Consider the following 230686-nt stretch of genomic DNA (forward strand, 5'->3'; position numbering starts at 1 on the left):
TGCGCGGCGGATGCTGTGCACCCGGTCGAACTCGGTTCCGACCTCGCCGAGCTTCTCCGCCCGGACCGCGGTTCGCACCTCGGCCAGCTCGGTCGCGAGGGCGGCCCGCTCCGCGCCGATCGCCTCGCGGACCTGCTCGGCCAGCGACGCAACGCGTGGGTCGGCGGCCGTCCGCGCGTCCACTTCACCGGCGAACACGACCGCGGCCGCGGGCGCACCACCGATGACGGAGGCGAACGAGCCCTCGACCGCGAGCACCGTCATCGACGGGTTCAGCGCCTTGGAGAAGACCACGAACGCGCCGCCGTGGTACCGCGAGACCACGCAGAACACGATCGGGCCCTCGAAGTTCACGATCGCGCGGCCGATCTCGGCGCCGTACTCCAACTGGAGGTTGCGCATAGAGTCCGGAGATCCGTCGAAACCGGACAGGTTCGCCAGGACGACCAGCGGGCGGTTGCCGCTGGCCGCGTTGATCGCCCGGGCCACCTTCTTCGACGACCGCGGGAACAGCGTGCCGGCCGTGTAGGTGTCCGGCCCGTCCGCGGGTGGGAAACCCCGCCGCGGCACGGACTTGGACTCGATCCCGACCAGGCAGACCGGGTACCCACCGAGGCGGGCGTCCTGGACGACCGCGGTGTCGGCGTCGGCCATCCCGGCCCAGCGCTCGAGCACCGGGTGGTCCTGGTCGGTGACGGACCGCATCAGCGTGCGGATGTCGAACGCCTTCTTCCGGTCCGGGTTCGTCGCCGCCGAGAAGATCTCCCCGACCGTCGTGAAGTCGCTGCCCGGCACGTCGTGCGGGTACGTCGTGACGTCGCGATCGACCGGGTCCGACGTCTCGGCCCGCCGTGGGCCCGGCTCGCCGGGAACGACGTACGAATGGTCGTAGTGCGCCATCAGCACGTCCCGCGCGCCCTTGAGGTCGGGCGCCCAGTACTGCGCCTGGCCGTTCGGGCCCATCACCCGGTCGTAGCCGCCGATGCCGAAGTTGTCCTCCGCGGACACGCTGCCGGAGAAGTCCAGCGTTTGCTTGCCGGTCAGCACCATCGCGCTGTCCGGCGTCATCACCAGGATGCCCTTGGTGTGCATCAGCATCGTCGCTTCGGCGTTCCAGTACGGCTGCGCGCCGACGTTGATCCCGGCGACCACGATGTTGATCTCGCCGCCGTCCTGGGTGAACTCGACGATCCGCTTGAGCGCCTTGGCGACCCAGTCCATGTTCTCGGTGCCGGAGTCCATCGAGATCCGGGCCCCGGCGGACAGCGAGTACCACTCGACCGGGACCTGCATCCGCTCGGCCAGGTCGAGGGCCGCGATGATCCGCGAGCACTCCCGCTCCGCCACGGCGCCGAGGGCCTTGGTCGGGTCGCCGCTGAGCGCCACGCGGGTGACGCCCTCCGGGTGCCGCGCGGTCGGCGTACGGACGATGCCGAGGATGATGCCCGCCTTGTTCAGGCCGCGCGGGCGGTCGACCGGGACCAGCGCACCGGTGTCGTCGAGGTCGTACTCGACGAAGGAGCCGCCCGCGCCGGCCACCATGTCGCTGACCTCGTAGGGGTAGATGGTGTTGCGCCGGCGGGACCGCTGCACCTTCTGGGCGTAGTCGTCCAGCGGCAGCAGCCGGCCGGTCGGCGGCAGCTCGATCGACGTGACGACGCCCGCGCCGTGCTGGTAGTAGAACCGGGCCGCGACCGGGTTCACGGTGCCGTCCGGCGCCGCGACCCGGCCCTGCACGAGGACCTCCTCGATGCCGGCTCCGGCGGTCAACGGGGCGATGTTGCGCTGGAGTGCGCTGACCTCGTCGACCTGTACGTCGACGACCGGCCAGATCTGCACCCAGACGTGGTTCATGTCGAGCTTCGCTCCGGCCGCGCCGCGCTCGGTGCGGGCCCGGCGGATCGCCTCCAGGCAGCTCGCGATCGCGCGCTCCGCGTGCGGCAGCGAGGTCACCTGCCCGTCCTCGTCGCGGACCACGGCGAACTGGCGCACCTGGGCCAGCGCGACGAGCCGCTGGTCGGCCTCGTTGTCACGCGCGACGCAGTAGTAGAGCAGGACGTCTTCCGGGCTCTCGAGCCGGGTGATCCGGAAGTCGCGCAGGCGCCACAGGTTCAGTCGCCGGCCGACCATCGGGTGTACGCCGCGGACGTTGTCGTCCTCGGCCACCGAGCCGCCCGCCGGGCGGTAGGTGAAGTACAGCACCGGCAGCTCCTGACCCGGCGCGATCGCCACCGAGATCCGGCGTACCCGCTGGGCGATGGGCAGGTCGGCGACCATCCGGCGGAACCGGTCGGACGCCTCCTGCTGCGAGCCCGGCAGGTCCGAGCCGTAGAGGTACAGCTCGACCACGGCCTCGTGGCCGGCCGGGCGGGCGTCGATCCGGGCGGCCAGCGCCCGGGCCAGCCCGCTGTCCGGGTCGGCGATCTCGTCCACCGTGCCGACCGTGGTGACCAGGTGGCTCGGCCGGTCGTCGATCGTGTAGTCGGCGGTCGCGAACGGCCGCCCGTCGACGGCGAACGCGCGCAGGTCGTGCAGCTCGTACTCGCGGTAGTGCCGGCGGATCAGCACCTCGAGCATCGGCTCGCGCTCTTCCCAGCCGCGCTCCAGCCGCTGCGCCAGGAACCGGACGATCGGCTCCGGGATCGCGGCCAGCGCGTCGATCCGCTCCTGCCGGTCCGGAGCCTCCGGGTGGGCCGCCAGGTCCGCGACCTCGTCGCCGACCCCGGCGATGATCGAGGCCCGCTCCGCGTCCACCAGCGGCTGGTCGAACCAGCGGAACCGGACGCTCCGGGCCAGGTCGCCGACCACGGGGAACCGCAGCTGGGTGGCCAGCACCAGCCGGTCCAGCAGGTCGTGCGCGGACTCGTCCAGCGGCGCGTCCGGGCGGGGCTCGTCGATCCAGCGCTGCAGGAGCGACGTCACCAGCAGTACGTCGGGTGTCGAGCGCTGCTGCGCGAGGAAGATCCGGAACACGGCCTCCTCGACGTCGGTGCTGCGCTCGAGATCCGTGACGCCGTAGTGGCCGAGCACCCGGGCCAGCCGGGCCCGGAACTCGGCCGGAAGGCCACCGCGCTCGGGGTCGAGGCTCTGCAGGTAGGTGTGGAAGTGCTCGCGCGGGCTGTGCACGCGGTGCTCGGTGTTGATCTCCTCGCCGGCCGGCCGGTTGCGGCTCAGCTCGGCGAAGTCGGCGAAGACCTTCAGCAGCTCGATCTCGGCGACGACCGGCGGCTCCGGGAGCTCGGCCCGGGCGATCAGGTAGCCGGTCAGCATGCCGCCTTCGTCGCGCGGGTCGATGTCGAACCCGAGGAGCATGCTGCGCAGGTCGTCCAGACCCCGCTCGACCCGCTCCACGGCGGACTTCTCCCCCGACCCGTTCGGCAGGTCGAGCTTCACGCCGTTCCCGGTCGGTACGGCGACCTGCTCCGCGCCGGCGTCGTCCGCGACCGGCTCCAGCCGGAGCAGCGGCGCCCCGGTCTCCACCTGGCTGCCGGTCGAGACCAGCAACTCCTTCACGGTGGCCCTGAACGGCGCATACAGCACCGTCTCCATCTTCATGCTCTCCAGCACGAGCACCGGCGCACCGGCCTCGACCTCGGCGCCGGTCTGCACCGGCGTCGCGACCACCAGCGCGGGCGCGGGCGACCGCAGTACGCCGCCTTCGTCACGGCTGACCCGGTGAGTCACGCCGTCCACCTCGACCAGGTGGACGGGCCCGTGCGTCGCGGTGACGAGCCGGAATCGCTGGCCGCCCACGGTCAGCCGGCTGCTGTAGCTGTCCAGCCGCTCCAGGTCGGCGTCCACGACCTTGAACTGCTCGTTGCCGGAGCCGACGCCGACCCGGAACCGAGACGGGCCGATCCGCGCCACCGTCACCCGGTAGCTCGCGCCGCGCAGCTTCAGGTCGATCGCGCGACCCACCTCGTGCTGCACCTGCGGCCGGCCGCCGTGCGCGGTCTCCAGCAACCGCGTCAGCTCGACCTGCTCCGCGTCCTCGTAGCCCTCGATCGCCGCCGCGACCAGCGCGACCCCGGAGTGCCGGTGCGAGACCAGCCGGCCTTCGCCGCGGACCCGGTCGATCCAGCCGGTGTCGGCGCTGCCGTCGATCACCTCGGGCTGGTCGAGCAGTTCGAGGATGAAGCTCTTGTTCGTCGCACCGCCCTCGATCAGCACCGTGGTCGCCCCGACCGCCCGGCGCAACCGCGCGAGCGCCTCCTCGCGGGTGCGCCCGTAGCCGATGATCTTCGCGATCATCGAGTCGAAGTCGGCCGGGATGCTGTCCCCCGCACTCACACCGGTGTCCACCCGGACCCCCGGGCCGGCCGGCAGGTCGAGTACGGCGATCCGCCCGGGCGACGGCGCGAAGTCGCGGTCCGGGTCCTCGGCGTTCAGCCGGGCCTCGACGGCGTGGCCGCTCTCGACGGGCTTCGGGCCTTCCAGCCGGCCGCCGTTCGCGACGTGCAACTGGGCCTTGACCAGGTCGACCCCGGTCGTCATCTCGGTGATCGGGTGCTCCACCTGGAGCCGGGTGTTCACCTCGAGGAACGCGAAGCTCTTCTCACCCGGGTGGTACAGGAACTCCACCGTCGCCGCGCCGTGGTAGCCGACCGCCAGCGCCAGCCGCTCGGCCGACGCCTTCAGATCGTCGACCTGGGAGGCGGCCAGCAGCGGGGAGGCGGACTCCTCGATGACCTTCTGGTTGCGGCGCTGCACCGAGCAGTCCCGGACGCCGAGTGCCCACGCGGTGCCCTGACCGTCGGCGATGACCTGCACCTCGACGTGCCGGGCTCCGGTGACGAGACGCTCGAGGAACACGATGCCGCTGCCGAACGCACGGGCGGCCTCGTCACTCGTCCGCGCGTACGCCTCGGTCAGCTCGTCGGCGGAGCGGACCACCCGGATGCCGCGGCCACCACCGCCGGCCGTTGCCTTGAGCATCAATGGGTAGCCGATCGTCTCGGCCGCCCGCAGCGCCGCCTCGAGCGACTCGACCGGCCCGCGGCTCCAGGGCGCGACCGGTACGCCGACCTCCTCGGCGATCAGCTTCGACCCGATCTTGTCGCCGAGCTTGCGCATCGCCTCCGGGGACGGGCCGATGAAGGTCACGCCGATCCGCTCGCACAACTCCGCGAACGCCGGGTCCTCGGCGACGAAACCCCAGCCGACCCAGGCCGCGTCCGCCTTCGTCTCGAGCAGCGCGCGCTCCAGCAGAGCGAGGTCCAGGTACGGCCGTGCCGACGCCGGGCCGAGCGGGTAGGCGATATCCGCGGCGCGGGCGAAGGTCGCAGTCCGCTCACCATCCGTGAACAGGGCGACGGTCTCGATGGAGTCACCGCCCTCGGCGTTGACCTCCCGAACCGCGTTGATCAGCCGCATCGCGGCCTCGCCTCTGTTCACCACTGCGATACGCTTGAACATCGACCGCCTCCGTGTCTCACCCTGCCGTCTGCGGCCAGGATCGCCAACCGCTGGCACAGGTTTTCAGCCCCGGACCCCTACCGTCGAGTCGGGTCCCTCTTTCCGGTGCGTCGTCACTCGCGGTGACCGATTTCGTGACCCTTTCGGCCGTAAGACTGTCGGAGACTTTGGGAGGGGTACCGATGAGTGGGTTGGTCGAGCGGCTGCGGACTGAGGTGGCCGGACCGGTGCTGGAGCCGGGGGACGATGGATTCGCGGCGGAGCTGGCCGGGTTCAACACCGCGGTCGTGCACAGTCCGGACGTCGCGGTCGGGATCACCAGCGAGGCCGATGCCGTCGCGGTCGTGCGGGCTGCGGCCGAGACCGGTACGCCGGTCCGCGTGCTGGCGACCGGACACGGGTCGGCCACCGCGATCACGAACGGGATCGTGGTCAACACCTCCCGGCTGACCGGCGTCAGCGTCGACGCAGATGCGAAGGTCGCCCACATCAACGCGGGCTGCGTCTGGGCCGAGGTCGTCACGGCCGCCGCCGAACACGGGCTCGCCCCGGTCACCGGTGCGTCCGACGTGGTCGGCTGCATCGGCTACACCCTCGGCGGTGGACTGGGCCCGCTGGCCCGGACGTACGGCTTCTCGTCCGACTGGGCGCGCGGCTTCCGCGTCGTCACCGGATCCGGCGAGGTCGTGACCGCCACCGCGACCGAGCACCCCGATCTCTTCTGGGCCTTGCGCGGCGGCAAAGGCGGCCTCGGTCTCGTCACCTCAATGGACTTCGCCCTGGTCGAGCTGACCAGCTTGTACGGCGGATCCGTGTTCTTCGACGCCGAGTACATCGCACCCGTGCTGACCGCGTGGGCCGGCTGGACCGGCACGCTGCCCGAGACCGCGAACTCGTCGGCCGTGATCCTCCGGCTGCCGCCGCTCGAGTTCATCCCCGAACCACTGCGCGGCAAGACGGTCCTCAACGTCCGTTTCGCCTTCGTCGGCGACGCGGCCGAGGGCCGGCGGCTGTTCCAGCCGATCCGGGACGCGGGGACGACGCTGATCGACGCGGTCGGCGAGATGCCGGCGTCCGACATCGCCCTGATCCACAACGACCCGAAGGACCCGACCGCGGTGTTCGACCGGGGCCTGATGCTGACCGCGCTCGACGCCGACTTCATCGGGGCGTTCCTCGACGCTGCCGGGCCGGACCAGCAGCTGCCACTGGTCGCGGTCGAGCTCCGCCATCTCGGTGGGGCGACCCACCGCGACGTCCCCGAAGGCAGTGCCGTCGGCGGTCGCGGTGGAGCCGCCACGCTCGTGATGATCGGCGTCCCCGATCCGGGTCTGTTCGAGCAGGTGCTGCCGGCAACCATCGACGGTGTCCTGGCCAAACTGACGCCGTGGATCTCCGCCGAGACGACGGTGAACTTCGCCGGCGCCTTCGCGTTGCCCGGGTCCTACCAGGGCTCCTGGCCGGCCGAGACGTTCACCAGGCTCGCCGAGGTGCGCGCGACGTACGACCCGGAGAAGGTCTTCCCGTACGGGCCTAGCTAGTCCGCCAGGTGTACTCGGGCTCGTAGCCGAGCAGGCGGCGGGCCTTGTCGATGGACAGCAGCGTCTCGTTCGGGCCGAACGGCTTCTTCACCGGGACGCCGGGGAACACCTCGGCGAGCAGTTCCTCGTTCGGCCGGGACATCACCGTGTCGGCGTTCGCGACGATGAACACGTCCGTCCCGGTCACGCCGTACTCGAGCGCCTTCCGCACCGCCTGCGCGCCGTCGCGGGCGTCGATGTAGCCCCAGAGGTTCCACTTGCGCGCCTGCGCGTCGGCGTCGAACGACGGGAACCGCGCATAGTCCTCGGGGTACATCACGTTCGAGAACCGCAGCCCGATCAGCTTGAGGTCCGGGTGCCACCGGCACAGCTGCCGGGCCATCTCCTCCTCCAGCGTCTTCACCAGCGAGTAGGTGCTGTTCGGCCGCGGCGGGTAGTCCTCGTCCACCGGCACGTACGGCGGGAACTCGTCGAACGGCAGTCCGAGCACGGTCTCGCTCGAGGCCCAGACAATGTTCCGGACGCCGGCCCGCAGCGCCGCCGAGAACACGTTGTAGGTGGCGGTCATGTTGTTCTGGAACGTCGCCGCGTTCGGCCGCAACCCGGGGGCCGGGATCGCGGCCAGGTGCACCACCGCGTCGACGCCGTCGTGCCGGTCGTCGATCCCGGCGATCGCCTCGTACGTCTGGCCGAAATCGGTCAGATCCAGCCGGGTCGACACCACGTCGCCCCGCGCCGCCGCCGTCTGGTCGAGCGCGACCACATCCCAGCCGTTGTCCGTCAGGTGATCGACAACGGCTCGGCCGAGCTTGCCGCTGCTTCCTGTCACCGCTACCCGTGCCATGTTCTTCATCGTTGCAGACTAGGCTTGGCGGCGTGAAACTTGCTCAACGGATGGGACGGCTCGGGACCGAGTCGGCGTTCGAGGTGCTGGCGAAGGCCAAGGCCCTGGAGGCCAGTGGCCGCGAGATCGTGCACCTGGAGATCGGGGAGCCGGACTTCGACACACCGGCGCACGTGATCGCCGCCGCGCAGCAGGCGATGGACAAGGGTTTCACGCACTACGTGCCGGCGCCCGGGATCCCGGAGCTGCGGACCGCGGTGACGGAGTCGCTCGAGCGCACCGGCCGGCTGACCACCTCGCCGGACCGGGTCGTGATCACCCCCGGCGCGAAGCCGATCATGTTCTTCACGATCATGGCGTTGTGCGAGGAGGGCGACGAGGTCCTCTACCCCGACCCCGGCTTCCCGATGTACGCCTCGATCGCCGCGTTCGCCGGCGCGAAGCCGGTGCCGGTGCCGCTGCGCGAGGAGAACGGGTTCGTCATCGACCCCGACGAGCTGCGGTCGCTGGTCACCGACCGGACCAAGCTGCTGATCCTCAACTCTCCGCACAACCCGTGCGGCAGCGCCTCCACCCCGGAGCAGTTGCGGGCGATCGCCGAGATCGCGATCGAGCATGACCTGGTCGTCCTCAGCGACGAGGTCTACTGGGCACTGCGGTACGACGGCGCCCACCACAGCGTCCTCGACCTCGACGGGATGGCCGAGCGGACGATCCTCCTCGACGGCTGGTCGAAGACGTTCGCGATGACCGGCTGGCGACTCGGCTTCGGCGTGTTCCCGCAGCCGCTGGTCGAGCCGGTGACCCGCCTGCTGATCAACTCGGTCTCCTGTACGTCGGCCTTCAGCCAGTACGCCGCCATCGCGGCCCTCGAGGGCCCGTGGGACGACGTCGACCGGATGCTCGACGCCTTCCGCGAACGCCGCGAGGTGATCGTCTCGGGGCTGAACGCCGTACCGGGCGTCTCCTGTGTCGAGCCGGAGGGCGCGTTCTACGCGTTCCCCAACATCAGCGAGCTCGGCCAGTCCGCGGCCACCCTGGCCGACCGCCTCCTCGAAGAGGCCGGCGTCGCCGTCCTCCCCGGCACGTCCTTCGGCGCGTACGGCGAGAACCACCTCCGCTTCTCCTACGCCAACTCGGTCGACAACATCCGCCGCGCCCTCGACGCCTTCACAGCCCTGGTCAGCTGAGCGCTTCCTCCGGATCTCAGCCAGCGGAGAACGCTTGCCGGACCTTTCGGGCCGCAGTGCCGATATCGGCCAGCGCTTCGTCGTCCGCCATCAAGAGGCTCTGGCGGATCCAGACCACCGAGTCCGCGGCCGCTTCGGCGACCGGGCAGGGGTGGAGGTCGGTGTAGGTGCTCAGCGCGGTCTCGCGGGACAGCGAGCGGTAGCCGGAGTCGAGCGGGATACCCTCGGCGGCCATCGCGGCGATGAACTCGGCTTTACTCCGGCCACCGAAGGCGACCGGGTCATAGCGCACCAAGGCGAGGTGATGACTGCTCCTGGTGGTGCCTGAAGGTGCCGGAAGGATCTCCAGCTCCTGCCGCAGGTAGTCGACCGCGCGTTGTCTCGTCTTGAGCTGCTCGTCGAGTACGGCGAGTTGGGGCAGCAGGACCGCGGCCTGGAACTCGGTCATCCGCAGGTTCCAGCCGACGTCCGGATGCTCGTACCAACCACCCTCGATGCTCCGGCCGACGTTGTGCAGCGCCCACAGCTTGCGATACACCGCCTCGTCGGACGTCACGATCAGCCCGCCCTCGCCGGCCGTCATCGCCTTGCTGGACTGGAAGCTGAAGCACGCCGCATCCCCCAGCGTCCCGACCGGCCGGTCACGCCACGTCGCCCCATGCGCCTGTGCCGCGTCCTCGACGATCGGTACGCCGAACCCCTTCAGCGCGTCGACATCCGCCGGGCCGCCGGCCAGGTGCACCGGCATGATCGCCTTGGTCCGCGGCCCGATCAACCGCTCCACCGCGGCCGGGTCGAGATGCAGCGTCTCCGGCGTGACGTCGGCGATCACCGGTCGCGCGCCGGCCAGCACCACCGCGGTCGCACTCGCCACGAACGTGTACGCCGGCACGATCACCTCGTCGTCCCGGCCGACCCCGAGCGCCCGGAGCGCGAGGAAGAGCGCGACCGTGCCGTTCACGACCGAGACGCCGTACGGCGCCCCGATCGACCCGGCGAACGCCTTGGTGAACTCGGCCACCTTGGTCCCGGTCGTCGATCCCCATGCGCCACTGTCGAGCACCTCGAGCAGGAGCTCCCGTTGCTCCGCGGTGGCGGGCGGTGGCCACGACGGCCAGCCGGCCGTGCGGACCGGCGTACCGCCGTCGATTGCGAGCCTCATCTGCGTCCCTCCAGGAGCCGGGTCATCGTGCCGGACAGCAGCTGCTCGCGGTCGGCCGCGGAGATCGGCGCGAGCTGAACCCGGCCGAGCCCGACCCGGAGATCGAGGAACAGTGCGTCGGAGCCGAAGGCCATCCGGTCCGCGCTGACCTCGCCGACCAGCCAGGCCACGTGACGTGCGGTCGTCCGCGAGCCACAGATCTCCAGCGTCACGTTCGGGTGCTTCGACGCCACCTCGGCCGCTGCGGGGAAGCCGGCCGGGAAGAGGCCGGCATGTCCCATCAGCAGCTCGACAGACGGATACCGCGCGGCCACGGTGGCGAACTGCCCCGGACCACACCACGGCGACGAGAACATCCCATGCGCGAGCACAATGCGGTCGTGCTCGGCCGCCACCGCGAACGCCGCCTCGTAGCCCGGTCCGTCCAACGGGTGCTCATGGGTGTCCGGGTGCAGCTTGAGCCCGATGATCCCGGGCCTGGCCAGGAGATCGGCCGTCCGTACCGCCGCCTCCGGGTCGTGCGGGTCGAAGACGGCGTACCCGAGGAAGCGGCCGGGATGCTGCTCCAGTTCGTCGAGCAGCAAGGCGTTCCCGGCCCGCGAGTCGGGGCCGATCGCGAGCAGGTGCGAGACGCACATGGTGCCGACGCCGCACCGGTCCATCACCCGGACCAGGCTCGCCGTCGAGCTGTCCGGGATCGCGAACGCGAACCACGCCCCGAGATGCCCGTGCGCGTCGATGATCATCCGAGCAGCTCCATCACGTTGCCGCTGGCAATCAACTCCACCTCGGCCGCGGACAGCTCCAGGTGATCGAGCTGGAACCGCGGTCCGGCGTCGTCGGTCAGCGGCGCCCCGGTGCCGAACAGCACGCGGTGGGCGCCGTACCGCCGGGCGACCCACTCGACCTGCAGATGCCCGCAGAGTGTCGCGGTGTCCACGCTGATCCCGGGATGGACGTCCATCAGATCGGCCAGCTCCCGCAGCGCGCGGTAGCCGGTGTTGATCAGCACGATCCGCAACGCCGGCACCTCGGTCGCGAGCCGATGGACCGCGGTCGGGTCCTCCAACGCCAGCAGGGCCGTGCTGCCACGCTCCGCCAGCTCCCGGGCGGTCGTGATCCCGTGCGGCCCGGCGAGCACGAACCGATGCTCGGCCGGACATAGCCGGACCAGCTTCGCGGCCGGCACCGGCGTACCCAACGGGCCGGGTACGACGACCGGCACGCGGACCAACCGTGGATCGTCCGGGAGCTCGGCCACGGCCCGCGGGTCGTAGTACAGGTCGTGGGAGTGCACGACACAGGCCGCGTCGATCGCCAACCGGTCGAGCTCGGCCAGCAGTCCGGTCACGTCCGCACTCGGTACGTCGTCCGTCGGCACCGGACCGACGATGCGGTTGACGTCGATCACTCGCATGCGGTCAGCGCTGTCTGGATCTCGACCGCGACCAACGTCATCACCTGCCGGGCCGCCGGGTTGACCTCACCGGAGTACGCATACTGCAAGGCCTCCTCGAACTTCTTCGAGCCGGCGTTCACGGCGAGGCCGCCCGGCAGACCGAAGCCGACCCGCTTCTTGTTCTGCAACGGTACGCCACGAACTGCGGGATTTGGTCCGGACCGAGCAGCAGCACGTCCGGCCCCTTGCCGCCGGAGAACGCGGTTGCGAGAGTCAGCTCGGAAGCGCCATCAGGTAGTCGTGGCTTTCCCGCAGCGCCGTCATCACGTCGGTGTCGCACCGATCCAACTCGACGATGTGCCAGGCCACAGCCGGGTTCGCGGCCAGGATCGCCGGGATGTCCAGGCTGCCCTGACCGACGGCCACCATCGCCTCCTCAGGCGCCGTCGCCGGACCGTCCTTCACGTGCAGGAAGCGGACCCTCTCACCGAGCTCACGCGCGACCGCCGCCGGGTCGGCACCCGCGAGCGCCGCCCAGTACACGTCAAGCTCCACCACCACGTCCGGACTGAGTCTGTCCAGCAGTACGTCGTACGCGCGTCGCCCGTCGGGCAGCCGGGCGAACTCCGCCAAGTGGTTGTGATAGGCGATCCGCAGGCCGTAGGACAGTGCGTTCGCCGCACCGGCGTTCACCCGCTCGACACCGCGGGCGATGCTGTCCTCGGTGGCGAACTCCTCCGGTTCGAGACTCCACGCGAGCACCGGGGCGCCGAGCTCACTCTGCTCGTCGAGGATTCGTGCGGCCTCGGGTCCTGCCGGGAAGGGCGCGTGGGAGCTGCACAGCTCGAGCCCGAGATCGTCGAGCAGGTGCCGTACGGTCACTGGCTTCAGACCGTGCAGGCCGAACGCCTCGACGCCGTAGTACCCCATCTCGCTGATCTGGCGCAGCACACCGGGGAAGTCTTCCTGCGCCAACGCGAAAACCGACCAGAGCTGTGCCGCGATCGGACGTCTCATCCGACCGGGTCCGGCAGCGAGAACGTCGTGGTCAGATCCATCGCCCGGCCGCTGTGCGCCGACTCATCGGCCTTCAGCATGATCTCGAGAACGTGGCGTGCGTGCTCGAGGTTGAGCAGCGGCCGCCGGCCGGCGGCGACACAGTCGGCGAGGTGATCGACGAGGACCGCCCGGTGCAGCCCGACCAGCCGGCGCATCGGCGCATCGCCGTCGGGCAGCTCGGGCGCGATCCAGCCCCGCAGGCCGCCGACCGCGTCCAGCTGGAAGATCTCCAGCGGCGGCCCGTCGCCACCGAACGGCCGTCCGCTCAGGTTGATGGTTCCGGCCCGGCCGAAGATCTCCAGCTTGGGACCGCGGCTCGCGTTCACGTTGAACGTCCCGTCGACGACCGCGAAGGTGGATTCGCCGAAGTCCAGCAGCATCAGCACGTTGTCGTCCGCGGTGACGTCGATCGTCTTCCCCTGGAACGGCCCGCCGCGGACCGTGCGGGTCGGCTCGGTGATACCGGCGAAGGCGACCACGCGACGGGCCGGACCGAGGATCCCGGTGATCTCGTGGATTCCGTAGACGCCCATGTCGAACAGCGGGCCGGATCCCTTCCGGTAGAACCAGGTCGGGTCGGCCGGCCAGGCGCCGGAGGCCGGCCCACCGTGCGACGACCGTACCCGTGCGAAAGCGACCTTGCCGATGGCACCGTCGCGGACCAGCCGGCGAGCCTCGGCCCGGTCCGGGTACAGCATGTTGAACGGCGCGCAGACGACGGTCAGTTCACGCTCGGCGGCCAGCGCGCAGATCCGGTCCGCATCGGCCATCGTGGTCGCGAGCGGCTTCTCAGTCGCGAGATGCTTGCCCGCCTCGAGGATCCGGGCACAGGTCTCGCCGTGCACCGGGATCGGCGTGAGGTTGACGACGGCGTCCAGCTCGGCACCGTCGAGCATCGCCTCCAGACTCGTGAAGGCGTGCGGGATGCCGAACGTCGCGGCGACGGTCTTGGCGAGGTCGGGGACAACGTCGGCGATGGCGACGACCTCGGCCTTGTGCCGGATCGAGTCGAGGTTGGGCAGTACACCGCCGGAGCCGGTGGCGATCATCCCCGCGCCGAGCACACCGATGCGCAGCGGGCTCATGCCGGTCCCACCTGCGGGCTGAGAGTCCGGCCCGCGTTGACCGACTCGTAGAAGGCGAGACAGGCGGCGAGGTTGTGCCACGCGTCCTCGACCGTTGCCACCGGCTCCGACTCGCCGTTGATGACAGCGGCCCAATGGTCGAGGTCGGCACCCTGGTCGTGCCGGCCCGGCGGCGCGACTTCCACCCACCCGGTGAACGGCGCGACCTCCCCGGCGACGAGGAGTCGTCCCTGGAGGCCGTCCATCCGCACCGCGCCGTCGCGGCCGACCAGCGTGTAGCTCGACTGGAATCCGCCGTCCGGAGCGGTCCATGTGTCCTCCAGCGTGGCCACCGCGCCGCCGGAGAAGGTCACTGTCGCCACCCCGTAGTCCTCGACGCCGAGCTCGGGAGCACTGTGCCGGGCCGTCTGCCCACTGATCGCGACGATCTCCTCGCCGAGCAGCCAGCGAAGGAGATCGATCTGGTAGATCGAGTGGTCGACCCAACCGCCACCCACTGTCCGCGCCGGGTCGGCGAACCAGCCGGGCGACGGGTCGTCCCGCCATTGCCGGGGCAGTCCGGCCCAGGTCGTCATCGACGCACTGGTCAGCCGGCCGATCCGGCCGTCCTTCAGCCACTGGCGAAGCCACTGCGAACCCGGCCCCAGCCGTTGCCGGGACTCGGCCGGCAGAAAGGTGACACCCGAGCCGCGAACGGCCTCGACCACTCGCGAGGCATCCTCCAGCCGCAGAGCCAGCGGCTTGTTGGCGATGATGTGCTTCCCCGCCTTCGCCGCGGCGACGCACACCTCGTGGTTGAGGTCCGGGCTGACGAAACTCAGCACCGCGTCGATCCCCGGATCGTCCACCAGCGTGCGCCAGTCCGCCTCGACCCGGCCGGCGTCGTACCGCTGGGCGACGTCCGCGGCGCGGGCCGGGTCGGCGTCCCAGACGCCGGCCAGGCTGAACCCCTCCCGCGACCGCGCGCCCTCCGCGAGCGGAAGTGCCGAGTACCAGTGGTCCACGCCCACCAGAGCGAGCCGAAGATCCGTCATCAATCCTCCGTTGCTTCCGCGAGCAGGCCGCGCGGGGTCACCCACGCGACGGCATTGGCGATCACCTTGCGTACTTCGGACTGCCGGTACACCGGGTACTGCTGGTCACCCGGACTGAAGTAGAAGATCCTGCCGTCCCCACGCCGGAAACAGCACCCGCTGCGGAACACGGCGCCACCACTGTACGAGCTGATGAACACGAGCTCATCCGGCTCCGGCAAGTCGCACGGCTCGGCGTACAACTCGTCCGCCGGGATGACGATCGGCGACGGAACCCCCGCGGTGATGGGGTGCCCGGCCTTCACCGTCCAGACCTGTTGCTCGTTGTCGGGTGCCCAGCGATCGAGCGCGCAACTGGTGCCCAGCAGCTCGAGACTGACGCGGGAGTACAGCGCGGAGTGGAGCAGGACGAGTCCCATCCCCCGCTCCACCCGCGCGATGACACGATCGACCACCTCGTCGCAGACCTGGTCGTTCGCGATGTGCGACCACCAGACCAGTACGTCGGTGGACCGCACGACCTCGGCCGGCAGCCCCTGCCCGGGCTGGTCCAGCGTGGCGGTCGTGACGACGGCATCCGGGCCCAGCTCCTTCCTGATGCCGTCGGCAACAACCTCGTGAATGCCCTCCGGGTACACGCGCTGAACGCTCTCGTCCCTCGACTCGTGCACGTTCTCGTTCCACACGGTCACCCGCAACGCGCTGCTCCTCTCACTGACCCGCCGGCTTCAGCCGCAGTACGACGATCTCCGCGCCCGGTGTGTACGGCGCCGCCGGAGCGTAGGGATCGGCCTCGGTCGGCCACCCGGTCACCTTCGCCGACCGGTACATGGCCCAGTCGACGCTGTAGACGAGCGGAATGATCGGGGTCTTCTCGACCATGACCGCCTGCAAGCCGCGCAAGGCCGTCAAGCGGGCTTCGTCCGTACCCGCCGACTGGTACTCGGTCAGCAGCTTCTGCGTCGTCGGGTCGTTGAAGCGCTCGACGTTGGCCCGGGCGTTCTGCCCGACCGGTCCGGACTGGCTGTAGTCGAGCCAGCCCTGGTAGGCGACGAACGGCGAGGCACCGGTGTTGGACGAGCCCAGGGTCAGGTCGTAGTGGCCCTGGGCGACACGCTGCGACCAGTCGTCGACCGACACGCCCTTGACGGTCACCGCGATACCAATCGTCTTGAGCTGCTGGGCGATGATCCCGGAGCTGTTCATCCAGTCCTTGTAGCCGGACGGCACGGTCAGCGTCAGCGCGATCGGGCGCCCGCCCTTCTCGTAGATGCCGGACTTGTTCAGCGTGAAGCCGGCCTGCTCGAGCAACTGCTTCGCCTTGGCCTTGTCCTCGACGATCTGCAGATCCTTGTACTTCGGATCCAGCGCCGACTCGTAGTTGGGCAGCAGCAGGCCCGTGGGCGTCTTCACCGGCGGGTTGAACGTGTACTGGCCGAGATCACAGATCTGCTGCCGGTCGAGGGCCGCACTGATCGCCTGGCGCACCGGTAGCTCGCTCAACGGCCAGACGGTGTGGTTCGGCACCAGCGAGACGACACCGGTCGGCGGATACCAGAAGTGGTTGTCCTGACTCTTGCCGACGAACTCCTTGTTGCTGCCCGTCGTGAAGAAGTAGTCCGCCCAGTCCAGCTCGCCCGACAGCAACTGGATGCCGGCCGTCTCGAAACTCAGACCGTGGTAGTTCAGCTGCTGAACCTCGGGCTTGCCCGGCTGCCAGAACTTCTCGTTCCGCGTCAGCACCAGGAGCTGCGGGTTGTACGACTTGTAGACGAAGGGACCGGTGCCGATCGGGTTCGGGTCCAGGAACTTGGTCGGGTCCGGCACCTTCTCCCACTCGTGCTTGGACACGATCGGGGTCAGGCCCGCGATCGCGTAGAGCTGGGTGAAGGCCGGCTTCGCGAAGGTGACGACGACGGTGTGGTCGTCGGGGGCGGTGATCTCCTGGAAGTCGATGCCGTTGACGTTCAGGGCGGCGTACTTCTTGATCAGCTCGAAGGTGAAGACCACGTCGGCGCTGGTGAACGGCTCGCCGTCGGACCAGGTGACACCGTCGCGGAGCTTGAAGGTCAGCGTCTTGTCCCCGTCCGCCCACTGCCACGACGTCGCCAGCCACGGGTAGGTGCTGTTCTCCTTGAGGATGTTGAACTGGACCAGCGGCTCGTAGATCATGTTCACCGCGCTGTAGGCGTTCAGCGCGCTGGTCGGCAGGAACGGGTTGAAGTTGGCGGCCGGGCCACCACCGGTGCCGGTGATCTCGAGCACCGGCAGCTCGCCGGCCTTGGCCGGCGGCGCTTCCTCCGTGCACGCGGCGGCGCCCAAGGCCAGGGCTACCGCGGCGGCAAGGCAGGCGATCGTTCTCCTACGTCGAATCTTCATGACAGGGTCTCCTTGCTGGCTGCTGAGGAGGTCTCGGCGCTTGCGCTGTACAGCCAGCACCTCGTCCAGTGGCCGGGGCGCAGCTCGGTTGTGCCGGGCGCCTCGGTACGGCAGATGTCCATCGCATGCGGACATCGGGGATGGAAGCGGCAACCCGCGGGCGGGCTGACCAGGCTGGGCGGCTCCCCCGCGTCGAGCAGATCCGCATCGCTGCCGGCGCGATCGGGATCCGGGGCGGAGGCGAGCAAGAGCTGCGTGTAGGGATGTGCGGGCCGCTGGACGAGCTCCTCCGACGGACCACCCTCGATCACACGGCCGGCGTACATGACGAGCGTCGTCGTCGCGAAGTAGCGGGCCGAGGCGACGTCGTGCGTGATGTACAGCATCGCCAGGCCGAGGGACTTGACCAGACCGGCGAGCAGATTGAGGATGCCGAGGCGGATCGACACGTCGAGCATCGACACCGGCTCGTCCGCCAGCAGCACCTTGGGCTTGGCCGCGAGCGCGCGGGCGATCGCGATCCGCTGCAACTGACCGCCGGAGAGCTCGTGCGGGAACTTCGCCAGGAACTGTTCCGGTGGCGTGAGATTGACCTGTTCGAGCAGGTCGACCGTGGCGGCCCGGACCTCGGACCGCGTCTTCGCGTAGCCGTGCACCTTCAAGGGCCGCTGCAGGTGATAGGCGATGGTGTGGATCGGATTCAGCGAGCCGAACGGATCCTGGAACACGATCTGCACCCGCCGTACGTGCTCCCGGAACCGCCGGCCCCGCGTTGCCTGGACGGTCGCCCCGCCGATCGCGATGGTTCCATCGGTGACCGGGTAGAGGCCGGCCAGCAGTCGAGCGACCGTGGACTTGCCCGAACCCGACTCCCCGACGAGTGCAGTCACCTCTCCGGACCGGAGGATCAGCGAGACATCGTCGACGGCGTGCACGACCTCTCCGTGTCCACGCAGACGCCCGCGGATCCGGTGCACGGGAAAGTGCTTGACCAGGCCCTGTGCCTCCAGGGCCGGGGCGTCCTCAGACGTGATCGACATCGCCACTCCTCGGTTGGTGGAGCAGGCACGCGACCAGGTGTCCGGCCGGCGCCGACATAGGGGCCAACAGCAACGGCATGGTCGTCGTACACGCTGCGACGGCCTGTCCGCAGCGCGGCTGGAACGGGCACCCCGTGGATCGCTCGCGCAGATCCGGTGGCGTGCCGGGGATGCCGGTCAGGACCCGGCGCGGTCCGTGCAGGTGCGGGAACGAGTGCAGCAGTCCGTCGCTGTACGGGTGCCTCGGCATCCGGTACAACTCCGCGGCCGACCCGGTCTCGATCACGCGGCCGGCGTACATGATGGCGATCCGGTCGGCGACCTCGATCAGGAGGGACAGGTCGTGGGTGATGAAGATGACCGCGAACCCCAGCTGCTCGCGCAGGTTCATGATCTGGTTCAGGATCTGGCGCTGGACGACGACGTCGAGCGCCGTCGTCGGCTCGTCCAGCACCAGGATGTCCGGCTCCAGGACGAGCGCCATCGCGATCAGCGCGCGCTGCCGCATGCCGCCGGACAACTCGTGCGGGTAGGCACCGGCCCGGTCCACCGGTAATCCGACCATCGTCATGACCTCGACCACCCGCGCCTCACGCTGCCGGCTCGTCATCCCGGGCCGGTGCGCGGCGAGCGCGTCGCCCATCTGAACCCGCAGCGGCAGCACCGGGTTCAGGGAGTTCAGCGCGCTCTGGAACACGATCGCCAGCTCGGCCCACCGGAACGCGCGCAGCTCGGTGTCCGACATCTGCAGGACGTCGACCGGCTCCTCACCGCGGGGCCGGTAGCGAATCGCACCCGACACGACCTGGCCGGGCGGACGCAGCAACCTGGTGATCGCATAGGCCAGCGTGGACTTGCCTGACCCCGACTCGCCGGCCACACCGAGCACCTCACCGCGGCGCAACATCAGATCCACACCGTCGACGGCATGGACCGCGCTCGACCCCTCCCCGTAGTCAACGCGCAGGCCGGTGACCTCGAGCACCACGTCGGCGGGCATCGACCGGACCACGCCATCCTTCGCCGCGTCGTCCTTCACCGCGACGCCCTTCGGCTTCGGCGGTGCGGCGGCGGACTTGCGGGTCTGGAGACCGCGGACCCGGAGGCGGGGGTTCACGAACTCGTCGATACCGAAGTTGATGAGGGCGAGCGCCATCCCGATCAGCGCGATACACAGCCCGGGCGGAACGAACCACCACCACGCCCCGGACTGCAGCGCCTGGTTGTTCTGCGCCCAGTAGAGGATCCCGCCCCACGACCAGGTGGTGACGTCGGACAGGCCCAGGAACGCCAGGCCGGCCTGAGTCAGGATGGCGAAGACGATCGTGAACAGGAAGCTCGACGCGACGATCGCCATCTCGTTCGGCAGGATCTCGAACAGGATGATGCGGGCGGGTCGTTCGCCGGTCGCCCACGCGGCCTCGATGAAGTCACGCCGACGGATCGACAGCGTCTGCGCCCGCAGGATCCGCGCGCCCCAGGACCAGCCGGTGAGGCTGATCACGACGGCCACGGTCAGGGATCCCCGCGTGGGCAAGTATCCGGCCAGTACGACGACCAGCGGCAGCGCCGGGATCACCAGGAACACGTTGGCCAGCGCGGACAACAGCTCGTCCGTCAGACCACCGGCGTACCCGGCTGTCAGGCCGACGATCAGCGACAGCACGGTCGCCATCACGGCCGCGGTCACTCCGACGAGCAGCGACACCCTCGTCCCGACCAGCACCTGGGCGAGGATGTCCTGCCCGGTCTGGGTGGTGCCGAACCAGTGTGCGCCCGACGGCGGCTGGAGGATGTCGTTGGACAGTGCGGACGGATCGCGCCGGTACACCATCGGGCCGATGGCGCCGGCGACGACGAACACGCCGAAGATGACGAACCCGGTGACGGTCTTCGCCGAGCGCAGCCCGGAGAAGCGGGATCGTACGGAAACCTTCGAACTCTGCCGCGTGGCCGGCTCCGGGCCGACCTCGGCGATGGCTTGAGCAGACATCTACGCCTCCACCCGGGTCCGCGGATCCAGCCACACGTAGACCAGATCGGCCAGGAAGTTCGCCAGCAGGACGACGAAGGTGATGATCAGGAAGATGCCCTGCATCAGCGGGAAGTCCTCGTTGATCACCGCCTGGTACAAGGTGTTGCCGATGCCCGGGTAGGAGAAGACGATCTCGGTCAGCACGGCCCCGCCGACGACGAAGCCCAGCGACATCGTGAACGTCGCCACCGATGGCAGGATCGCGTTGCGGGCCGCGTAGTTGAGCATCACCCGGCGCGGTGGCAGCCCCTTGGCCTCGGCCAGGACGACGTAGTCGTCCGACATCGTCGTCACCATCATGTTCCGCATCGGGATCAGCCATCCGGCCACCGACGCGACCACGATCGTCAGCCCCGGCAGTACGGCGTGCCTGACCGCGCTCGACAGGAACGCCCAGGAGAAGTCCACCGACAACCAGGACGAGTACCCGCCGGCGAGCGGGAACCAGCGCAGCTCGCCACTCAGGACGAACAGCACGATCAGCCCGAACCAGAAGTACGGGATCGACGAGAAGAACGTGGTGACCGGCAACAGATGGTCCCAGCGCGAGCCGCGCCGCCAGCCGGCCACGATCCCCAGCAACGTCCCGATGGCGAAGCTGACGACGGTCGCGACACCGACCAGGACGATCGTCCAGAGCAGGCTGTCCAGGATCACCGTGGACACCGGCGTCGGGAAGAAGGTGAACGACAACCCGAAGTCCCCCTTGCTCAGATCGACCAGGTAGGTGCGGTACTGCGACCACATCGACTCGTCACTGAGGCCGAACATCGCGGTCAGCGCCTCGGTGGCCCGTGGGTCCAGCCGGCCCCGGAACCGGGACAGCAGCGCCTGGACGGGGTCGCCGGGCATCAGGCGCGGAATCAGGAAGTTCAGCGTGAGCGCCGCCCACGCCGTGACGAGGTAAAAGGCGAAGCGCCGGGCCAGATAACGCATGCGGTCCTCCTTGCTATCCTCGCTATGTTCGGTAGCTTAACAAACTCCCAGAAGACAGCACAAGGCTCTGGCAGCGGTCAGTGCACGGACAGGACGTCGTCGATCGCCTGCAGCTCCGGCAGCTCGGGCTGCCACTGCGCGGCCAGCACGTTCGCTCGCAATTGCTCGGGTGTACTCGCGCCGGCGATGACCGAACCGACGCTCGGCTGAGCGGCCAGCCAGCCGATCGCCAGCTCCAGCAGGGTTCGGCCGTTCTCCTGCCCCCACCGGGTCAGCCGGTCGACGTGATCGAGACGCTGGTCGGTCACCAGGTGGCTGCGATCGGCGATCCGGGTGCCGTCGGGCAGCGGCTCACCACGGCGTACCTTCCCGGTCAGCATGCCTTCGGCGAGTGGGTAATAGGGCAGCACACCGACGCCGTAGTGCTCGGCGGCGGGCACGAGCTCGGCCTCGACGTCCCGGACGAGCAGCGACCAGTTGTTCTGCGCCGAGACGAACGGGGTCAACCCGTTCTCCCGCGCGACGTGATCGGCCTCGGCCAGCTGCCAGCCGGCGAAGTTCGAGTGGCCCAAGTAGCGAACCTTGCCCTCAGCAACGAGTTCGTGCAGCGCCGCCAAGGTCTCCAGGATCGGCGTCGCCGGATCGGGCATGTGGATCTGGTACACGTCGATGTAGTCGGTGCGCAACCGGCGCAAGGATCCCTCGACGGCACGCCGGATGTAACTCCGGCCACCCTTGGCGCCGGCCGCCGGACCGAAGCCCATGTCGATCCCCGGATGGCCGAACTTCGTGGCCAGCACGACCTGGTCCCGCCGGCCCGCGAGCACCTCCCCCAGCACGCGTTCGGAGCCGCCGTCCGGGCCGTAGATGTCGGCGGTGTCGAACAGCGTGACGCCGAGCTCGATCGCCGTGTCCACCACGGTCCGGCTGGCGTCGACATCCATCCGGCTGCCGAAGTTGAGGCAGCCGAGGCCGACGACCGAGACGAGCTGACCGGATCGTCCGAGCGCCCGATAGTCCATGGTCAGTAGGGGTAGTGAGCGGGGCCGCCGGCAACCGTCGTCCAGCGGCGCTCGGTGAACTCGTCGAGGTTGGAGTCGCCACCCGCGCGCCCACCGAGCCCCGACTGCCCGATCCCGCCGAACGGAGCCAGCGCCTCGTCCTGGGGTGTCGCGTCGTTGATATGCACCATCCCCGCGGACAGGTTCCGGGCGATCGCGAGACCGCGCGCCAGGTCCGCGGTCAGCACGGAGTCGACCAGTCCGTAGCTGCTGTCGTTGGCGACCTCCAGCGCTTCCGCATCGCTGTCGACCACCAGTACGGGCGCAATCGGCGCGAAGATCTCCTCGCTCCACAGGCGCATGCCCGGTGTCACGTCGACGACAACGGTCGGCCGGAAGAACGGCGCCGCGTTCGGGCCGCCGGTCAGGATCCGGGCTCCCCCGGCGACCGCCTCGTCGAGCAGCTCCTGCGCCCTGGCCTGCTGCCTGGCATTGATCATCGGTCCCAGCCCGACCGTCTCGTCGAGCGGATCGCCGACCGTGATCGCCGCAGCGCGTGCGGACAGGCCGGCGACGTACGCATCGGCGATCTCGCGCCGTACGATGTGGCGGCCGGCCGTAATGCAGGTCTGGCCCTGGTAGTGGAAGCTGGACCACGCGCCGATCATCGTCGCCTGCTCGAGGTCCGCGTCGTCCAGCACGATCAGCGCATTGTTGCCGCCGAGCTCCAGCGAGACCTTCTTCAGCTGACCTCCGGCGACACCGGCGATCTCGCGTCCGACCTTGGTCGACCCGGTGAAGTGCACCATCGCGATCCCCGGATGTTCGACCAGCCGGCGACCGGTCTTCTCCTGTCCCGGCACGACATTCAGGAGTCCCGCGGGCACTCCGGCCGCGGCGAACAGCTCCGCGATCGCGAGGCCGCCACTGACCGGCGTCTCCGGCGACGGCTTGAGGACGACGGCGTTGCCGAGCGCGAGCGCCGGTGCGATCACCCGCATGCCCAGCACGAGAGGGAAGTTCCACGGGGTAATGACGCCGATCACCCCGACCGGGACACGTTCCGACAGCGACAGCCGGCCGGCGTGATTCGACGGGAGCACCTCGCCCACCGGCCGGGACGCCAGCGCGGCGGCCTCCAGCAACTCGCTCGTGGCGGCGGCGATCTCGTACTCCGCCTTGCCCGCGATACAGCCCGTCTCCCGGATCAGGAGCTCGCGTAGGAACGCCGCCCGGCCGGCCAGGAGGTCGGCCACCTGCCGCAGTACGGCCGCGCGTTCGGCGTACGTCCGTTGCGCCCAGGCACGCTGTGCCGCGGCGGCCGACTCGACGGCGTCGTCCACGTCGGCCAGGTCGGCGAGTCCGGCCGTCGCGAACACCTCGTTCGACGCCTTGTCCCGGACGTCGATCCCGGCATTGCCGGTGGGCCGCCGGAACTGCCCGTCGACGAACACGCTCTGCTGCCACGGTTGGTCCTGGATCTTCACGTGCTTCTCCACATCTAGTGATCGCCGCGCGGGGCGATCGATCGGATCAGCTCGACGGCCTTGGCGATACCGTCGGCGTCGTCGTACAGCGCGTCGCCCTGCTCGATGCAGAGGTCCGCGGTGTAGCCGATCTCCACCAGGCTGGCGACGAAGTCCGCCCAGAAGCCCGCGCCGTGGCCGAAGCCGACGGTGCGATGGACCCACGGCTTCTCCGTCCAGTCCGCGCCGGGCACCGGATTGAGGACGCCGACCGCAGCCAGGTTCTCCGTCCTGAGCTGGCTGTCGTTCATATGAACGCGATGTACGGCGGAGCCGAGATACCGCACCGCCCCCGGTACGTCGATCTGCTGCCAGAACAGGTGACTCGGATCGACCAGCGCGCCGACGGCCGGGCCGACCGCGTCACGGAGCCGGAGCAGCGTGCGCGGGTTGAAGACAACACTGCCCGGATACAGCTCGAGGGCGACCCGGACGTCGTGATCGACGCAGAACGCGGCGGCGCGCTCCCAGTACGGAAGGACCTTCTCGGACCACTGCCAGTCCAGAATCCGCGCGAAATCGTCCAGCGCCAGCATGGAGATCCAGTTCGGGAAGCGAGCGTCCTCGGAGTCACCCGGGCAACCAGCGAACTCCGTCACCGTCGGCACACCGAGCAGCGCCGCGAGCTCGACCGTCTTGGTGAACAGGTTCTGCTGGCGCAGGGCACGCCCGGCATCGGGGTGCAGCGGGTTGCCGTAGCAACCGAACGCGCTGATCTCCAGACCGGCGGCCTCGATCCGGGTCTGCAACTCCTTGCGCTGCCGCCCGTCGGCGAGGAGGTCGTCCAGCCGGTACTCGAAGGCGACGTACTCGCCGAACGTCCCGACCTCGAGACACCGCACCTCGTGCCGGGCCAGGAAGGCCAGGGCGTCGTCGAGCGCCCAGCCGCGCAGACAGTCCAGGAACACTCCGGTTTTCATCAGCACCCTCCAGACTGTCAATGTTCGGCAGCTTAACAAACTCACAGATCCTCAGCAACTGCCGATGGCTGCGTTAATATGGACGAGCCTTGCGTGACGACATCCGATGTCAGGAGCCTGTTGTGAACCCAGCGCCGACGCCCCCGAGCCGGCTGGACCTGCCGGACAGCTCCCGCGGTGTACTGCGGCGCCTGGCGACCCACGGACCGGCGACCCGCCCCCAGCTCGCCCAGGCGCTCGGACTGTCGCGGCCGACGATGTCGGCGGTGATGCCCGAGCTGATGAACCTCGACCTGGTCGGCAGCAGCGGCTCCTCGCGCGGCGCCACCGGTCGCAGCGCGGTGCTGTATTCCCTGGCTCCGGGCGCCGGCCACGTCCTCGGTGTCGAGATCGGCGCGACGCGGGCCCGGGTAGTGGCGCATTCGCTCGACGGCGAGCAGATCGCGGCGCGCGAGGAGCGGGTCTCGGCCCGCCGTCGCAACGTCACCGACGCGGCCGTGTCCGCCACGATGGAGCTGTGCGAGAAGGTGCTCGCCGAGGTCGGCGACGATCACGGCCCGCTCCGCGACGTCGTCGTGGCCGCACCGACCAAACCGACCACCACACCGTCGACCGACAGCGCCAGCGGGCTGCAACCCGACGGCGTCGAGCAGCTCGCCGCCGCCTTGCCGGTCGCGGACGACGTGCCGGTCATCGTGGAGAACAACGTCAACTGCGCCGCCATCGCCGAGCACCGTCTCGGCGCGGCCCAGAACCAGGACACCTTCGTCTATCTCCAGGTGGGCGTGAAGATCGGCCTCGGCATCGTGATCGACGGCAAGCTGATGCACGGCGCCCACGGTGCGTCCGGCGAGGTCGCGATGATGCCGTTCCCGTGGTCGCCGGGCGAGCAGCCGGCCCGCGCCGGCCTCGAGGACTACCTCGGTTCCGAGGCCTTGATGGCCCGCTGCGCGGCGAGCTGGACCGCCGGCAGCGGCCCGGTGCCGAAGGACGCGGAGGCACTGTTCCAGGCCGCGGCCCGAGGCCAGTCCATCGCCCGCCGCATCGTCGACCAGCACGCCACCGACATCGGCCGGCTCGCGGTGGGCGTGATGAGCGTCCTCGACCCCGGCCTGGTCGTCCTCGGCGGTGGCGTCGGCCAGAACCAGCTGATCCTGCCCGGCGTCCGGCGCGCGACGACCGCGCTCGCCTGGGACACCGAGATCACGGTCGGCGCGCTGGGCGAGCACGCCACCGTCCTCGGGGCCGTTCACCTCGCCATCACCCGGGCCCTGGATCGCCTGACCTGATGTGGCAGTGCCCCGCAGTGGGCGCGGGCACATCGAGGGTCGGGTTGCGATCGAAGAAACCGGCCGGCCGCAGCGTGAATCCGCAGCGTTCGACCGGCATCACCGGCCAGTCCTCGGTGCGCGGGAAATGTGTCGGCCCGAAGGTGTGCCACACCACGATGTCCCGGCCGTCGATGTCCCGGTCGGCCGCGATGTAGCTGGGGAGGCCGGCGCCACCAGGGTGCTGATTGACGTAGTCGCCCGCGGGATACCTCTCGTCGGCGTCGTACCGCGTGACCCAGAGATGCTTGGTGGCGAACCCGGCTCGCTTGCGCAGCGTCGACGGGTCGGCCGCGAGCAGCGGCGGAGCCGGCTGGGGATGCAGGACGTACGCCGTCGGTCCGCCCAGCCGGTTGTTCTCCTCGGTGCTGACGATGCGCCACACCCGGCCGCGGTCCGTGTCGGCCATCCGCGTTGCGTCGGCCTCGTTCGTCAGCCGGGTGATGGTCCGGGTGAGCGCGTTGCCATAAGGATTGCCCGGCCCGACCGGCAGACCCTGGACGTCGATCTCGTCGACCGCGTTGCCGATCCCGTCGACCATCATGTCCAGCCGTACGCCGAACAGGTGTTGATGGGCCGGCGCACCGAGTCCCGGAGCGACCTCGGTGGCGTACGGATACCCGCCGGGGCCGGCGTCCGCGGGATAGCTGGAGGTCCAGATGACGCCGGTGAGCTTCACCTCGAACTCGATGCTGCCGTCGAGGTAGAGGTACCAGTAGTAGCCGTAGTCGTAGTTGCCGACGGTGGTGAAGAACGAGATCACCAGCCGGCGCTGGCGGCGGGTCTGCGACGAGCCGTTGAAGATGTCCGTGTGCTTCCAGAGGATGCCGAAGTCCTCCTCATGGATGCAGATCGCGTTGCGGATCGTCCGCGGCCGTCCATGGTCGTCGGCGACCGTGGCGTCCAGGTAGGCGATCTCGCCCAGGCAGTCGCACCCGAGCTCCAGGGAGTTGGCGAACTTCCCGATCAGGTACTCGCCGTTGTCGAAGTAGGTCTGGAAGTAGCGCGCCGGGCCGGGATCGCCGTACGGGACGACCATCTCGGGCACCGAGGCCCGGTAGATCACCGGCCGGCGGCGGCCCGCGTCGTCGATGCTGAGCTGATGCAGCGTGAGGCCTTCGCGGGCGTCGAAGCCGATCCGCAGCGACCAGTTCTGCCACTCCAGTAGGTGTCCGTCCAGGTGGAAGCTGGGTCCGTCCGGCTGAGTGATCTCGATCGGCCGCAGGGTCGACCGCGGCGAGCCGCTCACCTCGGGGTCGTTGTAGTCGCCGGACTCACGCGGCACGGGCGGGTCGGCCTCGTCGATCACCTGGTACACGCGCCCTTCGACGAGGTCGACGTACGCCGCCAGTCCGTCGATCGGATGCGCCCACGCCAGGTCTGACTCGTGGTCCTGGACGAACGCGAGCACCCGGACGATCCGCCGACCGTCTTCACCGGCGTGCCCATACCAACCGGCCGTCAGCGGGCACACCCGGACCGAGGCCAGGTCGGTCACGCCCCGCCGCAGCACGGCCTTCTGCCACTGCGGATCCGCGTGCACGATCTCGTCCACCCGGGCGAAGTCCTCGTCGAGGATCGGGAACTGCCCGTCGCGTTCGGGATCCACCCCGCGCTGCCGGATCACCTCGCCTCGGCTGACCGACACCACCACGTCGGCAAGCTCGCCGGTGGCGACGTCGATCAGGAATGCCCGGATCCTGCGGTCCAGCGGAGTGCCGTCGTACGCCAGGACGTCCTGCTTCGGCGGCTCCTCGAGTCCCACGTAGGCGAATCGAGTGCTCGGGCTCAGCAGGCCTGCCTGCTCCAGCACGTTACGGGCGGCCTGGTACTCATCGGCCGAGACGGGGTCGAGCGGATGGATGCTCACCATTGCTGCTCCTTCGCCTACGCGCGCGCCGGCACCTTGGTGTCGTCCTGGTGATGGAGGAACCCGTCGATCGCGAGTCCACGCAGGCGTGCCATCTCTCCGGCCAGCAACTGCACCGGGAGGATCTCGAGCACCGCACGGGACATCGTCGGCGCTTGCGGCACCGTCAGTACGACGAGGTTCTCTTCCTGGTCGACCGGTGCCGGTGTCACCAGCACGGTCGGGATCCCTGCCCGGGCCAGATACCGGGAGAGGGCGACCTCGCGACCGTCTCCGATCAGCAGACAGGCATTCGTCGGCGTGAGCGGCTCCATCGGGCCGTGCAGGTACTGGTACGTCTCATAGGTGGCGGTGCAGATCCTGGTCGACTCGCGCAGCAACAGCGCCGCCTCGGCAGCCGCCGCATGGGACCCGGCCGCACCGACCACGTCGATCGAGTCGGATCGGGCGAAGCCGCGTGCTGCTTCCGCGGCCGCCGGGGCGAGGCGTTCCAGTGTCCGCGACGCCAACTCAGGCAACCGATGCCAGTCGTCACCGTCGTCCCGGCCGGCCAAGGCATCGGCCAACAGCCCGCACGCCTGGACTGTGGTGGTGTAGCCGACCGTGTAGACCCGGCTGTCCTCCCCCGCTTCCAACGCGACGACCGCATCGACGTGCGACGCGAGCGGGCCATCCGGGACATTGGTCAGCCCGAGCCGGGCACCCGCCGGAACCAGGTCCGCCGCCTCGATCGTCTCCCGGCTCCTACCGCCCTCGGAGACGAACAGGTAGGAGTCCGCCGGGCCGGCCACCAGGCCTGAGCGGCCGAGCGCGACAACGTCCGAGCCGGCCAGGTTCACCGCGCGCCGGCCGTCGCGCGCCAGCCGGAAGACCATGGCGTGACCGGCGTGGCTGCTCGCTCCCATCGACACGACGCCGAACGTTCCCCGCCGCCAGCCATCCAGCTCGAGCTCAGCCAGTCGCGTGCGTACGACGGCCGCCGACCGGGCCAACGCCACCGGCTGCCCGGCGACCGCTTCGTAGTAGTCCATCGATATCCCTTCAGTGCTGCGGGTTCGAGCTCGTTGTCACGCCGTCCGCCAACGCGAGGGCGCCGAAAACCGGTGCACGGTCGAGCACCTGGACCGACACGTCCGGGTGGCGTACGCCGAGGGCTGCCCGGAACGACTCATGCAGCCGGTCCTGCCCGAGGAGCACGCTGCCGCCGGCGACGACCGGGCCGGCCGCGACACCGCGATGGATCAGCCGGTCGACGAGCTCCGCCAACTGCCGCCCCGCCTCCCGGATGACCCGGACGGCGAGGACCGAGCCCTCGTCGGCGGCACGGAAGATCTCGATCGCGCGCTCTCCGAGCCACGCGGCCGACGCCGACGTGGTCACCGCCATCGCCAGCTGCGCGCCATCGACGGCGTCGAACACGGGGAGGAGCCGGCGTCCGAGGGGGTCGACCGGGTCACCGCGGTCCAGCGCGCCGAGCACCGCGCGGACGGCTTCGCGGACCAGCCCGGCGGCTCCGCCTTCGTCGCCGAGCACCCATCCCCAGCCGCCCGCGGTGATCAGCCGGCCGTCCATCCGGGCGACCGCGATCGAACCGGTGCCCGCGATCAGACCGATACCGTCGCGACCGGCCGCGGCCGGCACGAGCAGTTCGGCATCGTTGACCACCAGGACACCGCCGGAGAAGTATCCGCGCAGCGCCGCCGCGAACTCGTCGCACTGCTCGGTGCTGTCGCAGCCGTGTGCGCCGACGACCAGTGGGAGCCGCCGTGCCTCGTCACCCAGCCAGTCACGCACCAGGCGGGAGAGGGCGACCGCGTTGTCGTCGAGGGAGTGCGTTCGCCAGGACGGCGTACTCAGGGTCCACTCCTTGGTGACGTTCTCGCCGTACCCGAGCGCGAGGTGGGTCTTGGTGCCGCCGACGTCGATGCCGACGACCTCCCGCGGGCGGGGCGAGGCAGCTACCATCGTTCGATCACCGAACCCTCGATTGGTACTCAACAGACGAACAGCCCCACCAACGGTCCTGCACTGCCGTGCATTTCCCAGAGATTCACTCTCTATGTTCGGTAGCTTAACAAACTTAGCGACGGGTTGCTAGATTCGGATCACCATGAGCGGTGAGACGAATCAGCACGGGCACACGCAGCGGCTGGATCTCGACGATGCGTCGGTGCGGGAGTGGGAAGCGACGGTGGCCGGCGTCGATCCCGAGCGCGGGATCGTGCTCGATCGGTCGGCCTTCTACCCGGGTGGCGGCGGGCAGCCGCCCGATCAGGGCGTGTTGTTGTGGGGCGGGGTACGGACCCGGATCGTCGGCACGGTCAAGGGCGACGATCTGTACCTGGTGCCGCACGAAGGTGACCCGGTGCTGCCGGCCGGGACGGCTGTCCGCGGTGCGCTGGACGACGAACGCCGTACGGCGTTGATGCGCACGCACTCCGGGCTGCATGTGCTGACCGGGGTGGTGTTCCGCGACTACGGCGCGCTGGTGACCGGCGGGAACATGGAGCCGCTGACCGCCCGGATGGACTTCGACCTCGCCGAGGTGCCGCCCGACTTCAAGGATCGGGTGGCCGAGGCGGTGAACGCGGAGATCCGGACCGATCGCCGGATCACCGTCAGCAACCTGCCGCGGGACGAGGCGTTCGCGATCCCGGACATCATCCGCACCGCCACGAACCTGCTGCCGCCGGATATCGAGGTCGTCCGCATCGTCGACATCGCCGGCCTGGACACCCAGGCCGACGGCGGGACGCACGTCGCCTCGACCGCGCTGATCGGCCGGATGGACGTGGTCAAGATGGAGAGCAAGGGCCGGGGCTTCCGCCGCCTCCGGGTGCGCCTGAGCTGACGTCCGTACGACGCCGTCGGCCCGGCCCGCGCGGTCAGGTCAGGAGCGGGCCTTCTTCTTGACCTCGGCCTCCTGCCGGCGGACCTCGGCCTGGGTGGCGCGCTCACGCTCCAGCCAGTCGGGGTTCTCCGACCTGATCTCGTCGATCTCGTCGGTGGTCAGCGCCTCGGTGATCCCCGCCCGGGCCAGGCCGCTGATCGACACGCCCAGCCGCGCCGCCACCACCGAGCGCGGGTGCGGCCCGGTCCGCCGGAGCTCGCGCAGCCACTCGGGAGGGTCGGCCTGCAACGCGTTCAACTCGTCCCGCGACACGACACCCTCCTGGAACTCCGCCGGGGTCGCCGGGAGGTACACGTCCAGCTTCTTGGCCGCCGTCGCGGGTTTCATCGTCTGGGGAGTCTTGCGCGCCGTCATGGCAGCAGCGTAACGCCCGGTAACCTGGCAGCCGTGACCGGACAACCCTCCTTCCGGCTGGGCTACGTGCCCGGCGTGACACCCGCCAAGTGGGTGCGGACCTGGAGCGAGCGGTTGCCCCGGGTCCCCTTGGAGCTGATCCAGGTCGCAGCCGCCGACGCGCCCGCCCTGATCCGCGCCGGCGGAGCCGACGCCGTCCTGCTCCGGCTGCCGATCGACCGGGAGGGCCTGCACGCCATTCCCCTGTACGTCGAGCAGACGGTCGTCGTGGTCCCGAAGGATCACCTGGTCACCGCGGCCGACGAGGTCACCCTCGAGGATCTCGCCGACGAGCTCATGCTGCACCCACTGGACAACGTCCTCGACTGGGACCGCCCGCCGGGCCGGGTGATCGACGAGCGGCCGGACAGCACCGCGGACGCGGTCGCTTTGGTTGCCATGGGCACCGGGTTGCTCGTCGTACCGCAGTCGCTGGCCCGGTTGCACCACCGCAAGGACCTCACCTACCGGCCGCTCACCGGCGCGCCGGAGTCGCAGGTCGCGCTGACCTGGCCCGAGGGCGAGCCGTCGGAGCTGATGGAGCAGTTCATCGGCATCGTCCGCGGCCGGACGGTCAACAGCACCCGCGGCCCGGCTCCCACCGCGAAGCCGGCTACGAAGAAGACACCACCGAAGGCCGGCAAGCAGCCGCCCGCCGGCGGGCGGAGGAAGCCGTCGCGCCGGCGCTAGATTTATGTTGAGTCTTCAACTACCATGGCGGCATGGCGATCTTCCGGTTGAATCACGCGGTGCTGTACGTGCGCGACGTGGCCGAGAGCGTCGCGTTCTACCGCGACGTGCTCGGCTTCGGTTACACCGAGGGCGGCGATGCGATGCAGGGCGCCGCGTTCCTCCGGGCTCCGGGGTCGACCAACGACCATGACCTCGGGCTGTTCCAGATCGGCGCGCAGGCCGGTGCGTCCGGCGCGGGCCGGTCGACGGTCGGGCTCTACCACCTGGCCTGGGAGGTCGACACCCTCGGCGATCTCGAGGACCTCGCGACGACGCTGAGCGAGCACGGCGCGCTGGTCGGCGCGTCGGACCACGGGACGACGAAGTCGCTGTACGGCAAGGACCCGAACGGGCTGGAGTTCGAGATCGTCTGGATCATCCCGGCCGATCTGCTCACCGACGAGGACCGGCAGAAGGCCGGCGTCAGCCGGCTCGACCTGGCCGGGGAGGTCGCCAAGTACGGTCGCGACGCCCGCAGCGGCGTCGGCATCTCCCGCGTCCTGGGCTGACTCACCGGCCGCGGCGCGGTCCTGGTCGACCAGCTCAGCCTCGACGGGTCAGATGCTCGGCGATCCGGAGTGAGCCGGCCAGAACGGTCAGCACCGGGTTCACTCCGCCGTTCGTCACGTGCACCGACGCATCGGCGATCCACACGTTGTCGTGTCCCCACACACGCCCGTACGGGTCGGTGACGGACCGCGCCGGATCGTCGCCCATCCGGCATGTCCCCGCCTGGTGCTGACCGGCGCTGGCCCGGCCGAGCGTGCCGACCGCACCGACGGCGGTCCGCACCGCACCGGCCTCCTCCAGCCACTGCCGGGCCTTCGCGCTCATGAAGCCGTGCGCCCGGACGTCCTCCGGATGAATCGACCCGCTGATCACGACCACCGGGTTCCCGAAGCGGTCGACGACCCCGGGATCGACGCGTACGCGCGACTCCGCCGACGACACCTCCTGGATCGGCCCGACGACCCGCAGCATCCGCCGCGCCTCCCGCCGCATCGCCGCCTTCCCTGCCGCACCGGCCCGCGGGATCAGGCCCGCCCCGGCCAGATAGTCGTACGTCGCGGCCGGCGTCGGCACGAACTCGTTGGCCAGCATCCCGCCGCCGACGATCCCGTCGTTGCCATGCCGGAAGTCGCACGTCGCGATCGACACCCCGGGCCCGACCAGATCCATCACCTCGTCGTCGAACAGGCCGACGGCACCGGCGTACACATGGGCCTGCAGGTGCCGGCCGACCTGGTCGTGGTTGTTGCCGAGTCCGTTCGGCTCGCGGTCGTGGGCGCTGTTCAGCAGTAGCCGCGGTGTCTCGGAGGCACCCGCGGCGACCACGACCTCCCTGCAGCCCACGGTCCGTCGCCAGACGCCGCCGTACCCGTCGTCGGCGACCATTGCGACGCCGGTGACCCGGCCGGACTGGTCGGTGACCAGGCGCTCGGCCGTGGTCTCGGTGACCAGCGTGCAGCGGCCGGTGGCGAGCGCGGCAGGCAGCGCGGTGTTGTGGGTGCCCGACTTCGCCTCAACCGGACAGGCGAAGCCGACGCACTGCCCGCACCGGACGCAGCCGGACCGGCCCTGGTAGTCGACCGAGTTGATCAACAGCGGTACGTCGAGCGTCCCCCAGCCCAGCCTGTCCGCAGCGGCAGCGAGCCGATCAGCCGGACCGGTCCGCGGCATGGGCGGCATCGGCAGCGGGATCGACCGCGGGTCGTGCCAGGGGTCGACTCCCCCGCCGCTGACGCCGAAGCGTTGTTCGGCCAGCGAGTAGTAGGGCTCCAGGTCGTCGTACGTGATCGGCCAGTCGGACAAGGCGCTCCCCTCAGGTACGCCGTACGTCGTGGCCATCGTGAAGTCGCGGGGAACGAACCGCCACGCCTGAGCGCCGTACACCCGCGTGCCGCCGCCGACCGTGAACGCGTTGTTGCCCCACCCACCGTCCGGCGGCAGAACCCGCGACGGTACGTCGTCAACCACAGCTACTCGCGGACGTCCCTGCGGATCCGGGTCGGTCACCGCCGGCAGGCCGGCCACCGACCGTGGGTTGCGGAGATGGTCGTGGGTGAGCGATGCCGTGGTCGGATAGCGGCCCAGCTCCACCACCAGCACCGACCGCCCGGACTCGGCCAGGACCTGCGCGGCCGCGCCCCCGCCCGCACCCGAGCCGATCACGATGCAGTCGTACCGATCCGCCAACGCCGCGCGCGGCGTGATCGTCAGCTCGGTCTGAACGGTCTCGAACTCACCGGTCTGCCAGCCGATCACCGCCCACGCGCGCGGATCCGCGTAGTACCCCTGCATCACCAGCCGCACGAGCCAGGCACCGTCTTCGTCCGCCAGCACCGCCCCGAGCTCAGGCTCCGTCCCGGCGACCTCCAGCGCCCGCTCCACGCGCTCCAGCCAGTCCGGCCGATCGAGCGTCAGCACCCGCTCGACGAACGCCACCGCCCCGACCTCCGCCGCCGACGGAAACTCATCCGCCGGTACGGCGACCTCCGCCAGCCGCTCCAGCACCACCCGCTGCCGCTCAGACAATCGCACCGTCCAACCCAATCAGACGCAGCCGTGGTTGTCGCGGGTGAGGTCTTCGATCTGATGTCTGTACTTGCCGGTCCATTTTTGCCGAGCGACGCTGGGGGCATGTCACTTGATCACTACTACCTGCTCGGGCGGTCGGGGCTGCGGGTCAGCCGGCTCGCGCTGGGCACGATGAACTTCGGGACGTCCGGCTTCCACGCGCCGTACGGGAAGACCGAGGACGAGGCGCGGGCGATCTTCCGTGCGTACGTCGATGCCGGAGGCAACTTCCTGGACACGGCCGACTTCTACACCGCGGGTGAGAGCGAGACGATCCTCGGCCGGCTGATCGCGGAGACCGGGATCCGCGAGCGGATGGTGCTCACCACCAAGGCCACCAACAGCGTCGACCCCGGCGACCCGAACGCGGGCGGCAACGGCCGCAAGCACCTGACCCGCGCGGTCGAGGCCTCCCTGCGCCGGCTCGGCACCGACTACATCGATCTCTTCCTGGTGCACACCTGGGACCGGATCACCCCGGTCGAGGAGGTCCTGCGCACGCTCGACGACCTCACCCGGGCCGGCAAGATCCGGTACGCCGGCCTGTCCGACGTACCGGCCTGGTACGCCGCTCGCGCGCAGACCCTCGCGGACACGCAGTCGCTCGCGCCGATGATCAACCTGCAACTGCCGTACTCGTTGGTCGAGCGGACGATCGAGACCGAGCACGTCCCGGTCGGGCAGGAACTCGGACTCGGCATCACCGCATGGAGCCCGCTCGGCAGTGGGTTCCTGACCGGGAAGTATCAGCGGGACGACGCACAGGGCGTGACGGGCGACGGGCGCCTCACCGGCGACGGCGCACCGGTGCGGGCGTGGACCGATCGGCACTGGGACCTGTTGAAGACAGTCGAGTCGGTCGCGGAGAAGCTCGGCGTGACGATGGCGCAGGTGGCTATCAACTGGGTCGCGACCCAGCCCGGTGTCGCGTCGGCCATCGTCGGTGCGAGCCGGCCCGAGCAACTGCAGTCCAGCATCAAGGCGCTCGACTTCGCGCTGCCGGCCGAGCTCCGCGCCGCACTCGACGAGGCCGGCGCCGTACCGCCGGAGTCGGTCTATCGGATGTTCACGCCGGAGTACCAAGGCTGGCTGGTCAACGCCGGGGCGAAGGTCGCCGACAAGCCCGCCGGCTATCTCCCGCCCGTGCTCAACTGGAGCTAGCTCGCAGGTAGTCCAGGCAGAGATCCAAGGCGTACTCGAGGTGCTGCGCCGAACCGCTCGACATCAGGATGGCGACACCACCCTGGATCGCGGCGATCAGCGCCGCGGAGGCGCGGGCGGGATCCACGTCGGAGCGGATCTCGCCCGCGGCCTTCATCTCCTCGATGCCGGCCTGGATCCGGTGCTGCCACTGGGCCAGCAGCTTGGCGGTGACCGCCTGCGCCGCCGGGGTGTGCCGGCCGATCTCGGTGATCAGCACGCCGAGCGGGCAGTTCACGCCCTGGCGCCGGTACTTCTCGACGACGACGTCACGCCACTCGTGCCAGGCGTCCCAGGTCGTCAGCTGCCCGAGCTGCGGCTGCTGGTCCTCGATCACCCGGTCGGCCTCCCGCTCGGCCACCGCGAGCAGCAACTGCTCCTTGCCGTCGGGGAAGTAGTGGAACAGCTGACTCTTCCCGGTCCGGCTCCGCCGCCCGATGTCGTCGAGCGTCACGGCGCTGACGCCGCGCTCCCGGATCTCCGCCGCGGCCGCGTCGATGATCCGCCCGCGGGTCGCCGTACCCTTCGCAGTCAGCACGTGACGACTGTACCTGCCGGTTCAATCAGACCGTGGTGCGGAACGGCCCGCCGTGGTACTCGATCCGCCACGCTCCGATCTACGCGAGTACCGGATGAGGACGGTACGGCGCCTCCGCTTCGGCTCGTTCTTCGGGGGTGAGGACGACGTCGACGGCGGCGATCGCGTCCTCGACGTGCTGGGTCTTGGTGGCTCCAACGATGGGGGCGGTGACGCCGGGCGAGCCCATCAGCCAGGCCAGGGCGACCTGCGCGGGCGGGACACCACGGCGAGCGGCGACCGCCCGGACGGCTTCCACCACGGCCAGGTCGTTCTCGCCGTACAGGTCCCCGGCGACCGGGTCCGCGCCGGACCTCGCCGTACCTCCGGTCCGGGCCAGCAGGCCGCGAGCCAGTGGGCTGTACGGGATCACGCCGACGCCCTGGTCGACGCAGAGCGGGATCATCTCGCGCTCTTCCTCGCGGTAGACCAGGTTGTAGTGGTTCTGCATCGAGACGAACGGGATCGGCGCCACCCGCTGCGCCTTCGCGAACCGCCAGGCGAACATGCTCGACGCACCGAGGTAGCGCACCTTGCCCGCGCGGACGACGTCGGCCAGCGCCTCCATCGTCTCCTCGATCGGCGTCTCGTCGTCCCATCGATGGATCTGGTAGAGGTCGACGTACTCGGTGCCGAGCCGGCGCAGCGACGCGTCGATCGCGTCCAGGATGTGCTTGCGGGACAGGCCACGGTCGTTCGGGCCCGGGCCGGTCGGGTAGTAGACCTTGGTCGCGAGCACGTAGTCCTCACGGCGGCCGAAGAACTTCCCCAGCAAGCGCCCGGTCAGCTCCTCCCCGGTCCCCTTGGAGTAGGCGTCGGCGGTGTCGAAGAACGTCACGCCGCCCTCGACCGCGCGCCGGACGATCGGCTCCGCGGCGTCCTCGCCCAGATGCCACTCGCGGGCGCCACCGGTGCCGAAGCTCATCATCCCCAGGCAGATCCGAGAGACCCGCAGACCGGTCGCCCCGAGCCGGACCTGTTCCATCTCAGCGCTGCCCGTCGTTCAGCTCGGCGAGTGTGCCGAAGACGCGCTTCGGCGTCAGCCGGCCGTCGTCGCCGACCGCGACCAGCCCGTACGACGACAGGTCGAGATCGTGCCGTGGATCGTCCGGGCGGTGCCGCAGCTCGAAGCCGGCGAAGCTGAACCAGAACGCGGCCGCGAGCTCGATCCGCTCGAACTCCTCGACGAGCTCCAGCAGGTACTCCACTTGTTCCTCCTCGTCGCGCTCGTAGGATCCCTTGATCTCCGGCGGATCGACCCCGCGGTCGACGATCATCCAGCCCGATCCGCCGCGATCGGCCGCGCCCCGGTAGGCACAGCACCCGAACTCGGTGACCGCCACCGGCTTGCCCCACTTCAGCCGGTCCTGCAGCTCGTCGTGGAAGGTCGCCGCGTTGGCGGCGTCGCGATAGGCGTCGATGCTGACGATGTCGAACAGCTCCCAGTTCACGTCCTCCCACATCCCGGCGGCGTAGGTGATCCGGCCGCCGAACACCTCGCGGGCGGCCGTGACCAGCTGCTGCTGGACCTCCCCCCAGCGCGAGAGTCCGGCGTACAACTGCGCCATCTTGGCCTGGTCGGTCCAGGTGGCAGGGTCGGCCATCGTCGCGAGCCGCTCCCCCGAGGTCTCGCCGGGCACGAATCCCTTGCAGAACACCGAGAGCTCGCAGCCGAGGACCAGTACGACGTCGCCGCGGCCGGACTGCCGCAGCTTCTCCGCCCGGGCGCCACAGTCGGTCAGGAACGCGATGAACTCCTCGGGCTCGAGGTCCATCGGCATCGGCGAGAACCACAGGTCGAGCCCGGCCGCCAGCGCCGCCTCCCCGGCGACCTCCAGCCGATCGGCCTCGGTCCCCACCACCCGGACCGCGGGAGCGTGCAGCGTGTCCGCGATCACTGTCAGCTCGTCGCGCACCGCTGCCGGGTCGAAGTGGTCGCGCGTGCTGCGACCTTCGTACCGCAGGCCGGTGTCGTAGTTCACCCCGATGGAACGCATGACCGGCAGCCTAGCAAGAACTCATACTCGGTACATCTTTTTATCCAGTATGGTTAGCTGGTGGATCAGCATGTCGCGCACGGCCGCCGGGAACGGAAGAAGGCCGAGCTCAGGACCCGGATCTCCGAGGTCGCCACCGCGCTCTTCCTCGAGCGCGGGTTCGACGACGTGTCGGTGTCGGAGGTGGCCGAGGCCGCCGACGTGGCCCGGCCGACCGTGTTCGCGCACTTCGCCCGCAAGGAGGACCTGCTCTTCGACCGCTACCCGGAGGCGCAGGCCCTGATCGTTGCCGCGATCAACGACCGCCCTGCTGGCACCTCCGCGGTCGCCGCCCTGGCGGACCTCCTGACCGGGCTCGCCGACCAAGGCCACCCGCTGTCGGCGATGCGCGCCGAGTTCACCCGTTTCTGGGAGGTCGTGGGCGAGTCCCGCGCCCTCCAGTCCCGGGCCCGCGAGCTCCTCGACCACCTCGAACAGGCGATCGCCACCGCGATGGATCGCACCGAGGTTCCCGACGCACAGCTCACCGCGGCGCTCACGGTCGCCGCCTACCGCACCGTCCATCTGGAGTCGGTACGGCGCATCCTGGCGGGCGACGACGCCGACGAGGTGGCCACCGATCACCGCCGGCGGATCGGCAGCGCACTCGCCCGGGTGGACTACGTCAGGTAGCGGGCGATCATCCGGGCGCAGTCGATCGACTCGGCGTGGGCGCTATCGACCTCGACGTCGTACGTGACGCCCTCGTGGACGATCAGGGCCTGCTTCTCGGCCATGCCGACGGCCCGGTCACCCCGGGCGAGCTCGCGGCCGGCCACGACCTCCGGCGCGCAACGCACGCCGACCCACAGTGTCTCGATGTCACCGATCACGTCCCGCCAACGCTGCTGCGACGCGCCGCCACCGAGGAAGACGTCGTCGATGATCACCCGGCCGCCGGCCCGGCACATCGCGATGATCCCGGTCATCCAGGCCGCCTCCAGCTCCCGGAAGGCCGGCCCGACCGACACCTCGCCGTCCGGCCCGATCTCGATCCCGGCCGCCGATCCCTCCATCGCGGCCGGCATCGCGTCGACGAAGTCATCCACCCCGAACGCCAGCCACGGCTCCGCCAGCACCGCCTGCAGACACCGCACGATCCCGGTCTTCCCGGAGCTGGACCCACCGTTGATGATGATCAATCGAGCCGTCACGCCCGCAAGGCTAGTGGCTCGTCCGTGGTCGCCTCGACGGGTTTGTTCCGGCGGCGCGCGAGCCCGAGGAACGGCAGGGCCAGCATCTGGACGACGGCCGTCAGCACGTAGGCCGGGCCGTAGCCCCACAGGTCGGCGGAACGGCCGAGGGTGGGCTGGATGACGACGCCGCCGGCAGAGGCGAGCAGGTTGTCCGACGACAGCACCGTTGCTCGCTGGGCGGAAGGGATGTGGCTGTTCAGGTACGCCTGCCGGACCGGGGTCACGGCGGCGAACATCGTGCCCCACACCATCAACAGACCGAGCGCGAGCCAGAACGACGTCACCAGGCCGATCAGCGCGATCACCACACCGGCCCCGGCGATGGCCACGACCAGGATCATGATCCGGTCCCGGAAGACACGGGCCACGTACGACGCCGAGGCGCCACCCGCGATCTGGGCACCGGCGACGATCCCCGCGGACAGACCGGCGATCGCATACGAGTCGGCGTGACCGTAGAGCTCGAGCAGATACGGCTGCGCGGCGTAGAAGCCGTACACGGTGGCCCCGGCCGTGAACGGACCGGCGATCATCAACCAGCGAACCTGCGGGTTGAGCAGCCCGTGCCGCAGCGAGGCCCGCAGGATCCCGCCCATCTCGGACCGGACCGAGACCCGCGGCTTCGGCGTGAAGCCGATGTCCCGCATCGCCCGCCACGCGACCGCGAAGGTGACCGCGAGCAGGACCGCGCGAGCGACGTACGGAACGCCGAGGTTGCTCACCTGCGCCAGCAGGCCGCCGCCGATCGAGCCGGCCATCATCGCGATCCCGTTCGCCACCTGCCCCTTCGCGAACGCGTCGTCGAGCGAGCCCCGGTAACCGGTCGCGTGCAGCCCGTCCACCAGCCAGGCCTCGGTCGCACCGCTGAAGAACGTGAATCCGAGGCCGAGCAGCATTGACACCACCGCCCACAGCACGAACGACGCGTGCGTCTGCCACAGCACGAGGTAGAGCAGCGTCGACCCGAACAACGTCGCCGTCCCCAGCAGGTACGACGTACGCCGTCCGACCGTGTCCGCGACGACGCCGGTCGGCACCTCGAACAGGACCATGCCCACGGTGAAGAACGCGTTCGCGGCGAACGCCTGCCCGATGCTCAGACCCGCGTCCAGCAGGAACAGCGTGTTGATGCCCCAGATCATCGACGACGCACCCGTCGACACCACGACCAGCGTGATGTAGGTCCGCAGTACCCGCTCCGGTGTCATCGGAGCACCTCCTCCGTAGTCACCCGGTACGTCGGAGTCACCTACCCGCTCTCGACATCCCCCGCGCTGGATCCCGGGCGCTGTATCGTCCGGTGCCGTGACGGATCCCCAGCAGACCGGTACGACGCACGCCGGTCCGAGTGCCCACGACACGGTCAAACTCGCGATCGTGGTGGGCGCGCTCGGTGTGGTGTTCGGCGACATCGGGACCAGCCCGATCTACACGCTGCAGACGGTCTTCAACCCCGAGGACCCGCACCCGGTGCCGGTCAGCAGCAACAACGTCTTCGGCGTGGTCTCGCTGATCTTCTGGTCGGTGATGATCATCGTCACCATCACCTACGTACTGCTCGCGCTGCGCGCCGACGACCACGGCGAGGGCGGGATCATGGCCCTCATCACGCAGGTGCGCCGCTGGGGTGCGCAGCGTGGCCGGCGGTCCGCGGTCGTGCTGGCCGCGGTCGGGATCTTCGGCGCGTCGCTGTTCTTCGGCGACAGCATGATCACCCCGGCCATCTCGGTGCTGTCCGCGGTCGAGGGACTCAAGACCGTCGAGCCCTCGCTGGGCGAGTACGTCGTACCGATCACCGCGGTGATCATCGTGGTCCTGTTCATGGTCCAGCGCCGGGGCACCGAGGCGGTCGGCCGGGTCTTCGGGCCGGTCATGATCGCCTGGTTCGTGGTCATCGGCGTCTGCGGTATCACCGGCATCGTCCAGCACCCGGGCATCCTCAAGGCGCTGCCGCCGACGTACGCGATCGGCTTCCTGGCCGGCCACTTCCACATCGCGTTCTTCGCGCTGGCCGCGATCGTCCTGTCGGTCACCGGCGCCGAGGCCCTGTACGCCGACATGGGCCACTTCGGCCGTCGCGCGATCACCCGCGGGTGGCTGGGCCTCGTGCTGCCGGCTTGCACACTCAGCTACTTCGGCCAGGGTGCGCTGATCCTCAAGGACGAGGCGAACATCAGCAGCCCGTTCTTCCTGCTGGTGCCGGACTGGGGCCGGCTGCCGCTGGTCCTGCTCGCGACCGCGGCGACCGTGATCGCTTCCCAGGCAGTGATCACCGGGGCGTACTCGGTCGCCTCCCAGGCCGCGCAGCTCGGCTATCTCCCCCGGCTCCGGATCGCGCACACCTCGGCGACCACGATCGGCCAGATCTACGTGCCGTGGATCAACTGGCTGCTGCTCGTCTCGGTGCTGACGCTGATCTTCGCCTTCCGCAGCTCGGCCGCGCTCGCCTACGCGTTCGGCATGGCGGTCACCGGGACGATCACGATCATGACGCTGCTGTTCTTCTACGTCGCCCACTACCGGTGGAACATCCCGAAGTGGCTGATCGTCGCCGGCGCCACGCCGCTGCTCGCGGTGGACCTGCTGTTCCTCGGCGCCAACCTGACCAAGCTCGCGCACGGTGCCTGGCTGCCGTTGCTGATCGCCATCACCGCGTTCACGATCATGACCACCTGGCAGCGCGGCCGGGCCGTCGTCACGGCCGAGCGCGAGCGGACCGAAGGCCCGCTGCAGGAGTTCATCGACCAGCTCCGCGCCGGTGACCTGACCGCGCGCACGGTGCCCGGTACGGCGATCTTCCTCAACCGCGGCAGCCAGACCGCTCCGCTGGCGCTGCGCGCGAACGTCCAGCACAACCAGGTCCGGCACGAGCACGTCGTGATCGTCTCGATCGAGACCGAGCCGGTGCCCCGGGTCGCCCCGGACCAGCGGGCCTTCGTCGACGACCTCGGGTACGGCGACGACGGGATCACCCACGTCACCGCGAAGTTCGGCTACATGGAGACTCCCGACGTCCCCGCTGCCCTGGCGACGCTGGACCCGGACGCCACCGAAGGTGCGCTCGACCTCGAGCACGCGTCGTACTTCCTGTCCAAGATCGAGCTCCGCCGCGGGAAGAGCGACACGATGGCGCGGTGGCGCAAGCAGTTGTTCCTGACCACGTCCCACATCACCGCCGACGCGGCCGAGTACTTCAACCTCCCCCGCGACCGCACCGTCATCATCGGATCCCATATCGAGGTGTAGGCCATGGACCAGACGTACGACGAGAGCCCGCCGGTGCCCGCGCTGGCCGGTCTCGTCCGGACGGTCTGGATCCAGCACACGGGATCGCGGCCCTACCCGCAGCGCGATCTGCCCACCGGCGGTGTCGAGCTGCACTGCCCGATCGGCGCCGTACCGCGGCTGATCGGGCCGTTGACCCGGGCCAAGGTGCAGGTTCTGCCGCCGGACACGACGATCGTCGGGGTGCGCTTCATGCCGGGAGCTGGTACGCCGTTGCTCGGCGTCCCGGCCGATGAGCTGGTCGACCTGACCGTGGAGCTCGACCAACTGTGGGGACCCGCGGCGCTCGCGCTCGCCGAGCTGATCGCCGAGGCGGCGACTCCGCACGATGCGCTCATCCGGCTCCAGCTGTCCCTGGCCGCGCGGAAGCTCGAGCCGGATCCTTTCGTGGCCGAGATGGTGCAGCAGTTGATGCCGTGGCGTCCGACCGAGATCTCGACGCTGGCCGACCACTTGGCGCTCTCGGAGAGCCAGCTGCGGCGCCGGTGCCTGACGGCGGTCGGTGTGGGTCCGAAGACGCTCCAACGCACGCTGCGTTTCCAGGGCTACCTCGCACTCGCCCAAGCAGGCTTCGGCGATGGCCTGGCCGACCTCGCGGCCCAGACCGGGTACGCCGACCATGCACATCTGAGCCGGGAATGCCTGCGGCTCACGGGATTGACGCCGCGAGATCTGCTCGGTGACAAGGCGGATCGCTGCGACTGCGGTCACGACCACTCGGCGTCGTACGGGCCCTTCCTCGCCGACGGTCGTCGACCGACGGTCTGATCCTGGATCTGTCGCCGCTCAACACCATCTCGGTCGGCTCGGACGACCTGGCGACCGTTGGGGCCGGCGCTCGGTTGGCGCAGGTCTACGACGAACTGCACCGGTACGGGCTGACCATCCCGGCCGGCTGCGGGCCGACCGTCGGGATCGCCGGGCTCACGCTCGGCGGCGGGCTCGGACTCCTCGGCCGCCGCTACGGGCTGACCTGCGACCGCCTCGTCGCCGCCACTGTCGTCCTCTCGGACGGCAACGTGGTGACGTGCGACGAGCAGCACGAGCCGGACCTGTTCTGGGCCTTGCGCGGGTCGGGCGGTGGGCAGTTCGGTGTGGTCAAGTCGTTGGTGTTCGCCGCCGTACCGTCACCGGCTGCCACCCGCTTCGTCCTCACCTGGCCGCGCGAGCACGCAGCCGCCGTGATCGCCGCCTGGCAGGACTGGGCTCCCGACGCTGCGGACGAGATCACCGCCAGCCTGTCCGTCACGCGGCACGAGGTGAGGGTGTTCGGCGCTGCCCTCGGGGCACACCTGCTGGACCACCTTCCCTTTCCACCGCCGGACGCCGACATCCGCGACGGCCTGAGTTGGCCGGAGCTCAAACGCAGCCTGGTCGGTCCCGAGGACGATCGCGTGCTCACCAGCAAGTCCGAGTTCTTCAGGAGCGCGCTCTCTGCCGACGCTGTCGACGATCTCCTCACCCAGGGCTGCGAGCTCGACTTCACCCCGATGGGCGGCGCCTACAACCGCGTCCCCGCCGACGCGACGGCCTTCGTGCACCGCACAGAGCGCTTCCTCCTGGAGCACCTCGGCACCGACCGCGAGCAGGTACGCCGCTCCTGGGCCATCGCACACCCCCACACCTCAGGGCGCGCGTACCCCAACTTCCCCGACCCCGACCTCACCGATCAGCCCGAGACGTACCACGGCCCCAACCACGCCCGCCTCGTCGCCGTCAAGCACCACTACGACCCCGACCGTTTCTTCCACTTCCCGGGAGCCATCCAATGATCGTGCTCTACGTGACGCACCTGCACGACCGCGTCGTGCGTTAGAGCCAGGGCGGCAGCGGCTCCGCCGGACTCCCGTCAGCACTGAGCACACCGTCGTACGAACGTCCGGCCAGGTACGCCGCGACCTCGGCCAACGGTCCCGTCACCTCGGGTACGTCGCCGCGCTTGGCGCGGATGTCCGCGGACAAGGCTTCGAGGAAGTCCGTCGGGAGGTCCGCGAAGGTCACGCCCGTCCCGAGATCGACCGCGTGGATCATCACCTCGCGGCTCCGCATCCACGGCGTATCGGTAGCGGGGATCTCCTTGCCCTGCGCCGAGCGCACCTGCGCCTGCCACTGCTCGTCCGACAACTCGGCCATCGCCTCCGCGAGCACCCGCGCCGACTCCTCGAACCACGCGAGCAACTCGTCGGCCGGCCGCAGCGCACCCGCGTCGATGTCCGCGCTCCGCTGCTCGGGCGACGCGTACATCGGACGTTCCTCGCCGGTCTTCGCCCAGTGGACGAGGTTGCCGATCGCCTCCGCGTTCAAGGACAGGTGAGCGGCGACGTGCTTCCGGCTCCAGCCGGGCAGCAGCGACGGCCCGTCCAGGTCCATCAGCGCCGTCCGGCACAGCACCGTACCCTCGGCAATCCATTCGTGGGTCCGCATCAGCCATGCACCATCCGGTTCTCGGGCCGACCGATGTTCGAGCCGATCATGGTCGAAACGTAGCGGACCAGGCCGATCGAGTCGAAGAGCGCGCCGACTCCGCCACGCTCCGTCAGGCGACGAGCACTTGATCCGGTGATCGATCACGCCGTACGGCGCGGGTTCTTGCAGCGGTGCGGGGATGTGGTGAAACTGAGCCGATGAAGGAGGGGACCCACACATGGTGACGACGATCGGGGTTGTGGGACCGTCGGACCTGGTCACCTCCAGCAGCCGGATCATCGGGGCACTGCGCGGGGTCGAGGTCGTCCCGCTGCGGTACCGGCGCGAGACCGACACACCGAAGGTGATGGCCGAGGCACCGCCGAGCGTGGACGCCTGGCTGTTCACCGGTGTGGTTCCCTACCAGCTGGCCGCCGCGAACGATCTGCTCGACCGGCCCGCGGCTCACGTCGAGTACACCGGTGCCACACTCATGCGGGCGCTCGTCCAGCTGCTCCGCGAAGGCCGCGACGTCACCTCGATGAGCATCGACGTCCTGGACGAGGCTCAGGTCCGCGAGACCTTCGAAGAGGTCGGCCTGCCGATGCGCGGGATCCGGGTGCTGCCGTACCGCCCCGGGCTGAGCTCGGACGACGTCATCGACTTCCACCGCGCGGCCGGCGCCGATGTCGCGATCACTTGTCTGCGGTCGGCGTACGAGAAGCTGCGGACCGGACAGACCACGCTGCGGCTGGCGCCGTCGGTGCATTCGGTGCGGGCGGCCGTGAACAGTCTGCTGCTCGTGCACGACGCTTTGCGCAGTGACGATGCGCAGATCGCGCTCGGCCTGGTCGAGATCGCCGAGGCCGGTGAGAGCGCGCTGCGGCGCGAGGCCGGCTCGCTCGGCGGCAGCGTCATCAGGTACGACGACAAGCGGTATCTGGTCGTGGCCACGCGCGGACCGCTCGAGCAGGCGACCGCCGCGTTCACCGAGCTCGGCATGCTGAACCGGCTCAAGGAGCAGTTCGGGCCGGTCCGGATCGGCTTCGGCATCGGCGGCTCCGGGACCGAGACGGAGGCCCTGGCCCGGCGGGCGCTCGGCCGCGCGAAGTCGGCCGGTCGGACCGCGGCCGTGGTCTCGCTGCGCAACGACATCGACCTCGTCCTGGTCGGTGGCGCGGCACCCCGGGCGCAACAGCGCTCGAAGCTCCAACTGCTCGCGCAGCGCGCCGGGCTGTCCAAGGCCACGCTGGAGCGGCTGCAGGAGCTCGTGCACGCCACGCCGGAGGACGGGCTGACGACCCGGTCCGTCGCCGATCACCTCGGCATCCAGCCTCGCACCGCCCGCCGGGTTCTGAACCGGCTGGAGCGCGCCGGCCTCGCCGACGCCACCGGCACCCAGCTCGGCAACGGCAGCGGCCGGCCGCTGGTCGTCTACCGCGTTCATCTCTGATCTTTTCCTCCGGTGTTGACGCACTAACGCACGTCCGGCTAATTTCAGCCATGACCGTAATTCAGTGCGTACTGTCCCGGGAGGCCTTGTGGACAAGCGATTCGCACGGGGATTGATCACTACTCTTGTCATCTGCGCAGGTCTGGTGAGCGTTTCGGCTCCCGCTCGCGCCACAATTCCGGACTTGACCGAAACCACCGTGACGACCGTGGGTCCGGCGTCCGCGGTCACCTCGACCAGCGTCGCCGAGCAGGTCGGCGACCGGATCTGGACCGTGACGTCGGGCGTCTCCCCCGTCCAGGTCGGCGCCTTCGACCCCGACACCCACACCGTCGACCGCAAACTCTCGCTGCCGACCGGCGCGGGTGCCTGGGCGATGGCCCACGTCGGCACCGACCTGTACGTCGGCCTCTACACCCCCGGCGACGTCTACCGGATCGACACCACCACCGGGACCGCCACCAAGGTCGCCCGCTTCGGCTCGTTCATCTGGTCGATCGCTGCCACGCCCGACGGCAAGATCGTGGCCGGCACCTACCCGGACGGCGCCGTCCACGAGTACGACCCGGCCACCGGCGCCACCAAGGAGTACGGCGCGGCCGTCGCCGGTGAGCAGTACGTCCGCAGCATCGCCGCCGACGCGACCACGATCTACGCCGGTGTCGGCACCAAGGCCCATCTGATCGCGATCGACCGCGCCACCGGCTCGCGTCGCGACGTCCTGCCCGCTGCCTATGCCAACCGCACCTTCGTCGCCACCATGACCTTGGACGGTACGACGCTCGCCGCCGGCCTGTCGCCCACCGGCACGATGCTGGTGTTCGACACGGCGGACCTGAGCAACCCGGTCGAGGTGCAGACCCCGGGCGGCGACCAGTACGTCACCGCGATCACCGTCAGCGGGGCCGACATCTATCTCGGCACCCGGCCGTCGGGCACGTTGTACCGGTACCGCGATGCCACGCTGAGCCGGCTCGGTTCGCCGTACGACGGCGCCTACTTCAACCGGATCTTCGTCGACGGCTCGACGATCCGGGCCGAGCTGACCAGCCAGGTCGTCGACTTCGACTCGTCGACGGGTGAGTTCACCGGCACCGATCTCGGTCAGGCGGGCCTGCCGCCGGCGCCCGAGCAGGCGATGGCGATCGCGGCCACCGCGACGTCCGTGCTCGTCAGTGGCAAGGCCGGCATCCAGGTCCACGACCTGGCCACCGGCACGAGCACCCGGACGTTCCTCCCGGGCGAGGCGAAGACGTTGACCCCGGTCGGCCGGGACGTCTACCTCGGCGTCTACACGCTGGCCCGGCTGTGGTCGATGAAGCCGGACGGCACCGGACTGGAGGAGCTCGGCCAGATCGGCAACGAACAGACCCGGCCGACCGACGACGCGTACGACGAGCGCTCGCAGACCTGGCTGATCTCGACCGAGCCCGACTACGGCAAGTACGACGGAACGCTGGTGGAGCAGCACCTCGACAGTGGAGTGCGGGAGGTGCATCGGGGCGTCGTACCGCAGCAGTCGGTCCGGTCCGTGACCACCGACAACGGGATTGCCTACCTCGGCGGCGCGACCCGGAACAGCCTGGGCACGAACCCGATCTTGCCGGAGGCAACCGTCGTCGCCTTCGACCTCCGCCGCAACCGCACACTGTGGCAGGTTGCGCCGCTGGCCGGAGCTCAGAGCTACTCCGATCTGATCTCGTACCGCGGGCGCCTGTATGCCACCACGGACGATGGTCGGCTCGCCGTCCTCGATCCCTGCACGGGCAAAGTGCTCGCGTCCGCCGTGATCGGGACCGGTCAGAGCCGGTTGGCGATCGCACGGGCGGGGTTGTTCGGGACCGACAGCCAGCGGGTCTTCCAGATCGTCCCCAGCCGCAGTGGTCTGGTTGTGAAGACGGTGGTCGACGGGTTGGGAGCGCAGATCTACAGCTACCCGCTCATCACGGCCTCGCACAACGGCGACGCCCTCTACACCATCAAGGGCCGCGACCTGGTCCGGATCGAAGGTCTCCGATGATGCCTGTCTCCCGCCGGGCCGTGCTCGCGGGCGCGGTGGCAACCACCGCCGCCACCGCTCTACCCACCGCTGTCGCTCACGCCGCGGACACCCCGATCGACGGAACCACTCTGCCGAGCTTCGGACCCGCCTGCATGACCGCGGCCGTGGTCGCGATGGCCGTGCACAACGGGCGCGCGTACGTGATCACCCGCGGCATCGTTCCGCCCAAGCTGGTCGAGATCGACCTCACCACCCGGCGCGTCACCCGGACCGTGGAGCTACCGGTCGGCGAGGGCGGCTGGGGGATCACCGTTGCCGCCGGCAAGATCTACGCCGGCCTCTACCCGGTCGCCGACGTCTACTGCTTCGACCCGGTCAGCGCGGACCTCACCCGGGTCGGCAGCCTCGCCGGAGCCGGCGGCTTCGTCTGGGACCTGACCACCTCAGCCGACGGTCAGGTCTTCGCCGTCAGCTACCCGAACGGCGCAGTCTGGCAGATCGACCCGGCTACCAACACGGCCACCCGGCTCGGCGCCCCCGTCACCGGAGCCCAGTACGGCCGGTACGTCGGTGCCGCGGGCAACATCGTCTACGCGGGCATCTACACACCGTCCCGACTGGTCGCCTACGACCGGAGCGTGCAGACCTTCCGCGATCTCACCCCCGAGGCCTCCCGTGGCCAGAACTTCGGGCCGTTCGCCGGCACCGCCGACCGGATCTACGCGGGCAGCAGTGGATCCCTGCTCAGCATGGCCCTGGACGGCACCGACGTCCGCAGCGTCCCGTTGCCCAGCGGTGAGTCGAGTATCGACGCGATCGCGGTCGCTGCGGACGGCACGGCGTACGTCACCACCCGGACGTCCGGGACGGTCTGGTCCTGCGGCCCGAACGACACGACGCTCACCGCGGTGGCGACACCGGCGCCGGCGGACGAGCACCGCCGTCTGGTCCTGCTCGATGCGACCACGTTGCTCGGCTCGACCGGATCCGGTGTGCTGTGGTGGCTCGACCTGACGACCGGATCGTTCGAGCTGCTCGATCTCGTCGACGCCGGCTTCGTCCCCGAGCCCGACAAGCCGCAGTCGATCGTCCTCGGGGATCCACACCTCTATGTCGGCGGGCACTGGGTAGTCACCGAACACGCCGGCGGTACCACCCGCCGGATCCGGGTCGCGGGCGAGGCGAAGACCCTCACCTGGTTGCGAGGTGAGCTGTACTCCGCGCTCTACCCGAGCACCGAGGTCGTCCGGGTGAACCCGCGCACCAAGGAGGTCCACAGCTTCGGCACGATCGGCCATGACCAGCTCCGGCCGTGGCAGGCGGCGTACGACGCGAAGTCGAAGCTGCTCGCGATCGCCTCGGCACCCGGTACGGGCAAGCTCACCGGCGCACTGACACTGCTCGACACCCGGTCCGGCGAGCTCGAGGTGTACTACGGCATCCTGCCGGACCAGAGCGTGATGACGGTCGCGATCGTGGACGGTATCGCCTACCTCGGCGGCGACGTGGTCGGCGGTGGCGGCATCACGCCGGCCCGGACCTCGGCCGCGATCGCCGCCTTCGACCTGTGCGGGCGAAAGCTGTTGTGGACGGCCGAGCCACTCGCCGGAGAGCGCTCCATCCAGAGTGTCGCGGTGCATGACGGCGTCCTGTACGGCGTACTCAAGCGGACCAGCGGCGGCTGGTTCACGTACGACCTCAGGACGAAGGCCGTGGTCCGCGGCACGAACAAGCTCTCCGGCTACGGACAGATCCACACTGACCGGACCGGGGTCTACTGTGAGACGAACTTCGGCGGGAACCTGTACCAGCTCGGGCCGGGGCTCACCGAGGCGAAGCTGCTGGTGAACAAGCTCGGCGACGGGTGGTACACGGTGCCCCAGCTGACGCCGGTGCGGGGCGCGCGACACAGCGTGTGGGGCCTGGCCGACCGCGACCTGGTCCACCTGCCGTTGCCGTAAGCAACATCAAACGATGTGAGGATTGTTGCGATGGACAAGAGTCTGCTCGCCCGGGACGGCGGCACGCCGGTGCGCTCGGCGCCGCTGCCGTCGGTGATGAACGCCGGCGGCCGGCGGTTCGGCGACGACGAGGTCAAGGCGGTGGAGCGCGTGCTCCGCAGCGGCATGCTGTCCGCGACCTGGGGTACCGAGGTGCCGGCGCTCGAGCTGGAGTTCGCGGACCTGCTCGGCGCCGGGCACGCGGTCGCGTGCAGCTCGGGTACGGCGGCTCTGCACCTGGCCGTGGCCGCGGTCGATCCCGAGCCCGGTGACGAGATCATCACCACGCCGATCAGCGACATGGGCACGGTGTTCCCGATCATGATGCAGAACGCCGTGCCCGTGTTCGCCGACGTCGACCCGATCACCGGGAACCTCGACCCGGCCGCGGTCGCCGCCGCCATCACGCCGCGGACCAAGGCCGTGATCGTGGTGCACCTGTTCGGCAAGCCCGCGCCGGTGCGTGAGCTGCGGGAGCTCTGCGACCAGCACGGGATCCTGCTGATCGAGGACTGCGCCCAGGCGTATCTCGCGCCGGTCGGTGACACGTTCGCCGGCCGGATCGGGCACATCGGCTGCTTCAGCCTGCAGCAGACCAAGCACATCAGCGCCGGCGACGGCGGGCTGGCGATCACCGACGACGCCGCACGTGCTCGGCGGATGCGGCTGTTCGCCGACAAGGGCTGGCCGCGTGACACCGACGAGCGGACGTACCTGTTCCTCGCGCTGAACTACCGGATGACCGAGTTGGTCGCCTCGGTGACCCGGGCACAACTGACCCGCCTGCGTGGCGTCGTGGCAGATCGCCGTACGGCGGCCGCCCGGGCGTCGGCCGGGATCGCGGACCTGGCGGGGATCACCGCTCCACCGGACGGCGGCGACCACGTCTACTGGCAGTATCCGTTGATCCTGTCGCCCTCGGCGGGCGACCTGCACGAGTGGGCGGCAGCTCTCTCCGCCGAGGGCGTGCCGGCCAACGGCGGGTATCTGACCGGTCCGCTGTACGCGGCACCCGCCGTACGGGAGCGTCGTACGTACGGGGATTCCGGGTTCCCGCTGCAGGACGTGTCGTATCCGGTCGGTCTGTGTCCGAACGCCGAAGAGCTGATCAACCACCGGCTGCTGGTCCTGCCCTGGAACGAGAACTACACCGAGGCGGACGTCGACGACATCGTCACGGCGGTCCGCAAGGTCCACAGCGCCCTGGCCCGGGAGGCCCCATGACCGACACTCCCCTGCTGCTCGACTGCGACGTACTGGTCGGGCATGACGTGACGACCGGGCGATGGGGCCGGGCCGAGCGGGTGCAGGAGGTGTTCAAGGCCACCGGGATCTCGGGTGGGGTCGTGTCCTCGTTGCGTGCGGTGCATTTCGACGTACCGTCCGGGAACGCCGAGGCGCAGGAGGTTGCCGAGAGCAACGGCTGGTCGTTGTGCCCGGTGCTGGACCTGCGCGACGCGCTGGGTGCGGAGCGCGAGTTGGAGCGGGTGCTGTCGCTGAGTGAGCCGCCACGGGCGATCCGGCTGGCGCCGACCTTGCAGAGCGTGGAGCCCGGGTATCCGACGTTCGAGCATGTGGTGCGGTTGCTGGTCGAGGCCGGGCTGACGATCTTCGTGGAGGGCGACGTACGGAAGGTTGGTCCGGCGCTGCGTGGTCTCGGGGCGCGGGTCGTCTTCCTAGACACGCACTTCTACTACCTCGGCGACTTCGTCGTACTGGCTCGCTCGGAGCCCGGCTTCCACACGTCGACCCGGATGCTCACCGGTCCCGACTCGCTGGAGATCGTCGCCGGGGAGGTCGGTGCGGACCGGTTGGTGCTCGGTTGCCGGACCCCGTTCCACGAGACCCATTCCGTCGTACGCCGGTTGCTCACCTCCAAGCTCACCCCCGCCGAGATCGCCCAGACCGGCAGCCAGAACCTCACCACCCTCCTGGAGCCCCCATGCTGATCGACGTCCACGCCCACTGGGGCCCGAACCACCACCCCCGTCGTTTGGAGCCACTGTGCTGATCGACGTCCACGCCCACTGGGGCCCGTGGTTCTTCTCCATGGACACGGCCGGCATCGACGTGAACATCGACCTGATGGACCGCTTCGGCATCGACATCCAACTCGTCTCGGCCATCGAAGCCATCGTGTACGACGCTCCCGCCGGCAACCGCTCGCTCGCCGCCCAACTCCCCGCCGACCCCCGCCTCCGCGGCATGCTCGTCGTCGACCCCCGCCGGCTCGACGAAGCCCGCACCGACCTCGACGAACTCCTCGCCGGCGACGGCCGGGATCACTGGGTCGGCGCGAAGATCCACACCGAGTACAGCCGCACCCCCATCGACTCCCCCGCAATGCAGGCCGCCATCGAACTCACCACCGAGTACGGCCTCCCCACCCTCGTCCACACCTGGGCCGGCAACGTCGTCGACCTCGCCGACGTAGCCGCCCGGGTCCCCGGTGCCCAACTGATCGCCGGCCACATGGGCGCCCCCGGCTGGCCCCTGGTCCCCGAAGCCGCGAGCCGCTCCGACCGCATCTGGTTCGAACCCTGCTGGTCAGCCCCCGACGCCCACCGCATCCGCTGGATCCTCGACCAGATCGGCCCCACCCGCCTCATGTTCGGCACCGACGCCACCCTCATCGACCCATCCGTAGCCATCGGCGCCTTCGAAGCCGCCAACCTGACCCCCACCGAACAAGCCGCCATAACCCACCAGAACGCCACCACCCTCTTCACCCTCTAACCACTCCCCCAGTCACGCGCCAACCGCGCCCCAGCCCGGCGACAACCGGCCAGGAGGACAACGGTTGGCCGGGGACCGGTGGGCGGAGGCGCCGCGGTTCAGCCGCGCTGGGGTGGCCGGGGACGGCGGGTTAGGGCGCGCCTGGGTGGTTGGGGGCGAGGAAGACGACGATGTCGTGCTCGGGGCCGCGGGCCTCCGGTTCGGTCCAGCCGAGGCGGCGGTAGAAGGCCAGGGTGGCGTGGTTCTGGTTCCAGGCGAGAAGCCACGCGCGCGGCTCCTGCTCCGTCGCCAGGTCGAGCAACCGGCGACCGAGCCCGGTCCCCCGAGCACTCCGCAGTACTCCGAGCTCATCAATCTCGAACGCGTCGATCAGCAGCGCCTCAACCTGCTCCGAGCCCAGGCGCTGAAGCACACTCCCGTACGAACGATCCGTCCGAAACGGCGCCTTGGTCCGCCAGCCGGTCACGAACCCAACGATCCGCCCGTCCTCCGACCGCTCGATCCACGCCCGAAACCCATCCCGCAGCGCATCACCCTCCAACCGCTTCCGAAACGCAACCCGCGTCTGCTCAGGATCACGATGCGCAAACGGCGGCGCCGTAAACACCTCGACGTACGCCCTCGCCAACTCATCCGCCACCCCAAGCACGTCCGCCCCATAACTCTCCACCACCCCAACGTATCCACACCCAGGGCCCACCCCTGCACCGCGCGACAGCCACCCAGCCACCACTCATCCCACCGCGGCCAACTCCCGACGGCCAGCCCCCTCCCGCGGTGAGCCCCACCAGCGGTCAGCCCAGCGTCGTAGGCGGCTGACGGCCAGCCCTCCTGCGGTCAGCTCCACCGCCAGTCAGCCCTCGCTCGCCAACTCCACCGCCGGAGAGCCCTGCCGCGTCAGCGTCATCGCCGGTCAGCCCAGCGCGTCAGCGTCTGACGGTCGGCAGCGCCACCTCCGATCAGCCCTTCCCCGGTCAGCCCAGCGTCGGCAGCTGCTGCGGGCCAGCTCGTACGGCGGTCATCTCCACCGCCAGTCAGCCCTCCCGCGCCAACTCCACCGCCGGCCAACCCTCCGTCGTCAGCCCGCCAGCGGCCAGCCCTGCCTCGTCAGCTCCAGCGCCGGTCAGCTGCACCGCGGGTCGGCTCTACCGCCGATCAGTTCTCCGCCGGTCAGCTCCAGCAGCGGTCAGCCGTCCCTCGTCTGCGCCACCGGCCGGTCAGCTCGCCCGGTGGTCGGCTGCCCTCATCAGCTCCACCGGTGCCTGGCCGCCCCACATCTGCTCCACCGGTGGCTGGCCGCCCACACTGCTCCTCCGGCGGTCGGCGCTACTGTCGCCAGCTCCGCCGGCGGTTGGCTCGGCCGGTGGTCGGCTGTCCCTTGTCAGGTTCTTTGGTGGTCAGTTCGTGGCTGGGGTGGGTGTGGGGTCCGCGGGTGCGGTGGGCGGGGTGAGTGGGGTGGGGGCGGCGATCGGGGGCGGGGCGGTGAGTGTGGTCGATGCCGTGGGTGCGGGCGGAGGGGTGAATGGGGGCCGCACGTTGACTGGGGTTGGCTCGGTGGCTATTGACTCCAGTTCGGTGCGGAACTGGGGTAGCAGCCAGCGGAATGGCTGGTCGAGGACCCGGGCGATGGTCATCTCGTCGACGCGGAGCAAGCCTCCGATTCGGGCCAGTGCGTCTGGCTCGTCGGTGGCGGCGTACAGGAGGTGGACGACCTCGTGCCGGTGCGCGAACACGGCGAGCGCGGCGGCGGCCAATCCTGCGTCGATTTCAGGCGGACTGGTGATTTCCCCGTTGACTGTCACGTCACCATCAACCCGTCGGCGGGCCGATCGGTTACGTGTCAGTCGTTTCACCGACCCCGGTTGAGCGTCAACTCGGCAGCCAGGAGACCTTCCCGAGCAGGTACGTCGCCCCGATCAGCGCCGTCGTGTCCATCAGGGTGTGCGCGACGACGAACGGCATGATCCGGCCCCAGCGACGGTAGAGGTAGGTGAAGATCACGCCCATGATCACGTTGCCGGCGAAGCCGCCGAGGCCCTGGTAGAGGTGGTAGGAGCCGCGGAGGAGCGCGCTCGCAGCGGTGGCGCCGCGGACGGACCAGCCCAGTTGGTCCAAGCGGTGGTTGAGGTACCCGAGGACGATGACTTCCTCGAGGATGGCGTTCTGCGCGGAGACCGCGACGAGGATCGGGATGCGCCACCAGTAGTCGGGTAGCTGGGACGGGTCGACGGTCAGATTCACGCCGCTGGCGTGTGCCGCGATGTAGAACAGCAGGCCCGCTCCCCCGATGCAGGCGGCGACCGCGACCCCGCGACCGAGATCGCGCCACCGGTCCCGCAGATCGAAACCGATCGTCCGGAGCGACTCACCACCGCGGGCCATCAGATGCCCGACGAGGGCGACCGGCACCAACGCCGTCACCACCGCGAAGATCTGCCAGGAAAGATCCAGCCACGGCCGCCCCGGCGCCCGCGACCCCACGATCACCGCCGTCTGCCCACTGATCGGCTTCGCCGACGTCAGAATCCCGGCGAACGAGATCACCGCCGCCACCCCCGAAGCCCCCAAGGACAGCGCCAGCACCAACCAAACCTCCCGCGTCAACACCCGCCGCCCCACCCTGGCGACGACCGGGTCGCCACCGCCTGATCCGGACGGAGCCAGTTCGCCGGGCCGAGAGTCAGCAGCCGAGCGCTCGCCCGGCTGCGAGCCAGCGGGCGCCGCGGTTGCCGGGGACGTGCCGCCGGTTGCGGGAGCGCCCGGGTGCAGCGCCGACGACGGCAGGGGGTTGGTGTGGGAGTCGGCGGGTGAGGGGGCGGCGCCGGGGTGGGGGGCGGCGGCTGGGGGGTCGACGGGGTTGGTGTCGGTTGGAGTGAGGTCGGGGGTGGGTGGGTCGAGCTCGGCCGGGTTGGGGGGATCGGCGGGTCTCGTCACTCGACCAGTATTGCCCGGTGCTCCAGGGAGCGGGGTGGGGGCTGTGGGGCGGGCGACAATGGGCGGGTGTCAGGGGTTTGGTGGTCGGTGGTGGCGGGTGTTTGCGGCGGCGTTGTGCTGTTTTGGATCGCGCTGATCGTCGCGCTGTGGTTCGCCCGGCCGGACGAGTTGCGGATCCGCGATGCGCTGCGGTTGCTGCCGGATCTGGTGCGGCTGCTGCGGCGCTTGGCGGGTGATCGGGCCTTGCCTCGCGGGGTGCGGGTCAGGCTGTGGATCCTGCTGACCTACCTGGCGATGCCGTTCGATCTCGTGCCTGACTTCATCCCGGTGATCGGGTACGCCGATGACGCGGTGATCGTCGCGTTCGCCCTTCGGTCGGTCACCCGCCGGGCCGGTCCTGACGCGCTGGAGCGGCACTGGCCCGGTACGCCGGACGGTCTGGCCGCCGTACGCCGCCTCGCCGGGCTGCCCACACCCGCCTAGCCCCCGCGCGACAGCTCACCTGCGACCTAGGCCCGTGCGCAGGATGTGAATCGAGCGGCCCCATCCGCCTGCCAGGCAGGTCAGGGCTGGAGGAGATGCATCAGGTCGTCGAGGAGCGTGGCGGGGTCGGCGTTCAGGGCGAACTGGGACTGGATCTGGAGGCCGTCGGAGAGGGCGATCAGGAGGGTGGCGATGGTGGCGGGGTCGGCGGAGGGGTTGAGGGTGCCGGCGGACTGGCGGGCCCGGACGGTGCCGGCCAGGGCTTCGCGGAGATTGGTGTAGCGGTCGACGAAGTAGTCGTGGGCGGTGTGCTGGGGGTCGCCGGCCTCCGCGGAGAAGGTCGAGTAGAGCTGGACCAGGCCCGGTACGTCGCCGTTGTGGCGGATGATCGCGATCAGTTTGTCGATCAGGTCCGACCCGTCGAACCGCTCCACGTCCGCTTCGTCGCGCGCCCGGAGTACGGCCTCGAACAGCTTCTCCTTCGAGCCGAAGTAGTGCAGCAGCCCGGCCTCGCTCAGCCCGACCGCGGCCGCGAGCTCACGGGTCGAGGTCTTCCGGTAGCCGTGCCGGGCGATCACCTCGAGCGCGGCGGTGAGGATCTCCTCGCGCTTGGCGACACCCTTCGCGTACGGCCCTCGAGACGACATGACGAGGATGCTACCGAGCACCCACGCGAAAACCTAGCGCTCTTCGGTTTTCGCGCGTACAGTCGTCGCATGAACCCCAGCCCTGCCGACTTCGACGACCTGCTCGGGCAGCTCACGCTCGAGGAGAAGGTCCGGATCCTGACCGGACAGGACTTCTGGTCCACGCATCCGCTGCCGGCGATCGGCCTGCGCTCGATGGTGCTGTCCGACGGCCCGAGCGGCGTCCGCGGCGCGGTGTGGGACGAACGCGACCCGTCGCTCAATCTCCCGTCCGCAACCGCTCTCTCGTCGTCCTGGGATCTCGACATCGCCCATCGGTACGGCGTCGTCTCCGGCCTCGAGGCCCGGCGCAAGAACGTCGACGTCGTGCTCGGCCCGACCATCAACCTGCACCGCTCGCCGCTGGGCGGACGGCACTTCGAGGCGTTCAGCGAGGACCCGGTCCTGACCGCCGAGCTCGCCGCCGCGTACGTCGCCGGCGTGCAGGAGCTCGGCGTCGGGGCGACCCCGAAGCACTACGTCGCCAACGACTTCGAGACCGAGCGCTTCACCGTGGACGTGGTCGTCAGTGAGCGCACTCTCCGCGAGCTGTACCTGCTCGCGTTCGAGAAGGCGGTCACCGAGTCCAAGGCGTGGCTCGTGATGAGCGCGTACAACTCGATCAACGGCGCCACCGCCTCGGAGAACGAGCTGCTCGAGACACCACTCAACACCGACTGGGGTTTCGACGGCGTCGTGGTGAGCGACTGGACCGCGGTACGCAGCGTGGAGAGCGCCAAGCACTCCCAGGACCTGGCGATGCCCGGCCCGGTCGGCGCCTGGGGCGACGCGCTCGTCGAGGCCGTCCGGTCCGGCGAGGTCAAGGAGGACGCGATCGACCGGAAGGTGCTGCGCCTGCTCGCGCTCGCCGCCCGGGTCGGCGCGCTCGAAGGATTCTCCAAGCCGACGGAAGTACCGCAGGTCGACGGCATCGCCTTCAGCCGTACGGCGTCCGCCGAAGGCTCGGTGTTGCTGAGCAACAAGGGCGAACTGCCGTGGACCGCTCTCCAGCGAGTCGCGGTGATCGGCCACAACGCCCGCGACGCCCGTACGCAGGGCGGCGGCAGCGCGACCGTCATCCCGTCGTCCGTGGTGTCCCCGCTCGACGGACTTCGGAGCGCGCTCCCGGACGCCGAGGTCACCTACTCGATCGGTGCCGTGGTCCAGGAGGGTGTCGCGGAGCTGCCACTCGCGACGATGACCAATCCTCAGACCGGCGAGCCCGGCGCCCGGGTGCGCTTCCTCGGCGCGGACGGCGAAGAGCTGTTCGGCGAGGACCGCTTCTCCAGCGCGCTCGTCTACCTCGGCGGGAACGCGCCGATCGAACAGACCGCGGTCTTCGAGTTCCGCACCACCTACACCCCGGCCGAGAGCGGCGACATCCTGCTCGGCTTCGCCTCGGTCGGCCGCGGCCGCATCTTTGCCGACGGCAACCTCCTGCGCGAGGACGTCGCCGTACCGGTCGGCACGGATCTCGGTGCCGCGCTGCTGTCGCCGCCGTCCATCTCGACCCCGCTCGTGGTGACCGCGGGTCAGCCGGTCGACGTCCGTGTCGAGCTCGAGCTCCCCGACCGCGAGGGCGGACTCAGCAACGCGCTGAGCATCACCGTCGGCGTCGAGCCGGACCGCTCGGATCCGCAGGCGCTGATCGACGAAGCGGTCGCGGCCGCCCGGGCGGCAGAGGTCGCGGTCGTTGTCGTCGGCACCAACTCGAAGGTCGAGTCCGAGGGCTACGACCGTACGTCGCTCGCCCTTCCGGGACGGCAGGACGACCTGGTCCGGGCCGTGGTCGCAGCGAACCCCCGGACGGTCGTCGTCGTCAACGCGGGCTCACCGGTCCTGCTCCCCTGGCGTGACGACGTCGCGGCGTTGCTGGTGACCTACTTCGGCGGCCAGGAGTACGGGAACGCGCTCGCTGACGTGCTGCTCGGCGTCGTCGAGCCCGGCGGGCGCCTCCCGACCACCTGGCCTCGCGAGCAGGACGACGTACCCGTAATCGACGTCACGCCGCGCGAGGGCGTCGTCAGGTACGACGAGGGCGTGCACATCGGCTATCGCGCCTGGCTCCGGGCCGGCACCGAGCCCGCGTTCGGCTTCGGGCACGGCCTCGGCTACACCACCTGGGAGGTATCCGACCTCCGCGCCAACGATCCGTCGTCCGTCGCGCTGACCGTCCGGAACACCGGAGAGCGCGCCGGCAAGCACGTTATCCAGGTGTACGTCGAACGCCCCGAAAGCACCGTGGACCGTCCGGTCCGCTGGCTGGCCGGGTTCACGGTCGTACGCCTCGACGCCGGCCAGGCCCGTGAGGTCACGGTGCATCTCCACGAGCACGCCTTCGACCACTGGGACAACGGCTGGACCACCGAACCTGGTGCCTTCACGATCCGTGCCGGCTCGTCCGTGTCGGATCTTCCGCTCGCGACCGAGCTGGAGATCCGCTAGCTGCCCGGCTGGACGAGTCACGCACGGGCACCAGCGGCGGTCCGGTCGGTGATCCGACCGGGCCGCCGACACTATCTAGCCCTGTACGACGGTTCGGCCGGTGGTGGATTGCCAGTAGAGGACTGAGCGGCCGGAGCGGCGGCGTTCGAGGAGGCCTGCGTCGGTGAGGACCCGGAGGTGGTCCGAGACCGTTGCCAGTGAGAGCCCAGTGGTGGCAACCAGCACGGTCGTGCTGACGGGGCTGGCGGCTTCGACGAGGATGCGTGCTCGGTTGCGGCCGAGCAGTTGGACGAGGGGCTCGGTCGGTGTTTCGGAGCTCGCGAAGATGCCGGTGACCGGGTACGTCAGCGCGAAGCGATCCGGCTTCCGCCAGCTGACGTTGACCCGGTTCGTGTGCGCGGCGATGAACATCAGATCGCGGCCTCGCACGTCCGTGACCGGGTAGTCCCACCGGTTGACCTGGATCCGGCCCTCACCGAGCCAGCGCACGTCCGGACCGAGCCCTCGGAGTACGCCGGACCACCCGTGCTCGCTGAGTCGCGACGTACGGGACACGATGTCGGCCTGCAGCACTCGCAACCGCCGCGGCCAATCGGGCTCGACCGTCGTGCTCCACACCCACCTCAGCAACTCCGCCGCCTGACCGGCCAATCCGTGCGACTCGATCAGCACGGAAGGCAACGGCGTCCGTACGACGCTGAGGTCGGCGCGGATGTGGTCGTCGGAGAGCGCCGTCAGCAGCTCGAGCTCGTCGGACAGCTCGAGATCCGGCTCGAGCGGCGGAACCGTGAAGAAGTCGGCCACCCAGCTCCGGCCGAACGCGCTCTCGAGGATCCCAGCCCAGACCGGCATCCGGGACAGTTGGTGCCGGAACGCGGTGACGTGAGCGTCCTTCCACGAGCGGTACCAGGGCTCGACCGGTGCCCGCAACATCTTCAGCGCCGACACCGTCTCGGTCAGCTGCGAGGTGCCGAAGCGGGCGTTCGCCAGCGTGTCGGCATCGACCAGGAACTCGGACAACGTTTCGCCTCCACCCGAAACTGTGGGCCTGCCGGCAGGTTACGCCGAACGTTGGCGGACATGAGCACCTACCAGCAGATCTTCGCCAACCGCGAGTTCCGGAACCTGTGGATCGGCAGCGCGCTCGGCAACGCGTCGTCGACGATGACCAGCCTGACGCTGGCGATCGTGGTCGACGCCGCGACCGGGTCGGCGCTGCTCGCGGCGATGATCATGTTCGGCCCGTCCCTGGCCCAGGTCCTCGGCGTCTCGACGCTGATGTCGGCGGCCGACACCGCCCGGCCACGGCGGGTGCTCACCCTGCTCGCCGCACTCTCGACCGTCGCGGTCGGCGCGCAGGCCGCCCTAGATCTCGGCGCGGGTCTCCGGCTCCTGCTCGCGCTGGCCGTGGCCTACGGGCTCTCGATCGGATCCGGCGTCCGCTGGGGTCTGCTCGGCGAAGTGGTCGGCGAGGACCAGTTCGTCCTCGGCCGCTCGGCGATGAACCTGTCCGTCGGCGCGATGCAGATCGCCGGCTTCGGGATCGCCGGGCTGTTGCTCCAGGCAATCAGTCCGCCGGCGGTGCTCTGGATCGCGACCGGGTTCGCCGCGCTGACCGTTCCGATGCTCCGGTTCGGCCTGCGAGATCGCGCTCCCCGGCGGGTCGCGCGGACCGGCCTGGCCGAGACCTGGCGCGGCAACCGCCGCCTGCTCAGCCAATCGAACACCCGGCCGCTGCTGTTCGCACTGTCCATCCCGAACGGCCTGATGGTCGGCTGCGAAGCCCTCTTCGTCCCGTACGCCGGACCTCGCGCCGGCTGGCTGCTCGCCGCCGGAGCCGCCGGGATGATGACCGGCGACCTCGTCGTCGGCCGCTTCCTCACCCGGACCGGTCGCCGGATCGCGGGCCGCTGGCTGCGCTTCCTGCTGGCCGTCCCGTTCCTCGGGTTCGCCTTCGACCTGCCGATCGCGGTCCTGGCCGTCCTCGTGGCGCTCGGCAGCAGCGGGTACTCGGCGTCCCTGTCCCAGCAGGAGGTGCTGGTCGACCTCACCCCGGTCGACCTCCGCGGTCAGGTTCTCGGCCTGGAGAGCGCGCTGCGCATGACCGCCTTCGGGATCTTCGCCATCGCGGCCGGTGCCCTCGCCGACCTGACCTCGACCGCCCCGGCCATCACGGTGTTCGCCGCCGCCTCCCTGGTCGTCTCGGCTCTCCTCACCCGCCCGCTGGCGACCGTGATGAACCCCCAGGCGTGGATAGGCTCGCCGCATGGAAGTAGTGCGCCTGAGGAACGTCTCCAAGCGGTACGGCCGGCGAGAGATCCTGGCCGACGTCGACCTGCGGGTGAACGCGGGTGAGCTGCTCGCACTGGTTGGTCCCAACGGCTCGGGCAAGTCCACGGTGCTCAAGCTGATGGTCGGTCTGTCCCGGCCATCGGCCGGCACAGTACGCCGCACCGCGCGGGTGATGAGCTACGTGCCCGACGTGTTCGCGTCGCACGATCGGTTGTCGGCGTCGGCGTACTTGCGGCATATGGGACGGATCCGCGGGCTGAGCTCCGGCGCCGCGCGGAATCGGGCCGGCGAACTGCTGGACCGGCTCGCCTTGTCTGGTGGCGCGGAGACCCCGATGCGGAAGCTGTCCAAGGGCAACGCGCAGAAGGTCGCGCTCGCCCAGGCGCTCCTCGACCCGCCGCAACTCCTCGTCCTCGACGAACCGTGGGCCGGACTCGACGCCACCGCGCACGCTACCCTGCGCGAGCTGCTCACCGAGACGGCCGGGCAGGGCGCCGCCGTCGCATTCACCGAGCATTCCGAGCTGGTGGTCCGCGCGACCGCGACCAGGGTCTGCGAACTCCGCGACGGTCAGCTGCACGCGATCGAAGGCACCGTGGCCGGCCTCACCGAGATCTCGCTGATCGCCGGCGCGGAGCTCGACTGGACCCGGCAGCCCGACGTCCTCGAGGTACGGCGCAACGACACCGGCGTCACGTTGATGCTGCCGACCGGCCGGCACGACGCGGCGTTGCTGACCGCGCTGAACCACGGCTGGTCGGTCACCACGGTCCGGCAGGTGAACCCCGAGTGAGCGCTCTCTACCGTTACCTGATGGCCAGCGTGCTGCTCTCGCAGCGCTACCTCCCGCCGACCCTGATCTTCCTCGGCGCGCTGGCGGTCGGTACGACGTCCGACAACGGGCCGCTGCAGTCGTCGTACTCGTTCTGCGTCCTCGCCATGCTCGTCTGCACGACCTGGCTGTCGGTGAGCATCCTCAATCACGAGGACCCGACCCAGCGCAAGATCACGCTGGTGATGATCGGCAGCTCCCTGCGCGTCCTCGCGATCACGGTGGCCGTGGTGCTGACCTGGTGCGCCCCGCTGCTCGTGGCGGGTCTGGTCTACCCGATCGTCACCGGGAAGCACGTCGTCACCGCGGGCGATCTCGTCGTCGGCGCGGCGGCGCAGCTCGGTGCCGCGATGATCGGGATCACGATCGGTCTGCTCTGCTCGCGGCTGGTGATCCCGCGGATCGGCATCGCCATGCTGACCGCGGCCGCCGCGATCCTCGTCGCGCTGCTGATCAACTGGATCTCGCCGATCCGGCCGCTGATGAGGCTGCTGTCCGAGGGCCGCTCACCGGGCGGTGACGCCGTACCGATCACGCTTCTGACCGCACTGGCCGCGGTCATGCTGGTCGCCGCGCTGTTCGCGACGAGAGCGCTCGCCGACCGGAAGGAGTGACTCAGGAAGCGGCGGCGGCCGACGAGTAACGGAGCGGCGCGACCGACCCGCGGATGATCAGGCTCGTCGCCAGCTCGACATGGTGTGACGAGACCTTCTCCCCCGCGGCGAGCTGGAGCGCGGTCCGAAGCGCCACCGCCCCCATCTCCCGAAGGGGCTGCTTCACCGTGGTCAGCGGCGGCGACGCGAGCCGAGCCACTTCGGTGTCGTCGTAACCCACGACACTGAGGTCTTCAGGAACACGCAGACCGCGTGCCCGCGCGGCCTCGAGGATGCCGAGCGCGACCTCGTCGCTCCCGGCGAAGATCGCCGACGGCCGGTCCGGCAGATCGAGCAATGCCGCTCCCCCGGCCACGCCGTCGTCGTACAGGAAGTCCCGCAACCAGACATGCGACGCCGGCACATCGATGCCGACGGACTCCATCGCGCTGCGGAAGCCGCTCATCCGCGCCTGGTTGCACTCCGACGTCGGCGGGCCGCCGACGTACCCGATCCGCCGGTGCCCGAGCGACAGCAGGTGCTGGGCCGCGGTCATGCCACCGGCGAAGTTGGTCGAGCCGACGCTGGTCACATCGGGCTGGGCGACGTTCGCCGGATCCACCACCACGAGCGGCAGCCGGGCGCGGGCCAGCGCGGCCAGATCCGCGTCGGACAGTTCACTGGTGATGCCGATCGCGGCCCGGCGGCCGTTGGAGATCAGATCGCGGATCCACCGGGCCGTCCGGCCGGAGCTGGAGGTCTGCGGGTGTTTCGGGTGCGCGTTGAGGATCACGTCGACGCCCGCCTCCTGGCCGGCCTCGACCACGCCCTGGATCACCTCGACCGAGTACGCGTTGACGACACCCTGGTAGAAGAGCTCCACGGTGTCCCGCGCGACCGGCTCGGGCCGGCGCCCGACGTACCCGTGCTTCTGCAGGATCTCCTGGACGCGCGCCCGGGTGACCGGCGAGACGTCGCTGCGACCGTTCAGCACCTTGGAGACGGTGGCGACCGAGACACCGGCGGTGCCGGCCACCGTCGCCAGGGTGACGCGACCCTTCAACCGCGACATCTCATCACCCTCCTCCAGGATCCTGAACCGTGACCGGCGTGGTCAGCACGCGATCGTGTCCGACCACCCTCACATCCCCGGTGACCCGGACAGAAGCGCGACACGGCAGGTCGAGCGACGACGTGCCCACCATCACTTCGAAGTCTCCGGGCTCGACGATCCGCCGCAAGTCAGGACCTGTGTACGCCGTCCGGTCGGCGTGCACACGGAACGTCACGTCGACCGCCGCACCCGGCTCCAGCGACACCCGCTCGAACCCGGTCAGCAGCTTCAACGGCCGGGCGACCCGCGCCACCACGTCGCGCAGATACAGCTGGACGACCTCGTCGCCGGCCCGGTCGCCGGTGTTCCGCACCCGCACGGTCGCGGTGAACTCACCGTCGTTCCCGATCTCCGCCGAGCTCAACCGCAGGTCCTCGACCGCGAAACTCGTGTACGACGCTCCGTACCCGAAGGGGAACAACGGCCGGGCCTCGAGCCCGCTGATGCCCGCACTCTCCACGCTGCCGAGGGCCGGCTGCAGGTAGGTACCGGGCTGCCCACCGACGTGCCGCGGGATCTGCACCGGCAGCTTGCCGCTCGGCACGATCCGCCCACTGAGGACGCCGGCGATCGCCGCGGCACCCTCCTGCCCGGGAATGAACGCCTGCACGAGCCCGGCGACCCGGTCGGCGATCCCGCCGAGCGCGTAGGGCCGGCCCGAGACCACCACGACGACGACCGGCTTGCCGGTGTCGAGAAGCGCGTCGACCAGCTCGCCCTGGACGCCAGGCAGCCGCAGGTCCTCGGCGTCACAACCCTCACCCGAGGTGCCGTGGCCGAACAGTCCCGACAGGTCGCCGACGTACGCGATGCAGAGGTCGGCCTCCCGGGCCGCCTCGACGGCCGCCGCGAATCCGGACCGGTCCTCGCCGGTGACCTCACAACCCTTCACCTGCAGGAGATCCAGCTCCGGAAGCTCGTTGCGCAGGGCATCAACCGGGCTGGTCACCTCGATGCCGAGACCCCGCTCCGGATAGCGCGGCAGGACGTGGTTCGGGAACGCGTAGCAGCCCATCAACGTGCGGGGATCGCCGGCGATCGGTCCGACCACCGCGACCTTCGTCAGCTCACGCGACAGCGGCAACGCCGACCCCGCGTCGAGCAGTACGACGGACTTCTCGGCCAACTCCTGCGCGATCGCCCGGTTCTCCGCCGAATCCAGATCGACCCCACCGGAACGCACCGAACCCTCGGGAGTCCACTCCGGATCCAGCAGACCGAGCTCGACCTTCTGCAGCAGCAACCGCCGGGCCGCGCGATCGACCAACTCCTCGGGCACCTCGCCCGACTTCACCTTGTCGACCAGGCCGGCGAACCCGATCGTGTCCGGCAGCTCGACATCGGTGCCGGCGGTCAGCGCCACGGCACCCGCATCCGCGTTGTCGGCGGCAACCCGATGCATCGACGCGAGGAACGGCACCGCCCAGTAGTCCGACACGACCGTCCCGCCGAAGCCCCACTCGTCCCGCAGTACGTCGGTGAACAGCCACGGATCCGCGCTCGCGGGCAGCCCGTCGATATCGGAGTACGAACTCATCACCGACCCCGCGCCGGCCGTCGCGATCGCGGTCTCGAACGTCGGCAGGATGAAGTCCAGCAACTCCCGCCGGCCCATCGACACCGGCCCGTGGTTGCGCCCGGCCCGGGACGCCGAGTACCCGGCGAAGTGCTTCAGCGTCGCGATCACGCCGGCGCTCTGCAGACCTCGCACGTACGCCGAACCGAGCATCGCGACCAGGTAAGGATCCTCGCCCATCGTCTCCTCGACGCGACCCCAGCGATAGTCGCGGACCACGTCGAGCACCGGCGACAGCCCCTGGTGCACGCCGACCGCGGCCATGTCCCGCCCGATCGCGGCCGCCATCCGCTGCACGAGCTCGGGCGCGAACGTCGCACCCCACGCGATCGACGCGGGGTAGACGGTCGCGCCGTACGTCGTGAATCCGGTCAGGCACTCCTCGTGGACCAGCGCCGGGACGCCGAGCCGGGAGTCGGTCAGGACGACGCGGTGCTGGCGGATCAACTCCGCCACACCCTGCTCGACCGACACCGGGACACTGCCCCAGACCCGGGTCAGGTGACCGAGCCCGTCGCGGCTCGCGTCCTCCAGCGACAGCGATCCGCCCGCGGCGAAGACGTCCTCCATCGGCGCGACGTTGATCGTCTCGTCCGCGGGCAGCTCGGTGTCGGCCATGTCGTTGCCGGCCCAGCGGCTGCCGAGCTGGGCGATCTTCTCCTCCAGCGTCATCGCCTGCAGCAGCAGGTCGGCGCGCTTGTCGGCGGGCAGGGCTGGATCGCGCCACGGCTGATCAGTCGAGCTGGACAAGAAAATTCTCCCTTAACCAGGATCTGTGTCGGTGACAAAGTATCGAAAAGGTTTCGAAACTCCGGGCCGCTCGTCACAGATCCGAACCGAACTGTGAATCACCTGTGACAGCAGGCGAATCCGTGACCTCACTGTGACCCCAAACTGCCACTAGTTCAAGTCTTGACAGGTGTATCCCCGAAATCTATGTTTCGAAAACAAGTCATATCGACAGGTGCCTTCCGCAACCTGTGGGGGCAGCACGGAGTACGGAGATCACAGTGGATCCCATGACGACATCCCGGCGTACCTTCCTCGGTCTGGTCGGTGGCGGCGCACTGGCGGCCGGTCTCGCCGCGTGCGGCAGCTCCGGCCCGAAGAGCACGTCCGGTTCCAGCACCGGCGCGGCGGCCGGAACCGGTACGACGTACTGGTTCCTCACCGGTCAGCCGCAGCAGGCGATCCGCGAGGCGCAGGTCAAGCGGTTCAACGACGCCAACCCGAACACCAAGATCAAGACGACCGAGTTCCAGAACGACGCGTTCAAGGCCAAGATCAAGACCGCGATCGGCGCCGGCCAGGGTCCGACGCTGATCTGGGGCTGGGGCGGCGGCGGCCTCAAGGCCTACGTCGAAGCCGGCCAGGTCGAGGACCTGACCGACTGGTTCAACAACGAGCAGGCCGACCTGAAGAACTCGATCTTCCCGTCCGCCTTCACGGCGGCGACCGTCAACGGCAAGCTCTACGCGATCCCGGGCGAGACGGTGACGCCGATCGTGCTGTTCTACGACAAGCGCTCGTTCGAGAAGATCGGCGCCGAGCCCCCGAAGACGTGGCAGGACATCATGAACCTGGTGCCCAAGTTCAACGAGAAGGGCATCGCACCGTTCTCGCTCGGCGGGCAGTCGCGCTGGACCAACATGATGTGGCTGGAGTTCCTGTTCGACCGGATCGGCGGCGCCGAGGTCTTCCAGAACATCTTCGACGGCAAGGCGAACGGCTGGTCCGACCCGTCCGCGCTGAAGGCGCTCGAGGAGATGCAGAACCTGATCAAGGCCAACGGCTTCATCAAGGGCTTCTCCTCGATCACCGCCGACTCCAACGCCGACCAGGCCCTGCTCTACACCGGCAAGGCCGCGATGATGCTGCACGGCGCCTGGACGTACGGCAACATGAAGGCGTCTGGTGGCGACTTCGTGACCGGTGGGCACATGGGCTACATGAACTTCCCGACGTACGAGGGCGGCAAGGGCGACCCGAGCGACACCGTCGGCAACCCGGGTCAGTACATGTCGATCTCCTCCAAGGCGGCCCAGGGCGACAAGGACACCGCGAAGAAGTTCATCGCGAACAACACCCTCGACGACGCCACGGTGGATGCCTGGGTGAAGTCCGGCAACATTCCGGTCGTGAAGAGCGCGAAGGACAAGCTCTCGTCGATCACGGACCAGAACGACTCCGCGTGGCTGAACTTCGTCTACGACACGGCGGCGAACGCGAAGAACTTCGCCCAGTCCTGGGACCAGGCACTCAGCCCGATCCAGGCCGAGACGCTGCTCGACAACATCGCCAAGCTGTTCCAGCTGTCGATCTCCCCACAGCAGTTCGCCGACAGCATGAACGCGGTGATCGGCCAGTGACCGTACTGTCCGCGCTCCTCAGTCCAGGGCTGGAGACACCATGACCGCGACCGCTCCGCCCATTGCACCGGAGACCGGGCGGAAGGCCTCGTCCGGCGTCGGTTCGTCCGGCGCCGGGCGGAGCGGTCCGGTCGCCTGGATGGTGCTGCCCGCGCTGATCATGTTCATCGTGTTCGGCGTCGTCCCACTGGTCGGCGTCTTCGTCCTCAGTTTCACCCACTGGGACGGCCTCGGCGCGATCACCCCGGCGGGCCTGTCCAACTGGCGGTCGATCCTGACCGAGTCCTCGTTGCCGCACAGCATCTTCGTGACGTTCGAGATCATGATCCTGTCGTGGGCGGTGCAGACTCCGATCAGCCTGCTGCTCGGCACGTTCCTGGCCGGCCGCCAGCGGTACCGCGCGCTCCTGGCCGTCCTGTACTTCATCCCGCTGCTGCTCAGCTCGGCCGCGATCGCCATCACCTACAAGGCCCTGCTCGACCCGAACTTCGGTCTGGGCCCGGGGCTGCACCTCGACTTCCTGACCCAGGACTGGCTCGGCAACAGCACGCTGGCCGTCGCCGTGGTCGTCTTCATCGTCTCCTGGCAGTTCATCCCGTTCCACTCGCTGATCTACCAGGGCGGGGTCCGGGCGATCCCGACCACGATGTACGAGGCTGCCTCGATCGACGGCGCCGGCCGGATCCGGCAGTTCTTCAGCATCACGATTCCGCAGCTCAAGTACACGATCATCACGTCGTCGACGCTGATGGTGGTCGGCTCGCTGACCTTCTTCGACCTGATCTTCGTCCTCACCGCGGGCGGACCGGGCGACGCGACCGAAGTTCTCGCCCTCGACATGTACAAGACCGGATTCATGTCGAACCAGATGGGGCCGGCGAGCGTGATCGCCGTGATCCTCGTATTGCTCGGCCTGGCCCTGGCCCTGCTGCTGCGCCGCCTCGGCGGCAGTACGACCGCCAGCCAGCAGGAAGGTGCATGACATGGCAGTGGCCACCAGCAGCACGAGTACGGCGACCCGGCCCGCGCGTGGCGGGCCGGTCCGTGCCCACAAGCTGCTCCAACTGAACTGGTTCGGCGGTCTCGCGGGCTGGATCTGGCTGGCGATCGTGCTGATCCCGCTGTACTGGATCGTCGTCACGAGCTTCAAGGACCAGAGCGCCTACTTCACCCAGAACCCGTTCGCGCTGCCGTCGGCGCCGACGATGACCAACTACAAACTGGTGATCGAGTCCGACTTCCCGCGGTACTTCCTGAACAGCGTGATCGTCACGGTCGGCGTGATCATCCCGGCGGTCGCGATCTCGTTCATGGCGGCGTACGCGATCATCCGGGGCGCCGGCAGCCGGTGGCTGGCCGGGGTCAACGGCCTGTTCCTGATGGGGCTCGCGATCCCGCTGCAGGCCACCATCATCCCGGTCTACCTGCTGATCATCCGGATGCACCTCTACGACAGCCTGCTGGCCCTGATCCTGCCGTCGGTCGCGTTCTCGATCCCGCTGTCGGTGCTGGTGCTGACGAACTTCGTCCGGGACGTGCCGAAGGAACTGTTCGAATCCATGCGCGTCGACGGCGCGACCGAGTGGGACATGATGCGCAAGCTCGCGCTGCCGCTGACCCGGCCCGCCCTCGTCACGGTCAGCATCTACAACGGCCTCGCCGTCTGGAACGGGTTCCTCCTGCCGCTGATCCTGACCCAGAGCCCCGACAAGCGCACGCTGCCGCTGGCGCTGTGGACCTTCCAGGGTCAGTACAGCGTGAACGTCCCGGCAGTCCTCGCCTCGGTCGTCCTGACCACACTGCCGATCGTGCTCCTGTACGCCGTCAGCCGACGGCAGCTCCTCAGCGGCCTGACCGCCGGCTTCAGCCGGTAGTCACAGCCGCCGGGTCCGGGGCCTGACCGCCCACGACGTCAACGCCAGTACGGCGAACGCGGTGGGGGCGATCATCCCGCTGAACTGGTGCGCGGCGGCGTTCGACGCCGCCGCGCCCACCATGTTGATCAGCACCCCGGCGTACGCCCACTCCTTCAGCCGTGGCAGCCGGGGTGCGAGCAGCACCACCGCGGCGGCGACCTTCGCCGTGCCGAGGATGGTGGCCAGGTAACTCGGATACCCGAGGTCGATCATCATCGGGTAGAACGGCGCCAGCCGCAGCAGGTCCATCGTGCCGCCGACGGCACACTCCCCCACCACGATCGTGGTGACAGCCCAGTACGCACTGCTTCTCATCGGATCACCTGCTATCGAAACGGATCCGTACTCTTACCTATCGGTACGATAGCGTTTCGATGGAGGAGGATCAATGGCAGCTGTGTCCCGGGGCGACGGAGCCCGGCAGCGGATGCTCGCGGCCGCGCTCGAGGTGCTGGACGAGTCCGGCCTGGCCGGTTTCACGATGGAGGCGGTGGCCCGGCGGGCCGGCGCCAGCAAGGCCACGCTCTACCGGCGCTGGCCGACCACGGGTGCGTTGCTGGTCGATGCGATGGACGCGACCTTCCGGCCGTTCCCGATGCCGGACACCGGCCGGGTCGACACCGACGTGGCCGAGATCCTGACCGCGTTCGTGACGATGCTCGAGCGTACGCCGTTCCCCCGGCTGCTCGCCGCCTTCATCGACGCCGCCGAACGCGACCCGGCGCTGTCCCGGCTCCACACCGACTTGACCAACCGCCGCCGCGAGCCCCTCCTCGCCGTCCTGGAACGCGGCCGCGACCGCGGCGAACTCGGTCCCGACACCGACCCCGAACTGACCACGGACCTCCTGACCAGCCCGTTCTTCTACCGCCACTTCGTCGCCCACCGCCCCATCCCCCGCGGCATGGTCGACGACGTCATCGCCCGGGTGCTGTCGCCGTAGAGCCGGCGGGTGCCGTCGTGGAGGACGATCAGGCCGGTGCGGCCGGGCCGGCTCTGCAACCAGGTGAGTGCGTCGGGACCGAGGGCGAAGGCGGCGGTGGCGTCGAGGTCGGCTTGGGTGAGACTCGGGTGAACGACCGTGACCGAGGCGATCGCGGTCGGTGTCGAGCCGGTGCGGGCGTCGGTGATGTGGTTGCCTCGGCGGTTCAGGCCGGACGTGGCGATCGCGCCGCGGCGGATCGGGACCACCGCTGCCAGCTTGTCCGGGGCGTGCGGGTCTTCGACGCCGATTCGCCATGCGGGCGCGTCGGGGTCGGCGACGGCGCAGGTCATGTCGCCGCCCGCGGAGAGGCAGTAGTCCGTGTCGGGCAGTTGCGCGAGAGTGTGGGCCGCTCGTTCGACGGCCCAGCCCTTCACGACCCCACTCGGGTCCAATCGGCCGGAACGTCGTACGTCGAACGCGCCGTCGGACTCCAGTCGGGCCTGTTCGCCGAGCGCCAGGACTTCGGCGACCTCGGGCGGGCAGTCCGCGACAGCGAGTTCGCCGCGGCCGAGGCGGGAGATGCAGGAGTCGGCGCGGTAGGTGCTGAAGACGCGGTCCGCCGTACGGAGGACTTCGAGCGCCTCGGCCCAGGCCCGCTTGGCGCGTACGTCGTCGGTGTGGCGGCCGCGGAGCGCGAGGCTGATCGGCATGCCCATCACGTGGTCGACATACCTGGTCATTTCGCCTGGTCCAGAGCGCTTTGCAGGGAACGGATGTAGCCGTCGCTGGTGACGGTCGCTCCGCTGACCATGTCGATCTGGGCGCTCTGCGCCTGCTTGGTCTCGTCGATCAGGATCGGCAGCGCGTAGTCGTTGATCTCGGCGTCGCGGTGGTTCCCGTTCGGGTACTGCAGGACGCTGACGTCGGTGATCTTCCCGCCCTGCAAGGTCAGCTGGACCTGGACCGGTCCCCACTGCGTCGAGGCGACGTCCCCGGTGACAGTCGTCGAGGACGACGACGAAGACGGAGAAGGGGACGGTGTGGGAGTGCCGCCGTCGTCCGTGTCGTCGCCACCGGAACCGGCGCCGGCCGACGGTGTGGGTGACGGGTTGCTGTTCACCGAGCCACCACTGATCGGCGGCGCCACGGCCTGCGGTCCGGAGGTCGAGGTGTGGTAGGCGAACAGCAGGACGACGACCGTCGCCGTACTGAGGAACCAGAGGACGATGCGTTTCACGGCGGTCACCACTTGAAGGTCTCGAGATGGAGTTGGCCGGGCGGCAGACCGGTGGCGTCGAGGGTGCGCCGCACCAGCTCGGCCCAGCGATCCGGCCCACAGAGGTAGACATCGCGCTCGGCGATGTCGGGAATCCAGTACAGAAGCGCTTGCAGGTCGTCGAGGTCGTCGATCCCCGGACCGAGCCATGAGTCCGTCCGCCGGCGATGGCCCGGCACCGTCAGCAGATCCAGACCGCGCTGGTGCCGCAATGCCTGCAACTCGTGGGGAAACAACGGTTCGTCGGTGTATCGCTGGACGAGGATCGCTTCCCGCGGGGCGTAGCTGAGTCCTTCGGCGAGCGCTCGCAATGGCGTGATGCCGACACCAGCGCCGATCAGCGCGATCTTCCGCCGTGTCCGGGCACGCGGACTGAGCCGACCGTACGGGCCTTCCACCAGTACGCGAGCCCCCGGCCGGATCGAACGGAGTGCCGTACTGCCGTCACCTGCTTCCTGGACGGTGATCCGCAGACCGTGGCCGTTCGGTGCCGCGGACAACGAGTACGGGTTCGCCCGGGTCCAGCCGGGCCGGTCGAGGAAGCGCCAGGAGAAGAACTGCCCGGCCTCGGCCGGCAGCCGGTCGAGCTGCCGGCCGGCGACGTACACCGAGACCACGTGCTCGGCCTCCGGTACGACGGCGGTCACGCGCAACCCGTGTCGTGCGTTGCGCCAGACCGGCACGCCGACCCGGAAGACGAGGATCGTCGCCGCCGCGACCGCCCAGGCCGTCCACCAGAACACGGTCCGGCCGGTCGACGACAGGAACTCCTGCCCCGTCCACAGCTGGTGCGGAAGCGCGAGTCCGACGCCGAGATAGGCATAGAGATGCAGCAGGTGCCACGACTCGTACCGGATCCGCCGGCGGGCAGCCCGGATACTCGATCCCACGCTCAGGAACAGGCAGGCGGTGCCGGCGACCGCGAGCAGCATGCCCGGATAGTTCACCGTGAGGTCCCACAGGGTCGCGGGCGTCCGGCTCAGCTCGCCCTCGGCGTACCCCCACGTGATCGCGACGACATGCGCCAGCATCAGGTTGAACGACGTGAAGCCGGTGAGCCGGTGGATCCGCGCCAGCCGGTCCTGCCCGAAGGCGGTCTCCAGCCAAGGCACCCGGGCCATCAGGACGACCTGCGCGAGCAACAACACGGCAGAGACCAGACCGGTCAGCCGGCCGACCGCGGTCAGCCCGGTCGCCCAGCCACCCAGCTCCTGGACACCACCGTCGGCCACCCACCAGTAACAGACCAGCAGCAGGCTCAGCCACAGCACCGCCATCGCGGCAACACGCAGCACGCCATCGGCGCGAGCCCGTCGTGCGTCGATCATCAGCTCTCCCGGGGTGTGGCGGAACCACCTCAGTGTCGAGCGCCGATCTGTGCGTGACCTTGGCTCTGGCTGTGAGTGAGCTGTGAAGTCCTCGTTTGATTGCGCCGGCCGCGATGAACAGATACCGTTGGGTGTTTGTGCCGGGCATAAAAAAAGACGCCCACTCGGGGCATCTGTTAACAGAATATCAGAGCAATTGGAGTAATGCAAGGACGATCGGGGGCAGTGTGACAGACCAGCTACTGGCGCGGGAGATCGCTGCGGAGCAAGGGGAAGTGACGGCGATGTACGACCGGCTCGACATCCTGCGCGAACGGGCAGGCGCGGAATTGGAACGGGTCCAGGGAGAGGAAACCACCGACACCAATCAGGCCCGGACGGAAAGGGAATCGTTCACCGATCTGTTCTCCGGGAGATTCTCCCAACTGTCGTCGGTGGAACGCGGACTGTGTTTCGGGCGGATCGACGAAACCGGCGGAGACCGGTTCCACATCGGCCGGATCGGGCTGTTCAGCGACGACTACGACCCGATCCTGATCGACTGGCGGACACCGGTCGCGCAGGTCTTCTACCGGGCCACCGCGGCCGACCCGCTGGGCGTCAAACGCCGCCGGCACATCCGGCTGCGGGGCCGGACGGTGGTCGGTGTGGACGACGACGTCCTCGACCTCGACGCGCTCGGCGAGACCGAGCGGAGCACGCTGATCGGCGAGGCCGCGCTGCTGTCGTCCCTCGGCGCGAGTCGCACCGGCCGGATGAACGAGATCGTCGCGACCATCCAGTCCGAGCAGGACGAGATCATCCGCTCCGGGCTGCCCGGCGTCCTCGTCGTCCAAGGCGGTCCGGGCACCGGCAAGACCGTGGTCGCGCTGCACCGGGCGGCGTACCTGCTCTACACGTACCGCGAGCAGCTCGCGCGCAGTGGCGTCCTCGTGGTCGGGCCGAACAGCACGTTCCTCCGCTACATCGACCAGGTGCTCCCCTCACTGGGCGAGACCGACGTGGTGCTGGCGACGATCGGCGAGCTGTACCCGGGCGTGGAGGTGACCGCGCCGGAGTCCCCGGAGGCCGCCCGGATCAAGGGTGAGCTGGCCATGGCCGAGGTCCTCGAGCAGGCGGTCCGTGGGTTCCAGCTGGTCCCGGGCGCGCCGATCGAGCTGAAGGTCGACCAGCACGAGCTCGTCCTGCGGCCGGACGTCGTCCGCAAGGCGCAGACGCACGCCCGGGCCTCGGACGAGCCGCACAACCGGGCCCGTCCGCTCTTCGTCCGGCGGATCCTCAAGACGCTGACCAACCAGATCGTCGACCGCATCGGGCGCCAGTACGTCGGTGCCGAGGACATCGAGGACATCCGCAAGGAGCTGTCCGAGGACGATCGGGTCCAGGCGATGCTCGACCAGCTCTGGCCCGAGCTCACGCCGCAGCTCCTCGTCAGCGTGTTGTTCTCGTCGGCGGATCGGCTCAAGGCAGCTGCCCCGCATCTCACCGACGACGAGTTGGTGGCCGTGCTCCGGCCGGCCGGCCTCGGCTGGTCGCCGTCCGACGTCGCGCTCCTCGACGAGGCCGCCGAACTGCTCGGGGACACCGCCGCGACCGTTGCCGCGCGCAACCGTCAGGCCGCCGCGGCGGACGCCGGCGAGGAGTCCAACCGCGAGTACGCCCGTGGGGTCGTCGACATCGAGCTGACCGCGGACCGGATCGAGCTCATGCCGTGGGAGATCGAGCAGTTCGCCGATCTCGTCGCCCGCCGGACCCAATTGATCGAGAACCCGGTCACGCTCGCCGAGCGGGCTGCCAACGACCGCACCTGGGTCTTCGGGCACGTCATCGTCGACGAGGCGCAGGAGCTGTCCGAGATGGACTGGCGGATGCTGATGCGCCGCTGCCCGCGGCGCTCGATGACCCTGGTCGGCGACATCGCCCAGACGGGTTCGGCGGCCGGCGTACGCTCGTGGGCCGAACTGCTCGACAAGTACGCGCCGCGGCGGTGGCGCAGTGCCGAGCTGACCGTCAACTACCGCACGCCCGCGGAGATCATGACCGTCGCGGCGGACGTACTCGCCGCGATCGACCCGTCACTGCGGCCACCCACCTCGGTTCGCGAGACAGGAGTCGAGCCGTGGATCCGGAGCGTGCCGGCCGAGGAGTTCACCGAGGCGCTGATCACCGCGATCAAGACCGAACGTGAGGCGATCGGCGACGGCCGGCTCGCCGTCATCGTGCCCGCACCCCGGTACGACGAGTTGGCCGGCGTACTACCTGAGGTTGCCCACAGCCACGACGCGTCTGTGCTCGACGCGGACGTCGCCCTGCTCGACGTACTCCAGTCCAAGGGTCTCGAGTTCGACGCGGTCCTGATCGCGGACCCGGCCGGCATCATCACCGAGTCCGGCCGCGGCCTCTCCGATCTCTACGTCGCCGTGTCCCGCGCGACCAAACGCCTCGGCATCCTCAGCCCGGGCGACCTCCCGGAGGTCCTCACTCAGGTACGACGTACTCCGCGTCCGTGACGTGGTCACCCCACTCGATCTCCGGCTCGTCGCCGCCGGTGCCTTCCCAGATAGCGGTGTGGACCATGAAGTTGTCCGGAGCACCGCCGTGCCAGTGCCACTCCCCCGGCGGCGTGTAGATCACGTCGCCGGGGCGGATCACGGTGACCTCGCTGCCGCGGGACTGGATCAGGCCGACGCCGTCGGTGACGTGCAGCGTCTGGCCGTTCGCGTGCCGGTGCCACGCCGTACGGGCGCAGGGCGCGAAGCGGACGGTGTTGACGCGGACCCGGGACGGCGCCTCGCCGCGGATCACCACGTCGAACCACACGTCACCGGTGAACCACTCGGCCGGGCCTTTGGCGGTCGGGGGTTTGGGGAGGATCCGCACGGCTATTCCTTGTCTTGGGCAACGATTTCGGGCTGGTCCTGGGTGGCCGCCCAGCTGGCCAGCAGCTTGAACGCGTCCGCGGTCGGCGAGCCGGCCGGCGCGGTGTAGACGACCATCGCCAGGCCGGGGTCGGACGGGAACTCCATCGCCTCGAAGTTGACCTCGAGGTCGCCGACTACCGGGTGGTGCAGCTTCTTCACCCCGGTCCGGTGGAAGCGGACGTTGTGCGCCGCCCACCGGGTCCGGAAGATCTCACTGCGGGTCGACAGCTCACCGATCAGCTCGGTGAGTGCCTTGTCGTGCGAGTTCTTGCCGGCCTGTAACCGCAGGACCGCCGCGATGTCGTCGGCCGCGCGGTCCCAGTCCACGAAGAACTCCCGCGACGCCGGATCGAGGAAGGTGAACCGCGCGGTGTTCGCCGGCCGGCGCGGATCCGCGAACAGCGACGAGTACAGCGCGCGGGACATCCGGTTCGCCGCGAGGATGTCGAAGTGCGCGTTGCGGATCCACGCCGGCGCATCCGTGACCGCGTCCAGGATCTGTTGCAGGGCTGGACGGACGCCCTTGGTCGCGGGCCGTCGGCGTACCGGCGTGGCATCGGACTCACGGGCGAGCGCGAACAGATGGTCACGCTCGGCCTCGTCCAGTTGCAGGGCCCGGCTGAGCGCCTCCAGCACGCTCTCGGACGCACCGGCCAGGTGTCCGCGCTCCATCCGGACGTAGTAGTCCACCGAGACACCCGCCAGCAGCGCCACCTCTTCACGGCGCAGCCCCTTCACCCGGCGGTTGCCGCCGTACACAGGCAGACCGGCCTGCTCCGGTGTGAGGCGGGCACGGCGGGAGCTGAGGAACTCCTTGATCTCGGCTCGGTGGTCCATGCGGTCAACACTACGGACCGTCGCCGGGACGAGGGAGGCACTGGCATTACCTGGAACGACAGTGACTCCCGCGCCCACGCGGTGTGATCTTCACTGGGACCATGCGAGCGACTTTCCTGTACGGCGCCGGAGATGTGCGGGTCATCGACGTACCGGATCCGGTGATCCAGCAACCGGCCGATGCCCTGGTGCGGGTGGTCAACTCCTGCATCTGCGGCAGCGACCTGCACCCCTATCACAACAAGCCCCGAACGCCTGAGGGTACGACGATGGGCCACGAGTTCATCGGCGTCGTCGAGGACATCGGCAGCGAGGTGAGCACGCTGCGCAAGGGCGACTTCGTCATCGCGCCGTTCGCCTGGTCCGACGGGACGTGCAACTTCTGCCGCGAGGGCCTGCAGACCTCCTGCCGGCACGGCGGGTTCTGGAACGCGAACGGCGTCGGCGGCGGCCAGGCCGAGGCGGTCCGGGTGCCGCTGGCCGACGGCACGCTGGTCAAGGTCCCGGTCGGCGAGGACTCCGCGCTACTGCCTTCCCTGCTGACGCTGTCCGATGTCTACGGCACCGGCTACCACGCCGCGCTCAAGGGCGGTGTCAGCCGGCGCACGACGGTCACCGTGGTCGGCGACGGCGCGGTCGGCCTGATGGCTGTCCTGTCGGCAAAGCAACTAGGGGCCGAGCGCATCATTCTGATGGGACGGCACAAGGTCCGCACCGATCTCGGCGTCGAGTTCGGCGCGACCGACGTGGTGGCCGAGCGCGGCGAGGAAGGCATCGCCAAGGTCCGCGACCTCACCGGCGGCGACGGTACGCACGTCGTCCTGGAAGCGGTCGGGCACATGCCGGCCTACGAGCAGGCGATCGGCGTCGTCCGGCCCGGCGGCGTGATCAGCCGGGTCGGCGTCCCGCAGTACTCCGACGCCCCGGTCGGCTTCCCGAGCCTGTTCGGCCCCAACATCACCCTCACCGGCGGCCCGGCCCCGGCCCGCGCCTACATCGAGCCTCTCCTCCCCGGCGTACTCGAAGGCAAGGTCGACCCCGGCAAGGTCTTCGACCGGACGATCGCCCTCGACGAGGTCCCCGACGGCTACCGCGCCATGGACGACCGCAAGGCCCTGAAGGTCCTGATCCGCCCGTGACGGCGGACTAGGCTCCTAACCATGACTACCTGGACAGCAGACGAGCTTCAGCGGATCGGTGACGCGGACGAATTGCGGGTCAGTTCGGTTCGGGAGGACGGGACGCTTCGCCCGTACGTGACGATCTGGATGGTCCGGCTCGGCGACGACATCTACATCCGGTCCATGGTCAACGCCGGCACGCCCTGGTACCGCCGCGCGAAGGCCAGCGGGGTGGGCCGCATCCAGGCCGGCGGGGTCGAACGTGACGTCACCTTCGCGGAGGCCGGCGGGGCCGACCACGCGAGCATCGACGCCGCGTACCACGCCAAGTACGACCATTACGGTCCTGGGCCGGTGGGTGCCGTCGTCGGGGACGGCGCCGCCCCGGTCACCCTCCGACTCGTTCCCCGCGACTGAAGGAATCAACTGATGGAATACAAACGTCTCGGCACATCAGGTCTCAAGGTCAGCCGGATCGCGCTGGGCTGTATGAGCTTCGGCGACACCTCGCGCGGGTTCAACGAGTGGGCTCTCGACGACGCGGCCGCCGAACCGGTCTTCCGGCAGGCGGTGGAGCTCGGCATCACGTTCTGGGACACCGCGAACGTGTACGGCTTCGGCAGCTCGGAGGAGATCGTCGGCCGCGCGATCGCGAAGTACAGCCGGCGCGAGGACGTCGTCCTCGCGACCAAGGTGCACTTCAAGATGCACGACGGGCCGGGCGGGTCCGGCCTGTCCCGGAAGGCGATCATGGAGCAGATCGACGCCTCGCTGACCCGGCTCGGGACCGAGTACGTCGACCTGTACCAGATCCACCGCTTCGACCCGGAGGTCCCGGTCGAGGAGACGATGGAGGCGCTGCACGACGTCGTCAAGGCGGGTAAGGCTCGCTACCTCGGCGCGTCGTCGATGTGGGCCTGGCAGTTCGCGAAGCTCCAGCACGCCGCCGAGCTGCACGGCTGGACGCGGTTCGTCTCGATGCAGAACCAGTACAGCCTGATGCAGCGGGAGGAGGAGCGGGAGATGTTCGGCCTGCTCGCCGACCAGGGCGTCGGCAGCCTCCCGTGGAGCCCGCTCGCGAAGGGCCGCCTGGCCAGGCCGTGGGGTACGCAGACGCAGCGCGCGGACACCGATCCGATGGGCCGCCGCTTCTTCGCCGCCAACGACGAGCCGATCGCCGACGCGGTCCAGTCGGTCGCCGAGGCGCGCGGCATCCCGATGGCGCAGGTCGCGCTCGCCTGGGTCCTGCACAACCCGGTCGTCGCCGCGCCGATCGTCGGCCCGACCAAACCACATCACCTCGCCGACGCGGCCGCCGCGCTCGACGTCACCCTCACCCCGGACGAGCTCACCGCCCTCGAGTCGGTGTACACACCTCGCCCACCCACGGGGTTCTAGAACACACCACTCGCGGTGATCGAACCGGCTCATCCATAGAGGGCGATCGAGGTGGTGGCAGCGGACCCTGCCGCATGGCCGGCAAGACTCCGGACACCATCAGCTCAGGGCAGTACGACGAGTCGCCGGCCGCGGCTGCTCGTCCGTTGCCACGCCGACTCGATCTCGCGCAGCGGGACCCGATCGACGTCGAAGGTGAGCTCGCCCGACAACGTCCACTCGACCACCTGCCGGTACGCCTCCCCCATCGACTCCGGATCCAGCTTCCTCGCCGCGCCGAAGATCTCCACGCCGGACGTGCGCAACGCCGAAGCCGGTACGACGAGATCCGCGCCGGCGACCTCGCCGATCTGGACGATCCGCGTCGGCTTCGGGAACGCGAACGTGTCCGGGATCAACGCGCGCAGCAGCACCTCGGTCGGCCGGCCCCACAGGAAGTCGACGACGACGTCGTACTCCTTGTTGTCCGCGAAGGCCTGCCGCAGTTCCTCGTCGGAGACAGCTGTGTTGATGACCGCGTCCGCACCGAGGGCCTTCAACTCACGGAGCTGGTAGTCGTCGCGACCGGTGGCAACGATCCGTCCGGCACCGAGCAACCGCGCGACCTTGATCGCGAGCCGTCCCGCCACGCCGGTCGCACCTTGCACCAAGACGGTCTCCCCCGGCTCGAGGCCGGCCGCGACCTTCATCGACAGGCCGGAGATGGCCGACCCCATCACCGTCGCCACCGCCGGGTCGATCCCGTCGGCGATCGGCACGTAGGAGCCGGCCGGTACGACGGTCCGCTCAGCGAGTGCGCCGTACGGCGAGCGCGGGTTGCCGAAACCGACGACGGTTCCGTCCGGCAACGTCCCGATGCCGTCGAAGGCCGGGATCATCGGCAACTCGGCCAGGTACTGCCCACTCGCGTAATGGTTGCCAGCAGCAACCGACTTGTCGACGTTCTCCACCGCGACCGCCAGCACCTCGATCAGCACCTCACCGTCCCGCGGCACCGGGTCGGGGAACTCCTCGTACCGCGGCACGCCACCCACCTCGTGCAGTACGGCTGCCTTCATGCCACACCCCTCTCTAACAGTGTTAGAGACACTCTAACACTGTTAGAATCCGGTCCGTGAGCCTGGACCGGAAGCGGATCGTCGACGAGGCCGTGGCCCTGCTGGACGCCGAGGGACTCGACGGCGTGACACTGCGGAAACTGGCCGCCCGCCTGGGCGTCCAGGCACCGACGCTCTACTGGCACCTGCCCAACAAGGCGGCCCTGGTCACCGCGATCGCGGAGGCGATCGTGCCCGAGCCGACCCCGCCGGCTCCGGACCAGCCGTGGCAGGAGTGGCTGACCGATCTCGCCGTACAGCTCCGGAGTGCTCTGCTCGCCCACCCGGACGGCGCCAGGGTCGTGTCGGCCGCGCAGCTCTCCCTGAAGATGGCCGCGCTGTCCGAGTTCGCGATGAGTACGCTCGCCGACCGCGGCATCAGTCTCCGCAACGCCCGCATCATCGTGCTGACCGTCGAGCGGTTCACCGTGGGTCACGTGCTCGAGGAACAGTCCCCGCCGCCGGACACCACCGACTTCGATCTCGACGCCTTCACCACCACTCATCCGGTCTCGGTGCGCGCTATCAAGGAGTACTTCGAACCCGGCCGGACCGTTGACGATCTGTTCCGGGACTGCCTCGCCGTGGTGATCGCCGGCGCCGGGATGATCGCCCGGGAGTGAGCGCGCCGTCACACCTGGTGAGATCGCCGAGCAGATGTGTAAAGTCTGTAACGAAAAGGGTCCCGGAAACCCTTGTCCTGCCGTAATCTGCCGGACCATGCACAAAGGCGAGCGGGCCCGACGGCCCAACGTCGTTCAGTCGGTGTTCGTGTTCCTCGTGGTCAGTGCGCTCGCGGGAGCTCTCGTCGCCGGTCTGGCCCTCCCGTTGGCCGGTCTGGCCGGAGTGACCACGGAGAAGGCTCACGACACCGTCCAGTACCTGCCCCAGGACCTGAAGACCGCGCCACTGGCGCAGAAGAGCTTCATCCAGGCGGCGGACGGCTCGACGATCGCCACGCTGTACCAGGAGAACCGGACGCCGGTCACGCTGAAGCAGATCAGCCCGATCATGCTCCAGGCGATCGTCGCGATCGAGGACGACCGGTTCTACCAGCACGGCGCGCTGGACGCGAAGGGCACGCTGCGCGCGATGTTGCGCAACCAGTCGTCGGGCGGCGTGCAGCAGGGTGGCTCCAGCATCACCCAGCAGTACGTGAAGCTGACCCTGATCAACAAGGCGCGCACGCCGGAGGAGGTCAAGGCAGCCACGGCCGACACCTACGAGCGGAAGATCGCCGAACTGCGCTACGCCATCGCGGTCGAGAAGCAGTACTCCAAGGACGAGATCCTCAACCGGTACCTGAACCTCGCGTTCTTCGGCGACCGCTCGTACGGCATCGACGCCGCCGCGATGCACTACTTCGGCGTGCACGCGGCGAAGCTGACACTGCCGCAGGCCGCGATGCTGGCCGGCCTGGTGAAGAACCCGACCGGCTACAACCCGATCGACAACCCGAAGCGGGCCAAGGAACGCCGCGACGTCGTGCTGCGCCGGATGCAGGAACTCGGCATCATCACCGACAAGCAGGCCCGGGACGCGCTCAAGACCCCGGTGATCGACCCGGCCCGGGTGATCAACGTGCCGAGCGGCTGCGCGAACTCGAAGTACCCGTTCTACTGCGACTACGTCGTCTCCAAGCTCAAGGAGAACCCGGCCTTCGGCAAGACCCCGGAGGACCGGGAGAACTACATCGAGACCGCCGGCCTGGTGATCCGCACCTCGCTCGACCCGAAGATCCAGGCGGCCGCCGAGGCCTCGATCAAGCAGCACTCCAAGCCGACCGACCAGGCCGTCGCCGCGATCACGATGGTCGAGCCCGGCACCGGGCTGGTGAAGGCGATGGCACAGAGCCGGAGCTACGGCAGCAAGAAGGGCCAGACGTCGTACAACTACAACGTCGAGAAGTCCTACCCCGGTGGGTACGGCGGGTTCCAGAACGGCTCGACGATGAAGGCGTTCACGATCGCCGCCGCGATCGGCAAGGGCGTGCCGATGACGTACCGGATCAACTCGCCGAGCCCGCTGGACCTGAGCGGCAAGAAGTTCAGCACGTGCACCGGCGTCACGTCGGACCCCGACTACACCCCGAAGAACTCGACCAAGACCGTCGCCGACCCGTCCATGCTCGACGCGGCCCGGGCCTCGACCAACACCTACTTCCTGCAGCTGTCCGAGCAGATCGGCCTGTGCCCGATCGCCACCATCGCCTCGAAGCTCGGCATGTACGACGCCCAGACGATGAAGCCGCTGGACCAGGTGGTGTCGTTCACGCTCGGATCCGTCGGCAACATCACGCCGCTGATGCTCTCCAACGCGTACGCGACGTTCGCGGCCCGCGGCATGTACTGCAGGCCGCAGATCGTCACGGCGATCACCTCGACCAAGACCGGCAAGGCGGTGCCCACCCCCGGGCCGAACTGCCGCCGGGCGCTCTCGCCGACGGTCGCGGACGGCGTCAACTACGTGCTGAACAAGGTGATGGAGCCGGGTGGCACCGGCGGCAAGCTGAAGTTCGGCCGCAGCGACCTGGCCGGCAAGACCGGCACCATCCAGAACAACCACGCGGTCTGGTTCGCCGGCTACTCCTCCAAGCTCGCCGCCGCGTCGGTGGTGGCCGACGCGGATCCGAAGTACACCGACCTGATCGGCCAGACGCTGAACGGCAAGGAGATGCGCGACGCGTCCGGCTCCGGGACCGCGGGACCGGTCTGGGAGACCGCGATGCAGCTTGCGCTGCGCGGTCTGCCGACGAGCAAGTTCGTCCAGCCGGACGACAAGACGATCCGTGGCAACGTGAAGGACCTGCCGTACCTGAAGGGCATGACGCCGGTCGACGCCACGGCCAAGCTGCTGTCGATGGGCTTCAAGGCCGCGATCTCCCCGACCCCGGTCGACTCCGACGCACCCGCCGGCACGGTCGCCTACACCACGCCGCGGCAGGAGGACGGCGCGCCCGAGGGCGCGACGGTGACCCTGGTCCTGTCCAACGGCAGCAAGGCGATCCCGACCCCGCCGACGCCGCCGATCACGCCGCCGGGGATCCCGCCGACGATCAATCCACCGCCGGGCTGGCCGACCTGCCCGCCGACCGACCCGCACTGGCCGAAGTGCGGTCGCCGCTGAACCAGTCCCTGGTTCTCCGCACCGTCGGGCGATCACTAGGCTGGGGTCCAACACCTAGCTTTTGTGAAAGGACTTCCCGTGAGTGTCGATGAGCTGACCGCCCAGCGTGACCGTGCCCGCCAGGACTACGAGGCGTTGGTGGCGAAGGGTCTGAAGCTGGATCTGACGCGGGGGAAGCCTTCGCCCCAGCAGCTCGATGCGGCCAACGGCGTCCTCGGCCTCGCGGGTGACCCGGTCGGAGCCGACGGGACGGACCTGCGGAACTACGGCGGCCTGCACGGGCTCCCGGAGGTACGCGCGATCTTCGCCGAGGACCTCCAGGTGCCGGTCGAGCAGTTGATGGCGGCGGGCAACTCCAGCCTCGAGCTGATGCACGACGCGGTCGTGTTCGCGCTGCTCGGGAAGGTGCCGGGGGCCGAGCAGCGGTGGGCCGACGTGGACGGCCTGGCCTTCCTGTGCCCGGTGCCGGGCTACGACCGGCACTTCGGGATCTGCGAGCGGTTCGGGATCCGGATGATCCCGGTGCCGATGACGCCCGAGGGTCCGGACATGGACGTGGTCGAGCGGCTGGTCGCCGAGGACGCGCGGATCAAGGGCATCTGGTGCGTCCCGAAGTACAGCAACCCCGATGGCACGGTCTACTCCGACGAGACGGTCCGCCGGCTGGCCGCGATGGAGACCGCCGCCCCGGACTTCCGGATCTTCTGGGACAACGCGTACGCCGTCCACCACCTGACCGACTCGCCCGCGGAGATCGCCGACGTGCTGGCGCTGTGCGCGGAGAACGGGCACCCGGACCGGGCGTTCGTGTTCGGCTCCAGCTCGAAGATCACGTTCGCCGGCGCCGGCGTGGCGTTCTTCGGGTCGTCGCCGGCCAACGTCGAGTGGTGGCTCAGCCACACCGTCAAGCGCAGCATCGGACCGGACAAGATCAACCAGCTCCGGCACGTGCAGTTCCTCCGCGACGCCGACGGCCTGCACGCCCACATGCGGATGCTGGCCGACGTGATCCGGCCCAAGTTCGACGTGGTCGACAAGATCCTCACCGCCGAACTCGGCGGCACCGGTCTGGCCTCGTGGACCGCACCGGCCGGTGGCTACTTCATCAGCCTGCAGGTGCCGGAGGGTTGCGCCCGTGAGGTGGTCGCCAAGGCGAAGGCGGCCGGCATCGCCATCACGCCGGCCGGCGCCACCCACCCGTACGGCGACGACCCGACGGACCAGACCATCCGGATCGCGCCGACCTACCCGGAGCTTCCCGAGGTGGAGGCCGCCATCACCGGCCTGGCCACCTGCGTCCGCCTGGTCGCGACCGAGAAGCTCCTCGCCGAGCAGGGCTGAAGCCGGTTCCCGGGTTGCCCATCGTCGTCAGGCGGTGGGCAACTCGAAGATCATGCAGGTCGACGTCGCGTGAGCCAGCAGCACCTCGCGCTCGTCGAACAAGCGGGCCTCGGCGACCGCGGTGCGGCGGCCGCGGCTGATGATCGCGCCCTCGCAGCGGAGTAGACCGGAGTTGACGGTGACCGGCTTGATGAAGCGGGTCATCAGGTCGAGGGACGTGTAGCCGACGCCGGCCGGCAGCGTCGAGTGCACCGTGCAGCCGGCCGCCGTGTCGAGCAGCGTCGCGATGACCCCGCCGTGGACGGACCCGAGCGGGTTGTAGTGGAACTCCGCCGCCGGCATGAACACCGTGACGCGCCCCTCCTCGGCCTCGATGCCGGTCGCGCCGACGAGCTGCAGGATCGGCGGGGCCGGGATCTCGCCGTCCCGCATCGCCCGCAGCATCTCCCGACCGGACGTGGTCCCGATCCGCGCCGCGGTCAGCACCGGGTCGGTCCACGAGAAGGTCCGGCTGCGGGTCTGCTCCTGCGTCTCTGTCATGGACCGAGCCTCACATCACCCGGCTGGGTCTGTCAACGAGACCTAGGCCTCACTAGGATGACCCCATGACGGCGACGACGTACGACGCCCTGGACTGGTCGGTGGAGAACTGTCCGATCGGCCGGGCGATGGAGATCCTCGGCGAGCGGTGGACCGTGGTCGTGCTGCGGGAGGCGTTCAACGGCATCCGGCGGTTCGACGACCTGCGGATCCGCACCGACATCCCGCGCCAGGTGCTGTCCAACCGGCTGACGAAACTCGTCGAGCACGGGATCCTGCGGCGGGCGCCGTACCGGGAGCCGGGGGCGCGGCTGCGCTACGAGTACCGGCTGACCGAGAAGGGCCTCGACCTCTACCCGCTGCTGATCGCGATCCGGGACTGGGGTGACAAGTATCTGGTCGGCCCGGAGGGGTCGCCGCTCGCGATCGAGCACCGTGACTGCGGCTCCACCGTCCACACCGAGATCCGCTGTGAGGCCGGGCACGCGGTCGCGTCACCGCGCGACGCCGTACCGCGGCCGGGACCCGGCGCCCGGCGACGGCGTTCAAACGCATGAAATCAAGGGATTCCGGCCCCGGGACTTCCGTCTGCCCGTCCGCTCGCTAGGCTGCTGCAGGCACTGGGGAGGAAGAGTTGAGGCAGTTCAACACACCGCCTGGTTGGCCGGAGCCGCCGACCGCGCGGTGGCGGCCACCGAAACACTGGCAACCGTCGGAGTCGTGGCCGCCCGCGCCGGACGGCTGGGCGTTCTGGGTCGACGAGGACGGCAAGCGGGTCCGCGGTCCGTTGGGCCGGTTCGGCGGACCGAGCCGGGTCAAGCTCGGCGCGATCGCGGCGATCCCGCTCGCGCTGATCGCCCTGGTTCTGTTCAACCCGTTCGGCGGCAGCGACGACCTGGCGAGTACGACGCCCGTCCGCGACACCGGGATCGAGCCGGCGCCGACAGCGGCCGCCTCGACGGCCGTGCCGACGACCGGGGGCGAGACTCCCCGCCGCACCGAGAAGCCCACCCGCGAATCGGGTCGGACGCCGACCCCGACTCCGAGTGAGACACCGACGTCCACGCCGGCACCCACTGAGACGCAGTCGGCCGAACGGACCCCCACGCCGACACCGACCACCGAACCCAAGGCACCCGAGACCAGCAGCGCGACGGTGGTCTACCACAGCTGTGCCGAGGTGCGGGCCGCCGGGAAGGCGCCGCTGCACCGGGGCGATCCGGGCTACTCGACCGAGCTCGATCGCAACGGTGACGGTGTTGCCTGCGAGCGTGGCAACTCCTGACGGATGCCGTCGTTCCACAACTCCTGGGTCTGACTCACCCAGAAGGCGGCGAACAGCAGGATCAGCACGCCCTCGATCCACAGGACCGCGTGCTGCCAGCCGAACAGCGCTCTCCAGGCGAGCATCACGAACGGCGCGACCACCATCGCCAGCGCGATCACGGAGTACCGGTTCGCCGGTGAGTGCGGGACGGCGTGCTTGCGTTGCTTGCGCCGGAACTGCTCGGCGTTCAGCAGCACGACCGCGACGATGCAGACGAACATCACGATCGCGGCCGCGTAGTGCGCGTTGTCGATGAACCCGGCGCGGTCGGCGAAGAACCAGACGATCCCGCCACCGAAGATCAGCGCCGAGACGGCCAGGCCGAGCACGTACATCGGCGTCCAGCGATCCGGATGCGCCAGCCGGTCCCGGATCACGAAGATCGCGGTCAGCACCAGGCACGGCGCACCGATGACGAACAACGCGAGCATGTTGTTGGCGACGTTCGCCGCGGCGTCACCGACGTCCACCGGCACCGAGTGGCACGTCCCGCGCCCGGGCGTCGGGACGAGCGCGACGGCCGGTGCCAGGATGCCCGCGACATTGAGCAGGATGTCCTCGGGTTCGGTGTTGCCCTTCAGCACGACCATGCAGACGCCGATCGTGATCAGGCTGCCGACGAAGATCGCCCGTACGGGCGTGTAGTAGTAGGCACTGATCGAGTTCTGCAGGCAGCTCGGATCGGTCTTCGACCACTCGATCACCAGCGCGGCGCCGAGAAGGGCGATCATGGCAACCATCGCCATCCGCAGGTAGCGATAGGTCTTGATGGAGTAACCACCCGGCACGGGCATCGTCGGCCCCCTCTCCCCTACTCGCAGTATGCGCGCAGCGGGCCGCCCGTAACCCCCTCAGCCGGGCGCGCCGCGCGCCAGTTCCGACAGGCGGCCGATGCCGATGGGGTGGACGAGGGGGTCGGCGTGCCGGTGCACCTGGTCCCAGCCGTCCGGCGTACGCCGGAAGACCAGCGTGACGCGCAGAGACCAGTCCTGATCCGGCAACTCACCGACCTCCCCATGCTGCCGTTCCACCACAACGAGAACAGTCAGGTCGCCGGACTGGTAGCACTGCTCGATGTCGACCGACGCCTCACCGGACCGGAACATCTCACGCGTGCGCTGCAACGCCTGCGGCGACGAGTCGAAGCCGCGGACGACCTCCCCACCCAGCGGCGACATCAAGGTGTAGTCGTCGCTGTGGTGGATCAGGTCCAGGTACGCGTCGATGTCTCCGCGGATGTAGGCGGCCGCCGACTGCCGGACCAGCTTCTCCAGATCTCCGTCCACCGCCATGGCACGTCTCCCCTCGTTCGTCTGGTGCTCTCGAACAGGTACGCACCGGAGGACGGCGGCGGTTTCAGAGCCGGATCGACTTCTTGTTCATGAATTCTTCGATGCCGGCTGGGCCCAGTTCGCGGCCGAGGCCGGAGCGTTTGATGCCGCCGAAGGGGAGGTCGGCCTGGGAGCCGCCGGCGCGGTTGAGGTAGACCATGCCGGCCTCGATCCGGTCGGCGACGCGGCGGTTGCGGTCGGGGTCGGTGCCCCAGACCGAGGCACCGAGGCCGAAGGGCGTGTCGTTGGCCAGCCGGACCGCGTCGTCCTCGGTCTCGGCCTTGAAGACGATCACGACCGGGCCGAAGATCTCCTCGTAGTACGCGTCCATGTCCGGCGTGACGTCGGTGAGGACGGTCGCCTCGAGATACGCGCCGGGCGTGATGCGGTTGCCGCCGGTGCGCAGCGTCGCGCCCTGCTCGACCGCCTTTGCGACCTGGGCCGCGACCTCGTCCGCGGCCGCGGTCGACGCGAGCGGCGGGAGCTTCGTCGCCGGATCCGCGGGATCGCCGGGGACGTAGTACTCCGCGACCCGCTTGGTCAGGCGGTCGACGTACTCGTCGTACAGGTCGGCGAGCACGATCATCCGCTTCGGCGCGTTGCAGGATTGACCGCAGTTCCGCATCCGCGCGGTCGCGGTGGCGTTCACCGTCTCGTCCATGTCCGCGGTGTCGAGCACGATCAACGGATCGGAGCCGCCGAGCTCGAGCACGGTCCGCTTCAGGTTCCGCCCGGCTTCGGCGGCGACGGACACACCGGCCTGCTCGCTGCCGGTCAGCGAGACACCGACGATCCGCGGATCCGCCAGGATCGCCGGGATCTGCCGGCTCGACGCGAACGTGTTCACATAGACGTCGTCCGGCACGCCGGCCGCCTGCAGGATCTCCTCGATCGCGCGACCCGAGCGCGGGCAGATCGACGCGTGCTTGAGCAGGATGGTGTTACCGAGCACCAGGTTCGGCGCGACGAACCGCGCGACCTGGTAGCACGGGAAGTTCCACGGCATGATCCCGAGCAACGGTCCGATCGGCCCCTTGGTGATGACGGCTCGACCACCTTTGATGTCGAGCGGTTCGTCCGCGAGCAACGCCGGCCCGTGCTCCGCGTAGTACCGGAAGATGTCGACCACGATGCTGACCTCACCCCGGCCCTCGTTGATCCGCTTCCCCATCTCCAGCGTCATGATCGCGGCCAGCTCGTCGGCCCGCTCCTCGAACAGGTCGGCCGCTCGCGCCACGATCGCGGCCCGCTCCGCCACGGACCGGCTCCGCCACCCCGGATACCCGGAGTGCACCCGCCCGATCGCCGCCTGAACCTCCGCCTCCGTCGAGTTGGCCACTTCCTCGACCAGCACACCCGTCGCCGGGTCGGTGACTACATACATGGCTCCTCCATCCACCACGGAAACAACCCGCCCCAGGCTAACCACTTCTCTCCATACTGTATACAGTGGTTTCACCTGTTGTGGTCAGGGGTGTCGGCAGGGCAAGCTCATGGCTGCCCGTTGTCCCGCCCTTCGTCGATCGGATGCCCGCCCGTGTCTGAGCAACGGAAGTTTCGTGTTGTCCTGCGGCTGGTCGCCGTACTGGCCGCCGTTTCGGTTCCTTCGCTGGCCTTGGCCGCACCTGATGCCGCTCCTCCCCCGGATCCCGCGAACGCCTGGCAGTACCCGCACTGGCCGCAGAAGCAGCCGTGGCAGGAGTCGGGTCAGGACCGGCGGATCGCCGCCACCACCTCCAACGGTCTGCCGGGTCCGATCGACCCGCAGAACTGGGAGAACCCGGACCACATGACGTGGAGCGACTACGTCAAACCGCCGGGGACGGACTGGGCGAACCCGGCGACCAAGGGGTCGGTGCGGACCTTCAAGGGTGCGCTCGTCCTGCTCGACTATCCGAACCAGGACTTCGTCATCACCAAGCCCAAGGGCTCGACCGTGTTCGGCAACCCGAGTGCCGAGGCGAACGGCGTACCGCGGGACCAGACCGCCCAGTTCTACAAGAACTTCCTCAACACGCCGAGCGCGCTCAACCACGGTCACACCCTGCACGAGTACTGGATGGAGGACTCCGGCGGCCGGTACGGCGTCGACCTGACCGCCTTCGGCCCGTACCGGATGCCGGGCAAGTCGCACGAGTACGCGATGGAGTTCCAGAGCGACGAGGACTGCCCGGCCGGCGACAACTGCAACCGGAACATCCGCACCGACGGCCGTGCGGCCTGGGTCGCCGACCAAGGACCCGAGGTACCGGCCGGATTCGACTTCGTGTTCTTCCTGAGCGCCGGCCAGGACGAGTCGTCGACCTGGCAGGAGTTCGGGATGATGAAGTTCCCGACCAAGGAGGACGTCACCGAGGAGTTCGGTCCGCCCGACCCGGCGCAGCGCAACTGGTCCGACACCCGGTACGTCGACTGGACGTCCTGGGCGGCCGGCTCGTCGATCTGGCCGAACGCCGGCGGCGGCTCGTCGACGCAGGCGGAGAGCTCGGGCATGGCGGTCTTCGCCCACGAGTTCAGCCACATCCTCGGTATCGGGGACAACTACAACAACCCGTACGGCGTACCCGCTCGGCGCGCGTACACCGGGATCTGGGAGATGCTGTCCCGCGGCAGCTTCAACGGACCCGGTGGACCACACAGCAGGTGGATGATCCCGGCGACCGGTGGCGCGTCGATGGGCGCACAACACATGCTGCGGAACAAGATCAAGCTGCAGATGGTCGACGAGCAGAACGTGCTGCGGTTGTCGCGCGAGGCGCTCGCCACCTCGGGCGTGGTGATCGCGAACGTCACCGCGCGGACGGCGCAACCCGGGCCGAAGGGCCTGTCCGGCGTCAACATCCAGCTCGGCGGCGCGGGTGACCTGGCGCCGGCGTGTGACGTGACCAAGGATCCGCTGTGCGACGGGCGCGGGTACCAGAACTACACGGTCGAGGTGGTGGACCGGATGGGCACGGACTCGTTCACGCCCGACTCCGGCGTACTGCTGGCGAAGACCAAGAACCAGGACCAGGCGCCGTTCGAGTGGGTGGTCGACGCGAACCCGCAGGACATCAACATGACCGACTACGTCCTGCCCGACGGCACCAAGGTCCCGATCACGATCGGCGACTACCGCCAGCTGTCGGACGCACTCTTCCACTCCGGCACGAACTCGGGCAGTGAGTACGAGTACACCGACACCGCCAACCGGCTGCACTTCTACATCACGAACGTACGCCGGGACCGCGCCGGGATCCTGTCCTACACGGTCGCGATCCGCTCACTCGACGGCTCGGGCCCGCAGAAGCGCGGCGTCCGCGTCCTGCCGACCGTCGCCAAGCCGTCGGCCAAGGGCGTCCAGACCTGCAACTTCCAACTCACCAACACCGGCAAGCCCGGCACCGTCTCCGAGCACCCCGAGGACGTCACGCCGTACCTGAAGGGCGACGTCTACCGCGTCTCCGCCAAGATCGACGGCAAGGACTGGGCCATCTCACTCCCCAACGCCCTCACCACCGCGAACGCCGGCCAGCAAACCACCGTCCCCGTCTACACCACCCCCGGCACCAGCCCCGTCGCCAAAATCACCCTCACCGCCACCTCCGAGAGCGACCCCACCAAACACACCACCGCAACCTGCGTAGCCGTCAAGCGCTGAGCAAGTCGGTTAGTGCGTCGGGCGTCCATGCCAGGTCGACGCCCGGCGCACTGTGTAGGTACTCCACCACCTGTGGCAGTGGCCAGGTGTGGGCCTCGTGCAGGCCGGTCGCGATCCATCGCAGGTACGGCGCTGTCGGGGCGACCGGGTCCAGGTCGGACACGGTGCCGTGGGTGACGGTGAACATGGGTACGCCGTCCAGCTCGCCGAGGCGGGCGACCGTTTCGTAGCGGCCCGGCCCCATGGTGTGGATCGTGTCGACGTCAGGGAGGAGGCCGGCCAGGTCGCGGGCGAAATCGCAGCCGGGCTCGCGGCGCATCTCCTGGGCCGCCACGTCGCCCAGCTGATCCGGTGTCAGCAAGTAGGCCCGGCCGGCGACCTGCCCGCCGGCGGTCCGGTCGTAGAAGGCCGAGCCGCCGCCCCACACCCGCGATGCTCCGGCGAAGATGAGGCCGCCGGGCACGTGGACGCCGACGATCCGTTCCGGATCGCTGTGGTCGCGACAGCCCGGGTACTCGCGGGCGCCACCGGCGGGCCGGCCGCCGGCCAGGTAGCAGCGGAAGCGTTCGAAGGCGAGGTTGGAACCGTAGGCGACGTACCAGACTCGCTGCATCGAACCTCTCAGACCGGGAGCGGGCGTTCGGCGAAGGCCTGCTCGGCTTCCGCCAGCACAATGCGGGAAGCATCACGGTACCGGCGGTCCGCCTCGGCCGGGCTGTTCCCCACGGCCGTCAGCCCGAGCCGGCCCTTCTCGGTCAGGCAGCTGATCATGTGGAACACCACGCCGACCTGCCGGGACTGGTCGAAATGCAGCCCGTGGCGGGCCACGATGTCGAACAGGTCCGCCGGCGACAAGCCGGTCAGCCGTTCCGACTCGAGGTGATCGGTCGCGACCAGATGCTTCTCATCCCCTGCCGGCGTGATGAAGAGCGCGGTCCGCGGGTCGTACCGTCCGTCGGTCAGGAACTGCAGGGTCAGGAACGGGTGGGTCGTCCCGCCCTTGCGCAGGTTGAGTTCGATCGCGTACGGCGTCCACCCGCCGTCCTCACCGCGAACGACGACGAAGTCGACCGCGAACCGTCCGAGCGCACCCTCGGTCGCCAGCCGCCGCCCGATGGTCGCCGCATGCTCGGTGATGACCCGTGCGTACTCCCGCGCCGCCGGGAACACGCATCCCAGATAGCTCTGACCACTCGCACCACCCAGCAACTGATCATGGGTGGACAACAGCTCGACGTCGCCGCGGGGCATCACCCGGAGCTGCACGCTCGGACTCCGCAGTTCGTCGCCGACGATCCGCTCCTCGACGATGCCGCCGTTCTCGGCGAACTTGGCGATGTAGACGTCGAAGGGCGTCTTCTGCGACTCCAGCTCCATCTCCAGCAACCGCTTCATCACGTCGTCGCGTTCCGTCGCCGAACCAGGTGCCGGCAGACCCTTCAGCCGGACCACCGCGTTCCCCGCGCCGGAGACACCCTCGTTGAGCTTCACGATCGCGCTGTCCATCGTGGGCCGTTCGGCGCGCATCGCCAGCACCGCGTCGGCGATGTCGTCGAGGCTGCGCAGGTTCTCCGCCCCCAGCGGATGCGGTACGCCGACCTCCGCGAACAACCGGCGGCACCCGGACTTCGAGCCCAGCGGGGCCAGCCGGGGATCGGCGCCGTACATCGGGATGCCGAGACTGATCGCGATATCGCGTTCGAGTTCGGTCGTGTTGTAGGGAATCAGGTGCGACCGCCTCGGGTTCGGGATCAGCGCGGCGATCCGCTGGAGCAGCCGCGGCCGGGCCAGGAGCTTCTCGCTGAGCGAGATCGGCGTGGCGTCGTTGACCGCGATCAGCGTCAACCGGGCGCGCGCATGGCTGGGGATCACCCTGGGCAGCAGCGCCAGGTAGTACTCGATGATCTCGGGCGCGATCGGCATCGAGGTCACGTAGACCATCCGCAGCCGCGGCTCCCGCAGCAGGATCAGCAGGAACAGGAACCGTTCCTCGTAGGCCTGCATCATCGTCCCGGTGCCGGTGGTCTCGGTCCGATCGAGCGTGATGGACGGCACGACGACCACCGACTCGTCGTCGTAGTTGAGCCGCACCGCGTCCCACACCTCGGCCATCCGCGCCTGCAACTCGTCGAAGCGCTGGTAACGCTCGTCCTCGCTCAGCTCGGACAGGCTCCGGGCCGTCTCACCCGGAGCGGTCCACAGGTCGCCGGTCATGACGCGACCCTCGAGTTGTCGAGACCACGGATCGCGTAGGCGTGCACGGTCCGGCTGAAGCCGCGCACCTCCCGCAGCCCGGCGTCCTCGCCGATCACCACGTCACCGGCCGCGGCGTAGACCCGTTCGGTGGCGAGGATCTGCCACGGTTCGGCATCGGCGCACAGCCGCGCGGCCAGGTTGGTCACGCTCCCGATCGCCGCGTAGTCGAGCCGTCCGTCGAACCCGATGGTCCCCAGGGTCGCGTAGCCCTGGGCGACTCCGATCCCGAGCGCGAGGTCGTGCCCGCGCCGGCCCCAGGCCTCGGCCAGTCCGCGGACCCGGGTCCGCATCGCCACACTCATCCGCAGTGCGCGCAACGGGCCGTCCTCGCAACGCACCGGATCGTTGAAGAACACCATCAGCCCGTCGCCGGCGAACCGTTCCAGCGTTCCCTCGAACCGGAAGATCAGGTCGCCGAGCGCCTGGTGGTACTCCTCCAGGACGCCCATCACCTCCTCCGGCTCACTCGCCTCCGCGAACGTGGTGAAACCGCGCAGGTCACAGAAGACCACGACGATCTCGCGGCGGTGGCTGGCCAGGAACGACTCGTCGCCGGAGTCCACGATCAGCTCGGCCAGCTGCGGGCTGAGGAACCGGCGCAGCCGGCCCATCCGCTGCAGCTGCGACACCTGGGTCTCGACCCGCGACTCGAGTTCCTTGTTCCACGCGGTCAGTTCGGTGGCCTGGCGTTTGATCGTGTCCTGGTACTGCTTGATCCGCGCGAGCGACGCCACCCGCGCGAGCAGTTCGCTCTGGTTGACCGGCTTGGTCAGGAAGTCGTCCGCACCGGCCTCGAGCGCCTTCACCTTCTGCTCGTCGCCGCTGGCCGTCACCATCACGACCGGCAGGTACGCCGTGTCCACCTGGTCCCGGATCCGGCGGCACACCTCGTAACCGTCGATCCCGGGCATCAGGATGTCCAGCAGGACGAGATCGATGTCCTCGGCACCGATCAGCTCCAGCGCCTGCTCCCCCGAGGACGCCGTCAGGACGTCGTACCCGCGAGGACTGAGGATCGCCTCCAGCAACCGGACGTTCGCCGGCTGGTCGTCTACCACGAGCACCCTGGTCATGTCGCGCCACCCAATCGGAGGAAGTCCCGGATCTGCTGCGGCAGCCGGCGGACGCTGATCGGCTTCTCGACGTACCCGGTGAACCCCGAGTCGAACGCGTTCTGCCGGTCGTGGTCCATCGCGAACGCCGTCACCGCCACCACGGGTACGGCGTGCGTCCGTTCGCCGGCCCGGATCCGGCGCAGCGCCTCGGCACCGTCGATGCCGGGCAACTGCAGGTCCATCAGGATCAGGTCCGGGTGCTCGGAGGCCGCGAGCCGGACGCCGTCCTCGCCCGACGTCGCCTCGATCACCTCGTAGCCGGAGAACTGCAGCACGTCGCGGACCAGCTTGAGATTCTTCGGATTGTCCTCCACGACCAGGATCCGGCCCGGGTTCATCGATCGTCCCCCTCGTCCGTTATGGCTCCCACGGCCCGCAGCGCGTCGAGCAACGCGTCGCGGCTGACCGGCTTGACCAGGTAGGCGGCGGCACCGAGCGCGGCGCCGCGCGCCTGTTCGTCGACGATCGACACGACGACGACCGGGATGTCGCGGGTTCCGGGCTCGGCCTTCAACGCCTGCAGCACCGCCCACCCGTCGATCCCCGGCAACCGGATGTCCAGCAGGACCGCGGCCGGCCGGACCCGGCGTACGGCGTCGAGCCCGGACTGGCCGTCACCGGCGACCGTGACCCGCAGGGCGGCGCCGGACAGGTACGCCGTGATCAGGTCGAGCGACGGCCGGTCGTCCTCGATGACCACCACGTCGCCGACCGTCCGGGCCGGGTCCGGCCGAGCCGAGCTCTCCCTGCTGCGCAGGGTGAATCCGAACGTGCTGCCGACCCCGACCTCGCTGTCCAGCCACATCCGGCCGCCCATCAGCTCGACGATCCGCCGCGACAGCGTCAGCCCGAGCCCGGTGCCCTCCTCTTGCGACGGGCCGCGGCCACCCTGCTGGAACGACTCGAAGATCCGCTCACGGTCCTCGGCCGGTACGCCGCGACCGGTGTCGGTCACCGCGATGTGCACCTCGGCTCCGGCCCGGGTCGCCCGGACCAGTACCGCGCCGCCGTCCCCGGTGAACTTCACCGCGTTCGTCATCAGGTTCAGGACGACCTGCTTCAGCCGCAGCTCGTCGGCGTACACCTCGTCGATGCCCGGCCCGACCTCGACGCGCAGGTCGATGCCGTGGGTGGTCGCCCGCTCGCGCAGCATCCCCGCGGTGTTGTCGAGCAGGCGGCGCAGCGGGAAGCTCGTGTACTCCAGCTCCATCCGGCCGGCCTCGACCTTGGACAGGTCGAGGATCTCGTTCAGCAGCTCGAGCAGGTGCTTGCCGGAGCCGTGGATGTCGCGCAGATACTCCTCCTGCCGCTCGTTGAGGTCCCCGAACATCCGCTCCAGCAGGACCTCGGAGAACCCGAGGACCGCGTTCAGCGGTGTCCGCAACTCGTGCGACATGCTCGCCAGGAACTCGGACTTGTGCCGGCTCGCGACCTCCAGCTCCGCACTGCGTTGCTTCAGCTCGCGGTAGAGCTGGGCGTTCAGCAGCGCGAGCGTCGACTGATCGGCGAACATCTCCAGCAGCGTCAGCGTCTCGGCCGAGAACTCACCCGGTCGTTTCCGCCGGACCACGAGTGAGCCGACGATCTGGCCCTCACGCAGCAGGGGTACGGCGACCAGCGAGCGCCAGCCGGCGTCGTACAGCACGGACAGGTGCGGATCGAGCTCGGCCTGACTCAGGTCGGCCACCGCCACCGGCCGGCCCGCCCTGGCCGCGCGCCCGACCAGGGTCTCGTCGAGGTGGATGCGGGTCGCCCGCAGCCGTTCGATCACACTCCGGTCGGTCTGGAAGACGCTGCGGACCAGGAAACACTGAGCGTCCTCGTCGTACTCCATGATCGAGCCGCCGTCGGTGGCTGAGATCTTGACCGCGTGCTTGGCGATGGTCGAGAGCACCTTGGACACGTCGAGGCTGGAGTTGACGGCCTCGCCGACCTCGCGCAGCGCCTCCAGCTCGCCGACCTTCCGCGCGAGCTCGGCGCCACGCGCCTCGAGCTGCTGGACAAGCTTCACACTGTTGACCGCCATCGCCGCCTGCCCAGCGAACGCGGTCACGAGGTCCTGCTCGCGCTGATCGAACGGGCTGACCTCGTTGCGCCAGACCGCGAGCGCGCCCACGACCTCGTCGTCGACCAGCATCGGCGCGCCCATCGTGGTCCGGAATCCGGCGAGCCGCTGCAGCTCCTGCCGTCCGTACGCAGGATCCGAGAGCACGTCGGGGATCTGTTGCGTGGCCCGGTCAAGCCCGACCCGGCCGATCAGGGTGGCTCGGTCGACCGGCGTCGGGTGGTCGATCAGGTAACGGGTCGCCTCCGGCGACAGTCCGACGGCCTTGCTCAGCTGGTAGTAGCCGCCCTGGAGCAGATAGAGCTGGGCGGCCTGCGAGCGGCACAGCCGGCAGGCGCTCTCGACGATCGTGGTCAGGACGGTGTCCGGGTCTCCGGCCGAGCGGCCGACCGCGGAGAGTACTTCGTTGGCTGCGGAGAACTGGTCCGTCAGCGCCGCCAGCTCTCCCTGGAGCCGTTCGAGATCTGTCTCCCTGGCGCCGAAGAGCGCCCGCCCGCCCATTGCAGCCTCCCCCACCCCCAGGCCGCGCCAGTCCAGTCTCGCCCCGAATGGCGTGGGGAGCAATTCATCTTCCGTCGGTTAATCGTTCAGACCAGGGTGCCTGCGACGCAGTGCTGGTGTTCCAGACTCCATCCGCCCCACCGCCCGTCAGGAGACCCGTATGCCAGACATCAATCGCCGGAGATTCCTGCAGCTCGCCGGAGCGTCGGCCGCGTTCGCGGCCATGGCGAACAGCATCGAGCAGGCCGCCGCGATCCCCGCGCATCGCCGGTACGGCGACATCAACGACGTCGAGCACATCGTCGTGCTGATGCAGGAGAACCGTTCGTTCGACCACTACTTCGGCACCCTCAAGGGGGTCCGCGGGTTCGGTGACCCGCGCCCGGTGACGCTGCCGAGCGGCCGGCCGGTGTGGCACCAGAAGACTGCCGCCGGCAAGGAGATCCTGCCGTTCCGGCCGGAGGCCGACAACCTCGGTCTGCAGTTCATCCAGGACCTCGCGCACAGCTGGTCCGACGCGCACCAGGCCGTGAACGGCGGCAAGTACGACCAGTGGATCCCGGCCAAGACCTCGACCACGATGGCGTACCTGACCCGCGAGGACATCCCGTTCCACTACGCCCTCGCCGACAAGTTCACGTTGTGCGACGCGTACCACTGCTCGTTCATGGGTTCGACCGACCCGAACCGGTACTACATGTGGACCGGCTACACGGGCAACGACGGCACCGGCGGCGGCCCGGTCCTCGGGAACGACGAGGCCGGCTACGGCTGGACGACGTACCCCGAACGGCTCGAGCAGGCCGGCGTCTCGTGGAAGATCTACCAGGACATCGGCGACGGCCTGGACGCGGCCGGTGGCTGGGGCTGGATCGACGACGCCTACCGCGGCAACTACGGCGACAACTCGCTGCTGTACTTCAACACCTACCGCAACGCCCAGCCCGGGAACCCGCTGTACGACAAGGCCCGCACGGGGACGAACGCGAAGGCCGGCGAGAGCCTGTTCGCCCGGCTCACCGCCGACGTGAAGAACAACCGGCTGCCGAAGATCTCCTGGATCGCCGCGCCCGAGGCCTTCACCGAGCACCCGAACTGGCCGGCCAACTACGGCGCCTGGTACATCTCCCAGGTCCTCGACGCGCTCACCTCGAACCCGGCGGTCTGGAGCAAGACCGCGCTGTTCATCACCTACGACGAGAACGACGGCTTCTTCGATCACGCCGTACCGCCGTACCCGCCGATGTCCGCGGCGCAGGGCCTGTCGACCGTGGACGTCGGGCCTGATCTCTACACCGGCACCAAGGCCGCCCCCGGTCCGTACGGTCTGGGTCAGCGGGTGCCGATGCTGGTCGTGTCGCCGTGGAGCACCGGCGGTTACACCTGCTCGGAGGTGTTCGACCACACGTCGATCATCCGGTTCATGGAGCGCCGGTTCGGCGTGCACGAGCCGAACATCTCGCCCTGGCGGCGGGCGATCTGCGGCGACCTCACCTCGGCCTTCGACTTCGGTACGTCGGCCACCAAGCCGGCGCAGCTCCCGGACACCACGGCCTACGAGCCGCCGGACAACAACCGGCACCCGGACTACATGCCGACGCCGCCGGCCGTCGGCAAGGTCCCCGGTCAGGAACGCGGGTCCCGCCGGACCCGGCCGTTGCCCTACGCACCGATCGTCGACGGTGCCGTTGCCAGCGGCAAATACAAGCTGACCTTCAGCTCCGGCTCGCACGCGGGCGGCCAGTTCCTGATCACGTCCGCGAACCGCACCGACGGCCCCTGGACCTACACCACCGAAGCCGGCAAGTCCGTCGCGGACACCTGGAACCCGATCTACTCGAACGGCGTCACGGACCTCACCGTGCACGGCCCGAACGGTTTCCTCCGCACGTTCAAGGGCAAGCCGGCCACCGGCCTGGAGATCACCGCCCGCGAGAACGCCCGGACCGGCGACGTCGACCTCACCCTCACCACCGACGTCGCCCGCCGCGTCACCATCACCAGCTCGTACGGTGGCAAACCGAAGAAGCTTGACCTCCGGCCGGGCAGGACCACCCACACCATCGCCACCACGAGCCGCTGGTACGACGTCTCGATCGTCACCGACTCCGACCCGACGTACCTGCGCCGCTACGCGGGCCACGTCGAGACCGGCACCCCCGGCACCAGCGACCCCGCCATCAAGACCGTCTGACGCCTTCGACGGGATATCCCCGCAAGTTGTGCCTTCTCCCCTGGTGGACGAGGGGAGAAGGCACAACGTCGATGGAGAGCCCTCGATCGGTCAGAGGATCGGGGCCTCCGGCTTGGTGGCGTCGGCGGGGGTGTTGTCGTCGACCTGGTCGAGTTCGTCGACCTGGATGCGGCTGGTCCACCGGTTGTCGGGGTCGGGTTGGGGAATGGAGTCGAGCAGCAGCTGGGTGTACGGGTGGGACGGCTCGTGCATCACGGAGGAGACCGGGCCGCGTTCGACGATCTGGCCCTTGGTGATGACCATGACCTCGCCGCCGAGGTAGTACACGGTGGACAGGTCGTGGGTGATGAAGAGCGTCGTCATCCCGTGCTCGCGCTGGAAGTCGAGCAGGATGTCGAGGAAGTGCCTGCGGACCTGCGCGTCCAGCATCGAGACCGGCTCGTCCGCGATGATGAAGCTCGGACGGAGCATGTGGACCCGGGCCAGCATGATGCGTTGCCGCTGACCGCCGGAGAGCTGGTGCGGATACCGTCCGAGAACGTTCTCCGGCTCGAGCCGGACCGCCCGCAGCGACTCCTCGATCAGTTCCAGCCCGGCTGACCGTGACGGGGCCAGCCCGAACTTCTTGACCGCCTTCCACAGCACGCGATCCACACGGTAGAAGGGATTGAAGATCGCGTACGGATCCTGGAACACCGGCTGTACGTCGCGCCGGTACTCGTCGTACTCGGCGCGGCTGAGCGAGAAGATGTCCTTCCCGCCGTACAGCACGGAACCCTGCGTCGGCTTCTGCAGCCCGAGCACGTTCCGCGCGATCGTGCTCTTCCCACTGCCGCTCTGACCGACCAGGCTGACGATCTGCGGTGGCGACGCGGCGAGCGCGAAGCTCACGTCGTCCACCGCGGTCACGTACCCGCCGGCCACGCCGCGGGCGTGGAATCGTTGCTGTACGCCACGAAGTTCCAGCTCCGACTTCACGATGCCCTCCGTCCCAGTCGTGGGATCGACTCGATCAGCTGCCGGGTGTAGGGATCCTGCGGATCCTTGAACACCTGCCGGACCCCGCCGACCTCGACGAGCCGCCCCTCGTACATCACCGCGACCCGGTCGACGAGCTGCGCGTGCACACCCATGTCGTGCGAGATCACCATCAGCGTCACGCCGAAGTCGGTGCGCAGGTCGGCGAGCGATTGCAGGATCACGCGCTGGATGGTCACGTCGAGCGCGGTGGTCGGCTCGTCGGCGATCACCAGGTCGGGTTCGAGCGCGACGGCGATCGCCATCAGGACGCGCTGCTTCATCCCGCCGGACAACTCGTGCGGATACATCCGCGCGACCCGCGGCTCCAGGCCGACCTGGCCGAGCAGCCGCGGGATCATCGCGTCCAGCTCGGCCTTGCGGCCCGGCGCGTGCTCGAGGATCACGTCCTTGAACTGGTCGCCCACCCGCGCCACCGGGTTGAGCGAGCTCATGGATCCCTGTGGGAGATACGAGAGCGCGCTCCACCGCAGTACCCGGAGCTCCTCGCCGTTCACCTTCAGCAGGTCCACCGGCGACCGGCCGGCCGGGTGGAACATCGCCGACCCGGCCGTCACCTTGCCCGGCGGCTTCAGCAACCGCAGCAGCGCGACCGCGAGCGTGCTCTTCCCACTGCCCGACTCCCCCGCGATTCCGAGGATCTCGCCGCGGCGCACGTTCAGATCCAGACCACGGACCGCCTGCACGTCACCGCGAGTACTGCGGTACGTCACCTCGAGGCCCTTGACCTCGAGCACGTTGGCGTCACTCACCGGCCACTCCCCTCAGCCGCGGGTTGTAGACCTCTTCCAACCCGATGTTGACCATGTTCAGCGCCGCGAACAGCAGCGTCAGCAGCGCGATCGGTACGACGAACATCGGCCAGGCGCCCAGCGTCAGCGCCCCGGTGCCGATCGCGTTGAAGATGATCTGGCCCAGGTCGATCACGCCGCCCGGCCCGAGTCCGATGATCTCCAGGCCCACCAGGCCGAAGATCGCGCCGAGCGCCGACGACGCGAAACCGACGCCGATGAAGGGCAACAGGTTCGGCAGCAGCTCGGTGACGATGATCTCCAGGTCGCGCGCCTTGCTCACCCGGGCCAGGTCGACGTACGGCCGGGTCCGCAGGCTCAGCACCTGCGAGCGGATCGTCTTGGCCGCGAACGGCCAGGAGAAGATCGAGATCATCACGCCGACCTGGAAAAGGCTGACGTTCTTCGCGTACGCCGAGAGCGCGATCAGCAACGGGAACGTCGGGATGACCAGCAGGATGCCGGTGAACGTGGACAGGATCCCGTCGATCCAGCCGCCCTTGTACCCGGCGACGAAGGCCACGATCACGCCGACGACCGTCGAGATGATGCCGGCGATCGCGCCGATCTGCAGCGAGACCGCGAGCGCCTTCACGACCATCGCGAACACGTCCCGGCCGAACTGGTCGGTGCCGAGCAGATGCTTCGGTCCCGGCACCTGCCACTTGTCGTACGCCGCCAGCTCGATCGGGTCCTGTCCGCCGCCGATCGCCTTCACGATCAACGGGCTGAGCAGCGCGATGAGGATCAGCAGTCCGAGGATGACGAGTCCGGTCGCCAGCCGCCGGCTGTTCCGGATCGTCCGCAGTACCGCGGTCAGGAGTCTCATCGTCATCACTTCCAGTACTTGACCCGCGGGTCGAGCAGCGGGAGCACGAGGTCGAGGAGCAGGACGGCGGTCAGGACCGAGAAGATCGCGATGTCGGTGACACCGAGGATCGTGTTGAAGTCGAGCTGCTGGATCGCGGTGACCAGCGTGGTCCCCAGCCCCGGGTAGTTGAACAGCTGCTCGACCAGCACGTTGCCGTTGAAGATGAAGCCGAGCGAGATGCCGAACGCGGTGATCTGCGGCAGGTAGCAGTTCCGCAGCGCGTACCGGGTCAGGATCCGCGAGCCCTTCAGGCCTTTGGCCTCGGCGTACACCAGGTAGTCCTCGCCGAGAATCGGGATCATCAGCATCCGGGTGGACAGGATCCAGCTGAACGTCCCGATGATCACGATCGACAGGCCGGGCAGCAACCCGTACTTGAGCACGCTGCCGATGAACTCCGCACTGATCCCCGGATCGATGTTGGAGTCGTACGCCGATCTCGCAGGCAACACGCCCATCGAGTACGCGAAGACGTACACCAGGATCAGCGCGACGAAGAAGTACGGCACGTGCGACAGAGCGATCGACAGGTTGGTGGCGATCGCGGAGCCGACCTTGCCGCGCCGCCAGCCGGCGATCGCGCCGATCACGATGCCGAGGATCCAGGCCATCACGGCGGAGATCCCGAGCAGACCGATGGTCCAGGGCAACGATCGCAGGATCACGGTCTGGGCCGGCGTCGGGTAGTTGATCAGGCTCGGCCCGAGATCCCCGTGCAGCACCAGCTTCTGCATGTAGGTCAGGTACTGCGTGAGCAGGTTCCCGTCCAGGCCGAACTCGTGCCGGTAGCGGGCGATGATCTCCGCGCTCGCCTGCTGGTTGTAGATGTAGTTCTGCTGCAGGGTCTGGATCAGCGTCTGGATCGGGTCGCCCGGCATCAGCCGGAAGAAGAAGAACGCGATGGTGAGCGCTCCCCACAGCTCCACCAGGTAGAGCCCGAACCGGCGGATCGCGTACGCCGCCAGCGGATGCCGCGACAGCCAGGCCCGCACCCCCGAGACGGGTGCGGCGTCCTGGCTCTCGCCGACAGCTACCGCGGGCGGGGCTTCCGCCGTCACGCCGGTCCCTTCTGCCCGGTGGGCTCGATCTTGCCGAGGACGAAGATGAAGTGCTGCCACCAGTTCAGCGGGACCTCGTACAGGTCGTCGTCGGTCGGCCAGCCCTTCCAGAACGTGGTGTTGAAGTACGACGGGTACCCCGTCTGGATCACCGACAGCATCGGCAGCTCCTGGAAGTAGATCTCCAGCGCCTCGTTCAGCAGCGGCTTCGCCTCTTCGCTGTCGGGGTCCAGCCCGGCCAGCTTGTTGGAGATCTCGTCGAACTTCGCGTTCCGGAACCGCAGCTTGTTCTTGCCGGCCGCGTTCTTGCCGACCGGCTGGTACTTGTCGCTGGTCCAGTCGGAGTACAGCTGCTCGGGGTCGATCGCGATCCCGGCCCAGCTGGAGTCGATGTCGTACTGGCCGCGCTGGAACTTCTCGTCGTGCACGTTGCCGGCCAGGCTGCGCAGGGTGGCCGGGACGCCGACCTTGGCCAGCTCGGTCTTCAGCACGTTCGCGATCGCGTACTCACCGCCGTCGACCGGCGACGGCGTGATGATCTCGAGGTTGATCTCCTTGCCCTTGTACGTCCGCTTGCCGGAGGCGTTCTTCGGGGCGATCTCGTCGAGCAGCTCGGTCGCCTTCTGCGGGTTGAACTCGAACTTGTACTTGTTCGCGAGCTCGTCGTTCTTCCACTTGTCGTTGGTCGGGTAGTCCGCCCACGGGTACTGCGCCGGCGGCACCTGCACCGGCCAGATCGACTTGCCGATCTTCTCCCGGTCCAGGCAGTAGTTGATCGCCCAGCGCATCTTCGCCTCCGAGATCACGCCCCGGGACGGGTCGCAGTTCAGCCACAGCACCCGCGGGTTCGGGTCGTGGAACTGCGTGGTCTGCAAGGCCGGGTAGCCGGTGTTGCGCAGCTGCTTGGCGTGCTGCTCGTCCACCGAGCCGACGTCGAACTCCGCGCGCTCGAACGCCAGCGACGCCTGGTCGAGCTGCTTCGACGTGCTCTGGTAGACGACGTACTGCGGCTTGACGTCGAGCTTGTCCTTGTTCCAGTAGTTCGGATCCTTCTCCCAGACGAACATCTTCTGGTTCCGGATCGCCTGCTTCAGCTTGTACGGCCCGCTGTGCACCGGCGGGTTGTCCTTGAACTTCGTCGGGTCCTGCGACTTCCAGATGTGCTCGGGCATGATCCCGAGCGGCGGACCGGCGATCGCGGAGATGAAGTTGTAGTGGAACCGTGGTGCCGGTTTGAGCATCTTCACCACCGCGGTCTGGGGGTCCGGGACCTCGATGTCCTTGACGAACTCCTTCAGCTCACCGCCACCGCCGAACAGGTCCGGACGATCCTTCAGCAGCATGATGGTGAACTTGAAGTCGTTCGCGCCCAGCGGCTGGCCGTCGTTCCAGTGCGCCTTCGGGTCGAACTTGAAGGTCACCTCGGTGTGGTCGTCGTTGTACTTGTACTCGGTCGCCAGCCACGGCCGCATCTCGCCGTTGGCGAAGCTGAGGTAGAACAGCGGCTCGGTGCTGAGCTCGACGCCGGCGCCGCCGGGCGAGCCGTTCGGGATCATCCCGTTGAAGCTGTCGAAGACCGTGTACTCGACCTGGCCGACGATCACCGACTGCTCCCGGGGCACCGGGATGTTGGCCTTGCCGATCTGGATCGACTTGGTCGCGACGGGCTTGTTGTTGGCGGGCTTGTCGGAGTACGAGCCGCCGCCGGAGCAGGCCGCCAGGAAGGCCGTCATCGCGGCCGCGGCACCTCCCCCGACAAGACTTCGCCGACTCAACTGGTAGCGAACGACATCTTCGACATCTTCGAACTGCGGGCGCGGCGCTTCGTTCATGACGAAAGTCACCTCCGTTTCCGTTGCGCGGACAGGCTGGTCACCGACCGAGAGGTGCCACGGACTATAAGTAGCGTTGACAACGTTGGCAAGAGTTCATTGCCACGTTGGAAGGATCTGGTCATATCCGCAGATCAGTCGATATACCAACCTCTGACAACGATGTTTTGCTCTGTGTGACCAGTCGCGGCGTTGGTCCCGTCGTACGACGGCCCGTCCCGTCACACGCCGCGTCACACGGTGACCGGTTTGGATCGACGCAGGTGACCAGATCCGGCCATCGAAAGTGGTAGTGACTTCCAGGGGGAAATGACATGACGAGTACGGCCGTGGACTTCGAGGCGATCAAGGACAAGCAGCGCGCGGCCTGGCAGACCGGCGACTATCCGCGGGTCGGCAACACGCTGCAGATCATCGCCGAGCTCCTGGTCGAGGCCGCCGACGTCCGGGCCGGGCAGAGCGCGCTCGACGTCGCCTGCGGTCAGGGCAACGCGGCACTGGCGGCGGCCCGGCGGTTCGCGGAGGCCACCGGCGTCGACTACGCCACGAACCTGCTGGCGCAGGGCCGGGAACGGGCCGTGGCGGAACACCTTCCGGTGACCTTCGTCGAGGGCGACGCGGAGAAGCTGCCGGTCCCGGATCAATCGTTCGATCTCGCGCTGAGCACGGTCGGCGTGATGTTCGCGCCGGACCACCAGCGCACGGCGGACGAGCTGGTCCGGGTGGTCAAGCCGGGCGGCAAGATCGCGCTGGCGAGCTGGACACCGACCGGGATGATCGGACAGCTGTTCAAGACCGTGACAACGTGGGCGCCGCCGCCGGCCGGGGTGCAGTCGCCGACACTGTGGGGCACCGAGGGGCACCTGTTCGAGTTGTTCGGCGACCGGGTCGAGTGGACCTCGCTGACCAAGCGTGACTACGTGTTCCGGTACCACTCGCCCGAGCACTTCGCGGAGTGGTTCATGGACTTCTACGGTCCGATCACGCGACTGGCCGGGACGCTCGACGGCGAGGACCACCGGCAGTTCGCGGCGGAGCTCGCCGACGTACCGCGAGCGTTCGACTACGCGGACGACGGGACGGTCGCGGCCCGGGCGGAATACCTCGAAGCCGTTGGCATCCGGCACTGACCGGAAGCGGCCGTGGGGGCGACACTGGAGGTCTCACGCGAGGGGGTGAGATCTGTGCCGCTGATTCGCTTGCTCGGACCGCCGACGATCGAGACACCGGGGCGCCAGCCGCGGGGGAGGAAGGCTTGGGGGCTGCTCGGCTATCTGTTGCTGGCCGAGCGGCCGCCGAGCCGTCGGCGGCTCGCCGAACTGTTCTTCGCCGACGCCGACGATCCGCTGGGTGCGCTGCGCTGGACGCTGGCCGAGCTGCGCCGGGCGATCGGCGTACCGGACCTGCTGACCGGGGATCCGGTGGTGACCACGCTGGACGGCGCGACGACGGTCGATGTCCTGCACCTCGAGGAGGACTCCTTGCTGACATCGGGGGGCGAGCTGCTGGAAGGGGTCGAGCTGGAGTCGTGTCCCGAGTTCGAGTCGTGGTTGCTCGTCGAGCGGCGGCGGGTGGCCGGGGTGGTCGAGGCTCGGCTCCGGCAGCGAGCTATCTCTCTGCTCGCCGCCGGACGTGCCGAGGACGCGATTCCCTTTGCCGCACAGGCGGTTGCGGCCAATCCGTACGAGCAGGGCAACCACGAACTGCTGGTCCGCAGCCTCGCGATGTCCGGTGATCGGGCCGGTGCGCTCCGTCAGATAGCGCTCTGCACGGATCTCTTCCGGCGCGAGCTGGGCGTCGAGGTCTCCGCCTCGCTGCAAGAGGCCGCGACGCTCACTCCGGACCCGGCTCCGCCGCTGAGCGGACGAGCGGCGGCCGTGAGCCAGCTCCAAGCCGGCCGGGCCGCGATCGTCGCGGGCGCGGTCGATGCCGGACTGCAGTGTTTGCGCCAGGCCGCCGCGCTGGCAGTGCAGTGTCGCGACAAGACGCTCGAGGCTCGGGCGCTCGCGGCCCTCGGCGGCGCTCTCGTGCACGCGATCCGCGGGCACGACGAGGAGGGCGCGATCGTTCTGCACGAGGCGATCCAGGTCGCCGAGGAGGCCGGTGAACGAGCGACCGCGGTGCTGGCCCAGCGCGAACTCGGCTTCATCGAGGTCCAGGCCGGCCGCCGGAAGACCGGCGACGACTGGCTGACCAAGGCGCAAGCACTCGCCGAAACCGATGCCGAACATGCTGCGATCCTTGGCGTTCGGGGCATGAACGCGTCCGACCGATCCGACTATGCGGCCGCGTTCGAGCATCTCGGGGCCTCGGTCGAGCTCGCGGCGCGCTGCGGCGATCGGCGGCAGCAGGCGTGGTCGCTGTCCCTCGTCGGGCGTGCGCACTTGCTGCGCTCGGAGTACGGCGAAGCTGCAACCGCGCTGGCGGAGACCCTCGACCTCGTGCAGCAGGAACGCTGGATCGCCTTCCAGCCTTGGCCGCAAGCACTCTCCGCCGAGCTCGACCTGTACGCCGGGAAGCTCGACACGGCCTTCGACGGGTTCGAGCAGGCGTGGGCGTTGGGCTGTCAGTTGGGCGACCCTTGCTGGGAGGGGATGGCCGGTCGCGGTCTCGCGCTTCTGAATGCCAAGCGCGGCGATCAGCCCGCGGCGGCGCAGTGGCTCGACGTCGCCCTGACCCGAGCCAGCACCGAACCGGACCGCTACCAGTGGGTGCACGCCCACGTCCTGGACGCTGCGATCACGGCCGCCTTGGACCGCTCCGATTTCGAACGTGCCCGGATCCTCGCCGCGCAGTTGTCGGCCCTGGCCGCACGGTGCGACCTCCGCGAACTCCTGGTCCGGGCGCAACTTCACCTCAGCCGCCTCGGTGATCCTCAGGCTGCGACCTCAGCCCGCACCCTCAGCACCGCCATCGACAACCCCGCCCTGCAGTCGGTCGTGGGCAGCGCCGGTCAGTCGTAGGCGGCGTCGGTCAGGAGTTCTGAGCTGCGGTCCGGTTCGTTCAGGACCGCGCGGATCACGTGCCGTTGGTCCCAGCGACCACTCGCCCACGCGAGCGCCTTGGCCAGGCCGTCGAAGGTCGCCGCGTGCGGAGCACTCTCCGCATCCACCCACCACGACACCTCGACCCCGTCCACGGTCAGCTCCTCGTGCTCCCACCACGTCGGCGGCACCTCGGGCACCAGCTCACGGACGATCGCCGGCACGTCGGCCGCCGTACCCTCGCCATCAATCTTGCCTTCGGCAACTTCCTGGGCCATCGGTACGTCGAAGAGATCGCTCAAACCGTCCGCCGCCGCCCCGGCCGCCACCACGAAACCGCCGAGATCCTCACGCTGCAACCACATCGGCCCGTCGACGACGACCGCATGACCGGCCTCGATCACGTCGGTCAAGCCGTCGTCCCCGAGCACCCGGACCTGCTCCGGAGCCTCCCCGGGGAAGAGCGACAACGTGCCGAGGTGCCGCCAGAGACGCAACAGAGCGCTCTCGTCCACCTCTCGTTCGGGCTCCGCCAGCCGCTCCAGCAGCAGACCGATGCCGTCGGCATCGAGATCACCGACCTCGCGGACCAGACCGACCGCCGTCCGCACCTCGGGATCGAGCCCGGCCGTCCACGACGGCGCCTCGTCCAGGAACTGCGCCAGGACCGGCTCGGCCTCCGGATCGGCCCTTCCCGCCAAGGGCTCGCCGTCCTCCAGCAGCACCCGGTCCCGGATCCACCAGGCCGCGTACGACGGTACGCCGAGGGGACGGTCGTCCGGCCCGACCACGCGGACCTGGGTGACGAGGGCCCGCCGGAGCTCCGGCGACGAACCGAGCATTTCGAGCACCCGTGGCCAGGCGTCGTCCGTGATCCAGTCGAGGTCCCGGATGGCCGTCAGCTCGCCGACGGTCGCGCCGTACCGCGATCCGTCCGGCGCCACGTCGTACGCCCAGTCCTCGATGCCGTCGAGGTCTTTGAGTGCCTCAGGCAACTGATCGAGCGCGACGTCCGAGGCGGTGACGAGACCGAGGGACGCGAGTACGCCGACGGCCTCGAGCGCGGGTTGTCCGTGGCGATCGAGCAGCTCGCGGGCGACCGGCGCGACCTCCTCGTCGTCGAGGACCTCCTCGGCCCCGGATCCGGGAACCACGAGAGCGTTGGCCGGGACGAGATCACCCTCGGCATCGCGGAGCGCCAGGTCGGACAGCCACCACAGGCCGTCGGCCTGGGACGGGTCCGCGGCGACCAGGCTGAGGACCGCGTGCGCGATCGCGTCGGGATCGTCGGCCTCGATCGAGTGCTCGACGGCCGTGCGTACGGCGCTGTCCTCGAGCAGCGTCCGCGGCGTCGCGGAGAGCGCCCCCAGCCGCTCCAGCGCCGGGTCGACGGCGTCCGGGTGGACCACGCGTACGCCGTACTCACCGAAGGCGGCGAGGATGTCGGTGGGGATCTCCGGCCCCGGGAGCAGCAGACCGCGTGCGCCGCGGACCAGTCGTCCGTCGGCGAGTGGGACGGGCAGGGTGCCGAGAGACTCGCGCAGCAAGGCATCCGTCACCATGCCGGCCAGCGAGGAGTAGAGGTTCCGCCACCATTCCGACGACTCGTCCGCCGCCACTCCCCCGAGCTGATCCACCACCTCCGCCAATTCGAGCCGCCGCACCCGGAGCGCATCCAGCGCCAGCCAATCCTGCCGCGTCGAACCGATCAGTCCTCGCACGATCGGCGCGAGGACGACGTTGAAGGAGTCGTCGGCGCCCTCCACCACCACGGCATCCCGCGGCCGCAGTAGCGCCCCGTCTTCGACCGCTCGCACCATCGGTGTGTCGGGAAGCACCGTGATGATCTCGTCCCGGATCGCGCGATCCAACGCGCCCCCGGCCAGCCCTGTCGGCACCAGCCGCAGCACGTTGTCACCGTCCTCGGCCCGCGCCCGCACCAGCTCGCCGTACGCCACCGCCGCTTCCCGCATGATCCGATCAGCCAACGGTCCCTTCGCCACATGCCGCCGCGTTGGATCCAAAGGAAACGTCGCCAAGAGCAAAGCTTCAAGGGAGAGGGCTTCATCAGTCGGCGTCGGCGCCTGAACCACACCTGGGAGCTGGATGGTGTGATCGCGTGGGAGGGCCCAGACGACGGACCAGCCCGGTCGTGCGCGTTCCTCCACGGGGCGGTCGGCGAGGAGGGCTTCGCGTTCCTCGGCGTCGAAGGTGCCGGCGGTGCGGTGGATCCACCAGCGGGACTCGGCGTCGGTGAGAACCCTCCGGCTGTCCTCGGTTTCGATCTCGATGCGGTCGAGACCGGGGAGCGCGAGCAGGAGCGTGTCGCCGGCCTCGTCGAGCAGGCGGCGTACGAGCGCGGCCGCGGCCTCGTCCCGCAGCGGCAGGATCACCGCGGTGTCGTAGCCCTCCGGCGGCTCGCCCTCGGCCTCGAACGGCAGCCGCAACACGGGCACCTGACCGTCCCGCCGGCGCACCTCGGTGTCGAGCCCGCCCGACCCGAGCCCTGCGATCGCGGCCGCCGTGTCCGCCTTGGAGAACCGCACGCCACCCGTCCGCGACAGGATCACCGGCTCGTCGGTCACCGCGAGTACGGCGGAGAACCCCACGCCGAACCGCCCGACGGTCGGCTCGTCCCGCTTCGCCGACGCGCGCAGGGTCGCGAGTGACTCGACTCCCTCGGCCGACAACGGCGTACCCGTGTTGGCGACGACGAGCGTGTTGCCGCGGAACTCGTAGAGAACGCTCCCCGGGACGCCCGCCCGCGCGGCCGCATCGGCGGCGTTCTGGGCGAGCTCGATCACGAGCCGATCGACGTACCCACCGAGTGCCAGGTCCTCCTCGGCGTTCGCGTCCTCCCGGAACCGCACCGGCGCCGCCGACCACCCGGCCAGCACCCGCTCGCGAATCCCCGCCGTACCGAACACGTCGTCACTCACCGGTGCAGTATGCCGCACGAGGTGAACGTGCCTGCCGGGGCAGGAGAGTCTGGCGCCCTGGTGGCGGGTCGCGGATATCGTGGTGCGGTGATCTCACCCGGCAGCAGGTACGTCGCCCTCGGCAGTTCGTTCGCGTCCGGGCCGGGGATCGACCCGATCGTGGATGCGCCGGCGGGCCGATCGGGCAACAACTACGCGCACCTGGTCGCGGCGGAGCTCGGTCTGGAACTGACCGACGTCACCTACTCCGGCGCGACCACCGCACACCTGCTCGACACCCGGCAGGACGAGGCCGCCCCGCAGCTCGACGCCGTCACCGTGGACACGGCGCTCGTCACGATCACTGCCGGCGGCAACGATCTCGAGTACATCGGGACCTTCATCCGCGGGAGCTTCCTGAACACGGTGGCCAAGCCGGCCACCATCCTCGGCCGCCGCGTCGCGAACCGGATCCGGGCGCGGGTCAGCTACCTCAAGGACGAAACGGCGTACCAGGCCGTCGCCGACTCCCTGGTCACCGTGGTCGAGAGCGTGCGGGAGCGCTCGCCGAACGCACGCGTCCTGCTTGTCGACTACCTCACCCTGGTCGGGCCGAGCACACGCCCGCGCCTCGACGTACCGCTGAACGAGGAACAACTGCCGAGCATCGCGATGATGGCCGACGGCCTCGCCGGCGCCTTCGCGAAGGCCGCGGCGACCACCGGCGCCGACCTGGTCACCGCGTCGGCTGCCAGCCGCGACCACGCCATCGGCTCGCCCGAGCCGTGGACGACCGGGTTCACCCTGCGCCCACCCATCTTTGGTGGGTTCGTGCCCTACCACCCCAATGCCGCCGGCATGCGGGCCGTCGCCGACCTGGTCGTGCACACGCTGCGATCATGAGCGAACAGGTGCGCCAGGCAACGGAGTCCGACGTCGATGCGGCGGTCCGGACACTGACGCGGGCGTTCGAGGACTACCCGATGACCCGGGCCGGGCTCGACCCGGACGACTACCTCACCCGGCTGGCGCAGTACAACCGCCGTTTCCTCACCGGCATCGGACTGCCGTACGGCCGGGTCTGGGTGACCGACGACGCCAGCGCCGTCGCGATCTGGATCACCCCGGCCACTCCCCCGGACGCTGTCGCCCAGCAGGCCGAGGTGTTCACCGAACTCGCCGGATCACGCGCAGCCCTGGCCGCCGAGTACGGCCAGGCGATGGGCATCTTCCGCCCGCGCGTACCGCTGTGGCTGCTGGCGATCCTCGGCGTCGACCCCGACCAGCAGCGCCAGGGCCTGGGCCGGGCGGTCGTCGCACCCGGGCTCGCCGCCGTAGACCACGAACATCTGCCGGCGTACGTGGAGACCCAGGACCCCGCGAACCTCGCGTTCTACGAGTCCCTCGGCTTCGTCACCATCGCCGAACTGGAACTCCCCCACAACGGCCCGATGCACTACGCCCTCTACCGCCCACCCGCGTGACCCGCCGCGCTGGTACGGGCGTCAGGACGGGGTGTGGACGTATGGCGTGGTGGTCGTGACGGCGAGGAAGCCCAGGCGCTGGAGGATCGGGGAGCTGTCGTCGGAGGCGTCGACGTGGAGGTACTTGTAGCCGAGTTCGACGGCGCGAGCAGCTCGGACTGCTACCAGGGCTTTGTAGATGCCCTTGCCTCGCCACTCCTCGAGGGTCGATCCACCCCAGAGACCGGTGAACTCGGTGCCCTTCTTGTAGACGGCCCAGGCGGCGGAGACGACCTCGCCGTCGGCTTCGGCAGCGTAGACGTCGGTCAGGCCGGTGGCGTGGCGGCGGGCCAGGTCGTCGGCGAGCCAGGACCAGTCGTCGTTCCAGACGGTCGACTCCATCGCCGCGATGCGCTCGAAGTCTGCGCGGTCGGTGACCAGGCGGATGGTGATGCCGTCGACCGACTCGCGGCCGCGGAGGCGCTCGACGATGTCGGCGCTCTCGGCGACCAGAACGGTCTCCTGCTCCTCCGGCTCGAACCCCGCCGCGCGGAGCCGGTCCGGCAGGTCGGCCGGCTTGTCGTGACCGCGCAGCTTCCACTCGACGGACCGGCCCTTCGCCGCGAAGAAGTCCCGCTGCCGCGCGATCAACGCGTCGACCTCCTCGCTGTCGAGACCGTCGAGCGAGCGGTAGCTGACGAACCCGCGGTTCGGGTACTCGACCCGGATCACCGGCCCGTCCATGCTCGTCGGGACGTCCGCACTCTCACTCGTCCCCCGCAGCTGCTCGTCGTACACCGACAGCAGTTGCCCGATCCGCTTGTCCTTCGATGCATCAGTCACAGGAGGACTCTGACACGGCTACCCTCCGCAGACGCACCCGCCACCATCCGTGAACGGGCTTCACCGCGCCACGCTCCCGCTTCACCGCGCCACGCTCCCGCTTCCGCCCGCGCCCGGCCCGCTCACTCAGCCCATGCCTGTGCTCACGCTTGTCGTTGGCGAAGTGACTCAACGACACCATCAGATTCAGCGGTTCCATCAGTCCGTCCTCCAGTTCCTGTGCCTACAACCAGAGGTCGGAGCAACCGACGCGTTCTTGACATCGAGGGTTCAGCTGTCTTGTTCCGTGGCGAGGACCAGGCGGCGGAGGAGGGACTCCAGGCGGATGCGGTCGCGCGGGGGCAGGTGGTGGACCAGGTCCTGTTCGACGCGTTGGATCTCGCCGATGCCCCGCTCCCAGACCTCCTTGCCGGCTGGAGTGAGGGTCGCGACGACCTTGCGACGGTCGTCACGGTCGTGGGAGCGGTCCACGTAGCCTCGGCGCTCGAGCGCGTCCAGGCGGTTGGTGAGTGCGGCCGCGGACATCCCCAGCTGTTTGGCGAGCTCCCCCGGCGTCGCCCGGTACGGACGGCCGCCCCGGCGCAACATGTGCAGGGTTTTGAACTCCCACCACTGCAGGCCGTACTCCGCGAGCACCGCGTCGCGGTGCCGGTCCAGGTAGCGCGTCAGCACCTGCAGCCGGACCGTGATTCCTTCGACCCGCGGATCGAGGTCCGCCAGTTCTCCGGCCCAGAGGTCGACATGGGCATCCACCGAGTCCTTCACCCGTCTAACTTTTCAGCCACTGAAGGTTAGTTGTCAAATATTTCGATGTCGAAATACCGTGGTCGACATGACGAACATTGCAGCCACGGACGTCACCGCCGCCGCCCTCCAGTTGATGCGAGCCGGCCAGTGGACGACCGCTCTCAACCTGCTCCGCGCGTGCACCACGGATGACCCGGAGGAGGAACGCATGCTCGCCCTGGCCATCGCGGAGGTCGCCGTCGACCAGGACTTCGCTCAGCAGACCGACCACGGGACGGAAGCACTCGCCGCCGTCGCACAACTCGTCGACAACTCGTGGGACGTCGAGATGCTGAAACTCCGCAAGGACTACGCGACAGCGCTGTTCGGATCCAACGACCGAGCCGCCGAGCCGGGCGAACGGGCTGGCCGGTCGAGCGGCCGGGCTGCGGAGCTCGAGGAGCGGGCTCGGGTGTTGATTAAGGGAGCGCCTGATGATGGTCGGCGGGGTGCGGTCAGCTTCTACGCCGGTGTGATGGCCGACAACCTGCTCGGGAAGCCGGAGGAAGCGTTCGCCCACTACACAACGGCATTCGAGCTCGGCGAGAAGGCCGGGGACGATCTGCTGGTCTCGTTGGCGCTCAGGCACCTCGGCGATCACGCGCACACCGCCGGCGATCTCGTCCTCGCGCGCAAGCATTGGGAGCGGTCGACGGAGCTGCGACAGAAGGTCGGGCATCTGCTCGGTACCCTGGCCCAGCAGTCGTTGCTCGCCGTACTCCTCCGCGACGAAGGTGACGCGGCCGGTTCGCGAGCACTGGCGACCGAGGTCAACCGGTGGGCCGGTCAGGTCGACCTGAAGTTCATCGTCCGGGAGACGGCGGAGCTGATGAGCTGAGCGGGAGACCGAACGCGGCGGGCACCCCCGCGCTGAAGGCGACGTGATCCGGTGGGCGATCCGGCGCGACCAGGCCGACCGACCTCAGCAGGACGTCGGCGTCCAGACTCGTGACGTTCGCGGTGTGGAGGATCCACGGCGGGTGGTGGTTGGGGAGGTACCAGGTCCGGCCGAAGCGCTCGATGTGGAGACCCCAACGCGCGGTGAGGAAGTCTTCGAGCGGACCACGTTCGAGTCGTGGACCGACCTCGGCCGCGACGGTGGCGTGGGCCCGGACGCCTGCCCAGCGGAGGGTTGAGGTATAGGTGTGGAGGTTGCCGTCGCGCTCGTGAGTCATACGAGCCCAGCGGTACGGCAATCCGAAGGCGGTCCGGGCGGCGGCGACCACGGCCAGGCGGTTGGCGTCGAGGCTGAGGAAGACGACTCCGCGGCGGCCGGTGGCGTCAACGGAGTACAGCCGGATGTTCGTCTCCAGGAACGATCCGGCATACGGTACGGCGGGACCGTGCGGCAGCCCGGTGTCGACCATGCGGAAGGGCACGAGACCGACGTACGTGCGTCCCTCGAAGGTGTCCGGGCGGGTTCCCGGCGGGAAGAAGTGCGCGACGTCAGCCGGATCGACGGCCCAGTGCAGGAAAGTGAGGTCGAGCCAGCGCTGCCGCAGGATCCGCGGCCGCCTCAGCTCGGGCGCCGCCGGCCACGTAGCCAAGACTCACTCGACCGTCGGCCGAACCTCGCACGTGGGCCGCCCGTCGTTCAGGTCGCACACCAGGTATGGGGTGGCACCTGCCTCCGCGGGGCGCCACGGCATGACCGCCTCGCCGCTGAGTAGCGTGTCCAGGGTCTGGAGTGCCGGGTCGCGCTGCTCGGCGTGATGGCGGTAGCCGGCGGCACCCAGGGCCAGGGCGATCGCCATCCCGAGCAGGTTCACCTCGGTCGGCCCCTCCGGAACCACCGCCTCCGCAGTCGGCTCCAGCTTGATCCCGTGATCCGGGACCTCGACGATGCGTGCGACGTACCTGCCAGCGGTCATGCGACCGAGCGTATCCCCAGAGGTCAGCGGCTGTCCTGACTGCCGCGACGAACTCGCCGTGCCCGGAGGTCCTCGACCTTGTTGCCGAGGACCTCCGGGATTTCGCCGAGCTTCAGGACGAGAACGCCGCGTCGAAGGAGGCGGTGGGCGGATCGAAGGCGAGGGAGCGGACGAACTGGACGGCTTCGGCGGCGCCGACGAGGCGGTCCATGCCGGCGTCTTCCCATTCCACCGAGATCGGGCCGTCGTACCCGATCGTGTTCAGCATCCGGAAGCAGGCCTCCCACGGGACGTCGCCGTGGCCGGTGGACACGAAGTCCCAGCCGCGGCGCGGGTCGCCCCAGGCGAGGTGCGAACCCATCCGGCCGTTGCGGCCGTTGCCGACCTGGCGCTTCGCGTCCTTGCAGTCGACGTGGTAGATCCGGTCCTTGAAGTCCCACAGGAACCCGACCGGATCGAGGTCCTGCCAGACGAAGTGCGACGGATCCCAGTTCAGCCCGAACGCCGGGCGGTGACCGATCGCCTCCAGGGTCGCGGTCGTCGACCAGTAGTCGTACGCGATCTCCGACGGGTGCACCTCGTGCGCGAAGCGGACCCCGACCTCGTCGAACACGTCGAGGATCGGGTTCCACCGGTCGGCGAAGTCCTGGTACCCGGCCTCGATCATGGCCGGCGGCACCGGCGGGAACATCGCGACCGTCTTCCAGATCGACGAACCGGTGAAGCCGACGACCACGTCGACGCCGAGCGCGCGGGCCGCCCGGGCGGTCGTCTTCATCTCCTCGGCGGCCCGCTGCCGGACGCCCTCGGGGTCGCCGTTGCCCCAGATGTGCGCGGGCAGGATCGCCTGGTGCCGCTGGTCGATCGGGTCGTCGCAGACCGCCTGCCCGAGCAGGTGGTTCGAGATCGTCCACACCTTCAGGTTGTACTTCTCCAGGATGTCCTTGCGGTCGCGCACGTACGCCTCGTCCTCGGCAGCACGCCGGACGTCCAGATGGTCACCCCAGCAGGCGATCTCCAGCCCCTCGTACCCCCAGGACGAGGCCAGCCGGGCCACCTCCTCGAACGGCAGGTCGGCCCACTGGCCGGTGAACAACGTGATCGGTCGAGCCATGTCCTCTTCTCCTCCTCAGAACTTCTTCCAGTACGTCGTCCAGCCGGGGCGGGCTGTACAGGCGAGGTCCGGCCGGGCCGGACGTCAGGGTGTCCCTGGCGGCGCCCGGAGCGCGGGGCGCCGCCAGGGACGGCCGCCGTGGGAGATCCGCTGCCAGATGCCCCGAATGGGGCCGAACCAGCCGGGGCGGCGGCAGGTGTACGGGTGCGATCTCCCACGGCGACGTCATCAGGTCAGCCGTGACTTCAAGTCCTGGCCGACCGCGGTCAGCAGTGTCCGGGCCGGTACGTCGCGCACCGTGCGGGCCTGGGACAGGAACAGGTCGAGCGCAACCGTGGCCACCAGGCGCCGGGTGGCATGGGCCGCGATGCCGAGCTGCACCTTCATCACCGTCGCCGTTGCCAAGGGCACCGTCCCGGCCGCTCGATAACGGTCAACCAGCTTGATCGCCTCGGCGTACGACGCCACCACGGTGAACGGCACCGTGGTCACCGAGCGGTTGCCCGCGGCATCGGCCGCGGTGGCCGTCAGCGTGTGTGCGCCGAGACCGAGCACCGCGCCGTCTAGCTTCCCGGTCGTCGGCTGGCCGTCAACGGCCAGAGTGACGCCGGCTGGGCCGGACAGAGCATCCGCGGCCGTTGCGGCGACCGTAGCTACTGACGCCACCCCGAGCGAACCGCCACTGGTCAACCCGGTGACGGCTGCTGTGGGTGGTGTCTGATCGATCTTCACCGTCACCGAGGCCGGCTCCGAGACGTTGCCGGCGGTGTCGCCGGCGCGGACCGTCAGGGTGTGGGTTCCGTCGGCGGACACGGTGATCGGTGCGGTGTATTCGGACCAGTTGCCGTCGTTGAGCTTCTGTTCTAGGTAGAGCTGGCCGGGCTGGTTGTCGATCGCTTGTGCAGAGACTGTGACGGGAGAAGTCCACCAGCCCAGCAGGCCGGATGGGGTTGATGGGTTCAGGGCCAGGCTCACAGTCGGAGCTGTGGTGTCGCGGATCTGCCGGAAGTAGTCGAACTTCGCCGTCTTCGACGCTGTCTGGTCGACGCCGAACGCGTAGACGCCGAAGCTGGCTGCAGCCAGGGCCGTGTTGGTGACGGGTGGGAGTGCGGTCCAGGCCAGGCCGTCCGCGCTGTAGGAGCCGGTGAACGTCGAGCCGGACTTGGTGAGGCGGAGGTGCCAGACGCCCTGCGTTGGTGTGGGGGCGTTGGGTTGTGGTGACTGGACGACGTCACCGATCTCGCTGCGGAGCTCGATCCCCCGGGTGACGGTCGAGCCGGCGGCGTTGGTGGTGAGGTAGTCGAGTTTCACGTAGTTCGCGTCGTCGGCGTACACCATCAGGCCCGCTTGCTGGTAGGCCTCTGTGAAGGTCGAGCCGTCGACCTTCGTCTCGATCGTCCAGTCGCCGTCCGGGGCCGGTTGCAGCATCAGGTTGCGCGGGTTCGTCGCCGTACCGCCGTAGATGTCGCCCTTGCCGGTGTCGATCTCCAGCGAGTCACCCGTGACCCGGTACGCCGCCGGATCCGGCCGTACGACGTCCGTCCACCGGCACGCGTCCAGCGTCGTCCCGGTGAACTCGTCGTCCGGTGCCGGCTGCTCGGCGGTGTCGTCCGGCGTGATCGTGAAGTAGTCGAACGACGCCGTGATCGGCAGCGCCTCGGTCCGGTTGGTCAGCCCGAACATGCCGATCCGCGGATTCGTGATCCCGGCCAGCTGCTTCGTCTCCGGCATCTGGTGAACGTCGCACCATCCGCGCTGTACGCCGCCTTCAACGACGCACCGTCCGACGTGAACCGCACCCACACCGTGTCCGGGTACGCCGCACCGAGATTGGCGGTGTTCGACGCGGCGACCTCGTTGGGTACGCCGCCCTCCTCGCGGATGAACTGGAAGATCCGGTCCGCGGCCGAGGCCGTCGTGGACCGCCCCTGGAGAACCATCTTCGCGTAGTTGTCGTCGTCGCCGTACACGATCAGCCCGGCCTGCTGGTAGGCCAACCGGGCCGGCAGCGTGACCTTCGTCGTCGCCTGCCAGGGACCGGCCGGCAATGGCTGCAGCACGATGTTCGGCGTGCCGGTGTTCCCGGTGCCGTAGATGTCGGTCGCCGTCAGCGGGATCGACAGCTTGCCATCGGCAACCGCCAGCTCCTGGTTGCCCCGGACAACCGACGACCACCGGCCGGTGTCCAGCGCCGCACCGTCGAATCCGTCCGACCTCCCGGTCAGACAGGTCGGCAACGACGGCGAATCCACCGTGATGACGGCCTTCGCCGTCCCGGCCGCACCACGCGCGTCGGTCACGGTGACGGTGGCCGAGAACGTGCCGGCCGTCGTGTACGTGTGACTCACCGCCGCACCCGTCGCCACGGCACCGTCGCCGAAGCTCCAGGCATAGGACAACGGCAGATCACCCTCGGGGTCGGTCGCGGCCGCGGTGAAGTCGACCTTCAGCGGAGCCTTGCCCTGAGCAACGGAGGCCGTCACGGTCGCTGCCGGCCGCTGGTTCTCCGTCACGCCCTTCCCGACGAAGCGGACCCAGTTGACGTTGAGCTGCCCGGTCGTCTTCACGAAGTACAGCGGCCCGCTCGCCGGCGACGCACCGCTGACCACGCCGGTGAAGTCGCCGTAGGTCTGCCAGCCACCCGTCGGCGCTACCTGGATGGTGGCGACGATCGGGCCATCCGTCGGTGACCCTTGGCGAACCTGGACAGTAGCTCCCGCGTCGGGCGATGCGGCGCGCAACGAGATCTGGTCGATGTTGGTCAGGTTGGTCGGCTTCCAGCCCCACCAGTCGCCGTCCTCGATGAACCCGATGTTCTTCCCGCCGCCGGCCGTGTCACCGGTGTCCTCGACCTGGACGCCGCCGGTGGATCCAGGTCCGCCGGTCTCGTCGAAGTACTCCGCCTCCCGGGTCTTCGGCTGCAGCTGGACCACCTTCTGCGTGGTGATCTTGCCGGTCCCCGGCGCGCCCTTGTCGGTGTAGGTCACCGTGACGATGCCGAAGATGTTCGCACCGACATGCCCCTGGTCACCGGGCAGCGGGAACGTCCCCTCACATCCGTGGTACTGCTCGTACCCGTGCGCGTGCTCGTCGTGCCCGAGCGCGGGCTGCGTGATCACGTCGTCGCAGTCGACCACACCGTCCTCGGGATCGGTGACCGTCACCTTGTAGTGGATCGTGTCGCCGAAGTCGAAGAACCCACCGTCGACCGGGGCTTCCACGGTGATCGCCGGAGCCGTGTTCCCGGCCGTGATGGTCCGGTTCGAGACCGCCGTACGTCCGTCCGGATCGCTCACGGTCAGCCGTGCCGTGAAGACGCCGGCCGCGGCATAGGTGTACGACGGTTTCGCCTCGGTGCTGTCCGTCGTACCGTTGCCGTCGAAGTCCCACGCGAGCGTCACCGGCTGCCCGTCCGGATCACGCGACCCGGTCGAGTCGAAGGCCACCGTCAGTGGCACCGGCCCGGACGTCTTGTCCGTGGTGAACTGGGCGATCGGCGCCCGATTCCCTTGCACGTAGTCGATCCGGTAGATCCCGGAGTCGGCGTTGTTGCCGCCGAACCCGCTCCCCCACTCGATCACGTACAGGGCACCGTCCGGCCCGAACTGCAGCGCGTGCGGCCGGATGAAGTTCAGCTTCTGCAGCATCCGGGACACGTCGGCCACCCCGGTGCGGTCGTCCTTCAACTGCACCGAGAACAGCCGGCTGTCGTTCCAGTCGGCCCACACCGCCTTGCCGTCGAAGTACGCCGGCCACTTGCGATCCGACGTACTCGCGACGTCGTACTGGTAGGCGCCACTCGTCATCGGTGCGCCACTGCCACCGATCTCCGGCACGCCAGTGGTCGACTTCCCCATCCACAGGGTCGCCGGGATCGCCGCCGGCAACTGCGTGATGCCGGTGTTGTTCGGCGACTCGTTGACCGGCGCGTTGCAGTTGAACGTTGCACCCGACGTACCAGTCGCGAAGTCGTAGTCGTTGTACGGCGTGTTCGCGCCGACGCAGTACGGCCACCCGTAGAACCCGGGCTTGTCGAGGATGTCCCACTCGACCCGCCCGTCCGGCCCGCGCGTCGGCGAGACCGCACCCGCGTCCGGCCCGTAGTCCGCGACGAACAGGTGGTTCGTGGTCGGGTCGATCCCGATCCGGAACGGGTTGCGGAAGCCCATCGCGTAGATCTCCGGCCGCGTCTTCGCCGTACCGGGCGGGAACATGTTCCCGGCCGGGATCGTGTACGAGCCGTCGTCCGACGGGTGGATGCGCAGGACCTTGCCGTTCAGGTTGTTGCTGTTGGCGGCACTGCGCTGCGAGTCCCAGGCCGCCCGGCCGGCCCGCTCGTCGATCGGTGCGTAGCCGTCCGAGTCGAACGGATTGCTGTTGTCCCCGGTTGCGACGAAAAGGTTGCCGTTGCCATCGAACTCCAGGGCACCGCCGGCGTGGCAGCACTGATCCCGTTGCGTGTCGATCCGCAGCACCTGCTTCTCACTCGCCAGGTCAAGGGTGTCACCAGTCACCGTGAACCGTGAGACGCGATCGAAAGGCTCAGCACCGGCCGGGGAGTAGTAGAGATAGAGGTAGCCGTTGGTGGAGAACCCTGGATCCAAAGCGATGCCGAGCAGGCCGAACTCCTGGCCGGTGTAGACGTTCAATGTCCCGGCGGTCACCACCGAGCCGTCGGTCTTGACGATCTTCACCGCGCCGTTCCGGTCGATGTAGAAGACCCGGCCATCCTGAGCAATGGTCAGCTCCATCGGGTTCGAGGTGTCGTCGTCGAGCGTCACCTTCTGGTAGCTGTCGCTCAGCGACGCACCACAGTCCGCCGGCTCCACACCGGCCGCCGTCTTGATCCCACCGAGGAGCAGGTTCCGGAAGGCGGGTTCGGCGTACGACGAGATCGTGTGGCCCATGCCCGTGTACCAGGCCCGGCCGCCGTCGTAGTCCTGGCACCACGTGATCGGGTGCTCCGGCCCCATGTTGCCGCCCGCGTACGACGTCTCGTCGAGGGACGCGAGCACGTGGACCGTGCCGCGCGGGTTGGTGCGGTAGTTGTACCACTCGTCGGTCCGCGGCCAGCTCGTCGGCGCGTCGGCCGTCGACGGGTGCGCGTGGTCCTCCACCTTCACCGTCGCGTCCGGCGTACCGGCGGGGTGACTGTCGAAGTAGCTGCCGACGAGCTGGCCGTACCAGGGCCAGTCGTACTCGGTGTCGGACGCGGCGTGGATACCGGCGTACCCGCCACCGCCGCGGATGTACCGCTCGAAGGCGGCCTGCTGGTCGGCGTTCAGGACGTCGCCGGTCGTGGACAACCAGATGACGACCTCGTACTTCGCCAGTTCGGTGTCGTTGAACATCGATGCGTCCTCGGTCGCGGTGACCGTGAAGTCGTTCGCGGCGGCCAGCTCGGTGATGGCCTGGATCCCGGCCGGGATCGAGTCGTGCCGGAACCCGGCGGTCTTGCTGAAGATCAGGGCGTTGAACGTCTCGTCACCGTGCCCGGGATGGGCCCGGGCCGGCAACGGCGTCAGCAGCGCCGCGAACAGGGCGAGCACGAGAGCGCACACCAATGCGCCGTGCCTTCGTAGCTGGATCATGCGGAGCTCCTCATGGGTCGGACAAGGGCGCGCGCTCCATCACTACAAATCCCGTGCTCTGCCCTGCGCGGGAGTACAACAACCGGATCAGCGGACGCCGAGCAGGTGCTCCATCGCCAGCTGGTCCAGCCTTTCGAACCCGAGACCGCGCTCGGCCAGCGCTTCCCGGTCGTACTTCTCGTTGCGGAGGTCTGCCAGCGACTCACCCTCGGCCAGGGTGGGCTCCGACAGTTCCGCGACGCGGGCGGCGGCCAGCGCCTCCGCGACCTCGGGGTCGGCACGGAACGCCTGCACCTTGTCGCGCAGGATCAGGTAGTTCCGCATACAGCCCCGCGCGGTCTCCCAGACACCGTCTTCGTCCTCGGTCCGCGGCGGCTTGTAGTCGAAGTGGACGTACCCGTCGTAGGCCGGGTGACTTCCGGCGCCTTGGAGGACGTCGACCGTCCAGAAGGCCTCCCGCAGGTTCCCGGCACCGAACCGCAGGTCCTGGTCGAACCGCGGACCGTGCTGCCCGTTGAGGTCGATGTGGTACAGCTTCCCGTGCCACAGCGCCTGCGCGATGCCGTGCGCGTAGTTCAGCGACGCCATCTGCTCGTGGCCGACCTCGGGGTTGATGCCGACCAGTTCCGGATCCGCCAGATCGTTGATGAAGGCAATCGCGTGCCCGATCGACGGCAGCAGGATGTCACCGCGCGGCTCGTTCGGCTTCGGCTCGATCGCGAAGCGGATGTTGTAACCCTGCTCCCGCACGTAGGCGCAGAGCAGGTCCATCGACTCCTTGTACCGGTCGAGCGCGGCCCGGACGTCCTTGGAACCACCGGACTCGGCACCCTCACGCCCGCCCCAGAGCACGTACGTCGTCGCGCCCAGCTCGGCCGCGAGATCGACGTTGCGGAGCACCTTCGCCAGGGCGTACCGCCGGACCTGGCGGTCGTTCGCGGTCAGGCCACCGTCCTTGAAGACCGGGTGGCTGAACAGGTTCGTGGTCATCATCTCGACGCCCAGACCGGTGTCGGCCAGGGCCTTCGTGAAGCGCTCGAGCACCTGACCGCGGGTGGCGTCGTCCGGTACGACGTCGTCGTCGTGGAACGTGACCGCCGCGGCGCCCAGTTCCGCGAGCTTCTCGACGGCGTGGACCGGGTCCATCGCCGGGCGGACCGCCGTACCGAAGACGTCGACGCCTTGCCAGCCGACGGTCCACAGACCGAAGGAGAACTTGTCGTCCTTGGTCGGGGTAAAGCTGTTCATGCGGGAATCTCCTGCCATTGTCGTGACGTCGAACTGGTCTCGACCGCGGCCAGCACACGCTGGACCTGCAGCCCGTCGGCGAACGACGGTGCGGGATCGGCTCCTTCGGCGATCGCGGTGACCAGGTCGACGACCTGATGGGTGAACCCGTGCTCGTAACCGAGCAGGTGGCCGGGCGGCCACCACGCCTCGACGTACGGGTGGGCGGACTCGGTGGCGAGGATCCGCCGGAAGCCGGCGGTACGCGCGTCCTCGGTCGCGTCGTAGAAGTGCAGGAGGTTCATGTCCTCGAAGTCGAAGGCCAGGCTGCCCAGGCTGCCGTTGATCTCGATCCGGATCGCGTTCTTGCGGCCGGTCGCGAACCGGGTCGCCTCGAAGACGCCGAGCGCGCCGGACCGGAACGTGGCCAGGAAGACCGCGGCGTCGTCGACCGTGACCGGGCCGCGTTCGGTGCCCGCCGTACCGGCCAGACCGGAGTGCTCGGCGGCGACCGGGCGCTCCTTCACGAACGTCTCGAGCCGGGCGCTCACCTCACCGATCGTGTCGCCGGTGATGTACTGCGTCAGGTCGACGATGTGGGCGCCGATGTCACCGAGCGCGCCGGAGCCGGCCTTCTCCTTGTCCAGCCGCCACGACAGCGGCGCCTCCGGGTCGGCGATCCAGTCCTGGAGGTACTGCGCCCGGACGTGCCGGATGGTGCCGAGCTTGCCCTCGGCGACGAGCTGGCGGGCCAGCCCGATCGCCGGGACCCGCCGGTAGGTGAACCCGACCATCGACCTGATCCCCTTGGCCCGGGCCGCCTCGGCGGCCGCGGTCATCGCCTCGGCCTCCTCGACGGTGTTGGCCAGCGGCTTCTCGCACAGCACGTGCTTGCCGGCCTCCAGGGCTGCGATCGCGATCTCGGCGTGGCTGTCGCCCGGCGTGCACACGTCGACCAGCTGGACGTCGTCGCGAGCGATCAGCTTGCGCCAGTCGGTCTCGGTGTCCTTCCAGCCGAGCTTCGTCGCGGCCGCCCGAACAGCCTCGGCGTTGCGGCCACCCAGCACGTTCAGCTGCGGGTCCAGTGGCAGGTCGAAGAAGCGCGGTGCGCTCCGCCAGGCCTGCGAGTGGGCCGCGCCCATGAACGCGTAGCCGATCAGGCCGATGCCCAGGTTCGTCATGACTCTCCTTCGTCAGCTTTCGAATGCGGTGGGCAGGTACTGGTCCACGTTGTCCTTGGTGACCACCGGTGCGTAGAGCTGGACCGTGCGCGGCACCTCGACCTCCACCAGGTCGCCGAGGGCCTTCTTCTGCACCAGCAGCCGGGCCAGCCGGACCCCGTCCGCACCCTGCGTGGACGGGTAGATGACGGTGGCCTTCAGCAACGAGTTGCCGGACTTGATGTCCCGCATCACGTTCGCCGAGCCGGCCCCGCCGACCACGAAGAACTCCTTGCGGCCGGAGTTCTTGATCGCGGCCATCACGCCGACGCCCTGGTCGTCGTCGTGGTTCCAGATCGCGTCGATCTTCGGCGCCGCCTGCAGCAGGTTGGCCGCGGCCTTCTCACCGGACTCGACGGTGAACTCGGCGGCGACCCGGTTGCTCACCTTCAGCCCGCAGTCGGCCAGCGCCTCCTTGAAGCCGCGGCTGCGGTCCTGGGTCAGCGGCAGCGAGTCGATGCCGGCGATCTCCGCGACCACGGCGTCCTTCTTGTCCTTCAGCTGCTGGCAGATGTACGTGCCGGCCGACACACCCATGCCGTGGTTGTCGCCGAGTACCGTCGTCCGGGCCGCGAACGAGCTGTCGAACTCACGGTCCACGTTGACCACCGTGATCCCGGCCTCCATCGCCTTGATCGCCACCGGGGTGAGCGCCGCGCCGTCGAACGGCAGCAGCACGATCGCGTCCACCTTCTGGTTGATGAACGTCTCCACCTGGCTGATCTGCAGGTTCACGTCGTTGGTGCCCTCGGCGACGAGCAGCTCGACGTCGGAGTACTTCTTCGCCTCCGCCTGGGTCGCCTTGGTGATGGAACCCATCCAGCCGTGGTCGGCGGCCGGCGCGGAGAAGCCGATCCGGACCTTCTTGCCGGGTTCGTCGTTCTTGCCGGCGGCAACCGCCTGAGTCGCGGTTCCGTCGCTCTCCTCGGCCTTCGGGGTGTTACTGGTACAGGCGGCGAGCGCGAGCACGCCGAGACCAGCGATCGCTACGCTGATCATGGATCGGGCGGGACGTACGGACATCGTTGTCCTCCTTGTCATGAGCTGGTGGTGCGGGCGGCCAGACGCTGCTGGAGAAGGACGGCGATCACGATGATCAGGCCCTTGGCCACCGACTGAGCGGAGATGCTCAGGTTGTTCAGGGTGAACACGTTGTTCAGCGTGGTGAAGATCAGGACGCCGAACACCGTGCCGACGATCGTGCCCCGGCCACCGGACAGCAGCGTGCCGCCGATCACCACCGCCGCGATCGCGTCCAGTTCGTACAGCTGACCATGGGTCGAGCTGCCGGTCGTCGTGCGGGCCATCAGCATCACCGCGGCGATGCCGCAGCACAGCCCGCCCAGCACGTAGAGGGCGACGGTGTGCCGCTGCACCTTGATGCCGGCCAGCCGGGCCGCCTCGGCGTTGCCGCCGACGGCGAAGGTCCGGCGGCCGAAGGTGGTCCGGTTCAGCAGCACCCAGCCGGCCGCGGCGACCAGCAGGAAGATCCAGACCAGGACCGGTACGCCGAGCAGCGTGCCGCCGAAGAAGTCGACGAACGAGTTGACCGTGATGATCTGCGTCTTCCGGTCGGAGATGATCTCCGCCAGACCGCGGGCGGCCGCCAGCATCGCCAGGGTCGCGATGAATGGCACCACCTTGCCGTAGGCAACCAGTAGTCCGTTGACCAGGCCACACGCGGCGCCTACCAGGAGCGCCGTGCTGACCATGAAGATCCAGTGGAAATCGGCGGCCAGCTGCTGCGTGGCCAGCGTGGTCGCCCAGACCGACGACAGCGCCACCATCGCGCCGACCGACAGGTCGATGCCGCCGCCGGTGATGACGAACGTCATCCCGACGCTGACCACGCCGATCACCGCGGCCAGCCGCAGGATCGTCAGGATGTTGGCGCCGGTTGCGAACGTGTCTCCCGCGGTGATCACACCGACGATGCACAACAGCACCAGGGCGACCACCAGGCCGAGGTTGCGTCCGGCCCCGGTTCTGAGCAGGTTGCTGGAGCGTTGCGCCGCCGGCTGAGTGACCGTTGCCTGCGTCGAGGCGGTCTCCGAAGGTGCGATGTCCTCACTCATCACACGGCACTTCCTTCCATCACCAGGTCGAGGACCTGGTGTTCGTCGATGTCTTGCGCGGGCCCGGTGTGGACGGCACGCCCCTCCCGCAGGACGACGACCCGGTCGGCCAGACCGAGCACTTCCTCGACCTCGCTGGACACCAGCACGATCGCGACCCCGTTCGCGGCGAGCTTGCGGATCAAGGCGTAGATCTCCGACCGTGCGCCGACGTCGACACCCCGGGTCGGTTCGTCGAGCAGCAGCACGCGACAGTCCCGCAGCAGCCAGCGAGCCAGCACGACCTTCTGCTGGTTGCCGCCGGACAGGTTGCGCACCGGGTGGTCCACACCGGCCGGGCGGACATCCAGGGCTCTGGTGAGCTCCGCGGCGGCCTCCCGCTCAGCTCCTCGGTTCAGGAATCCGGCACGGGCGAACCGCTGCAGCGTGGAGGCCGTGATGTTCTTGTACACGGCCTCGTCCAGCAGCAGCGCCTGACTCTTCCGCTCCTCCGGCGCCAGCCCGACCCCGGCCTTCACGGCAGCCTGGACCCGGCCCGGCCGCAGCTCCACCCCGTCGACCTTGACCGATCCGCTCGCCGCCCGGCGAGCGCCGTACACGGTCTCGAGTACTTCGGAACGCCCGGAGCCGACGAGTCCGGCCAGGCCGACGATCTCTCCGGCGCGGACGGTGAACCCGATCCCGGCGAACTCCCCCGGTCGGGTCAGGTCGTCCACCTCCAGTACGACGGACGCCGTACTGAGGATCTCCTGGCGGGGCGGGAAGACGTACTCGATCGAGCGGCCGGTCATCAGCCGGATGAGTTCCTTGGTGGGTGTCTCGCGGGCGTCGAGACCGGTGGCGACGGTCGCGCCGTCCTTCAGCACGGTGACGCGGTCACCGATCTGGCGGATCTCCTCGAGCCGGTGGGAGATGTAGACCACGGCGACGCCGCGCTCGGTCAGGCCGCGGATCACCCGGAACAGGTTCCCGACCTCTTCGGGATCGAGCACCGCGGACGGCTCGTCCATCACGATCAGGTGCGCGTCCCGCGAGAGCGCCCGGGCCATGCTGACCACCTGCTGCCCGGCGGCCGGCAGCGAACCGACCGACCGATGGACCGGGATCTCGCCGTGCCCGAGGCCGTGCAGGATCTCGCGGGCCCGGGCCGTCGCCTCGTGCCGGCGGCTGAAGCCGTAGCGGGACGGTTCGTGGCCCAGAAAGATGTTCTCGGCAACGGTCAGGTCGGGGACCAGGTCGAGCTCCTGGTAGATCGCCGCGATCCCGCGGTCGATCGCCGCGGTCGGGCTGTTGAGCTGGACCTCTTCGCCGTTGATGTGGATCGTGCCGGCGTCCGGCTGGTGCGCGCCGGTCAGGACGCGGATCAGCGTCGACTTGCCGGCGCCGTTCTGCCCGAGCAGGCAGTGCACCTCGCCGGCCCGGACGTCGAGGTCGACGCCGTCGAGCGCGCGGACGCCGGGGAACTCCTTGACGATGCCGGTCATCGTGAGCAGCTCGCTCATTGGGCGACCTCCGGCTCGGCCCGGCCGATCACGGTCGGGTCGACGAAGACCTGGTCGAGCGAGATCTGCGCGCCGCCGCGGACCGCCGCGGCGAAGCCGAGATCGGACCGCACCACCCGGCAGCCGCCGCCGTCGGGCGCGATCACGCGGTCCCGGATCGCCTTCTCCAGTGGTTCTTTCAGCCATGGCCCGAGCACGGCGAAGTAGCCGCCGAGCACGAGCACGTCCGGGTTCAGGATGTTCACCAGGATCGCTCCCCCAATCCCCAGCCAGGTACCGACGTCCTTCAGCGCGGACAGCGTCCGCGCGTCCCCCGCCTCGGCCCGCCGGGTGATCCCGGCCAGCCGTTGCTCCACGTCCAGGGACGGATCCCGGACCGGATCGTCCCTGTCCGTTGCCTTGTGCAACAGTGCGGTCAGTCCGACGACGGTCTCCCAGCAGCCGGTCCGGCCGCAGCCGCAGGTCCGCCCGGGTGGCGCCACCGGCATGTGCCCGACCTCGCCGCTGTACCCGTGCCCGCCGCGGAGCAGATGCCCGCCGGTCACCATCCCGCCACCGACACCGACCGCACCGGTCAGCAGCACGAGATCCTGCACCTGATCCGACTGGCGGATCTCCGAGTACGCCGCCAGCGCCGCGAGATTCGCCTCGTTGTCGACATGCAGCGGGTACGACGGTTCGCCGAGCCGCGCCCGCATCTCCCGGGTCACCGAGACCTCGCCCCAGCCCAGGTTCGGCGCCAGCTTGAGCTCACCGGTGTCGCCTTCGACCAGACCCGGTACGGCGAGGGTCACGCCGGCGAGCTGTCCGCCACGCGCGTCCACGGCCGCCACGGCCTCCCGGACCAGGTCCGCCAACCGGTCGAGCGTCGTACTCGGGTCGAGGTGGGCGACGTCGACCGGGACACGCTTCTCGAGCACGATGTCGCCGGCCAGGTCGAGGGCGGCGACCGCAAGGTAGTCGACGTTGATCTCGGCGCCGACACCGCAGACACCGGAGCCGTCGAGCTCGACGAGCTGGCCGGGTCGCCCAAGGGCGCGGGTGGAGTCGGCGGGCCCTTCGCGGAGCAGACCGCGCTCGACCAGCTCGGCGACCAGGCTGCTGACGGTGGCCTTGTTCAGGCCGGTGTCGGCGGCGATCCGGGCGCGGGACCGCGGGCCGAGGTCGCGGACGTGCCGCAGGACCACCGAGAGGTTGTTGCGGCGGAGCGAGACGTGATCGGCGGCGACACCCCGATTGCCCGGGCGGCGCCCGTCGCTCAACGTCATCCGGCACCCCTTCCAGACTTTGTCTGTTGAACCAACAAACTAAGTTTCCGCGCAAGGGGCGTCAAGAGTTTGCGACGATCACTTTCTTGCAAGAGTCTGTCCAAGATTTCCTTGGACCCCAGGAGTACTGGGTTGAGCCGCCGTCTCCCGACCAACACGGCGATCGTGAGCCGGCTCGGGGATCCGCGCGCCCGACGAGGACGGTACGGCGTGCTCCTCGGACTACTACCCGCGAACGCGGACGACCAGTTGACGTCCTGCCGGATTTCCTAGAACAGCTCCATGCTGTCGGAGGCCGCGGTGATGACTGGGTTGTCCAGGTAGAGACGGCACGCGATCGCGTGGCCGGCGCAGGTGAGGAGTGCTGGGCCGGCCGCGTCGACCACGCGGTACGCGACCGGGTGCTCGCAGCGCTCGACGGCGCCCTCGTTCCCACGCTCGCAGCCGAGGACGTGGCAGGTGACGGTCTCACCGACGTTCATGAGCGTGAGGCCGTGCTCGGGGCACACGCCCCAGCCGACACCGCAGGCCTGGCCTTCGTTCGCGGCCAGGCGGATCAGCTTGCCGGCCGTGACCTCCAGCTCGTTCGCGATCGTCCGGAACGTGCTCGCGGCCTGGTCGAGGTCGCGACGGAACCGCCGCAGCTCTACGGTCTCGGGCATGCCGCGGGTGGCCGCCTGCAGGTTCTCGGACAGGGCCATCGCGGCGACGGCGATCTCGTCGACCCGGACGGGCGTGTTGAACTCGCCGAGCGTCGTACCGTTCGGAACCCGCGGGCGATCGCGGACCTCCTTGGTCCAGTCGCTGCGCGGAGGAGTGCTCTTCTGGCCCGGGGTCGGCTCCAGCGGGATCTCGGCGACCGGCCGATCGGCCTGCCAGCCGGCGTCCGGACGCGGGCCCGTCTCGGCCTGGTCGTCCGCCGGAACTTGTCCGAGGTGAGCTTCCGGTTGCGGACCGTGACCGTTCGTCCCGTTCGCCGCCGCGGCCCCGTTCACCGGGGCCCGGCTGTCCTGCGCTGTCCGCCCGTTCATACAGCCTCACTCGTCAAGTGCCTGGCCAATGCCATGCGCGCCCCCTGATGTGCCTCCGGTGGCCGATCGTGCCACGTCCGCGGCGCCTGAGACCAGAGCAAATCACCGCGCGTCACCCACCGCTGCCCCTCCCTTGCACACTGCAACGATCCTCCCCAGGTAACCGGACATTTCCCCACGCAGCGTCCACTGAATCACACGCTGTGCATTCCTCAACGCCGGTTTAACATTTCCGCACGCAGCGTCACCGGTCACGGTCAGTCCGTAGTATTCAGGCGTTCTTTCAGGAACTCGACAGTTCGGATGCGGGCCGCGAACGCCGAGTTCGGCGGCTGCTCGCGAACCTCGGCCGTAAGCACGGAGTGAGCGGACCGGCCGTAGCCGTCGGCGTTGCCCGGCGAGGAGTCGAGCTCGATCACCTCCAGCGCGTCACCGAGCTGCGCGCGCAACGTGGCGAACCGCTCGGCCGGCGCCATCCGGTCCCCGCTGAAGCGCAGGCCCAGCAGGCACAGGCCGTCCGTCCGCGTCCGCTCCTTGACGACCTCGAGCTCGGCCTCGGACAGACCCGGGTCGCGGCGTAGTCGCGGTGTCACCGCGAACGGTGTCGACGGCTGGCTCAGCACCGGCGCCGTGACCACGTCCTCGACCGCGGTGGCCAGCGCGAACCCACCGGTGAAGCACATCCCGATCACACCGACCCCGCGTCCCGGCGTACGCGCGGCCAGATCGGTGGCGACGGCCCGCAGGTACCGCGTGATCGGGCGCTCGGCGTTCGCCGCGAAGCAGCGGAACTCCTTGGTCACGCACAGCCGCGCGACGATGCCCAGCATGTAGCCGGTGGTCTCGGGGCGTCCCGGCGTACCGAAAGGGGACGGGATGACGACAGTGAACCCTTCGCCGACGAGGTGCTCGCCGAAACCGAGCACCTCCGGCGTCAGGCCGGGGATCTCGGGGATCAGCACGACGCCAGGCCCCTCGCCCTGCTCGAAGCAGTCGTAGGTCAGGCCTGCGCCGGTGAACGGCGTCCGCCGCCAGCCGCTCAGGTCCGAGGTCATGACGCCACCTTAGGGTGCACGGCCGATGACAACCTGTTCGTTCGGACAATCTCCTTCGGTCGCGTGTCCGGGGCATCCGGGGAGACGTTGCCGAATTGCAGCTTCTGGCACCTGATCCGGCAACCTAACTGGACCAGACCTCTGACATACTCCGCTCGACTATCACTTGACCCTTGGGGGGGTCCCCTTGTCCATCCGCCCTGCCCACCTCCTGCGCCTGGGCCTGCCCGCGGCCATGGTGGCGGCGACGCTCGTGGCGGTGACCGGCTCGTCCGGCACCGCGGACGTGACCGCCGAACCACGCCCGTTCACGGCGAAGTTCCGTCCCGACACCCAGCGCGGACCCGCGTACGACGCGAAGTCCGTGCTGGTGAAGTTCAAGCCGAAGGCCACCACCTCGGCCCGCAAGGCCGCGCTGGCCAAGGTGAAGGCCACGCCCGAGGGTTCGGTCAGCTCCTCCGACGTGGTCACCGTGACCGGCGACGGCAAGGCGGTCGACCTGCTGAAGAAGGTCGAGGCCGACCCGGCGGTCGAGGTTGCCTCGCTCAACTATCTCCGGCACGCGGACGCGACGCCGAACGACTACCTGTACTTCAACTACCAGAAGTACCTGCCGACGGTGCGCGTCGACCAGGCCTGGGATCTGTCCAAGTCCGCCGGCACCCAGACGATCGCCGTCCTGGACACCGGCGTCGACGCGGGTCACCCCGACCTCGCCGGACACCTGCTGCCGGGCTACAACACGTTCAACACAGCGCTGCCGCCGGATGACGGCTACGGCCACGGCACCATGGTCACCGGCATCATCGCCGCCGGGACGGGCAACGGCATCGGCGTCGCCGGTGTGGCCTGGAACGCGAAGGTCCGGCCGGTCAAGGTCCTCGACGACACCGGCTCCGGCAGCGACGCCAATGTGATCAACGGCATCAACTGGGCCGTCAAGAGCGGCGCCCGGGTGATCAACATGTCGCTCGGCGGCGAGGGAGACAACCCGCTTCTGCACCAGGCGATCCAGAACGCCGTCGCGAAGGGCGTCGTACTGATCGCCGCGGCCGGCAACACCGGCGCCTCGAGCCCGCTGCACTACCCGGCCGCGTACCCGGAGGTCCTCTCGGTCGGCGCCACCAACCGGAACGCCGTACTGACCAGCTTCAGCACCTGGGGTGACTCGGTCGACATCGCGGCGCCGGGCTACGACATCACCAGCACGGCACCTCGATGGATGACACCGGCCGGCTACGACCCGTACCTGATCGGCCTCGCCGGTACGTCGTTCTCCTCGCCGATCGTCGCGGGCGTCGCGGCGTTGGTCCGGAACAAGTACCCGACCCTGACGCCCGCGCAGGTGATGGCACGGCTGAAGGCGACCGCCCGCGACGCCGGCCCGCGCGGCAACGACCCGTACTACGGCGCCGGCATCCTCGACGCCTACGCCGCCCTCGGCGGCAAGTGGACCACCGACTTCCCCGGCGCCTCCGCCGACGGCGACGACCAGCCGGCCCGCGCGACCCCGGTGTCGAGCTCGATCGCGTCCGCCATCGACGCCGAAGGCGATGTCGACTGGTACCAGGCGCCGGGCTCCAGCTCCGGCAACCTCAGGGTCACTGTCACCGGCGCGACCTTCGACTCCGGTCTGTACGCGCAGAACTTCGGCCCCGTTGTCTCGGTCTACGACGGCGACCTCAGGCCGCTCGCTGAGAAGGCCAACCCGGAACCGCCGGTGGATTCGGACGGCTACGAGATCCCGCAGCCGCTCTCCGTGTCGGTCGACATCGGGGCCACACCCGATCCGATCTACATCGCGGTCCGCAACGCGAACGGATCACGCGACAGTCGCAAGTACACGCTGACGGTGGGACCGAGCAGTACACCCGCGGCCGCGGACGGCACTGCCTACCCGGTGCGCGACGTACTGCCGGCAGACCGGGCGTCCGGTGTGGCCGTGTCGACGACGCCCTCGATCACCTTCGCACGAGACATGAACCCGGCCACCGTCACCTGGCCCAGGGTCAAGCTCGTGAACGGCAAGACGGATGCGCTGATCCCGGCGACGGTGGCGTACGACGCGGCCACCCGGAAGGCGACGATCACGCCGAACGCGCCGCTGCTGGACAACACGACGTACAAGATCGTCGGCGAGACGCTGGAGACCGCAGACGGCGCCGGCCTGCCGTACGTCACGTCCGTGTTCACCACGGTCGATGTGGCTCCGCAGGCGGTGGGATCGTTCGATGCGACTGGGGCTTACCTGGCGGCGAACCTGTCCTGGAAGGTGCCGGCGCTGACGGATCTCGATCAGGTCATCGTGCGGCGGAACGCCGGGAGCAAAGTGCCGACGTTGACGACCGGGACGCTTGTGTATGCCGGTACGGCGTCCGCCGTGAAGAACACCGGGTTGCTGCAGGGGACGACGTACACGTATGCGGCCTGGGTGAAGGACCGGAGCGGGAAGGTCAGCCCGGTGGCGACCACGCAGTTGCTCGGGATGAAGTCCGGGATCGCGGTGACGTCGACGCTGGTCAAGTACGGGTCGTCGATCACGATCAAGGGCAGCACGCTGCGGATCGACAACAAGGCGTACTCCGGGTTGCCGGTCAACATCTACGTGCGGCCGAAGAACGTGTCGACGTTCAAGTTGCTGGCGGCACTGAAGACGTCGTCGACCGGGACGCTCAGCTACGTGTACAAGCCGGCGGTGTCGTCGGTGATCATGCTGACGTTCCCCGGCAACGCCGACCTGATGGGGACGCGGACCGCGGACGTCACCGTGCAGGTGACGCCGACGATCTCGGCGACACTGGCACCGGCGTCGATCCGGCTGGGGTCGGTGACGAAGTTCAACGGGTACCTCGCTCCGGCGCACTCGGGCAAGCTCGTCTACCTGCAGCAGTACGGGAACAAGGTCTGGAAGTCGATCGCCTCGGTGAAGCTGAGTGCCTCGGGGGCGTACGCCTTCGGCATCAAGCCCACCATCCGCGGCCAGATCGCCTACCGGGTCTGGTTCCCTGCGGACGCCGACCACACCCAGGCGTACACCGTGAACAAGATCCTCACGGTGAGCTGATCCGCAGTCCTCCGCACCAAGCACGCCCCGGCCCCTCGGCCGGGGCGTGCTGCTTTCCGAGTGCTCGATGCCGTACCTCGCACAGATCTCCGGCCAGTCCTCCGGCAGGAAAGCGGGTGCGATAGCGAGCGTCGCCCGTGAGGCATCCTGCGCGCGGTAGAAGGCGGGTGTGCGCGCATCGCGAGTACGACGCCGCCACCGATGCGCGTGGCAACCATCCCGAGGGCCTTCGTCGACGACGCGGGCAACGCATCCGCCAAGCCCTGCTGGGCTTCCCGCTCGGAACGCTCGAGCTCCTGAACGGACAGGTCGACGGTCAGCAAGCACGCCGAGCGGTGATCTGTCATCTCGTCTCCTCAGTCGGGCGGTCCGTAACAGACTGCGGAGAGTCGATACACAACCCGTGGGAAGCGACGTCCCGGTCAGGTCAGGGTGCGTAGTGCTGGACGGCGCCTCCTCGGGAGAGATCCACCAGGGTGTGGGCGAGGGCTCGAGCGTCGGCGAGGACTTCGCCGAGGTCCATCGTGGTGAGTTGCCGGTCGCGGACGACGACCTTGCCGTCGACGAGAACTGTGACGACGTCGGACGGGCGGACCGAGTACACGAGGGCTGCTCGGGCGTCGTGGACAGGTTGGTTGTGCGGCCCGGAGAGATCCACGAGGGCGATGTCGGCTTGGCGGCCTGGCTCGAGCACGCCGATGCGGTCGGCCAGTCCGGCAGCCGCCGCGCCGCCCCGGGTGGCCAGGCGGAGCGTGTCGGACAGGGTCATCCACTCGGCGTCCTGTTCGCGTTGCTTCTGGGTGAGGGCGACCATCCGAAGGGATTCCCAGACGTCGAGGGTGTTGTGCACGGCCGCGCCATCGGTGCCCACACCGACTCGTACGCCGGCGGATCGGAGACCCTTGATCGGGGTCACCTCGCCCATCGCGAGCTTGAGATAGACCTTCGGGCAACTCGCGACAGTCGTGCGATCGGCGTACCGCTCGAGGATGGGCAGGTCGGACTCGCGGATGCCGCATCCGTGGGCGATCAGGGCGCCGGCCTCGAGTACGCCGGTGCGCTCGAGGACCTGGATCGGAGTGACGCCGTGCTTGTCGAGTGACGATCGCGTCTGGTCGTCGGTCTCCGCGGCGTGCAGGTGGATGCGGAATCCCTCGGCCTGCGCGACTTCCGCCGTACGACGGAAGTCGTCGTCGGAGACCGTGTACGTCGCGTGGGGGCCGAGGCTCGCGGTGATCCGGGGGTCGAGGGACCGGAGGTCGCGGGCGGTCGCGATCGCCGCGTCGATGGCGTCGGGGCCGGCGGACGAGAAGAATGTGGGCGCGAGGTCGGCGCGGATCCCGGACTCGACCGCGGCGGCCGCGATCTGGTCGGCGTGGAAGTAGTGGTCCACGAACGTGGTCACGCCGGCCAGCAACATCTCCGCACACGCCAGCCGCGCCCCCACGCGCACCCGCTCCGGCGTCAGGTTCACCTCCATCGGCCAGATCCGCCGGTTGAACCAGTCGTCGATCGAGACGTCCTCGGCCGCACCCCGCATCATCACCATCGGACTGTGCGTATGCGAGTTCACCAACCCCGGCACCGCCAACAACCCACGCCCCTCAACCACCTCGCACTCCCCCACATCAACCGGCGCGCGGACGTCGCCGGTCGACCCCGGATCCGCGGAGGGAAGGACGCGGCCGGGCGGCGCTGGATCGGCCGGGACACCGGGCGGCACCGAACCGGCCGGGACACCGGGCGGCGCGGGGTCGGCCGGGACACCGGGCGGCGCCGGGTCGGCGGGAGCTTGGGCCTCGTCCTCCGGGGCTGGATCGGGGGGCGGGGAGCCGGTCGGGGTGATCGCGGTGATGCGGCCGTTGGCGATGTGGATGTCCTGAGCCTCGTCGACCCGGCAGTCGCCGGAGGGCGGCACGACCAGGACGGCGACGTTGCGGATCAGTAGGCGGGACATCCGTCCTCCAGGGGTGGTCGTCGTGGAGCAGTCTCGCGGATGGGCAGTCCATGGACGAGCGGAATCGATGGGAACAGATGTTCGAATCTCGGGTAGGGTGGGGGTATGGGTGCTGATCTTCAGGGCTCGTTGCTGGATGCGTTCGAGGATCCGGCGTTGGGATCGTTGGACGGGCTCGGGCGGACGGAGCTTGGGCGTGGTGCGTGGATCGATGTGCTGCCGGGGTGGCTGACCGGCGCGGATCAGGTGTACGAGCGGCTGGCGCGTGACGTGCCGTGGCAGGCGGAGCGCCGGCAGATGTACGACCGGGTGGTCGACGTGCCGCGGCTGCTCTGCTTCTACCGGGAGACCGAGGACCTGCCGTTGCCGATCCTGGACGAGGCTCGGGACGCCCTGAGCGCGCACTACGCGGAGGAGCTGGGCGAGCCGTTCCAGACGGCGGGCTTGTGCTTCTACCGCGACGGCCGGGACAGCGTCGCCTGGCATGGCGACCGGATCGGCCGCGGCAATCACGAGGACACGATGGTGGCCATCCTCTCGGTCGGTGAGCCGCGCGTGCTCGCGCTGCGCCCCCGGCCGGGCGGCTCCAGTGGTCAGGTCGGCTCGACGGTGCGGTATCCGCTCGGACACGGGGACCTGATCGTGATGGGCGGCTCGTGCCAGCGCACCTGGGAGCACGCGATCCCCAAGGCGTCGGGGCGAGTCGGGCCGCGGATCAGCATCCAGTTCCGCCCGCGTGGCGTGCGCTGACATCAGGCCGCCGCCGCGGAGTGCAGGAGTGGTTGGTAGACGCTGACGGGCGAGGCGATGTAGAAGCCGAGCAGGCGAATGTCGGCAGCCCGGCAGATGTGGGTGGCGGCTTCGGCCCATTCGTGATCCAGCTCGGGCCAGGACGCGGGACCCGGGCGGCCGAGGGCGAGGATGAGGGCCGTGCCGGGCGCGGTATGGACTGCCGGGATGACCGAGCGCAGCGCGGATGAGCAGACGTCGGCGGTCTCGATCGTGGGCGTCAGGTGCTCGAACTCCGACGGCAAATCGATCTTCACCGTGCCGCGATACCGGTCGTCGGGATCGCATAGGAGCACGGCGAAGGTGCCGCGCCGGCGCTCGCCGAGGCTGACCATCAGGTCGACGACGTCGGCGGCCCGCGCGGGGTCGGTGAGGGGATGCGTGGTCCAGGTCGGTGTCAGGTTGTGGAAGCTCATACTCAACAAGGTGCCGTGATTCCGGCCCCGTTCCGGAGTTGTCCACAGGCCAATGTGGCCCATCATTCCAGGCCTGAAGTGGACCTGCCTGCTGGGCCGATGCGTTTCTAGGCTCGAGTCATACCGAGCCGAGGGAGACTCCGATGAGCATCGCCACCGACCACATCCGCACCGGGCAGGACACCACCAGGCTCGGCCGGATGCTTCCGCCGGCCGGCGCTCCGCGGGATCTGGCCTTCGCCCAACTGGCGAACTCGGTCGGCGACGGCGCGTTCGTGGTCACGTCCGCGTTGTTCTTCACGCGTGTGGTCGGCCTGTCGACGGCACAGGTCGGCCTCGGCCTGACCATCGCTTGGCTGGCGGGCTTCCTGGCAGGCGTGCCGATGGGCAACCTCGCGGATCGGCGGGGAGCTCGCGGCGTCGCGATCACGCTGGCGCTGACCACTGCGGCGTCGGTCGGGTCATTTCTGTTCGTCCGCAGCTTCCCGCTGTTCCTACTGGCGGCCGTAACTTACGCGTGCAGCCAGACCGGACTGACCGCGGCGCGGCAGGCATTGCTCGCGGGACTGGTGCAGCCGGCCGAGCGCACCCGGATCCGGGCGTTCCTCCAGTCCACGGTCAATGCCGGCCTCGCGGTCGGCGCCCTGCTCGGCGGGATCGCGCTGCGCTTCGACACCTCAGCGGCGTACCTGACGGTCTTCGCGGTGGATGCGCTGAGCTTCCTGATCGCGGCCGGGCTGATCCGCCGGGTCCCGCCGATCGCGGTCAGTACGCGGGTCACGGGTGAGCCGCGGCTCGCGGTCCTGCGCGACCGGCCGTACGCCGTCCTCGCGCTGCTGAACGCGATCATGCTGCTGTTCATGCCGCTGATCAGCCTGATCGGCCCGCTGTGGATCGTCACCCGGACCAGCGCGCCCAACTGGGTCGTCGCCTCGCTGATGATCGTCAACACCCTCGGAGTCACGGCCTTCCAGGTCCGGATCGCCAAGAGCGTCCACGACCTCCGCACCGCCACCCGCTCGATCCGGTACGCCGGGATCGCCATGCTGGCCGCCTGCGCGGTCTTCGCCGTCTCGGCGTACAACAGCAACCCTGCGATCGCGGCCGTCGTGCTGGTCTTCGCCGCCGCCCTGCTCACCCTCGGCGAGATGAAGCTGGCGTCCGGCGCATGGGAGATCAGCTTCGGTCTCGCACCGGCCGACAAACAGGGGCAGTACCAAGGCTTCTTCGGCACCGGCCCCGCGATCGCCCGGATGCTCGGCCCGGCGCTGCTCACCACCGTGGTCCTCGGCTGGGGCCCGATCGGCTGGATCCTCGTCGGTGCACTGTTCCTGGGGACCAGTTGCGCAACTGGTCCCGCCGTACGATGGGCTGCGCGGACGAGGGCCGTCAACGAGGACGCCACGCCGTCGCTGGTAGAGGAGAACGCCGCCTGATGGAGATCCCCGGACTGGTCGAGATCACGACGTACGACGAGCTGCGCGAAGTGGTTCCGTCCCCACTGGCAGCCGCGGCCGGCAAGGCCCGCAAGGAGCTGCACGACCTGGATCGGCAGTGGCTGGCCGCCTCGCCGTTCTGCCTGATCGCCACCTCGGCGGCCGACGGCACCTGCGACGTCTCCCCCAAGGGCGACCCGGCCGGGTTCACCAAGGTCTTCGACGGCAGCACGATCGCCATCCCGGAGCGGGCCGGCAACCGGCGGGTCGACGGGTTCGGCAACATCCTCTCCAACCCGCACGTCGGACTGATCTACTTCATCCCCGGCCGCGGCGACACGCTGCGGATCAACGGGCGCGCCCGGATCGTCCGGGAGGCGCCGTTCTTCGACGAGATGATCGTCCGGGGAAACCGGCCCCAGCTGGCGCTGCTGGTGGAGATCGAGGAGATCTTTCACCACTGCTCCAAGGCGTTCCTGCGCTCGCAGCTGTGGAAGCCCGAGACCTGGGAGCCGGACGCGATGCCCAGCCGGGCCCGGATCTCCAAGGCGCTGGAGCGTCAGGACCAGGACCTGGCCGAGCTCGAGCAGTACTACGGCAAGGCGTACGAGGAGAAGGTCTACCAGGTCAAGTACTGAGTACCGCGCCGGGAGCAGACCCGGATACTCTGTGGCGACGATGACACCGGGCCCGGCCGACCTCTACGGTTCCGTACTGTGACCACGATTGAGCCGATCGCGACCCCGGGGTCCCGGGTGCGCCGGATCGCGCTGCCGCTGGTCATGGCCTTCGTCACCGTCGTCGGCTCAATCGGAGCGGCCAACGGGCAGCCGGACCGCCGCCCCGCCGACTGGTTCATGGTCCTGCTGCTGCTGAAGGCGTCGCTGGCGCTCTACTGGCTGCGGACCCACCCGATCCCGGTGCTGTGGGTCATCGTGGTGGCGACGCTCATCTACATGCTGATGCAGTACCCGTACGGCCCGGTCATCTTCCCGTTCATCATCGCCGTCTTCACTACTATCCGGCTCGGCCATCGGCTCGCGGGCTGGTCGGCCCTGACCGGTCTGTACATCGGGCATGTCGGCGGGCGGATGGTGCTCGGCATCAACGAGGACGGTGTCTACCAGATCCTTCTCGTCGGCACGTGTTTCGTTGTGCTGGGGTTCGTGGCCGAGCTGTTCCGGGCCCACCGCGACCGGGTGACGGCGGCCGCGCGGACGCGGCAGGAGGCGGAGCTGCGGAAGGCCGGCGAGGAACGGCTGCGGATCGCGCAGGAGCTGCACGACGTGGTCGCGCACCACATCTCGCTGATCAACGTGCAGGCCTCGACCGCACTGCACCTGGTCGATCGGCAGCCCGAGCAGGCCGGTCCGGCGCTGTCGGCGATCAAGGACGCCAGCAAGGAAGCGCTGGTGGAGCTGCGATCGATCGTCGGGATCCTGCGCCAGTCTGATGAGTCCGCGCCCCGGCAACCAATCGCCGGCCTGGAACGGCTGGAGCACCTGGTCAGCCGCACGTCCCGGGCCGGCCTCGAGGTGCACACCGTCATTCGCGGCGAACCGCAGCCACTGCCGACCGGACTCGACCGAGCGGCGTTCCGGATCATCCAGGAGTCACTCACCAACATCGTCCGGCACGCCAAGGCGACCGCGGCGACGGTGCGCATCCAGTACGGCGAACAGGCGCTCGTACTGCAGGTCGACGACGACGGTCAGTCACTCGCCGGCCCACCGGACGAAGGCAACGGCATCATCGGCATGCGCGAACGTGCCACCGCCCTCGGCGGCACGCTCACCGCGACCCGCACCCCCGCCGGCGGCCTCCGAATCGTCGCCACCCTGCCCTTGTAGCCGCCTACGGCAGGCGGACGTGGGACGGGTTGAGCTCCGCCACCCGGGAGACGCCGAGCAGCGCCATGGTGCGGCGCACCTCCTTGGTCAGGATCTCGGCAGCCCGGGCGACACCGCGTTCACCACCGGCCATCAGGCCGTAGAGATACGCGCGGCCGACCAGGCAGGCGTCCGCACCGAGAGCGATCGCGGCCACGATGTCCGCGCCCGACATGATCCCGGTGTCGAGGTAGATCTCGGCATCGGTGCCGACCGCTTTGCGGACCTCAGGCAGGATGCGCAGCGGTGTCGGGGCACGGTCGAGCTGGCGGCCGCCGTGGTTCGACAAGACGATGGCGTCGGCGCCGGCGCCGACCACCCGGCGCGCGTCCTCGACGGTCTGGATGCCTTTGACGATCAACGGCCCGGACCAGATCGAGCGCAGCCAGTTCAGGTCTTCGATCGTCATGGTCGGGTCGAACAGCTTGTCCAGCAGCTCGGCGACCGTACCGTCCCAGTTGGACAGCGACGCGAATGTCAGCGGCCGCGTGGTCAGCAGGTTGGCCCACCAGGCCGGGTGTAGCGACGCGTCCAGCACGGTCTTCGCGGTCAGCGACGGCGGGATGGTGAAACCGTTGCGGACATCGCGCAGCCGTGCTCCCGCGACCGGCACGTCGACGGTCAGCATCAGCGCCTCGTACCCCGCGGCCTCGGACCGCTTGACCAGGTCCTCCCCCGCGTCCCGGTCCTTCCACACGTACAGCTGGAACCACTTGCGCGCCTTCGGCCCGGCGGCCGCGACGTCCTCGATCGACGTGGTGCCCATCGTGGACAGCGCGTACGGGATCCCGATCCGCTCGGCGACCTTGACCACCGCGCTCTCACCCTCGTGGTTCATCATCCGGGTGAAGCCGGTCGGCGCGAACGCGAACGGCAGCTCCGAGCGCCCGCCGAGGATCGACGTTCCCAGGTCGATCTCGGACACGTCGCGCAGGATCGACGGCTGCAGCTCCATCTCGGCGAACAGCCGGCGGGCCCGCTGCAGGCTGATCTCCGCCTCGGCCGCGCCGTCGGTGTAGTCGAACACCGACCGCGGCGTCCGGCGCCTGGCGATCGCCCGCAGGTCCGCGATGGTGAGCGCCTTCTCGAGCCGGCGGTCGGTCCGGTTCACCGTGATCGGCTTGGGCCGCAGCAGCGGCTTCAGCTCGGACCATTTGGGCAGCTGTCGATCGGTCATCAGGACTCCGGGGCCGGCAGGACGGACGATCAGGCGGTACGGCGGACCGCCGCCTGACCCTGTGGTCGGACCACACCATACCCTGTGGTCCGACCACACGGGTAGGGTGTCCGCGTGAAGAACTACGAGCTGGTCCTGCACCGGGTCGAGGCGGACCTGGCCGCCGGACGGCTGCGGATCGGCGGCCGCCTGCCCGGTGAGCGGGTGCTGGCCGAGCAGCTGGGGATCAGCCGGCCCTCGGTCCGCGAGGCGGTCCGGGTGCTCGAGGCGATGGGTGTGGTCCGGACCGCGACCGGGTCCGGGCCGGAGGCCGGCGCGGTGATCGTCGCGGAGCCGGTGTCGCCGCTGACCGCCGTCCTGCGGTTGCATCTGGCAACGAATCACCTGCCGATGGACGACGTCGTCCAGACCCGGGTCCTGCTGGAGTCCTGGTCGGCCCGGGAGGCGGCCGGGCGGGAGGTGGCGGCCGGTGAGCTCAAGGTCGCCGAGGAGCTGCTCGACCGGATGGACGTGGCCGGGTTGTCGCCGGAGGAGTTCCATCAGCTCGACGCGGAGTTCCACGTCGCGCTCTCGGGGCTCGCGGGGAACGTGCTGATCGCGGCGGTGATGGAATCCCTGCGATCGGCGATCCACGGCTATGTGATGGCCGCGGTGCCGAATCTGCGGGACTGGGAGGCGACGGCGGTCGGTCTGCGGTCCGAGCACCGGGCGATCGTCGAGGCGGTGCGCGGTGGCGAACCGGATCGCGCGGCCGAGCTGGTGACCGCGCACATCCGGGGCTTCTACCAGGCGGCTCAGCTCTAGGCGGGGGTCGGCTGAGGATCGACTTTGGTCGGTGGTGGACGCAGGAGCCGGCCGCCTAGGGTCGGCGGCATGGAGAGTTGTGTGACGACCCGGCCCAGCCGGGCGGCCGAGGTGGCGGCCGTCACCGCGATCGGGTTGCTGTCGGCGCTGACGATCGTGGGGCGGATGTCCGACCCCGCGCACCATCGGTGGCTGGCGGTCGACATCGTGGTCGGGGTCGTCGCGACGGGTCTGATGCTGCTGTTGCCGCGTCGCCCGATCCCGACGGCGATCGCACTGGGCGTGCTGGCCGCCATCTCCCCCGCGGCAACACCGGCGTCGACGGCCAGCACGCTGACCATCGCGCTGCGATTCCCGTTGCGCACCGCGGTGCTGGTCGCGCTCTTCCAGGCCACGGCACACCTTGTCCAAGGTCTGCTGCACCCGATCGGCAACCTTCCGTTCCTCTGGTTCGCGGTCCTCGACTTCGCCGTCCACGCCGCGCTGCTCGGTTGGGGTCAGTGGATGCAGGCGAGGCAGCAACTGGTCGACTCGCTCCGGGAGCGTGCCCGCCGGGCCGAGGCCGAGCAGGGTCGCCGGGTCGCCGAGGCGCGGACGCTCGAACGGACCCAGATGGCCCGCGAGATGCACGACGTACTCGCGCATCGGCTGTCCCTGCTGGCGACGTACGCCGGTGCCCTCGAGTACCGGCCGGATTCGTCGCCGGAGCGGCTCGCGCAGGCCGCGGGGGTGATCCGCACCGGCGTGCACCAGGCGCTGGACGAGTTGCGCGAGGTGATCAGCGTGCTCCGCGACACCGAGATCGACGAGCTCCCGGGTGGGCGGCCGCAGCCGACGTTCGGCGATCTCGGCGCGCTGGTCGACGAGTCCCGGGCGGCGGGTACGGCGATCTCGTACGACGACCGCGTCACCGACGCCACCTCGTTGCCTCCGGCAACCGGACGGACGGCGTACCGGATCGTGCAGGAAGGGCTCACCAATGCGCGCAAGCACGCGGCCGGGCATCCGGTCACGCTCACCGTGACCGGCGCGCCGGGTGACGGCCTGCGGATCGAGCTGACCAACCGCGGGTCCAACGGGACACCGCTGACGCCGGGCAGCGGGACCGGGCTGGTCGGGCTCACCGAGCGGGTGCAGCTCGCCGGCGGCACGCTGGACCACGGCCGGGTGCCCGGCGGCGGCTTCCGGCTCGACGCCTCGCTACCGTGGCCCGCATGAGTGAGCCGACGATCCGCGTGCTGGTGGTCGACGACGACGCGTTGGTGCGGGCGAGCCTGGAGATGATGCTCGACGGCGCCCACGGGATCGCCGTGGTCGGCCAGGCCGCCGACGGCGACGAGGTACCGGCCGCGGTCGACGCGCACTTCCCGGACATCGTGCTGATGGACCTGCGGATGCCGCGGGTGGACGGAATCGTCGCGACCCGGCGGCTGCGGGCGCGGACCAACCCGCCGGACGTCGTCGTGCTCACCACGTTCGACACCGACGAGAACGTGCTGCACGCTCTCCGCGCCGGGGCCAGCGGATTCCTCCTGAAGGACACGCCGCCCGCGCAGATCGTCGAGGCGGTACGGCGGGTCGCGGCCGGCGATCCGATCCTGTCGCCGGCGATCACCCGGCGGCTGATGGACCGCGCCGCGACCCAGGCCGACGCGCACACGGTCGCGCAGGAGGCGCTGAAACGCCTGTCACCCCGCGAGTACGACGTGATGCTCGCGGTCGCCCAGGGCAAGGCGAACGCGCAGATCGCGTCCGAGCTCTACATGAGCGTGGCGACGGTGAAGGCGCACATCTCGCACATCCTCACCAAGCTCGAGCTCGGCAACCGCACCCAGATCGCCCTTCTCGCCCACGACGCCGGCTTGGCCTGAGCCATGCTCTAGCGTGAGCGCATGATCAGGGTGCTGCTGGCGGACGATCAGGCGTTGGTGCGGGCCGGTTTCCGATCCCTGCTGAACTCCGAGGACGACATCACGGTGGTCGGCGAGGTGTCGGACGGCGCGGAGGCGGTCCGGGTGGCGCGGGCGGAGAAACCCGACGTGGTGCTGATGGACATCCGGATGCCGGGCACCGACGGGCTGGAGGCGACCCGGCAGATCGGCGCCGACGCGGAGCTGGCCGATGTCCATGTGGTGATCCTGACGACGTTCGACCTGGACGAGTACGTCTTCGAGGCACTCCGGGTCGGGGCCAGCGGCTTCCTGGTGAAGGACACCGAACCGGTCGAGCTGCTGCAGGCGGTCCGGGTGGTCGCCCGCGGCGACGCGCTGCTCTCCCCCGGTGTCACCCGCCGGCTGGTCGCCGAGTTCGCGTCCCGCAGCCGGCAGCCCCATGCCAGCAAGGAACTCGACGTCCTGACCGAACGCGAGAGGGAGATCGTCGCGCTGGTCGGCGAGGGCCTCTCGAACGACGAGATCGCCGAGCGGCTCGTGCTCAGTCCGGCGACGGCCAAGACCCATGTCAGCCGCGCGATGATCAAGCTCGGTGTCCGCGACCGCGCCCAACTCGTCGTCGTCGCCTACCAGACCGGTCTGGTCAGACCAGGCTGGCTGGGCTGATCTACTCCAGCGGCGGTAGGAGCGGTCACTCCCCTGAGACGACGCCCTGCAGGGTCGTCGACCGGCACGCTCTGGGGTATGGATGCGCTAGTTGAGGTCAGGGGTCTGACGAAGCGATATGGCGACACCCTCGCGGTCGACGGTGTCGATCTGACGGTGCGGCCCGGGGAGGTCTACGGGTTCCTCGGGCCGAACGGGGCCGGCAAGACGACGACGCTCCGGATCCTGACCGGGCTGATCGCGCCGACGAGTGGCGTCGTACGCGTGCTCGGTGGCCGCCCGGGACAGGCCGACGTACTCGGCCGGACCGGGTCGATGATCGAGTCGCCGGCGTTCTACCCGTACCTGTCCGGCCTGGACAACCTGCGGCTGCTGGCCGAGTACGCCGAGGTGCCGCGCCGGCGCGTCGACGAGGTGCTGGAGCTGGTCGATCTCGCGGACCGCGCCCGGGACCGGTTCTCGACGTACTCACTGGGGATGAAGCAGCGGCTCGGGGTCGCGGCGGCGTTGCTGAAGGATCCGGAGCTGGTGATCCTCGACGAGCCGACCAACGGGCTCGACCCGGCCGGTATGCGGGACATGCGCCGGCTGATCCGCGAGCTCGGCTCCGGCGGCCGGACCGTGCTGCTGTCCAGCCACCTGCTCGGCGAGGTCCAGCAGATCTGCGACCGGGTCGGCATCATCGACGCCGGCCGGATGGTTGCCGAGCACAACGTCGAGGAACTGCGCGGCGAGCAGGAGCTGGTCGTCCGGGCCACCCCGAAGGACCAGGCGCAGGCGATCCTGGCCCGCTTCGGCACCGTCCACCAGTACGACGACACGCTGCGGGTGCAGGTGGATCCGGATCGGGCCGCCGAGGTCAACCGGGTTCTCGTCGAGGCCGGGCTCGCCGTGTCCGAACTGCACAGCACCGAACGGGCTCTGGAGGACATCTTCTTCGAGCTCACCACCAGCAAGGAGAGGTCCGATGTGGGGTAGCTACCGAGCCGAACTGCTGAAGCTGCGCAAGCGATCGGCGGTCTGGGTGCTCTTCGGCGCCTGCCTGGTGCTGAGCCTGATCTTCGGCTACCTGCTGCCGTACCTGGGCTACGCGACCGGCGACGAGAACCCGCAGACCGACGGGATCCCGCGCGGCGAGATCCTCCGTGGCATGTTGCCGGAACGCGTGCTGGACAACACGATCGGGGGCTATCCGATCTTCGCCGGCGCACTCGCGCTGGTGCTGGGTGCGATCGTGATCGGCGGCGAGTACACCTGGGGAACGCTCAAGACCGTCCTCACCCAGCGGCCCGGTCGCGGTGCCGTACTGGGCGCGCAGTTCCTGGCGTTCGCGACCATGATCGCGGTCTGGGTGCTGGGGATCTTCGCCGCCTGTGCACTGTGCAGCATCGGCATCGCGGCCGCGGAAGGCGGCGCGATGGACTGGCCCGGACCGGTCGACCTGCTCCGCGGTCTCGGCGGTGGCTGGCTGGTGCTGATGACCTGGTGCCTGGCCGGCGCGGTCCTGGCCGTTGCCTTCCGCAACGTCGCGTTGCCGATCGGACTCGGCGTCGTGTGGATCCTCGGCATCGAGACCCTGCTGGCGGGCGTGGTGAGCAGTCTGCTGCCGGACCTGAAGTTCCTCACCAACGTGCTGCCGGGGACCAACGCCGGTTCGCTGGTCTTCAGCGTGACCGGCATGGCCGCCACCGACGCACCGCCTGGAGTTCGCGATGCAGTCGGCGGCGGGCGCGCCTTGCTGACCTTGCTGGGCTACTGCGCGGTCTTCGCCGTAGTGGCCGCGTGGACCACCCGGCGACGGGACGTCACTTGATCCCGGAGTGAACCAGCGCGAGCTCGCAGAACATCGCGTTCGCCCAGGAGAACCACTCGCGGGTGTAGACGGTCGGATCGTCGACGTGGAAGCCCTCGTGCATCAGACCGGTGCCGCCCGTGGTATCGCGGAGGAGCTCCAGCAACCGCTGGCGCTCCTCCGCCGACGTGCTCGTCAATCCCTGCACAGCAAGGGCGATCGGCCACACGTGATCCGGCGGGGTGTGCGGGCTGCCGATACCGGCGGCGTGCGTACCGCTGTAGTAGAACGGGTTCTCCGGGCTCAGCAGGAGCTTGCGAGTGGCGAGGTACGTCGGGTCGTCGGCGGCGGCGTACCCGGTCAGTGGGACGCCGAGCAGGCTCGGCATGTTGGCGTCGTCCATCAGCAGCGTGGCCCCGGCACCGTCGACCTCGTAGGCGTAGACCTGGCCGTGCTCCGGGTGCTCTACCGTGCCGTGCCGGGCGATGCCGTCGTCGATCTCGGCCTTCAGCTCCTTGGCTCGCGCCGCCAGCTGCTCGTCGGCGAACACCTCGGCCGCGATCTCCTGCAGGTAGCCGAGCACGACGGACGCGAACATGTTGCCGGGCACGTTGAACCCGAGCTCGGTCGCGTCGTCACTCGGCCGGAACGCGCTCCACGACATCCCCGTCGGCCGGGTCAGCCGGCCGCGGCCCTCGCGCACCAGGGTGTCCGATGGCAGCATGTCCGGCTCGTCGCGCTGGAACCGGTACGCCGACCTCGCCTCGTGATCCTGCTCCACGATCCACAGGTCGATGATCGCCGAGGCCGCGGCCCGCAGGCGCTCGTCGATCACGTCCGGCCGGCCGGTGATCCGCCACAGCCGGTACGCCAGCTCGAGCGGGAAGCACAGCGAGTCGATCTCGTACTTGCGCTCCCACACCCACGGCGACATCTCGGTGTCGTCGTCGACGTGGCCGGCGCCGTTCGCCTCCCGGTTGAACGCGTTCGCGTACGGGTCGTGGACGATGTACTCCAGTTGCCGGTGCAGCACACCGATCAGGGCGTCCTGCAGCTCGGGGTCGTCCTTGCACAGCAGCAGGTACGGCCGGAGCTGGGCGGCGGAGTCGCGCAGCCACATCGCCGGGATGTCGCCGGTGAGCAGGAACGTCGTCCCGTCCGGCAGCCGCTCGGCGACGGCGGGCAGATTCTCCGCCATCGACCGCCGGAACATCTGCGCGATCACCTTGTCGCCGGTCGCCCGGTGCACCGCCTCCGTTGCGCGGGCGAGGACTTCGGGATCGATCATCAACACTTCACCTTTCACCGACGAGTTCGCGGCTCTCCAACAACACCGAGGGATTCGGCGAGAACGTTTGGTCGAGGACCAGGCTGGCCGCCCCGATCGCGCCGACGTCGACGCCGAGCGCCGTACCGGCGACCTCGAAGGGGTGCACCGAGCGGACCAGGAAGCGGCCGTCCAGCGCGGCCCGGACGGCGTCCCCGAACAGCGGGGCGAGCTGTTCCCAGTGCGGACCGCCGAACACCACGCGCTCCAGGTCGAGCAGGTTCGCGATGTCCTCGACCACCTTGGCGATCCGCCCGGCCAGCGCGGTCACGATCGCCCGCGCCGCGCCCGGCTCCGCCGCGGCCAGCGCGCACAGGCGGGCGAAGGCCGCGTCGACGGCCTGCCGGTCGTCGAGATCGATGCCCTGGGCAAGGACTCCGGCCTGGACCGCCTGCTGCACCAGGTACCGCGGCTGGCTCGTCTCGCCGACGCAGCCACGGCGGCCGCAGTAGCAGGCCGGGCCGTCCGGATCGACGATCACGTGACCGATCTCGCCGACATTGCTCGACGATCCGCGGACGACCTCGTCACCGATCACCAGGCCCGCGCCGACCCCGGTGCCGAGGTAGAAGAACACGAAACTGCCGCCACCGCCGGCCCACTTCTCGGCCGACGCGGCGGCGGTCACATCTTTGTCCAGGAGCACCGGCAGGCCGATCCGCTCGCGCAGCTCGTCGCGCAACGGAACCAGGTGCCAGGCGGACAGGTTCGGCGGATCGACCACGACTCCGCGCTCGACATCGATCGGCCCCGGAGCGGCGATCCCGACACCGGTGACCCGGTCCCGCGCTGCGCCGGACTCGGCCATCACGTCCTCGATGGTCGCCGCGATGCCGTCGATCAGTACGCCGGGGTCGTCGGCGTCCGGCGTCTCCACGCGGCGGCGGGCGATCACCTCGCCGGTCAGGTCGAGCAGTACCACGGTCACCACGGCCGGGTCGAGATGGACGCCGACGGCGTACTGGCCGGCGGGCTCGAGCTCGAGGAGCGTGCGCGGTTTGCCGAGACCGGCACCGCGCAACCGCCCGGCTTCTCGGACGAGGCCGGCCTCGAGCAGCCGGCGGATGATGTTCGAGATCGCCTGGCCGGACAGCCCGGTCGTCTCGGCGAGCTCCACCCGGCTCAGTTGCTGACTCCGCCGGATCGCGTCCAGCACCACGGCATCGTTGAAACCGCCGACACGATCGAGATTCGTGCCTCGGCGTACAGTCACAACTTCCCCCAGGTCAGTTGGAGATCGGGTCCGCACCCCACGGACGTGACCAGTCGTAGTGGATGCTCTCGGTCCCCGTGCGCCACGCGTTGGGTGTGGTGTTCACGAGCCAGTCCAGCGGCTCGATCCCGGACGCGTCACCACCACTGAGCGCCAACCGTATACCGTCGCTCAACGCGCGATCGGTCCGCTCCGTCCGCGCCGTTGGATCGATCGAAAGGAACAGCGCCGTCCCCGACCGCGCGACCAGATCGAGGAACCCCTGGTTCAGCTCCCACGGTGTCTGCGGGGTGCACGGGACGCAGTCGGCGTCGACGGTGAAGAACCGGTTGTGCTGCGGCAGCCGGAACGCGAGCGTGTTGACGCCCATCTTCCGGGTCCGCTCCCAGTCCCGGCCGGAGGTGTCGTCACCGGTCCGCTGCACGTCGACCAGCCCGGCGGCGAGATGCCCGACGGTGTTGCAGCCGATCAGTACGAGGTCCTCCGCGGCTGCCCGGATCTCGCGGTAGAACGCGAGCACGATCTCCGCCGTCGTCCGGGCCGGGTCGTGGAGCTGCCAGCCGTCGCCGGTCAGCCGAGCACCCATCGCGGGCCCGAACCGGCCGAACACGTCGTACGTACTGAAGTCGTGCTTCACCAGCTCGAAACCCCAGTCCTTGAACCGCCGCAGATCCGCGCGGACCAGCTCGAGGACCTCCGGGTACGACGGATCGAGAGCACGCCCCGGTTTGTCGTGCGGTCCGGGACTGGCCCACGGACCAGGCTCCCGCGTGAGGAGCGGCCGGAACCACAGACCCGGCCGGGCGCCGATCGCCTTGATCGCGGCGGCCGTGCCGGCCAGGTCGTCGAAGACCCCCGGTGTCCCGGCGTCCCAGGGGCCGCCGGACGCGATGCCGCCCGGGTACCAGCCGTCGTCGACCACGCTGAACGGTTTGACCGGGTGGCCGTCGGCGAGTTCGACGATGGTGGCCGCGTCCGTCAGGACCGCCTTCTCGTCGAAGTTCTCGCCGTACGCGTAGTACCAGTTGTTCGCCCCGACCACCGGCGCGGGCTCAGGTCGCGCCGGTAGCCGGGTGCTCATGGAGGCGACCGCTGCGTGCAGGGTCTGCCAGGGTGTGCCGGCGTCCTGGAACCACCGTACGTTCGCGGTGGTAAGAGTGCGCCCCTTCAGTTGGGTCGGGCCGCCGCCGTTGCGGAGATCGAGCCAGAGCGTGAAACCCTCGGCGTCGACGGTCCACGAGCAGAAGGCGTTCGGCTGCACGTCGACACCAGCGCCGGTGGTCGTGCCGGACCGGGGGTCGTGGGCAAGGAAGTACCACGGCAGCAGTCGCTCGGGTTGCTGGTGGCGCCACTGCAGATCGCCGTACGAACGTTCCCAGGCGTCACCGAGGATCAGGGCGTCCGTCGGGAGCCGTTCGGACCAGCGGAGGGCGACGCGGGTGACGGTCGCCGCGGTGACGTCGACGGCGCCGTCCGACCAGCTGACCTCGACGCCGGCGCCCGACCAGGTCGTGCCGGTCCGGACCGTGGTGGTCAACCCGTCCGAGGGGGCCGCCTGGACGAAAACTGCGCTCGGTTCTCTCACCTGACTCCCTCGGGCGAATTTCCCCACAGACTTTAGTTAGTGGTCAGAAGAACCGTCAAGACTCTCCACGGCAGCGACCAGACGGTCGACGTCGGACTGGTCGGTGTACGGCGCGAGGCCGGCCCGGACGGCTCCGGCGGCGCCGAGACCGAGGTGGCGGGCAGGCTCGTAGGCGTAGAACGAGCCGGCCGGAGCGTTGACCCCGGCCCCGGCGAGGTGCTCAGCCACCTCAGCCGGCGTGTGGCCCTCGACGGTGAAGAGCAGGGTCGGCGTCCGCCGGGCGGCGTGGCCGTAGAGCGTGACGCCGGCGATCGCGGCGAGGCGGGACTCCAGGTCGGTCCGCAGCGTGTCCTCGTACTCCTCGACCAGCTCCAGCGAGCTGAGCAGCCGCTCGCGTCTCGTCGACCCGGTGCCGCCGAGACCGGCCAGGAAGTCGACGGCCGCGGTCGTCCCGGCCAGGAGCTCGTACGGGAGGGTGCCGAACTCGAAGCGCTCCGGTACGGCGTCCGTCGACGGCAGCAGCTTGTCCGGGTGCAGCGTCTCGAGCAGCTCCGGAGACGCGGTCACCACCCCGAGGTGCGGTCCGAAGAACTTGTACGGCGAGCAGGCGTAGAAGTCGGCGTACGACGCGTCGACCGGGGCGTGCGCGGTCAGGTGGACACCGTCGACGTAGATCAGGGCTCCGGCCTCGTGGACCTGGCCGGCGATGCTCGCCACGTTCGGCCGGGTGCCGAGCAGGTTGGACGCGGCGGTCACGGCGACCAGGCGGGTCCGGTCGGTGAGGAGCGGCGCGAGGTCGTCCAGCTCGGAGGTCTCGGGGTCGAAGCCGAGCCACTTCACGGTCGCGCCGACGGCCTCGGCGGCCTGCACCCACGGACGGACGTTGGCGTCGTGGTCGAGCCGGGTCACGATCACCTCGTCGCCCTCGGACCAGGTCTTGGCGAGCGTACGGGAGACGTCGTACGTCAGTTGCGTCATGCTGCGGCCGAAGACGATCCCCTGCGCCGAGGTGCCGAGGAGATCGGCCATCGCCGTACGGGCCGTGACGACGATCTCGTCCGCGCGGCGCTCGGCGGCGGTCAGCTGGCCGCGGTTGGCCAGCGCCGACGTCATCGTCCGGCTCACCGCGTCCGCGACCACCTGCGGCGTCTGCGAACCACCCGGCCCGTCGAAGTGCGCCGCCCCCTCCTCGAGCGCGGGGAACTGCTTGCGAACGGCCACGACGTCGAAGGCACCCATGGCGGTCATCTTCCCCCGGCGGCCCGGGCCGCTGCCATCGGGTGTCCATTTCTCACCGCGCTTGCCCGATGCCGGATAAAAATCTCCGGACTGTCGGTCCGATGGTGCAGGATGTCAGGAGTGAGCACCGTGACGACTCCTGACAAGGCCCCGCTGCAGGCCTGGCTTCCGACGATGCTGACCCTGGCCGCGATCTGGGGTTGCAGCTTCCTGTTCATCTCCGTCGGCGTGCGGGAGCTGCCTCCGCTCTACCTGGCCCTCGGGCGGGTGCTCGCGGGGTCCGTCGTCCTGCTGGCGATCCTGGTGGTGAAGCGCGACTCGCTCCCCCGGGACCCACGGTTGTGGCTGCACTCGTTCGTCCTGGGCGCGATCGGCTCGGCGATTCCGTGGACGCTGTTCGGGTACGGCGAGCAGCGCATTCCGTCCCTCCTGGCGGGGATCTGGAACGGCATCACCCCGCTGATCGTGCTGCCGATCGCGGTACTGATCTTCCGCACCGAGACGTTCTCCGTGCAGCGGGTGCTCGGTCTGGTCATCGGCTTCGCCGGGATGCTCGTCGTCCTCGGCGCTTGGCAGGTCGAAGCCGGCGCGGACCTGACCGGACAGGCGCTGTGCATGCTCGCCGCGGTCTTCTACGGACTGGCGATCCCCTACCAGAAACGCTTCATCGCCGGGACCACGCTGTCCGGGACCGCGCTCTCGGCCAGCTTGTTGCTGTGCGCAACGGTCCAGTTGGCGATCGTGGCACCGATCGTCACCCGGCAGGCGCCGCCGGCGCCGTGGTCGCTGTCGATCGAGGTGGTGCTCAGTGTGGTCGCGCTGGGTGCGCTCGGCAGTGGGCTCGCGTTCGTCCTCAGCCTGCGCAACATCCGGCTGATCGGGGCCAGCCGGTCGTCGATGGTGACGTACCTGATGCCGGTCTTCTCGATCCTGGTCGGCGTGATCGTGCTGCACGAGCACATCACCTGGTACCAGCCGGTCGGCGGATTGGTCGTGCTGCTCGGGGTCGCGGTCTCGCAGGGTCTGCTCGGGCCGCTCCGGCGCAAGCCGGTGATCACAGCCGAGGCGCCGGCGACCACCTGAGGGTCAGCCGCGGCGGAGGTTGGGCACCGCCGCGATCGCCACGGCGGCGAGGGCGAGCACGGTCCCGGCGACGATCGGGAACGTGACGGCCTTGTCCGCCGCGGGCACGAACAGGTCGATGAACAGGCTCGCGATCAACTGACCGGCGATCGTCCCGAGACCCAGGACGAACACGCCGACCACGCGGACCACGGCCGCCGCCGCGCTGATGAAGACCACGCCGCACGCGCCACCGAGATACAGCCAGGGCTCGCTCGGCAGGTGGTGCGGCACTCCCCGCGTCGCGAGGTCGGCTCCGAAGACGACAAGGAGCGCGACGAACCCGACCACGAAGTTGACCACGCCGGCCGCGACCGCGCCGTACGCGTCGGCCGAGGCGGTGCGCGCGACGCGTCCGTTGATCGCCTGCTGGACCGCGGTGCCGACGCCGCCGAGCGCGGGCAGTACGGCGAGCAGCAGACCGTCGGGATGACTCAGTTGGTCGGACACCGCGAGTACGACGGCAACCAGGGCGACCAGCGCGCCGACGACACGCAGCGTGGTGAACGGCTGCGGGCCGGCCGGGCCGAAGCCGAGGCGGTCGACGACGAGACTGCTGACCGCCTGGCCCGCGACGACCGCGACGGTGAAGACCGCGACGCCGATGACCGAGACGGTGATCGACTGCGTGGCGACCAGGTAGGCGCCGCCGAGTCCGCCGAGGCACTGCCACCAGCGGAGTCCGCCGTACCCGCGCATCGGCTGGGTGATCGCCCGCCAGACCTGGCCGAGCGAGCGGCGGACGGGCGGGACGAGCGCCGTACCGACCAGCAGGATGAGCAGGCCGGAGCCGAACGAGACCAGCGCGGCCGCGACACCGTCGCCGAGGACGTCGCCGAGTTCGCCGTTCAGGCGGGACTGGACCGCGACCAGCATCCCGATGCCGAAGGCGGCGACGAGCCCGATCAGATGGTGCTGACGGGTCGAGCTCGCCGGGCGGGTCGCGGTGGTTGTCACCTCACCATCATGACCGTTCGCTCAATTGCACCTGTCAGCGGGTCCACCCTACGACCGGCGGATCAGCGCCAGGTACATCGCGTCGGTGCCGTGCAGGTGCGGCCAGAGCTGGACATCGGGGCCGTCGCCGAGGTCGGGTACGCCGGGGAACAGCGAGCGCGCGTCCTCGAGAGTCGCGTCGCCACGCTTGCCGAGTACGGCGTCGACCACCGCGCGGGTCTCGTCCGGGTGGGGTGAGCAGGTCACGTACGCGACCACGCCACCCGGTCGCACCGAGGTGATCGCCGAGTCCAGCAGGTCCTCCTGGAGCGGCCGCAGTTCCTTCACGTCGTCCGGCGTACGGCGCCAGCGGGCTTCCGGCCGACGCCGGAGCGCCCCGAGACCGGTGCACGGGACGTCGGCCAGCACCCGGTCGAACGACCCGGCCGGCCAGGTCGGCTTGGTCCCGTCACCGACGAGCACCTTGTGGTCCCCCGGGATCGCCCGCAGGTTGGCCCGCACGAGCTCCGCCCGGTGCTTGAGCGGCTCGACCGCTGTCAGCTTCCCGTCCCGCTGATCCACGAGCGCCGCCAGCAGAGCCGACTTCCCACCTGGCCCCGCACAAAGATCCAGCCAGTTCGCGTCCGCCCCCTCGATCGGAGCCGTCGCAAGAGCGACCGCCACAAGCTGCGACCCCTCGTCCTGCACGCCGGCGCGCCCGGTCGCAACGGCGTCGATCCGCCCAGGATCACCCCCACCCTGCAACACAGCCGCATAGGGCGACCACTTCCCGGCCGTCGCCCCAGCCTTGACCAACTCGTCCACCTCAGCCAGCCCCGGCCGAGCCACCAACGTCACCCGAGGCGGCTCGTTATCAGCGTCGAGCAACTCCTCAAGCCCTCCGTCCAGTGCTTGGGCGAAGGCTTCGATCACCCAGCGGGGGTGGGCTTTGGCGATTGCCAGGTGGCCGTACAGGTCTTTGTCAGCTGGCGGGGCGACGGTGGTGATCCACTGGTCGAGGGTGCGCTGGCTGATTTTGCGGAGGACGGCGTTGACCAGGCCGCTGCGTTTCTGGCCGATCTCGGCGCGGGCGAGGGTGACCATCTCGCTGACGGCGGCGTACGAGTCGACGCGCATCCGGAGGAGCTGGTGGGTGCCGAGGCGGAGGAGGTCGAGGAGTTCGGGGTCGAGGTCCGCGAGTGGACGGGACACGCTGCGCGCGAGGAAGGCGTCGTACGTGCCTTGCCAGCGCAGGGTCCCGTGCACGAGCTCGGTGCAGAACGCGGCGTCGCGGCCGCTCAGCCGCGACTCGCGCAACGCCTTGTTGAGGGCCAGGTTCGCGTAGCCACCCTGGCCCGTCACCTGGCGGATGACCTGGTACGCGACCCGCCGGACCCGGTCCGGCCGGCGCTGCGGCGCCCGATTGCGAGGCGAACGATCACTCACGCGGAGGGACCCAACCGATCCTCATCGGTCAGGCGGACACCACGGGCCCAGTCGGCGGCGGCCATCGGCTTCTTGCCTTGCGGCTGAACGGTCACCAGCTCTACCGCCTTGCTGCCGGTGCCGACCTTCACGCTCGACTTGGTCGCCTGCAGCTCGCCCGGCTTCAGCTCCTCGTCGGTCAGCCGTACGGCGAGCACCTTCAACCGCTCGCCGCGGAACATGGTCCACGCCCCCGGCGCCGGGTTGCACCCACGCACGAGCCGGTCCACGCGCTGCCCCGGCGCGGTCAGGTCGATCTCGGCGTCCTCGACCGTGATCTTCGGCGCCAGCGTCACCCCGTCGGCCGGCTGCTCCCGAGCCTCCAATACGCCGGCCTCGACGCCGTCCAACGTGTCCACCAGCAGCTTCGCCCCGGACACCGCCAGCCGATGCAGCAGGTCCCCCGAGGTGTCCGCGGGACCGATCGGCTCGGTGAGTACGCCGTACACCGGACCGGCGTCGAGGGCCTTCACGATCCGGAACGTGCTGGCACCCGTGACGTCGTCACCGGCGATGATCGAGTGCTGCACCGGCGCGGCACCACGCCAGGCGGGCAGCACCGAGAAGTGCAGGTTGATCCAGCCGTACCGCGGGATGTCCAGGGCCGCCTGCGGCAACAGACCGCCGTACGCGACGACCGGGCAGCAGTCCGGCGCGATCTCGGCCAGCCGCGCCAGGAACTCCGGGTCACTGGGCTTGACCGGCTTGAGGATCTCGATCCCACCGATCTCCTCGGCGTACTGCGCAACCGGCGAGGCGACCAGCTTCCGCCCCCGCCCGGCCGGCGCGTCCGGCCGCGTCACCACACCGACCAGTTCGTGGCGACTGGCAACAATCGCCTCGAGTGCGGTGACCGCGGGCTCCGGCGTACCGGCGAAGACGACTCTCACAGACCGAATCCGTTCGTTGGGTGCGGCGAGACCTTGATCTGGGGCGGGCCGCCCAGGCCGGACCATTCGGCCTCGCGGATGGCCTTCATGGCTACTTTGCGGGTGGCGGTGTCGAGGCGGTCGACGAAGAGGATGCCGTCGAGGTGGTCGGTCTCGTGCTGGATGCAGCGGGCCAGCAGGTCGGATCCCTCGATCACCACCGGGTCGCCGTACATGTTGAAGCCGTGGGCGATCACCGACTGGGCGCGGCGGCAGTCGAAGGTCAGGCCGGGGATCGACAGGCAGCCCTCCGGGCCGAACTGCTCGTCCGCGGACAGCGTCAGCTGCGGGTTGATCAGGTGCCCGAGCTCGCCCTCGACGTGGTAGGTGAACACGCGCAGGCCGACCCCGATCTGCGGTGCGGCCAGGCCGGATCCCGGCGCGTCCTGCATGGTGTCGGTGAGGTCCGCGACCAGGCGGCGCAGCTCGGCGTCGAAGTCGACGACCGGCTCGGCCTTGGTGATCAGGACGGGGTCGCCGAACAGGCGGATGGGTTGGACCGACACAGACTCTCCACAGCGTTCCACGGACCGGGACCGGGCAAGTCTAGTTGCCCGGTCACAGGGATCCAGGTGGCAGGGGCCTCTCCACATTGTTGCCACAAGCACGTACTGTGGTCGCAGGCGTACCTACAGTCACTGCCGTCACACGCCCAACGGGAGACCCAATGCCCACAGCAGCACGGGGGGCAACTCTGATCCTCCTGGGTGCACTACTGGCCCAGGCGCCCCTGACCGCCGCCGCGTACCAGCCGCGCGATCCGGAGCGGACCGGCCCGTCGGCCGTTCCCCCACCGGTCACCGCGACCCCGAGTCCCACGGCAACCTCAACGTCCACACCGACTGCCACTCCCATCCCCACCGCCACCGAGACGCCGGATCAGCCGCTGCCCGAGCAGCCCGCGGCGCGGTCGTGGAGCGACGTGGTGAGGCAGGTGACCGAGACCTCGCCGGGTGATCTGGAGCTGCGCGCGGCGGACACGGCCGCGCAGGCGTCCTCGATGATGCGGTGCTTCAAGCTCGACGAGGAGAACTACTGCCTCGGACTGGGCTTTGTCGACCAGGTGCCGACGGGTGCCCAGGTACAGGAGATGGTCAGTGCGCCCAGCCTGCGCGCGGACGGCGACGGCGGCGTCGAGCAGGACATCCCGACCGGCGATCTGACCCCGGCCGCGTTCGTGGCGGAGCGGGCGTCGATGCCGAAGAGCGCCCGCGTCACCGCCGAGCTCGACGAGATGCAGTCGGCCTGGAACGGGCGCGAGAAGGCCCACTCACTGCGCCTGCTGGCCGCGAGCGACACAACCCCGCCAACGCGAACGCCAACGCCGACATCTACCCCCACGACAACACCTACGCCGACGCCGACCACCCCGACCCGGACGGCTCCGACCCGGGGCACGCCGACGCCGGTCCCGCCCGCGGCCCCGGTGAAGGCGCCGGCGTCGTCGTACATCATGAAGGGGTTCCAGACCTCGCAGGAGAAGGGGTACTGGTGCGGTCCGGCCACCTTCCAGTCGATCGACTGGGCCGATGACGACCAGAAGGACACCCAGGCGTCGTGGGCGAAGGACCTCGGCTCCACCACGTCCGGTACGGCGATCTCCGCGATGGTCAAGCAGACCAACCTGAAGACCGACTGGGACCAGCCGGCCGGCCCGTACATCGTGCAGAGCGTGTCGCACTGGAACGCGCAGACGTTCCTCACCGTGCACGAGAAGCACCTGGGCGTCTACAAGGCACCGATCATCGAGCACGTGCAACTGCTGAAGCGCTACTTCCCCTACCTCGCCTTCAACCACAGCGGTCATTACCAGGTGGGTCGCGGGTACGACAAGGCCAAGGGCACGATCGGCATCTACGAGGTGTTCAACGAGCGCCGCTTCAACAGCCGCGGCAATGTCACCGACGGCCCGAAGAACATCCCGGCGAGCGCGCTGTTCAACGCCACCCTGGCCAACTCGTTCCAGAACATCGGGCTGTGATGCGCCGTACCACCGTTGCCGTAGGCACCCTCGTCGCCCTCCTCCTGGCCGGCTGCTCGTCCACCCACGAAACGGCCCCGGAGACACCCGCAAGTACGCCGACGCCGACCGGCAAGCCCTCGACCCCGGGACCGCCGACCGACTCCGGTACGGCGATCCCGGCCTGGGCGAAGGTCCTGCGGCAACCGGTGGACGGACTGCACCTGGTCACCCAGCAGCGCAGGTACGTCGTGACCCGCGGCAGCGACGAGGCCGGCACCACCACGGTGATGGATCGGACCAGCAAGAAGGTCGTGGTCCGGCACACGCCGGCGACCGGGTTCGTCGCCCAGTCGCCCGTCGTGATCGACGACCACTGGGCCCTGATCGAGGACATCCGATCGGACGGCCCCGACCCGCAGATCAGGCTCTTCCGCTACGACCTCACCACCGGCCGCACCGCGAGCCTGGGATCACTCCCGCCGGTGTCCGAACCCGAGATCGGCGCGTACGACGGCACCTTCGCCTACAGCTCGACCGACGCGAAGAACCGCTCCTGCCTGATCGTGGCCGACCTCGCGACCCTGACATCGCGCACCGTCACCTGCGTCGCGGACCCCGGTTACATCGCCGATCCCGTGGTCTCGTCGGACGCCGTGACCTTCAGCGAGATCACCGCCCCGGAGACCCCCCGCCGCTGCAAACGCCTCTTCACCGCCCCGCGAACCACCGGACCCGCCCGACCAGTGCCTGCGGCAACCAACTGCATCCAGTGGAGCGGCGCCTCGCTCAGTGGCGCGACGGTGTGGTCGGAGGTGGGCGCCACCGATCCGGACCAGTACCAGTCCAAGGCCTATGTCCGCGAGTCCGCCGACTCCCCCGCCCGCTCCCTCGGCACCGTCGTCACCGACACAATCCTTGCCTGCGGCAACTGGATCCTCTGGGAGACGAGGGCCGTGAGCAACGGCGACGAGAGCTACCAGATCCAGCGCTGGCGCCCCGGCTTCGACCGTCCGCAACGCATCTACACCGGAAAGCCCGGCACGGCGCTGACCCCCATGACGTGCCAGGGCGACACCGTGTACGTCGAAGCCGCGTACCTCTCGAGCACCCCGACGTACACCGAAACTCTCTCGGCGGCGGTCGCCTAGTACTCAGCGCCAGGAGTGCCGGATCCGCAAGCGTCCGAACCCCATGGTGCCCGTGATCCGGATCGTCGGCCCGCCGGTCCGCGGCTGCCGCTTCGGCGTGTAGTGCGAGTCCTTCCACCCGGTGTGCAGGCCCTCGACGTCGACGATCGCGTTGCGGGGCACGGTGATCTTGGCGCCGCCGGTCCCGAGATGCAGCTCGATGTCGACGACCGGACCCTCGAAGATCGCCCGCGAAAGGTCCAGCTGCACCCGCCCGAAGGCGGACTGCACCTTGAGGTTCCGCGGAACCCGCCACGCGCCGCGCCGCTGGATCCGTCCGGCGGCCGCGGAGATCTTGGACGTCGTGCCCGGATTCTCCGCCGGGAGCGCGGCGAGTGCCGACGCGATCTCGTGCGGCGTCGTGGCGGTGAGCACCTGATCGAGGCGCTGGTCCATCTCCTCGTGCGAGAGGTGCCCCTCCGTGTACGCCTGCTGCACACGCTGGACGGCCGCGTCTCGGTCGCCTTCCCTGATCACCGTTCCACTTTAGACGTCGAGCCCCCGGCTCCGGAGGTGCTCTCGGAGGTTCGCGGCGCCGGTGAAGAGCTCGGCGTCGAGGCCGACCGTACGGGCGCCGTCGACGTTGTACTGCATGTCGTCGGTGTAGAAGGTCCGGGCCGGGTCGAGATCGAAGCGGTCGATCAGGATCCGGTAGATCTTCTCGCCCGGCTTGACGGTCTGCTCGACACCGGACACGACCTCACCGTCGAAGTGGGTGAGGATCGGGAACGTCTCCTTGGCGACCTCCCACTTCTCGGCCGAGAAGTTGGTCAGCGCGTACGTCGGGACGCCGAGCGCGCGCAGGTCACGCAGCACGGCGGCCGTGTCCTCGAACACGCCCTTCACCATTTTCAGCCAGCCGGTGTCGTAGGCCTCGATCCACTCGGAGTGCTCGGGATGCAGGCTGGTGAGCTCCGCGACCGCCTCGGCCCACGGCCGTCCCTCGTCCTGCTTGTGGTTCCAGGCCGGCGTGGTGATGTTGGTCAGAAAGTGCTTCCGCTCGTCCTCGTCCGGAATCAGGTCGGCGTACAGATAGTCCGGACTCCAGTCCAGCAACACCCCACCGATGTCGAACACCACCACGTCGATCGTCCGCTCAGTCATGCCCGCAACCCTACGAGACCCGGTGTGAAGGGGGCGGCGGATTTCAGGGTGCGGAGGATGGGGACGGTTTCGAGGGCAGTGATGGGTTCGACGGAGCCCAGGCGGTGGGTCAGGTAGGTGTGGAGGGCGTCGGGGGTGGGGCAGAGCGCGTGGGCGACGAGGTTGGTGCGGCCGGTGGTTGCGGCGACGAAGGCGAGCTCGTCGTGCTCGGCCAGCGCGCGACCGACCGCGTCCGCGTGTGCCGGTGGGACGGAGAGCCAGAGCATCGCGCTCGCGGTGACACCGAGTGCGCCAGGGTCGACGTCCACGTCGAAGAAGATCGCTCCGGTGGCCTGCAATTCCTCGAGCCGCCGGGCCACGGTTGCCGGTGACCAGCCGGTGCGTACGGCGAGGTCCGCGAGCGTCGCCCGTCCGTCCTCACCGAGCGCGGTGAGCAGCTTCCCATCCCCGGCACCGAGCGCTCGTGCACCTTCACCTCGCGCGGCGTCAGGCAGCCGGCCATCCCCGGCTCCGACGGTCCGCCTACGGAGGCCGGCCTCCTGGGCCGGGGTCAGGCTCTTGGCCCGACCCCGCCAGGCCGTCGGACCACCGACGTACAGATGCAGCAGGTAGTGCGCGGACACGGACGTGATCCCGGACGTGCGCGGGATGTCGTGCAGCAGCAGGGTGTTCCCGTCGGTCGGCGTGGTGTGGACGATCGCCATGATCTCGGTGCCGCCTGAGGCGAGCTTGATCCAGCTGGTGTCGGGTCTGCGGGCGAGCGCCACCGCGAGGTCCTGCGCGGCCTGTGGTGTCGCGGTGAGCCGGACCAGCCACTGGGACCGCCCGGCCGCCTGCGGATCCGGCAGACCGGCCACCCGCAGCCCTGCCTCCGCCCGCAGCCGGCTGTAGCGCCGCGCCACCGTCTGCGTCGACACCCCGAGCACCTCACCGATCCGGCTGTACGGCGCCCGCCCATCGAGCTGCAGCGCGTGGATCAGGCCCCGATCGATCTCGTCCAGCATGGAATGATCATCGCCCACAAGAAGACAGAATGGAAGATTTCTGCAGCCTTCGAAAGCTAGATGGAAGCACGCGAGACCCGCCGGGATCGTTCAGAGGCATGACGAACAAACGATGGGTGGGGCTGATCGCCCTCCTGGTCGCGGAGGCGATGAATCTCCTCGACGCCACGATCGTCCAGGTCGCTGCGCCGGTGATCCACGCCGATCTCGGCGGCCGGACCTCCGACATCCCCTGGTTCAGCGCCGCGTACACGCTGCCGTTCGCGGCGCTGCTGATCACCGGCGGCCGGCTCGGCGACCTGTTCGGCCGGCGCCGGGTGTTCCGGATCGGCGTGACCGGGTTCGTCCTGGCGTCGGCCGCGTGCGCGCTCGCGCCCCAGGCAGGCGTACTGATCGGCGCTCGGGTGATCCAGGGCATCACCGCCGCGTTGGTGATCCCGCAGACGATCGGTCTGATCAGGTCGAGTTTCACCGGCCCTCAGCTGTCCACGGCGCTCGGGACGATCGGGCCGGTGATGGGCCTCGCCGCGATCTCCGGTCCCCTCCTCGGCGGCTTCATCACCGACGTGAGCTCGTGGCGAGCGGTCTTCCTCGTCAACGTCCCCCTCGGCCTCGGCGTACTCGCGCTGGCGCACCTGCTCCCCGAATCACGGTCGCCCCAGCGTCCGAAGGTCGATGTCGTCGGCACCGTCCTGCTCACCGGCAGTACGGCGCTCGTCGTCTACCCGATCCTGCAATCACGGGACTGGTGGCTGCTGCCGGTGGGCATCGCCGTACTCGGGCTGTGTCTGCTGCAGCAACGCCGGAGCCGGGGACGGCTGATCGAGATGAGCCTGTTCGCGCATCGTGGGTTCGCTCCGGCGCTGCTCACGTCGACGCTGTTCTTCGCGGTGATGAGTGGCTTGACGCTGGTCGTCGTACTGCATCAGCAGTTGGCCCTGCACCACGGCGTGATGCGCTCCAGCCTCACGCTGCTGCCGTGGTCAGCCGCGTCGGGGATCGCCTCGCTCGTCGCGGGTCAGTGGCTCGTCGGCCGGTTCGGATCCAGGCTGATGTACGCCGGCCTCGGCGTACTGCTGGCCGGCATCGTCACCGCCACCGACGCCCTGCTCCCGGGACTCGCGATCGCCGGTGTCGGAGTCGGGGTGTTCACGACCGCCTTCTTCACCGAGGCGCTCCATCGGGTGCAGCCGCACGAGACGGGATCGGCGGCCGGGTTGCTCAACGCGGTGCAGCAGTTCGGCGGAACGCTCGGCGTCGCTGGGTTCGGCAGTGTGTTCCTGCATCACCCGGTGACGCTCGGGCGGTCGTTCTGGATCGCGGCCGCGGTCATCGTGGTGACCGTCGGGACTGCTCACCTCATGCGGTCGCCGCGTTCGCCGCGGCCCGCGCGTGCAGTGCCGGCGCCAGCGAGTACTGCCCGATGAAGATCACCACGCCGAGCAGTGCGCAGCCGATCCAGGTGACGGTCGGACCGAAGTGTTCGAGGGCGTTCGTCCCGGCCAGCGGCCCGACCACCGTGCCGACGCCGAACGCCATCCCGGACAGCCCCAGGTAGCGGCCGCGCAGGTCGACCGGAGCGAGATCGGCGAACACCGCGCCGATCACCGCGGCGAACCCGATCTCGCCGATCGTCCACACCACGACCGACAGCCCGTAACCCCACCAGCTGTGCACGACGGCACCGAGGCCGAACCCGAGCCCGACCACCAGCATCGACGTGGCGAGCAGCTTCGGCCGGTCGATCCGCACCAGCCACTTGCCGAGGAACGGCTGCACCAGCACGATCACCACGCCGTTGAGAGCGATCACCAGACCGTACGTCTGCGACGGCAGGCCGTCGTCCGCCATCGCCAGCGGCAGGGTCGAGTACCCCTGGAAGTAGATGGTCGCGTAGCCGATCTGGATCAGGATCATCAGCAGGAACACGGTGTCGCGCAGAGCCACCGGCAGCAGCGGCCGCCGGACCGCGCCGTCGTCCAGCACCGGACGGCTCTCCGGCACCATCGCCCAGATCACCAGGCCCGCGATCACCGACGTCCCCGCGTTCAGCCAGAACAGCAGCCCGTAGCCGACCGACGCCAGCACACCCGCACTGACGGTCGACACCGAGAAGCCGAGGTTGATCGCCCAGAACAGCAGCCCGTACGCGCGGACCCGTTCGCCCGGCTGGAGCAGGTCGGCCACGGTCGCCTGGACCGCCGGGCGGAACAGGTCACCGAGCAGACCGACCAGGAACGCCGCCACCCAGATCATCACCATCGCCCGGGCCGAGCCGAGCAGGATCAGCGCGGCAGCGGTGCCGAAGAAGCAGATCAGCATGGTCAGCCGGCGGCCGACCCGGTCGGACAGCCAGCCGCCGACGAGCTGCGCCACCACGGTCCCGGCACCGACCGCGGCCGCCACGGCGCCCGCCGTACCAGCGGAGAGGTGGCGGTCGTGGGTGAGGTAGAGGACGAGGAACGGCTGCACGAAACTGCCGAGACGGTTGACCAGTTGGCACACCCACAGCGCCCAGAAGGCTCGGGGCAGAGTGGTCGGCGTCGGCGCCCCGACAGCAGCGGCAGTCGTCATGAAGACCACTCTGCTGGCCCGCCCGGGCACTGTCGACGATTAGGCACAGGACTAATCAGCTAAGGTGGGAGGGTGATCACGATCAGGCTGAACGCGGAGGACGTCGGGCGGATCCGGTTCGCGCTGTCGCCGGTCTGGGAGGCCGTGACCAGCGTGCGGGCGCTGAGCAACAACACCGCGCGAAGTGTGCACGGGCCGTGGTTGCAGAAGGTCCGGCCGATCATCGAGGGCCCGGACCTGATGTTGCTCAGGGCACTCATCCCGCCGGTCGGCTACATCCCGGACTTCATCACGCCGGCGCCGCCGCGACGCTCGACCAGCCTGGAGTCCGGCCTGGCCGCCATCGCCTCCACCCCGCACCACCTCGTGGTGGACGAGCTCGGCAAGCTGCACCACGACACTCCGCATCCGCTGCTGCCGGACCTGATCGCGCACCCGGCCAAGGCACTGGACGTGATCACCTCGGCGCTGGAGACGTACTGGCGGCGCGCGATCGAGCCGGACTGGCGGCGGATGCGCTCGCTGCTGCAGGAGGATCTGGCCTTCCGGCTGGACGAGCTGGCCAGTGGCGGGATCGAGCGGTTGTTCCGGAACCTGCATCCGTCGGTGCGGTTCACCGGCGACCAGATCGTGGTCGATCGACCGTTCTGCTGCGACGGCGAGCCGATGGCCGGGCAAGGTGTGCTGCTCGTGCCGTGCGTCTTCACCTGGCCGGCGGGACTGGCAGTGACCGCGGCGCCGCACGTGCCGACGATCACCTACCCGCCGCGCGGCCTGGGCCGGCTGTGGGAGGACCGCCAGGACACGACGGACTCACCGCTCGCGGACCTCGTCGGCCGGACGCGGGCCGCGATCGTCAGCCATCTCGACCTACCGATGTCGACCACTCACCTGGCGCATCAGCTCGGAGTGTCCGCGCCGACGTTGAGCGTGCATCTGAGCATCCTCCGCAACGCCGGCGTCGTGGCCTCCCGCCGCGACGGCCGAGCCGTCCTCTACCACCGCACTCCCCTGGGCACCCAGCTCCTCACCGCCTCCGCTCCCCTGGCGTCCACGGCCTAGCCACCCCTTGAGAAGCGCTACAGCGGTGGTTCATCGAGCCACCGGAGTACTTCGCCGCCCGCAGCCGCGACCAGGCCCGCGTTCCGCAGGTAAACAGGCTCAGCCGAAGCTCGGCGGGTCCACCTGGACCCGGACCGAGCCCGGGTTCTTCTTGGCACTCCGCGTCGACTGGGCTTCCTTCAACGCACGAACGAGCGCCGTGCCGTGGGTGCGGGGCGTTCGCACGACGGCTCGAACGGTTTCGTCGTCGAGGTCGACCGGTCCCAGGACCTCGAGACCGGTCTGCGCGGGCAGGAGGTCGCGGAGGCGGGCGATGAGATCCGCGACGGACTCCGACGGGCCCGTGAGCTCGGCCAGCTTGGCGGCCGGGGCGAGGCGCGCGGCTCGGCGTTCCTCGATCTCACGCATCGCGTAGCCCTCGGGGCTCCAGCGGACCACTGCCTGCAAGGGCAGCGCGGACGGATCGCCGACGAGGATGACGGTGCCGGACGGGCGGACCAGCGCGGCCGCGTTGAACCAGCGACGAACGGCCTCCTCGGGCGCACGCAGGTCCGGCCGGGCGAGCATCAACCACGTGTCGAGCAAGAGCGCGGCGCTGTAGCCGCCGTCCGCGACCGGCTCGGCTCCCGGGGTGCTGACGATCAACGCCGGCTTGTCCGGTACGACATCGAGCATGTTGTCGCCCCCCGACGTACGCACCACCAGGCCGGGGAACGCCCGCCCCAGCTCCTCCGCCGTACGACGAGCTCCGACGACCGCCGCCCGCATGCGGGTGTCACCGCACTCCGGGCAGCGATGGTCCGTCGCCGGCCGACCACACACACTGCAGCTCGGAGGCCCGGATCCACCAGTCCGACGCAACGTCCCACCACATGTCGAGCACCGGGACGGGGCCCGGCAGGTCTGACACACCAGGCTCGGCAGATATCCGGCCCGGGGCACCTGCACCAGCACCGGCCCCGACCGCAGTCCTTCACGCGCGATCTCGAACGCACGATGCGGCAACCGCGCCGCCCGAGCCGCCGGATCACGCGCCAGGTCCGTGTCCGACTCCCCCGCGATGTGCACCGCCGGAGCCGCTGCCCTGATCACCGCCCGGTCCGCGATCAACTCGTTCGCGAACCCGGACTCGATCAGCGCGGCCGACTCCGCCGACCGCGCGAACCCGCCGAGCAACACCGCGCACTTCTGCCGGAAAGCCCTGAGCAGCAAGACTTCCCGGGCATGCGGGTACGGCGCCCGCGGCTCGGCGTACGAATCGTCGCCGTCGTCCCACAACGCGACCAGCCCGAGATTCGCCACCGGCGCGAACGCGGCCGCCCGCGTCCCGATCACCACCCGTGCACACCCCCGCAGGGCAGCGAGGAACGCCCGGTACCGAGCCGTCGGCCCGAGGTCCGCCGACAACGTGACGAACCCGGTCTCCCCCAGCACCGCCGCACAGGCCGCGGCCAGCCGCTCGAGATCACGCGCGTCCGGCGCGAGCAGCAACGCGCCCCGACCGGACTCCGCACACACCGCGGCCGCCTGCGCGAACGCGAGCGCCCAATCAGCCCCCGGCACGGCCGTCCAGATCGCCCGCGGCGATTCCGACCGCGCGACCGCATCGAGGAAACCAGCCGGGTACGACGACCACCCGGAACGTGACGTCGACAGCGGAGGCGGCGCGGGCTGGGTGCAGCGCAGCGGCTCACCCTCGACCTTCGCGTGCCGGGGCGGCACCGCCAACCGGGTGACGTCCGCGAGGACCCCGGCGTACCGGTCGGCGACCGCGCGGCAGAGGTCGGCGATCTCCGGCGTCAGCACCTGCTCGGGCGAGACGACCTTGCGGATCCGGGCCAGCTTGCCGTCGTGGTCGGAGGTTTCGAGGCGCTCCAGGACGAAGCCGTCCAGGTCCTTGCCGGCGAACCGGACCTTCACCCGGGCGCCGGGCTGGGCGGCGTCGGCCAGATCCTCGGGCACGAGGTAGTCGAAGGGCCGGTCGAGATGCGGCAACGAGACGTCGACCGCGATCCGGGCGACCGGCAGCGTCGCCGTGATGGCGGCCGGCTCCTTGGTCCGCGACGTGCGAACGGTGTCCCGCAACAGCGTCAGCTGCTCCGGCGATTCCCCGTTCGATGTCACCGGGAAACTCTAGTCCGCCGCGGCGACAGTGCGTGGAACGCCGCGACCCCGCTGTGGACAACTGCCACAGCCGGGTCGCGGATGGTCGGTGCTAGCTGTTGATCGCGGCCTTCAGCGCCTCGACGCGGTCGGTCCGCTCCCAGGTGAAGTCCTCGCCGGTGCGGCCGAAGTGGCCGTTGCGCGCGGTCTGGGCGTAGATCGGCCGGAGCAGCTCCAGGTCGCGGATGATCGCGGCCGGGCGGAGGTCGAACACCTCGCGCACCGCGTCGGCGATCTTGTCCACCGGCACCTTCTCGGTCCCGAACGTGTCGACGTAGAAGCCCACCGGCGCGGCCTTGCCGATCGCGTACGCCACCTGGCACTCGACCCGGTCCGCCAGCCCGGCGGCGACGATGTTCTTGGCCACCCAGCGCATCGCGTACGCCGCCGACCGGTCCACCTTGGACGGGTCCTTGCCGGAGAACGCGCCACCACCGTGCCGCGCCATGCCGCCGTAGGTGTCGATGATGATCTTCCGCCCGGTCAGCCCGGCGTCACCCATCGGGCCGCCGACCTCGAACCGGCCGGTCGGGTTCACCAGCAGCTTGTAGCCGGCCGAGTCGATGTCGAACTGCTCGAGCACCGGGTCGACCACGTGCTTCTTGATGTCCGGCGTCAGCATCGAGTCCAGGCTGATGTCGGAGGCGTGCTGGCTGGACACCACCACGGTGTCGACCCGGACCGCCTTGTCACCGTCGTACTCGATGGTGACCTGGGTCTTGCCGTCCGGCCGCAGGTAGGCCAGCGTGCCGTTCTTGCGGACCTCGGACAGCCGCTCGGACAGCCGGTGCGCGATCGTGATCGGCAGCGGCATCAGCTCGGGCGTCTCGTTCGAGGCGTAGCCGAACATCAGTCCCTGGTCGCCCGCCCCCTGCAGGTCCAGCTCGTCCTTCGACGCGTCCGAGCGCGTCTCGTACGCCGTGTCGACACCCTGCGCGATGTCCGGCGACTGGCTGCCGATGGCGACCTGCACCCCACAGGACGCCCCGTCGAAGCCCTTCAGCGACGAGTCGTAGCCGATCTCGAGGATGCGCGACCGCACGATCCCCGGGATGTCGACATACGCCGTCGTGGTCACCTCACCCGCGACGACGACCAGACCCGTGGTGATCAGAGTCTCGACCGCCACGCGGCTCTTCGGGTCCTCGGCCAGCAACGCATCGAGGATGGAGTCGCTGATCTGGTCAGCGATCTTGTCCGGGTGACCCTCGGTCACGGACTCGGACGTGAAAAGGCGCCTCGCCACAGTTCTCCCTCGAATCCTCTTGTGCCGCGCGGCGGTCTCACGGCCGCGCGATCCCCCCATGCACCGGCGGTTGGCGATGCATCTTGGGAAGTATGCCAGCAGTTTCGCCCGGAGTCCCGGTAACGCTCCGAAATCATCCGCCATCCGAGATTCGTGATCATATTCTGGACACGAGGCCCGGATTCAGGCGTGCGGGCCGACCGTCACGTCGCCCAGTGTGAGCGATGGTGTGCAGCCTAGGATCGCAGCCAACCGGTCCACCTCCGCGTCCAGCAGACCGCGCCGGCGACGGTTCAGCGGCGTGATCGCCTCGACCGTGACGTGCAGTGTGCGGCCGGCCTTCTTCTGGTGCCAGACACCGGCGACGATGCCGTCGACCAGGAGCAGCGGGTAGTTGCCGGCCTGGCCGCGCGCGGTCGCCCGGGTGAAGGCCTTGCCGGGAAAGAGCAGTTCCCTCGGGAAGCTGCCGACGCCGTACGCGTCGAAGTACGGAAGCAGCCGGACGCCCTCGGCCTGGTCGTCGGGGAAGTCGTCGTCGCCGGGCGCGAGCCAGGCCGTCTGGCCGGCCAGCTCGACCTGCGGCAGACCGTCGAAGTACGGCTTGACGAAGGTCGGCGTGGTCTTCAACCAGCGCGCGAACTGCTGCGGTGTGGCCGGGCCGTAGGCGTAGAGGTAGCGGTGCAGCAGTTCGGTGAGCGCCTTCTCGCCGGGCAGCGGTTCGAACGGTTTGAAGCGATGCGGGTTCGAGTACGTCGTACTCCGGCCGCGGTTCGGTCCGTAGCAGAGGACACCGGCGTTGGCGGCGTCCGGAATCACCTGACGCCAGCGTGGCCAGTTCTGCTGGAACGCGGGCATGACCGGATCACCGGCCCACGGCCCGGTCCGCCGTACGACCTCCTCGGTGAGCTCGTCGACGGTCAGATCGTCCTCGGCCAGGGCGGCGCCGACCGCGGCGATCACGTCCGCGGTCTGCTCCGGCGTCATCCGCATCTGCTCAGGCACGAGCCCACGGGCCGGCAGCGCCGACAGCGCACCTGTCCACAGCGGCAGATCGTCGAGCGGCAGCAGGTGCACGGTCCCGCGCGGCCCGAACGACTTCACCAGGCCGTCTGCTTGCTGCACGCTCTCCCGCGTCCCATCCGCAACCCGCAGCGCCACGGACGTCTCCCCCGCCGCCAGGATCTGCGCATGCGCCCCACACATCGCCCGTACGACGTCAACCGGGGTGTCGGCGGGCTCGGTCAGGTAGTGGCGTCGCATCCGCCGGGCGACGACGGCCGGCCAGGTGATCTCCATACCTCTGAGGTTAGGAGTCGAAGAGGACAGGTTCTGACCTCTTGATGCTCAGGGCCAGGGGCGGCCGGGCTGTTCCGCCTGACCGCCCCTGGTGAGCGCTACATCACCGGCGGATCGTCACGGGTCGATGACGATCGTGCAGGTGATGGTCTTGGGCGACGGGTCGATCGGGATTCCGGTGTTCGTGATCGACGAGTCCCAGCCGGTCGGCGGCGTGGTGCTTGTCGTCGTTCCATCGGTGCAGGTGATCGACTGGGCTGACGTCTCACCCGAGCCGGCGTCGCGGACGTTCACCTGGATGTCCGCGAGTGGGGCGTTGGTGAAGACAGCCGTGTTCGCGGCGGTCGGCTCGTTGTCGGTGCAGTTCGTACCGACGACCACGACGGCCGTCACGTCCGTCTGGGTTGCGTCGCCGTACCCTGGCGGCGGTGTCACCTCGTTCACGGTGTAGCTGCCGGGCAGCAGGCCGGACACGCACACCTCACCGGTCGTCGCCGATGCGTCGGACTTGGTTCCGGCCGGCGATCCGACGTTGTTGTCCCGGACGGTGAAGTTCGTCGATCCGGTGACCGAGAAGGCCGCGCCCGGGTTGCTGACGAGCGGGTTACCGCCCTTGGTGCTCTCCTTGAGGATGCGCAAAGCACCCTGCTGCAACGTGTTGGTGTACGTGCAGTCCACCTTGTCCAGCGGCTTGAGGTCGAAGCTGACCGTGCGGCCCGAGATGTTGATGGTCGTGCCATGACTGGTGTTCGAGGCCGAGCAGCTCAGAGTCGTGAAGGCGAAACTCGGGCTCGGGTCCGCCTCGGTGACGGTGTAACTGCCGGCGAAGACCTCGGTGCCGTAGTCCCGGGCCTCGCCGTTCTTCAAACCGAACGTCGCCGGGTCGAGGCCGCCGGTGGCGGTGTAGTTGAAGGTGGTGCCGGTGGGATCCGGGCTCGGGACGGTCACCTTGCGGATGATCACCTGACCACAGTTGGTGATGTTGACGTTCCCCGGGCCGACCAGGTCCTTCATCTGCGCGGTGGCGGAGTTGCCGGACGAGCGGCTCACCGCGAACGCCTTGCCGAACGACTCACAGTCGGTCGGCGAGAAGACACCGGCGTCCGTCAGGTTGATCCCGGCCTCACCGAACTCGTTGGTCCCCAGCGACTCCGACGCGGGAGACGACGTTCCGATGGTGTCGGAGACAGCACCCGTGGTGTTCACCCTGGCCTCGGCGAAGCCGGCCGCGGTCAGGTCTGTGGCCGGTCCCCAGCACGGCGGGCTGTTACTGCCCACCTCACACGATCCGGTGGTGACCCAGCGCCGCAGCGTCAGGGTGGGGGTGTCCCCGGAACCGCCCTCGAAGTCGTAGACGATGAGCATGTCGCCGAGCGTGCGCCGTACCAGCGTCGAGGGGGCCGGACACGGTGTGGTGCCCTTGTTGAACTCGAAGCCGATGTGCGCCGACGGTGACGTGGTGTTCTGCGGGATCCGCACCCAGGCGAGGCCGAGGAACACGTCGCCGCCCACAGTGTTGCTGGTCACGTAGACCCGCTTGAGGTCGTCCTTGTTCGGCGCCTTCGCGGGATTCAGGGTTCCGCAGTCGTTGTCCTGCTTGACGCCGCCGGCGAAGGCGGTGTCGCTGTTGGTCGCCGAAGCGTCCTCGAGCCCGGTGAACGCCCACCCGGCTACGGTCTTGCTGGACGTTCGGAACGGCGCGGCGCCGACCCACGTGGTCGGGGAGAAGTCGTTCCAGTCCATCAGCGTGTTGTGGACCAGGTTCCCGTCGGCGAACTCGAAGCCCGCGTCCGTGGAGACGGTGGCCGAGGCCGTGGTCGAGGTCGCCGCCAGGCCGAGTGTCGCCAGGGCCAGGACGGTCAGCCCGCTGATCAGGCGCCGTCGCGAGGCTTGGCCTCGCGTAGCGCCGCTGCCAAATGCACGAAGTCGAAACATGGTGTTGTCACCCCTTCGAATCGTCCGATCCCCAGATTCGAGGCGGCCGTCTGTTCCACGGCGAACCGTCATGAGGTGCGTTGGACTTTTGGGAGGGTGCTCAGTCCCGGGTCGCGTGCAGGCCGGCCCGTACGCCGTACCCGGGCGGGCCGCGGGCAGGGTGGAGACGGTGCCCGGGCCAGGGCAAAGGTCCAGCCGCACCTGACGGCTGATCGCCGCCACGTTGGCCGAACACCGGCGAACGGTGCCCCCGTCGCCCGCCGTGACGGATGCACTCCCCCACGGCAAACTCCCCCACGTGCGAATCCCGGTTGGGATGTCGCACTGGATCCCCCGACCCCTGGACCTCGAACTCGCTTCAAATTACTGCTCTGACGAGTCTCGGTAAAGAGGCCTGCACCACGATCGGCGGGTCTGTCCACCCATCCGGCGACAGCACGAAGCGCCTGGCCCACAGGGAGTTGATCACGTCACCGATCGAACCGGATCGGCCGCGCCACGCGATCGCGAACAGGCGAAGACAACCCCCGCCGCACGGGCGATCAGGCGCCGACGGCAACCAATCTCGAGCTGCCCCGCAACTCTCTCAGTGCCAGTGGGCGGCGACCAGGTTCCAGATGACGCCGGCCAGGGCGTCCTTCGAGCCGGAGGGCACCGGCAGGGCGCTCCCCTCGCGGTCCAGGATGACGGCCTCGTTCAGGTCGCTGCCGAAGACCTTGCCGCCGGAGACGTCGTTCACGACCAGCAGGTCGCAGCCCTTGCGTTCGAGCTTGGCGCGGCCGAGCTCCAGCACGCTGTGCTCCGCGTCGCCGGTCTCCGCGGCGAAGCCGACGATCACCTGGTCGGCGCGGGCGCGGTCGTGCGAGATGGTCTGCAGGATGTCCGGGTTCTGCACCAGGTTGACCGCGGGGACCGAGCCGTCGGCGGTCTTCTTGATCTTGTGCTCGGCGACGTCGGCCGGGCGGAAGTCGGCCGGGGCCGCCGCCATCACGATCGCGTCCGCGTCACCCGCGCGGCCGGTGATCTCGTCGTACAGATTCCGGGTGCTGGTCACCGGGACGACCTGCACGCCGGCCGGGTCGGGGAGCTCGGAGTTCGCCGCGACGAGCGTGACCTTGGCGCCGCGGGCGGCCGCGATCCGGGCCAGCGCGTAGCCCTGCTTGCCGGACGAGGAGTTGCCGAGGTAACGGACCGGGTCGAGGTGTTCGCGGGTCCCGCCGGCGCTGATCAGGACGTGCCTACCGGTCAGGTCGGCGACCGACTGCCCGGCCGCGCGGGCCGCCTCGTCGGCGAGCATCAGCTGGCTGATCGCGAAGATCTCCGACGGCTCCGGGAGCCGTCCACGACCGGTGTCGGCGCCGGTGAGCCGGCCGACGGCCGGGTCGAGCACGGTGATCCCGCGGGACCGGAGGGTCGCGACGTTCGCCTGCGTGGCCGGGTGCTCCCACATCTCGGTGTGCATGGCGGCCGCGAACAGGATCGGGCAGCGGGCGGTCAGCAGCGTGTTGGTCAGCAGGTCGTCGGCCAAGCCATGGGCGGCCTTGGCGATCAGGTTCGCCGTCGCCGGCGCCACCACGACCAGCTCGGCCGCCTTGCCGATCCGGACGTGCGGAACCTCCTGCACGTTGTCGAACGGGTCGGCCGTCACCGGCTGCCCGGACAGCGCGGCCCAGGTCGCCGCCCCGACGAACTCGAGCGCGGCCGCTGTCGGCACCACGCGGACACTGTGGCCCGACTCGGTCAGCCGCCGGAGCAGATCACACACCTTGTACGCCGCAATGCCGCCGCCGACCCCGAGGACGACGTTCGGCCGGGCCTTCTCGGGAGCGACAGAATCCCCCGGGGCGCGCGTGGCTCCGGGGGTCTGGTCACCGGTTGCGGACATCAGCTGGGACTCCGTTCCCGGTCGGTGTGAACCGCTACTCGGACTTCTCCGCGGCGGCGGCTTCCGCCTCGGCCTCGGGGTCGATGTCGGTGCAGGTCAGCACGCCCTCGTTGATCTCGCGCATCGCGATCGACAGCGGCTTCTCCTGGACGTGGGTCTCGACCAGCGGCCCGACGTACTCCAGCAGGCCCTCGCCGAGCTGGGAGTAGTAGGCGTTGATCTGCCGCGCCCGCTTGGCCGAGTACAGCACGAGCTTGTACTTGGAGTCGGTGTGGGTGAGCAGGTCGTCGATCGGCGGGGAGGTGATGCCGATGGCGACAGGCTGGTTGCCAGACAAGTTCAGCTCTTTCCAGAGATGGAGGGTGATCGAATCAACTTTACCAACTGATCGGCCGCCTCCCGAACCGAGGCGTTCACGATCGTCACGTCGAACTCCTTCTCGGCGGCCAGCTCGAGCGTCGCGGTCTCCAGCCGGCGCTCCCGCTCCTCGGCCGTCTCGGTGCCCCGGCCGACCAGGCGGCGGACCAGCTCGTCCCAGCTCGGTGGCGCCAGGAAGACGAACTGCGCCTCCGGCATCGTCTCTCGGACCTGGCGGGCGCCCTGCAGGTCGATCTCCAGCAGCGCGGGCCGGCCCTCGGCCAGCTTGTCGAGCACCGGCTGCTTGGGGGTCCCGTACCGGGCCGCCTTGTGGACGACGGCCCACTCCAGCAGCTCGCCGTCGGCGACCATCCGGTCGAACTCGTCGTCGGACACGAACAGGTAGTGCACACCGTGCACCTCGGCCGGCCGGGGCTTGCGGGTCGTCGCCGAGACCGAGATCCAGATGTCCGGGAACCGCTCGCGGATCTCCGCGGCGACCGTCCCCTTCCCCACCGCCGTCGGTCCGGCCAGCACGGTCAGCCGCGCCGGCGGCCCACCGGCGGCCGCCGGTCCTCCTGCCGTGGGCTCGTTCGTCGTGTTCTTCGGGTGCGTGGTCATCGTCACACCAGTGTCCAACGAGCCGGTCAGGATTTCGGTCTGGCTCACTCGGCGAATTCGCGCTCGAGCGCGGCGATCTGGTTCGAGCCGAGGCCGCGCACCCGCCGCGTCTCCGAGATCCCGGCCCGCTCCATGATCTGCTGGGCGCGGACCTTGCCGACGCCGGGAATGCACTGCAGCAGCGCACTGACCCGCATCTTGCCGATCACGTCGTTCTTCTGCCCCTCGTGGAGCACCTCCGTCGGAGACGCTCCCGAATGCCGGATCCGGTTCTTGATCTCGGCTCGCTCACGCCGCGCCGCCGCGGCCTTGTCCAGAGCCGCCGCTCGCTGCTCCGGGGTCAAAGAAGGAAGTGGCACCGTTTCACCTGTCCCGTTGTATGGCTTCGCAAGGGAACCTAACACGGGTACGGGCGGCACAAGACCCCAGCGCGGCGATGAGCTCGAAGCCGGTGCCGGAACCGGCCCGGATCGCCCCGAAGTCACTCCAGCGCTTAGTTCAGCGCGGGCACGTCGACCTTGCAGGAGTCCTTGGCGTGCGTGCTGATCGACTTGTACGCCGTCATCACGGCGCCGGTCTCCTTGCTCAGCTCGGCCAGCTTGACCCGGTCCGAGCCGGCCTTCTGCGCCTTCTCGGCGAACGTGGCCACCACACCCCAGTCGTCCTTGACCGCGTCGGGGGCCGATTCCTGCAGCTTCTTCGCGTCGTCCAGGATCTTCACGTAGTCGGCCGGCTTCTGCGGGTCGACGTTCACCGCGCTCGCGGCGTACTTGGCCAGATCCACGCAGTAGGCCTGCTCGTCGGTGCAGGCGGTCAGGGTCGCGGCACCGGCGATCACGGTCAGGGCGAGGGCAAGTGTGCGCTTCATCGGTCCGACACTACCGGTGGTCACCAAACGATCCGAAACGAATACATTCCGCAACCTTCCGTGCGGGAAGGGCGGCGGGGACGGCCGCCGCCCCGACCGGGTCAGCCCTCGAGGTCGACCTTGCAGGTGTCCTTGGCCTGCTGGGTGATCGCGTCCATGGCCGGCTTGATCTTGTCGCCGTCGTTCTTGGCCAGCTCGGTCAGCTTGCCGGTGTCGCCCTTGGCGTCGACCGCCTTCCCGGCGTAGTCGATGACGACCTTCCAGTCGTCCTTCAGGTCGTCCGGCGCCGCCTTCGACACCGTCTTCGCCTGGTCGAGCATCTTGCCGACGGCGTCGGAGTCCTTGATGTCGAGGTTCTTCGCCGCGTCGGCATAGTTCTTCAGCTCGCCGCAGTAGTCGCCGCCCGAGCAGGCCGTCAGCATGCCGACGCCCATGGTCACTGCCGCCGCGATGGCCGCCACCTTACGCAATTCGGTTCCTTACTGTGTCGCGCGGGAAGACCGTCGCTCCCCGTCCGCCGACACCTTTCCGAACCGCGGGGTCATCGGTCCGCCGGGCACGCCGTGAACAACATCGCACCGGCCGGCTGGAACCAGGCTGTGATCCGCCGCGTCGTTCGAGCTCACTCGAGGTACGCCGTCCGCCCTGCCACCGAAGGAGATCGCGACGGCGTTCGCGGTCACGATCACCCCGATCGCCAGCCAGTCGAGCGGACCGAGATGCTGGCCGAGGACGACGAGCCCGACGAGCGCCGCGAGGACCGGGTTGACGCTCATGAACACCCCGAAGAACTGAGCCGTCACCCGGCGCAGGGTGAGCAGGTCGACCAGGAACGGGACCGCTGACGACAGCACCCCCGCGACCAACGCGTACGACGCGGCCGCGAGCGTCGGCGGGTGATGCCAGAGCATGATCACGCCGATCGGGACGTACACGAGCCCGGACACTCCCGCGGCGGCGGCCGAACCGGTTGCCCCAGGCAACTCCCGGCCGACGACCCGGTTGAGCAGGATGTAGCAAGCCCAGCAGACCGCGGCCAGCAACCCGAGCCCCACGCCCAGGTAGTCCGTCGTCGCCTGCGGCCGAGTCAGCAGCACGACCGCGGGAGCAGCCGCCAGCGCACACAGCAGGTCGAGCACTCGTCGTGATGCCAGCAGCGCAACCGCGAGCGGCCCGAGGAACTCCAGCGTCACCGCCAACCCGAGCCCGATCCGGTCGATCGCCGTGTAGAGCGACACGTTCATGACCGCGAACACGGCAGCCAGCGCCAGCACCGGCCGCCACTGCCGGGCCGTCATGGATCGCAGCCGCGGCCGCCCGACGGCGAGCAGCACCGCGCCCGCCACCCACTGCCGGATCGCCACCACGCCCACCGGCCCGATCACCGGGAACGCGAGCGCCGCGACCGAAGCACCCACCTGCGTCGAGAGTCCACTCCCGAGCATCATCACCACGCCAGCCAGCCGGTCTCGCCTCATACCCAGAGGGTCCGGTCCCGCGACGCCGGCACAAAATGCACTCACCGGCCGATCTATACGCTGGGGTTATGGATGTCGAGCTGCGGCAGTTGCGCTGCCTGGTCGGGGTCGTGGATGCGGGCACGTTCACCGACGCGGCGATCGAGTTGGGCGTCTCGCAGGCCGCGGTGTCGCGGACCGTGCAGGCGCTGGAGCGGGAGCTGGGTGTGCGCCTGCTGCACCGGACCAGCCGGTCGGTGCTGCCGACCACCGCGGGTGTGCGGGTGCTCGCCCGGGCCCGGCAGGTGCTGGCCGAGGTCGACGAACTGGTGAGTGAGGCCACCAGTGGGCATTCGCGGCTGCGGATCGGGCATGCGTGGTCGGCGTTGGGACAGTCCACGGCAGAGTTCCAGCGGCGCTGGGCGGCTGAGCACCCGGGCATCGAGTTGCAGCTCGTCCGGACCAACACGGCGACGGGCGGGCTGGCCGAAGGGCTGTGTGATCTCGCGGTGGTGCGCACACACATCGACCTCCGGCGGTTCGCGCACGTCACCGTGGCTCAGGAACGCCGGTACTGCGCTTTGTCGGCCGACGATCCCCTGGCGCGGAAGCGGACACTCACGCTCGACCAGCTCCGTGACCACACGCTGATGATCGACCGCCGGACCGGAAGCACCACGGTCGACCTCTGGCCCGAGGACGCGCGCCCGAAGATCGAGTACACGCACGACGTGGACGACTGGCTGGCCGCGATCGCGTCCGGGCGCTGCGTCGGCGTGACCCCGCAGGCCACGACGACGCAGTACCGCCGCGACGGCATCGTCTACCGCCCGCTGCGCGACGCCCCGCCCGTCGACGTCCACCTGATCTGGCACCGCCAGGACCCGCACCCGGCAACCCAGGCAGCCGTCGCCCTGCTCACCGAGCTGTATCGAACACCGCGAGCAGCTGCCCACGCCACCGGGCGTGCCACATGATCTCCCTGAGCTGGTCGACCCCTCCGACCGGCCAGCGCTGAGCGATCTCCTGCACCGCCGGGTCCTTGATCTCGGCGGCGAGTGGGCCGACGTAGTCACCCCAGACCACTTTGAACGGCCGTCCACACATCTGCTCCACCCCGAGCTCGACCTCCGGCGTGATCTCCAACGCGTTGTAGATGCGTCCGATCTCCTCGTACGCCGTCATCAACGCGGCCTCGCGGTCCTGCCACGACTCGGCCCGCAGCACGGTCTGCAGGATCGGCGCCAGTGACGGACCACAGGACAACCGCGAGAACGCCGTACCGAACCATTTCGCGTACGGCGCGTACTTGCGCTCCAGCAGGAAGCACAGCCGCATCAGCTCCTGGACGAGCCGGGCACCGATCAACCCCGACCCGAGCTCATCCCCGACGAACCCGGTCCGCCCGACGAGATTCACCTCGGGGTGGACCCGCCACCACCCGGCGATCAACAGGTAGAGCCAGACGTCGTGCGGGTAATACGCGAACCTCTCCCGCACCTCGGCCAGCCCGACCTCGTCGTGGAACACCGCGCCGGCGGTCATCGTGGACAGGTTCTGTTCGGAGAATGTGAGCCAATCCCGGGCGGTCAGCTCCTGCCCCAGATCGAAGTTCAACTGCTGCCGGAAATACCCGGCCAGCGTGTGGACGCCGAATTCGGTGTCGTGGTCCGCGAACCGCGACGGCACCTTCTGCCGCAGCACCTCGGTGAGAGCGTCGATCTGGTCCTCGTCGCGCAGGAACAGCAGTACGCGCGGATCCCAGTCGTGATCGGTCGACATCGGGTCGTCGAACCCCAGCACCTCAGACCCCCGGCCGAGCAACGCCGCGCTGTGCGGCAACCCCGGGAACGCGGTGTCGAGCACCGGCCGCACCGCTTCGGAATAGAACCGCCGGCTCATCTCCTGGCCGGACACGAAATCAGAATGCATGCCAATGACAATCGCACGCCACCGCCGCGGAATTCAAGAAAAACGACCAAATGGCGCGAAATTAATCGCGCCATTTGGTAAATCAAATTCTACCGGTCCGGACCGGCTTTTGTCAGTAGCCCAGGACCGTCCGGAACGCGTCGTTCGCGCGATCGGCCGCATCCTGCAGCGCGCCGGCCGACGGACCCGCCCCGAGGATCTCCCGCGAGCTCGCCGGGACGACGTTCCGCACCGCCGGCCCGAACACCTTGACCAACCCGTCCGCGGTGCCGCCCTGGGCACCGAGGCCCGGCGCCAGGAGCGGGCCGCGGATGTCGAGGTTCTCGTCGGTCGATGCGATCGTCGCGCCGACGACGGCGCCGAACGACCCGAGCGCCTCGGGGCCGGCGTCGCCCAGGTCGCTCCGGTTCAGCTCGAGCAGACCGTCCAGTACGGCGCCTGCGACCGTCGGCCCCTCGACCGTCCGTGCGGACTGGAACTGCGGGCCTTCCGGATTGGAGGTCAGTGCGAGGACGAACAGACCCGCACCCGCCGAGCGCGCCTCGTCGATGGCCGGCTGCAGCGAGCCGAAGCCGAGGTACGGGCTGACGGTGAGGGCATCACACGCCAAGGGGCCCTTCTCGGCGAGATACGCGGACGCATAGCCGGCCATGGTGCTGCCGATGTCACCGCGCTTCGCGTCGATGATCACGAGTGCGCCGGCCTCGCGCAGCCGGATCGTGGCCTGCTCGAGGACGGCGATCCCCGCCGACCCGAACCGCTCGAAGAACGCGGACTGCGGCTTGAACACCGCAACCCGGTCGGCGAGCGCGTCGACGACGCCGTACGTGAAGGACGCCAGGCCTTCCGGGGTGTCCGGGAGGCCCCACCGGTCGAGCAGGTGGGCGTGCGGGTCGATCCCGACGCAGAGCGGACCGCGGGTGTCCATGGTGGCGCGGAGCCGGGTCCCGAAAGGTTCGTTGTTCATGTCAGTCCTCGGTTGATGCGGCGGATGAGGCCGGGCCCGCGGTAGATCAGCCCGGTGTACACCTGGACGAGACTGGCCCCGGCGTCGAACAGCCGGGTGGCGTCGGCGGGTTCGAGGATGCCGCCGACCCCGATGATCGGCAGCGCGCCCTGCGTCTCCGCGTGGATGTGCGCGACGGTCTTGGCCGCGATCTCTGCCAGCGGCCGGCCCGACAACCCACCGGCCTGGGACGCCAGCGGATGCTCCGAGACGCCCGGCCGTCCGATGGTCGTGTTCGTCGCGATGATCCCCGCGACGCCGACGTCGGTGCAGACCTGCAACAGCTCGTCGATCGCCGAGGTGGTGAGGTCGGGCGCGATCTTCACCAGGATCGGCTTGCCGTCCAGCCCACCGGTGCTCAACGACGATGCCTCGTCGCGCAACGCGGTCAGCAGTTCCCGTAGGTGACCGGCGTCCTGCAGCGACCGCAGGCCTGGCGTGTTCGGCGACGAGACGTTGACCGCGAAGTAGTCGCCGTACCGGTAGAGCCGCCGCAGCGAGGTCGCGTAGTCCTCGACGGCGTCCTCGAGCGGCGTCACCTTCGACTTCCCGATCGAGATCCCGAGCGGATAGCCCAGGTCACCGTAGGCCGCGAGCCGCGACGCCAGCGCCTCGGAGCCGAGGTTGTTGAAGCCCATCCGGTTGATCACGGCCTCGTGCTCGACCAACCGGAACAGCCGCGGCTTCTCGTTCCCCGGCTGCGGATGCGCGGTGACCGTGCCGACCTCGACGAACCCGAAGCCCACGGCCCGCCAGGACCGCAAGGCGATCCCGTTCTTGTCCATCCCGGCGGCCAGCCCCACCGGCGAGGGGAAACGGACGCCGAATACCGTGCGGGGAGCGACGGAGCCGAACAGCCGGGCTCCAGCTGCCGCAGCACCGGGAACCCTGTCGAGCAGGCGGAGGCCGTTGAGCGTCTGCTCGTGCGCGACCTCCGCGTCGCCCTTCCCCAGCCGGTAGAGGACCGGCCGGACGACCCGCCTATACACCGCGGATCCTCGGCACCCAGTCCTGCAGCGACCGGACACCGATGTCCCCGGCCTGCTGGGCCTCGATGCCCTGTACGGCGGCCGCCAGCCCTTGCACCGTGGTGATGCACGGGATGTTGCGCGCCACCGCCGCGCTCCGGATCTCGTAGCCGTCCAGTCGCGGCGAACCGCCCTTGGTGATGCCGATCGGCGTATTGACGATCAGGTTCAGCTCGCCGTCCTGGACCATCTGGACGATCGTCGGCTCACCGTTCGGCCCCGGACCCTGGCTGCTCTTGCGGACCGTGACCGCCTCGACCCCGTTGCGCCGCAGGACGTCCGCCGTCCCCTCGGTCGCGTAGATCTGGAAGCCGAGATCCGCCAGCCGCTTCACCGGGAAGATCATGTGCCGCTTGTCCCGGTTCGCGACCGACACGAACACCTTGCCCGCGCCCGGCAGCGGCTGCGACGCCCCCGCCTGCGACTTGGCGAACGCCGTCCCGAAGGTGTCGTCGATCCCCATCACCTCGCCGGTCGACCGCATCTCCGGCCCGAGCACCGTGTCCACCGACCGGCCGTCGACGGTCCGGAACCGGTTGAACGGCATCACGGCCTCCTTCACCGCGATCGGCGTCGAGGTCGGCAGCGTCCCGCCGTCGCCCTCGGCCGGTAGCAGGCCCTCGGCCCGCAGCTCGGCGACCGTTGCCCCGAGCATCACCCGGGCCGCCGCCTTGGCCAGCGGCGTCGCGGTCGCCTTCGACACGAACGGCACCGTCCGCGACGCCCGCGGGTTCGCCTCCAGCACGTAGAGCACGTCCCCGGCCAGCGCGTACTGCACGTTCAGCAGACCCCGTACGCCGACACCGCGGGCGATCGCCTCGGTCGACTTCCGGATCTTCTCGATGTCGGCGTTCCCGAGCGTGATCGGCGGCAGCGCGCACGAGGAGTCGCCCGAGTGCACCCCGGCCTCCTCGATGTGCTCCATCACGCCGCCGAGGAACAGCTCCTCGCCGTCGAACAGCCCGTCGACGTCGATCTCCACCGCGTCGTCGAGGAACCGGTCGATCAGCACCGGATGCTCGAACGCCTCGCCACCACCCAGCCGCTCCAGCGCCGCACTCAGCTCGGCCGCGCTGTAGACGATCTCCATCCCGCGCCCGCCGAGCACGTACGACGGCCGCACCAGCACCGGGAACCCGATCTCCTCGGCGATCACGTGCGCCTCGTCGGGCGACAGCGCCGTACCGTGCTTCGGGGCCGGCAGCGCCGCGTCCGCGAGCACCTTGCCGAACGCGCCCCGCTCCTCCGCCAGGTGGATGGCGGCCGGCGACGTCCCGACGATCGGTACGCCGGCATCCGCGAGCCGCTGCGCCAGGCCGAGAGGCGTCTGCCCACCGAGCTGCACGATCACTCCGGCGACCGGGCCGGCCTGCATCTCGGCGTACACGATCTCGAGGACGTCCTCGCAGGTGAGCGGCTCGAAGTAGAGCCGGTCGGAGGTGTCGTAGTCGGTCGAGACCGTCTCCGGGTTGCAGTTCACCATCACCGTGCAGTAGCCGGCCTCGCGCAGTGCCATCGACGCGTGCACGCAGGAGTAGTCGAACTCGATGCCCTGGCCGATCCGGTTCGGCCCGGAGCCGAGGATCAGCACGGCCGGGGTATCCCGCGGTGCGACCTCGGTCTCCTCGTCGTACGACGAGTAGTGGTACGGCGTCTCGGCCTTGAACTCGGCCGCGCACGTGTCGACCGTCTTGTAGACCGGCCGGATCCCGAGCGCCTGCCGGACTCCCCGGACGACGTCCTCGGTCAGCCCGCGGATCTCGGCCAGCTGCAGGTCGGAGAACCCGTGCCGCTTGGCCAGCTTGATCACCTCGGGCGTGAGCCGCGGCGCGGCCGCGACCTGCAGCGCGGTCTCGTGGATCAGGTACAGCTGGTCCACGAACCAGGGGTCGATGCGCGTCGCGTCGAAGATCTGCTCCGGCGTCGCCCCGGCGCGAATCGCGTCCATGACGATCCGCAGCCGGCCGTCCTGCGGCGTCTTGATTGCCTCCAGCAACGGCTCCAGATCGGTGGCCGGCTGACCGGCCCAGGAGAACCGGGCCTCCGGCTTCTCCAGCGACCGCAGCGCCTTCTGCAGCGCCTCGGTGTAGTTGCGGCCGATCGCCATCGCCTCACCGACGCTCTTCATGTGCGTGGTCAGCGTGGCGTCCGCGGCCGGGAACTTCTCGAACGCGAACCGCGGCACCTTCACCACCACGTAGTCCAGCGTCGGCTCGAAGCTGGCCGGCGTCTGCCGGGTGATGTCGTTCGGGATCTCGTCGAGGGTGTAGCCGATGGCGACCTTCGCGGCGATCTTCGCGATCGGGAAGCCGGTGGCCTTCGAGGCCAGTGCGGACGAGCGGGACACCCGCGGGTTCATCTCGATCACGATCAGCCGGCCGTCGTCCGGGTTCACCGCGAACTGGATGTTGCAGCCGCCGGTGTCGACGCCGACCTCGCGGATGATGCCGATGGCCAGGTCCCGCATCACCTGGTACTCGCGGTCGGTCAGCGTCATCGCCGGCGCGACCGTGACCGAGTCACCGGTGTGCACGCCCATCGGGTCGACGTTCTCGATCGAGCAGATGATCACGACGTTGTCGGCCTTGTCGCGCATCACCTCCAGCTCGTACTCCTTCCAGCCGAGGATCGATTCCTCGATCAGCACCTCGGTGGTCGGGCTGGCGTGCAGGCCGGCCCCGGCGATCCGGCGCAGGTCGGCCTCGTCGTACGCCATGCCGGAGCCGACGCCGCCCATCGTGAACGACGGCCGCACCACCAGCGGGTAGCCGAGTTCGGCGGCCGCGCCCATCACGTCGTCCAGGGTGTGGCAGATGTGCGACCGCGCGACGTCGGCGCCGAGCTTCTCGACGATGTGCTTGAACGACTCCCGGTTCTCACCGCGCTGGATCGCGTCCACGGACGCGCCGATCAGCTCGACGCCGTACTTCTCCAGAACGCCGTTGTCGTGCAGCGCGATCGCCGCGTTCAGCGCGGTCTGGCCGCCGAGGGTGGCCAGCAGCGCGTTCGGGCGCTCCTTCTCGATCACCTTCTCGACGTACTCCGGGGTGATCGGCTCGACGTAGGTCGCGTCGGCGAACTCCGGGTCCGTCATGATCGTGGCCGGGTTGGAGTTCACCAGGACGACCCGGAAGCCCTCTTCCCGCAGCACCCGGCACGCCTGGGTGCCGGAGTAGTCGAACTCGCAGGCCTGACCGATCACGATCGGGCCGGAGCCGATCACCAGGACCGACTCGATGTCTGTACGCCGCGGCATCAGGCCCGCCCTTCCATTTGCTCAGAATGGACAGTCATCAACTCGACGAAGCGGTCGAACAGGTAGGCCGAGTCGTGTGGACCCGCCGCCGCTTCAGGGTGGTACTGCACAGAGAACGCGAGCACGCGACCGTCGTGGCCGGTCAACCGCAGTCCCTCGACCACGTTGTCGTTCAGGGACACATGGCTGACCTCAGCCGTCCCGTACGGCGTCTCGACCGTCTCCTCGATCGGCGCGTCCACCGCGAACCCGTGGTTCTGCGCGGTGATCTCCACCTTCCCCGTGGCCCGGTCGAGCACCGGCTGGTTGATCCCGCGGTGCCCGTACTTGAGCTTGAACGTGCCCAGCCCCAGCGCCCGGCCGAACACCTGGTTGCCGAAGCAGATCCCGAAGTACGGCTTGCCGCGCTGCAGCAGCTCCTTGAGCAGCGTGGTCGGGTGCTCGGTGGTCTCCGGGTCGCCCGGGCCGTTGCTCATGAAGATGCCGTCCGGGTTCACCGCGAGGACCTCGTCGAGGGACGCGGTCGCCGGCAGCACGTGCACCTCGATACCGCGCTCGGCCATCCGCTTCGGCGTCATCGACTTGATCCCCAGGTCGAGCGCGACCACGGTGAACCGCTTCTCGCCCTCGGCCGGGACCACGTAGGTCTCGGTCGTGGTGACTTCCTCGACGAGGTCCGCACCGGCCATCGGCGGCTGCTGCAACACCTTCTCCAGCAGGGTTCGCGGGTCGAGGATCTCGGTCGAGATCCCGGCGCGCATCGCGCCGCGCTCACGCAGGTGCCGGGTCAGCGCCCGGGTGTCGATCCCGGAGATCCCGACGATCCCCTGGCCCTTGAGCTGGTCGTCGAGCGAGCGGGTGGCCCGCCAGTTCGACGGCACCCGGGCCGGGTCGCGGACGACGTACCCCGCGACCCAGATCTTCTGTGATTCGTCGTCCTCGTCGTTCACCCCGGTGTTGCCGATGTGCGGCGCGGTCTGGGTGACGATCTGCCGGTGGTACGACGGGTCGGTCAGCGTCTCCTGGTAGCCGGTCATCCCGGTGGTGAACACCGCCTCGCCGAACGTCTCCCCGGTCGCCCCGTACGACGTACCGGCGAACGACCGGCCGTCCTCCAGGACCAGCAGTGCTGGCTGGCTCATCTTTGCTCGGCTCCGATCAGAGTCGCGATGGATTCGGTCAGGGTGGCGGTGTCGGCCTTGCGGCGCGGCCGGAAGCCGGTGTCCAGCGCGCGGCCGTCGTGGTTCCACGTGACCACCACCAGGCCCGACTTCTCCGCGGTCACCTTGCCGGCGATGCCGCGGTCGGTCCGGACGCCGGTCAGGTGGTCCGCGGGGATGAACACATCCGCCGCGCCCTGCCGGTGGAAGATCAGGCCGGCCTCACTGACGGCCAGGTCCGCGGTGCTGCGGACGCCCAGTTCGTGCACGGCGATCCGGTCCATCCAGTCGCCGGCCGTGGTGGTCGCCACGTACACACCCTCGACGCCCCGGGCCGGCGCGCCCTCGGGCGCCGTCGGCAGTGGGCCGAGATCGGCCTGCCGGGACTGGCGGTTCCGCCAGCCCCGGAACATGCCGTAGTAGGCCGCCGCGAGGATCAGCAGCGTGCCGAGAATGCCCAGGAACGCCTTCACCGGGTGAGCTTTCCGTCCAGGACGGTCGGCGTACCGCGCAGGAACGTCGCGACCACCTGGCCCGGCAGCGTCATCCCCGCGAACGGCGTGTTCCGCGACAGCGACGCCGACTCCCGGGGCTCGACCGCCTTCTCCACCGACGGATCCACGAGCACCAGGTTGGCCGGTGCACCGGCCTCCAGCGGGCGGCCGTGATCGCTGATCTGCCCGATCGCGGCCGGCCGGTAGCTCAGCTTCTCGGCCACGTCGGCCCAGGTCATCAGCTTGGTGTCGACCATCGCGTGCTGGACCACACTGAGCGCGGTCTCCAGGCCGGTCATCCCGAACGCGGCCGCGCTCCACTCGCAGTCCTTGTCCTCGACCGGGTGCGGCGCGTGGTCGGTGGCGACGATGTCGATCGTCCCGTCGGCCAGACCTTCGCGGACCGCCTCGACGTCCTCCTTGGTCCGCAGCGGCGGGTTCACCTTGTAGACCGGGTTGTAGGAGGCGGCCAGGTCCTCGGTCAGCAGCAGGTGGTGCGGGGTCACCTCGGCGGTCACCTCGAGCCCCCGTCGCTTCGCCGCCCGGACGATCTCCACCGAACCCTTGGTGGACAGGTGGCAGATGTGCAGCTTCGAGCCGACGTGCGCGTTGAGCAGGATGTCGCGGGCGATGATCGCCTCCTCGGCGACACTCGGCCAGCCGGTCAGGCCGAGAACGCCGGAGAGGGCTCCCTCGTTCATCTGCGCGCCCTGGGTCAGCCGCGGCTCCTGCGCGTGCTGCGCGATCGTGCCTCCGAACGCCTTCACGTACTCGAGCGCGCGGCGCATCAACGCGGCGTCCCAGACACAGTCACCGTCGTCGGAGAACACCCGTACGCGCGCCGCCGAGTCCGCCATCGCGCCCAGCTCGGCGAGCTGGGTCCCCTGCCGGCCGACCGTGACCGCGCCGATCGGGTAGACATCGGCGTACCCGGCCTCGCGGCCGAGGCGCCAGACCTGCTCGACGACGCCGGCGGTGTCGGCGACCGGGTCGGTGTTGGCCATCGCGAACACCGCGGTGAACCCGCCGAGCGCCGCGGCCCGGGTGCCGGTGAGAACGGTCTCGGCGTCCTCGCGACCGGGCTCCCGCAGATGCGTGTGCAGGTCGACCAGACCCGGCAGCGCGATCAGGCCGGCGGCTTCGATCCTCGTCGTACCGTCGGGGACCGAGAGGTTGGTGCCGACAGCAACGATCTCGCCGTTGTCGATCAGCAGATCCGCCACCTCACCGCCCAGGATCTTGGCTCCGGTGATCAGGTACGCGGTCATGCAGTCTGCTCCTCGTCATTGGTTCCGGACAGCAAGAGGTAGAGGACCGCCATCCGGATGGCGACCCCGTTGGTGACCTGTTCGACGATGACCGAGCGGGTGGAGTCGGCGACGTCGGCGCTGATCTCCATCCCGCGGTTCATCGGGCCGGGGTGCAGCACGATCGCCTCGTCCGGCAGCTGGGCCATCCGGTGCACATCGAGCCCGTAGCGCCGGGTGTACTCGCGGGCGCTCGGGAAGAACGCGTCGTTCATCCGCTCCCGCTGCACCCGCAGCATCATCACCGCGTCGCTCTTCGGCAGCGCGCCGTCCAGGTCGTACGACGTGGCGCACGGCCAGCTCGTCATGTCGACCGGTAGCAGGGTCGGCGGCGCGACCACGGTCACGTCGGCGCCCAGCGTCGACAGCAGCAGCACGTTGGACCGGGCGACGCGGGAGTGCAGGACGTCGCCGACGATCGTGATCCGGCGGCCCTCCAGCGAGCCGAGGTGCCGTCGCATCGTGAACGCGTCGAGCAGCGCCTGCGTCGGGTGCTCATGGGTGCCGTCACCGGCGTTCACCACCGAGCCGGTCATCCAGCCCGAGGTCGCCAGCAGGTGCGGCGCGCCGGACGATCCGTGCCGGCAGACCACGCCGTCGGCACCCATCGCCTGCAAGGTGAGCGCGGTGTCTTTGAGGCTCTCGCCCTTGCTCACGCTCGACCCCTTGGCCGAGAAGTTGATCACGTCCGCGGACAGCCGCTTGGCGGCCGCCTCGAACGAGATCCGCGTCCGGGTGGAGTCCTCGAAGAACAGGTTCACCACGGTGCGCCCGCGCAGCGCGGGCAGTTTCTTGATCGGGCGGTCGGCCAGCGACCGCATCTCCTCGGCGGTGTCCAGGATCAGGTTCGCCTCGTCCCGGCTCAGATCCCCCGCGCTCAGCAGGTGCCTCATCACGCCTTCACCCCCGGTGTGGTCTTGTCCGCGATCAGGACCGCGTCGGTCCCGTCGTACTCGGTCAGGTGGACGGTGACCCGCTCGACCAGGGAGGTCGGCAGGTTCTTGCCCACGTAGTCGGCGCGGATGGGCAGCTCGCGGTGGCCGCGGTCGACCAGGACCGCGAGCTGGACGGCGCGCGGGCGGCCGATGTCGCCGATCGCGTCGAGAGCGGCGCGGATGGTGCGGCCGGAGAACAGCACGTCGTCGACCAGCACGACGACCTTGCCGTCGATCCCGCCCGGCGGGATGTCGGTGTGTTCCAGGCCGCGCGGCGGTTTGAGACCGATGTCGTCGCGGTACATGGTCACATCGAGTGACCCTGTCGGCACGCTCTGCCCCTCGACCGCCGCGATCCGGGCGGAGATGCGTGCGGCCAGGCCGACGCCTCGGGTGGGGATGCCGAGCAGGACGACCGGGTCGGCGCCGCGGTTGCGCTCGAGGATCTCGTGCGCGATCCGGGTCAGTGCCCGGGAAATGTCGGAAGCGTCCAGGACCGTGCGCGGCGCTGGTGTCAGCGGCTGCGCGACGTCTGGAGTCTCTGCGCTCTGGGCAGGGCTCATCGCTACCGTTCCTCCTTTCCCGCCTCTCTGGACGGGTCTTTAAAGGACGTTCGGACCGCTTGACATGGTATCGGATGTGACACGCCGTCTTGACGCTGGCCTCTGGCCCAGAATATTGTTACTCTGTGTAATCGAGGGGGGTTTCACCTACCGGCCCGTTCCGGCGGGCCGGACATGACGAAACTAGTCGGAGGGAAGAACCAGCGTGCCTAGCGAATACGCGAAGACACTGGGTGGCAAGCTACGTGCCATCCGCCAGCAGCAAGGGCTGTCGCTGCATGGCGTGGAAGAGAAGTCCAAGGGTCGCTGGAAGGCGGTCGTCGTCGGCTCGTACGAGCGCGGCGATCGAGCCGTCACGGTCCAGAAGCTCGCGGAGCTCGCCGATTTCTACGGCGTGCCCATCCGTGAACTGCTCCCTGGCTCGGCCAGCGCGGCGGCCGCGGCTGCCGCTCCTCCCCGGTTGATCCTCGACCTGGAGGCCCTGCAACACCTCGACGCGAGCGAGGCCGGTCCGCTGACGCGGTACGCGGCCACGATCCAGGCTCAGCGCGGGGACTACAACGGAAAGGTGCTGTCGATCCGTCAGGACGACATGCGCACGCTCGCGGTGATCTACGACGAGTCGCCGACGACTCTGACCGAGCGCTTCATCTCCTGGGGTGTGCTGAACCCAGAGGCGAAGGGTGACGTCGAGGAGTCCGAGGCTGCCGGCGCCTGACGCCGTACCACACGGAGGCAGCAGAGACGGTCGGGGCTCGTAGCAGCTGGCCCACGGCCGCCCGCCTCGCGGCACAACGCAGTACCGGCAATGCACGACCACGGGGACGTTGAGTCCGCCCGGGACCGTACCGAGACGGTCACCGGGCCTGGTTTCCCGGAGGGCTCGCCCCCCTCGTCCCCGTCAGACGCCCAGAGTGGGCTTCAGCTGCAGCAGTCTGGCCAGCAGGCCGTTGACGAACGCCGGCGACTCGTCGGTGGACAGATCCCGCGCGAGCGACACCGCCTCGCTCACCGCGACCACGTCCGGCACCTGCTCGTCGAACAACAGCTCGTAGGTCCCGATCCGCAGGATGTTCCGGTCGACCGCGGGCATCCGGTCCAGCGACCAGCCCACCGAGTGGGTCTCCAGCAAGTCGTCGATCACGTCGATGTGCTTCGCGACACCCTCGACCAGCGCCACGGTGAACTCGTTCACCGGTGGGTCGTTGTCGGCCACCCGGTCGGCCAGGGTGCCGCCGACCGGCAGCCCCCTGACCTCGGACTCGAACAGCACGTCCAGTGCGCGCTTGCGGGCCTTGCTACGGGCAGACATGTTCTGTTGTCAGCTCTCTTGCTCGGTCAGGAGGTGACGCGGCCGAGGTAGTCCCCGGTACGGGTGTCGACCTTGACCTTCTCGCCAGTGGTCAGGAACAGCGGGACCTGGATGGTGTAGCCGGTCTCCAGCTTGGCGGGCTTGGTGCCGCCGGTGGACCGGTCACCCTGCAGGCCGGGCTCGGTGTACTCGACCTGGAGCTCGACCGAGGCCGGGAGCTCGACGTACAGCGGGAGGTCGTCGTGCACGGCGACGATGGCGTCCTGGTTCTCCAGCAGGAAGTGGACGGCGTCGCCGACCACGTCGGGCTGCAGCTGCAGCTGGTCGTAGGTGCTCTTGTCCATGAACACGTACGCCGAGCCGTCGTTGTACAGGTACGTCATGTCACGCTTGTCGACCGTGGCCACATCGACCTTGACGTCGGCGTTGAAGGTCTTGTCGACCACCTTGCCGGACAGCACGTTCTTCAGCTTCGTCCGGACGATGGCGCCGCCCTTGCCCGGCTTGTGGTGCTGGAACCACACGACGGACCACAGCTGCCCGTCCAGGTCGAGCACCATGCCGTTCTTGAGGTCGTTCGTCGTTGCCACGCGGGTATGCCCTTCGAAGTCGATCAGCGGTAACACCGGATTGTAGCGTTCACCACCGGTTTCCTCCGATTCCGCGGCCCCGGTGGGCCGTACGCTGGCAGTCCAGACCGACCAGCCGCCGGGGAGGCAGCGATGACGGGGTTCGTGATCTTCGTCGTGGTGATGATCGTCGTGGGCCTGATCAACAAAGCCAGGCAGCAGTCCACGAAGTCCCCCGGTACGCCGAGCCCGCGCGTGCAGAAGCTGATCGAGCGGATCCAGGCCCAGCAGGGCGGCAACCAGCCGATCCAGTTCCAGGGTCAGTTCACCCAGGCCGCCGGCCAGCTGGGTCCCGCGTCATCGGGGCAGCCCGTGCAGTACCAGCCGCCCGCGCACCGCCCGCCGCAGAACAACCTGCCCGCGCCACGGCAGGACCTCGACACCCGCGTGCGCGAGCTGATGCGGACCGGCAAAGAGGTCGCTGCGATCCGGCTGCTGTGCGACGAGCAGGAGATGGGCATCCTCGAAGCCCAGAGGTACGCCCGCGCCCTGGTCGCTCCAGCCGGCAAGACGCCCTCCGCCCAAGCCGACGATGCGGAGGAGGAGGAGACCCGCTACGTCGGCTCGGCCGCGTTCGCCGAGTCGATCTTCGACCTGGACCGCGAGCAGGACACCTGGGCCAGCGGCTGGGTCGACACCCCCGAGCCCGACGACCGCTCCGACATCGACGAGCTCTGGGAGACGGTCCGCAACCCACCGCGCCCCGGAGTCACCCCGGCCAGTTGACGGTGATCTCGCTGTTCCGCCGGGCGATCCGAAGGCCCGGTGGAAGCTCCGCACCGACCGCGTGCACCTGGAAGGCCGGCCCCGGACCACGCCGGTGGTGCGCGTCCCAGATCCGCAGCTGATCGACCATCCGGTCGATCAGGTCACCCGCGTCCGGACCATGGCCGGTGAACCCGAGCTCCACGAACGACGCCGGACTCCACCGGACCGGACGGCACGACAAGTAGGCCACGCTGTCGCCGGTCGCCACCGCGGCGACTCCCCCGCGCGGCGTTGCCCCGCCGGCCAGCTCACCGGACAGAACGCCGTACCCGGGCAGTGTGGTCGCGAGCCAGAGATTCAGATCGAGCAGTGGCTCCTCGCGGTCCACCACGACACCTGACCAGATCTGCTCCCGCGGCTGCGCCAGTACGCCGTCGTACGGATGGTCCTCGACCTCCTGGTCCTCGTCGAAGCAGAGACTCACGTGGTCGCCCGCGATCGGGACGAGCCGCTCGTAGTTCGCCCCGGCGCCCTGCATGCAGACGAACCCGCACAGCGTCGTCGACCGACTCTCCAGGTGACCGTCCACCCGGTCGAACGCGATCGACCGGGTCTGACCCCGCACCCGCAGCGGTACGACGATCCGCCCGCCGACCCGGAGCTGGTCGACCCACGCGGTCGGGATGTCCCACGCCGTCACCGTCACCACGATCCGGTGGTACGGCGCCCCGTCCGGTACGCCGTACTCCCCGTCCGCACGCACGACCCGGACATTGTCGTACCCGGCCTGGTCAAGCAACGCCCTCGCCCGGTCGGTCACCTCCGGATCGATATCGACCGTGGTGACCGCTCCATCCGGCCCGGCCAGCTCCCGGAGCAGCGCGGCGTTGTAGCCGCCGGATCCGATCTCCAGCACGTGGTCACCCGGCCGGATCGCGGCCTGCTCGATCATCAGCGCGACGATGCTCGGCTGGGAGACCGAGCTGATCACCACGCCGGCCTCGTTCCGCTTCATCAGGACGACGTCGTCCGCGTACGCGATCTCGAGTGGTGCGTGCGGAATGAACAGGTGGCGCGGCACGGTCCGGAACGCGGCCGCCACCCGCTCGTCCCGAATAGTGCCCTCGGCAACCAATTGCCCGGTGAGGGCCGCCCGCAGCGACTCTGCCTGCGCCGAGTCGTTGCGGAGGACGGCCATGACGGCTCAGTCCCGCTTGTCGCCGAGGGACTCGAGCAACGTCCGGAGCAGGCCGGCGAGCTGCTTCTGCTCGCCCGCCGACAGCCCGGCGAGCAGCTGGTGCTCGGTGTCGACGTGGGTCGGGAGTACCGCGTCGATCAGTCGCAGCCCTTCAGCGGTCAACGTGACCCGGACTGCGCGCCCGTCGGTCTCACTGGGCGCCCGGGTGACCAGGCCGCGCGCCTCCAGCCGATCCAGCCGTTGGCTGATCGCACCGGACGTCACCATCGACGAGTGCATCAGACCGGCCGGCGTGAGGCTGTGCTCGGAGTTGGAGCGCCGCAGGGTCGCCAGTACGTCGAAGGACGCCCGGTCGAGGTCGTGCCGGGCGAAGTTGCGCCGCAGCTCGCCGTCGAACAGCTGGCTGAGCCGGCTCAAGCGACCGATGACGCCCATCGGCGACGCGTCGAGGTCAGGCCGCTGCTCACTCCACTGCTCGAGCACCAGGTCGACATGATCTGCCATCTCTCCAGCGTAGTCCCGATTGCTTAGCGCTGAGGGATTGAAAGTGCCTTAGCACTGAGATACTTTATCTTAGTGCTAAGCAATCGACTCTCCCTTCTCCTGGTCACGGCCATCACGCCGCTGCTCTGGGGGACGACGTATCTGGTCACCACCGAGCTTCTGCCACCCCACCGTCCGCTGCTCGCCGCTCTGCTCCGGGCACTGCCGGCCGGGCTCCTCCTGGTCGCGATCACCCGGATCCTGCCGCGCGGCAGCTGGTGGTGGCGGTCGCTGATCCTCGGCACGCTCAACATCGGAGCGTTCAACGCACTGCTGTTCGTCGGCGCCTACCGGCTGCCGGGCGGGGTGGCTGCGACCGTCGGCGCGATCCAGCCGCTCCTCGTCGCCCTCCTCTCGACCGGTCTGCTGCGCGAACGACTGTCAGTGCGGACTGTCCTCACGGCGGTCGCCGGCATCTTCGGCGTCGCTCTGCTGGTCCTCCGAGCCAACGCGCGCCTCGACACCTGGGGTGTGGTCGCGGCTCTCGGTGGAGCAGTTGTCATGGCGCTCGGCGTCGTACTGAGCAAGCGGTGGACGTCGCCCGCTCCCCTGCTTGCCACGACCGGCTGGCAGCTCGTCGCCGGTGGTGTGGTGCTGTTGCCGGTCGCCTTCCTGGTCGAGGGTGCACCGCCCGCCTTCACCGCGCAGAACCTGATCGGCTACGCCTACCTGACGATCATCGGCTCCGCGGTGGCGTACGCGCTGTGGTTCCGCGGCCTGCGGGAGTTGTCCCCCACGGACGTCACGTTCCTCGGGCTGCTGAGCCCGGTCATGGCGACCACCCTCGGCTGGCTCGTCCTCGACCAGCGCCTCACAACACCCCAAGCCATCGGCGGTCTCATCGTCTTGACCGCGCTGATCAGCGCACAGGTACGACGGAGCCGGAGCAGGCGCAGCAACTCGGTCAGCGCTGTGCCGTCGGCTCCTGGCGCTGTGGAGCACCGAGGGGTCCTCGCCGGTTCCCGAAAGGGCATGGCGCTCTAAGATCTGCTGGTACGACGTTCCTCACTGGGGGTGAGAACGACGGGGCACCAGCTCCTCCAGATCCGCGTCCTCGGACCAGCCGAGCTGATCACCCCTGCCCACGCGCGGCTTCGCGTCCCGCAGCCTCTGGCTCGCGCGCTCGCGGTCCGGCTCGGACTCGCTCGCGGTGAGGCTGTTGCCGATGACGTCTTGATCCGGGATCTGTGGGGTGACGCGACCCCACCGACGGCGCGGTTGCGCGTGCTGGCCTCGCGCCTGCGCAGTGCTCTCGGCGATCACGCGTGGGCTCTCGAACGCACCCCGGCCGGCTTCAGCCTCGCGGCCGAACCCGTGGACCTGATCGCCGCCGAGCGTGCGCTCGCCACGATCAACGCCGTACGGCGGACCGGCGATCAAGCCCGGGTATTCACCACAGCCGCGACCGCCATCGCTCTCTGGCGTGGTGCCGCGCTGAGCGACCTGGAAGGTATCCCGTTCGTCCCGGCCGAGCAGCAGCGCCTGCAGGATCTTCAGCTGCAGCTCCAACTGGCCTGGGCCGAAGCCGGCCTGGCCCTCGGTCATCCCGTCGGCCTCGACCTCGAACGGCTCGTCGCCGCTCGCCCACTGCACGAACGCCTGGTCGGCTTGTCCGCTCTGGCGCTCGCCCGGTCAGGCCATCAATCGGAGGCGCTCGACCGGCTCCGGAGCCTGCGTCACCAGCTCGCCGACGAGCTCGGCATCGACCCCGCGCCGGAGACGGTAGCGCTCGAGGACGATCTGCGCGGTCATCGCCCGGCGATGCCGCGGACCGCGGTGCCCGCCGCGGCGAAGCGCTTCGTCGGCCGCGACCACGAACAGGCCGCGGTGCTCCACGAACTCTCCGGCCCCCATACGACCGCAGCTCGCTCCAGCGCCCTGATCACCTTGCTCGGTGGCCCCGGAGTCGGCAAGACCCGGCTCGCCCGCGAGGTCGCCGCCGAAGCCGTCCGTCAGGGCCGACCGGTGGCCTGGCTCGACCTGGCCCCCCGGCGCGCCGCGGACAACCTCGTGGCCGCCGTCGCCTCGGCAGTCGGTGCCGTCAGCAACGGGGACTCGATCCAGCGGTCCGCCGAGCTGCTCGCCGGCGCACTGCTCGTGGTCGACAACGCCGAACACCTCGTCGCCGGGATCGGCCCGGTGATCGATGAACTCAGGTCAAAGGCGGTCGACCTGTCCGTCCTCGTCACCTCACAGCGCGAGCTCCAGCTCGCCGGCGAGCGCGTCCATCGTCTCGGCCCGCTCCCGGCGACGGCCGCAGTTGTCTTGTTCTGCGATCGCAGCGGGGTCGAGGCCGGCCCGGCCGTCGAACAGATCTGCACGGCTGTGGACCGCCTCCCCCTCGGCATCGAGCTCACCGCCGGCCTGACACGAACCCTGTCCGTGCAGCAACTCGCCGACGGGATCGACGACCATGGGACCCAGCCTGCAAGCCTCCGCGCGATCCTCGAGTGGAGCCACCAGCTCCTCGAACCACCAGTCCGTACGGCGCTTCGCCGGTTGTCCGTGTTCGCCGGTGGATGCACACTGGAGGCCGCCGAGGTCGTTGTCGCCGGCAACGGTATCCGGGCCGACGAGGTCGCGGACCTGCTCGCCGTACTGATCGACCGGAGTCTGGTGACGATGGACGACGACGAGCGGTTCAGTCTGCTCGGGACCGTCCGCGAGTACGCGCACGAACGGCTGCGGGCCTCCGGCGAGGAGGCCGCCGTACGAGCCCGGCATGTCGCTTGGTGCGTCGGGCTGGCGAAGTTCGGTGAGCACTACGCACGGTTGAACCAGCGGTCGTCCCTGCCCGAGCCGGAGGCGGCCCGGCGGCTGCGGATCGAGGAGCCCAACCTGCTGGCCGCGCTCGACTGGTGTCTGAACGAAGGTCACGATCCCGGCCGCGTCAGCGAGATCGTCGCGCCGCTGGCCTGGCACTGGCACTACCGCGGCCTGATGGCCCAGGCCCGTGAGTGGCTGCGCAACTCGCTCGCCACCCTCGCCCCGGGATCGCCCGAGCGCGCCGCGTCGCTGGCCGCGCTGGCGGTGCAGACCCGCTTCAACGGCGAGTACGCCGAAGCTCGGGACCTCGGGCTGGAATGCGTCGAGATCTACACCGCGCTCGGCAACGAACGCGGCCTCGCGACCGCCTTGCAGGGTCTGACGCTGACCAGTCTCGCGCTCGAGGACGAGTACGCCGCTCTCGACTACGCCCGTCAGACGGAACTCCTGGCCCGCCGGCTGAACTTCGGCGTACTCCTCGGTGGGTCGCTGAACTGCTCCGGTCTCGCACTCCGGCAGCTCGGATACCAGGCCGTGGCCCGCAAGCTGTTCGACGAGGCGTACGCCGTCTGGTCCGCGCTGCAGGACGACCAGGGCATGGTGATCGCCGGCGGCAACCTCGGGATCACGGACTTCCAGGCCGGGGACATCGAGGCCGCCCGGGCGCGAGCTCTGCACCTCCTGCGCACCGCCCGGAACATCGGCTACACCGTCGGCGTACTGGACGCGTTCGGCCTGCTGGCCTGCGTCGCGGCCGCCGACGGCCGCCACGAGTTGGTGGTCCGGCTGCTCACCGTGGCCCAGTACCAGCGCCAGGAGATCGGCGCCCCGCTGTTCATCGCCGACGAGCTCGCTGCCCAGGCCACGGCCTGGGAGGAAGCCCGCGCAGCCCTCGGCCCGGAGGCCGACCGCATCGCTGATGCGGCCCGTCACCTCCGGGTCGATGCCCTCGCCACCGAGGTCCTGACGAGCTAGATCAGGCCCTCGCGCAGCGCGTAGGCGACGGCGTGCGAGCGATTCTTCAGTTGCAGGCGGCTGGTCACGTCGTGCAGGACGTTCTTCACCGTCCGCTCCGAGTAGGACAGCTCGCGCGCGATCTCCTGCGTGTCCTTGCCGTCGGCCACGAGCCGCAGTACTTGCGTCTCCCGGTCGGACAGCCCGGTGTGGGACAGTCCGCGCGGCGCCAGTACGTGCCGCTGCATGCGCGACACCTGACCGAGCAACCGGCCGAGCAGATCCGGCGGCAGGCTGCCGTCACCCGCGGCGGCCGCCTGCACCAGGTGCACGATGCGGTCGGCGGTCGCCTCGGTGCGCCGGAGTACGCCGGACACCCCCAGCTCGACCGCGGTCATCAACGCGTCGTCGTCGATGGTGCTGCCGATCAGCACCGTCCGGCGACAGCCTCGCTGGGTCGCCGCCCGAAGAACCTGCACGGCCCCGGCGTCCAGCGAGTCGACGGCGAACAACGCGACCACTGGCGGGGCGGTGCGCTGGTCGGCCGAGCTCTGCTGCAGCGCCGCCAGGTCGGCGTCACCGATCAGCGCGATCTCCGGCCGCTGCCGGAGTGCGTGCACCAGCCCGAACTGCGACAGCGGGTCGAGCGCCTTCACCCAGACCGGAATACGGTGTTGCGTCGTCATACTGGTCACTCCCCCAGAGCGTTGATGACGGAACGGATCGAATCCGTAGTCACAGGAACCCCCAAGATCGTCGATTCCGATCGTGCGCCCGGACCTTCAGCCAGCCTTCAGACCGGTGACGGCCGGTAGCACGACCCGACGCCTGGCGTGACGCAGCCGCGTTCCACCGGCATCTCACCCCGATCTCTTGACTGTCCACACACTCCCTAGATGCCCGAACGGGCACTTTGGTTATCCGGTCAGTCCTGGAGCGTGGTGAGGGCCCGCAGCGCGAGGCGGTAGGAGTTCAGCCCGAAGCCGGCGATGGTGCCGGTGGCGACGCCGGCGACCACGCTGGTGTGCCGGAAGTCCTCGCGGGTGGCCGGGTTGGTCAGGTGGATCTCGATCAGCGGAGCCGTCCGCTGGGCGATCGCGTCGCGCAGCGAGTAGGAGTAGTGGGTGAAGGCGGCCGGGTTCAGCACGACCGGGATCTTTCCGTCGGCGGCCTCGTGCAGCCAGCCGACCAGCTCGGCCTCGTCGTCGGTCTGCCGTACGTCGACCTCGAGCCCGAGCTCGGCGCCCGCCTTCTCGCACTCCCCCACCAACTCGGCGAACGTCGTCGACCCGTACTTCTCCGGCTCGCGCGACCCCAGCCGCCCCAGGTTGGGTCCGTTCAGCACCAGCACTCGCCTGCTCACATCCGTCACCCGCCCCACCCTAGAGCCCGCCGGCCAGGGAGTTGTAGGCGGTGACGGCCTCGGCCCGGGCGGTCGGGTAGTAGACGTCGGCCGCGGTCCCGGAGCTCATGGCCTGCCAGTTGCGGCGGCTGAGGACCTGATGGACCGAGATCAGGCAGGCCGCGGTGATCTCGGCGCGGAGGTCGTGGCCCAGGGCAACCGCGAGCGCCTCCTGGTCGCCGGCGATGAACCGGGTGAGGCGGGACTCGAGGGCCGGCGTGGTGAAGACGAGGTTGTTGTAGGCGAGGACAGCGGGATGGTCGTTGAGGCCGGTGACCGGGTCGCGGTCGTCGAGGCCGGCCAGGAAGTGGTCGCGGAGGGCCTCGATCGGGGCGCCGGTCGCGGCCCGGACGACGCGGGCGGCCTCGTGCTGGTGGTCGGCGATGCGGTGCAGGACGAGATCCTGCTTGGTCGGGAAGTACTTGAAGAGGGTGGGTTTGGAGACGTTCGCGGCCGCGGCGATATCGGTGACCGAGACCTCGTCGAAGCCGTGCTCGAGGAAGAGCGCGATCGCCGCCTCGGAGAGCGCGTCGTGGGTCTGCTGCTTCTTGCGGGCACGAAGTCCGGTCACGGCGCCATGTTAACCTAGTCAAAAGATTAACCCGGTTAACATTTCGAGGAGCGTGATGCGGGAGCTCGACGAGGAGCGCGCGTACGCCGAGCGGTGCCGGGCGGCGTTGCGCCGGATGGTGGCCGGCGCCCGGGAGAACGTGGTGGTCGGCGAGGACACCTGGGCCGATCGGTACACGGCCGAGCGGCTCGGGTTCTACCTCAAGACGCTCGCGCGGGACCTGGGCGAAGAGGGCGACAACCCGCCGTTCTTCGGCCTCATCCGGTACGGCGCCACCGCGGTCGCGGGCGAGCATCGGGGCCAGACCTACTACCTCGGCCGCCGGCACATCTCGGACGCGATCGGCCGGCCGCCGATGGTGATCGACTGGCGGGCGCCGGTCTCCACGACGTTCTACCGCGCGTCCGCCACGGACCCCCGCGGCATCCAGATCCGCCGCCGCTTCGGCTGGTCGGCCAGCACCCTCACCAGCTTCGAGGACGAACGCCTCACCGCGGGCGAGGAATCCAGCGGCAGCGCGTTGGTACGGCGCGAGATCGAGCGGGCCCGGGTCGGGCCGATGCGGGACATCGTGGCGACGATCCAGCCGGAGCAGGACGAGGTCGTGCGGACCGAGCTGGAGGTGTCGGTCTGCGTCCAGGGCGCGCCGGGGACCGGCAAGACCGCCGTCGGGCTGCACCGGGCCGCCTACTTGCTCTACGCGCATCGGGCACGGCTGCGGCGGACCGGCGTACTCGTGCTCGGGCCGAACCGGGCGTTCCTGCACTACATCTCCGCCGTCCTGCCGACCCTCGGCGAGGTCGACGTCGAGCAGACCACCATCGAGTCGTTGCTGGCCGGGGTGATCCGCGGCACCGACGAGCCGGCAGCGGCTGCGGTCAAACACGATCCGCGGATGGCCGACGTACTGCGGAAGGCCGTCTACGCCAGGGTGCAGCGGCCGGACGACGCCATCGTCGCCGCGGACGACTCGTACAAGTGGCGGGTCAACCAGCACGAGTTCGAGGAGATGGTGACCGAGGCCCGGGTGGAGACGCCGGCCTACCTGCTCGGTCGCGAGCGGGTGATCGCGCGGATCGTCGCCGCACTCCAGCGGCAGGCCGAAGCCCGCGGGCAGAACTGCAACAGCGCCTGGCAACGCCGGATGGCCCGGGCCGCGAAGCCGGCCGTCGACGACGTCTGGCCGATCGTGAAAGCCGACGAGATCCTCGCCGAACTGCTCAGCGACCACGAGCAACTCGCCACCGCGGCGGACGGCATCCTCACGTCACAAGAGCAACGAGCGATCGCCTGGCCGCGCCCCCGCAAGGCGAAGAGTGCACGCTGGACCGCCGCCGACGCCGTACTGCTCGACGAGGTGAGCGCCCTGCTCGAGCGCGGCCAGACCTACGGCCACGTGATCGTCGACGAAGCGCAGGACCTCTCCCCCATGCAGTGCCGCGCGATCGCCCGCCGCAGCGAGCACGGCTCGATCACCGTGCTCGGCGACCTGGCCCAAGGGACGACACCCTGGGCCGCGACCGACTGGACCACCCAACTCGGCCACCTCGGGAAGCCGACGGCGACAACCGTCGCCCTGACCACGGGCTACCGAGTCCCCGCCGCCGTCGTGGAGATCGCCAACCGCCTGCTCACGCCGCTGAAAGTCGACGTGCCGCCGACCACGTCGTTCCGCTCCGACGGCCGGTTGACCGTCAGCCAGGTCGGCGACCTGCCGACCTCCTGCGTGAGCGCTGTCCAGGCAGCCCTTACGCAGGAGGGTTCGATCGGCGTGATCGCCGCGGACGACCGGATCGCGTCGCTGGCCGACGTGCTGAAGGCCGCGGGGATCGAGACGGTCCCGCCGGACGGCGACGGCCGGGTGACCGTCGTCCCCGCGAGCCTGGCGAAGGGTCTCGAGTACGACCACGTGATCGCGGTCGAGCCGGCCGAGATCGTCGCCACCGAACCCCGCGGCCTGAATCGCCTCTACGTCATCCTGACCAGAGCGGTGTCACGACTGGACGTCCTGCATCAGCAGGACCTCCCCACGGAGCTGGGTTACCAGGGAGCGCCCGGCCCACCCATGCGTTCGGCGTAGCTCGAACGGGTCAGCTCACCGCGGCGGATGGGCTTGTCGGTGAACGCCGACGCGTAGATGGCGGCGGCGAGTTCGACGGTGTTGCGCGCCTCGGCGAGCGTGACCGGCGCCGGAGCGCCCGCGGACAACGCGTCGAGGATCGTGGCGAGCTGAGCGGTGTGGCCGCTCGCGACGTCCGGGAGATCCTTCGACCACGCGTCGGCGACCGACTCCTGGCCAGGACCAGGGGTGATCGTCCAGTCCGGGTTCTTGTAGCCGTAGAGGTGTTCCAGCTCGACGGTCGCGTTCTCGTAGTCGAACCGGAGCTGCGACGTCTGCCGCGGCGACACCAGCGAGTTGACGATCGACGCGACCGCGCCGTTCTCGAAGGTCACCAGCGCCATCGAGACGTCCTCGGTCTGCGTCGGCCGCGCCTGCCGGGCCACGAGCGCGGTCACCTTCTCCCACGGACCGAGGATCGACAGCAGCAGGTCGTACTGGTGGATCCCGTGGCCCATCGTCGGCCCGCCGCCCTCGACCTCGAAGGTGCCGCGCCACGGCACCGCGAAGTACGCGTCGTCCCGGTACCAGACGGTGTTGCACAGGGCAACCAACGGCCGGCCGAGGACACCGGCGCCGGCGAGCTGCCGCAGCCGGACCGCACCGGAGCCGAACCGGTGCTGGAACACGCAGGCCACCTGCGCCGCCGACTTCCGCTCCGCCTCGAGCAAGGTGTCGAGCTCGTCGAGCGACAGCGTCGGCGGCTTCTCCAGGAACACGTTCACGTCGGCCGCCAGGCACTCCGCGGCCAGCGGCACGTGCGTGCTGGGCGGCGTACAGAGGTGGACCAGGTCGACGTCGCCGGCCTCGAGGAGCGCGGTCAGGCTCGGGTACACCGCGGCGATGCCCCACTCGTCCGCGAACGCCTTGGCCCGGTCGAGGTCGACGTCGACACCGGCGACGAGCTCGGCCCGGTCCGGGAGCGAGGTCACCGCGCGAGCATGCGACGTGGCGATGCCGCCGGTGCCGACGATTGCGATCCGGTACTTCCGGTCAGCCATATGGAAAGCCCTTTCCGAGGGGTTTCCACCATCCTTGGCCGCTGTCACCGCACAGACAAGGCCGTGCCCGGCATGTGACCGGATCCGGTCAGCTGATCTCGGCTGACCGGATCCGCTCAGCTGATCTCGGCGTACGCCGCGACGAGCAGGCCGGGATCCGGGGCCTCGAGGATCGTCGGCCTGGCCAGCGCGTCGAGGATGACGAAGCGGAGCCGGTCGGCCCGGGTCTTCTTGTCGAGCTTCATCGCGTCCTGCAGGTGCGGCCAGGCGTCGGCCCGGTAGCTGACCGGGAGACCGAGCGATTCGAGCACGGCGCGATGGCGATCCGCCGTCGCATCGTCGAGGCGACCGGCGGCGCGGGCGAGCTCGGCGACGAAGACCATGCCGATGCTGATCGCGGCACCGTGCCGCCACTTGTACCGCTCCAGCCGCTCGATCGCGTGGCCCAGTGTGTGCCCGTAGTTGAGCGCCTCGCGGCCGATCGCCCCGCCGGCACTCGTGGTCCGCTCGCGCAGGTCAGCCCCGACCGTGTCGGCCTTCACCTGGATGGACCGCGCGATCAGCTCCTCGGTCGCGTCGTACGACGGACTGCTCGCGCCGGCCGGATCCTTCTCGACCAGGTCGAGGATCACCGGGTCCGCGATGAACCCGCACTTCACCACCTCGGCCAGCCCGCTGACGTAGTCGTTGCGCGGCAGCGACTCCAGCGCGGCGAGGTCGCACAGCACGCCGGCCGGCTCCCAGAACGCGCCGACCAGGTTCTTGCCCTCGGCGGTGTTGATCCCGGTCTTCCCACCGACGGCCGCGTCGACCATCCCGAGCAGCGTGGTCGGGATGTGCACGACCTTCACGCCCCGCAGCCAGGTCGCCGCGACGAAGCCGGCCAGGTCGGTCGTCGTGCCGCCACCGATGCTCACGATCGCGTCGGAGCGGGTGAAGCCGGCCTGACCGAGGACCGACCAGCAGTACGCCAGCACCTCCGCGGTCTTGGCCTCCTCGGCGTCCGGGATCTCGATCGCGTGCGCGGTGTACCCGGACGCGGTCAGGTCGTCGCGGATCGCGTCGCCGCTGGCGCGCAGCGCCCGCGGGTGGACGACGGCGACCCGCTGCACGCCGTCGCCCAGCAGGCCGGGCAGTTCACCGAGCAGATTGTTGCCGATGACAACGTCGTACGGCGCCGCCGCGGCGACCCGGATCCGGGTCGGCTCGCCGGTCATCCGCGGGCCCCGAGCTCACCGAGGATCTCGTCGGTGATCTGCTCCGGCGTCTTCTCGTCGGTGACCACCGTCAGCTTGGCGACCTCGGCGTACAGCGGGCGCCGGGCCTCCATCAGGTTGCGCAGCTGGGTCCGGACGTTGCCCAGCAGCAACGGCCGCGCGACTCCGAGACCGACCCGCTTGGCCGCCTCGCCGAGGCTGACGTCGAGGAAAACCACGGTGTGCCCGGCCAGGTCCGCGCGGGTGTCCGGGTCGAGGATCGCGCCGCCCCCGAGGGACAGCACCTCGCCGGAGTCGGCGAGCGCGGCGACGATCGCGGCGCGCTCCAGCGCGCGGAAGTGTGGTTCACCCGAGTCGACGAAGATGTCCGAGATCGGCTTGCCCGCGGCGGCTTCGACGTCGGCGTCGGTGTCGCGGTGCCGTGCGTGCAGCCGCTCGGCCAGCAGTGCGGCGATGGTCGACTTGCCCGAACCGGGCGGGCCGACGAGAACGACGAGGGGACTCACTGCTCTGCCCACTCCCGCGGCGTGATGGCCTTCGGCAGGTTCGCCAGGTAGGACTGGTGGTTGCGCGCGGTCTCGGTCACCGAGTCGCCGCCGAACTTCTCCAGCGCGACCTCGGCCAGCACCAGCGCGACCATCGCCTCGGCCACGATGCCCGCGGCCGGTACGGCGCAGACGTCGGAGCGCTGGTGATGTGCGGACGCCGCCTCGCCGGTCGTGGTGTCGATCGTGCGCAACGCCCGCGGCACGGTCGCGATCGGCTTCATCGCGGCCCGGACCCGCAGCGTCTCGCCGGTGCTCATGCCGCCCTCGGTGCCACCCGAGCGGCCGCTGGTCCGGCGGATGGTGCCGTCCTCGGCGACGATCTCGTCGTGCGCCAGCGACCCCGGCGTGCGGGCCAGCTCGAACCCGTCACCGAGCTCGACACCCTTGATCGCCTGGATGCCCATCAGCGCACCGGCCAGCTTGGAGTCCAGCCGGCGGTCCCAGTGCACGTAGCTGCCGAGGCCCGGCGGGAGTCCGTCCACGACCACCTCGACGACGCCGCCGAGCGTGTCGCCGGCCTTCTGCGCGGTGTCGATCTCGGCGACCATCGCCTTGCTCGCGTCCGCGTCCAGGCAGCGCACCGGGTCCGCGTCCAGCTTCGCGACATCGCCGTACGCCGGGATCACGCCGTACGGCGCCTTGACCGTGCCGAGCTCGACCACGTGGCTGAGGATCGTCACGCCGTACGCCTGGCGGAGGAACCGGGCCGCGACCTCACCGAGCGCGACCCGGGCGGCGGTCTCGCGGGCGCTCGCGCGCTCGAGCACCGGACGGGCCTCGTCGAAGCCGTACTTCTGCATGCCGGCCAGGTCCGCGTGGCCGGGCCGCGGGCGGGTCAGCGGCGCGTTCCGGGCCAGCTCGGCGAGCGTCGCCGGGTCGACCGGGTCGGCGCTCATCACCTGCTCCCACTTCGGCCACTCGGTGTTGCCGACCTGGATCGCCACCGGGCTGCCCAGCGTCAGCCCGTGCCGGAACCCGCCGAGGAATGTCACCTCGTCCCGTTCGAACTTCATCCGGGCGCCGCGGCCGTAGCCGAGCCGCCGACGGGCCAGGGCGTCGGCCACGTCATCAGTGGTGACCTGGACCCCGGCGGGAAGACCTTCGAGTACGGCGACGAGCGCTTGTCCGTGCGACTCGCCGGCGGTGAGCCAGCGCAGCATGCCGCAATCCTCCCACGGCCGTCCCACCCCGCAGACGCCGGTCTCACGTCAACGGCAGGTCTCGGTGTCCTCGCCCGGGCCGCCGCGGAGAGTCAGCACCGCGTTGAAGGTCTTCACGATCGGCGAGTCGTCGCAGGAGGTCGAGGCGCTGGCTGCTTGACCGCCGGCGATCGCGGCGCCGGTCAGCGCGGTGGTGGCGAGCGCCGCCACGGCCAGGCGCCCGGCGGTACGACGGAATGCGGTGGTCATCATGCCCTCCTCGACGATGCGGTTGCTCCTACCAACGACCGTAGAAGTCCGCAGCGCCCGCCGAACGGGCCCTGGAACCCGTCTTGGGGTAGCGCTGGCACCACCGTCGATAGGGTTCTGGCATGACTCGGGCAGCGGAAGAGACGTGGCGGGCGCGGGTGCGCGGATGCCTGCTGGGCGGAGCGATCGGGGACGCGCTGGGTGGACCGGTTCACGGTGGCGGTGGTGCAGCACGCGTACGACCGCTGGCTCGACACCCAGCTCCTGCCCGGGCCGAGCGGTGAGCGGGACGGCTGGCTGCAGGCTGAGCAGTGGCTCTACGCCCGGCGTGCGCCGGGTAATACGTGCCTGACCGCGCTGACGGAAGCCCGCGAGGGTGAGTCGCGGATCCCGCAGTTCGGCGCCGAGGCGGTGAACGACTCCAAGGGCTGTGGAGGCGTGATGCGGGTGGCGCCATTCGGGCTGCTGCCGGCGAGGTATCCCACCGAGTGGGTCTTCGACGCGGCCGCGACCGCCGCGGGCTACACGCACGGCCACCCGACCGGCAAACTCGCCTCCGGAGCACTGGCGGCGATAGTCCACGAGATCTGCGCCGGCGCCACTCTCGACGCGGCCCTCGACACCACCGCCGCGCTGCTCGCGCAGCGCCCGGACCATGAGGAGACCAGTACGACGCTCTCCTTCGCGCGCCACCTCGCCGCCACGGCGCCCGGGCACGGACCGGTGACGGTCGAGCGCCTGGGTGGTGGCTGGGTCGCGGAGGAGGCGCTGGCGATCGGCGTCTACGCGGCCCTCGCCTATCCGGCGCCCGAGCAGTTCCTGGACGCACTCGCGCTGGCGGTCACGCACTCCGGCGACAGCGATTCCACCGGAGCGATCTGCGGCAACATCCTCGGCGCTCTGCACGGCGAGACCGCGCTCCCCGCCGAGCTCGTCTTCACCGTCGAGGGCCGTCCCGTCATCCTCCAACTGGCCGACGACTTCGCGCTGGAGTTCACCAGGGCGGACCGCCTGCACGGCGACTACGGTCCGCACACCTCCTGGACCACCCGCTACCCCGGCTGGTGATCGCTACCCGGTGTAGAGCCGTTCGAGTGGGGCGCCGAGGAGTACGCCGGCCAGCGCGCCGACGAGCATGAACGGGCCGAACGGGACCATCTGCTTGCGGGTCATCACCTTGCCGACGATGAGCACGATTCCGACCAGCGCGCCGAGGAAGAAACCGCCGTACAGACCGCTGGCGAACTGTCCCCAGCCCAGCCAGCCGAGCGCCAGCCCGAGCAGCCCCGACAGCCGGACATCGCCGAACCCGACACCCCGCGGGAACGCGAACCACAGCACGTAGAACACCGCGAACCCGATGGCCCCCGCGATCACCGCCCGCCGCAGCGACCCCCACTCCCCCGACACCACCGCTGCGCCGAGCAATGCCAGCCCGACCACCAGGTACGACGGCCAGATGATCACCGACGGCAGGAATCGCGTCCGCGCGTCGATGTACCCGAGCACCGCCCCCGCCACGGCCAGCAACAACCACGCCGGCAACACGGCGGACGTCCCGAGCATCCAGCCCAGCAGCCCTCCGGCCACCGCCGCGAGCCCACCACACCAGTACGCCGCCCGCCGACCGGCCAGCGCGGCGTACGGGACCTTCGTCTCGCCCTCCTCCAGCACCGGCTCGGGGATGTTCCGCATCAGCCAGGGCCCGGCGACGTACGCCGCCGGACCGCAGAGGATCACGCCGATCCCTGCGGCGAGCAACGCGTTGTCAGCCGGCACGATCCAGGAGCCTAGACGATTCCCGGTGCCGGCTACGCGCGCCCTGTGGACGACCGCCGGACGAGCATCCGGGCGATCACCGCGGCACCGGCACCGAGCAGCAGCAGGCCACCGGCGAGCACCCCGACGGTGCTCCAGAATCCGTCGTTCTCGGTGACGTAGCGGACCCGCTGGAACTCGTCGTCGTTCGCCGCCGGGGCGAAGGTGAAGTCGTCGGTGATCCGGCTCGGGTCGCGATAGGTGACCGTGTACGCGGTCAGATAGTCGGCCGGCCTCGGCAGGACGGCGTCCTCGACGCGACCGGCGTACAGCAGCTCCGGTTGCACGTCGGCGTCCGGCAGCTTGGTGGCGTCGACCCGATGCTCGGCGGCGACGTACACCGTCACGGTCTGGGCGGTGGTCGCGCCCTTGCTCAGCCGCATCGGGTACACGATCCGGTCCGACGCGAACGTCAGCCGCAGCGGCGGCGTCGCCCCGCTCAGGCTCTCGCCGTCCTGCTTCGGCGCGAGCTTGACCGCGACGATCTCCCACTTCTCGGTCAGGTACGGCGTGAGGTTCGCCGCCAGCGTGGCCGGTACGACGTACCCGTTCGTGCGCAGCCAGTCCGTCACCGCCGACCCGCTCGACCCGTCGATCCGCGCGACCTGGAACGGCCCGAGGACCATCTGCTGCCGCACGTTCACTCCGGCGCCGGCACCGGGCGCCGCACCGGCGGTGTCGCCGCGACTCCCCATGATGCCGAGGTCCCGGAACGGCCAGTACGTCTTGCGGATCACGGTCTTCGGCCGCGTCATCAGGTCCAGCCGGAAGAACAGACCGTTGTCACCGAGCTCGACTTTCGCCGCCGCGGGCACCGGCATGATCCAGGCCGCCTTCTTCGACGACCCGTTGATCGACATCGAGAGCGTGATCTGCTCGGTGCCGCCGTCGTACTGGACCAGCGCGTTCTCGCCGTACGCGCGGGCCCGCGACTCCGCGTCGGGCAGGTAGCCGCCGCACGCACACGCCCAGGCGGGCGTCATACCGGCCGCGACGAACCCGATCGCCAGCACTCCCGCGACAACCCGCCAAAGCCTCACGGCGGAACACTAGCTACGCAAGGGTGTACGCGGTGTGGAAGAAGTTCGCCGGGTCGTACTTCTTCTTGACCGCCTGCAGCCGAGGCAGGCTCGCGCCGTAGTAGGTGCTGACCGAGCGACCGGTCTCGACGTAGTTGACGTAGCCGCCGGCCGAGTACGCGCGGACCGCGCGGTGCCCGTTGGTGATGAAGGTCTGCGCGACCTTGAGCTGCGCGGACGTCGGGTGCGCGGGCGTGCCGGAGTACCACTGGACGACGCCGAGCGCCGTCCGCCACGGCCAGGACGCGCCGCCGGCCGGCTGCTTGGCCGCCTGCCCGCCGAGCGGGTCGAGGATCGCCGAGGCCGGCGTCTTGGCCCGCGCCGCCGCCTTCACCGCACCGAGCAGCGCGGTGATCGTGGCCGCGTTCATCGGCCCCTTGAGTACGTCGGAACCGGCCAGGAACCCGGTCCGCGGGCTGGTCGTCCCGCCGCCGAGGTAGGTCACCGCCTCCATGTGCGTCTTCACCGTGATCGACCGCGACGACGCCTTGATGCCGACGAAGGACTCCAGTTGCGCGGCCGCCGCGGCGGCGTTGCCGGTGGTGGAGATGCCGAGCACATGGATCGACAGCGTGCCGTTGCTGCGGGCATCGATGTGCAGGTTGCCCCAGGAGGTGATCGGCGCGGACTGGGCGAACTTCTGCCAGCCGCGGACGACAGCCGCGGCCTGAGACTCCGTCCAGGTCAGCCGGAAGAACCCGAGCTTGGTCGCCGGGATGGTGGAGATCCGGAACGAGGTGACCACGCCGAGGTTGCCGCCGCCGCTCCCCCGCAGCGCCCAGAACAGGTCCGGGTCCACGGTCGCGCTGACGTTGCGCGCCGTACCGTCCGCGGTGATCACGCCCATCGACAGGACCCGGTCGCAGGTCAGGCCGAAGGCGCGGGTGTGGATCCCCATCCCGCCGCCGAGCGTCAGCCCGGCGACACCGACGGTCGGGCAGGTCCCCGTCGGCAGGGACCGTCCGTACTTGTCGAGGAACGCGTGCACGTCGTACAAGCGGGCTCCGGCGCCGATCGTGACGACGCCGTTCGCGTAGCTCATCCCGCGGATCGCACCGACGTCGAGCTGCATCCCCTTGCTGATGGTCGACGCACCGACGTACGAGTGGCCGCCGCTCTTCGGCACCAGCACCATCTTGTTCGCGCGGGCGAAGTTGATCGCCTTCTGCACGTCGGTGGCGTTCGCGGCCTTCACCACGGCGCCCGGCAGGACCGAGTCCCAGCGCGGGTTGAAGAGCAGGTGCGACGAGGCGTACCCCGCGGATGCGGGCAGGTACAACCGGCCCGTGAGCGAGCGGGCGAAGCTGTTCCAGTTCGGGGTGGCCGCGGTCAGACTGCTCGCGGCGCCCTCGGCACTGGCCTTCTTCGTGTCCGAACAGCTCGTCACTGCGGCGGCGGCGAACGCCCCGCCGGCTTTCAGTACCGTACGGCGGTCATACAGACTCACGATCCCCCAGCTCCTCACGAGCAGCTGCCCTCATGGCCGCCAGAGGAGCCGACGACCTACCAGTCATCATCTCCACCTGGAGGGTCGCCTGATGCACGAGGAGATCAAGTCCGTTCAACAGCTCTGTACCGATCCGGTGCGCCGCGATCGCGAGCCGGGTCGGCCAGGGGTGGTACGCCACGTCGAACACCACCGGCGCGACGCCGGCGAAGTGCTCGGCCCACGGGTCGACGGCACCGCCGGGCAGGGTCGAGATGCACAGATCGAACCCACCGATCTGCTCGACCTGGGAGAAGTCCGCGACCGACGTCCGCAGCCCGAGCTCGGCCGCCAGATCCAGCAGCCGCTCGGCCTTCGCGATGTCCCGGACGACGATCGTCACCTCGCTGACCTTCAGCCCGCGCAACGCGGCCAGCGTGGACGCGGCGGTCGCCCCGCCGCCCAGCACGACAGCCGTGTCGGCCGCGGTGATGCCCTGCTCGGCGAACGCGTTCACCAGCCCGGGTACGTCGGTGTTGTGCGCCGACCGTGATCCGTCCGGCTCGAACAGCATCGTGTTCGCCGCACCGATCAGCTCGGCCACCGGATCGACGGTGTCGACCAGGTCGAGAGCGACCCGCTTCAACGGCATGGTCAGCGACAGCCCACGAACGTCATCGCCGAGCGACGCCACGAACCCGCGGAGCTCGTCCTCCTGAACCTCGAAAGCGTCGTACCGCCAGTCCAGGCCCAGCGCGGCGTATGCGGCCCGGTGCATGGCCGGTGACAGCGAGTGCGCGATCGGCGAACCGAGCACAGCACATCGGGTCATCAGCACCGGCCCTTGTGCGCGGCGCACCAGGTCTGCAGCTTCTTCACGTTGGCCATGTGCTCGTCCGCCGTACTCGCGAACGCGGTCTCGCCGGTGTCGAGGTTGATCAGCGTGAAGTACAGCCACGAACCCTGGGCCGGGTTGATCGCCGCCCGCAGCGTCTCCTTGGTCGGCGAGTTGATCGGCGTCGGCGGCAGGCCCTTGTTCTTGTAGGTGTTGTACTCCGAGTCCATGTCGCGCTGCTCGGGCGTCGTGAACACCCCGCCGTCCTTGCCGACGACGTAGTGGATGGTCGAGTCCATCTGCAGCTTCATCCCGACCCGCAGCCGGTTGTAGATGACCCGGGCCACCTTGGCGTAGTCCTGCGGCCGGTTCGTCTCGGCGCCGATGATGCTGGCCACGATCACCGCCTGGTACGGGTCGAGCCCCTTGCGCTTCGCGGTGTTGACCAGGTCCAGCGCGGCCGCGTTCTTCGCGTACTCCGCCGTCATCAGCTTGAGGATCGTGTACGCCGTCGCGCCCTTCGGCACGTCGTACGTCCCCGGGTACAGGAAGCCTTCGGCGTTGTTGTGCGCGTACGACGGCAGCCCGAGCGAAGCGGGCTTCGCCAGGGCGCCAGCGGCGGCACCGGCCGGCAGCTTCAGCTTCGACTTCTGCAGCGTCTCACTGACTTCTGCCTTGGTCTGGCCGGACCGGAAACTGATCCGGGTGACCAGGATCGACTTGGCGGTGTCCAGCATCAGCTCGAGCGCGGCCTTGGCGGACATCTGCTTGTGCAGCGTGTAGGTGCCGGCCTGGATCGTGAGCGACCGCGAGTCGGCCTTGGCCACCCGCTCGAACGCGCGGGCGCTCTTCACCACGCCCTTCTTCTCCAGCGTGTCCGCGATCGAGGCGGCCGCCTGGCCCTTGGCGATCTCGACGACCACCGTCTCCTTGCTGCCGGCGCCGGTGTAGTCGGGCGCCGCGAACATCTGCTCGATCGCGTCCTTGCCCTTGCCGAAACCGATCACGGCACCGGCCACCAGCGAGCCGACCACGAGCAGCGAGATCACGCCGGCGAAGCAGCCGAACGCGCGCCGGCCGCGGGCCTTGCGCCGGTTCGCCCGGCGCTCCACCCGGGTCTCCGGGCGCAAGCCGAGCCCGGAGCCCAGGTCCTCGCTCTCGTTCACGTCTTCGTGCACCGATGGTCCGTTCACAGGGGCCTCCCGGGTGGGTTGCCGGTCTCCCGCTCGAGGTCGAGCGCGTGTTGCAGAATCACGACAGCGGCGGCCTGGTCGACCACCGCGCGCCGCTTGGAACCCTTCTTTCCCCGTTCCCGCAGCATGCGTTCGGCGGTGACCGTGGTGAACCGCTCGTCCACCAGGCGCACCGCCGTCCCCGAGTTACCCTCCTGCACCTTCGCTCGCACCAGCTCCGCCGTCTCCCGGATCTTCACCGCGGCCGGCCCCTCGCCCCCGGACAGGGAGCGGGGCAGTCCGACCACGATCTCGAACGCCTCCAGTTCGGCGGCGAGTGCGGCGATCCTATCCAGATCACCGGGCCCACGGCGGACCGTCTCCACCGGCGTGGCCAGGATTCCGTGCGGATCGCTGCTGGCGACGCCGATCCGGGCGTCGCCGATGTCCAGGGCGATCCGCACGCCGCGTCTCATCAGGGTCTCGTCAGCCGGTGACGAGCTGGCCGACGGTGTGCTCCACCGCCGCCAGTGCATCGTCGGAGCCGCTCGCATCGGTGCCACCACCCTGCGCCACATCGTCCTTGCCACCGCCTCGACCGCCCAGCTTCTCGGCCGCGACCCGGACCAGGTCACCGGCCTTCAGCCGCCACTCGCGCGCGGTGTCGTTGAGCGCGACCACCACACCGGGCTTACCGTCGTTGACGCTCAGTACGGCGACGACGGCCGGCTTGTCGGCCGGCATCCGGCCGCGCACGTCCAAGGCCAGCTTGCGCAGGTCGCCGCCGTTTACGCCATCAGGCGCGCGGTGACCGACGTACTGGACACCGAAGACGTCCTTCGCGTTGGTCGCCAGCTCTGCGGCGGCCGCGAGGACCTGGGAGGCGCGCACCCGCTCGAGCTCCTTCTCGGCCACCCGCAGCCGCTCGGCCAGGTCCGCCACCTTTGCGGGCAGCTCCTCCGGCCGGGTCTTCAGGTTCTCGCTGAGCAGCCGGACCAGCGCCCGCTCGCGGCCGAGGTAGCGCAGCGCCTCCAGGCCGACGAACGCCTCGATCCGGCGGACGCCGGCGCCGACCGACGACTCACCGGTGACGGTCAGTGCGCCGACCTGCGACGAGTGCTTCACGTGCGTGCCACCGCAGAGCTCACGCGACCAGGGTCCGCCGATCTCGACCACGCGGACCTGCTCGTCGTACGTCTCGCCGAACAGCGCCAGCGCGCCCCAGTCCCGGGCCTCCGGCAGCGTCATGTACTGCGCCGACACCGGAAGGTCCTGCCGGACCGCGAGGTTCGCGACCTCTTCGATCTCGGACCGGGTCGCCTGGTCCAGCGCCGACGACCAAGCGAAGTCGAGGCGGAGGTAGCCGGGCTTGTTGTACGAGCCGCTCTGCAGCGCGTTCGGGCCGAGCACCTGACGCAGCGCGGCGTGCACGACGTGCGTACCCGAGTGCGCCTGGCAGGCCGAGACCCGCCACTCGTGGTCGACTTCGGCGTGCACGTCGAGGCCAGCCCGCAGCACACCCTCGAGCACCTCGACCCGGTGCACGATCAGGCCCTTGACCGGCCGCTGGACGTCGAGCACCTTCAGCCGGACGCCGTCGGCGACGATCACGCCCTCGTCGGCGATCTGGCCACCGGACTCGGCGTAGAACGGGGTCTTCTCCAGCACGACCTCGACGGTCTCGCCCTGCTCGGCGGCCGGCGCGACCACGCCGTCCTTCAGCAGGCCGCGGACCTGCGAGTCGGTGGCGAGCTCGGAGTACCCGGTGAACTCGGTGACACCCTTCTCGCGCAGCTCCCGGTAGCCCGAGGTGTCCGCGTGCCCGGCCTTCTTCGCCCGGGCGTCCGCCTTGGCCCGCTCGCGCTGTTCCTTCATCAGCGAGCGGAAGCCCTCGGTGTCCACCTGCAGACCCTGCTCGGCGGCCATCTCGATGGTCAGGTCGATCGGGAAGCCGTAGGTGTCGTGCAGCTGGAACGCCTTCGCGCCCTCGAGCTGGTGCGCTCCCCCGGCCTTGGTCTCGCGGACGGCGACGTCGAAGATGCTCGTCCCGGCCGTGAGGGTCCGCCGGAAGGCCTCCTCCTCGGCGTACGCGACCTGGCTGATCCGGCCGAAGTCGGGCTCCAGCTCCGGGTAGGACTTCTTCATCTGCTCCAGGCTCACCGGCAGCAGCTCGACCAGGCTCGGGTCCTCGTAGCCCAGCAGGCGCATCGAGCGGATCGCCCGGCGGAGCAGCCGGCGCAGCACGTAGCCGCCCTGCTCGTTGCCCGGGGTGACGCCGTCGCCGATCAGCATCAGCGCGCTGCGGACGTGGTCGGCGACCACCCGGAACCGCACGTCGTCGATGTGCTCGACGCCGTACTTGCGGCCGCTCAGCTCCGACGCCCGCTCGATCACCGGGTAGATCTCGTCGATCTCGTACATGTTGTCGACGCCCTGCAGCAGGTACGCGACGCGCTCCAGGCCGAGGCCGGTGTCGATGTTCTTCTTCGGCAGCTCGCCGAGGATCTCGTAGCCGTCCTTGCCGCCGCCCTCACCGCGGATGTTCTGCATGAAGACGAGGTTCCAGAACTCCAGGTAGCGGTCGCCCGCCTCCCAGTCCCGGTCCGCGCCGAACTCCGGGCCGCGGTCGATCAGGATCTCCGAGCACGGGCCGCACGGACCCGGGATGCCCATCGACCAGAAGTTGTCCTTCATGCCGAGCCGGACGATCCGGTCGTCGGGCAGACCGGCGATCCGCTTCCACAGGTCGATCGCCTCGTCGTCGTCGTAGTACACCGACGCGTACAGCACCGACTCGTCGAAGCCGTAGCCGCCGTCGTTCTGGGACCGGGTGACCAGGTCCCAGGCGTACTCGATCGCCTTCTCCTTGAAGTAGTCGCCGAAGGAGAAGTTGCCGTTCATCTGGAAGAACGTGCCGTGCCGGGTGGTCTTGCCGACCTCGTCGATGTCGAGGGTCCGGACGCACTTCTGCACGCTGGTCGCGCGCGCGTACGGCGGCGTCTGCTGGCCGACGAAGTAGGGCACGAACTGGGCCATGCCGGCGACGTTGAACAGCAGGTTCGGGTCCGGCGACGGCAACGGCGCGCTCGGCACCACGGTGTGGCCCCGGTCCTCGAAGTACTGCAGGAACCGCCGCCTGATCTCACTGGTTTCCATGGGTGTTACCGGTAGTCCTCACGGTCGTTTGTGGTGTCGATGCCGAGGGCGTCGCGCAGCTCCGTCTCCCGCTCGGCCATGCCCTCGCGGACCTGGTCGCCGAAGTGCCGGACCGCGGCGGCCAGCCTGGCCGCGGACTCCTGCACGCTCTCCGGGGCGAGCACCTGGACACGCTTCTTCAGCCGGGTGACGGCGTACACGCCGACGGCGATCCCGATGATCAGCCAGAAGATCCGCTTCACCGCTTCCGCGCCTTCCGCTCTGCTTTCATCTCTTCCTTGACGCGCCGGCTGACGTCCTTGCGCTGCTGATCACCGAGCGCCCGGCGGACGCCGTAGGTGAACGCGGCCGCCTTCACCAGCGGGCCGCCGGCGGTGGCCGAGAACAGCGACATCAGCGCGGCCGCGTTGGTGGTCACCGTGGTCGCGTTGTCGGTGATCGTGTCCACCTTGGCCAGCTGGGCGTTGGTGGTCGACACGGTGGTGGTCACCTCGCCGAGCAGCGGGACGGTCTCGTCGGAGACACCCTTGACCAGGATCCGGGTCTCGTCGAAGACCTTGCCCAGCTTCAGGATCGGATAGGCCAGCAGGCCCACCAGGATGAGCAGCGCGCAGGCTGCTATCAGCCCCGCGACTTCACCGACGCTCATGGAAACGATCCACCTTCCCGTTGCGACCTCGTGGACCGCCCGACCTTATCGCGCGCCCCTACCGCAGTCCGCTCCAGGACACCATCCCTCACATCACAGTCGCCCACCAAACCCGGTCATCCAGCCGGTGACGACTCCGTCGCGCTGGGTTCCGCCGGGGTGGTCGAGGGTTCCGGCGTACCGGACACGGTCGGACTCGGAGACGGCTCCGGTGTGGCCGACTCGGTCGGACTCGGCGAGGGCGGCGCGACGGGCACGGTCGGGGTCTGTGCCGGCTTGGTCGTGCTGGGTGACGGCTTGGTCGTGCTGGGTGACGGCTTGGTCGTGGCCGGCTTCGTCGGAGGTGGTGACGCCTTCGTCGTCGCGCTGCTCGGCGCCGGCGACGGCTGCTCCGGCTGGGACGACGGGACCGACCACGGTGGCGCCGGCGAGCTCGGCGTGGCCGTCGGCGAGCTGGTCGGGAACCAGGTGGTGCGCGGCGTCGACAGGTTCCGGGCCGGAACCCCCGGCCGCTGCCCCGACCGCGTCACGCCCGAGGTCCGCTCGACCTTCGGCTCCCGCGACGTCCTGCTCCCGAACGAATCGGTGCTCTGCGGCGCCTGCGTGGTCGCCGAGTCATGTGCCCCGAACGGGACGAAGAACAGGGAACCGGCCCCTACGACGGCGACCGCCGCCACCGCTCCTACCTTCAGAACGGGCAAACGCCGACGGCTGTGCCGCGGACCGGACTTCCGTAGATGTCGACCTAGGTTGTACTGCCTCAACGTGGAACCTTTCACCCCCAGGCCACACGCAGCCTACCCACTCGAACGCTTCAATCGAACAGGACCCTCAGTCCCTGGACGGTTCCGTCAGCCGCCCACGACAGCTCCATGGTGGGCGGCGGCGTGCTCGCTGGTCCGGCTCAATCGCGGTCCCGGAGGATCTTGCGGATGTTGGCTACGCGGTCGGCGTACGACGCTTCGCCGCCGCGGCGGGTGGGTTTGTAGTAGTCGGTGCCGTCGATGACGTCCGGTGCGTACTGCTGCGGGACGATGCCGCGCGGGTCGTCGTGGGAGTACTGGTACGACGAACCGTGGCCGATCTTCTTGGCGCCGGCGTAATGCGCATCCCGCAGATGCGGCGGCACAGGGCCCACTTTGCCCGCCTTCACGTCCGCGATCGCGGCGTCGACGGCCATGATCACCGCATTGGACTTCGGCGCCAGCGCGAGGGCGACGACCGCCTGGGCGAGGTTGATCCGGGCCTCCGGCATGCCGATCAGCTGCACCGCCTCGGCCGCGGCCACCGCGACACCGAGCGCGGTCGGGTCACCCATGCCGATGTCCTCGCTGGCCGAGATCACCAGCCGCCGCGCGATGAACCGCGGGTCCTCGCCGGCCTCGATCATCCGCGCCAGGTAGTGCATGGCCGCGTCCACATCCGAGCCCCGGATCGACTTGATGAGCGCCGAGGCGACGTCGTAGTGCTGGTCGCCGGCCCGGTCGTACACCACTGCGGCCCGGTCGACGGCCGTCTCCAGCGTCTTCAGGTCGATGGCCCCGGCTTCCTTCGCCCGCGCTCCCCCGGCCGCCGCCTCCAGGTAGGTCAGCGCACGGCGGGCGTCTCCCCCGGCCATCCGCAGCAGGTGCGCCCGCGCGTCGTCGGCCAGCTCGAACGCGCCGTTCAGCCCGCGCTCGTCGATCAGTGCGCGATCGAGCAGCGTAGAGATGTCGTCGTCGGTGAGCGACTCCAGCGTGAGCAGGAGGCTCCGGGAGAGCAGTGGGGAGATGACGGAGAAGAACGGGTTCTCGGTGGTGGCCGCGACGAGCGTGACCCACCGGTTCTCCACTCCCGGCAGCAACGCATCCTGCTGAGCCTTGGTGAACCGGTGCACCTCGTCGATGAACAGCACGGTCTCGACGACGCCCGTACCCCGTGACAGATCCCGGCGGGCACCGTCGATCACCTGGCGGACGTCCTTGACCCCCGCGGTGACGGCCGACAGCTCCACGAACTTCCGGTTCGTCTGGTGCGAGACGACGGCGGCGATCGTCGTCTTCCCCGTCCCGGGCGGACCCCAGAGAAGCAGCGACATCGGCTGGTCACCCTCGACCAGCCGCCGCAACGGCGATCCCGGCGCCAGCAGGTGCTGCTGCCCGACGAGCTCGTCCAGACTCCGCGGCCGCATCCGCACGGCCAGCGGAGCCGCCGTGTGGTCCATGTCCGCCAGGCTCCCGCCGCCCCGAGCAGGCGCAGGAGCTCCCGGAATGTCGAACAGACCCTCACTCACACCCCGCAGCCTATCCAGCGCCACCGACACCCGGATCGTCCGCGGTCAGGGAAGGCACCCGGCGGCGCGGGGCGAAGACTTCGTGCCACGTCCCGCTGCGCCGCAGCAGCACGATGGTCGGGATCTGCAGCGCGACGATCGTGGCCACCGTGATCACCGGATCTATGGCGGGTACGACGGGAATCGGCAGCGTGTACGTCGCGACGACCCGGATCACCGCGTCGATGACGGACGTGATCCCCCACAGCACGGTGATCTGTCGCCAGGCGTGCCGGAACCGTGGGTCCTCGTCCCACAGCCGGTCCATCACGGCGGCCCGCCCCGGCATGATCGCGCGGGTGAACGTGTAGCAGATCGGCTGCGGATGCCGGAGGGACCACAGCGTGATGCCGGCGAACGGGAGGCTGATCCAGGCGTTGCGAACCAGGAGCAGACGGGCGTCGCCGCCCAGGATCGCCACGATCGCGCTTCCGAGCATGCTGACGATCACCGCGACGCCCAGGAGGTCCGTACGGCGGCGGCGCGCGATGGAGATCCCCGCGCTGATCAAGCCGGGGACCGTGCCGGCCAGGAGAGCGGTCACGTTGCTCGCGCCGACTGCTCGCAGGCCGTAGTACAGGGCGAGCGGGGTGCCGATGTCGAAGAGGAGGAATCGCAGGCGGTCGCGGGTGCGGGACATGCCCCGAGACTCGCCCCCGATGCCGGTGGCCGGCATCGGGCCGACGGCTGGGGCCGATCAGACCAAAGTCGAAGGTCTACGCCTTGCTGCCGGGCTTCTTGTCATCCACGTCGTCGTCCGCGTCCCGGAGCTCCTCCGGCAACTCGTCCTCGTCGTCGGCGTCGCGGAGTTCCTCGGGAAGCTCGTCCTCGTCCACGTCCCGGAGCTCCTCGGGGAGGTCGTCCTGGTCGAACTCCTCCGGCAGGATCTCCTCGGACTCGGCCACCGACTCGGGCTTGATCGCGTTGCGGAGGCGGCCGAGGATGCGGTCGGCCTCGGTGCCGAAGGGGTTGTCGTTGACGAGATAGGTCCAGGTCGCGGTCGGCCGCGGGATGCCGCTGGCTTCCTCGTCCAGCCCCTCGGCGGTGATCTCGGCGCTCTGGAACGTCTCCACCGCATCGGTCCAGGAGTCAGCGATCAGCGTGTCGAACGACGCGATCGCGGACTTGTTGAACTCGTCGATCGGCTTCAGGTGCACGATGCCGCCGGCCAGTGAGCGCAGGTGGATGCCCTCGCGCAGGTCGGCCAGGTAGGCCAGGTGGTCGGTCCAGCGCCGGTCCAGATGATTCAGCGCGATCCGCCGGGCCGCGTCCTTCACCACGTCCTCGCCGACCTCGTCGACCAGTTCGTCGTACCGCTCCTTGGCCTTCTCCGCCAACTCGGTGGCGGCCAGGTCCTCGGTGAGCACCTTCTCGCGGGTGTCGAGGAGGATCGCCCGCTGCTGACCGGTCAGCCGGTGGTAGGACCACGTGGTCCGGTGCAGCTCGGCGTTCGCGCCGTCGGCCACCCGCTGGGCGTGCTCGAGCACCCCGAGCGACTTCCGATCGGTCAGCCGGCCGCTCTGGTCCGGATGCGGTCGCAGACCGGACGAAACGGAGTACCGGGTCACGAGCTCGTCGCCGAGGCTGGCGAAGAACAGCGAGCCGCCCGGGTCGCCCTGCCGCCCGGCGCGCCCGCGCAGCTGGTCGTCCAGCCGGCGGGACGCGTGCAGGCCGGTCCCGATCACGTAGAGGCCACCGAGCTCGATGGCCTTCTCCTTGTCGTGCGTCTCGTCCCGTCCACCCAGCCGGATGTCCGTACCGCGGCCGGCCATCTGCGTCGACACGGTCACCGTCCCCGGCACACCGGCCTCGGCGATGATCGCCGCTTCCTCGGCGTCGTTCTTCGCGTTCAGTACGACGTGCGGGATCTCGGCCGCCTCGAGCCGGTCGCTCAGCTGCTCGGACTCCTCCACGCTGTGCGTGCCGATCAGGATCGGCCGCCCGTCCTCGTGCACCTCGGCGATGTGCTCGACCAGCGCCACGTTCTTCTGCTCGGACGTCAGGTACAGCCGGTCGGGGTCGTCGACCCGGATGTTCGGCTTGTTCGGCGGCACGACGGCCACGTCGACCTCGTAGAACTCCTGCAGCGACTCCCCGACGACGACCGCCGTACCGGTCATGCCGCAGAGGGTCTTGTAGCCCTTCACCAGCGCCTGCACGGTGATGCTGTCCAGCACCTCGCCGGAGTCGCTGACCGGCACGGCCTCCTTCGCCTCCACGGCGGCCTGCAGACCGTCGGGCCAGCGCTGCAGCTTGGCGATCCGGCCGCGGTTGTTGTTGATCAGGCTGACCTTGCCGTCGCGGACCAGGTAGTCGACGTCCTTGCGCAGCAGCACCTCGGCGTGCAGCGCGACGTTGATCTGGGTCAGCCGGTCGAGATTGTCGTCCTCGTACAGATTGATCCCGCCGAGCGTCTCCTCGACCGTGTCCGTGCCCTTGTCGGTCAGCGCGACCGTCCGGCCGTCGCCGTCGATCTCGTAGTCCACACCCGCGCGCAGCGTCCGGACCAGCTGGACCACGTCGTCGTCCAGCTCCTCGGTCCGGGTCGCGCCGGCCAGCACCAGCGGCACCCGGGCCTCGTCGATCAGCACCGAGTCGGCCTCGTCCACCAGCGCCACGTCCGGCGCGGCCGTGACCCGGTCGGCCACGTCGGTGACGAGCCGGTCCCGCAGTACGTCGAAGCCGATCTCGCTCACCGGCGCGTAGCAGACATCCGCCTCGTACGCCGTCCGCCGTTCCTCCGGCGTCGACGCCTGGCCGATGTGCGACACCGTGACTCCGAGCAGCTCGTACACCGGGCCCATCCACTCGGCGTCGCGGCGGGCCAGGTAGTCGTTCACCGCGAGCACGTGGACCTTCCGGCCGCCGATCGCGTACCCGGCGGCGGCGAACGCGCCGGCCAGCGTCTTGCCCTCACCGGTGGCCATCTCGACGATCCGGCCCTGCAGCATCGCCAGCGCGCCGACGACCTGGCCGTCGAACGCGCGCTCGCCGAGCGCCCGCCGGCCCGCGTCCCGGGCCAGCGCGAGGAACTCGATCTGGTCGTCCTCGTGCAGCCCGCCGGTGGTGCGCAGCTCGGCGACCGCCTCGGTGAGCTCTTCGTCGGTCAGGGAGCGGACCGATTCCTCGGCCTCGCCGACCAGCTGGGTGAGCCGCTCGTACGGGCCGAGATCGATCGAGCCGGGGCGCTGCAGCAGCCGGCGGAAGCGAGACGCGATTTTCAGGGCCATGATGCAGGCAACGTACAGCCTGGACCGGTCGTTCCGCTCACCAGGTCAGGGAGTCCATTCGTACGGCGTGGTGATCGTGACACCGTACAGCCCCAGCTTCTGCAGGATCGGGCGGGAGTCCTCGGAGGCGTCCACCCGGAGGAACTCGTACCCGCGCTCCTTGGCCAGCCGGGCCCGATGCGCCAGCAGCGCGCTGTAGAGCCCCTGCCGCCGCCACTCCGGCAGCGTCCCGCCACCCCACAGGCTGGCGAACCCGGTCCCGGGATGGAACCGGATCCACGCGGCCGACACCGCCGGCCCGTCCGGCCCCTTCAGCGCGTCCTCGACCAGGAACACCGACAGCCGGTCCGGGAACATCCGGGCCTCGCCCTGCAACTGCTCCACGATGCGCGCCAGCCCGCTGTCCCACAGGGTGTGCGTGAGTTCGGCGATCCGGCGGTAGTCGTCCGGGCCCTCGGCCTCCCGCAGCCGCACCTTCGACGGCAGCGCGGACGGCCGCTCCAGGATCCGGTCGACCTCGCCGAGGATCAGCGTCTCCGGGTCCTCCTGACTGAACCCCGCCCGGACCAGCCGCTCACCGAGGTCGGCCGGCTCGTCGTACGCGTACGTCTTCCACTCGAACGGCAGCCCGCGGTCGCGGAAGAACGCCACCTGCGCCGCGATCACCGCATCCGGGTCGTCGCCCAGCCCGCGCGGCGTCTCGACGAACCCGGCACCATCCGGGCCCTCGACGTACGAGCGATGCACCAGACCGTCATGTTCCTGCTTCCAGCCGGGGATGGCGTCGGCGTCCGGGAGCCGGATCCGGCGGTGGAACACCTCGAGCAACTCATCAGGGGTCATCTGCACATCGTGCCCGATCGGCTACCTGAAATCACCGGGGTTAAAAGTAAACCAGTTGGCAACTGGTGTCGTCTCATAGGTGTCCTCAAAGGGGGGAACATCATGAACATCCACCACATCACTCGCAAGACGATCCTCGCCGCCGTCGCCATCATGGCGATCCCCGCGGCCGCGATCGCCGCGCCGAACCTCGTCGGCTCGTCCTCCGCCCCCCGTACCGTCGCCACCGCCTCGACCACCACCGCGTGCCCGCGCGGCTGGGGATCGTTGCCCGAGGCAAACAGCCGGATGACGCAGGCCCCGGTGACGAACGTCCGCACCGGCCGGCACGCCTGCTTCGACCGCCTCGTCGTCGACGTCCGCGGTCGCGCGGCCGGGTACGACGTCCGCTACGTGGGGACCGTCTACACCGACGGCGCCGGCTTCCCCGTCCCGCTCCGGGGTGGCGCGAAACTGCAGATCGTCGTCCGCGCCCCGGCGTACACCTCGGCCGGCACCTCGACGTACCGGCCGGCGAACCCGAAGGAACTGACGAACGTCGCCGGGTACAGCACGTTCCGCCAGGTCGCCTTCGCCGGCAGCTTCGAGGGACAGTCGACGATCGGGCTCGGGGTCCGCGCCCGGCTCCCGTTCCGCGTGTACACGCTGGCCGGGCCGGGATCGAACACCCGCCTGGTGATCGACGTCGCGCACCACTGGTAAGCGCCCACCCAGCGGTCGCCCGGGATCCTCCTCCCGGGCGACCGCGCCGCGTTCGGCTACAGCACGCGGTTGAGCAGGTCGTAGAAGGAGTTCGCGAGGATCAGCTCGTAGGGATCGGTGAGCAGTGCTCCGAGTTCCGCCATGTCCGACGGGGTCCAGGACCACGCGCCGATCAGACCGGAGATGAACAGCGGGCTCGCACCGTCCCAGTTCGCGATCCGCTGGTCCAGCGCGGCCTTGAACTCGACGGCTTTACCGGGTGCGCCCCAGACTCCGGTGATCGGCAGACCGCCCTGGCGGATCGTCAGCGGGTCGCCGTCCCAGGTCTGCATGATCCCCTTCACCGGCGTGTACTTCGCGTATCCCGCCGCGATCTCCTCGGAGAGCAGGATCCACTTGTCGTCCTGGCGGCTGCTGTACGCGTAGACCTGATCCATGCCGGTACGGCGCATGAACTCACCGGTCATCTGGAGGTACTGCGTCAGCTGGCCGGACTGCCACGAGCCTGGGTACGTGTACCCGCCACCGGACGGACCGCAGACCAGCAGGTCGTTGGCCGTCGCGGTCCGCTGGTAGTAGCTGTACAACCCGGGACCCGTCTCGGCGAGCAGCGGGCTGATGGTCCAGTTGGTCGGCACCTGGCCCCGCTTCGGGTCGTCCCAGATGTCGCGCAGCCGGCGCTGGCAGTACTGGATGTTGTCGCCCTCGCCGAAGGTCAGCGTCAGGTACACCTTGTTCTTCGGCTTGCTGATCCGCCGGACCGGCCGGACCTTGTCCGAGATCGGGGCGGTGAACCCGGCGTGGACCGTGCCGTTCATGTAGAAGTCGGCCGCGACCACCGGCGAACCGCCCTGCGAGGCGAGGTCGACGCCGTCCCACTCACCGGAGACGTCGTTGGCGAACCAGCCCATGTACGGCGCGAGCGTCGGGTACTTGGCGAAGTGCTCGATCAGCAGTTCCCCGGTCTCACCGGCCGGCGGCAGCCAGCTCACCAGGGCCTTGGTGGCTACCACGTAGTCGCGGAAGTACGCGAACGGCTCGATCCGGGTCGGCGCGGTGTCGGTGGCCGAGACCAGGTACTGGTTCCACATCGTCACGGTGACGACCAAGGACGTCGTACCCGCCGGTGGTTCGAAGCGGTAGATGAAATAGCCGCCGCCGTCGCTGAACCGGTTGGCCTCGCCACCGATCGACGAGTTGACGCCGTCGAACAGGTACGGCTCCTCCTCCGGGGTGCCGGGCAGGAAGTGCGCGATCTGGGTGCCGTTCGCCTTGACCGTGACCTCGGAGACCGAAGGTCCCCAGCCGTCGTCGGTGAACGAGTCCTGGAACCGGACGAACACCGCCTCCTGGCCGAGCTTCGCCGAGACGTCGAGGTCGTAGGTGCCGCGGTTCGACGAGTCCCGGATCTGCCGGGTCTCGCGGGCGATCTCCTGCCACTGCACGTTCTCGACCGCGACCACCCGGGTCGGCGGCAGGCCGGCGAGCAGTTGGTGGGTGACCCGCGGGAACAGGTTGTCGAGCTGCCACCGGTACGTCTTCACCCGGTCGTCGTCGAACATCCCGCGCAGGTCCTTCACGATCCGCAGACCGTGCGCCTTGGCCTGGTCGGCGTCCGCGACGACCGCGTTCTCCAACCCGGCCAGAGTCGTTGCCACGTTGAGCGAATCCGGTACGGCGGGGTCGTGCACGATCGCGCCCCGGATCCGGCCGCGGTACTTGGCGACCAGGTCCAGCGGGTTCGCGTACGTCGTGGTGGGCAGGTGCATGTCGGTCAGCCACTTCACGTCCGGCGTACTCATGGTGCCGGTGTCGTAGCTGAAGTAGAGCTCGGGCCGAGTACGGTTGACGACGCCTTGCAACGTTGTCAGCAGCGTCTGATCGCCGCCGTTGAGTTTGCTGACGTCGCCGTAGTCCAGGTGTTTCGGGCGGTTGAACACCGGCAGGAGCCGGGAGCCGCTTCCGGTCGTGAGATCGGCGGCATTCGCGCTGGCGGTAAGGCCCGGAAGCAACCCGAACCCACCCGCCGTCACCGCGCCAGTGCCCGCCAGGAACGCACGTCTCGAGACCATCGTGACCACTCCCTGAGGTTGACATCGATGTCAAATCAGCCGGGAGATTAGCAACGTGGGAACGGTGTGTACAGGCCTCGTTACAACGTTGACCCAGATATTCTGGAATCGTTTCCGAGGCAGCCGTGCCGAGTCCGGCCCGCGCGCGCTGCGCATACGATCCTCAGGTGACCGGGTCCTGGCTCCAGGGTGCCGCCCACGGGCGTCGCCCGGGGCGGCCTGTCGCCCGCCGTCTGGAGCGGCTCGGCGATCTCGGCGCCCGGCCGGAGGACACCCACGACGAGCGGCTCCGGCAGGGCACGCTCATCTTCTCGTCGCTGCTGATCACGGCGCTCTCCACGATCTGGGTGATCACGTACCTCGCCTACGGCGACCCGGTCTCGGCCGCGATCCCGGCGTTCTACCAGGTGATCACGGTGATCGGGCTGGCCGTCCTGGCCCGGACGCGGCATTTCGCCACGTTCCGCACCACGCAACTGCTGGCGTTCCTGGTGCTGCCGGCCTTGCTGCAGGTCTCGCTCGGCGGCTTCGTGGCCTCGAGCGCGATGATCCTGTGGGCGGTGTTCACCCCACTGGCGGCGCTCGCGCTGCTCGGTATCCGGCGCTCGGTGGCGTGGCTGGTGGCGTTCTTCGTCGAGCTGGCCGCGCTCGCCCTCATCGATTCCCGACTCGCACAATCTCCGTCGGCACTGCCGGCCGGCTTCGTGGAAACGTTCCTGGCACTGAACATCGCGGGCGTCATGGTGAGCTCGTACGTGATGCTCGGCTACTTCGTGGAGCAACGGGAGCGAGTCCATCGGGATCTCCAGGCCGAGCGGGAGCGTTCGGAGCGGCTCCTGCTCAACGTGCTGCCGGAGCCGATCGCCGAACGCCTCAAGACAGAGCCAGGGGTGATCGCGGAACACTACGACGCGGTCAGCGTGCTCTTCGCCGACATCGTCGGCTTCACGGCGCGATCGGCAGTGATGGCCGCGGCGGACGTCGTGAAGCTGCTGGACCAGGTGTTCTCCGCATTCGACCGGATCGCCGACGCCGAGGGGGTCGAGAAGATCAAGACGATCGGCGACGCGTACATGCTGGTCGGCGGCCTACCGATGCCGCGGCCCGACCACCTCGCGGCGGTCGCCCGGACCGCGCTCGCGCTGCGCGACGAGGTCGCCCGGATCGCGGCCCTGCCCGGGCAGGACTGGCTCGAGGTCCGGATAGGGATCGACTCGGGACCGGTGGTGGCCGGCGTGATCGGCCGGCGCAAGTTCATCTACGACCTCTGGGGCGACACCGTGAACACCGCGAGCCGGATGGAGTCCCACGGCCCACCCGGCGAGATCCAGGTCACCGGACGGGTTGCCGCCGCCCTCGGCCCGGCGTTCGCCGTACGGCCACGCGGCACCATCGAGGTCAAGGGAAAGGGCCTGATGCAGACCTTTCTCCTCGACCGTCCCTAGCGCCCGCCGACCCCGGCCGGCCTGGCGGAGGTCCCTGCTCGCCCTGTCGTCGGGCGGGCGGAACTGCGACCCTGTGGGCATGGATGAGAGCGCGGCCGGGCCGCGTGACCTGACTACGCGGGCTCGGTGGGCGGTGGGGAAGGCTGCTCGGAAGCGGCAGCCGCGGCGGTCCCATGCCAAGTGGGAGCCTGCGCCCGATCGGCCGGACCCCGTCGACATCCTCGAGGAACAGGCTGCGACCCGCGAGCAGGATCTGGTCCCGATTCGCTACGGCCGGATGCTGTCGTCGCCGTTCGCCTTCTTTCGCGGCGGTCCCGCGATCATGGCGAACGATCTCGCCGGGAGTCCCACGAGTGGCATCACCGTCCAGGCGTGCGGCGATGCGCACCTGGTCAACTTCGGACTGTTCGCATCCCCGGAACGGGACCTCGTCTTCGATGTGAACGATTTCGACGAGACACTGCTGGGACCGTGGGAGTGGGACGTGAAGCGCCTGGCGGCGAGCGTTGCGATCGCGGCTCGACAGAAGGGCCTCGGTGCCGACCAGCAACGCGATGCGGCCTGGCTGACCGTTCGCGGCTACCGGGAGGCCATGCTCGGTTTCGCCGGGTTGTCGACGATCGAGCTGTGGTACCTGCACATGTCGTCCGATCAGCTGACCGACATCGCCAGGCGGCTGGAGGCGGAGTTCGGGGTCACGGCACCCAAGCTGGCCCCTGACCGGCTGGAGAAGATCTTCGCGAGGGCCAGGGAGCGCAACAGTCTGGGCGCCCTGACCAGGCTCTGCCAGAACGACGGTACGACGGTCCGTCTGGCCAGCCGCCCGCCGCTGCTGGTCCCGGTCCGGGAACTGTGGTCCGCCGACGACGCGAACCGTGCTGCCCAGGGCATTCAACTGGCCTTCGACAGGTACCGGGCGAGCCTTCGGGACGACCGCCGAGCGCTGCTCGACCAGTACCAGATCGTCGACCTGGCGCGGAAGGTGGTGGGTGTCGGAAGTGTCGGCACCCGCTGTTACGTGGTCCTCCTGCGGGGCAAGAGCCAGGACGACGTGCTGTTCCTCCAGGTCAAGCAGGCCGAGGCTTCCGTTCTCGAACCTCACCTGGCGGCCAGCGGCTATCCGAACCACGGGCATCGGGTGGTGGCCGGCCAGCGCCTGCTCCAGTCGTTGTCGGACGAGTTCCTCGGCTGGTCGACAACAGCGGACGGAAACGACTACTACGTACGTCAGCTCTGGGACATGAAGGGCGAGATCGACCCGGCGAAGCTCACTCCCGGCGGCCTGGGCGTGTACGGCGCCCTGTGCGGATGGACCCTTGCTCGCGCCCATGGCAGGGGCGGTGACGAGGTTGCGATCGCGGGCTACCTGGGAAAGACCGACACGTTCGACCACGCGATCGCGGACTTCGCCGTCACCTACGCCGACATCAACGACCAGGACCACAAGAGACTCGCAGCGGCAGTCGACGCAGGAAGAATCAAGGCCGCAATCTGACCAGGCTCCGCGCCAGCGTGGGGATCATCACCGTCGCGGCGACGAGGTGCAGCCCGATGAGGGCGGTGGTGGTGGCGGTGTTCGCCCCGGAGAGGAGGGGCGCGACCAACGAGAGCGCGGTCAGCGACACCGTCGTCCACACGAATCGCTGGGCGGGGCGAGCGCTCCACCGAAGAAGAGCGACGGCAATGACGACGCCCACGACCGAGAAGAAGCCGGTCACCACGGCGATCCCGGACAACGGGATCGTCTCGCCGGCATCGGAGACCTCGAAGTCGACGCCGGCGGCTCGGGCCAGCGCGGCGGCGAGGGTGGTGGCCACCATCGCCGCGATTGTGGCAAGGAAGCCGGTGCCGACGAGCTCGCGGAACCGGTGGGTGTGGCTGGTCCGGCCCGATGCCGGGCCTGCGGCAGCCCCGGTGTCATTCGTGCTGTTCATGTCGTTCCTCAACATTCGGTCAGTGGGGGTGTGTTGACTGGCAGGTGACGGTCCCGGCCCTTGGGGGTGACGATGCGCACCCTCGCCGTACGACGGCCGGGGTTCCGCAGGGCGCGGACGCCGGTGCCACG

At 69.5% G+C, this 230686-nt stretch carries 204 protein-coding genes (2 of these 204 only partly in view); 68 read left to right on the plus strand and 136 right to left on the minus strand.

Features of this window, described 5'->3' with window-relative positions; all coding sequences use genetic code 11:
• Positions 1–5415 carry the 5' portion of an ATP-binding protein gene (locus ACZ6O0_RS04980; protein WP_465763501.1) on the minus strand. 105 nt of this gene lie to the left of the window's left edge, so the window shows 5415 of its 5520 coding nt (coding positions 1–5415); it begins with the start codon at positions 5413–5415; its stop codon lies off the left edge, out of view.
• Between the two features lie 182 nt (positions 5416–5597).
• Between ACZ6O0_RS04980 and ACZ6O0_RS04985 the strand changes: the two genes are divergently transcribed.
• On the plus strand, positions 5598–6956 hold the full coding sequence (locus ACZ6O0_RS04985; RefSeq protein WP_465763502.1) for an FAD-binding oxidoreductase: 1359 nt from the start codon (positions 5598–5600) through the stop codon (positions 6954–6956).
• Here ACZ6O0_RS04985 and ACZ6O0_RS04990 read toward each other — a convergent pair.
• Positions 6949–7809, minus strand: a complete 861-nt coding sequence (locus tag ACZ6O0_RS04990) for an NAD-dependent epimerase/dehydratase family protein (RefSeq protein ID WP_465763503.1) — start codon at positions 7807–7809, stop codon at positions 6949–6951. The two genes, ACZ6O0_RS04985 and ACZ6O0_RS04990, sit on opposite strands and share 8 nt — an antisense overlap.
• A gap of 23 nt (positions 7810–7832) precedes the next feature.
• Here ACZ6O0_RS04990 and ACZ6O0_RS04995 point away from each other — a divergent pair, with 23 nt between their 5' ends.
• Positions 7833–8990 carry a pyridoxal phosphate-dependent aminotransferase gene (locus tag ACZ6O0_RS04995; RefSeq protein WP_465763504.1) on the plus strand — a complete coding sequence of 386 codons (1158 nt, stop codon included), beginning with the start codon at positions 7833–7835 and terminating at the stop codon, positions 8988–8990.
• A 16-nt stretch (positions 8991–9006) separates the two neighbouring features.
• On the opposite strand, the gene ACZ6O0_RS05000 is transcribed toward ACZ6O0_RS04995, so the two are convergent.
• The 15 genes from ACZ6O0_RS05000 to ACZ6O0_RS05070 all read right to left on the minus strand — a co-directional run bounded on the left by ACZ6O0_RS05000 (position 9007) and on the right by ACZ6O0_RS05070 (position 24566).
• Positions 9007–10152 (minus strand): DegT/DnrJ/EryC1/StrS family aminotransferase, encoded by a 1146-nt coding sequence (locus tag ACZ6O0_RS05000; protein ID WP_465763505.1) that lies wholly within the window; start codon positions 10150–10152, stop codon positions 9007–9009.
• On the minus strand, positions 10149–10898 hold the full coding sequence (locus tag ACZ6O0_RS05005) for an amidohydrolase family protein (RefSeq protein ID WP_465763506.1): 750 nt from the start codon (positions 10896–10898) through the stop codon (positions 10149–10151). The genes ACZ6O0_RS05000 and ACZ6O0_RS05005 overlap by 4 nt, the downstream gene beginning before the upstream one ends.
• Positions 10895–11569, minus strand: coding sequence for an amidohydrolase family protein (locus ACZ6O0_RS05010; RefSeq protein ID WP_465763507.1), 675 nt, complete (start codon positions 11567–11569; stop codon positions 10895–10897). The genes ACZ6O0_RS05005 and ACZ6O0_RS05010 overlap by 4 nt, the downstream gene beginning before the upstream one ends.
• Positions 11560–11739: a hypothetical protein gene (locus ACZ6O0_RS05015; protein WP_465763508.1), complete on the minus strand. Its 180-nt coding sequence runs from the start codon at positions 11737–11739 to the stop codon at positions 11560–11562. Before ACZ6O0_RS05015 ends, ACZ6O0_RS05010 begins: the two co-directional genes overlap by 10 nt.
• Before the next feature lie 85 nt (positions 11740–11824).
• Positions 11825–12568 carry a sugar phosphate isomerase/epimerase family protein gene (locus ACZ6O0_RS05020; RefSeq protein WP_465763509.1) on the minus strand — a complete coding sequence of 248 codons (744 nt, stop codon included), beginning with the start codon at positions 12566–12568 and terminating at the stop codon, positions 11825–11827.
• A complete protein-coding gene (locus ACZ6O0_RS05025) occupies positions 12565–13695 on the minus strand; it encodes a Gfo/Idh/MocA family protein (protein WP_465763510.1) in 1131 nt (376 codons plus the stop codon). The genes ACZ6O0_RS05020 and ACZ6O0_RS05025 overlap by 4 nt, the downstream gene beginning before the upstream one ends.
• Positions 13692–14729 (minus strand): Gfo/Idh/MocA family protein, encoded by a 1038-nt coding sequence (locus ACZ6O0_RS05030; RefSeq protein ID WP_465763511.1) that lies wholly within the window; start codon positions 14727–14729, stop codon positions 13692–13694. The genes ACZ6O0_RS05025 and ACZ6O0_RS05030 overlap by 4 nt, the downstream gene beginning before the upstream one ends.
• Positions 14729–15421, minus strand: coding sequence for a ThuA domain-containing protein (locus tag ACZ6O0_RS05035; protein ID WP_465764062.1), 693 nt, complete (start codon positions 15419–15421; stop codon positions 14729–14731). Before ACZ6O0_RS05035 ends, ACZ6O0_RS05030 begins: the two co-directional genes overlap by 1 nt.
• A 19-nt stretch (positions 15422–15440) precedes the next feature.
• Complete coding sequence (locus ACZ6O0_RS05040; protein WP_465763512.1) at positions 15441–17108, minus strand: ABC transporter substrate-binding protein; 1668 nt, start codon at positions 17106–17108, stop codon at positions 15441–15443.
• Positions 17105–18148 carry an ABC transporter ATP-binding protein gene (locus ACZ6O0_RS05045; RefSeq protein ID WP_465763513.1) on the minus strand — a complete coding sequence of 348 codons (1044 nt, stop codon included), beginning with the start codon at positions 18146–18148 and terminating at the stop codon, positions 17105–17107. The genes ACZ6O0_RS05040 and ACZ6O0_RS05045 overlap by 4 nt, the downstream gene beginning before the upstream one ends.
• Complete coding sequence (locus ACZ6O0_RS05050) at positions 18132–20141, minus strand: dipeptide/oligopeptide/nickel ABC transporter permease/ATP-binding protein (protein ID WP_465763514.1); 2010 nt, start codon at positions 20139–20141, stop codon at positions 18132–18134. The genes ACZ6O0_RS05045 and ACZ6O0_RS05050 overlap by 17 nt, the downstream gene beginning before the upstream one ends.
• Positions 20142–21119: an ABC transporter permease gene (locus tag ACZ6O0_RS05055; RefSeq protein WP_465763515.1), complete on the minus strand. Its 978-nt coding sequence runs from the start codon at positions 21117–21119 to the stop codon at positions 20142–20144.
• A 77-nt stretch (positions 21120–21196) separates the two neighbouring features.
• Positions 21197–22141, minus strand: coding sequence for an aldo/keto reductase (locus tag ACZ6O0_RS05060; protein WP_465763516.1), 945 nt, complete (start codon positions 22139–22141; stop codon positions 21197–21199).
• A gap of 2 nt (positions 22142–22143) precedes the next feature.
• Positions 22144–23607 (minus strand): aldehyde dehydrogenase family protein, encoded by a 1464-nt coding sequence (locus tag ACZ6O0_RS05065; RefSeq protein WP_465763517.1) that lies wholly within the window; start codon positions 23605–23607, stop codon positions 22144–22146.
• Between the two features lie 14 nt (positions 23608–23621).
• Positions 23622–24566: a sugar phosphate isomerase/epimerase family protein gene (locus ACZ6O0_RS05070; protein ID WP_465763518.1), complete on the minus strand. Its 945-nt coding sequence runs from the start codon at positions 24564–24566 to the stop codon at positions 23622–23624.
• Between the two features lie 122 nt (positions 24567–24688).
• On the opposite strand from ACZ6O0_RS05070, the gene ACZ6O0_RS05075 reads away from it, so the two are divergent.
• Positions 24689–25855 (plus strand): ROK family transcriptional regulator, encoded by a 1167-nt coding sequence (locus ACZ6O0_RS05075; protein WP_465763519.1) that lies wholly within the window; start codon positions 24689–24691, stop codon positions 25853–25855.
• Here ACZ6O0_RS05075 and ACZ6O0_RS05080 read toward each other — a convergent pair.
• From ACZ6O0_RS05080 to ACZ6O0_RS05090, 3 genes are read right to left on the minus strand one after another with little or no spacing between them, the layout of a single operon-like run.
• Complete coding sequence (locus ACZ6O0_RS05080; RefSeq protein ID WP_465763520.1) at positions 25827–27767, minus strand: primary-amine oxidase; 1941 nt, start codon at positions 27765–27767, stop codon at positions 25827–25829. The two genes, ACZ6O0_RS05075 and ACZ6O0_RS05080, sit on opposite strands and share 29 nt — an antisense overlap.
• 14 nt (positions 27768–27781) lie before the next feature.
• Positions 27782–28795 (minus strand): SIS domain-containing protein, encoded by a 1014-nt coding sequence (locus tag ACZ6O0_RS05085; protein ID WP_465763521.1) that lies wholly within the window; start codon positions 28793–28795, stop codon positions 27782–27784.
• A gap of 10 nt (positions 28796–28805) precedes the next feature.
• Positions 28806–29729, minus strand: a complete 924-nt coding sequence (locus ACZ6O0_RS05090) for an N-acetylglucosamine kinase (protein ID WP_465763522.1) — start codon at positions 29727–29729, stop codon at positions 28806–28808.
• A 145-nt stretch (positions 29730–29874) separates the two neighbouring features.
• Here ACZ6O0_RS05090 and ACZ6O0_RS05095 point away from each other — a divergent pair, with 145 nt between their 5' ends.
• Positions 29875–30615 (plus strand): alanyl-tRNA editing protein, encoded by a 741-nt coding sequence (locus ACZ6O0_RS05095; RefSeq protein ID WP_465763523.1) that lies wholly within the window; start codon positions 29875–29877, stop codon positions 30613–30615.
• Positions 30616–30654: 39 nt separating this feature from the next.
• Here ACZ6O0_RS05095 and ACZ6O0_RS05100 read toward each other — a convergent pair whose 3' ends face one another.
• Complete coding sequence (locus ACZ6O0_RS05100; RefSeq protein WP_465763524.1) at positions 30655–31029, minus strand: DUF5997 family protein; 375 nt, start codon at positions 31027–31029, stop codon at positions 30655–30657.
• Between the two features lie 33 nt (positions 31030–31062).
• Here ACZ6O0_RS05100 and ACZ6O0_RS05105 point away from each other — a divergent pair, with 33 nt between their 5' ends.
• Together ACZ6O0_RS05105 and ACZ6O0_RS05110 are read left to right on the plus strand one after the other, a co-directional pair.
• Positions 31063–31758 carry a LysR family substrate-binding domain-containing protein gene (locus ACZ6O0_RS05105; protein WP_465763525.1) on the plus strand — a complete coding sequence of 232 codons (696 nt, stop codon included), beginning with the start codon at positions 31063–31065 and terminating at the stop codon, positions 31756–31758.
• Between the two features lie 32 nt (positions 31759–31790).
• A complete protein-coding gene (locus ACZ6O0_RS05110) occupies positions 31791–32309 on the plus strand; it encodes a VOC family protein (RefSeq protein WP_465763526.1) in 519 nt (172 codons plus the stop codon).
• Between the two features lie 34 nt (positions 32310–32343).
• Here ACZ6O0_RS05110 and ACZ6O0_RS05115 read toward each other — a convergent pair whose 3' ends face one another.
• Entirely contained in the window at positions 32344–34341 is a 1998-nt protein-coding gene (locus tag ACZ6O0_RS05115; protein ID WP_465763527.1) for a GMC oxidoreductase, read from the minus strand.
• 99 nt (positions 34342–34440) lie between these two features.
• Between ACZ6O0_RS05115 and ACZ6O0_RS05120 the strand changes: the two genes are divergently transcribed.
• A complete protein-coding gene (locus ACZ6O0_RS05120; RefSeq protein WP_465763528.1) occupies positions 34441–35538 on the plus strand; it encodes an aldo/keto reductase in 1098 nt (365 codons plus the stop codon).
• On the opposite strand, the gene ACZ6O0_RS05125 is transcribed toward ACZ6O0_RS05120, so the two are convergent.
• The 3 genes from ACZ6O0_RS05125 to ACZ6O0_RS05135 form a co-directional block, all read right to left on the minus strand.
• Positions 35525–36115, minus strand: a complete 591-nt coding sequence (locus ACZ6O0_RS05125; RefSeq protein ID WP_465763529.1) for a TetR/AcrR family transcriptional regulator — start codon at positions 36113–36115, stop codon at positions 35525–35527. The genes ACZ6O0_RS05120 and ACZ6O0_RS05125 overlap by 14 nt on opposite strands.
• A gap of 79 nt (positions 36116–36194) precedes the next feature.
• Entirely contained in the window at positions 36195–37139 is a 945-nt protein-coding gene (locus ACZ6O0_RS05130) for an aldo/keto reductase (protein ID WP_465763530.1), read from the minus strand.
• Between the two features lies 1 nt (position 37140).
• A complete protein-coding gene (locus ACZ6O0_RS05135; protein ID WP_465763531.1) occupies positions 37141–38151 on the minus strand; it encodes a hypothetical protein in 1011 nt (336 codons plus the stop codon).
• A gap of 60 nt (positions 38152–38211) precedes the next feature.
• Here ACZ6O0_RS05135 and ACZ6O0_RS05140 point away from each other — a divergent pair, with 60 nt between their 5' ends.
• Positions 38212–38823, plus strand: coding sequence for a TetR/AcrR family transcriptional regulator (locus tag ACZ6O0_RS05140; RefSeq protein WP_465763532.1), 612 nt, complete (start codon positions 38212–38214; stop codon positions 38821–38823).
• On the opposite strand, the gene cpt is transcribed toward ACZ6O0_RS05140, so the two are convergent.
• A complete protein-coding gene (gene cpt, locus ACZ6O0_RS05145) occupies positions 38811–39344 on the minus strand; it encodes a chloramphenicol phosphotransferase CPT (protein WP_465763533.1) in 534 nt (177 codons plus the stop codon). The two genes, ACZ6O0_RS05140 and cpt, sit on opposite strands and share 13 nt — an antisense overlap.
• Positions 39341–40594: an MFS transporter gene (locus tag ACZ6O0_RS05150; protein ID WP_465763534.1), complete on the minus strand. Its 1254-nt coding sequence runs from the start codon at positions 40592–40594 to the stop codon at positions 39341–39343. The genes cpt and ACZ6O0_RS05150 overlap by 4 nt, the downstream gene beginning before the upstream one ends.
• A gap of 97 nt (positions 40595–40691) precedes the next feature.
• Between ACZ6O0_RS05150 and ACZ6O0_RS05155 the strand changes: the two genes are divergently transcribed.
• Genes ACZ6O0_RS05155 through ACZ6O0_RS05165 form a run of 3 tightly spaced genes read left to right on the plus strand, consistent with a single transcriptional unit; the run spans position 40692 to position 44443 of the window.
• Positions 40692–42632: a potassium transporter Kup gene (locus ACZ6O0_RS05155; protein ID WP_465763535.1), complete on the plus strand. Its 1941-nt coding sequence runs from the start codon at positions 40692–40694 to the stop codon at positions 42630–42632.
• A gap of 3 nt (positions 42633–42635) precedes the next feature.
• Positions 42636–43439, plus strand: coding sequence for a DUF6597 domain-containing transcriptional factor (locus ACZ6O0_RS05160; RefSeq protein WP_465763536.1), 804 nt, complete (start codon positions 42636–42638; stop codon positions 43437–43439).
• Positions 43440–43465: 26 nt separating this feature from the next.
• Positions 43466–44443, plus strand: coding sequence for an FAD-binding oxidoreductase (locus ACZ6O0_RS05165; protein WP_465764063.1), 978 nt, complete (start codon positions 43466–43468; stop codon positions 44441–44443).
• A gap of 40 nt (positions 44444–44483) precedes the next feature.
• On the opposite strand, the gene ACZ6O0_RS05170 is transcribed toward ACZ6O0_RS05165, so the two are convergent.
• On the minus strand, positions 44484–45095 hold the full coding sequence (locus ACZ6O0_RS05170; RefSeq protein ID WP_465763537.1) for a maleylpyruvate isomerase family mycothiol-dependent enzyme: 612 nt from the start codon (positions 45093–45095) through the stop codon (positions 44484–44486).
• A 220-nt stretch (positions 45096–45315) separates the two neighbouring features.
• On the opposite strand from ACZ6O0_RS05170, the gene ACZ6O0_RS05175 reads away from it, so the two are divergent.
• The 6 genes from ACZ6O0_RS05175 to ACZ6O0_RS05200 all read left to right on the plus strand — a co-directional run bounded on the left by ACZ6O0_RS05175 (position 45316) and on the right by ACZ6O0_RS05200 (position 53268).
• On the plus strand, positions 45316–46530 hold the full coding sequence (locus tag ACZ6O0_RS05175; RefSeq protein WP_465763538.1) for a helix-turn-helix domain-containing protein: 1215 nt from the start codon (positions 45316–45318) through the stop codon (positions 46528–46530).
• A 184-nt stretch (positions 46531–46714) separates the two neighbouring features.
• Positions 46715–48550 (plus strand): NHL repeat-containing protein, encoded by a 1836-nt coding sequence (locus ACZ6O0_RS05180; protein ID WP_465763539.1) that lies wholly within the window; start codon positions 46715–46717, stop codon positions 48548–48550.
• Entirely contained in the window at positions 48547–50493 is a 1947-nt protein-coding gene (locus tag ACZ6O0_RS05185) for an NHL repeat-containing protein (RefSeq protein ID WP_465763540.1), read from the plus strand. The genes ACZ6O0_RS05180 and ACZ6O0_RS05185 overlap by 4 nt, the downstream gene beginning before the upstream one ends.
• Before the next feature lie 30 nt (positions 50494–50523).
• The gene (locus tag ACZ6O0_RS05190; RefSeq protein WP_465763541.1) at positions 50524–51756 is read left to right on the plus strand and encodes a DegT/DnrJ/EryC1/StrS family aminotransferase; all 1233 of its coding nucleotides are present in this window, start codon (positions 50524–50526) and stop codon (positions 51754–51756) included.
• Complete coding sequence (locus ACZ6O0_RS05195) at positions 51753–52481, plus strand: amidohydrolase family protein (RefSeq protein WP_465763542.1); 729 nt, start codon at positions 51753–51755, stop codon at positions 52479–52481. The genes ACZ6O0_RS05190 and ACZ6O0_RS05195 overlap by 4 nt, the downstream gene beginning before the upstream one ends.
• Positions 52482–52536: 55 nt before the next feature.
• Positions 52537–53268: an amidohydrolase family protein gene (locus tag ACZ6O0_RS05200; protein ID WP_465763543.1), complete on the plus strand. Its 732-nt coding sequence runs from the start codon at positions 52537–52539 to the stop codon at positions 53266–53268.
• 130 nt (positions 53269–53398) lie between these two features.
• Here the strand turns inward: ACZ6O0_RS05200 and ACZ6O0_RS05205 are convergent, their stop codons facing one another.
• The 3 genes from ACZ6O0_RS05205 to ACZ6O0_RS05215 form a co-directional block, all read right to left on the minus strand.
• The gene (locus tag ACZ6O0_RS05205) at positions 53399–53938 is read right to left on the minus strand and encodes a GNAT family N-acetyltransferase (protein ID WP_465763544.1); all 540 of its coding nucleotides are present in this window, start codon (positions 53936–53938) and stop codon (positions 53399–53401) included.
• 727 nt (positions 53939–54665) lie between these two features.
• Positions 54666–55070 carry a hypothetical protein gene (locus ACZ6O0_RS05210; protein WP_465763545.1) on the minus strand — a complete coding sequence of 135 codons (405 nt, stop codon included), beginning with the start codon at positions 55068–55070 and terminating at the stop codon, positions 54666–54668.
• Between the two features lie 67 nt (positions 55071–55137).
• Positions 55138–56202 (minus strand): CPBP family intramembrane glutamic endopeptidase, encoded by a 1065-nt coding sequence (locus ACZ6O0_RS05215; RefSeq protein WP_465763546.1) that lies wholly within the window; start codon positions 56200–56202, stop codon positions 55138–55140.
• 114 nt (positions 56203–56316) lie between these two features.
• On the opposite strand from ACZ6O0_RS05215, the gene ACZ6O0_RS05220 reads away from it, so the two are divergent.
• Complete coding sequence (locus ACZ6O0_RS05220) at positions 56317–56685, plus strand: YkvA family protein (RefSeq protein ID WP_465763547.1); 369 nt, start codon at positions 56317–56319, stop codon at positions 56683–56685.
• Positions 56686–56765: 80 nt separating this feature from the next.
• Here ACZ6O0_RS05220 and ACZ6O0_RS05225 read toward each other — a convergent pair whose 3' ends face one another.
• Complete coding sequence (locus ACZ6O0_RS05225; protein WP_465763548.1) at positions 56766–57332, minus strand: TetR/AcrR family transcriptional regulator; 567 nt, start codon at positions 57330–57332, stop codon at positions 56766–56768.
• A gap of 69 nt (positions 57333–57401) precedes the next feature.
• Between ACZ6O0_RS05225 and ACZ6O0_RS05230 the strand changes: the two genes are divergently transcribed.
• On the plus strand, positions 57402–59816 hold the full coding sequence (locus ACZ6O0_RS05230; RefSeq protein ID WP_465763549.1) for a beta-glucosidase: 2415 nt from the start codon (positions 57402–57404) through the stop codon (positions 59814–59816).
• A gap of 75 nt (positions 59817–59891) precedes the next feature.
• Here the strand turns inward: ACZ6O0_RS05230 and ACZ6O0_RS05235 are convergent, their stop codons facing one another.
• Positions 59892–60836 (minus strand): ArsR/SmtB family transcription factor, encoded by a 945-nt coding sequence (locus ACZ6O0_RS05235; RefSeq protein ID WP_465763550.1) that lies wholly within the window; start codon positions 60834–60836, stop codon positions 59892–59894.
• A gap of 60 nt (positions 60837–60896) precedes the next feature.
• On the opposite strand from ACZ6O0_RS05235, the gene ACZ6O0_RS05240 reads away from it, so the two are divergent.
• From ACZ6O0_RS05240 to ACZ6O0_RS05250, 3 genes are read left to right on the plus strand one after another with little or no spacing between them, the layout of a single operon-like run.
• Positions 60897–62171 carry an MFS transporter gene (locus ACZ6O0_RS05240; protein WP_465763551.1) on the plus strand — a complete coding sequence of 425 codons (1275 nt, stop codon included), beginning with the start codon at positions 60897–60899 and terminating at the stop codon, positions 62169–62171.
• Entirely contained in the window at positions 62083–62901 is an 819-nt protein-coding gene (locus ACZ6O0_RS05245; RefSeq protein ID WP_465763552.1) for an ABC transporter ATP-binding protein, read from the plus strand. Before ACZ6O0_RS05240 ends, ACZ6O0_RS05245 begins: the two co-directional genes overlap by 89 nt.
• 20 nt (positions 62902–62921) lie before the next feature.
• Entirely contained in the window at positions 62922–63554 is a 633-nt protein-coding gene (locus ACZ6O0_RS05250) for a hypothetical protein (RefSeq protein ID WP_465763553.1), read from the plus strand.
• A 1-nt stretch (position 63555) separates the two neighbouring features.
• Here the strand turns inward: ACZ6O0_RS05250 and ACZ6O0_RS05255 are convergent, their stop codons facing one another.
• Both ACZ6O0_RS05255 and ACZ6O0_RS05260 read right to left on the minus strand, forming a co-directional pair.
• Positions 63556–64605, minus strand: coding sequence for a LacI family DNA-binding transcriptional regulator (locus ACZ6O0_RS05255; protein ID WP_465763554.1), 1050 nt, complete (start codon positions 64603–64605; stop codon positions 63556–63558).
• A 4-nt stretch (positions 64606–64609) separates the two neighbouring features.
• A complete protein-coding gene (locus ACZ6O0_RS05260; RefSeq protein WP_465763555.1) occupies positions 64610–66973 on the minus strand; it encodes a glycoside hydrolase family 3 N-terminal domain-containing protein in 2364 nt (787 codons plus the stop codon).
• Between the two features lie 269 nt (positions 66974–67242).
• Between ACZ6O0_RS05260 and ACZ6O0_RS05265 the strand changes: the two genes are divergently transcribed.
• From ACZ6O0_RS05265 to ACZ6O0_RS05275, 3 genes are read left to right on the plus strand one after another with little or no spacing between them, the layout of a single operon-like run.
• Complete coding sequence (locus tag ACZ6O0_RS05265) at positions 67243–68592, plus strand: extracellular solute-binding protein (protein ID WP_465763556.1); 1350 nt, start codon at positions 67243–67245, stop codon at positions 68590–68592.
• 40 nt (positions 68593–68632) lie between these two features.
• Positions 68633–69574, plus strand: coding sequence for a carbohydrate ABC transporter permease (locus ACZ6O0_RS05270; protein WP_465763557.1), 942 nt, complete (start codon positions 68633–68635; stop codon positions 69572–69574).
• A gap of 1 nt (position 69575) precedes the next feature.
• On the plus strand, positions 69576–70466 hold the full coding sequence (locus ACZ6O0_RS05275) for a carbohydrate ABC transporter permease (protein ID WP_465763558.1): 891 nt from the start codon (positions 69576–69578) through the stop codon (positions 70464–70466).
• On the opposite strand, the gene ACZ6O0_RS05280 is transcribed toward ACZ6O0_RS05275, so the two are convergent.
• Positions 70467–70823, minus strand: a complete 357-nt coding sequence (locus tag ACZ6O0_RS05280) for a DoxX family protein (protein WP_465763559.1) — start codon at positions 70821–70823, stop codon at positions 70467–70469.
• Positions 70824–70896: 73 nt separating this feature from the next.
• Here ACZ6O0_RS05280 and ACZ6O0_RS05285 point away from each other — a divergent pair, with 73 nt between their 5' ends.
• Positions 70897–71451 carry a TetR/AcrR family transcriptional regulator gene (locus tag ACZ6O0_RS05285; protein ID WP_465763560.1) on the plus strand — a complete coding sequence of 185 codons (555 nt, stop codon included), beginning with the start codon at positions 70897–70899 and terminating at the stop codon, positions 71449–71451.
• Here ACZ6O0_RS05285 and ACZ6O0_RS05290 read toward each other — a convergent pair.
• Genes ACZ6O0_RS05290 through ACZ6O0_RS05300 form a run of 3 tightly spaced genes read right to left on the minus strand, consistent with a single transcriptional unit; the run spans position 71373 to position 74037 of the window.
• Entirely contained in the window at positions 71373–72173 is an 801-nt protein-coding gene (locus ACZ6O0_RS05290) for an FAD:protein FMN transferase (protein WP_465763561.1), read from the minus strand. The genes ACZ6O0_RS05285 and ACZ6O0_RS05290 overlap by 79 nt on opposite strands.
• Entirely contained in the window at positions 72170–72670 is a 501-nt protein-coding gene (locus tag ACZ6O0_RS05295; RefSeq protein ID WP_465763562.1) for an FMN-binding protein, read from the minus strand. The genes ACZ6O0_RS05290 and ACZ6O0_RS05295 overlap by 4 nt, the downstream gene beginning before the upstream one ends.
• Positions 72671–72675: 5 nt before the next feature.
• A complete protein-coding gene (locus tag ACZ6O0_RS05300; RefSeq protein ID WP_465763563.1) occupies positions 72676–74037 on the minus strand; it encodes a ferredoxin reductase family protein in 1362 nt (453 codons plus the stop codon).
• Positions 74038–74264: 227 nt separating this feature from the next.
• Here ACZ6O0_RS05300 and ACZ6O0_RS05305 point away from each other — a divergent pair, with 227 nt between their 5' ends.
• A complete protein-coding gene (locus ACZ6O0_RS05305; protein ID WP_465763564.1) occupies positions 74265–76547 on the plus strand; it encodes a HelD family protein in 2283 nt (760 codons plus the stop codon).
• Here the strand turns inward: ACZ6O0_RS05305 and ACZ6O0_RS05310 are convergent.
• On the minus strand, positions 76516–76917 hold the full coding sequence (locus ACZ6O0_RS05310) for a (R)-mandelonitrile lyase (protein WP_465763565.1): 402 nt from the start codon (positions 76915–76917) through the stop codon (positions 76516–76518). The genes ACZ6O0_RS05305 and ACZ6O0_RS05310 overlap by 32 nt on opposite strands.
• A 2-nt stretch (positions 76918–76919) precedes the next feature.
• Entirely contained in the window at positions 76920–77795 is an 876-nt protein-coding gene (locus ACZ6O0_RS05315; RefSeq protein ID WP_465763566.1) for a helix-turn-helix domain-containing protein, read from the minus strand.
• Between the two features lie 101 nt (positions 77796–77896).
• On the opposite strand from ACZ6O0_RS05315, the gene ACZ6O0_RS05320 reads away from it, so the two are divergent.
• The 3 genes from ACZ6O0_RS05320 to ACZ6O0_RS05330 are packed head-to-tail and all read left to right on the plus strand — an operon-like array spanning position 77897 to position 80314.
• Positions 77897–78934 (plus strand): zinc-dependent alcohol dehydrogenase family protein, encoded by a 1038-nt coding sequence (locus ACZ6O0_RS05320; protein WP_465763567.1) that lies wholly within the window; start codon positions 77897–77899, stop codon positions 78932–78934.
• Between the two features lie 21 nt (positions 78935–78955).
• Positions 78956–79333, plus strand: a complete 378-nt coding sequence (locus tag ACZ6O0_RS05325; protein ID WP_465763568.1) for a DUF2255 family protein — start codon at positions 78956–78958, stop codon at positions 79331–79333.
• Between the two features lie 12 nt (positions 79334–79345).
• The gene (locus ACZ6O0_RS05330; RefSeq protein WP_465763569.1) at positions 79346–80314 is read left to right on the plus strand and encodes an aldo/keto reductase; all 969 of its coding nucleotides are present in this window, start codon (positions 79346–79348) and stop codon (positions 80312–80314) included.
• 104 nt (positions 80315–80418) lie between these two features.
• Here ACZ6O0_RS05330 and ACZ6O0_RS05335 read toward each other — a convergent pair whose 3' ends face one another.
• Positions 80419–81372 carry a quinone oxidoreductase family protein gene (locus ACZ6O0_RS05335; protein ID WP_465763570.1) on the minus strand — a complete coding sequence of 318 codons (954 nt, stop codon included), beginning with the start codon at positions 81370–81372 and terminating at the stop codon, positions 80419–80421.
• 56 nt (positions 81373–81428) lie between these two features.
• Here ACZ6O0_RS05335 and ACZ6O0_RS05340 point away from each other — a divergent pair, with 56 nt between their 5' ends.
• The 3 genes from ACZ6O0_RS05340 (at position 81429) to ACZ6O0_RS05350 (ending at position 85878) form a co-directional block, all read left to right on the plus strand.
• The gene (locus ACZ6O0_RS05340) at positions 81429–82034 is read left to right on the plus strand and encodes a TetR/AcrR family transcriptional regulator C-terminal domain-containing protein (RefSeq protein ID WP_465763571.1); all 606 of its coding nucleotides are present in this window, start codon (positions 81429–81431) and stop codon (positions 82032–82034) included.
• A 97-nt stretch (positions 82035–82131) separates the two neighbouring features.
• Positions 82132–84537: a penicillin-binding protein gene (locus ACZ6O0_RS05345; protein ID WP_465763572.1), complete on the plus strand. Its 2406-nt coding sequence runs from the start codon at positions 82132–82134 to the stop codon at positions 84535–84537.
• Between the two features lie 78 nt (positions 84538–84615).
• Positions 84616–85878: an aspartate aminotransferase type Ic gene (locus ACZ6O0_RS05350; protein WP_465763573.1), complete on the plus strand. Its 1263-nt coding sequence runs from the start codon at positions 84616–84618 to the stop codon at positions 85876–85878.
• A 27-nt stretch (positions 85879–85905) separates the two neighbouring features.
• Here the strand turns inward: ACZ6O0_RS05350 and ACZ6O0_RS05355 are convergent, their stop codons facing one another.
• Positions 85906–86418, minus strand: a complete 513-nt coding sequence (locus tag ACZ6O0_RS05355; protein WP_465763574.1) for a PaaI family thioesterase — start codon at positions 86416–86418, stop codon at positions 85906–85908.
• 65 nt (positions 86419–86483) lie between these two features.
• Between ACZ6O0_RS05355 and ACZ6O0_RS05360 the strand changes: the two genes are divergently transcribed.
• Positions 86484–86975 carry a winged helix-turn-helix transcriptional regulator gene (locus ACZ6O0_RS05360; RefSeq protein WP_465763575.1) on the plus strand — a complete coding sequence of 164 codons (492 nt, stop codon included), beginning with the start codon at positions 86484–86486 and terminating at the stop codon, positions 86973–86975.
• Positions 86976–87052: 77 nt separating this feature from the next.
• On the plus strand, positions 87053–87703 hold the full coding sequence (locus ACZ6O0_RS05365; RefSeq protein ID WP_465763576.1) for an excalibur calcium-binding domain-containing protein: 651 nt from the start codon (positions 87053–87055) through the stop codon (positions 87701–87703).
• Here the strand turns inward: ACZ6O0_RS05365 and ACZ6O0_RS05370 are convergent.
• From ACZ6O0_RS05370 to ACZ6O0_RS05380, 3 genes are all read right to left on the minus strand, one after another.
• A complete protein-coding gene (locus ACZ6O0_RS05370) occupies positions 87643–88539 on the minus strand; it encodes a hypothetical protein (RefSeq protein ID WP_465763577.1) in 897 nt (298 codons plus the stop codon). The genes ACZ6O0_RS05365 and ACZ6O0_RS05370 overlap by 61 nt on opposite strands.
• A 57-nt stretch (positions 88540–88596) precedes the next feature.
• Positions 88597–89037: a YybH family protein gene (locus ACZ6O0_RS05375; RefSeq protein WP_465763578.1), complete on the minus strand. Its 441-nt coding sequence runs from the start codon at positions 89035–89037 to the stop codon at positions 88597–88599.
• 64 nt (positions 89038–89101) lie between these two features.
• The gene (locus tag ACZ6O0_RS05380; RefSeq protein ID WP_465763579.1) at positions 89102–90460 is read right to left on the minus strand and encodes an NAD-dependent succinate-semialdehyde dehydrogenase; all 1359 of its coding nucleotides are present in this window, start codon (positions 90458–90460) and stop codon (positions 89102–89104) included.
• A gap of 153 nt (positions 90461–90613) precedes the next feature.
• Between ACZ6O0_RS05380 and ACZ6O0_RS05385 the strand changes: the two genes are divergently transcribed.
• Positions 90614–92716, plus strand: coding sequence for a M6 family metalloprotease domain-containing protein (locus ACZ6O0_RS05385; RefSeq protein WP_465763580.1), 2103 nt, complete (start codon positions 90614–90616; stop codon positions 92714–92716).
• On the opposite strand, the gene ACZ6O0_RS05390 is transcribed toward ACZ6O0_RS05385, so the two are convergent.
• Genes ACZ6O0_RS05390 through ACZ6O0_RS05410 form a run of 5 tightly spaced genes read right to left on the minus strand, consistent with a single transcriptional unit; the run spans position 92706 to position 98653 of the window.
• Positions 92706–93329: a histone deacetylase gene (locus ACZ6O0_RS05390; protein ID WP_465763581.1), complete on the minus strand. Its 624-nt coding sequence runs from the start codon at positions 93327–93329 to the stop codon at positions 92706–92708. The genes ACZ6O0_RS05385 and ACZ6O0_RS05390 overlap by 11 nt on opposite strands.
• An 8-nt stretch (positions 93330–93337) precedes the next feature.
• Positions 93338–94930 carry a peptide ligase PGM1-related protein gene (locus ACZ6O0_RS05395; protein WP_465763582.1) on the minus strand — a complete coding sequence of 531 codons (1593 nt, stop codon included), beginning with the start codon at positions 94928–94930 and terminating at the stop codon, positions 93338–93340.
• Positions 94927–96045, minus strand: a complete 1119-nt coding sequence (locus ACZ6O0_RS05400) for a response regulator (RefSeq protein ID WP_465763583.1) — start codon at positions 96043–96045, stop codon at positions 94927–94929. Before ACZ6O0_RS05400 ends, ACZ6O0_RS05395 begins: the two co-directional genes overlap by 4 nt.
• The gene (locus ACZ6O0_RS05405) at positions 96042–96425 is read right to left on the minus strand and encodes a response regulator (protein WP_465763584.1); all 384 of its coding nucleotides are present in this window, start codon (positions 96423–96425) and stop codon (positions 96042–96044) included. The genes ACZ6O0_RS05400 and ACZ6O0_RS05405 overlap by 4 nt, the downstream gene beginning before the upstream one ends.
• Complete coding sequence (locus tag ACZ6O0_RS05410) at positions 96422–98653, minus strand: GAF domain-containing protein (protein ID WP_465763585.1); 2232 nt, start codon at positions 98651–98653, stop codon at positions 96422–96424. The genes ACZ6O0_RS05405 and ACZ6O0_RS05410 overlap by 4 nt, the downstream gene beginning before the upstream one ends.
• A 160-nt stretch (positions 98654–98813) precedes the next feature.
• Between ACZ6O0_RS05410 and ACZ6O0_RS05415 the strand changes: the two genes are divergently transcribed.
• Positions 98814–100847 carry a phosphocholine-specific phospholipase C gene (locus ACZ6O0_RS05415; RefSeq protein ID WP_465763586.1) on the plus strand — a complete coding sequence of 678 codons (2034 nt, stop codon included), beginning with the start codon at positions 98814–98816 and terminating at the stop codon, positions 100845–100847.
• Between the two features lie 90 nt (positions 100848–100937).
• On the opposite strand, the gene ACZ6O0_RS05420 is transcribed toward ACZ6O0_RS05415, so the two are convergent.
• The 5 genes from ACZ6O0_RS05420 to ACZ6O0_RS05440 are packed head-to-tail and all read right to left on the minus strand — an operon-like array spanning position 100938 to position 106437.
• The gene (locus ACZ6O0_RS05420; RefSeq protein WP_465763587.1) at positions 100938–101825 is read right to left on the minus strand and encodes an ABC transporter ATP-binding protein; all 888 of its coding nucleotides are present in this window, start codon (positions 101823–101825) and stop codon (positions 100938–100940) included.
• Positions 101822–102637 (minus strand): ABC transporter ATP-binding protein, encoded by an 816-nt coding sequence (locus tag ACZ6O0_RS05425; RefSeq protein ID WP_465763588.1) that lies wholly within the window; start codon positions 102635–102637, stop codon positions 101822–101824. The genes ACZ6O0_RS05420 and ACZ6O0_RS05425 overlap by 4 nt, the downstream gene beginning before the upstream one ends.
• On the minus strand, positions 102630–103505 hold the full coding sequence (locus ACZ6O0_RS05430; protein WP_465763589.1) for an ABC transporter permease: 876 nt from the start codon (positions 103503–103505) through the stop codon (positions 102630–102632). Before ACZ6O0_RS05430 ends, ACZ6O0_RS05425 begins: the two co-directional genes overlap by 8 nt.
• Before the next feature lie 5 nt (positions 103506–103510).
• Positions 103511–104605 carry an ABC transporter permease gene (locus ACZ6O0_RS05435; RefSeq protein ID WP_465763590.1) on the minus strand — a complete coding sequence of 365 codons (1095 nt, stop codon included), beginning with the start codon at positions 104603–104605 and terminating at the stop codon, positions 103511–103513.
• Complete coding sequence (locus ACZ6O0_RS05440) at positions 104602–106437, minus strand: ABC transporter substrate-binding protein (RefSeq protein WP_465763591.1); 1836 nt, start codon at positions 106435–106437, stop codon at positions 104602–104604. The genes ACZ6O0_RS05435 and ACZ6O0_RS05440 overlap by 4 nt, the downstream gene beginning before the upstream one ends.
• Before the next feature lie 314 nt (positions 106438–106751).
• On the opposite strand from ACZ6O0_RS05440, the gene ACZ6O0_RS05445 reads away from it, so the two are divergent.
• Positions 106752–107567 carry a class I SAM-dependent methyltransferase gene (locus ACZ6O0_RS05445; protein ID WP_465763592.1) on the plus strand — a complete coding sequence of 272 codons (816 nt, stop codon included), beginning with the start codon at positions 106752–106754 and terminating at the stop codon, positions 107565–107567.
• Positions 107568–107621: 54 nt separating this feature from the next.
• A complete protein-coding gene (locus ACZ6O0_RS05450; protein WP_465763593.1) occupies positions 107622–109400 on the plus strand; it encodes an AfsR/SARP family transcriptional regulator in 1779 nt (592 codons plus the stop codon).
• Here the strand turns inward: ACZ6O0_RS05450 and ACZ6O0_RS05455 are convergent.
• On the minus strand, positions 109391–112360 hold the full coding sequence (locus tag ACZ6O0_RS05455) for a sacsin N-terminal ATP-binding-like domain-containing protein (protein WP_465763594.1): 2970 nt from the start codon (positions 112358–112360) through the stop codon (positions 109391–109393). The genes ACZ6O0_RS05450 and ACZ6O0_RS05455 overlap by 10 nt on opposite strands.
• An 87-nt stretch (positions 112361–112447) precedes the next feature.
• Between ACZ6O0_RS05455 and ACZ6O0_RS05460 the strand changes: the two genes are divergently transcribed.
• Both ACZ6O0_RS05460 and ACZ6O0_RS05465 read left to right on the plus strand, forming a co-directional pair.
• Positions 112448–113242, plus strand: coding sequence for an SGNH/GDSL hydrolase family protein (locus ACZ6O0_RS05460; RefSeq protein ID WP_465763595.1), 795 nt, complete (start codon positions 112448–112450; stop codon positions 113240–113242).
• Complete coding sequence (locus tag ACZ6O0_RS05465) at positions 113239–113823, plus strand: GNAT family N-acetyltransferase (protein WP_465763596.1); 585 nt, start codon at positions 113239–113241, stop codon at positions 113821–113823. The genes ACZ6O0_RS05460 and ACZ6O0_RS05465 overlap by 4 nt, the downstream gene beginning before the upstream one ends.
• A gap of 21 nt (positions 113824–113844) precedes the next feature.
• On the opposite strand, the gene ACZ6O0_RS05470 is transcribed toward ACZ6O0_RS05465, so the two are convergent.
• Together ACZ6O0_RS05470 and ACZ6O0_RS05475 are read right to left on the minus strand one after the other, a co-directional pair.
• Positions 113845–114645 carry a GNAT family N-acetyltransferase gene (locus ACZ6O0_RS05470; protein ID WP_465763597.1) on the minus strand — a complete coding sequence of 267 codons (801 nt, stop codon included), beginning with the start codon at positions 114643–114645 and terminating at the stop codon, positions 113845–113847.
• Positions 114646–114915: 270 nt separating this feature from the next.
• A complete protein-coding gene (locus ACZ6O0_RS05475; protein ID WP_465763598.1) occupies positions 114916–115410 on the minus strand; it encodes a MarR family winged helix-turn-helix transcriptional regulator in 495 nt (164 codons plus the stop codon).
• Positions 115411–115477: 67 nt separating this feature from the next.
• On the opposite strand from ACZ6O0_RS05475, the gene ACZ6O0_RS05480 reads away from it, so the two are divergent.
• Positions 115478–116269 (plus strand): tetratricopeptide repeat protein, encoded by a 792-nt coding sequence (locus tag ACZ6O0_RS05480; RefSeq protein ID WP_465763599.1) that lies wholly within the window; start codon positions 115478–115480, stop codon positions 116267–116269.
• On the opposite strand, the gene ACZ6O0_RS05485 is transcribed toward ACZ6O0_RS05480, so the two are convergent.
• From ACZ6O0_RS05485 to ACZ6O0_RS05545, 13 genes are all read right to left on the minus strand, one after another.
• The gene (locus tag ACZ6O0_RS05485; RefSeq protein ID WP_465763600.1) at positions 116235–116978 is read right to left on the minus strand and encodes a YqjF family protein; all 744 of its coding nucleotides are present in this window, start codon (positions 116976–116978) and stop codon (positions 116235–116237) included. The two genes, ACZ6O0_RS05480 and ACZ6O0_RS05485, sit on opposite strands and share 35 nt — an antisense overlap.
• A gap of 3 nt (positions 116979–116981) precedes the next feature.
• Complete coding sequence (locus ACZ6O0_RS05490; protein WP_465763601.1) at positions 116982–117302, minus strand: hypothetical protein; 321 nt, start codon at positions 117300–117302, stop codon at positions 116982–116984.
• Positions 117303–117414: 112 nt separating this feature from the next.
• On the minus strand, positions 117415–118416 hold the full coding sequence (locus ACZ6O0_RS05495) for a sugar phosphate isomerase/epimerase family protein (protein ID WP_465763602.1): 1002 nt from the start codon (positions 118414–118416) through the stop codon (positions 117415–117417).
• Positions 118417–118644: 228 nt separating this feature from the next.
• On the minus strand, positions 118645–120147 hold the full coding sequence (locus tag ACZ6O0_RS05500) for an OmpL47-type beta-barrel domain-containing protein (RefSeq protein WP_465763603.1): 1503 nt from the start codon (positions 120145–120147) through the stop codon (positions 118645–118647).
• Complete coding sequence (locus tag ACZ6O0_RS05505; protein WP_465763604.1) at positions 120087–124007, minus strand: ThuA domain-containing protein; 3921 nt, start codon at positions 124005–124007, stop codon at positions 120087–120089. The genes ACZ6O0_RS05500 and ACZ6O0_RS05505 overlap by 61 nt, the downstream gene beginning before the upstream one ends.
• Positions 124008–124094: 87 nt before the next feature.
• Complete coding sequence (xylA, locus tag ACZ6O0_RS05510; RefSeq protein WP_465763605.1) at positions 124095–125255, minus strand: xylose isomerase; 1161 nt, start codon at positions 125253–125255, stop codon at positions 124095–124097.
• Entirely contained in the window at positions 125252–126415 is a 1164-nt protein-coding gene (locus tag ACZ6O0_RS05515) for a Gfo/Idh/MocA family protein (protein ID WP_465763606.1), read from the minus strand. Before ACZ6O0_RS05515 ends, xylA begins: the two co-directional genes overlap by 4 nt.
• Before the next feature lie 12 nt (positions 126416–126427).
• On the minus strand, positions 126428–127477 hold the full coding sequence (locus ACZ6O0_RS05520) for a substrate-binding domain-containing protein (protein WP_465763607.1): 1050 nt from the start codon (positions 127475–127477) through the stop codon (positions 126428–126430).
• Between the two features lie 14 nt (positions 127478–127491).
• The gene (locus tag ACZ6O0_RS05525) at positions 127492–128529 is read right to left on the minus strand and encodes an ABC transporter permease (RefSeq protein ID WP_465763608.1); all 1038 of its coding nucleotides are present in this window, start codon (positions 128527–128529) and stop codon (positions 127492–127494) included.
• A complete protein-coding gene (locus tag ACZ6O0_RS05530) occupies positions 128529–130031 on the minus strand; it encodes a sugar ABC transporter ATP-binding protein (RefSeq protein WP_465763609.1) in 1503 nt (500 codons plus the stop codon). Before ACZ6O0_RS05530 ends, ACZ6O0_RS05525 begins: the two co-directional genes overlap by 1 nt.
• On the minus strand, positions 130028–131299 hold the full coding sequence (locus ACZ6O0_RS05535) for an ROK family transcriptional regulator (RefSeq protein WP_465763610.1): 1272 nt from the start codon (positions 131297–131299) through the stop codon (positions 130028–130030). Before ACZ6O0_RS05535 ends, ACZ6O0_RS05530 begins: the two co-directional genes overlap by 4 nt.
• A gap of 269 nt (positions 131300–131568) precedes the next feature.
• Complete coding sequence (locus tag ACZ6O0_RS05540; protein WP_465763611.1) at positions 131569–132330, minus strand: hypothetical protein; 762 nt, start codon at positions 132328–132330, stop codon at positions 131569–131571.
• 257 nt (positions 132331–132587) lie between these two features.
• Positions 132588–133385 (minus strand): dienelactone hydrolase family protein, encoded by a 798-nt coding sequence (locus ACZ6O0_RS05545; RefSeq protein ID WP_465763612.1) that lies wholly within the window; start codon positions 133383–133385, stop codon positions 132588–132590.
• A gap of 187 nt (positions 133386–133572) precedes the next feature.
• Between ACZ6O0_RS05545 and ACZ6O0_RS05550 the strand changes: the two genes are divergently transcribed.
• Positions 133573–136449 (plus strand): S8 family serine peptidase, encoded by a 2877-nt coding sequence (locus tag ACZ6O0_RS05550; RefSeq protein WP_465763613.1) that lies wholly within the window; start codon positions 133573–133575, stop codon positions 136447–136449.
• Between the two features lie 427 nt (positions 136450–136876).
• Here ACZ6O0_RS05550 and ACZ6O0_RS05555 read toward each other — a convergent pair whose 3' ends face one another.
• Positions 136877–138406 carry an amidohydrolase gene (locus ACZ6O0_RS05555; protein ID WP_465763614.1) on the minus strand — a complete coding sequence of 510 codons (1530 nt, stop codon included), beginning with the start codon at positions 138404–138406 and terminating at the stop codon, positions 136877–136879.
• A gap of 105 nt (positions 138407–138511) precedes the next feature.
• Here ACZ6O0_RS05555 and ACZ6O0_RS05560 point away from each other — a divergent pair, with 105 nt between their 5' ends.
• Entirely contained in the window at positions 138512–139156 is a 645-nt protein-coding gene (locus tag ACZ6O0_RS05560; protein ID WP_465763615.1) for an alpha-ketoglutarate-dependent dioxygenase AlkB, read from the plus strand.
• 2 nt (positions 139157–139158) lie between these two features.
• On the opposite strand, the gene ACZ6O0_RS05565 is transcribed toward ACZ6O0_RS05560, so the two are convergent.
• Positions 139159–139611 (minus strand): hypothetical protein, encoded by a 453-nt coding sequence (locus ACZ6O0_RS05565; protein WP_465763616.1) that lies wholly within the window; start codon positions 139609–139611, stop codon positions 139159–139161.
• 143 nt (positions 139612–139754) lie between these two features.
• Between ACZ6O0_RS05565 and ACZ6O0_RS05570 the strand changes: the two genes are divergently transcribed.
• The 3 genes from ACZ6O0_RS05570 to ACZ6O0_RS05580 all read left to right on the plus strand — a co-directional run bounded on the left by ACZ6O0_RS05570 (position 139755) and on the right by ACZ6O0_RS05580 (position 142897).
• Complete coding sequence (locus ACZ6O0_RS05570; RefSeq protein ID WP_465763617.1) at positions 139755–141047, plus strand: MFS transporter; 1293 nt, start codon at positions 139755–139757, stop codon at positions 141045–141047.
• Entirely contained in the window at positions 141047–141685 is a 639-nt protein-coding gene (locus tag ACZ6O0_RS05575; protein WP_465763618.1) for a pyridoxamine 5'-phosphate oxidase family protein, read from the plus strand. Before ACZ6O0_RS05570 ends, ACZ6O0_RS05575 begins: the two co-directional genes overlap by 1 nt.
• A 78-nt stretch (positions 141686–141763) precedes the next feature.
• Positions 141764–142897, plus strand: coding sequence for a sensor histidine kinase (locus ACZ6O0_RS05580; protein WP_465763619.1), 1134 nt, complete (start codon positions 141764–141766; stop codon positions 142895–142897).
• Positions 142898–142901: 4 nt separating this feature from the next.
• Here ACZ6O0_RS05580 and ACZ6O0_RS05585 read toward each other — a convergent pair whose 3' ends face one another.
• Positions 142902–144113 carry an alpha-hydroxy acid oxidase gene (locus ACZ6O0_RS05585; RefSeq protein ID WP_465763620.1) on the minus strand — a complete coding sequence of 404 codons (1212 nt, stop codon included), beginning with the start codon at positions 144111–144113 and terminating at the stop codon, positions 142902–142904.
• A gap of 114 nt (positions 144114–144227) precedes the next feature.
• On the opposite strand from ACZ6O0_RS05585, the gene ACZ6O0_RS05590 reads away from it, so the two are divergent.
• From ACZ6O0_RS05590 to ACZ6O0_RS05615, 6 genes are all read left to right on the plus strand, one after another.
• Complete coding sequence (locus tag ACZ6O0_RS05590) at positions 144228–144917, plus strand: FadR/GntR family transcriptional regulator (protein ID WP_465763621.1); 690 nt, start codon at positions 144228–144230, stop codon at positions 144915–144917.
• Between the two features lie 69 nt (positions 144918–144986).
• A complete protein-coding gene (locus ACZ6O0_RS05595) occupies positions 144987–146135 on the plus strand; it encodes a sensor histidine kinase (RefSeq protein WP_465763622.1) in 1149 nt (382 codons plus the stop codon).
• A complete protein-coding gene (locus ACZ6O0_RS05600) occupies positions 146132–146788 on the plus strand; it encodes a response regulator (RefSeq protein ID WP_465763623.1) in 657 nt (218 codons plus the stop codon). The genes ACZ6O0_RS05595 and ACZ6O0_RS05600 overlap by 4 nt, the downstream gene beginning before the upstream one ends.
• 21 nt (positions 146789–146809) lie before the next feature.
• The gene (locus ACZ6O0_RS05605; RefSeq protein ID WP_465763624.1) at positions 146810–147475 is read left to right on the plus strand and encodes a response regulator; all 666 of its coding nucleotides are present in this window, start codon (positions 146810–146812) and stop codon (positions 147473–147475) included.
• 78 nt (positions 147476–147553) lie between these two features.
• Positions 147554–148453: an ABC transporter ATP-binding protein gene (locus ACZ6O0_RS05610; protein WP_465763625.1), complete on the plus strand. Its 900-nt coding sequence runs from the start codon at positions 147554–147556 to the stop codon at positions 148451–148453.
• Positions 148443–149288, plus strand: a complete 846-nt coding sequence (locus ACZ6O0_RS05615; protein WP_465763626.1) for an ABC transporter permease subunit — start codon at positions 148443–148445, stop codon at positions 149286–149288. Before ACZ6O0_RS05610 ends, ACZ6O0_RS05615 begins: the two co-directional genes overlap by 11 nt.
• Here the strand turns inward: ACZ6O0_RS05615 and ACZ6O0_RS05620 are convergent.
• From ACZ6O0_RS05620 to ACZ6O0_RS05635, 4 genes are read right to left on the minus strand one after another with little or no spacing between them, the layout of a single operon-like run.
• Complete coding sequence (locus ACZ6O0_RS05620; RefSeq protein WP_465763627.1) at positions 149281–150555, minus strand: glycoside hydrolase family 125 protein; 1275 nt, start codon at positions 150553–150555, stop codon at positions 149281–149283. The two genes, ACZ6O0_RS05615 and ACZ6O0_RS05620, sit on opposite strands and share 8 nt — an antisense overlap.
• A gap of 7 nt (positions 150556–150562) precedes the next feature.
• Positions 150563–151807, minus strand: a complete 1245-nt coding sequence (locus ACZ6O0_RS05625) for an ROK family transcriptional regulator (RefSeq protein ID WP_465763628.1) — start codon at positions 151805–151807, stop codon at positions 150563–150565.
• Between the two features lie 13 nt (positions 151808–151820).
• The gene (locus tag ACZ6O0_RS05630) at positions 151821–153392 is read right to left on the minus strand and encodes an alpha-amylase family protein (protein WP_465763629.1); all 1572 of its coding nucleotides are present in this window, start codon (positions 153390–153392) and stop codon (positions 151821–151823) included.
• Between the two features lie 36 nt (positions 153393–153428).
• Entirely contained in the window at positions 153429–154631 is a 1203-nt protein-coding gene (locus ACZ6O0_RS05635) for a cysteine desulfurase-like protein (RefSeq protein WP_465763630.1), read from the minus strand.
• 129 nt (positions 154632–154760) lie between these two features.
• Here ACZ6O0_RS05635 and ACZ6O0_RS05640 point away from each other — a divergent pair, with 129 nt between their 5' ends.
• Positions 154761–155714 carry a DMT family transporter gene (locus ACZ6O0_RS05640; protein ID WP_465763631.1) on the plus strand — a complete coding sequence of 318 codons (954 nt, stop codon included), beginning with the start codon at positions 154761–154763 and terminating at the stop codon, positions 155712–155714.
• 3 nt (positions 155715–155717) lie between these two features.
• On the opposite strand, the gene ACZ6O0_RS05645 is transcribed toward ACZ6O0_RS05640, so the two are convergent.
• The 4 genes from ACZ6O0_RS05645 to def are packed head-to-tail and all read right to left on the minus strand — an operon-like array spanning position 155718 to position 159609.
• Positions 155718–156710, minus strand: a complete 993-nt coding sequence (locus ACZ6O0_RS05645) for a DMT family transporter (protein WP_465763632.1) — start codon at positions 156708–156710, stop codon at positions 155718–155720.
• Positions 156711–156758: 48 nt separating this feature from the next.
• The gene (locus ACZ6O0_RS05650; RefSeq protein ID WP_465763633.1) at positions 156759–158135 is read right to left on the minus strand and encodes an RsmB/NOP family class I SAM-dependent RNA methyltransferase; all 1377 of its coding nucleotides are present in this window, start codon (positions 158133–158135) and stop codon (positions 156759–156761) included.
• Positions 158132–159064 (minus strand): methionyl-tRNA formyltransferase, encoded by a 933-nt coding sequence (gene fmt, locus ACZ6O0_RS05655; protein WP_465763634.1) that lies wholly within the window; start codon positions 159062–159064, stop codon positions 158132–158134. Before fmt ends, ACZ6O0_RS05650 begins: the two co-directional genes overlap by 4 nt.
• Positions 159061–159609 carry a peptide deformylase gene (gene def / locus ACZ6O0_RS05660; protein ID WP_465763635.1) on the minus strand — a complete coding sequence of 183 codons (549 nt, stop codon included), beginning with the start codon at positions 159607–159609 and terminating at the stop codon, positions 159061–159063. The genes fmt and def overlap by 4 nt, the downstream gene beginning before the upstream one ends.
• Before the next feature lie 161 nt (positions 159610–159770).
• Between def and ACZ6O0_RS05665 the strand changes: the two genes are divergently transcribed.
• Together ACZ6O0_RS05665 and ACZ6O0_RS05670 are read left to right on the plus strand one after the other, a co-directional pair.
• On the plus strand, positions 159771–161084 hold the full coding sequence (locus ACZ6O0_RS05665) for a C39 family peptidase (protein WP_465763636.1): 1314 nt from the start codon (positions 159771–159773) through the stop codon (positions 161082–161084).
• Positions 161084–162214 carry a hypothetical protein gene (locus ACZ6O0_RS05670; RefSeq protein ID WP_465764064.1) on the plus strand — a complete coding sequence of 377 codons (1131 nt, stop codon included), beginning with the start codon at positions 161084–161086 and terminating at the stop codon, positions 162212–162214. Before ACZ6O0_RS05665 ends, ACZ6O0_RS05670 begins: the two co-directional genes overlap by 1 nt.
• A 3-nt stretch (positions 162215–162217) precedes the next feature.
• Here the strand turns inward: ACZ6O0_RS05670 and ACZ6O0_RS05675 are convergent, their stop codons facing one another.
• The 3 genes from ACZ6O0_RS05675 to ACZ6O0_RS05685 are packed head-to-tail and all read right to left on the minus strand — an operon-like array spanning position 162218 to position 164361.
• On the minus strand, positions 162218–162730 hold the full coding sequence (locus ACZ6O0_RS05675) for a DUF1707 SHOCT-like domain-containing protein (RefSeq protein WP_465763637.1): 513 nt from the start codon (positions 162728–162730) through the stop codon (positions 162218–162220).
• Between the two features lie 9 nt (positions 162731–162739).
• Positions 162740–163357, minus strand: a complete 618-nt coding sequence (locus ACZ6O0_RS05680) for an HAD family hydrolase (RefSeq protein WP_465763638.1) — start codon at positions 163355–163357, stop codon at positions 162740–162742.
• Complete coding sequence (locus ACZ6O0_RS05685; protein ID WP_465763639.1) at positions 163354–164361, minus strand: Lrp/AsnC family transcriptional regulator; 1008 nt, start codon at positions 164359–164361, stop codon at positions 163354–163356. Before ACZ6O0_RS05685 ends, ACZ6O0_RS05680 begins: the two co-directional genes overlap by 4 nt.
• A gap of 98 nt (positions 164362–164459) precedes the next feature.
• Here ACZ6O0_RS05685 and ACZ6O0_RS05690 point away from each other — a divergent pair, with 98 nt between their 5' ends.
• Positions 164460–165788: an MFS transporter gene (locus ACZ6O0_RS05690; RefSeq protein WP_465763640.1), complete on the plus strand. Its 1329-nt coding sequence runs from the start codon at positions 164460–164462 to the stop codon at positions 165786–165788.
• Here ACZ6O0_RS05690 and ACZ6O0_RS05695 read toward each other — a convergent pair.
• Positions 165721–166935, minus strand: a complete 1215-nt coding sequence (locus ACZ6O0_RS05695; protein WP_465763641.1) for an MDR family MFS transporter — start codon at positions 166933–166935, stop codon at positions 165721–165723. The two genes, ACZ6O0_RS05690 and ACZ6O0_RS05695, sit on opposite strands and share 68 nt — an antisense overlap.
• A 72-nt stretch (positions 166936–167007) precedes the next feature.
• Between ACZ6O0_RS05695 and ACZ6O0_RS05700 the strand changes: the two genes are divergently transcribed.
• Entirely contained in the window at positions 167008–167997 is a 990-nt protein-coding gene (locus tag ACZ6O0_RS05700) for an ArsR/SmtB family transcription factor (protein ID WP_465763642.1), read from the plus strand.
• 99 nt (positions 167998–168096) lie between these two features.
• On the opposite strand, the gene ACZ6O0_RS05705 is transcribed toward ACZ6O0_RS05700, so the two are convergent.
• The 11 genes from ACZ6O0_RS05705 to ACZ6O0_RS05755 form a co-directional block, all read right to left on the minus strand.
• Positions 168097–170121, minus strand: a complete 2025-nt coding sequence (locus ACZ6O0_RS05705) for a primosomal protein N' (RefSeq protein ID WP_465763643.1) — start codon at positions 170119–170121, stop codon at positions 168097–168099.
• Between the two features lie 91 nt (positions 170122–170212).
• Positions 170213–171406, minus strand: a complete 1194-nt coding sequence (gene metK / locus ACZ6O0_RS05710) for a methionine adenosyltransferase (RefSeq protein ID WP_465763644.1) — start codon at positions 171404–171406, stop codon at positions 170213–170215.
• Between the two features lie 183 nt (positions 171407–171589).
• Entirely contained in the window at positions 171590–172702 is a 1113-nt protein-coding gene (locus tag ACZ6O0_RS05715; protein ID WP_465763645.1) for a winged helix DNA-binding domain-containing protein, read from the minus strand.
• Positions 172703–172819: 117 nt separating this feature from the next.
• On the minus strand, positions 172820–174637 hold the full coding sequence (locus tag ACZ6O0_RS05720) for a prealbumin-like fold domain-containing protein (protein WP_465763646.1): 1818 nt from the start codon (positions 174635–174637) through the stop codon (positions 172820–172822).
• 586 nt (positions 174638–175223) lie between these two features.
• Entirely contained in the window at positions 175224–176522 is a 1299-nt protein-coding gene (gene coaBC / locus ACZ6O0_RS05725) for a bifunctional phosphopantothenoylcysteine decarboxylase/phosphopantothenate--cysteine ligase CoaBC (RefSeq protein ID WP_465763647.1), read from the minus strand.
• Positions 176523–176556: 34 nt separating this feature from the next.
• Positions 176557–176859 carry a DNA-directed RNA polymerase subunit omega gene (gene rpoZ, locus ACZ6O0_RS05730; RefSeq protein ID WP_325039561.1) on the minus strand — a complete coding sequence of 101 codons (303 nt, stop codon included), beginning with the start codon at positions 176857–176859 and terminating at the stop codon, positions 176557–176559.
• A gap of 2 nt (positions 176860–176861) precedes the next feature.
• Positions 176862–177548, minus strand: a complete 687-nt coding sequence (gene gmk / locus ACZ6O0_RS05735; protein WP_465763648.1) for a guanylate kinase — start codon at positions 177546–177548, stop codon at positions 176862–176864.
• The gene (mihF, locus tag ACZ6O0_RS05740; RefSeq protein ID WP_131514891.1) at positions 177545–177859 is read right to left on the minus strand and encodes an integration host factor, actinobacterial type; all 315 of its coding nucleotides are present in this window, start codon (positions 177857–177859) and stop codon (positions 177545–177547) included. The genes gmk and mihF overlap by 4 nt, the downstream gene beginning before the upstream one ends.
• Before the next feature lie 134 nt (positions 177860–177993).
• Positions 177994–178368: a hypothetical protein gene (locus ACZ6O0_RS05745; protein WP_465763649.1), complete on the minus strand. Its 375-nt coding sequence runs from the start codon at positions 178366–178368 to the stop codon at positions 177994–177996.
• A 101-nt stretch (positions 178369–178469) separates the two neighbouring features.
• Positions 178470–178829 carry a hypothetical protein gene (locus ACZ6O0_RS05750; RefSeq protein ID WP_465764065.1) on the minus strand — a complete coding sequence of 120 codons (360 nt, stop codon included), beginning with the start codon at positions 178827–178829 and terminating at the stop codon, positions 178470–178472.
• An 18-nt stretch (positions 178830–178847) separates the two neighbouring features.
• On the minus strand, positions 178848–179846 hold the full coding sequence (locus tag ACZ6O0_RS05755; protein ID WP_465763650.1) for an EamA family transporter: 999 nt from the start codon (positions 179844–179846) through the stop codon (positions 178848–178850).
• A gap of 68 nt (positions 179847–179914) precedes the next feature.
• Here ACZ6O0_RS05755 and ACZ6O0_RS05760 point away from each other — a divergent pair, with 68 nt between their 5' ends.
• The gene (locus tag ACZ6O0_RS05760; RefSeq protein ID WP_465763651.1) at positions 179915–180802 is read left to right on the plus strand and encodes a LysR family transcriptional regulator; all 888 of its coding nucleotides are present in this window, start codon (positions 179915–179917) and stop codon (positions 180800–180802) included.
• On the opposite strand, the gene ACZ6O0_RS05765 is transcribed toward ACZ6O0_RS05760, so the two are convergent.
• The 9 genes from ACZ6O0_RS05765 to pyrR form a co-directional block, all read right to left on the minus strand.
• Complete coding sequence (locus tag ACZ6O0_RS05765; protein WP_465763652.1) at positions 180744–181757, minus strand: DUF4037 domain-containing protein; 1014 nt, start codon at positions 181755–181757, stop codon at positions 180744–180746. The two genes, ACZ6O0_RS05760 and ACZ6O0_RS05765, sit on opposite strands and share 59 nt — an antisense overlap.
• A 112-nt stretch (positions 181758–181869) precedes the next feature.
• The gene (gene pyrF, locus ACZ6O0_RS05770; RefSeq protein ID WP_465763653.1) at positions 181870–182724 is read right to left on the minus strand and encodes an orotidine-5'-phosphate decarboxylase; all 855 of its coding nucleotides are present in this window, start codon (positions 182722–182724) and stop codon (positions 181870–181872) included.
• The gene (locus tag ACZ6O0_RS05775) at positions 182721–183752 is read right to left on the minus strand and encodes a quinone-dependent dihydroorotate dehydrogenase (RefSeq protein WP_465763654.1); all 1032 of its coding nucleotides are present in this window, start codon (positions 183750–183752) and stop codon (positions 182721–182723) included. Before ACZ6O0_RS05775 ends, pyrF begins: the two co-directional genes overlap by 4 nt.
• Positions 183745–187047, minus strand: coding sequence for a carbamoyl-phosphate synthase large subunit (gene carB / locus ACZ6O0_RS05780; protein WP_465763655.1), 3303 nt, complete (start codon positions 187045–187047; stop codon positions 183745–183747). Before carB ends, ACZ6O0_RS05775 begins: the two co-directional genes overlap by 8 nt.
• The gene (gene carA, locus ACZ6O0_RS05785; RefSeq protein ID WP_465763656.1) at positions 187047–188189 is read right to left on the minus strand and encodes a glutamine-hydrolyzing carbamoyl-phosphate synthase small subunit; all 1143 of its coding nucleotides are present in this window, start codon (positions 188187–188189) and stop codon (positions 187047–187049) included. Before carA ends, carB begins: the two co-directional genes overlap by 1 nt.
• Positions 188186–188680, minus strand: coding sequence for a PH-like domain-containing protein (locus tag ACZ6O0_RS05790; protein ID WP_465763657.1), 495 nt, complete (start codon positions 188678–188680; stop codon positions 188186–188188). Before ACZ6O0_RS05790 ends, carA begins: the two co-directional genes overlap by 4 nt.
• Positions 188677–189969 carry a dihydroorotase gene (locus ACZ6O0_RS05795; RefSeq protein WP_465763658.1) on the minus strand — a complete coding sequence of 431 codons (1293 nt, stop codon included), beginning with the start codon at positions 189967–189969 and terminating at the stop codon, positions 188677–188679. Before ACZ6O0_RS05795 ends, ACZ6O0_RS05790 begins: the two co-directional genes overlap by 4 nt.
• Positions 189966–190901: an aspartate carbamoyltransferase catalytic subunit gene (locus tag ACZ6O0_RS05800; RefSeq protein WP_465763659.1), complete on the minus strand. Its 936-nt coding sequence runs from the start codon at positions 190899–190901 to the stop codon at positions 189966–189968. The genes ACZ6O0_RS05795 and ACZ6O0_RS05800 overlap by 4 nt, the downstream gene beginning before the upstream one ends.
• The gene (pyrR, locus tag ACZ6O0_RS05805; RefSeq protein ID WP_360375264.1) at positions 190901–191506 is read right to left on the minus strand and encodes a bifunctional pyr operon transcriptional regulator/uracil phosphoribosyltransferase PyrR; all 606 of its coding nucleotides are present in this window, start codon (positions 191504–191506) and stop codon (positions 190901–190903) included. Before pyrR ends, ACZ6O0_RS05800 begins: the two co-directional genes overlap by 1 nt.
• A 205-nt stretch (positions 191507–191711) precedes the next feature.
• Here pyrR and bldD point away from each other — a divergent pair, with 205 nt between their 5' ends.
• Positions 191712–192224 (plus strand): transcriptional regulator BldD, encoded by a 513-nt coding sequence (gene bldD, locus ACZ6O0_RS05810; RefSeq protein WP_026163359.1) that lies wholly within the window; start codon positions 191712–191714, stop codon positions 192222–192224.
• A 183-nt stretch (positions 192225–192407) separates the two neighbouring features.
• On the opposite strand, the gene nusB is transcribed toward bldD, so the two are convergent.
• Together nusB and efp are read right to left on the minus strand one after the other, a co-directional pair.
• Positions 192408–192818 carry a transcription antitermination factor NusB gene (gene nusB / locus ACZ6O0_RS05815; protein WP_465763660.1) on the minus strand — a complete coding sequence of 137 codons (411 nt, stop codon included), beginning with the start codon at positions 192816–192818 and terminating at the stop codon, positions 192408–192410.
• A 26-nt stretch (positions 192819–192844) separates the two neighbouring features.
• On the minus strand, positions 192845–193408 hold the full coding sequence (gene efp / locus ACZ6O0_RS05820; RefSeq protein WP_465763661.1) for an elongation factor P: 564 nt from the start codon (positions 193406–193408) through the stop codon (positions 192845–192847).
• Between the two features lie 132 nt (positions 193409–193540).
• Between efp and ACZ6O0_RS05825 the strand changes: the two genes are divergently transcribed.
• Complete coding sequence (locus ACZ6O0_RS05825) at positions 193541–194173, plus strand: hypothetical protein (protein ID WP_465763662.1); 633 nt, start codon at positions 193541–193543, stop codon at positions 194171–194173.
• Here ACZ6O0_RS05825 and fxlM read toward each other — a convergent pair.
• Together fxlM and ACZ6O0_RS05835 are read right to left on the minus strand one after the other, a co-directional pair.
• Positions 194157–195353 (minus strand): methyltransferase, FxLD system, encoded by a 1197-nt coding sequence (gene fxlM / locus ACZ6O0_RS05830; protein ID WP_465763663.1) that lies wholly within the window; start codon positions 195351–195353, stop codon positions 194157–194159. The genes ACZ6O0_RS05825 and fxlM overlap by 17 nt on opposite strands.
• Positions 195354–195359: 6 nt before the next feature.
• On the minus strand, positions 195360–195857 hold the full coding sequence (locus ACZ6O0_RS05835; protein ID WP_465763664.1) for a MarR family winged helix-turn-helix transcriptional regulator: 498 nt from the start codon (positions 195855–195857) through the stop codon (positions 195360–195362).
• 72 nt (positions 195858–195929) lie between these two features.
• Between ACZ6O0_RS05835 and ACZ6O0_RS05840 the strand changes: the two genes are divergently transcribed.
• Both ACZ6O0_RS05840 and ACZ6O0_RS05845 read left to right on the plus strand, forming a co-directional pair.
• A complete protein-coding gene (locus ACZ6O0_RS05840; RefSeq protein WP_465763665.1) occupies positions 195930–196880 on the plus strand; it encodes an EamA family transporter in 951 nt (316 codons plus the stop codon).
• A 30-nt stretch (positions 196881–196910) separates the two neighbouring features.
• Positions 196911–199637 carry an ATP-binding protein gene (locus ACZ6O0_RS05845; RefSeq protein WP_465763666.1) on the plus strand — a complete coding sequence of 909 codons (2727 nt, stop codon included), beginning with the start codon at positions 196911–196913 and terminating at the stop codon, positions 199635–199637.
• Here ACZ6O0_RS05845 and ACZ6O0_RS05850 read toward each other — a convergent pair.
• The 3 genes from ACZ6O0_RS05850 to ACZ6O0_RS05860 all read right to left on the minus strand — a co-directional run bounded on the left by ACZ6O0_RS05850 (position 199634) and on the right by ACZ6O0_RS05860 (position 201589).
• Complete coding sequence (locus ACZ6O0_RS05850) at positions 199634–200302, minus strand: helix-turn-helix transcriptional regulator (protein WP_465763667.1); 669 nt, start codon at positions 200300–200302, stop codon at positions 199634–199636. The genes ACZ6O0_RS05845 and ACZ6O0_RS05850 overlap by 4 nt on opposite strands.
• Before the next feature lie 239 nt (positions 200303–200541).
• Positions 200542–200979, minus strand: a complete 438-nt coding sequence (gene aroQ / locus ACZ6O0_RS05855) for a type II 3-dehydroquinate dehydratase (protein WP_465764066.1) — start codon at positions 200977–200979, stop codon at positions 200542–200544.
• 19 nt (positions 200980–200998) lie between these two features.
• Positions 200999–201589 carry a TetR/AcrR family transcriptional regulator gene (locus tag ACZ6O0_RS05860; RefSeq protein WP_465763668.1) on the minus strand — a complete coding sequence of 197 codons (591 nt, stop codon included), beginning with the start codon at positions 201587–201589 and terminating at the stop codon, positions 200999–201001.
• 55 nt (positions 201590–201644) lie between these two features.
• Here ACZ6O0_RS05860 and ACZ6O0_RS05865 point away from each other — a divergent pair, with 55 nt between their 5' ends.
• Entirely contained in the window at positions 201645–203669 is a 2025-nt protein-coding gene (locus tag ACZ6O0_RS05865) for a HelD family protein (protein ID WP_465763669.1), read from the plus strand.
• On the opposite strand, the gene ACZ6O0_RS05870 is transcribed toward ACZ6O0_RS05865, so the two are convergent.
• The 5 genes from ACZ6O0_RS05870 to ACZ6O0_RS05890 all read right to left on the minus strand — a co-directional run bounded on the left by ACZ6O0_RS05870 (position 203630) and on the right by ACZ6O0_RS05890 (position 207883).
• Entirely contained in the window at positions 203630–204709 is a 1080-nt protein-coding gene (locus ACZ6O0_RS05870) for a Gfo/Idh/MocA family protein (RefSeq protein WP_465763670.1), read from the minus strand. The two genes, ACZ6O0_RS05865 and ACZ6O0_RS05870, sit on opposite strands and share 40 nt — an antisense overlap.
• Before the next feature lie 116 nt (positions 204710–204825).
• Entirely contained in the window at positions 204826–205926 is a 1101-nt protein-coding gene (gene aroB, locus ACZ6O0_RS05875) for a 3-dehydroquinate synthase (RefSeq protein ID WP_465763671.1), read from the minus strand.
• Entirely contained in the window at positions 205923–206432 is a 510-nt protein-coding gene (locus ACZ6O0_RS05880; protein ID WP_465763672.1) for a shikimate kinase, read from the minus strand. Before ACZ6O0_RS05880 ends, aroB begins: the two co-directional genes overlap by 4 nt.
• On the minus strand, positions 206429–207634 hold the full coding sequence (gene aroC, locus ACZ6O0_RS05885) for a chorismate synthase (protein WP_465763673.1): 1206 nt from the start codon (positions 207632–207634) through the stop codon (positions 206429–206431). Before aroC ends, ACZ6O0_RS05880 begins: the two co-directional genes overlap by 4 nt.
• 48 nt (positions 207635–207682) lie before the next feature.
• Complete coding sequence (locus ACZ6O0_RS05890; protein WP_465763674.1) at positions 207683–207883, minus strand: hypothetical protein; 201 nt, start codon at positions 207881–207883, stop codon at positions 207683–207685.
• Between the two features lie 201 nt (positions 207884–208084).
• Between ACZ6O0_RS05890 and ACZ6O0_RS05895 the strand changes: the two genes are divergently transcribed.
• A complete protein-coding gene (locus ACZ6O0_RS05895; RefSeq protein ID WP_465763675.1) occupies positions 208085–208951 on the plus strand; it encodes an ADP-ribosylglycohydrolase family protein in 867 nt (288 codons plus the stop codon).
• A gap of 3 nt (positions 208952–208954) precedes the next feature.
• On the opposite strand, the gene ACZ6O0_RS05900 is transcribed toward ACZ6O0_RS05895, so the two are convergent.
• The 14 genes from ACZ6O0_RS05900 to ACZ6O0_RS05965 all read right to left on the minus strand — a co-directional run bounded on the left by ACZ6O0_RS05900 (position 208955) and on the right by ACZ6O0_RS05965 (position 224402).
• Positions 208955–209662 (minus strand): prepilin peptidase, encoded by a 708-nt coding sequence (locus tag ACZ6O0_RS05900; protein ID WP_465763676.1) that lies wholly within the window; start codon positions 209660–209662, stop codon positions 208955–208957.
• Positions 209663–209694: 32 nt separating this feature from the next.
• Positions 209695–210741, minus strand: a complete 1047-nt coding sequence (locus tag ACZ6O0_RS05905) for a DUF2330 domain-containing protein (protein WP_465763677.1) — start codon at positions 210739–210741, stop codon at positions 209695–209697.
• Between the two features lie 13 nt (positions 210742–210754).
• Positions 210755–212227 (minus strand): FAD-binding oxidoreductase, encoded by a 1473-nt coding sequence (locus tag ACZ6O0_RS05910; protein WP_465763678.1) that lies wholly within the window; start codon positions 212225–212227, stop codon positions 210755–210757.
• On the minus strand, positions 212214–213038 hold the full coding sequence (locus ACZ6O0_RS05915; protein ID WP_465763679.1) for a shikimate dehydrogenase: 825 nt from the start codon (positions 213036–213038) through the stop codon (positions 212214–212216). The genes ACZ6O0_RS05910 and ACZ6O0_RS05915 overlap by 14 nt, the downstream gene beginning before the upstream one ends.
• Positions 213038–214234 (minus strand): endolytic transglycosylase MltG, encoded by a 1197-nt coding sequence (gene mltG / locus ACZ6O0_RS05920; protein WP_465763680.1) that lies wholly within the window; start codon positions 214232–214234, stop codon positions 213038–213040. The genes ACZ6O0_RS05915 and mltG overlap by 1 nt, the downstream gene beginning before the upstream one ends.
• A complete protein-coding gene (gene ruvX / locus ACZ6O0_RS05925; RefSeq protein WP_465763681.1) occupies positions 214231–214689 on the minus strand; it encodes a Holliday junction resolvase RuvX in 459 nt (152 codons plus the stop codon). Before ruvX ends, mltG begins: the two co-directional genes overlap by 4 nt.
• A gap of 10 nt (positions 214690–214699) precedes the next feature.
• Positions 214700–217369, minus strand: a complete 2670-nt coding sequence (gene alaS / locus ACZ6O0_RS05930; protein ID WP_465763682.1) for an alanine--tRNA ligase — start codon at positions 217367–217369, stop codon at positions 214700–214702.
• Between the two features lie 5 nt (positions 217370–217374).
• On the minus strand, positions 217375–217611 hold the full coding sequence (locus ACZ6O0_RS05935; RefSeq protein WP_465763683.1) for a DUF6167 family protein: 237 nt from the start codon (positions 217609–217611) through the stop codon (positions 217375–217377).
• A complete protein-coding gene (locus tag ACZ6O0_RS05940) occupies positions 217608–218018 on the minus strand; it encodes a DUF948 domain-containing protein (protein ID WP_465763684.1) in 411 nt (136 codons plus the stop codon). Before ACZ6O0_RS05940 ends, ACZ6O0_RS05935 begins: the two co-directional genes overlap by 4 nt.
• 93 nt (positions 218019–218111) lie before the next feature.
• Positions 218112–218435, minus strand: coding sequence for a hypothetical protein (locus tag ACZ6O0_RS05945; protein WP_465763685.1), 324 nt, complete (start codon positions 218433–218435; stop codon positions 218112–218114).
• A gap of 487 nt (positions 218436–218922) precedes the next feature.
• Positions 218923–220290, minus strand: coding sequence for a replication-associated recombination protein A (locus tag ACZ6O0_RS05950; protein ID WP_465763686.1), 1368 nt, complete (start codon positions 220288–220290; stop codon positions 218923–218925).
• 10 nt (positions 220291–220300) lie between these two features.
• On the minus strand, positions 220301–220969 hold the full coding sequence (locus tag ACZ6O0_RS05955; RefSeq protein WP_465763687.1) for a VC0807 family protein: 669 nt from the start codon (positions 220967–220969) through the stop codon (positions 220301–220303).
• A 76-nt stretch (positions 220970–221045) separates the two neighbouring features.
• Positions 221046–223559: an accessory Sec system translocase SecA2 gene (gene secA2 / locus ACZ6O0_RS05960; RefSeq protein WP_465763688.1), complete on the minus strand. Its 2514-nt coding sequence runs from the start codon at positions 223557–223559 to the stop codon at positions 221046–221048.
• Positions 223560–223604: 45 nt separating this feature from the next.
• Positions 223605–224402: a GNAT family N-acetyltransferase gene (locus ACZ6O0_RS05965; protein ID WP_465763689.1), complete on the minus strand. Its 798-nt coding sequence runs from the start codon at positions 224400–224402 to the stop codon at positions 223605–223607.
• A 102-nt stretch (positions 224403–224504) separates the two neighbouring features.
• Here ACZ6O0_RS05965 and ACZ6O0_RS05970 point away from each other — a divergent pair, with 102 nt between their 5' ends.
• Positions 224505–225104, plus strand: coding sequence for an AMIN-like domain-containing (lipo)protein (locus ACZ6O0_RS05970; protein ID WP_465763690.1), 600 nt, complete (start codon positions 224505–224507; stop codon positions 225102–225104).
• Positions 225105–225160: 56 nt separating this feature from the next.
• Here ACZ6O0_RS05970 and ACZ6O0_RS05975 read toward each other — a convergent pair whose 3' ends face one another.
• Positions 225161–227176: a GxGYxYP domain-containing protein gene (locus tag ACZ6O0_RS05975; RefSeq protein ID WP_465763691.1), complete on the minus strand. Its 2016-nt coding sequence runs from the start codon at positions 227174–227176 to the stop codon at positions 225161–225163.
• Between the two features lie 167 nt (positions 227177–227343).
• Here ACZ6O0_RS05975 and ACZ6O0_RS05980 point away from each other — a divergent pair, with 167 nt between their 5' ends.
• Together ACZ6O0_RS05980 and ACZ6O0_RS05985 are read left to right on the plus strand one after the other, a co-directional pair.
• Positions 227344–228621 carry an adenylate/guanylate cyclase domain-containing protein gene (locus tag ACZ6O0_RS05980; protein WP_465763692.1) on the plus strand — a complete coding sequence of 426 codons (1278 nt, stop codon included), beginning with the start codon at positions 227344–227346 and terminating at the stop codon, positions 228619–228621.
• Between the two features lie 79 nt (positions 228622–228700).
• Entirely contained in the window at positions 228701–230116 is a 1416-nt protein-coding gene (locus ACZ6O0_RS05985; protein WP_465763693.1) for a DUF2252 domain-containing protein, read from the plus strand.
• Here the strand turns inward: ACZ6O0_RS05985 and ACZ6O0_RS05990 are convergent.
• The gene (locus tag ACZ6O0_RS05990; protein WP_465763694.1) at positions 230100–230555 is read right to left on the minus strand and encodes a DUF6069 family protein; all 456 of its coding nucleotides are present in this window, start codon (positions 230553–230555) and stop codon (positions 230100–230102) included. The genes ACZ6O0_RS05985 and ACZ6O0_RS05990 overlap by 17 nt on opposite strands.
• 8 nt (positions 230556–230563) lie before the next feature.
• On the minus strand, positions 230564–230686 hold the 3' portion of the coding sequence (locus ACZ6O0_RS05995) for a hypothetical protein (protein WP_465763695.1). The gene runs 117 nt beyond the window's last position; only the last 123 of its 240 coding nucleotides appear in the window; the start codon falls outside the window, past its right edge; it ends in the stop codon at positions 230564–230566.

It is taken from the genome of Kribbella sp. NPDC048837 (assembly GCF_055586945.1).

Coding starts and splice junctions, on each gene's coding strand:
- ACZ6O0_RS05095 (WP_465763523.1), top strand. CDS start 29,875: ATGAGCGGTGAGACGAATCAGCACGGGCACACGCAGCGGCTGGATCTC.
- ACZ6O0_RS05040 (WP_465763512.1), bottom strand. CDS start 17,108: ATGAAGATTCGACGTAGGAGAACGATCGCCTGCCTTGCCGCCGCGGTA.
- ACZ6O0_RS05985 (WP_465763693.1), top strand. CDS start 228,701: ATGGATGAGAGCGCGGCCGGGCCGCGTGACCTGACTACGCGGGCTCGG.
- ACZ6O0_RS05690 (WP_465763640.1), top strand. CDS start 164,460: ATGACGAACAAACGATGGGTGGGGCTGATCGCCCTCCTGGTCGCGGAG.
- ACZ6O0_RS05695 (WP_465763641.1), bottom strand. CDS start 166,935: ATGACGACTGCCGCTGCTGTCGGGGCGCCGACGCCGACCACTCTGCCC.
- ACZ6O0_RS05835 (WP_465763664.1), bottom strand. CDS start 195,857: ATGGCAGATCATGTCGACCTGGTGCTCGAGCAGTGGAGTGAGCAGCGG.
- ACZ6O0_RS05560 (WP_465763615.1), top strand. CDS start 138,512: ATGGGTGCTGATCTTCAGGGCTCGTTGCTGGATGCGTTCGAGGATCCG.
- ACZ6O0_RS05085 (WP_465763521.1), bottom strand. CDS start 28,795: ATGGACTACTACGAAGCGGTCGCCGGGCAGCCGGTGGCGTTGGCCCGG.
- fxlM (WP_465763663.1), bottom strand. CDS start 195,353: ATGGCCGTCCTCCGCAACGACTCGGCGCAGGCAGAGTCGCTGCGGGCG.
- ACZ6O0_RS05245 (WP_465763552.1), top strand. CDS start 62,083: ATGGAAGTAGTGCGCCTGAGGAACGTCTCCAAGCGGTACGGCCGGCGA.
- ACZ6O0_RS05570 (WP_465763617.1), top strand. CDS start 139,755: ATGAGCATCGCCACCGACCACATCCGCACCGGGCAGGACACCACCAGG.
- ACZ6O0_RS05175 (WP_465763538.1), top strand. CDS start 45,316: ATGGTGACGACGATCGGGGTTGTGGGACCGTCGGACCTGGTCACCTCC.
- ACZ6O0_RS05325 (WP_465763568.1), top strand. CDS start 78,956: ATGACTACCTGGACAGCAGACGAGCTTCAGCGGATCGGTGACGCGGAC.
- ACZ6O0_RS05185 (WP_465763540.1), top strand. CDS start 48,547: ATGATGCCTGTCTCCCGCCGGGCCGTGCTCGCGGGCGCGGTGGCAACC.
- ACZ6O0_RS05795 (WP_465763658.1), bottom strand. CDS start 189,969: ATGACCGCGTACCTGATCACCGGAGCCAAGATCCTGGGCGGTGAGGTG.
- ACZ6O0_RS05290 (WP_465763561.1), bottom strand. CDS start 72,173: ATGACCAGGTATGTCGACCACGTGATGGGCATGCCGATCAGCCTCGCG.
- ACZ6O0_RS05490 (WP_465763601.1), bottom strand. CDS start 117,302: ATGACCGCTGGCAGGTACGTCGCACGCATCGTCGAGGTCCCGGATCAC.
- ACZ6O0_RS05160 (WP_465763536.1), top strand. CDS start 42,636: ATGGACCAGACGTACGACGAGAGCCCGCCGGTGCCCGCGCTGGCCGGT.
- ACZ6O0_RS05530 (WP_465763609.1), bottom strand. CDS start 130,031: ATGAGCGAGCTGCTCACGATGACCGGCATCGTCAAGGAGTTCCCCGGC.
- coaBC (WP_465763647.1), bottom strand. CDS start 176,522: ATGTCCGCAACCGGTGACCAGACCCCCGGAGCCACGCGCGCCCCGGGG.
- ACZ6O0_RS05345 (WP_465763572.1), top strand. CDS start 82,132: ATGCACAAAGGCGAGCGGGCCCGACGGCCCAACGTCGTTCAGTCGGTG.
- xylA (WP_465763605.1), bottom strand. CDS start 125,255: ATGAACAGCTTTACCCCGACCAAGGACGACAAGTTCTCCTTCGGTCTG.
- ACZ6O0_RS05665 (WP_465763636.1), top strand. CDS start 159,771: ATGCCCACAGCAGCACGGGGGGCAACTCTGATCCTCCTGGGTGCACTA.
- ACZ6O0_RS05965 (WP_465763689.1), bottom strand. CDS start 224,402: ATGACCCCTGATGAGTTGCTCGAGGTGTTCCACCGCCGGATCCGGCTC.
- ACZ6O0_RS05000 (WP_465763505.1), bottom strand. CDS start 10,152: ATGAGGCTCGCAATCGACGGCGGTACGCCGGTCCGCACGGCCGGCTGG.
- ACZ6O0_RS05020 (WP_465763509.1), bottom strand. CDS start 12,568: ATGAGACGTCCGATCGCGGCACAGCTCTGGTCGGTTTTCGCGTTGGCG.
- ACZ6O0_RS05940 (WP_465763684.1), bottom strand. CDS start 218,018: ATGAGCGTCGGTGAAGTCGCGGGGCTGATAGCAGCCTGCGCGCTGCTC.
- ACZ6O0_RS05525 (WP_465763608.1), bottom strand. CDS start 128,529: ATGAGTGAGGACATCGCACCTTCGGAGACCGCCTCGACGCAGGCAACG.
- ACZ6O0_RS05230 (WP_465763549.1), top strand. CDS start 57,402: ATGAACCCCAGCCCTGCCGACTTCGACGACCTGCTCGGGCAGCTCACG.
- ACZ6O0_RS05275 (WP_465763558.1), top strand. CDS start 69,576: ATGGCAGTGGCCACCAGCAGCACGAGTACGGCGACCCGGCCCGCGCGT.
- ACZ6O0_RS05280 (WP_465763559.1), bottom strand. CDS start 70,823: ATGAGAAGCAGTGCGTACTGGGCTGTCACCACGATCGTGGTGGGGGAG.
- ACZ6O0_RS05800 (WP_465763659.1), bottom strand. CDS start 190,901: ATGAGGCACCTGCTGAGCGCGGGGGATCTGAGCCGGGACGAGGCGAAC.
- ACZ6O0_RS05300 (WP_465763563.1), bottom strand. CDS start 74,037: ATGATCGACGCACGACGGGCTCGCGCCGATGGCGTGCTGCGTGTTGCC.
- ACZ6O0_RS05745 (WP_465763649.1), bottom strand. CDS start 178,368: ATGAAGCGCACACTTGCCCTCGCCCTGACCGTGATCGCCGGTGCCGCG.
- carA (WP_465763656.1), bottom strand. CDS start 188,189: ATGAGCCAGCCAGCACTGCTGGTCCTGGAGGACGGCCGGTCGTTCGCC.
- ACZ6O0_RS05255 (WP_465763554.1), bottom strand. CDS start 64,605: ATGTCGCGGTTGAAGGGTCGCGTCACCCTGGCGACGGTGGCCGGCACC.
- ACZ6O0_RS05765 (WP_465763652.1), bottom strand. CDS start 181,757: ATGCATTCTGATTTCGTGTCCGGCCAGGAGATGAGCCGGCGGTTCTAT.
- ACZ6O0_RS05500 (WP_465763603.1), bottom strand. CDS start 120,147: ATGCCGGAGACGAAGCAGCTGGCCGGGATCACGAATCCGCGGATCGGC.
- ACZ6O0_RS05495 (WP_465763602.1), bottom strand. CDS start 118,416: ATGGCTCGACCGATCACGTTGTTCACCGGCCAGTGGGCCGACCTGCCG.
- ACZ6O0_RS05515 (WP_465763606.1), bottom strand. CDS start 126,415: ATGACGAACCTGGGCATCGGCCTGATCGGCTACGCGTTCATGGGCGCG.
- ACZ6O0_RS05285 (WP_465763560.1), top strand. CDS start 70,897: ATGGCAGCTGTGTCCCGGGGCGACGGAGCCCGGCAGCGGATGCTCGCG.
- ACZ6O0_RS05375 (WP_465763578.1), bottom strand. CDS start 89,037: ATGGCGGTGGACGGAGATCTGGAGAAGCTGGTCCGGCAGTCGGCGGCC.
- ACZ6O0_RS05120 (WP_465763528.1), top strand. CDS start 34,441: ATGTCACTTGATCACTACTACCTGCTCGGGCGGTCGGGGCTGCGGGTC.
- ACZ6O0_RS05445 (WP_465763592.1), top strand. CDS start 106,752: ATGACGAGTACGGCCGTGGACTTCGAGGCGATCAAGGACAAGCAGCGC.
- ACZ6O0_RS05870 (WP_465763670.1), bottom strand. CDS start 204,709: ATGGCTGACCGGAAGTACCGGATCGCAATCGTCGGCACCGGCGGCATC.
- ACZ6O0_RS05610 (WP_465763625.1), top strand. CDS start 147,554: ATGGATGCGCTAGTTGAGGTCAGGGGTCTGACGAAGCGATATGGCGAC.
- ACZ6O0_RS05170 (WP_465763537.1), bottom strand. CDS start 45,095: ATGCGGACCCACGAATGGATTGCCGAGGGTACGGTGCTGTGCCGGACG.
- ACZ6O0_RS05540 (WP_465763611.1), bottom strand. CDS start 132,330: ATGAACGGGCGGACAGCGCAGGACAGCCGGGCCCCGGTGAACGGGGCC.
- ruvX (WP_465763681.1), bottom strand. CDS start 214,689: ATGAGACGCGGCGTGCGGATCGCCCTGGACATCGGCGACGCCCGGATC.
- ACZ6O0_RS05370 (WP_465763577.1), bottom strand. CDS start 88,539: ATGCCCGTGCCGGGTGGTTACTCCATCAAGACCTATCGCTACCTGCGG.
- ACZ6O0_RS05135 (WP_465763531.1), bottom strand. CDS start 38,151: ATGCGTTCCATCGGGGTGAACTACGACACCGGCCTGCGGTACGAAGGT.
- alaS (WP_465763682.1), bottom strand. CDS start 217,369: ATGGAAACCAGTGAGATCAGGCGGCGGTTCCTGCAGTACTTCGAGGAC.
- ACZ6O0_RS05605 (WP_465763624.1), top strand. CDS start 146,810: ATGATCAGGGTGCTGCTGGCGGACGATCAGGCGTTGGTGCGGGCCGGT.
- ACZ6O0_RS05010 (WP_465763507.1), bottom strand. CDS start 11,569: ATGCGAGTGATCGACGTCAACCGCATCGTCGGTCCGGTGCCGACGGAC.
- nusB (WP_465763660.1), bottom strand. CDS start 192,818: ATGTCTGCCCGTAGCAAGGCCCGCAAGCGCGCACTGGACGTGCTGTTC.
- ACZ6O0_RS05755 (WP_465763650.1), bottom strand. CDS start 179,846: ATGAGGCGAGACCGGCTGGCTGGCGTGGTGATGATGCTCGGGAGTGGA.
- ACZ6O0_RS05715 (WP_465763645.1), bottom strand. CDS start 172,702: ATGGAGATCACCTGGCCGGCCGTCGTCGCCCGGCGGATGCGACGCCAC.
- ACZ6O0_RS05195 (WP_465763542.1), top strand. CDS start 51,753: ATGACCGACACTCCCCTGCTGCTCGACTGCGACGTACTGGTCGGGCAT.
- ACZ6O0_RS05575 (WP_465763618.1), top strand. CDS start 141,047: ATGGAGATCCCCGGACTGGTCGAGATCACGACGTACGACGAGCTGCGC.
- ACZ6O0_RS05270 (WP_465763557.1), top strand. CDS start 68,633: ATGACCGCGACCGCTCCGCCCATTGCACCGGAGACCGGGCGGAAGGCC.
- ACZ6O0_RS05915 (WP_465763679.1), bottom strand. CDS start 213,038: ATGACCCGATGTGCTGTGCTCGGTTCGCCGATCGCGCACTCGCTGTCA.
- ACZ6O0_RS05250 (WP_465763553.1), top strand. CDS start 62,922: ATGGCCAGCGTGCTGCTCTCGCAGCGCTACCTCCCGCCGACCCTGATC.
- ACZ6O0_RS05850 (WP_465763667.1), bottom strand. CDS start 200,302: ATGACGACGCAACACCGTATTCCGGTCTGGGTGAAGGCGCTCGACCCG.
- ACZ6O0_RS05720 (WP_465763646.1), bottom strand. CDS start 174,637: ATGTTTCGACTTCGTGCATTTGGCAGCGGCGCTACGCGAGGCCAAGCC.
- ACZ6O0_RS05595 (WP_465763622.1), top strand. CDS start 144,987: ATGGAGAGTTGTGTGACGACCCGGCCCAGCCGGGCGGCCGAGGTGGCG.
- ACZ6O0_RS05600 (WP_465763623.1), top strand. CDS start 146,132: ATGAGTGAGCCGACGATCCGCGTGCTGGTGGTCGACGACGACGCGTTG.
- pyrR (WP_360375264.1), bottom strand. CDS start 191,506: ATGAGCCCTGCCCAGAGCGCAGAGACTCCAGACGTCGCGCAGCCGCTG.
- ACZ6O0_RS05150 (WP_465763534.1), bottom strand. CDS start 40,594: ATGACACCGGAGCGGGTACTGCGGACCTACATCACGCTGGTCGTGGTG.
- ACZ6O0_RS05520 (WP_465763607.1), bottom strand. CDS start 127,477: ATGTCCGTACGTCCCGCCCGATCCATGATCAGCGTAGCGATCGCTGGT.
- ACZ6O0_RS05110 (WP_465763526.1), top strand. CDS start 31,791: ATGGCGATCTTCCGGTTGAATCACGCGGTGCTGTACGTGCGCGACGTG.
- ACZ6O0_RS05620 (WP_465763627.1), bottom strand. CDS start 150,555: ATGATCGATCCCGAAGTCCTCGCCCGCGCAACGGAGGCGGTGCACCGG.
- ACZ6O0_RS05055 (WP_465763515.1), bottom strand. CDS start 21,119: ATGCGTTATCTGGCCCGGCGCTTCGCCTTTTACCTCGTCACGGCGTGG.
- ACZ6O0_RS05990 (WP_465763694.1), bottom strand. CDS start 230,555: ATGAACAGCACGAATGACACCGGGGCTGCCGCAGGCCCGGCATCGGGC.
- ACZ6O0_RS05555 (WP_465763614.1), bottom strand. CDS start 138,406: ATGTCCCGCCTACTGATCCGCAACGTCGCCGTCCTGGTCGTGCCGCCC.
- ACZ6O0_RS05405 (WP_465763584.1), bottom strand. CDS start 96,425: ATGAACCCGGGCCGGATCCTGGTCGTGGAGGACAATCCGAAGAATCTC.
- ACZ6O0_RS05970 (WP_465763690.1), top strand. CDS start 224,505: ATGAACATCCACCACATCACTCGCAAGACGATCCTCGCCGCCGTCGCC.
- ACZ6O0_RS05545 (WP_465763612.1), bottom strand. CDS start 133,385: ATGACCTCGGACCTGAGCGGCTGGCGGCGGACGCCGTTCACCGGCGCA.
- ACZ6O0_RS05070 (WP_465763518.1), bottom strand. CDS start 24,566: ATGAAAACCGGAGTGTTCCTGGACTGTCTGCGCGGCTGGGCGCTCGAC.
- ACZ6O0_RS05045 (WP_465763513.1), bottom strand. CDS start 18,148: ATGTCGATCACGTCTGAGGACGCCCCGGCCCTGGAGGCACAGGGCCTG.
- ACZ6O0_RS05975 (WP_465763691.1), bottom strand. CDS start 227,176: ATGGTCTCGAGACGTGCGTTCCTGGCGGGCACTGGCGCGGTGACGGCG.
- ACZ6O0_RS05680 (WP_465763638.1), bottom strand. CDS start 163,357: ATGACTGAGCGGACGATCGACGTGGTGGTGTTCGACATCGGTGGGGTG.
- ACZ6O0_RS05535 (WP_465763610.1), bottom strand. CDS start 131,299: ATGACGTTGAGCGACGGGCGCCGCCCGGGCAATCGGGGTGTCGCCGCC.
- aroC (WP_465763673.1), bottom strand. CDS start 207,634: ATGCTGCGCTGGCTCACCGCCGGCGAGTCGCACGGACAAGCGCTCGTC.
- ACZ6O0_RS05480 (WP_465763599.1), top strand. CDS start 115,478: ATGACGAACATTGCAGCCACGGACGTCACCGCCGCCGCCCTCCAGTTG.
- ACZ6O0_RS05025 (WP_465763510.1), bottom strand. CDS start 13,695: ATGAGCCCGCTGCGCATCGGTGTGCTCGGCGCGGGGATGATCGCCACC.
- ACZ6O0_RS05360 (WP_465763575.1), top strand. CDS start 86,484: ATGACGGCGACGACGTACGACGCCCTGGACTGGTCGGTGGAGAACTGT.
- secA2 (WP_465763688.1), bottom strand. CDS start 223,559: ATGGCCCTGAAAATCGCGTCTCGCTTCCGCCGGCTGCTGCAGCGCCCC.
- ACZ6O0_RS05100 (WP_465763524.1), bottom strand. CDS start 31,029: ATGACGGCGCGCAAGACTCCCCAGACGATGAAACCCGCGACGGCGGCC.
- ACZ6O0_RS05005 (WP_465763506.1), bottom strand. CDS start 10,898: ATGATCATCGACGCGCACGGGCATCTCGGGGCGTGGTTCGCGTTCGCG.
- ACZ6O0_RS05355 (WP_465763574.1), bottom strand. CDS start 86,418: ATGACAGAGACGCAGGAGCAGACCCGCAGCCGGACCTTCTCGTGGACC.
- ACZ6O0_RS05635 (WP_465763630.1), bottom strand. CDS start 154,631: ATGGGTGCCTTCGACGTCGTGGCCGTTCGCAAGCAGTTCCCCGCGCTC.
- ACZ6O0_RS05415 (WP_465763586.1), top strand. CDS start 98,814: ATGCCAGACATCAATCGCCGGAGATTCCTGCAGCTCGCCGGAGCGTCG.
- ACZ6O0_RS05395 (WP_465763582.1), bottom strand. CDS start 94,930: ATGACCGGCGACCTGTGGACCGCTCCGGGTGAGACGGCCCGGAGCCTG.
- ACZ6O0_RS05410 (WP_465763585.1), bottom strand. CDS start 98,653: ATGGGCGGGCGGGCGCTCTTCGGCGCCAGGGAGACAGATCTCGAACGG.
- ACZ6O0_RS05030 (WP_465763511.1), bottom strand. CDS start 14,729: ATGACGGATCTTCGGCTCGCTCTGGTGGGCGTGGACCACTGGTACTCG.
- ACZ6O0_RS05565 (WP_465763616.1), bottom strand. CDS start 139,611: ATGAGCTTCCACAACCTGACACCGACCTGGACCACGCATCCCCTCACC.
- ACZ6O0_RS05190 (WP_465763541.1), top strand. CDS start 50,524: ATGGACAAGAGTCTGCTCGCCCGGGACGGCGGCACGCCGGTGCGCTCG.
- ACZ6O0_RS05440 (WP_465763591.1), bottom strand. CDS start 106,437: ATGAACGAAGCGCCGCGCCCGCAGTTCGAAGATGTCGAAGATGTCGTT.
- ACZ6O0_RS05240 (WP_465763551.1), top strand. CDS start 60,897: ATGAGCACCTACCAGCAGATCTTCGCCAACCGCGAGTTCCGGAACCTG.
- ACZ6O0_RS05670 (WP_465764064.1), top strand. CDS start 161,084: ATGCGCCGTACCACCGTTGCCGTAGGCACCCTCGTCGCCCTCCTCCTG.
- ACZ6O0_RS05330 (WP_465763569.1), top strand. CDS start 79,346: ATGGAATACAAACGTCTCGGCACATCAGGTCTCAAGGTCAGCCGGATC.
- ACZ6O0_RS05760 (WP_465763651.1), top strand. CDS start 179,915: ATGGATGTCGAGCTGCGGCAGTTGCGCTGCCTGGTCGGGGTCGTGGAT.
- ACZ6O0_RS05685 (WP_465763639.1), bottom strand. CDS start 164,361: ATGCTGGACGAGATCGATCGGGGCCTGATCCACGCGCTGCAGCTCGAT.
- ACZ6O0_RS04990 (WP_465763503.1), bottom strand. CDS start 7,809: ATGAAGAACATGGCACGGGTAGCGGTGACAGGAAGCAGCGGCAAGCTC.
- ACZ6O0_RS05315 (WP_465763566.1), bottom strand. CDS start 77,795: ATGGACCACCGAGCCGAGATCAAGGAGTTCCTCAGCTCCCGCCGTGCC.
- ACZ6O0_RS05825 (WP_465763662.1), top strand. CDS start 193,541: ATGACGGGGTTCGTGATCTTCGTCGTGGTGATGATCGTCGTGGGCCTG.
- ACZ6O0_RS05090 (WP_465763522.1), bottom strand. CDS start 29,729: ATGGTAGCTGCCTCGCCCCGCCCGCGGGAGGTCGTCGGCATCGACGTC.
- pyrF (WP_465763653.1), bottom strand. CDS start 182,724: ATGAACAACGAACCTTTCGGGACCCGGCTCCGCGCCACCATGGACACC.
- ACZ6O0_RS04985 (WP_465763502.1), top strand. CDS start 5,598: ATGAGTGGGTTGGTCGAGCGGCTGCGGACTGAGGTGGCCGGACCGGTG.
- ACZ6O0_RS05400 (WP_465763583.1), bottom strand. CDS start 96,045: ATGACCAGGGTGCTCGTGGTAGACGACCAGCCGGCGAACGTCCGGTTG.
- ACZ6O0_RS05430 (WP_465763589.1), bottom strand. CDS start 103,505: ATGAGACTCCTGACCGCGGTACTGCGGACGATCCGGAACAGCCGGCGG.
- ACZ6O0_RS05865 (WP_465763669.1), top strand. CDS start 201,645: ATGCGGGAGCTCGACGAGGAGCGCGCGTACGCCGAGCGGTGCCGGGCG.
- ACZ6O0_RS05130 (WP_465763530.1), bottom strand. CDS start 37,139: ATGGAACAGGTCCGGCTCGGGGCGACCGGTCTGCGGGTCTCTCGGATC.
- ACZ6O0_RS05320 (WP_465763567.1), top strand. CDS start 77,897: ATGCGAGCGACTTTCCTGTACGGCGCCGGAGATGTGCGGGTCATCGAC.
- ACZ6O0_RS05225 (WP_465763548.1), bottom strand. CDS start 57,332: ATGTCGTCTCGAGGGCCGTACGCGAAGGGTGTCGCCAAGCGCGAGGAG.
- ACZ6O0_RS05615 (WP_465763626.1), top strand. CDS start 148,443: ATGTGGGGTAGCTACCGAGCCGAACTGCTGAAGCTGCGCAAGCGATCG.
- ACZ6O0_RS05265 (WP_465763556.1), top strand. CDS start 67,243: ATGACGACATCCCGGCGTACCTTCCTCGGTCTGGTCGGTGGCGGCGCA.
- ACZ6O0_RS05050 (WP_465763514.1), bottom strand. CDS start 20,141: ATGTCTGCTCAAGCCATCGCCGAGGTCGGCCCGGAGCCGGCCACGCGG.
- ACZ6O0_RS05335 (WP_465763570.1), bottom strand. CDS start 81,372: ATGAAGGCAGCCGTACTGCACGAGGTGGGTGGCGTGCCGCGGTACGAG.
- ACZ6O0_RS05465 (WP_465763596.1), top strand. CDS start 113,239: ATGAGCGAACAGGTGCGCCAGGCAACGGAGTCCGACGTCGATGCGGCG.
- ACZ6O0_RS05585 (WP_465763620.1), bottom strand. CDS start 144,113: ATGACCGATCGACAGCTGCCCAAATGGTCCGAGCTGAAGCCGCTGCTG.
- ACZ6O0_RS05505 (WP_465763604.1), bottom strand. CDS start 124,007: ATGATCCAGCTACGAAGGCACGGCGCATTGGTGTGCGCTCTCGTGCTC.
- ACZ6O0_RS05060 (WP_465763516.1), bottom strand. CDS start 22,141: ATGGACTATCGGGCGCTCGGACGATCCGGTCAGCTCGTCTCGGTCGTC.
- ACZ6O0_RS05890 (WP_465763674.1), bottom strand. CDS start 207,883: ATGACCACCGCATTCCGTCGTACCGCCGGGCGCCTGGCCGTGGCGGCG.
- ACZ6O0_RS05955 (WP_465763687.1), bottom strand. CDS start 220,969: ATGTCCCGCACCCGCGACCGCCTGCGATTCCTCCTCTTCGACATCGGC.
- aroB (WP_465763671.1), bottom strand. CDS start 205,926: ATGACCGGCGAGCCGACCCGGATCCGGGTCGCCGCGGCGGCGCCGTAC.
- ACZ6O0_RS05080 (WP_465763520.1), bottom strand. CDS start 27,767: ATGGTGAGCATCCATCCGCTCGACCCCGTCTCGGCCGATGAGTACCAG.
- ACZ6O0_RS05380 (WP_465763579.1), bottom strand. CDS start 90,460: ATGTATGTAGTCACCGACCCGGCGACGGGTGTGCTGGTCGAGGAAGTG.
- carB (WP_465763655.1), bottom strand. CDS start 187,047: ATGCCGCGGCGTACAGACATCGAGTCGGTCCTGGTGATCGGCTCCGGC.
- ACZ6O0_RS05390 (WP_465763581.1), bottom strand. CDS start 93,329: ATGCAGCGAGTCTGGTACGTCGCCTACGGTTCCAACCTCGCCTTCGAA.